Here is a 230,686-nt window from a genome sequence, read left to right as displayed (position 1 = left end):
CAAGCGGCTGTATATTTATACTCTTAGCGATGGCAGGCTCCCTTATGAGCCCAGGCCCCAACAAAGCCTTATCTTGCTCTTCTATTGCGAGCTTTATTGCCTTGGCAAGCTCACCTTCCACCAATTCGCCATTAGAGCTATTTAAATCAACGCCATTTCCAGACAGATTTTCTACCACATCTCCTGATACGGCTTGATCACTATTTGCCAGTTCCTGATAGCTTACAGAAGATGATTCACTTGCCGCTGAAGGCAAAACACTTCCGCTCGGCGGCAAATCTTGACGACTCGAGTCCTGCTCTGGGTTTGTATTACTTTCTGCCCAACGTGCTTGAGAGTATGCACCTGACAAATAGTCACCAAAAGCCTGCGTTGTAGGCACTACAGCCGTATTAGCCGCTAGCAATTGGCTATTAAAGCTTTGCGACACTGCACCGCCAGACATTGGTAATAGTGATAGACTTGGAGCGACTGAATTACTCATAATACCACCCATGAACTTATCGATGGTGGAGTTAAAGCAAAATCAAGGCCATCTTAAATAAAAGCGGAAGGACGAAGCTGAGAACGCTCATCTAGCAATTTTTGTAACTGCTTATCTTCTACCTGTTTCTCTTGCGCAACCACTTTTGAAACCAAGTTATCAACAGCTTGGTGCTTACCGTGCATTTGAGCCCAGTATTTCTTTATCTGCTCTAGTTGAACAAGGTTGTGCTGCATCGACTTACGATGTTTCTCAATGGCATCAGAAATTTTCGCCATAAATGCCTGATAATTTTGCAGCTGCCCTATATCAAGCCCTCTATTGACCGCCTCTCGATAAGCCTGCTGGTATTCAGCCAAATAGTCCTGCAACTGTGCTAGCTGTACTTTATCAGTCTCAACACGCTTTACTTGCTCACCCAAAAACTGCTCAGCTTGTGCTTTGCGCTGCTCAGCCAAATTGAGAACAACCTGAAGCCGAGAGGAGCGTTTTTTCATGCCCGTACAGGCTCTGCAGGCTGTAGAGATATCGACATCATACGTAAGCTATCATTGACATTCATTGCTTCATTTAGCCCCTGTCTTAGGAATTGACGCATTGTTGGTACGCGCTCTATAGCAAAATCGGTATCGGGGTCACTACCACGCACATAAGCTCCGACAGCAATCAAGTCCGCATTTTGCTGATATTTTGAGTATAGCTGCTTAAAGCGCATTGCCAACGCCATATGCTCAGAAGTAACAATAGATGGCATCGCTCGACTGATTGATGCCTCAACATCAATTGCAGGATAATGCCCCTGCTCAGCAAGTTGACGCGACAATACTACGTGCCCATCTAAAATCGCACGCGCTGCATCAGCTACAGGGTCTTGCTGATCGTCACCTTCCGTCAACACAGTATAAAAAGCCGTGATAGACCCTTGCCCCGTTGCATCATTACCTGCGCGTTCAACCAATTTAGGAAGTTTTGCAAACACTGACGGCGGGTAGCCTTTAGTTGCGGGAGGCTCCCCTATTGCCAAAGCAATTTCACGCTGAGCTTGTGCATAACGGGTGAGCGAGTCCATTAGCAGGAGCACACTTTTACCCTGAGAACGAAAGTATTCTGCAATTCGAGTGGTTAATTGTGACGCTCTTAGCCGCATTAATGGAGAGTCATCTGCCGGCGAGGCCACAACGACAGAACGCGCTAATCCTTCAGGCCCTAGGTTATGCTCAACAAACTCTTTAACCTCTCGCCCCCTCTCCCCAATCAGGCCTACAACGGTGATATCAGCCTCTGTCGCTCGAGTCATCATCCCCAACAGTACTGATTTTCCCACACCACTACCCGCAAATAAGCCCAAACGCTGGCCTTTACCTACAGTCAGCAGCGCATTAATCGCTTTAATTCCAACATCTAGTGTTTCGTTGATAGGATAACGTTCAAGCGGATTAATCACCTCTCCCGCCATAGAAACAGATTGCTCACACTTTAAAGCCCCCTTACCGTCCAATGGCTCGCCAACTCCATTGAGCACACGCCCAAGAAGTTCAAAACCAACCGGAACATCCCGATCCGCATTTAAAGCGATCACCTTGGCACCCGGTGCTAAGCCATCAACTGGTTGAAGAGGCATCAGATAGATACGGTCCCCCGAGAAGCCAACCACTTCAGCCTCAATTCCAGCACTGGGCCTCATAATAAGACAGTTATCGCCAATAGCCACATTCAGACCAACTGCTTCAATAGTAAGGCCAATCAAACGGGTAATACGCCCTTGCAACATAGGTTGAGGCGAACTAAGAGGGGCTTGCAGTGCCTCCATTGCACGCTTTAGATCCTCATCCTTCATGGGTATCACTGGATGTAGAGTTAGAAACTCTAAGATGCTCAGCAAGGCGCTGATTCACTTTCGCCACCACATCAGAAAAACGGCGCTCAATGGAATCATCTATACGCGTATTTTGAGACTCAACAAAACACCCCCCCAACGTAACCGAGGGGTCTATCACAAACCGAATTCGACTATCAGGTAGCTCAGATAGAGAAGCAACAGCCAACTGATCATCGGGATGTATACGCACGCGAATTTCAGCCTCTGGATCAGGCAATTGAGAGAGCGAGGCTTTTACCGATTCAAGAATCACTTCTTTTTGGTAAACGGCTTCTGTGCGCAGCACAGATTCTGCGATATTGATTGCCAAAGTAGAAACCCACTCAGCACATGCTTCATTCCTTTTCCACAAGGGTGATTCCAAAGAGGCTAACATAGAGGACAGTTTTTCTGTGAGCACTTTGACTTCCTGCTCTCCTCGCTCTAAACCCGCTTGATATCCGCGCGCCTCTCCCTCTTTTTGACCAAACTCGTAACCTTCCTGCTTACCGCTTTCAAATCCTTCTTCAAATGCGCTTTCACGAATGGACTCTAGCTCAGCCAAGGTAACTTTTTCAGCAACAATTTCCTCTTCCTGTACGATAACATCTGGTTCAGGCTCGCCTTTTTTAGCGTGAATACCAATCACATGACTGCTTCCAACTTCTGGCAACAACCAGCTTTGCGTGGCGCTTGTAATATCGGCAGCTTTAATCCTAACAGGTACCTTTTCAAAGGGTTTCATAGGTACACCTAAATCATGTCATCGCCGCTGCCACCGAGCATAATTTCACCATCATCTGCAAGGCGACGAGCAACAGCAAGAATCTCTTTCTGGGCTTCTTCCACTTCACTGACACGCACTGGCCCCTTCGCTTCCAAATCATCACGAAGCAACTCAGCCGCACGTTTTGACATATTCCTAAAAATTTTCTCCTGAAGCGCGGTCTCCGCACCCTTCAATGCCAAAATCAGTACATCAGTTGATATTTCTCGCAAAATCACCTGTACGCCTCGATCATCCACATCAATGAGGTTATCAAAGACAAACATAAGATCCTGAATTTGTACGGCCAGCCCTTCGTCGACTTCTCGAATACCTTCCATCAACTCGGCCTCAATCGTGCTATCGATAAAGTTCATAATATCTGATGCCTGCTTCACACCGCCCAACGTCCGAGATTGCCCGCTGCGTGAGCCGCTGAACTGGCCTTCTAGCATATCATTCAACTCTTGTAGTGCTTGCGGCTGAATACGATCTAAAGCAGCTACACGCATGATAATATCCAAACGCACTTTGTCATCAAAAAAGGCCAATACACTGGCAGCTTGATCAGGGTCTAAATATGAAACAACCACTGCCTGTATTTGAGGGTGTTCGAAGCGAATCGTTTCGGCGATCTGTCTAGGCTCCATCCAGCGCATCGTATCAAGCCCAGAGGTATTCGTACTCATAAGAATACGATCAAGTAAGGTTTTAGCCTTTTCTTCCCCTAACGCCTGATTAAGCATTGCCCTGATATAACGATCATTATTGATTCCAATACCCGTTTGATCGCTGACTAAATGCATAAAGTCAGAGACAACACCTTCAACACGGGATTGAGGAACGTTGTCCAACTGAGTCATGGCTTCACCAATCAGCTGTACTTGCTTAGGGCCCAGATGCTTGAGCACCTCGGCCGCGTCATCCTCTCCTAAGCTTATGAGCAAGATAGCTGCCTTCTCTATGTCCCTCAGCTCTTGATCATCGCTCATCGGTGTTAATCCACTGTTTTACCGCCTGCGCAACACGTGCTGGATCTTCTGCAATCATGCTTCGTACGGCATTTAGTTGGTATTCAAAGCTTTCATTAGGTGTCGGTAACAAGGAATCCTCTCGACCACCAAAGGTTACCCGATCATCTGAAACGTCAGTACCATCTAGACCATCAAGCTCGGCCGAAACATCTCCTGCGCCGCCAGCTGCCACTGCAGGAAGCGCAGGTGCCGCCAGCCCCTTTAGAATTCGCAGCAACCCAAACCCTAAGAGCAAGACTAATAGCACAGCACCTACTTGCTTAATCAGGTCTTGCAACCAAGGCTGCTCCCAAATAGGCATTTCTTCTTCGACAAATTCCTGCTCCGGAACAAAAGGAGAGTTAATGACATTAACACTATCTCCCCTTACAGCAACGTAACCAACAGCGTCCTGCACCAAGATCCTGAGACGCTCCAACTCACTTTCTGACCAAGGCGTTTTAACCGCTTCTCCTGTTTCACTGTTGATAGAAATCAAATCATCCACCACAACAGCTACACTTAACCGCTCGACACGCCCACTCTGGTGTTTTGTATAGGAAATAGAGCGATCTAACTCAAAATTTCTGGTCGCCTGTTTGCGGCTACTACCTGGTACAACACCGTTAGTTGCCGCTGCGTTTGAGCCATTTGCTACTTCAGGCACCGTAGCCGGGCCTGGGGGTTGATTAGAGAGTGCGCCTGGAATACCTTGCGCACTACCTACACCAACACGACTTTCATCAACCGTTTGCTCGCTCCTGAGAGAGGGGAGATCAGGATTATAAAGTTCATCTGTTTGCTCTACTGCTGTAAAATCAACTTCAGCAGAAACTTCTGCCCGAAAACGCCCCGTCCCTACTACCGGCAGGAGTATGCTGTTAACCCGATTTAGCAGCGTTTCTTCCACTTTTCTCGCATATTCGAACTGCTTCGACGCTAAGACTACATCTTCGTCTTCATCCCGCGCACTCAACAATTGCCCACGCTGATCAACTACCGTCACATCTTTAACATCTAAAGACGGAATTGAAGAAGCTACTAAATTCGCAATCGCAGCCACATGCTCCCGCTCTAATTTCCGACCTGCAAATAACTCTAAGAAGACGGAAGCACTGGTTTTTCGTTGATCCCGCACAAATACCGTATCTTTAGGAATGGCTAAGTGAACCCTAGCATTCCTGACTGCCACCATGCTCGCTATCGTTCGAGAAAGCTCCCCTTCAAGCCCTCGACGATAGCGAGCATTTTCCATAAACTGGCTTACACCTAAACTCTGATCTTTATCCAATAGCTCAAAGCCTACCGTCTTATCAACAGAGAAGCCTTCTGCAGCAAGCTTAAGACGCGCCTGATGCACATATTCATCCGGTACAAGGATTGCCCTACCGTCACCCTCAAACTTATAAGGGATGCTGTATAGCTTTAGCTGCTCGATAACCTGATTAGCATCGACAAACTCAAGATTGGAAAACAAAACACGATAATCTGGGGCACGCGACCACAGCACCACAGCAAAACCAATGGCAATACTTGCAGCCAAGCCCACCATCAGACCCAATTGGCGGAGAATAGTCAGCTTATTAAAGCCTGACATTAGCCCACCAGATTGTAGCGCTGCTGCATTATTATCCATACGTGTTTATATCTTATATAAAGCCATCAAATTGGCATTTTCATAACATCTTCATAAGCCGTCACTAGACGGTTGCGCACTTGTGTCATCGCCTGAAAAGAAACGGATGCCTTCTGCATCTGAATCATTACTTGGCTTAGCTCTATTCGAGGATCGCCCTGCTCATAAGCAGTCGCCATTCGACTAGACTCCATCTGGGTACTATTGACTTTATCAACCGCATTTTTCAATAAAGACCCAAAGCCTTCATTATCTATTCCTTTTACAGAATCCAGCTGCGTCGGAATTTTGACAGCCTGAACACCTTGTTGTGCATCTGCTTTCATAGCACGCATCTGCATCAAGACACTATTGATATCAGCCCTCTCAATCACAACCCACCTCTACGACAATTTATTGACATTATATTCAATAAAAGCACTTTAACAAGCCGCATCAACCCTACTGGCGCCATAAATGTGACGTTTCTAAAGAAAATACGTTTTAGTATACTCATAAATGCAAAAAGCGAGCCAAGCTCGCTTTTCTAAATTTAAACATTTATATTAAGCTACATCTGGAGGGTCGCCGTATTTCAAGCGAACATACATTAAGGCAACTGTAATGGCATCCCCCAGAGCTGTATGTCGCTCAAGCATCGGGATATCTAGCTTTTTAGATATAGTATCAAACCGAAGGTCAACGTTACCGCCAACCGAGCGCCACTTAATTATATCGTGATAGACATGAGATAGCTCAATCGCCTTACAAGGCAACCCAAAGCCAAACTTGGGGCGAATAAACTTATCCAGCATCCTGATATCATAGTTCACGTAATAACCAAGGATTGGCCTATTCCCTACAAACGCCAATACCTGCTCAAGAGCATCATCCAGCTCAATACCATCAATAAGATCAGCTGCTCTTATTTTATGGATTTTAATAGAATCCCCCGTGAGACTTTTAGGCGGCCTCAACTTAATATCAAGACGGTCGCTAGTGAGTACCTTTCTCCCTTTAACTTTAACTGCACCAATAGAAACGATATCAGCCGTTTTCACATCCAGCCCGGTTGTCTCACAATCTAAGGAAACAACCTCATCACCCTCATATGGTTCAAAGAGATGAGCATAGGGACCTGTCCTATGCTCCATTTTTTCTTTCATTCTTCTTATTGTTCTGGGGATAATCATAAAATTTAACGACTCCCTAAGTGATAACGCAACTCTAAATGCTTTTTAAACCCTTTCACTATATGAAATGCATCCCTCAACAGATCACGTTCCATTTTATTCATAGACTGGAGATCAAGGGTATTAGGCGTTAGGTCAACACCCGCTTCTTGCTCTTCCGCCCTTTTGATTTGCTGGCGCAGCCGCAACTGAATAAACAAACCTAAGGCTTCCGATAAATCCTTCGCATGCTTTTCTTTCATAATGCCGGCTTCTGCCAGGGCCTCTAAACGCTTAAAGGTATTTGTCGCTAAAATACGCTGCTCTAATGCCATTGTTCTAACACCGTGAACAATAGGGAAGATACCGCCTTTTTTGACATCCAATTGCCCTTTTTCCTTTAAGTTTCCAAAAAAAGTCAGAGGTGTATCAAACTCCAGCGCCACCTTGGCAAAATGAGAGAAGAAAACATCATTGTTTTTCAAATACTTAAAAAACCAGTTCCTCGCCGCTTTAAATAAAGCAGGATTACCAGCAACGGGTTTTGCATCAACAGCGATCGCCAAATTCATTTGATCAGACTCTTTCCAACTCGAAGACCAGTCTCCCATCTTCTGAGTCCAATCACCCAGTGAGTTCACCCATTCTGGGTTTGAAACCATGATATTACCCGGACAAGGCGGGTACCCAAATTTCATTAACTCTTCACTAAAGCGGTTCATCACGTCTTGCATTTGAGGCCAAACAAGCCCGTCACGATAAATAATTGCATTATCCTGATCCGTTTTCATGACCTGCTCACCACGCCCCTCCGAGCCCATAACAATCAGGCAAACGTGAGGCTGCATATCCACAGGAACCATTAAATCAAACAGCTTAGCCATCACACGGCCATTCATCGCAGCTAACAGATCCATCGCAAAGCGTGTCTTAACCCCATGAGATACCAATGAGCGAATTAAATCATTCAACCCTTGAGCAGCCACATGCAAATCTTCGACTGTTTTTGCACGCTCAATACGCAAACCAATGACATGCGAGTGACTTGAGAAAAAGCTCAATACATCAGTTAAATCAACTATACCGACCAGCTCTGCGCCCTCCATTACAACCACTCGTTCGATGTGCTGCTGTGTCATGGTAATTAGAGCGTTGAACAGATACTCGTCTGGGTTGATACTTATTAAGCGATACGTGGCTATATCAGCCACCGATGTCGATATCGGTAATTCATTCATCACCACTGCATTTAACAGGTCCGTACCCGTTACCATTCCGTATCGAGTCCCTTTTCGAACCAGCACACAGTCCACTTTTTTCTCGCGCATCAGAACAGTGGCTTCTTTGATTGAGGTTTCTTCTAGAACAATCAGAGGCTCCCTGATTACACCCTCACTCACTCTGGCTAACATAAACTCAGCCATGTCCTGAGATTCACCGTGCTGCTCAAGAATCTCAGTCTTTGCCGTTAAATTTTGTTGAAAATAATCAGCAAACAAGGAGTTAGTAGAAACTAGATCCAACACCGTCTTAGTAGGAATGATATGGCAAATCGTTTCCTCTTCTGCGGTAAAGTTATGAATAGCCCTGCCTTTAATTGCCGACCAAGCACCAAAGTAATCCTCATTCTCATAGTGAACAAATATATGCTCCTGACCATCATCTTCACCGTCAGGTGCTTCACTCTCCGAAACTCGTCCTTTCAAGACAACATACACACCTTCAGGAACAGATCCGGCCGCCATTACGACCTCACCTTTCTGAAAATAGCCAATATCAAGATTTTGACGAAGCAATGCTTGCTCGCTATCACTCAGCAGGCTAAATGGCAAGTTATCCATATTGAAAGATGAAGGCATAGAAATTTCCTCTATTTCATAAAAAAGGGCACATCAACTCTCGCTGATGCGCCCTCGGTATTTTGAGAACTAACTCAAATATTAGTGAGCGTGAGCGTCACCAGCACCACGTGGAATACGTAGATCTTCAACGATACGCTGCATCTCTTCAGATGGAGGCGGTGTCATTGAAGCAACAACAATTGCCACAACAAAGTGCAGAATCATACCAACAGTACCGAAACCACCTGGCGAGATACCCATGAAGTAATCAGCAGAGTTACCGCCACCGAATACGAAGTACCACATATAGCCAACAGTAGAGATCAGACCTACCAGCATACCTGCAATAGCGCCCTGCGTGTTCATGCGCTTGTAGAAGATACCCAGCATAATAGTTGGGAATACCGACGCACACGCGATACCAAACGCCAACGCTACTACCTGAGCCACGAAGCCTGGAGGGTTGATACCGAAGTAACCTGCAATACAGATCGCCACAACCGCAGCCAAACGAGCATACATAAGCTCTTGTTTGTCTGTGATATTTGGATTGATAGTTTTCTTCATCAAGTCATGCGAGATTGCAGTAGAGATTACCAACAATAGGCCAGCAGCTGTTGATAGTGCCGCTGCAACTGCACCTGCAGCCACCAAAGCGATTACCCAGTTAGGCAATTGAGCAATATCTGGGTTAGCCAATACCATGATGTCACGGTCTACGTAAACTTCATTAGCAAAAGGCTGTTTAGCTGAATCGAATTCAGCACCCGCTTTAGCATTAACTGCCAAACGCTGTCCCATTTCGCCACGAGTATCAGCCCCATCAAACTGAGGCTTACCACCTTTACCATCAAATGCAGCACCGGCAGCGTACTGGATTTTTCCATCGCCGTTTCGGTCATTCCACGCCAGAAGACCTGCATTTTCCCAGTTTTTAAACCAAGATGGAATTTCGCTGTAAGCAGTACCTGCGTTATCAGGGCCATTGATAGTCTGAATCAGGTTTACACGACCGAAGCCTGCAACACCAGGAACCGCAGTGTAAAGCAATGCGATGAAAATCAACGCCCAGCCAGCAGAAGTACGCGCGTCTTTAACACGAGGTACGGTAAAGAAGCGTACAATTACGTGCGGAAGACCTGCTGTACCACACATCAGTGCAACCGTCAGGAAGAAAATATCGATAGTGGACTTTTTGCCTGCCGTATATTGCGCAAAGCCTAGATCCATAGATAGTTTATCCAATGTTGCCAAGACGGACTGACCAGACTCCAGCGTCGCACCTAAACCAATCTGAGGTAGAATGTGGCCTGTTACCTGAGCAGACAGGAAGAATGCAGGAACAGTAAACGCCAGAATCAATACACAGTACTGAGCTACCTGAGTGTAGGTAATACCCTTCATACCACCCAATACAGCGTAGAAGAATACGATTGCCATACCGATAACAACACCTGTGTTGATATCAACATGTAAGTAACGAGAGAATACGATACCTACACCACGCATTTGACCTGCTACGTAGGTGAAGGAGATAACAATCGTACAAACTACAGCAATAGTACGCGCAACGTTTGACTCGTAGCGGTCACCGACAAAGTCAGGCACCGTGAACTTACCAAATTTACGCAGATAAGGTGCAAGCAACAACGCAAGCAATACGTAGCCACCTGTCCAGCCCATCAAGTAAGCAGAACCATCACGGCCGATAAAGGAGATCAATCCTGCAAGGGATATGAAAGATGCTGCTGACATCCAGTCAGCCGCAGTTGCCATACCGTTAGCAATCGGGTGTACACCACCGCCAGCAACGTAGAACTCTTTGGTAGAACCCGCTCGGGCCCATACCGCGATACCTATATATAGGAGGAATGATCCACCAATAAATATGTATGATAATACATCAACACTCATATTAACGCCGTCCTATGTAAATTATTATTATTCGTGAACGTCATATTTTTCGTCGAGTTTGTTCATACTAAACACGTATGCCCAGATCAACAAAACGAAGACGAAGATAGACCCTTGCTGGCCGAACCAGAACCCTAATGGAAATCCACCCAACTGGATGGCATTAAGCTGATCAACAAACAAGATGCCACAGCCGTAAGAAGCTACGAACCAGATGGCAAGGTAGGTCATAATTATGCGCAAGTTTTCGCTCCAATAAGCTTTTGCGCTATCACTACTGATTGACATGGCACTATCCTTTATTTTTTGTTATCGGATTAGATTGAAAAAGTAGACAGAGTGAATCTACCAAAGAGTGATGACAAACAAATCCCCGACTTTAGTCGGTAAACATTGTCAACATTGTTACATTCTTCAGCGCAAACCTGCGCCACGTATCACTTACAGCCTATTTAAAGAAAACTCCTTAACATACAACAAGCTATACAAAGGTATAACGGAGTAGTGAGTCCCACTCACATTTTCGGTTACACTTAAGGTTCTCGAGCAATTGTTTCAAGGTATGTCGACATGTTAGCGGGCTGGTCCATTATTCTTATCTCCCTATTATATGTAGGCCTGTTATTTGGTATCGCCTACTATGGAGACAAAACGACACGGGGCAAATACTATGCAACAAACCCCATTATTTACTCACTATCCCTTGCTGTTTACTGCTCTTCTTGGACATTTTATGGTGCCGTTGGTAGATCTTCATACTCTGGCTGGGAGTTCGTTGCTACCTATTTAGGCCCTATTCTTGTATTTATTTTTGGCTGGAGGGTTATTGAGAAAATCATTCTTGTCAGCAAGCAGCAAAATATAACAACTATCTCAGACTTTATCTCATCCCGGTACGGAAAAAGCCAAGCGTTGGCTGTGATGGTAACCATTATCGCAGTGCTAGGCACCATCCCGTACATTGCCATGCAGTTGAAAGCCGTTGCCATCAGCTACAACGCTCTGGCACCAGGCACCACAGAAGCATTGAGCAAAGGTAGCGATACGGCACTTTTTGTGGCCATTCTTATGGCTATTTTTGCCATTCTCTTTGGAACACGTCATATCGACGCAACGGAGCACCACGAAGGGCTCGTACTAGCCGTTGCGTTTGAGTCCATTATCAAACTAACCGCCTTCATCGCTGTGGGTATCTTTGTATCTGGGCAAGTGTTTGACGGCTTCTATGACACCTTACTCCATATTCAAGAACAATTGGTAAGCGATAGTAAGTATGAGAGTTTTTTAGGCGGCAGTTTCTTGACAGAGATTCTCTTAGCCTGCGCCGCCGTGTTATGCCTACCTCGACAATTTCATGTCACCATCGTTGAAAACACCAACGTGCGAAACCTTAAAGTTGCCCGCTGGCTATTCCCTATTTACATGACATTACTCAGTCTTTTTGTGTTGCCTATTTCCAGCGCAGGCAACGTCTTCTTTCAAGGCGAGCAGATTGACCCCGATACCTTTGTACTCATGTTACCACTGGAGTCAGGGTACAAAGGGCTAGCAACGTTTGCCTTCATAGGCGGATTATCAGCTGCCACAAGTATGGTTATCGTCGCCAGCATTACGCTATCAACCATGGTATGTAATGATATCGTGATGCCCTTGCTGTTCCGCATTAAGCGGCTTAATTTATCCCAGAGTCACAATTTAGGCTCTCTGTTACTCAAAGTACGCCGCCTTACCATTATTGCTTTATTGCTATTAGCTTATTTCTATTATCGTATTTTTGGCGACCAAGGGCCGCTTTCCTCTTTTGGTTTACTGGCGTTCGTCGCCGCCGCACAATTTCTTCCTGCCATACTCGGAGGTATTTTCTGGAAAAGTGGCTCAAGAAAAGGCGCTCTGACGGGTCTTTGGGCTGGGCTTATACTTTGGGTTTACACTTTGGTCATTCCCACATTTATTGACGCACAAATTATACCCCCACACTTTCTTGAGAATGGGCTGTTTGACTATCAGTTATTGACACCGACCGCTTTGTTTGGCATTTCAGGACTAGATCCCTTAACTCACGGGACGCTCTGGAGTCTTTTCGCTAACCTCCTCCTTTACGTAGGTATCTCGCGCTATAGCTCCCAACGCCTTGTCGATCGAATCCAAGCCAGTGCTTTTGTTGATGTCTACAACAAAGACCTTACAGAGCCATCACGCCAGCTTGGCACTGTGACGGTCGGCGATTTACAAATGCTGACAGAACGCTTCCTTGGGCTCAGTAGGACGCAACATGCTTTCACAGGCTATGCCTTACAAAGAAATGAAGACCCACCACTTTCGGGAGAAAAAGCCTCTGCAGAGTTTATTAGTTTCACAGAGCGTCTTTTGGCAGGCGTTATCGGAGCGTCCTCTGCACGTATTGTCTTAGCATCCACTTTGCGTGGAAAAGAGATGCAAATTGGAGACGTCGTTTCTATCGTTGATGAAGCCTCTCAAGCACTGAGATTCAATCGTTCCTTGTTGCAATCCACCATAGAGAATATCGGGTTAGGTATTAGCGTTGTTGATCAGCAATTACGCCTCGTAGCTTGGAATCGTCCCTATATTGAGATGTTTGGATACCCTGATGGATTAATCTGCATCGGCCGCTCAATCGAAGAGATCTTCCGCTACAACGCCATAAAGGGAGAATATGGTCCGGGTAATATAGATGAGCAAGTCGCTAAGCGTGTTGAAAGCATTAAGTCAGGCCGCCCTCATAGCTATGAGCGTTATCGACCCGACGGAACCGTTTTAGAGGTGCGTGGTAACCCTATGCCCAACGGTGGTTACGTCAACACCTATATGAACATTACTCAGCATAAACAGGTAGAAGAAGCCCTTAGGGAAAGCGAACAAAACATCCGTATCTATACGGACAATGTTCCGGTACTCATTGCCTACTTAGACACTGAGCGCCGTTATCTCTTCGTGAACAAAGCCTACGCTGAAGCCTTTGGCTTTGACCGACAAGCATTAATTGGCATGCCTGCCTATAAGGTAATGAGCGGCGATGAATACGATAAACGCCGAGGCTATATCGAAGAAGCACTGAAGGGTAAGCGGCAGAAATTTGAAACCGACCTACCCTCACAAAAAGAAACTAAACGTTTTGCCGAAGTAACCTACATCCCTCATATTGGTGAGTATGGTGACATTCTCGGCTACTTCACGCTCTATCAAGACATTACAGAGCGCCGCGAAGCAGAAGTCGCGCTTCAGGTCACTAATGAAACACTCGAACAACGCGTGAAAGAACGTACTCACGCGCTATCTGTGGTAAACAAGGAGTTACGTAAAGAAAACACCATTCGTGCCTTAATGGAAGATGAGCTACGTCAGGCGAAAAGTGATGCAGAAGCCGCTAACTTTGGCAAAACTCGCTTTCTGGCAGCAGCCAGCCATGACTTACTCCAACCCTTGAATGCAGCAAGGTTATTTACCTCAGCATTGGCTCAACAAAGTCACAGCTCCCCCAGCACGACACAGCTCGTTGATAACCTTGATGGCTCCCTTAAAGCAGCAGAGGAGCTTATTACAACCATTTTAGACATCTCGAAACTTGATGCTGGCGCGTTAGAGCCCGTCATTAGCCACTTCTCGCTGGATACCCTCTTTAGCAACCTAAGCACCGAATTTCACGCGCTTACCCAAGAAAAAGGCCTCACGTTTAGATTCGTAAATTGCCAGAAGACTGTTATTTCCGATCAGAAATTACTGAGAAGAATATTACAGAACTTCCTTTCCAATGCTGTACGTTACACACAGAGCGGAAAAATACTGCTCGGCTGTCGCCGAAGAAAAGATAAACTTCGCATCGAAGTCTGGGATACCGGTGTAGGCATTCCCAACAGCAAAATCGGCGAGGTCTTTGAAGAATTTAAGCGCATAGACAACCCCAAACACTCCCAAGTCAAGGGGCTCGGATTAGGATTGGCCATCACTGATAGAATAGCACGCATGTTGCACCACCCCCTCAACGTTCAGTCCTGGCCTGGTTCTGGAACCGTATTTAGCGTTGAGGTGCCGCTAGGCGACCCTGCAAAAGCAGTACAGGCGAAACCTGAACAACGCGGCTGGATCCGAAGCAAGGCCCTTAATGGCACCATCGCACTCATTATCGACAACGAGCCTAAAATCCTTGAGGGTATGACAGCCCTTTTACAAGGTTGGGGCTGTAACACATATACAGCACTCTCCATTAATGAAGCGCTAGCACTCTACTCAGATACGACAACCGCCAAGCCTGATATTATTCTGGCAGACTACCACCTAGGAGAGACAGACACCGGCATCATGGCACTTCAAGCCCTATATAGCCTTTGGCAGGAAACCATTCCCGCGTTAGTGATTACAGCAGATAGAACAGACGCCGTAAAAGAGGAGATTGACACCTTTGGTGCCCACCTACTAACAAAACCCATCAAGCCCGCTGCTCTTCGCGCAATGATCAACAAACTATCAAGTAGTCATAAGGATACATAAAAAAAGCGCCAGACTGGCGCTTCTCAAAATATTGGAGGTAGGCTGTTTGCCTTTTAAGACTCCATATCCGTTCTGGCAGGGTCTACGCTCAATCGTTGAGCAGCGATAACTGCCTGTGTACGACTATGAACACCAAGCTTACGTAAAATTGCGGTTACATGAGCTTTAATCGTCGCTTCAGACACATTCAGTTCATAAGCAATTTGTTTGTTCAGCAACCCTTCGGTCAACATCGTAAGAACACGGAACTGCTGCGGCGTAAGGGAGGCAAGTGCTTCTGCAAACTTGCGTTCTTCAACGCTTACATCTTCTGGTTGATCCTCATGAATCTCCTGAGGCAACCACTCCTCACCTTCGAGGACAGCTACAATCGCTTCAGAGATAGTTTCTAATGGAGCCGACTTAGGTATAAAGCCAGAGGCACCAAAATCCATCGCTCGCTTCATTACACTTACTTCTTCGCTACCCGACACCACAACAACAGGTAGACCAGGGTTTTGCCCGCGAAGGAAAATCAGTCCAGTAAATCCATTGGTGCCCGGCATATGAAGGTCTAACAATACAAGATCAGCATCACTATGCTGAACCACCGCTTCTTGAACTGCGGCTAGTGAATCGGCTTCAACAATTTCAACACCTGCGATAGCTTGTGTGACCGCTTGTCTTAGAGCCGCACGAAAGAGTGGATGATCATCTGCAATAATGATTTTACTGGCTAGTTGCATGCTTTATCCTCCGGACGCTGTCGCACCCGTTTCACTGATCTTCATTCTTGAATGCGTAGAATAATACCACCTCTTTAAACGCAAAACTCCCCCTACAGATCAACTGAAGGGGGAGTTTTAGACGAATGTACTGCTTTATCAGCTAAATTTCATTAACCTTTGCGGTTCATTCGGTTTTCGATCAAGTCATCAACTACCGTTGGATCAGCCAAAGTTGATGTATCACCTAGCGCGCTAAAATCATCTTCTGCAATTTTACGCAAGATTCGACGCATAATTTTACCCGAACGCGTCTTTGGCATACCTGGTGAGAATTGAATCAAGTCAGGAGATGCGATGGGGCCAATCTCTTTACGAACATGATTACGCAGCTCTTTCATCAGCTCATCCGACTGCTCAAAACCTGCCTGAAGCGTCACGTAAACGTAAATACCCTGACCCTTGAGGTCATGGGGATAACCAACCACCGCAGCCTCAGCTACAGCTGGATGAGCAACCAATGCTGATTCAACCTCTGCGGTACCCATACGGTGACCAGAGACATTGATAACATCATCCACACGCCCTGTAATCCAGTAATAACCATCTTCATCGCGTCGCGCGCCATCACCTGTGGTGTAAACACCTTTGTAGGTGGTGAAGTAAGTCTGCACGAAGCGATCGTGATCACCCCAAATTGAGCGAGCCTGTGAAGGCCAAGAATCCGTAATAACCAAGTTTCCGTCAGTAGCACCCGACAACTCGTTCCCTTCGGCATCCAACAACGCTGGCTGTACACCAAAGAATGGACGAGAAGCAGAACCAGGCTTAGCTGCTGTCGCACCCGGTAAAGGCACAATCATGACGCCACCTGTTTCCGTCTGCCACCATGTATCAACGATTGGGCACTTCTCTTTACCTACAATACGGTTATACCATTCCCAAGCCTCTGGGTTAATTGGCTCACCCACAGATCCTAAGATGCGCAGTGTAGATAGGTCAGAATCACCTAAGACATCTTCACCCTGCTGCATTAATGCGCGAATAGCAGTCGGTGCCGTATAGAACTGATTAACTTTATGTTTTTCAATGACACGACCAAAGCGGCTGTTATCAGGGTAGCTAGGAACACCCTCAAACATCAACGTAGTTGCGCCATTTGCCAATGGTCCATAGACGATATAGCTATGGCCGGTAACCCAACCTACGTCAGCAGTACACCAGTAAATATCACCTTCTTTATAATCAAACACATACTCATGGGTCATGGATGCATAGACCATGTAACCCCCTGTTGTATGTTTCAGGCCCTTTGGTGCGCCTGTTGATCCAGAGGTGTAAAGAATAAAGAGAGGATCTTCAGCACCCATCTCTTCAGCTGGACAATCAGCAGACGCATTCGCCGTTATCTCTTCGTACCATTTATCACGACCGGCAGTCCACTCGACATCTTGCTCAACGCGGTTGACTACAATCACGGTTTTACAGTGGGCAGCAGCGGCTTCGTGAGTCAAAGCGATATCAACATTCGATTTCAGCGGTACAACTTTACCACCACGCAAAGAGTAGTTAGATGTAACCACAACTTTTGACTGAGCGCCTTCAATACGAGCAGCCAACGCTTCTGGTGAGAAGCCGCCAAATACGATGGAATGTACTGCACCAATGCGAGCACAAGCCAACATGGCTACCGCCGCTTCAGGGATCATTGGGAGGTAAAGCGTGACCACATCACCTTTTTCAACGCCTTCCGCTTTTAACGCATTAGCAAAACGGCAGACACGTTCATGCAAATCTCGGTAAGTGATATTTTCGGATTCGCTTGGATCATCCCCTTCCCAAATAATTGCAACCTGATCACCACGAGTTTCCAAGTGGCGGTCAAGACAGTTGTAAGCAGCATTCAACGTCCCATCTTCGAACCATCTAATATCAACATTATGTGGATCAAAGGAGGTGTTTTTAACTTTCGTGTACGGTTTGAACCAATCGATACGCTTTCCATGCTCACCCCAGAATGCATCAGGGTCGTTCACAGACTGTTCATACATTGCTTCGTATTTTGCACTGTCAATATGTGCCTGTGCCGCCACTTCTGGTCTGACTGGATATACCTTTTCACTCATGGTGATGCCCTTAGCTTGCTTGTTTTAATTATTGAGTCGGCATTTTTGCCTGTTCTTATTATGTTCTTTTCATGCAGACAAAGCCGACTTACAGACTGGTTTTATACCCAACTGAAAGCTCCCCTCTGAATTAGACATTGGTCTATTCGGGCACATCCAATGGTATTACATAAACCATAACTCATTGTTATTTAATGAATTTTTTTAAATATTTCTTAGACTCTCAAGAGCGAAGCAAGCTATCTAGATCGATACCTGCATCTCGTATACGTGCTAGCTTATATCGAAGTGTTCTAGGGCTAATAGCCAACCGCTCTGCCGCCTCTTTCCGGCTTCCCTGCGTCGCTTTCAGTGCTTCTATAATTAACTGAAACTCATGCTGCCTAAGATCGCTACCTAGCTTACCCGCTTCATCTTGCAGCACCTTGTCAGGCGCATCTCCCTGTTCTTCCTGAGAAACCTGACTCATGCTAATAGCACCGCTTATCATATGCAGATCACTTGGGAGTATTAAGCTTCCCGTTTGCAATATCAGTGCTCTCTGCATGACATTATCCAACTCTCGGACATTACCTGGCCAAGCATGCTGTTTAAGTGCTAATTCAGACTCAACACTCAGAGAAACAGGCTGTCGCTTCATTTTTTTACAATACTTATCCAAGATCTGTTTTGCCAGCGGCACGATATCAGCGGGCCTTTCCCTCAAGGGTAGCCATTGCAGCGGGAAGACATTCAAACGATAGTAGAGGTCTTCACGAAACTTACCTTCGGTTACATACACTTCCAACAACCGGTTGGTCGTTGCTAAAACACGTACGTCCAATTTAATGACACTGCGCCCACCGACACGTTCAACTTCCTGTTCTTGCAGCACACGAAGCAACTTTGCCTGAAGACCTAAATCCATCTCTGTCACCTCATCAAGTAACAGAGTGCCGCCATTAGCCTGTTCAAACTTACCCGGTTGGCTGGCTACAGCTCCGGTAAAAGCACCTTTTTCGTGCCCAAATAGCATTGCTTCCAACATATTTTCAGGAATAGCAGCACAATTGATCGCAATAAAAGGTTCGGCTGCCCGGTTGGAATGTTCGTGAATATAACGAGCTAATACCTCTTTACCTGTACCCGACTCCCCCGTAATCAGTACCGTTGAGTCGGTTGTAGCAACACGCCGAGCTAGCTGCAACAATTGCTTACTCGTTGGTTCTTCTGCGATCGGCTCGCTGGTGCTGTTACCACTGCCAAAAGCAAACTGCTGAACAGCACTGATGAGTGTATCGGCATCGAAAGGCTTTAATAAATAATCCACAGCGCCATGACGAATAGCATCGACCGCTTTATCGACTTGCCCATAGGCGGTAATCAGTAAAAAAGGGATGGCTGGGAATTGTTCGCGAACGTATTCCAGGAGGGCATGTCCATCCATCCCTGGCATGTTGACATCTGAAATCACCATATCGATCACACTTTCTTTTAGGCGCACGACAGCGGCTTCTCCATCCTCCGCTTCGATAGTGCTGATACCTGCAAGCTCCAGTGTATCAACCAGCGCTTCTCTAAGATCCAGATCATCTTCAACAACCAGTACCGTGACCGACATTTAATTACCCTGTTCCATTTTTATATAAGGCAGATATAACTGAGCTGCAGTACCTTGCCCCGGCTCAGACTTAATATCAAAACGCCCACGATGGGCTTTGGCCACCACTTGGGCTACCGCCAACCCAAGCCCTGTACCATGGGACTTAGTGGTAAAAAAAGGCTGCATCGCTTGCCGTATTAGCTCAACGTCCATTCCAGGGCCTTGATCAACCACTTGGAGCAGCAGATTATCGCCAACAACTGAGATATGTATTTTGATTGTCTTTTGCTTTCCTGATGCCTGAAGCCCGTTATTCACTAAATTTAGAATAGCACCGATCAGAACTTCCTGATTACATTGCAGCTGATATCCCGGTGCCTCATTGACCAAATCACAGTCCGCATCAAACTGAGCAAGCGGAACATCCAAGGCATCATCAATAGCTTGTAGCAGCGCATCTGTAGTCACGTACTCCTCTAGCTTAGTTTCGCCACGCGCAAACACCAACATGTCGCTTACTTGCTGTTCTAAATGCGTCAATCTGGACTTAACTTTCGCTGCAAACTTCATACGCTGAGCTTCAGTAATAGAGTTAGCGGTAAGGTGGCTTGTATACAACATAGCCGCAGATAATGGGGTACGGATTTGATGAGCCAATGAAGCCATCATTCTTCCCATTTCAGAGAGGCGTTGATACTGGGATAAGCGGGCTTGAAGCAAGCGTGTTTCTGTTTGATCCGTAAGAAGAACTAGCTGCCCAGGTTCATCTGCCATCGCTTTTGTCAAAATACTGACGCGTCGGCCATCTTTCAGCGAAATTTCGTGACCATCATCACTTTTAGGAGCAAAGCTTCGTTGAATGACTTGCATCCATAACTCCCCCATCAGCGGCGTTCCTAGTAGCCCTTCTGCAGCAGGGTTACACAACGATATTCTGCCGTGGTTATCAATCAACACCACACCGGCCGGAATTAAGTCCAGTAGCTGCCGCATCCTTACCGCCAACAAATCACCATGCGCCATCTCTCGATCCCGGTCCTTACCGGCATGATCCAATTGCCTGCGAGTCTCTTCAAGCGCTTGTTGCGTCTCTTTCAGTTGCTGCTTTAGGATATCTATCTCTGTCATCAGTCAGCCTGTCTCTGAATACCATACTTACGCATCTTTTCTACAAGCGTTGTTCGGCGTATCGTTAGTAGCTCTGCTGCCCTAGCCACCACGTAACCGGTGCGCTCTAGAGAAGATACAATCAATGAACGCTCCAAACTTTCCAGATGCTGCTTCAGATCAATTCCCGACTCTGGCAGTGCTGTCACTGTATTATGTATTTTCCCCGTTGCGGAGTTCTCTGGCTCATCTACTAAGCGATCTAAAAGAATATCCGAATCTAATGTAAAACTTCCCTGACTTTGGTAACGACTAGGTTCAGGCTCGGCGATATGACGACACTTCTCGGGGAGTTCTGATACACCAATCACACCATCAGGATGCATAATCGCCAACCGCTCAACAAGATTTGCAAGCTCTCTGACATTTCCCGGCCACGGATGCTGTTGTAACGAATCTAATGCCGATGCATGAAACCGTAAGCGACCCAAACCATTATTTTCTGCCTGCTGAGCCAATGCATGCAATAACATAGTGATATCATCTCGCCGTTCTCGTAGCGGGGGAGTCTCTATCGGATAAACGTTTAAGCGATAATAGAGATCTTCCCTAAAATCACCCGTTTCAATCATCGCCTCTAAGTTTTTATGGGTAGCCGCAATAATACGAACATTTACATCAATAGTTTTTGTACCACCCACGCGCTCAAAACAGCGTTCTTGCAACACACGTAATAGCTTAACCTGCATCGCCAGCGGCATATCACCGATTTCATCAAGAAACAAAGTGCCACCATCAGCCATCTCAAATCGACCAATGCGCGCACTAACCGCCCCGGTGAAGGCACCTTTTTCATGGCCAAACAACTCACTTTCCAGAAGCTCCGGCGGTATAGCGCCACAATTAACCGGAACAAAAGGAGCGGTAGCACGTTTTGACAAATCATGAAGACTACGCGCCACGAGTTCTTTACCGGTACCTGACTCTCCCGTAATCAGTACATTCACATCCCGATCAACCACTCGAGCCATAACTTTTTTGAGTTGACTCATGGCTGGGCTTTGCCCGATTAGCAACGGAAAACGAATACCTGTTGGCAAGATATCCTTGCCTTTACCCTGTAAAACCTGGGCCTCATGAAGTAAGTCTGTAAGCGTACTCTCCGTCAACGGTGTATCCAGTACACGTACTAACTGCGTTTTGGACAATTCACTTAACTGCTCTACTTCTTCCCACTTCTCAAGCAGACATAGAGGCGTGCATTGCATATCGTTACGAAACGACGCCATCAGTTTTTCCAGAGAAACTGGCAACGAGCAGCAACCAATCAGTGCTATTTCAGGAAAACGTTCAGCCGGCTGTTGGAACCAATCAACGAACGTAAGAATACGATGGGGAACATCCAGAAAAGTAAAAACGGTACTTAACGCTTCGCGACGTTGATCATTGTCATCGACTAAGAGAACCATCAAGTTGTTAGGTATTTGCATAGGTCAAAAAACAAGTCATTTTTTTGACATACTAGCAGAGAGGGAAGAATAAACAATGAATACAGATCAAACAGTGCCAATTAATTGGCTTTATAAAAATAAGAAGGAGGGAAAAGCATCTCCCTCCTGCACTGGCACTAACTATTTGTTTCCATTGCGGACCAACCTGACTTGACCTCCAATAACAAATTCATCACTTCTTGAACTTTTTCTTGGTCGTTATTGCGGTTTGCCTGAATCAGTGTGCGTACCATATAGTCATATAGTGCATCTAAGTTGCTGGCAATCTCTCCGCCTTTCTCATGATCTAAGAAATCTTTTAAGCCCAGAATAATATCATTGGCTTTGTTCAACTGAAGGGTGCGCTCACCAATATCTTTTCGCTCAATGGCGCCTTTAGATTTTGCTAAGGCCGTTAACGCACCATCCAATAGCATACCAATCAGTTCTTTAGGAGACGCCATCTCCACAGAGGCTCTCAGGTCTACACTTTTATACTGCTTTAAAGCACTTAGGTTAACGCTCATTTCTTCTATTACTCCAAAAAGCGAGACTCAAATGGATACTTAATTGTTGGACGCTGTAAACGGTAAGCGATCGAGAATACCGTTTAGTGAGTCACCCGTCTGCTGTAAACTGGCAATGATTCGCTCCATGGCCAGATACTGTTCAGTAAGACGAGACTCATAGATTGTCATTTTACGATCAAGGTTCTCTTGATCATCAACAATACCATCCAATTGCTTGTTTATATTTTCTTCGCGGGTATTAATAATGCCAGAACCAGATAAAAAGCTATCAATCAAACTGGTTAACTCACCCGCCAAACCACGAGAATAAGTGATACTAAAGGCGCCAGAAGCACCCTCTTTTACTGTCAAATTCAAGCCGTAGGGGTCTGAATCAATTTTCGGTAGGAGCACATTGCCTGACCCAAACGCAGCTTCACCATTAATCGTACCTGCCACATCGACACCACTGGTTGAAGCCGATGCGGTAGATAAACCGGTTTGAGTTGCAAAATCAGTGCCCGTAGCATCAAAGCTGACCTTAGACGCAGAGCCATACTCCCTAGAAACCAGCTGTAACTCGCCACCGGGAGCAACAATCACATCTACAAAGGCTTTTGCTTCTTTTAATGTATCATCATTATTAATAAGCGATTGTAATTCCGCTCTCAGACTTTCAGCGGTTGTAAAATCACCTGATAAGGTTAAGGATGATGAGGTCGTACCATCAACGGTCACACTAAAAGAAAAGTCACCAGCTGGCGTATCAGCGGTGTTGAACGCAGCAAAAGCAGCATCCCCGATCACTGAGCCCTTACTCGGCGCCGTGCTGATACTACCGCTGTAAGTGCCGGGCACTGTTTTGGAAGCGTAACTACCAATGGATACATCAACACTACTTGAAGTCGATGACGTCTGCGGTGCGAAAAGCGACGCTACTTGCTCAAAATTATCTTTAATAGCCGCACTAAAATCTTTATCAACAATCTCAAGCGTGCCATCTAGCTTAGTGCGAATGCCCACATTGGTTAACGCATTAAAGTCACTGACGCCAGGCACCGCAGCTGTAATGACCGAACGAATACGGGCAATCAAACTTTTGGCCGTGCCGTCGGTTGCCAAATCACCACGAGTGGTTTGGTTCGTTTCAGCATCTTTCGATACGCCGGTAAGCGACTTAGCTGTCTCAAAAAAAGTGTTGTAAGCTTCTATAAAATCACGAATCGCTTGCTCACCGGTGTTTTTATCCTCAGACACCGTAAAGGTAAACTTCTCACCCGGGCTCGCTTTATTAAGCGTAAACTCAAGCCCCGTAATCACATCATCAATATTATTGGTTTCACGATAAACCGTTAAACCATTGAGTTGTACTTTGGCGTCTTTACCTTGTTGAGTTTCAGTCACATTAGCGTAATTAGCCGCATTAAATGCGAAAACATCTAAACTTGGATCATCGCCACTGACTTCCAGCGCATTATGAGCACCCGATGGTGCGGACATCATCAGCTGATAACTGCCATCCACCAGCAATACCGACGCTTGCACATCAGAATCCTGCTCATTGATTTTATCGGCAATATCCTGAAGCGAATCTTCCGCTAATACCTCAATGCTCAATGAAGTCTGTTTTTCGTTTTCAGCAAAGGAAACAGGATTATCGCTAACATCATAGGTCCACGTTCCCAAACGGATCGTCAGGTTTCCCGTAGCGCCTATACCGGAATCCTTATCGCTGTAAGTGGTATTTGATGCCAATGAGTGCGCTTGTGCGACACTTTCCACTTCAATCTGATAGGTACCCGTTTGAGCATCCGCAGCCAAGCTGCTAGGCGTAATGACATCCGTTTCGGGGAAGGACACTGAACGTGAATTAAAGGTGTCATTGTTGGCAAGAGGAGCCAGTATATTTTTGAACTCCGAAAGGCTGCTCTTTAACGTGCCATAAGCAGATATTTGAGCATCTAGTTGCTCTTTCTTAGAGTCTAATCGCTGTTGCTGGGGCGCTTTCTCAAGCGAGACCAGATCTTTTACTAGCTTTGTGGTATCGATACCCGAACCACCTCCTAGTGCGGAAACGATATTGGTATCCATAACCCCTCCCTCATGCTCGTTGATACGCTGTTAACTATAGATGTAGTTTACACCGATTTAAGCACGATCATTAAATATTAAACCCAGCATACCTTCTATGTGCTTCGTCAGTTTTAGTGTTTCTTCTGAAGGAAACTGCCGAATCACTTCCTGAGTTTGCTTGTCCATAACTTTGACGACGACATTATCGGTATCTTTATCGACAGAAAAATTCAGATTACGCTGCCCGTTCTGCATAAACTCATTAAGTTTATCTACAACAGCCTGAACTTCCTCAACCGACATCTCTTGGTTTTGCTTCACCTGCTCTACTGCTTGAATAGCCTGTTTTTGCTGTTCTGCTGCATCAGGTTTAGCTTGCTGTGTCTGCTGCGATGCCGTTGTTTGTACTGCCGCAGCAACATTGTTTGCATTCATTGATTCTACTGACATGTGACACCCCCTTAACCAAAAATCCCCCACCAGCGGTGGTGAGGGATTTTAACTGGTATGCTTAGCTCCCGGTTAAACTTACTGGAGCAGTGACAGAACCTGCTGAGGTGCCGCGTTAGCCTGGGCCAACATTGCAGTACCTGCCTGCTGTAGCACCTGTGCACGAGACAGTGCAGCAGATTCAGCAGCGAAGTCAGCATCTTCGATTCGTGAACGAGCTGCTGCTACGTTTTCAGATACGTTGGACAGGTTGTTCACTGTGAAGTCCAAACGGTTACTGACCGCACCCAAGTCACCACGAGTAGAGTTGATCTGCTCTAGCGCGTTGTCGATGATACCAATCGCTTTCTGAGCACCCGCAGCTGTTGAGATATCCAAGCTGCTGATAGCCGCACCGAATGAACCACCGCCAGCAGAGTTAGCATCTAATAAACCAGACTTGGCTTCAGCTGCAGCATTTTTATGGTCAACACTGATCGGGTTGCCATTATCAGAAGACAGTTTAATACCGCCCGCTGCATCAGCAACGGTTACACCACCACCCAAGATTGCAGTCAGGGCTGCACCATTATCAGCTGTACCAGAAGCATCACCAAACGCGATCTGAGATACATCTCCTTCTAGTAAAAGGTTCTGACCTGACAATGTAGCCGTTACACCAGTAGAGTCTTTCACACCATTAATAGCTGTGACTAACGCGTCCAGATCTGCGCCGGATGTGATAACTTCACCATTGATTGTAAAGTCGCCAGCAGCCCATGCACCTGTTGCAGTAGACGTATCAATCTCTACCCCAGAGAACACACTTGCAGTTACGCCTGTCTCATCACTGATATCATTGATAGCAGCAACCTTATCGATCAAACCACCGGTTTCACTGACACCAACGTCTACACCGTTAATCTTCAGATCACCTACTGCAAAGGCATTAGCGTCCACAGCTTCGCCTTCAATAACACCCGCTTCGTTACTTTCACGGAAACCGAAAGACTCTAAGTCAGACAGAGTGCCGGTTGTTCCTCGCTCAATAGTGACTTCAGCACCATCATCAGAGGACAGAGCAATCGATGCTGTCGTTGCTGCCAACGTACCACCTGCACCATTAGGACCAGAACCACCATCAGTAAATGTTAAACTTTCAACATTCTCTGCTGTGATGGTTAGTTTTCCATCATCACCTACAGAAGCTGATATTAATCCACCACCTTCAGCGTTCAGCTTATCAACAAGCTGATCCATATTTTCGGTATCAGTTACCTCAACAGAGGTAGTAGTGCCATCCAACTTCTTAACATCTACTTTGAATGTTTCACCTTCAGCCAAGATACCATCACCAACATCTGTTGATGTAGCGCTTGCAATAGTGCTTGCAGTAACACCGTTCACATTGGTATTAATTTTATCGATCAACTCATCCATATCATCTGTACCACCGGTCCAGGTTTCACCGACGGCCATAATGGATTGTCCGTTAATCATAATATCGTTGTTGTTGATCGCTGTAGTATCTGCAACCAAGCTATTCTCGCCACCAACGATATCTACACTAGTAGAACCTAAGCCTAACGTTCTTGAATCCATAGCCTGGATAGATAGTTCAATGGTCTGATTGGCTTCAGAACCAACCTGTAGGTCCACTTTACCCAAGGAACCATCAAGGATATTCAGACCGTTAAATGAGGTAGTTTCTGCGATACGGTCCAGCTCAGATACCAGCTGCTTAACCTCGGCATTCAATGTGCCACGGTTGCCAGAGTCGTAAGTACCGTTGGCAGACTGAATAGACAGTTCACGCATACGTTGCAGGATGTTAGTAGACTCATCCAGTGCACCTTCTGCAGTTTGAATCAGGGAAGCACCATCGTTTGCGTTACGAATCGCTTGGTTCAAACCACGAACCTGAGATGTCATACGGTTAGAGATGGACAGACCTGCTGCGTCATCTGCCGCAGAGTTGATACGCTTACCACTTGTCAAACGCTCCATCGAGGTGTTCAGTTCGTTCTGAGACAGAGTCAGATTACGCTGAGCGTTTAGGGACATAATGTTTGAGTTAATTACCATTGCCATGAGATTTCTCCTCATATCAACCAGGTCTGACTGGCTGCTTTAGTGTTCATTTCCGGCTTCGTGATCTGCTCTCGTTACCGGCTATGATTCAGTTATCGACCAATTTAAAAGATGCTTTAGTATTTCTTTTTTGTTTCTTATATGGCAGCGTTCTGCCTCGGTTATCTTTTATATCGGCCCATTACCGCGTCTCTTTAGGAAAAATTCAAAAGGAGTGTCTGATGATTGATACACTTTCCAAAGCACTTGAAATTACAAAGAAAATTGAAGCCGCTTGTGAGCAAAACGAGTGGCCTACAGTAGAGAAATTGCAGTTTGAGAGAGAGGCTCTTGTTAGGAAGGCAGCACAACAGCCACTACCGGAATTAGAAGCAGATCAGCAAAAAGTCCGGGAAATAACGGAGTTAATTCGCTCAATAGACCAAACTATTTTTCAGTCTGTAGAGACACACCAACACGCTTTAATTAAAGAGAGACAGCAAGCCAATCGTGGAAGAAAAATGAATAAGGCTTACCAGTCCAGCGGAAAGTAAGCCTAAGCGAGGCAGTTTAACGCAGGTAATTGAAAAGCGATAACTGAGACACACGTCCAAATGTCGCTTGAGCTGCCTGTAACGTTGCTTCTTCAAGCTTAAACTTACTAATCACTTCAGCCATATTGGCATCTTCGAGCGTAGAAAGCGCTTTTTTAGTAAAAAGCTCAAAGTCTAAATTAGAGCTACTAATACTCTCTAAAGTTTTAAGACGACTACCCAGTGTTGCCCTAGCTTCTACATTTCTATCAGCTGCTTGACTGAACTGCTCCAAACCCGTGGCAATAGCTTCAGATAACGCCCCTCTATCAGCATTGCTTTTTACTGGATTTGCCAATACTTCTGCCAAATCTGCCGCCACATCCAAGAGGGTTTTCTTCTCTGCTGCTACGTTGATCGTAATGCTATTTGCCGTCATATCCGCTGGTTCGTGCAGCTCAAATGACATGCCCAGCAAGTTAACCTCAAGCGGCGTTGTGGAAAGATCACCCGCTGGAACATTAGTGATATCATTGCCATCCGTATCTTTTACAGGGTTACCCCCACTATCTACGACACTGTACTGAAAAGCCGGAGCAGTTCCTGTCACCGTTAGGGTGATATCACCCAACCCCTGTGTTGCTTCACTAAATTGGGTTTCTGCTGCCAGTGTTTGAAACTCTGCCACGCGGATAAAAGGCTCACTTGCTGCCAGTTCAGCGTCATATACGGCCTGCCCCGTTAGCTCAATTTTCAGCCGATCATCCACCGCATCAAAAAGATACTTACCTGAATCATTAGAAGGCACATAAAGCTCTGCGCCTACCTGTATTGACCGCTGCCCATCATCTCCGTTGTATTGATAGCGCCCATTTGCTAGCGCTTCATAGGGTTTAGTCGTACCTTTACTGCCTGCAAACAGATATTCTCCCTCGGAGTCCTGAGTATTCATCAAACCCGCTACATACTGTGTCAGCTGCGTCAGCTCTTTCGATATAGATAAGCGGTCTTGATCGTTCAAGGTAACGCCACCCGCTTGGATGGTTAGTTCTCGCATACGATCAGTGGCTGTATTGATATCATCAAGAATAGAGTCTTCAAGCTCTAAGCGTCGCTGAGTCACATTGATGTTGTAATCAAATTTTTCATACTGCGCGAGCTCTCGCTCCAGCTTCACAACTTGTGCTGCTGCCACAGGGTCATCTGAAGGCCTCAAAAGCCGCTTACCCGTCGAAATTTGGTTCTGCAGGTTCGCTATCTCAGATTGTTTATTCTGCATCTGATCAATAGAGCGAAGGTATTGTTGCTGGGTTGAAATACGCATCCTTCATACCTCCTTAAATACTATTCAACAGGGTATCAAACAGTGTTTGTGATGTGCTTATCAGCTGTGCTGAAGCTTGGTATGCCTGCTGAAACTGCACTAACTTAGCAGCCTCTTCATCCAAGTTGACGCCAGAGACACTCGATTTTGCGGTAACTGTGGAGTCCAACACTGCTTTATTCGCATCAACACTGATACGTGCTGTAGCCGTTCTTGTACCGACACGCTCCACCAAACTACCGTATAAATCCTGATAAGCGCCACTATCAAACAGATCGGTCTGCTGAAGATCCGATAACGTTAGCGCGTTACGGTTATCTGAAAAACCATCTTTATTAAAGGTGAAGCTAAACCGGTCACCTGGCTGAGGCTGGTTGCCTATTACAACATCATAACCATCAAGCTGTATTGTTTCACCGGCGGTGTAATCAATGGCTGCAAGTGGGCCAGCACCCAAATCAAGAACGACAGGGTTACTTGGGTTACTCATATCATAGATCGTATAAGTCATCACACTATTTGGCGTACTTGCATCGGGTGCATTGAAACGAATATCTATTGGTGGTGATAGCGTGAGCGGTTGATCAAATGAGGCGGCATCCGGGTCCGTAACCACAGCTTTAGCTACACCACTGCCTAAATTCTCTGTTCCCGCCGTAACCCTGATCGGTGATGCCAGTGCAAGTTTACGACCATCGTTCACCACCAGATTAAGATCTTCAGCACCATTACGCACGGGCTGAATCATAAACCGATCCCCTCGTGCTAATGTCACCTGAGTATCAATGGTCACTTTCATACCATCGACAGAAAACGATAAAGTACTACTACCTGGATCAAGGTAGTATTCGCCATCACCAACAGCCGCGATCCCTTGAACAACAGTAGGCGCAGTGACTTGGGAGAGTTCATGCACCTTCAGCTGCTTACCATCACTGTTTCGTACGAGCGTAATTTGGTTTTCGCCGTCATATACCAACTCATAGTCTGTTGCTTTCAATTTGGATATGTCAGTTATCTCTACGCGTGCTGTCGATATATCAGACTGGTTATCTGATTGCGCCATGATACGGCTATATTGAAGATAAGGAGCATTAATGTCGCCATAGAGATCACTACCTAGCTGGTTATTGAGGTCCATACCTGAGCGATGCTGGGTGTTCATGCTTTCGGCAAATCCTATTGCGATTCGGCCTAACTCATCACGTGCATCATTGAGTGTCTCGTTTCGGTATTGAAGCAACCCACCAATACGCCCCCCACTTAGCTGGTCATTTACATTGACTTGGTTACCGGCGACTACCAGTGATAGTTCAGTTACCGAGCGATCAGGGTCGCCCGGTGTAGCAATCATAGGGTTCGCGCTAATACCTACAACAAGAGGCTGCCCGTTGCCCACAAAAATACTAAACTCATCCAGATCCTGCTCAATCACCTTAATACCTACCAACTCGGAAAGCTGATTTGTCAGCTCCTCTCGTTGATCACGAAGTTCATTGGCTGGATTGTTCGATGCGACTGCAACTCTAATTTTGTTATTAAGATCAGCAATATTAGTTGCTAACGTTGTCACTTGACTGGCTAAATCAGATACTACCTCATTGATAGTATCGCTTTGCCGACGGATATTAGCATCTAAGTCATTGAAGCGTTTTACAACGGCATCTGCTTCAGCGATAAACAGTTCCCGATTAGGCATCGATACCGGGTCATCAACCACATTCTGTAGCGCACCAAAATAGTTATCCAGCGCATTGGAGACACTGGTGACTTCCGTCGCCAAAAGATCATCCAACTGACTTGCAAGCTCGGTAAAGGTAGAGCTTTGGTTATAAGTAGATAGATCAGACCACAGTTGCTGCGTCAGGAATTTGTTGGTGATGCGATCTATATCATCAATTTTAACCCCACTTCGGTCAGGCAGGGTCTCAAAGTTCGCCACCTGACGGCTGTAGCCCGGTGTATTTACGTTCGAGATATTTTGGCCTACCGTCGACAGAGCTGTCTGATTCGACCGTAACGCCTGAGTACCTAAGTTCAAGAGACTAAAACTGGACATATACTTTCTCCCGAGTAGGCCGATACTAGTTCACGACGACTACTCTTGTTCATCTTATATATAGCGGCAAACACCTAACCTTCTTTAACGGCGTTTAGATTCATTGCTGCTATTCGTCGCTCAAAAATATCTGTTATCTTTTCCGCATAGGCTGGGTCTGTTGCATAACCGGCAGCTTGTAATTCTTTAAGATAAGCTCTGGGATCCGAGGCCATCTCTAGTGCCTGCTGATAGCGCGGGCTATTCTTTAGAAAATCAGCATAATCCCTGAAGCTCTGCTCATACGATTGGTATGAGCGAAAGAAAGCCCTTTCTTTTTGTGCAACCCCATCTCGATATTCCAGCGTATTTACCTGAGCTCGCTCTCCACTCCAACGCTTATCTGCTTTGATGTTAAACAGGTTATAACTACTGTCGCCATTGGCGTCTCGAATAATATGCTTACCCCAGCCAGTCTCCAGAGCGGCCTGTGCCAGTAAGACTTTGGGGTCGACTCCCAACTCTTGAGCCACTTTTTCAGCTTGTGGCAATAACGCGGTTACGAACGCCTCCGGCGACTCAAACTTTTCGGGTAATGATTCGTTGTCTCGTGCGGGTGCATTCTGAGCTCTATCAACCAGCTGATCTAACGCTTCTTCTATTGGAGTAACGGAAGGTGCTTGTTCTACCGGCCTCATAGCCCGACTTAGCACAACCGATGCGGCCGATACAGCACCCTGATCAAAAGCCCTATTCAGTAACTGCTCGGCTTCTGATAAAGGTTCTGATCTGTCGCGCTCTTGTTTATCCTGGTCCATACGGACATCAAACTGCCGACTCAACTGACGCACTAACACATCAGCAAGCCCAACGCCTTGACTCTGTGACATCTCTGTCGTGAGCTGGCTATCCAACATATCCTGATAAAAGCGTACTTCACTACTGTTAAATACGTTATCTTCACCAAAGGATTCGTTCGCATCACGCATGCTTTTAGTAAGCATACTCAAGAACATTTGCTCGAACTGTTGTGCAACTTGCTTAAGCGCCTCAGGCGTATCAGTTTTTGCCTGACGCTTTAGCTGCTGCAAGCTGCCTAAGTCAGCATAAAACTGTGGGTTTTGCCCTGCATCACCTTTAATCACCATAATCAGATCACTATCAATTCAGCTTTGAGCGCACCGGCTTGCTTCAGTGCTTCTAAGATGGCCATAAGATCACCCGGAGCTGCTCCGACTTGGTTCACAGCCTCCACAATATCTTGTAATGATGTACCAGGCGAAAACTCAAACATGTGCCCTGACCCTTCATCAACTTCGATGCCTGTTCTGGGTGTAATGACTGTTTCACCACCTGCAAGTGTATTCGGCTGGTTGACGTCTAAATTCTCCGTGATGGCGACCGTCAATCCACCATGTGTTACTGCAACGGGCGATACTCGAACATCCTGACCAATAACAATGGTGCCGGTACGGGAGTTGATGATTATTTTTGCTACCTCTTTAGCGGGTGTGACCTCTAGGTTTTCCAGGACGGAGATAAAGGATACACGCTGGCCGGGGTCTCTTGGCGCCCGAACACGAATCGAGGTTGCATCAATCGTCGATGCCGTATTCGCACCCAATAAACTATTGATCTCTTCAGCAACGCGCCTTGAGGTCGTAAAATCAGGATGGTTCAAATTTAAAACTAAGCTATCACCGTGGGCAAATGCATTAGGCACGGTACGCTCAACGGTTGCTCCATTTGGAATACGACCGACACTCGGTACGTTAACCGACAGGCGGGAACCATCCCGTCCCTCTGCACCAAAGCCGGAAACAACAAGGTTACCCTGAGAAATTGCATAGACTTGACCATCAGCCCCCTTGAGCGGAGCCATCAATAAACTACCGCCTCGTAGGCTTTTCGAATCACCGATGGCCGACACGGTGACATCAATCGTTTGACCTGGCTTAGCAAAAGGCGGTAACTCCGCATGGATGGCTACTGCCGCTATATTTTTAGAGGAAGGGTTCGTTGTCGGCGGAATAGCCACACCGAAATTATTCAGCATGTTACGAAACGTCTGGGAGGTAAAACTGGTTTTATCCCCCGTACCATCCAGACCGACCACCAGACCATAACCAACCAACTGGTTATTACGCACTCCTGCTACCGAACTAATATCCTTAATCCGTTCAGCAAACACCTGAGAGGATAAGAACAACACCAAAACTGACATAAAAAATTTGTTCATATTTACTCTCCTACTAGAAGGGCCACAAAGGACTAATAAAGAAGCGCGACAACCACCCCATAACATTGGTGTCATGCACGCCCCCTGTACCACTATAACCAATACGCGCATCGGCAAGTTTTGTAGAAGACACAGTATTATCGGCACTGATATCCTGAGGTCTGACCATACCACTGATTTGGATATACTCATCACCTTGGTTTAGAGTCAGCCACTTTTCACCGCGTACCACCAACACCCCATTAGGCAAAACCTCATGAACCGTCACCGTAATATTACCATTCAGGCTATTGCTCATATCTGACTTCCCTTCACCTTCAAAACTATTCGTGGATGCGCCTCCACTATTTGCACTGATTGGAGCGCCAAACAGTGCAATGGGATTCCCCAAAACGGTTGCCTGAGGCAAGTTCACATTACTGGTTTTGTCTGCTGTGGTTTTCGCAGTTTTCGAGGATTGCGTCTGTTCGCTTAATACAATAGTAATGATATCCCCGACACGATGGGCGCGCCCATCACTGTAGATATTCATACTCGTAGAGGCGTTAAAAATGGCACCGTTAACCGGTTTTGGTTGCTGTAACTGCTGAGGAGCTACCGGTGCGTAATACGGTCGATTCGGTTGCACAGGTTTATTGACACACCCCACTAAGATCGATGCAGCAACCATTAAGAAAACAAACCGAAGTGACATTTTCAACCTACCTATATTTAAAGCTGCTGTGTTACAAATGAGAGCATCTCATCTGCAGTCGAGATCACTTTAGAGTTAATCTCATATGCTCTTTGCGTCGTAATCATATTGACCAACTCTTCAACCGCATTAACATTCGACGCTTCTAACATCCCTTGGCGAACAATACCTGTCCCCGCTTCGCCAGGAGCAGCTACCTGTGGTGCGCCACTAGCTGCTGTTTCGGTGAATAGGTTTTGACCTATCGCTTGCAAACCGGCGGGGTTCACAAAGTCAGCAATCTCTAACTGAGCAATCTGTATTGGGTTTGGATCACCTGCTACAACCACCTCGACGATACCATCGACGCCAACCGTAAAGGTCTGAACTTCGGCAGGCAGAGTAATAGCAGGCTCCAACAAATAACCTTCAGCCGTCACCAGCTCATTATCACCATTCAAGTGGAATTGACCGTTTCGGGTATAGCCAAAATCCCCATTGGGCATCGTAACTTGAAAGAAACCCCGGCCGCTGATCGCCACATCAAAAGGTTCCTCAGTAACCTGAATTTCACCCGTTTGAAATAACTTCTGAGTACCTACGATTCTGACACCATTGCCGAGCTGTAAACCTGACGGCAACTGGGTCTCTTGTGTAGAATCAGCACCTGGCTGTCGTTTGATTTGATACAGTAGATCCTCAAAGACCGCACGATCCTTTTTAAACCCGACTGTGCTTACGTTGGCTAGGTTATTCGCCGTTACTTTTAACGAGGTATCTTGAGCAGATAAACCAGTTTTTGCTACAAATAATGCGCCGTGCATACGTTATCCCCTACACTTAACCTAACTGAAGAATTTTAGTTGCCGCTGTTGAGTTCTCTTCGGCGTTCTTCATCATTTTTATATTCATTTCAAACTGCCTCGACAAACTGATAATACTCGTCAGTTCATGGACAGCATTGACATTACTGGACTCAAGATATCCAGAACGCAGTCTGATATTTAAATCCGGTGGTTGTGGCAAATTACCATCGACATGCATTAAACCATCAGCGCCTTTATAACTTGTCTGCTTATCCAAATTGACGACTTTAATACGATCTATTATGGCGAGTTCAGCGGCTGCTTCGCCTAACGGGCGGATGGTAATCGTGCCATCCGTACCAATATCAATCTGCTCTGCTGGCGGTATAACAATAGGAATCCCACCATTACCCATAACCGGCAATCCACTGCCTGTAACCAACTGATTAGCGGCATTGATCTGCAGCTCCCCCGCACGGGTATAGGCTTCATTACCATCAGCACCTATCACCGCCAACCATCCACCATCTTCTACGGCAATATCCAAAGATCTGCCGGTTTCTATAAAAGTACCTGTCGTGGTATCCGTCGCTGGGCGCTCAGTCATCGCATAAACGCGCGAAGGCAGCCCCTCTCCAAACACTTGCATAGCACGGGCTTGAGCCAAGTCAGTCTTAAACCCAGTCGTATTCGAGTTCGCCAAATTATTTGCATGGGCCTGTTGAGCCAGCATATTCTCGCGGGCCCCACTCATGGCGACAAAAACAACTTTATCCATACCGTTTACCTGACTCTCTTGATTTGCCGTTTTATTAATACCTCAAGCTATTGCAATCCATATGCCAAAAAAAAGAGCCGCTAAAGCGGCTCTCTTTCCTAGAACAAATTAACCATTAAATCTGAAGAATTGACTGAGTCACTGTGTTCAATGTTTCCAGTGTTTTAGAGTTCGCCTGGAAGTTCCTCTGCGCTTCGATCAACTTGACTAGCTCGGCAGATAGATCCACATTAGATTGCTCCAGCGCGGCCGAACGCAGCAAGCCATTTAGACCTGTGCCCGGCGGGTTGAGGATAGCGTTACCTGACGTCAGCGTAGCTGTCCACTCCGTATCACCACTAGGCTGCAAACCTGATTGGTTTTCGAAAGTTGCCATCGCGACAATTCCTAGAGCTTGGTTTTCACCGTTGCTAAAGGAAGCCATCATCTCACCATTTGCGCCGAAAGATACCCCAATCAAATCACCTTTAGTATAGCCATCCTGTACTGAGGATTTGATGATAGAAGCAGAAGCAAATTGTGTAGACCCGGCAATATCCAACTTAATCTCTTTATTCGGATCAGCTGGGTCAGCGCCCTGGATAGTCAGTGTTGGGACAGCAGATCCTGCACGTACTTCCTGACCATTAATACCCGATAACAAACCATTAGTGGAGTCAAACTTAATAATCACGGGACCAGGTTCCGTGCTGGTACCAAACCCAGGATCCTGTACCTTACCGATATCTAACGCTTCTTCACCGTTAAGGTAAGCGTACATACGATACACACCGTTGTAGGAATTATCCCCTTCAACGCGGAAATCTGTATTCTGGAAGCCCTGCGCATCCACATTAGCACCATCAAACAGCTGGTTGCCGGTGTCATCTTTAACTAACAGCGTTGATGGACCTAAATTATCTGGATCAACTTCAGGTTTGTATTCAATGCGCAAAGCACCATTCGCACCCTGAGTCGCATCAAAGCTGATGGACTTAATTAGGGGGTTAGCCTCTATGATTTCTGACTCTCGATCACGGATAGCCAGTGCCATCTGTTCGGGGGACCATACATTTTGTCCTGTCGTAAAGGTCACCGGCACACCGGATACTTCAACGGTGAACTGGGTCTGGGCAGGGTAGGTTGTTGAGGCAAACTCAAAGAAGTGTTTCTCGTTACTATCTACAAACCCTTCAGGCTGGATCGTTGCCGGTGTCAAGGCAACTGGAGTGGCCGCTTGGTCAGTAACGGATAGCTCACCATAACCTAATGAGTCAGCCGCGCGTAATACCCTTAGCGTTCCTGCCGGTGCGTTTGCCGCATCTGGATAGAACTCAACTGCGAAAATACGCGGATCCGCTTGTTGTAGCTCAGCAAGCTTCGCTCCGGATAAACGCCAAATCTCTTGTGAACCGCTTCCAGCCGTTGTCGTCACGACTTCAAAAGGTGCCGCTACGGTAGCCGGGGCAGCATCATCCACATTAACATCAATTCCGGAAATACGGATTGCAGCACCATCGGTGGTATCGTATTGCTGAAACTCTTGCTCTGGTCGCTGCTCTACAAAATTATACTTGATGGTATGTTCATTACCTAAGCTATCAAACGAACGGATCGTTGTACTGTAGGTGAAAGATGAGGGTTCATTTTTATCATAGACAGGGAGTAGCGTTGTAGCATCGTCTCTGGAGTCGATATTAAAAGATAGACCCATGCTTTCAGTCGCTTTAGGCGGGCTCTCTTTTTGTGTAACCGCCAAGTCGCCTATAGGCAAACGGTTACCTTCACCATCTAAACCATATCCCTGCAAATACTTGCCGCTCTTGGATACGATAAAACCGTCTTTATTCAGTTCGAATGCACCTGCACGCGTGTAAGTAACGCCGCCTTGACCATCATCTAACTGAAAGAAACCGGACCCGTTGATCGCCAAATCCAGATTGTTATTAGTAAATTCAATCGTCCCAGCACTGAAATCCTGAGCGATATCAGATACCGTGACGCCCGAGCCTGCCGTGTTACTGGAACCGGCACCAACTACTGCCGTAGCATAGATATCACCAAATTCCGTACGGGATGATTTGAAACCGACTGTACTTGAGTTTGCAATATTGTTACCCGCCACATCAAGCATAGTTGACGACGCTTTTAAACCGGTAACTGCAGTATTAAAACCTGCCATAACTATATCCTCTCGTTAGCCTATCTGCTTGATGTCGTTGATATTTACAGCACCAACATCTGTATTAACTTTCATTCCAATGCCATTTTGCCCCAAAGACACGCTGTTCACGGTATGCCCTATGTAACTTTCAACGGCTTGGTATTTACCTTCAGCATCCGTTCCTTCAACCAAAACTCTATACTTCCCTGAAGGCAATCCCTCTCTCGACCAGCTAAAATTATGATCTCCTGCCGCTTGCGCCCCTAAAGACCAACCATCCACAACCGCACCGGTAGCATCCTGAATCGTGACACGCACGTCGCTAACACTGGCAGGCAATGAGAAAAGTCCTTCCACTTGCCCGCCTTCAGAAAGCATGGCCTGATCTGTTTTCACAAAGGCTTTTTGCCCAACCATTGAGGATGCCTGCAATGCAGCCTGGCTTGTCATCAAAGCATTACTCATATCAGTAACTGATTTATTGAGCGTATTAATACTCTCAACCGTGCTCATACTGGATATTTGCTGCATGAAATCGGTAGTATCTGCTGGACTGGTGGGGTCCTGATTTTGCAGCTGTGCAATCATCAACTTCATGAACATCTGGCTGTCCGACTCCGCCTGTGTAGGCTGATTAGATGCCGATCTGTTTTGCTGATTTATCTGCTCATAAACAGACGTTGCACTGTTAACACCGTTGATATCCGCCATAATGCGACCTCAACTTATTTATTTACTGACCCAGCGTCAGCACACGCTGCGCCATCTGTTTTGCGGTATTCATAATCTCTGCATTAATCTGAAAAGATCGTGAAGCCGTGATCATATCTGCCATCTCTTCCACAACATTTACATTGGGATAATGGACATACCCCCTATCGTCAGCCATAGGATGAGAAGGGTTATATTCGGTTCTTAGCGGTGCATCACTTTCAACGATGCCTGCCACATTAACTCCCTGCCCTGGTACCAGACCTGCGTCTACATCGGTAATTTGCTCAAGGGTAGGTGCTTTTAGCTCAAATACCGGTTTACGCGCACGATAGGTTTCATCCACGCTCGAACTGATGCTCTCGGCATTTGCTAAATTACTCGCCGTTGTATTAAGACGAATGGTCTGCGCGCTCATGGCAGAACCCGCAATATGAAAGACATTAGCCAACGACATAATTATTCACCCTTAATAGCTCTTGTGAGGCCTTTAAACTTTCGATTTAGAAAATCAAAAGAGGCCTGATAACCCAGCGCATTTTCAGTGTATCGAGCCATCTCTTCCTGAACTTCGACAGTATTACCATCGACCGCCGGTTGAGAAGGAACCCTGTACATTAGATCTGCAGCGAAGTCAGGATGAATGACCGAGGTATTATGCGCCTCATCCGTAACTGCCATTTTCAATGGCTTTTGCACCGCACTGACGCCCTGAAGTACACTTTTAAAATCGATATCACGCGCCTGATAATGAGGTGTATCAGAATTGGCAATATTATTTGCTAACACCTCAGCACGTCTTTCGCGAAGCGCCAATGCGTCATCATGTATTCCCAAAGCTCTATCAAATGAAATTGTCATAACATTCCTCACTATCTTGTCAAAGATAGAGCAAACACTATGCCACTTAATGAGAAATGCAGTAGGTAAGAGGGGTACAGCCGTAGCGTATGCAATACCCCATTAAAAAAGCGGCAACTGAGTGCCGCTTTTTTGCCGGTCGGGGTTTTAGATAGCCTGATATATAATGCCCGGACGGCAATGGATCATTTTATATTTATCTGACAGTCCCGACAAAGACTCAGAAGCACCTAACAAAAGATATCCACCTGGCACCAGCTGCTTGTGCATTTTTCTAAGTATTTCCAGCTTCAATTCCGATGAAAAATAGATAAGTACATTTCGGCAGAAAATGATATCGAACTGACCTAGTGAGGTGTACTGGCCTAAGAGGTTAATACTCTGAAACCGAACTCTAGATTTGATTGTTGGGCTCACTGTCCAACTACCATCAGGATTTGAACGAAAGTGCTTTTGAAGGCGCTCTTTATCCAAACCTCTCCCCAATGCAAGCATTTCATATTGCGCAGCACGCGCCTGTTGTAATGCGCTTGCAGATATATCAGTAGCAATAATCTCTTCACCAGACAAGAAACTACCCGGGTTAGATTTTTTAAACTCATCAATCACCATACTCATCGAGTAAGGCTCTTGACCCGTAGAGCACGCAGCAGACCATATTCTCAACTTTTGCCGCTGTTTCTTATCTTTAACCTCAGGAAGCAGTTTATTTTTGAGGATTTCATAGGGATGCGAATCCCTAAACCACAAAGTCTCATTTGTGGTCATAGCGTCAATAACGCGGTCTTTAAGTGCATTCCCCCCAGGGCGCTCCAACAGTTTCACAAGATCAGCAAGGCTTGCCAGTGCATGCTCTTGCATGATCTTCCCTAACCGACTTTGTACTAGATACTGTTTGTGATCAGCCAGTAATATACCGCAGCTTTTCTCGAGAAATAGGCTAAAAAGGCGAAACTCGTCTGGCGTTATCTTAAAAACACTGCTTCGTTCATTCATAAACAAAAACCCATCGGCTAGCGTGTTCGCTCAAGTTTTTGAATCCGCTCGATAACTACTCCGGCAAGGTCATCTGGATTGAACTTCGCTAAAAATCCATCAGCCCCGACTTTTTTCACCATTGATACATTGAACCCACCACTTAAGGATGAGTGAAGAACAATATGCATCTTATCCATACGAGGATCTTCACGCACCATCGCTGCCAAGGTATAGCCATCCATTTCAGGCATTTCGATATCAGAGATCATCATTAAGAACATCTCTGTCACATCGATCCCCTTATCCGCAAAGCCAGCCAACATATCCCAAGCTATCTTACCGTTGTTGCATGTCGTGACTTTGACACCCAGATCTTCGAGACTGCGCTGCATCTGATTACGAGCAACACTGGAGTCATCAACACAAAGGACGTGATATTCGCGAGCTTTAGTTTTCACGTCTGACGTTGCTACTTCTTCACTCACCTTCGTGCTCATTGGATACAGATCAGCAAGAATTTGTTCTACATCCAGTATTTCAATCAACCTGCTTTCGTACTCAAACACCGCTGTCAGGTAGTTTTCCACCCCAATTTCAGCCGGTGGCGCCATGATTTGATCCCAGTGAGTATTCAAAATCCGATCGACCTTTCGCACCAAGAACGCCAAAGTTCGCTTGTTATACTCGGCAACGATCAAAAAGCAACGCTGCTGTTCGTCTTTTGGCACAGCCGTTCTGCCAATCGCCTCAGACAAATCCAGTACAGGAATGGTTTCACCCCTGATATGCGCCATACCCTTGATGGAGGTGGTCTGCCTTGGAACCTCCGTGAGCCTAGGGCACTGAAGCACTTCCCTCACTTTAAAAACATTTATCCCGTATATCTGATCTGTCTCCAAACCAAATAACAGAAGTTCTAATCGGTTCTGCCCCACCATCTGTGTGCGCAGGTTTACAGTATCTAGAATACCTGACATGATCTACACCAATGCAATGTCACTAATAAAGTCAGCGGCACCACGACAACTATCCTGTGTTCAGGAGCCCCCGTGAGTTTTTTTAGAGTAACGTTTTTAATCGGCTACATTACCCTTTTTTTTAGCTTTTTTGTTCAAAACGCTTTGGCTGCTAAGGACCTTCAAGGCTATATCACTTCACGCCTCACGGAACATTTCACAGCAAAAATACCCAACGCTGATATTACTATAGTCATAAACTCGATAAATGATCAGGTAAATTTAAGAAAATGTTCAAATTTTGACTTTTCTCTCCCAACAGAGCTACCTAAAGGAGGCAGAATATCCCTACGAGTCACCTGTACGTCACCCGATTATTGGGCTACCTATGCAGTAGGCAAAATCAATGCCTATGCCCCCATTGCCGTTGCAGCAAAAGCCATTAGCAAAGGCTCTGTTGTTCGTGCAAACGATATCCGGTTCGTTCGCCAAAATCTCAGTCTGCTATCCCAAGGCTTTTATACACAACCAGAAGAGATCATAGGCCTATCGGCCAGACGTCACATAGCAAATAACGCACCAATCACTCCTCAAATGATGTTACCAGCTGATTTGATCAATAAAGGCGAATCCATCATTATCGAAGCTAAAAAAGGAGCGCTTGTCGTACGTACTCAAGGACTTGCTTTAGAAAATGGGTATCAAGGCCAGCAGATTCGTGTTTTAAATGAGCGCTCTCAAAAAGAGATCCGTGCGAGGGTTGTTCGCCGAGGTGTCGTATCAGCCTCTGAGTAGCTATTTTGCTAAGGGCTGCTATACTTAGAGCTTGATAAGTATAGATTTTAATTATTTACAAATTTTTTCCTAAAGTTTTCCGTATCCAAGCCGCTAGCTAGGTATAGACGTTAATTTTGAGGGTAGAAAAAATGGTTATTGATCTTAACAGCTCTTCGTCGCATCAAGCGCTGAGTGCTCGTGAGAAGGTCAGCACCCAAAGAAGTAATGGGGGAGCTGCACCTGTTACTAACGCCCCAGCGAAGCAAGCGCCAAAAGATACTGTAGAGCTTAGCGATACAGCCAAGGCGTTGAAGGCGGCTGATGCAACAATTGCTAATACACCCGATATAAACAGTGACCGCGTAGCACAAATAAAAGCGGCTATTGAAGACGGTAGCTATAGTGTTAACTCCGGACGTGTTGCGGAAAAGATATTGAGCTTTGAATCCTTACTTGGCTGATCAGTAATGACTGATACTAAATCTACTCTCGCACATATCAATGCCCTCACATCAGAGGGCATTGCTCTTTTAGACAACCTTTATCAATTATTAGAAAAGGAATTGCTGGCACTTAAGGCCCGAGATATTGATCTTATCATCGAGCTAAACCAGCAGAAACAGAGTGTATTAGTCGCCTTCGATCAGAACAATCGCTCACGAGCCGAAACACTCCTAAACGCACAAGCCAGTGTTGATAAAGCAGGTATCGAATTCTTATTAGAGCAATCTGATGACCTACGCTTTAACCAACTGTTCCGCGAGAACTGGAACAGTTTAGAGATTACCCTCCAAAAAACCATGAACGCAAATCAGCGTAATGAGCAAGTGCTTACCAGAAGCCGACAATCCCTCGAGCAATTTATAAATGCCTTACGAGGCCAAAAACCTGCGAACACACTCTATAACGCAAAAGGCACCAAAGGTGACTATTCGGGACAAAGTCGAATCGGCAAGGCCTAAATAGAAAAAGCCGCATGAGATGCGGCTTAAGGCTTAAACCATACTAATCTAATCAACGACCACTTGAACGCATGTTCTGCACGCTAAACTTGCTTGGCGGGCTCAGCTCTGGATCAACTTGACCTTTAAACTGGCCTGTTGTGCAATGATTAGCTTGTACATCAATCATAGTAAAAGCATCATCAATCGAAACCCCAGATCCTTTGTTTTTAGGTAAATGATAATCTGGGTGTGCTTGTCCAATGGTCCATATCTTCCATAGGTCCCCCTTGCGGTCATACACACTGGTGCGAGGAATGGTGAAAGTCTGCGCATCCATGTAATGAATACGCTTACTGATTGGGTGATTCGGATCTACAGGCTCAGCTTCTACTTCATATACTTTACGTAGCTGCCAAGTCACATGTGGGAAACACGCGCCTTTACCCGTGTAATCAACAAATTGATAACCATCCGATTCAGCAGGCATGTCTGTCGCCAATGGCATTTCATTATGCTTATAGAAAGGGAGTAACATGTTACGAGTACCTTTGTAGGTCCACTTCATATCACTAATACGGCCGTTATATCCCTCAAAATCCTCAATCATGATGTCTGACCCAAGAAACGCATCAGTCACCTGCCCTGTTGATAGTCGACGGACTCGGCGCTGGAAACCTAAATAAAGATAGGCATTATCTCGCTTAGCATCATCTTCAAAGCGATGAATTAATAATTGCGTATCTTTGACATCGAAAGGCTCCAATACCTGAACATAAGTCCCGCGAAACAACTCAGATGGATTCGGTTCGATCGCAGGCTTTGGTTCTTGATTCACTCGATGGGTAAAGTTCAAGAAATGAAAGTTAAACTTAAGTGTTCTCTCCAGCTTTCCAGACTCCATATCCCTGAATTTCCAATAAAAGGGATAAATCGCTGCAGAGTCACCCCAGTTGTAACCATATTTAAAATTCCAAGCGAGCTTCTCACCGGCTCTGGGGTCCGACATGGATGGCTCTTCAGGAAAAGGACGGCCCGCATCAGCGCCTTCAATCTGACCTGTTTCATTACCTAACTTAACTTTTCCTAAGCGATCTTGCGTTGCAGCAATATAATTGGGGTGCAAATCAAAGGAATCCGTTTCCCCAACTTTGATCGTGTAATTACCCTGTTTAACCTGCTCTAACATAGCGGGGTCTAACACATCTTTTGCCACTTGCCAGTTATTCTGGTCAATAGTCATCCCCACACTAATGCCTGGAGCCGTGGGCATTCCATTTTTATAAGGGTAGAAAGAATTTTCCACATCTTGAAGGGTTGCAGCATAACTACCCTGTGTAGATGCCACCACAGCCATTGCGATAACCAGTTTCTTAAACATCACTATTTTCCTTATTCTTATTCATTTAAAAGCTATAACGGACTGTCAGTTGCACTTCATCTTCCTGATTAGCTACACCTATCGGACCATTAGTAAAGCGGGCCAAAGGTTCATAGGTATCAGGTTGGTTACCATTCACACTCCATGGGAATGTTTCATCACCACCAAATTTAATATTTGCACCCAGTGTTATTTTCCAGTGATCATCGGGTATCCACTCAACAGAGGGAGCCACTGCGGTTGCTCCAGCTCGAATATCATGAGCAAGAATAATCTGTGGACTGATACGGTCATTCTGCCACCAGCCTTTAAAGAGCAAAGTGGCGATCCAATTGTCTTCGAAGTCAGGCATATCCGATTCGTGTTCGAGTATGTGTTGCCCGAAAACCTGTGCGGAAATAAGGAATGCACGATTTGGATTAAGCGCCGGAATTAACTGATTTTTATCGAAACCAATAACGTAACGCAGCATATCCGTTCTTTTATGACCATTGGTATCTCGCGGTAGCTCTTCGCCATTAGAGTAAGTTGTTTCCAAACGCCATACGGCATCCATAGTCTGAGAATAGTAGTCAACCGAACCACCGATCATACGTACCCATGGAAAGTGAATATCAAATACACCATCTGCTGCAGGTGCAGGAATACCGGGTGCGAGAGGTCGAAAATGCAGAGAAGGTAGCTGCTGACGATACACCAGACCATTCAAAGAAAAGGTCGAATCGCCATAAACACCTTCCCATTTTAGGCCCAACTGGGTATTCCCAAGCTCCCAATCCGGACGCTTAACATCATGTATGATAGGCACAGCAGTTCCGTAAGGGTTAGCCCCTCCTGGGAAAGCAGCTCCTGGCAAAGTATCTAACCGCATATATGAGCTGAAGAAGCATCCTGCATCTAAGATACGGTAAGATTGCCCACAGGTTCCCAAATTGTTGGGACGAAACTTATCAAAATTCCAAACCATAGAAAGATTCGAATCATCAAACGTTTTCGTCGGTCCCATCCGCCACTCGACATTCAACATCCATTGAGGAATACGAATATCTTCTAACTCGTCATAGATATTGTGCCGGGAGTAATCAACAGGATTAATGACATCCAGTACGCGGAATAGATCGGTTTTTCCCCAAACCACCTGCTGCTTACCCACACGAACGGACAACTGATCACCGTTACTCAGATCCGTTGTGGCATCCAAGTAGAGCTCTCGAATGAAATCCAATTCGTCATTGAACTCAGGGAAGCGAGCATCTCGCTCTTTATGATCCATATAATCATCCAGATTACGGCATAAAGATGGATCGTTTTCACATGGAAAAGGCACACCCGCTGTCAGAAAAGGGCCTCCCGTTGCACTTCCTTCGGGGTGCCAATTAGATCCTAAGTAGGGCTCTGTCGCGTTCTTCCCAAATTCATTTTCATTGATGTCATAGACACCATCATACGTTGCTCTGAGTGTCCCGTTCAGCGTGACATTGTGCCATCGCCCAACACTATCAATAGGTTTCACAAACTCGGCTTGAGCCGTGTTACGAAATTTCGAGATACCCACACCATCTCGATGGTAAGTAGCATTCTCTACGTAGCCTGACCAATTTGCTTCTTCAGCTATCGATTGTGTTGCAGTAACGCCTACCCCTAGCGCAGTCCCCGCACCAAACGCCAACTGAGTTAATGTCGTTGTTATTTTTTTCGACATATTATTTAACCCCTTACGGTTTGTTTTTCTAAAACAGACAAAGCTTCGCCAGAGGTATCGTTGTGAATCACACCGTCCTCATCAACATAGGCTTTGCAAATGAATTTAGGCTTGAATACCAAGACCCAGCTAGGTACCAAAAGCATAGCGGCCGCGCCATTTAGGATAATCATCACGATTAGCAAAAGAGCAGCATCCGCTTGAAAACGCAGATCCGACAAGAGCACCCACATAACAATGCCGGCGATTAATGTGATTGCGGTAAAACTTACTGCCAATCCTGTTGTACTAATCGCCCGCCCAACCGCAGCACCCAAATCTTGAAGGGTTACCATTTCGGCACGGATTCTATCCATCATGTAGATTGAGTAATCGATGCCTACCCCAACACCAACCGCGATAATGGGTACGGTATTACTATTAATACCCATGCCTATGAGCCCCATGTATCCATAGGTGAGCGTCGTTGCAAACAGCATGGCTCCCAGCATCATCGTGCCGGCCATGACCGAGGTATAGAAAAAAGTTACGAAGATAAAAATCAGCAAGAAAACCAACGGCAGAACCCACAGGTTCGTTTCAAAAGCCGCTTCGTTTTGTGAGGCGATAACTCCAATCGTGCCTCCAGCCAAGCGGATCGTTAAGCCCTCAACTTTGCCTTCGTTATCCGCAATCCATGTCTTGGCAGAGTGGATCGCCCTTCTGATGGTCTCACCTTGGTGATCTTTGTAATAAAACACCAAGTTGGCGACTCGTTCGTCTGTATCAACGAACTCATTGAGCGCCCCTGGGATAGGATTTGACATCATATAAGTAAACATCAACCCCCCAACATATCTCTCATCATCTGGGATTTGTGCCCAACGAGGGTCATTGTTATGCAGCAGTCGATTCACCTGTACGACCAAATCTGGGATACCTTTGGCCCCACCCACTTCAGGATCCAGCAACATATGTCGCTTAAAATCAGCCAAAGCAGCTAAGACGTCAGGACGCTTTATTCCACCTTTTTCGGAGGTTTCAGCCACGATGTACATCTCTTCAGACCCGGGAAAACTATCATTGATAGCCCGTGAAGAGAGGTTGTAATCATGGTCCTGATAAAGAATAGGAGACCCCGGCTCAGACTCACCAATCACCACATGCGAAGCGAAGTACAGACCCGACATCAGCAAAAATGCAGCAAATAGCAGTGCACGCTTGGCAGACTTTTCACTACTGATCAATTCAGCACACAGAAACCCCACACTGCGAAACAGGTTGTGTCGTATATCAATATCTTTGGGTTTAGGCAGAATAGAAAGAAGCAAAGGTACTGCTAATAAAACGGTTAAAATAATACTAAGCGCCCAAATGGATGCATAATGCGCCAGCTTCGTATTAAGAGGGATAGACCCGATAGCGATAAGCAGTAGACCTATCGCATCCGACACCACACCTAAACTTCCCGGACGAAATAGATTCTCAAACGTCAAACGAGCCGCTTTATGGTGATCAGCATGCTCGTTTAACTCTAGATAATAGCGCTCCACCAGCTGAATACCATGGGACATTGCACGGGCAGAAATCAGGAATGGAATAACGAGACTGAGAGGGTCAAGGTTATAACCAAACAACGAAATAATGCCTAACCCCCATATGGAAGAGACAATTACACCCGCCAACGGCACCAGAATTCCATACGCTTTGCGAAAATAAAACACCAGCAAGCCGATCATAATCAACGCAGTAAAGAGGAATATTTCTATAATCTGCCCAAGATACTGATACGCCCAGCCCACCAAAACCGGTTGGCCCGTTACATGAATACGAATGCCATCAGCAGCCTCTTGTCCACGCAGTGCCTGAATTTGCTCAAACGTTGCAGCATAATCCAATTGCCCTTCATTCAACTGAGCTTTTACCAGTGCCATTTTCATATCGGGGCTAACTAATGGCCCAAACACACGCGGATCAGCTCCAATCGCTTTTCGCATTTGCGCAAGCTCATTATCACTCAACGATTGATGCTCAGGATTGTAGTAAGGTTCGGAGTTAACGTTGCCTTCTGGTGTTAGCCAGACTTGACGAGAGTTTCGATGTGTAACACTCACCACCAAGTTGTGGTTAACTCCAGGCAAGCTATCAACCGCTTGCGTAATACGGTGAATACGCGCCAGCGTATCGTTCGTAAAAATGTCACCCTTTGTCGACTCAACTCCGACAATAATGACATTCGCCCCCCCAAAAGATTCTTTAATCTCGTTATGAAGCTCAATATAGGGATGCGTCTGTGGTAGCAAATCAGCAAAATCGGAATAGATCTTCACTGCGGGTATTTGAGCTGCAAAAAATAAAGTTGCCGCTAAAATCAGACTTAAAATAATTTTTGGATGACGAAATGCTTGGCCATCCAATCGGTGCAACCAATGTGTTGCTTTATGCGCATCAGCAGAATGTTTATCCGTCATAGCAATACCTACAAAGAGTTAAGGGAGGCTCAGCGTTTTGAGCGTGCCATTGCCGCCCGCTAACAAAAGCGTTTTATCGTTCAACCAAAGCGCGTCGCGAATATAGGCCGATATGCCGGTGGGGTTGCTCGATTGCCAGACGTCACCTGATGTATCGTTTTTAAGCAAAACACCGTTCTCACCAACGGCTACTCTTTGCTTTCCTCCAGTGACACCATACAAAGGAGCTACTGTTCCAGACGTTTGTCGTTCCCAGCTTTCACCGGCATCACGCGTCGCCATCACTCGACCATCTAAACCGACAACCCAGCCATGTTGACGATCCTGAAAAAAAGCGGCTTGGGGGTAGAAGTCTTCGGGTATGGGTTCAAGTGGGAACCAGTTCTTACCGGCATCATCTGTTCTGAATACCAGACCAAATTCACCTGTAAGATAGGCCGTCTGTTTGGTGAGAAATTGGATACCCGTTAACATGGCATCTTCATTTAAGGTGCTCTCTTGCCAACTCTTCCCATGGTCTTTAGAAACCATTACGGTAGAGAAGCTACCAACAGCCCAAATGCTGTTATCTGGTGAACACGTTAAGTCGAGTAAGTTTTCAGACGTAGGGATTGATTGAGGTTGCCAAGACTGTGCGCCATCAGTGCTCGTCCATAATGTCCGATCAAAGCTCAGAGCAATAAATCGTCCATCTTCACATGCATCAACATCTATCAACCCTGGCTGTCCTGGAAGTTCAGTACGCCGCCAATTTAAGGAGTTCACATCTGCTGCCAGAATGACTCCTTGATTCCCAACAGCAACCACTTGTTGAGTATGATGTGCTAGGGCTTGAAATTGATCGGTTCGACGTATCGGGTTTTCGAGTTCTTTTCCGATACCGCTCAGATCCAACTTTGCTTCACACCCTCCCATCACAACGGGAAGAGTCAGCATGACTGCCAGCCGATAGCTGGCCGGCTTTTTTTGTATCTTAGAATCATTCATTTTTATTTTTCTTTTTTGAATTTACGACAGGCTATGTGCCTAAACTGATGTAGAGCAATGGCTGTGCCAGTGCCAAAAAAAGCAGATAATTTTTTAATTATTTCTTATTATTCATAAGGTTATAGATTCAAAACGTTAGATATTCTAAATATGCAGCTGTAATCAGATGCGCTAAAGCCTCATTAAACTGATGAAATAATCACTTATTCACACGGCGATTTAGCAAATCATCACTTTTTACTAAACCGATTTTTAGGCATAAAAAACCCCGCCGAAGCGGGGAAAATACGGTCAGGTACTAACCGTCGATGAGTTGAAAAAGCTCTGAAACTAACGCCCCAGTTTTTTGGCCGATTGGCCCCCAATACCAAAATGCTGTTTAGGCATTTCAGTAATGATCACACGAATATTTTGCTCAGGGGCGTCGATTGAGCGAGCGATGGCAGATGTTACTTCTGCTATCAACTGTTCCTTTTGCTCATCACTACGTCCCTCCATAATGTGCAGCTGTGCTATTGGCATAGACCCTCCTATACAAAGCGTGCAGTGATCGCACCTAAACCTTGATAACGAATATTAATAGCATCCCCTTTATTCACAGTAACAGCCGCGGTAATGCCCCCTGTCATAATAAAAGTACCGGCGGGTATCTCTTCTCCTCGCTCACCCAACATATTAGCTAGCATGGCAACCGAAGCGGCGGGATGACCAAGCACGGCTGCACCGGCTCCCGTAGCCACGATCTCACCGTTGATCTCCATCACTACACCCAATGTTTGAAGATCAACATCTTCAACATTCGCCATACGACCACCGGTGATAAATCGACAAGAGGATGAGTTATCTGCGATCACGCTTTTCAAATCAAACTTGAAATCCTTATAACGGGAATCAATGACTTCTACCGCAGGGATCACAAAGTCAGTGGCTCTTAGTACATCTCCAATATGCACACCTGGGCCTTTCAGCGGTGCTTTTGTCACAAAAGCGATCTCTGCTTCAATCTTTGGATGAATCAGTTCATCCATCTGAATTTCCCCACCCTCTGGTACGCTGAAATAGTCCGCCAGATAGCCATAACAAGGGTGTTCCACCCCCATTTGGGCCATTTTCGCCCACGACGTCAGCCCCATTTTCATACCCACAATTTTATGGCCACGTGCTTCTTTACGGCGACGTGCCGCCCATTGAATATCAAAAGCATCTTCGTAGGTCATGTCGGGGAAATCATCCGTGATCTTGGTGATTTCGTATGCCTGCAACTCTGCATTCTCACAATGAATCGCCAGTTCTTCTATCTGCGCTTGCGTCAAATTACCCATTAGATCAGCCCTCGTTGCTTAGCCATCGTTAACGCCAGATCTTCGATCATATCTTCCTGGCCACCTACGGTGCCTCGACATCCCAACTCAACCAGAATATCTCGTGCCTGAATACCGTATTTAGCTTCAGCGCGTTTCGCAAACAGCAAGAAGGAAGAATAAACACCTGCATAACCCAACGTTAAAGCATCGCGGTCAACACGAATCGGATGATCCATCATCGGCACAACAAGATCTTCAGCCACATCCATGATCTTATACAGATCAATACCTGTCTGGACTTCCATACGATGCAATACAGCAACCAGTACTTCTAAAGGTGTGTTACCAGCACCGGCACCCAGCCCCGCAACAGAACCATCAATACGATTAGCGCCAGCTTCAATAGCAGCTAACGAGTTGGCAACACCCATTGCCATATTATGGTGGCCATGGAAACCTAGTTCTGTTTGAGGATTCAGTTCTGCACGTAAAAAGCCCAGTTTCTCTGTAACCTCATCCGGCAACATATACCCAGCGGAATCAGTGCAATAAATACAATTCGCGCCATAACTCTCCATCAAACGCGCTTGTTCCAATAGCTTATCTGCAGTCACCATATGCGCCATCATAAGAAAGCCGACCGTATCCATCTCCATTTTGGCGGCCATACCTATATGCTGCTCAGATACATCCGCTTCTGTACAGTGTGTTGCTACCCGAATAGTCGTTACGCCATGATCTTTCGCCATCTTCAGGTGGTCGACCGTACCAATGCCCGGTAACAATAAAGCCGACACCTTAGCATTTTTCATTTTTGGAACGACTGCACTGAGATACTCCTCATCACTATGGGCAGGGAAGCCATAGTTAAGCGAAGTACCGCCAAGACCATCGCCGTGGGTAACTTCGATCAGGGGCATACCCGCTTCATCCAAACCTGTTGCAATGGACACCATTTCGTCCAATGAGATCTGATGACGCTTGGCATGCATCCCGTCTCGCAAACTCATATCATGCAGAGTGACCTGTTTACCTTTAAGATTCATACTATTTCTCCTCTGCTTAGCCGCGCGCCGGTAAAGTGATTGTGCCGTTTGCCGCTTCTTCCGCGAACATTTCAGCAGTGCGTAATCCCGCCGCCGTCATAATGTCAAGGTTGCCAGCATACTTGGGAAGGAAGTCACCCAGCCCTTCTACTTCCATGAAAACAGAGACTTTATTTCCATCAAAGACAGGGCCATTCACAAGACGATAGCCAGGTACATACTTCTGTACCTCTTTAACCATGGCGTGAACGGATTCGGTAATAGCCGCCTGATCAGGAGCACTTTCAGTCAGACAGTGGATAGTATCCCGCATCATCAGAGGTGGTTCGGCTGGGTTGATAATAATGATTGCCTTACCTTGTTTCGCCCCACCTACCTTCTCAACCGCACCCGACGTAGTACGGGTAAATTCATCGATGTTCTGACGCGTCCCAGGCCCAACAGAACGAGAAGAAACAGTCGCCACAATTTCACCATACTCAACTGGCTGCACTCTTGAAACAGCAGCCACCATAGGGATAGTGGCTTGACCACCACACGTCACCATGTTGACATTCATCTCAAGATTTTTCGCATGGTCCTGCAAATTAACAGGGGGCACACAATAGGGACCAATCGCCGCTGGTGTCAGATCCACCATAATGACCCCAAGCTCATTTAATTTACGGCTGTTTTCTGCATGCACATAAGCAGATGTTGCATCAAACGCCACACGAATATCGTCAGCAACGATATGCGGCAAAATTCCATCCACACCGGTAGAGCAGGTTTTGATTCCCATCTGCTCAGCACGCTGCAGCCCTTCAGAAGTAGGATCAATACCCACCATCCAAACAGGTTCGATCCACTCAGAGCGCTTCATTTTCATAAGAAGATCGGTACCAATATTGCCGGGGCCGATAATGACGGCTTTTAGTTTTTTACTCATAGTTGATCTCCTACCTTAAACGAAACGAACGGAGGCACGACCAATACCGCCGATGCTCACGCTCATAAAGTCACCAGCCTGAACAGGTTCTAAAGGCACCAATGAGCCTGAAAGAATGACTTCACCAGCCTTCAAACCAATACCAAAACTACCTAGTGTATTAGCTAACCAAGCCACACAGTTAACCGGGCTACCCAGCGCAGCCGCACCTGCGCCTGTGCTGAGAATGGCACCATTTTTTTCTACCACCATGCCACAGGTTGCCAAATCTACTTTACGCGGATCTACGGCAGAATCTCCCAACACGAAAAGACCACATGAGGCATTGTCTGCAACGGTATCCTGAATTTTGATTTGCCAGTTTTCGATACGCGAATCGACGATTTCAAAGCACGGCATCACACATTCAGTGGCGGCCAGAACATCTGCATTAGTAACGCCAGGTCCCATCAAATCTTTTTTAAGGATAAAGGCGATCTCACCTTCAGCTCTGGGTTGAATAAGCCGCTCACTGATTGGCATCTCTTCACCTTGGTTATAAGCCATCTTATCCGTCAGATAGCCAAAATCTGGTTGGTGAACATTCAGCATGTTTTGCACTGCTTTGGAGGTCACACCTATTTTTTTACCTATAATCTTTTCGCCGGCTTCAACACGGCGCTCAACCATACGAAGGGAGATGTGATAAGCATCTTCAATCGAGATATCACTAAAACGCTCTGTGAACGGTCGTAATGTGTGGCGTTGCAGCATCGCTTCAAAAAGCTCATCGCCACAGGCCATAATCTGTTGTTGATCCATAATGATTCCTCGTAGCGACTCAAAGTTTGATGCAGATGTTTTTCAGCTCTGTATAAAATTCCAATCCATGGACACCCCCTTCACGGCCAATGCCTGATTGTTTAGCGCCACCAAATGCTGTTCGTAAATCTCGTAAAAACCAGCTGTTAATCCAGACCAAGCCCGTTTCCATCTGCTCGGCTACCCGCACAGCTTTTGCACTGTTCTCAGTCCAGATCGCGGCCGCAAGCCCATAATGGGTATCGTTAGCCAGCGCGATAACTTCCTCTTCTGTATCGAAGGGACGAATGTGGCAGCAAGGGCCGAATATCTCTTCATTGATTACACGCGCATCATCCTTGAGGCCTGTCCAAATAGTCGGCTCAACCCAAGCACCATTATTCAAATCCACTCCCATATCAGGGATACCACCACCAATCTCTACGGTCGCACCTTCTTCCACCGCCAGCTGATAATAGGAGATCACTTTATCCCTATGCTCCAAGCTGACTAAGGGGCCGAAATTAGCTTCGGGATCTTCTGGGCGTCCTAGCTTGAGCTTGGCAACTTCTTCTTTCATTCTTTTAAGAAAGGCGTCGTATATAGGACGTTCAACATAGACACGCTCCGTTCCTAAACATACCTGCCCACAATTGACGAAAGCAGAACGCATTGTGCCCTCAACAGCTTTTTCCAAATCGCAGTCTGCAAAGACAATACCTGGGTTTTTACCACCGCATTCCAATGAAATATTTCGTAAGCCTACTGAAGCGGCTTTCATGATTGCCTCACCCGTACGAGTTTCACCCGTAAAGGTAATGGCATCCACCAGCGGATGAGTGGTGAGAAATTCACCTGCTGATTGCGGCCCAAAGCCATGAACCACATTGAACACGCCCGCAGGTACGCCACACTCATTCATAACTTCTCCCAACAACGTTGTTGTTGCAGGGGTTTCCTCAGAAGGCTTCACCACAACCGTATTACCACAGGCTAGCGCAGGCCCCACCTTCCACGTCATCAATAGCAGAGGCAGATTCCAAGGAGAGATCACAGCAATTACGCCTTTTGGCGTACGATGCCCTACATTAAGGGCTCCTTTTCCGTCCGGTGTATCCAGTCGAAATCCTTCGGTAGGATGGTTGGATAATGTTTCAGAAAACGCTTTAAAATTAGCAGCGCCCCGGGGAATATCGATATGACATGCGATACTGTGAGGCTTTCCTGTATCTAGGCACTCCGCGTGCAAAAACTCATCAAAACGCTCATTTATTCGATCCGCTACTTTATTCAGCAAAGCAGTACGTTGTGCTGCAGTCATTCGACCCCAGGGCCCTTTGAGCGCCTGTTTTGCTGCTTTTACAGCAGCATCCACTTCTATTTGGCCCGCCTCATGCACCATACCAATGAGACTGTTATCCACAGGGCTGCGGTTTTCAAAGGTCTTGCCGTTCACCGATGCGGTGTATTCACCGTTGATAAAATGTCTGAATTCTTTCATGTTGTTCTCTCATTACTGGCAACCCAGTATCGACAGCAGGCAAACGAAGGGGAGGTAAGCCTGCTGTCGATCTCAATTAGGTTAAGGCCGTCAGGAAGCGCTCATTTAATTGACGATCGTGATAAAAGATTGCTTTGCCTAAGGAGTCTGTTGTCCACGTCACTGGCTCATGATCAGGGTAGTGATAATCACCTCCACAGAAGACTTCTGAGCGGTTTCCCGATGGATCAAAGAAGTAGATCGTTTTGCCATGGGTCAAACCATGTCGTGTAGGGCCGATATCGATAGATGTATCCGTCATTGAAATCAGATCCGCTGCGCGCAGCACATCCTCCCAAGTTTCCAGGTAGAAAGAGGCATGGTGGAACTTGTTTTTTTCTGGATGTTTTATAAACGCAACATCGTGAGCTTTCATTGAAGCGGTTAAAAACTGCGCTACTCGCGTATTATTTTCATCCAACACTTGCTCTGCCAAATCAAAACCCAATACCTCAGTAAAGAGTTTCAGAGTCCCATCCAGATCATCACCGTAAAGCAAGCAGTGATCAAAGCGTGTTGCCTTGATGCCGGTTAAGCCCCGCGGCCAAGCCTCTGGATTGGTTGGAGAAAGGCCCCATTTTCCGGTTTGCTCTTTTGTCGCATATATTTCGAAGTGATGCCCTGTTGGTGAGTCAAAGCGTACTCGACGACCGCATCCCTTTAGCTCACCCGCAGGAATGTCTTCGAGCTGGCAGCCAAACGCGATCAACTCTTCACGTAATTGGTCCACAACAGCCTCGCTGACACATTTGTAACCGGTGAAGTCCATGCCCGGTGTATCAGACTCCCTTAGGACAACCGAGAATTTGTCCACCTCTGTCCACCCTTTCAGGTAGACACGTCCTTGATCATCTCGATCCATCTCGATGAGTCCTAAAAGATCTCGGTAGTGTTTCAATGCCTCATCCATATCCAAGACCCGAATCTGGATATGACCAGGTCTCATTACGCCTTTTTTCATTGTTCCATCCTCTTCTTATTCTTCACGATAAGGGTGTGTTTCTTTCTTAAACTCAAAGTGATCCGATTCAATACACAAATCACCCATAGGTATCACGCGGCACGCTAATGCATACCCCTCCTGCATCTCTTCTTCTGACACATGGGCACGGCTCATGCGTTTCGTGCTGTAAGCTCCTTTGACTATGCGGACTTTGCACATGCCGCACCCTCCCCCTCGACAACCGATATTGATTGCTTGGCAACCAACCTTTTCCATCCCCTGAAGCAACCCTTGTCCAGGTGGGCAATGGAAGCTCTCTTTGCGGTTAACAACGAAGATTTCATAGGTTTTCATGCACACCTCAGATTCGCTTGAACAAAGCTGAGCGAGTTTGATCTTCAACGCCATCGGCCGCTGTTAGAAACCGTTCCATATGGATATCGCGTTCAAACAAGCGCCCTTGCATCAAGGTAGTAATCGCGGCATCAATCATGGGAGGGGGCCCACAGAGGTAAGCTTTATGACCCGAAAAGCGATTATCGAAGTAGCTCATCGCTGCTTCATGCACATAACCGGTAAACCCATCCCACTGATCACCCGCTTCTGGAGCATTTAACGCAGGAATATAGTGGAAATTGCTATTTTCAGCCGCTAGCGCTTCAAAGAGGTTTCGGTTATATAGCTCCGAAACGTTGCGTGCTCCTTGAAAAAGATAAATTTGTCGCTGATCCCCCTCCTCTAACAAGTCAAGAATCATTGATTGCGGGCTGGAGAGGCCGGAGCCTCCGGCAATAAAAATCGCATCCTGCTCATCGGACTTGCGTACAAAAAACTGCCCGTATGGGCCGCTAATATCTAACGTATCACCCACCACTAGTTTATTGTGTAACCAAGAGGTACCCGCTCCTTCTGGCACTAAACGCACATGCAGCTCCAGCTGTTTATTGTCGGAAGGCTTATTAGCAATCGAGAAAGCTCGCACGCCTTCAACGCCGGGAATACGAAGGTTGATATACTGGCCTGCCTGAAATTCCATCTCTTCATCCAATGAAAACCAGATTCCCTTAATGGTGGGAGACAGATCTTTTATCTCAGTAACCGTGCCTACAAAGTCCATAACGGGATAACCCGCAAAATCCGGATCGACATCGATATCAGCCTCAATCACCAAATCTGACTCAGGAATAGCGCAACACGCCAGTACTTTGCCCTCCTCCCGCTCCATATCCATCAATGCGAAAGGAGAGGCATTACCAATATCAACATCTCCCTCTACAACCTGTACCTTGCACGTTGCACAGGTCCCGTGACCGCAAGCGAAGGGTAACCAGACACCTTGGCGTAGTGCCGCGTCCAGCAAGGTCTGTCCCTCTTCGACCTCTATAATGTCACCGGTAGGTTCCACTGTGACTTCAAAGCTCATAGTCGACTCCTTAGACGCCAGCGCCGGCGAATCCTTTAAGCTCAGGGGTACAAAAGCGCAGTACGGATTTGTGACCAATGCCTTGAGCTTGCAACGACTGATTAAAATCAGGCGCAAAAGGAAGTCCATCCAACAGCCATGTTGCTTTTTTCAAATCAACTTTTGACCACTCGGGGTGCAGGCTGAATGCCTCAGGCATGACATCATTAGCCAATGCTTCAAAGGGCATCTCTGGCGGTAACGGATACGCAAAAGGCGCACAAAACATTAAGTGGTGATCCCACCCCACATAAACCACTTGGTTGCCATGGAAATTTTCCAGCCTATCTTTCATATCGCCTCTATAGTCCGGCGTAATTGCTTTAACTGGCATATTTTTTGTCCTATCACTGCGGGGCGTCGGGCGCCCCAATGGTTATTCTTATTAGGCGACACCTTTCCACGCATTCCAGCGTTTCTCATCGGGCGAGTCTTTCATGTCCATATTGTCCGCGCCCAAGTTCATGCGGTAATACTCACTGAGGATTTCCTCAACGCCTGGGCCTCCACAATTACCTTGGAAAATCTGATGTACAGGCAGCCAAGACTGGATATATTTTTCCGGCTCATCATCGAAGATGTCCTTACACCCATCTGAACAGAAGTGATACTTGTTATCTTGATAGTCAGAACTTCGATAAGCCGTTAGCGTTGGATCATCCATCTCGGTAAACAGCATAGGAATCTGGCAAGTGGTACATAGCTGCGGCAATGCTTTGGTATAGAAGCGCTCACCTTTTGCCTCCATCTCTTTAGCGAGTTCCCAGCGCGGGCGATAGTACTTATCAAACGTATCGGGGTATTTTTCACTTAACCAGTCCAACTCTTGGTCTGTTGGAATCCATGTATGGAATCCCGCCGCGTGACCGTGGGTATAGAAAGTCCACCATGCTTGGTGAGAGATATGCTCTTTCTCTTTTTCGATAATATCGGCGTACTTCGGCATACGGATGCCATAGCGGGCTAGGTCTTTAAATAAAGCACCACCGGCCTCTTCAAAGTACACTTCCCACGCCTCCTTCCAGGACATCACTTTATTAGGAAGCATGTAGTCCATCATCATCGCAACGATGGTTAATAAACGCGTTCCACGCCAGAACCACTTATCAATCCACTTTTGCACAATGGGTACATTGTCTTCATGCTGTTCAAGAAGGAACTTGATGACTTCCAACCCTAATGTCATGTGCCTAGCCTCATCTGACTGAGCAGAGAAACCGAAAGTTACGGTAGCCATATCACCATTGTGTGCAGCACCCGACATAAATGGCACAAACAATAGATTGGTCAGTACATATTCAAAACTAAATCCAATGGCCACCATGAATTCAAACGGGCCAGCGCTGCGGGCATCATTAAAGAAGGATTTAGGAACGGAGAGATACCAAACGCGATCATGCATATGCGGCCATTCCTGCAGTCCATCAAAGAACTTGTTGTAATGGCTCATTGCATGAATCTGTGTCTGAACATGACGCAGCTCATCGATAGATTGCATTTGGCAGGCTACTCGTGCCCCAACACCACCAAACTGGCGCCCCGTATGGGCAAACCCCTGAAAAGCCTGATACTCTAAAGGCGAGACACCTGTCAGGAAGATCTTCAATGCATTGATATAGCGCGGATCAGTGACATTAAGGTGGCCGTTATTTTGGGAAAAGGCATCAAAAATAGCGTAAAGCTTCTTCTCTTTTTCCGCTTGGTATTTCCAATAAGAATCCATCGTTAAGCGAAACGGATCTTCCCATTTAGACCAGTCCGTAATTTTAATGCCTTCAAACTCTTCGTAAGGAAACGCCTCTTTACGATCTTGGTAAGAAAACTCCCAATCCAAGTCGCGGGTTAAAAGACGATATTTATCTTTAAGGTTTAGTTTTTTAGCTGCCATGGGGTTACCTTTTTATTATGTGTTCCACGTCAGACTGAGCTGATCGTCATCTTCATCAACATGTCCGCCTAACGTAATGAGGTTCAGGTGTAACTCCTGTACGTCCCAATCACGTCCTAGCTTTTCCTCAACGGTTTCCCGCTTCACCACGAGATGCCCTTCATTTTCAATGCGAATCATCGCGGGCATATGGATCACGGTTGCATCAGGATTATCATCTTCGATCGCTTCAACGATGTAGCGGGACAGATCATTGTCTTGTAGTGCGATATATACTTTTGACATAGGTGAATTCCTTATTGTTCTAGCCCAGCTTTCTTCAGGCGCTTATCCAGTACACTTAAAGCCTGCTCTAGTGCCTCGTCATTTAGCATCTCCTTGGCAACGGGAGATAGTGCCTCGGCGGCCTTGCCTCGCCATTTATCAGCCCAACCGCTGATCAAAACTTTATTTGCCTCACTCGCAACCGCCGTTTTCAAAACACTGTCACTCCATCGAGTAACCTCTTTGCTCCACTCCTGCATAAACTCCGTTAACATGGCGATATCCTGACCTCCATGGGCAACCAACCACTGATCGAACTGGTTAAAAAACAGGTCATATACGAGGGTGTCGATGACAACATCCTGTGCAACAAACAGCTCGAACCAATCTTTGGTCACCAGTGTTTCTTCGCACAATGCTCTAACGCCCTGCCACACGGGGTCGCTCATCCAACACGCTTTCGCTTCACTTAGAGAATCACCGGTATTGCCATCGAGAATCAGGCCAATTCGGGAGAGATACTGAGCATTGCCTAGTCGATCCATGCCATCAAACAACAACGCTTGTGTCATTGCTGTGCCATAGCCATTAGCCGTGCCATAGAGGTTGTTTAAGTTGGCTGTATGCTCAACGTGACGCAGAGGAATCAGGTAACGAATAATTTTTTCACGCACATCTTCGCCTAACGAGGCTGCCAAATTACGCTTCTCAAAGAAGGCATAGCTGTTTTCGGCCACTTCCTGCATACGAGCACGCTGCTGAACATAAGTGCCGTAGTAAAATTGACGAGGGTCTTTAAACGCATACCAGTCTTCCATAATGACAGCCGTCCGACGGCTATCATTCAGTTCAAATTCTGGTTGCCACAAAGGCTTATAATGAAAATTCGTTTCTGACTGGACGTCGTAGGTAGCTTCCTGGTAGCGAGTCGCAGGCTTATCCCCGAAACGACGCTCAATATGGGCAAAGGTGTTTCTTACCGGCTCTAACGTTGCCGTTTTTATCTCGATAGTCATTGAACTACCCCAATAGTTTGTTTTTATTCAAGAGGTTATTGGTGATCGTGATTGCGTGACATCAAAGTGTTATAGCCATAACGCCACTTCTCCATGTCCGCATCGACCTCAGCCATCTGCGCATCGGTCATGAAAAGAACATGGTTGTTTCGACAAAAATCATCAAAGACGCGTTGTGGCATGATGAGCTCAACAAACAAGCCTGGGTCACCAATGGCGAAGTCAAATTCCACAAACCGAGCCCCTTCGGGACTGCGAATTCGGACGAACTTTTTAAACTCAGGCATACCATCTGAGCTTTTGGTATGTAGCGGGACAATCTGGCCCTTTTTATTCTGTTGAGAAGGCGACATATTGCTGACCTGTTTTTGTTTTTATAGTGACCAAGGTTTAGCAATGGGTGTGCCAGCGAAAGAAAACGGTCAGGCAGCTATAGAATTAAGTATTTAAAAACATAAACTTAGATAAGAATAAAAATAAAAAATCAAACTAAACCCAGCAAAGTATTCTGATAAGTCACCCCCAACTTTCTTGATGATATGGTGAAAAAATACAGATCAATTCACGATTTGATGATCTAGTCTTGCGAGAGCATTCACCAAATATATACTTTCGTCTTACCCTTAGCTTAGGCTACTTCCATTCCTGTCCAGAATGGTTCATTAATAAAAAAAGGGTGCCCTAAGGGGTTTTCAAAATCAGCGCCGGTATAAAAAAAACAATGGCTAATCCACATGATTTGAAGTTTCCAGCTTTTGGAGATCTGCTGTCTAAGATTCGTTTTGAAAGTGATCAAGGAAAAATATGGCTCGATGAGCAACGTATGATTCTTGTTCATTCCAGCGTGATGGGTTTGCTCAGAAAGGAGCTAGTTGAAACTTTCGGCATTGAGCGTACCAAGGGTTTTTTAATGCGATTCGGCTATCACACAGGCTGGAAAGATGCTGAACTTGCTCACAAGCTAAGACCGAATATATCAACAGATGAAGCCTTTTTTGTTGGCCCCCAGCTGCATGGCATCAAAGGGATGGTGAATGTTAAGCCCATTGACCTCAATTTTGACGTAAATAAAGGCACGTTCTACGGAGAATTCAGCTGGTTCGACTCTTATGAGGCAGAAGACCATGTGCAAAATTTCGGTCTTTCAGAGGACCCAATTTGCTGGACATTGATCGGATATGCTAGCGGATACACCACTTATTACATGGGTAAAACTATCGTATTTAAGGAGGTCGAATGCGCAGGCTGTGGTGAACCTAATTGTCGTATTATCGGAAAACCAGCAGAAGAGTGGGAAGACCATGCTGAACTAGAACGCTTCATGCTCCCAGACCCCATTGCCGATGAACTTTTCTCTTTGCAATCTCAACTACAAACACTAAGAGAAAACTACCGTGATAGCAGCGCAGAGGAGGATCTTCCGTTTAATTCCGTTGGCCGCTCGGGAGGATTTAAAAATGTTTGCCAACTCATACGTAAAGCCTCCAGCAGCAAAATCACCGTCTTGTTGCAAGGCGAAACAGGTGTAGGAAAAGAGGTTATTGCACGGGATCTTCATTTAAACTCAGATCGCGCAGATAAACCATTTGTTGCGGTTAACTGCGCGTGTATCTCTCCAGATCTAATTGAAGCGGAACTATTTGGTGTAGAGAAAGGCGCATTTACCGGTGCAACTCAATCCCGAGAGGGACGCTTTGAGCGTGCTCATGGCGGCACTATCTTCCTAGATGAAGTCGTTGAACTCTCGCCAAGAGCTCAGGCATCCTTACTTCGTGTACTGCAAGAGAGCGAGTTAGAGCGCGTAGGCGATACCCGCACACGAAAAATCGATGTTAGAGTGGTTGCAGCAACTAATGAAGACCTTGAAGAAGCCGTACAACAAGGGAAGTTTCGGGCAGACCTTTTCTATCGGCTTAATGTGTATCCAGTGTATATTCCACCATTAAGGGAAAGAACCGAAGATATCCCCCTGCTCATTAACCACTTTCTGGAGAAGTATCACACGCTCTACAACAAACGGACTATCGGGGTATCAGATATGGCGATGCAAGCCCTGATGAATTACAAGTGGCCTGGTAATATCCGTGAGTTAGAGAACATGATTGAACGCGGCATTATCCTTACCGATAATAACCACCAGATTGAGCTTTCAAGCTTTTTCCCCTCCCTTAAAGAGCCTAGTCACCCATTAAATGTTATTAATAACCAAGGTCAACTGGCACATATAAACACCTCGGAACCAGATAATGAAGATTGGCTGGAGCAACTGCTCGGCGAGGACTTTTCACTCGAAGCGTTAGAACAAAAAATTCTCCTGCGTGCCATGGAAAAAGCAAATGGCAATGTTGCTCATGCGGCGCGTAGGTTAGGATTAACTCGCCCTCAACTAGCTTATCGCCTTAAAAAGCGAGAGGAGTGAAATTGAAGCTTTCCAGAGCAATAGAAAATACGTAAAATATTGATTATTAAGACCTCCCTGTAGTTCAACCGGATAGAACGAGGCCCTCCTAAGGCTTAAATCGGGGTTCGAGTCCCTGCGGGGAGGCCATTTTTAGCGTAGCAACGGGCCAAAGCTCCCATCGGGTAAGACCTCTGGGGACATACCCGACAACTTTTCAAGTAACAAGTATTTTTGTTTTTCCGCTTCGGACAAATTCATTCTAGTGGTCAGTCTGAGATAACGCTCAACCATCTTGATACGCTCCTCTCTTCTGGCTGACTGCGAGCGCGTGGACTCCAAAAAAAGCTGAGCCAGATTCAGTAGCGCTTTTGCATTCTTTGGATCATGCTCAATTGCCAACCCAAAATATCGGATAGCTTGTGGAACCTTCTCAGCCATATAATGCTTAACGCCCAAGCGATTCACTCGCTCGCTCATTTCTGGGTCATGAATCTGACGTTTTTGCACAACATCAACTGCTTCCTCTTGGAGCACAGGTAACTGATCCCCAGTGACTTCCAAAAGCGCTCTTTTAACATTTGCCTCTTCTCCCAGTATTTTTGCTTGCCGCTCAGCCTCTTGCAAATAACGGTTCGCATCATCAGTTTCACCTAGGTCACGGCTTAGCTGGCTCTTCAATAAAGCCGATTTAAATTTTAAAGTCTTGTCCTTCGGAAACTGAAATGAGGCATGATTCAGTATTTCATCGAATTGATTTCTAAGAACAATTTGGTCTCTTTCCGAAGCGCCTTCCATCTCCAGACGACGAACATTAGCGAGTTTTAGATAGGGGTCGGCTGAACGATAGCAGCTTTCTTTACCTAAGGAGATTGATTTGCGATAGGCAGACTCTGCTAGTGGCAAAGTTTTCGTATAAACAGCCACACGACCAAGCTCCATATGGCGCAAAAGGCTCAAGGGAGACTTTTTAGTAGCAGAGTGGAGTGCTTCTTGGGCGGGAACAAGCTCCCCTTGTCGCTCTAGGACATCCGCTAACAAATCGTAGGCAGACATCAGTAGAGGATATTTTTCGATAATATCTGTCAGTAATATTTTTGCTTCATCCAAGCGGCCCTGACCAACATATGCCTCAGCCAATGCGATACCGCTTTCTTTCTCATTGAAATGTTTGAAGCGATACTTGAAAAAATGCTCCGCCTCATCAAAGCGATTCATCTGCAACAACAAACGACCTTTGATAAGCTGAACATAATCATAGTTTCCGCCAGAAAGCTCAACTTGGTCACACAATTTTACAGCTTTATCCAGTTGCCCACGGCTGACGGCTTCATCCACGGCTGCTAAGGCTTCTTTTCTATACATCAAAAGATCTAACCTAGCTTTTAACTCTTCCATGGTGAAGGGCTTAGTAATAACCGCATCAGGTTTACTTTCTATGGCATGCAAGATTATCTCTTGGGAGGAATCACTTGTCATAAACACCCAACAGGCACCGGGCTTGATATAACCACGGTAACGAGACTCCTCCAGTAGCTGAATCCCTGAGAGACTATCACTGCTATTATGCCCAAGCAAAACAATATCAAAGACTTCTTCTCGAATCAGATCTAAAACCTGCTCATTGATAGTGACGGCTTCAATATTAGATACACCTAGCTGCCGAAGCATATATACAACAGTCGAGCGCATATTGCCGCTACTTTCGATAAGCAAAACCCTTTTGTTGGCGTAATCTATTTTTAACTCTGACACTCAGCGTGAAGCCCTTATGAGGAAAAACGTAATAGAGTACTCAGTATAAAAGTCATTGGGCGACGGGGGAAGCAATCTTCATAGGAAACAACTAGGTAAAAAAAAACACCGGCGAGGGTGAACGCGCGGTGTTTAATACAGTTCTATGCTGTCAGGTCATACTATCTTTCCGGGAAGATCTCACCATGATTCAGATCAAGCAAAATGAACTCTTTACCCTACTTAGACCTTCGACTAAGCAGTTCTATCGTGTATTTTCCAGTACACTGGAGAAAAAATATAATCAGAGTTGAAAGGGATTATGGCTACAACTTTTATCACCCATGATGATTGTGGACTTCACAATATGGGCCCGGAACATCCTGAAAGCCCAATACGTTTATTAGCAATTCGAAAAGTCCTTGAGCGCACCGGGCTGATTCAACAACTTGAAAAGTTGGAATCAGTTCATGTGACGCCTGAGCAGATTGCTATGGCTCATGCTTCCCTTCACCAGAAGCGCTTAGAAATGAAGCTTCCTTCCGAAGGGGTCGTCTATACCGATGAAGATACCGCGCTTTGCCCAGATTCACTCCATGCGGCAAGTTTAGCGGCAGGGTCGGCGATTCTCGCAACGAATCGAGTGCTCGCCGGTAAGACCAATAATGCTTTTTGCGCAGTACGACCACCAGGGCATCATGCCGAGCATAATGCTCCTATGGGCTTTTGCTTTTTTAACAACGTCGCCATTGGTGCAATGCAGGCCTTGCAGCACCCTGATATCAACCGCGTTGCCATTGTTGACTTCGACGTTCATCACTGCAATGGAACGGTAGATATCTTTAAAGATATACCTGAAGTTATGGTTTGCTCTACCTTCCAACACCCTTATTATCCTGAGCGCTATACCGATATCAAGCGGCCTAACATTATTAACTGCCCTATGCCAGCTTATAGTGAAAGTGCCTTTTTCAGAAACATGGTTGAAACCAATTGGCTACCAGCCTTGCAGAACCATAAGCCTGATATGCTCTTTATCTCTGCAGGATTTGATGCTCACCATGAAGACCCAATGGCAGATATAAACCTGAATGAAGATGACTACCGCTGGGTAACAAAATTATTAATGGATGTAGCAAGGGTTTACTCCCAAGGGCGTATCGTTTCCGTGTTAGAAGGAGGATATAACCCAGTCTCATTAGCGTTTAGTGTAGAAGCTCATATCGAAACACTAGCAGGCTACTGAAACAGTAATTTTATCGAAAAAAAAGGCCGCTCATTGAGCAGCCTTTTTTATTGGTTTGTATTTGCTAGTTAGCCAACAAACTTGATCATTACGCCTGCGGCCACAGCTGAACCGATAACACCGGCAACGTTGGGCCCCATCGCGTGCATCAACAAGAAGTTCTGGGAGTTCGCTTCCAAACCTAGCTTGTTAGAAACACGTGCCGCCATAGGTACCGCAGATACACCCGCAGAACCGATCAACGGATTAATCGAGTTGCCGCCCGCTAATTTGTTCATTAGCTTAGCCATCAGTACACCCATCGCTGTACCAATACCAAATGCAACAATACCTAGTACTAGAATACCAAGCGTCTGTACATCTAAGAACTTATCAGCGGATAGTTTTGATCCAACCGATAGACCCAAGAAGATAGTAACGATGTTGATCAATGCATTCTGAGCGGTATCGCTTAAACGATCAACCACTCCACATTCACGCATCAGGTTACCAAAGCAGAACATACCCAGTAGAGGGGCTGCATCAGGAAGCAACAACGCGACCAAAATCATCAAAGAGATAGGGAAAAGAATTTTCTCTGTCTTTGAGATATGGCGTAACTGCACCATTTTGATCTTACGTTCAGACTCAGTGGTCAACGCTCGCATAATAGGAGGCTGAATCAACGGAACCAACGCCATGTAGGAGTATGCCGCTACAGCAATCGCACCTAATAACTGAGGTGCCAGCATGCTTGCAACATAAATAGCTGTAGGGCCGTCCGCACCACCGATAATACCAATCGCTGCAGCGTCTTGGATACTGAAGTCCATGATGCCTAGTGTGGTTAGAGCAACGGCACCTAAGACGGTTGCAAAGATGCCAAACTGTGCAGCCGCACCTAAAAACAATGTCTTAGGATTAGCTAACAGCGGCCCGAAGTCCGTCATAGCCCCTACGCCCATGAAAATGAGCAGAGGCGCAGCGCCTGAAGCAATAGCTACAGTATAGAAGTTATACAACATACCGTTGTTGTAACCCGCATCATTAGCAACTAAAGAAGCAGCGGCATGAGTTGATGCGTTGGATACATGATAAGCATGAACCAATTCATGAGGGTCTGCGCCAGATGTTCCAAGCACGGACGCCAAAGCCGACAACACTTCCGGTTTAGCAAAGTGTATAGCATTCTCTACAGCTGAGAATGCCATACCCGCTTCCGGAATATTTGCCATAATACCGCCAAACCCAATCGGCACCAGCAACAGCGGTTCAAAATTCTTACGGATAGCCAAAAATAGCAGCAGCAGACCCACAAGGATCATCACAAACTGCCCAGGCGATATGTTATATAAGCCTGAGGCGAACCAAAGATCTAGAAGCTTTTCCATTCAAATTGACCTCTTACGCTAGAGATAGCAGCGAATCGCCTACCTGAACAGCGTCACCTTCTTTCACGTCAACAGAAGTTACGGTACCTGCACGAGCTGCACGTACCTCAGTTTCCATCTTCATCGCTTCCAGAATAACCAGAACATCACCTTCCTGAATAGCCTGACCAACAGATACCTGAACTTTCCAGATATTACCAGCCAAAGGCGCAGGGACAGGTTCCCCTTGACCTACAGGTGCAGCAACAGGCGCAGCGGCAGCAGCCGGTGCAGCAGCAACAGCAGAGATATCTCCGCCTTCTGCTACTTGAACAACATAATTCTGACCATTTACAGTGATTGTATAAACTTCTGGTCCAGTTTTCTTAGGTGCAGCCATAGCTTTCGCATCCTCCAGTGTAGGTGCAGGTTCAAACGCGTCTGGGTTGCCGCGATTTTCGAGGAATTTCAAACCAATTTGAGGGAATAGCGCGTACGTCAGTACATCGTCGATTTCATTTTCACCACCAACGAGAGAGATACCCTTCTCTGTTGCTAAATTACGCAATTCAGTGGTTAATTTCTCAACTTCAGGGTCTAGCAAATCGGCCGGGCGACATGTAATCGCCTCACCACCGTCTAGCACACGAGCCTGTAACTCCGCATTATAAGGAGCAGGTGCAGCGCCATATTCACCTTTCAAGACACCCTGAACTTCTTTCGAAATCGTCTTGTAACGCTCACCCATCAAAACGTTAATAACAGCCTGAGTGCCTACGATCTGGGAAGTTGGCGTTACTAGAGGTATCCAACCTAAATCTTCACGAACACGTGGGATTTCAGCTAATACGTCATCAAACTTATCGGATGCATTCTGCTCGCGAAGCTGACTTTCCATATTGGTCAACATACCGCCAGGTACCTGAGCAATTAGGATACGGGAGTCAGTACCGCGCAGAGAGCCTTCAAATTTTGCATACTTCTTACGCACTTCGCGGAAGTAAGCTGCGATCTCTTCCAGCTGTTCCAGATCCAGACCGGTATCACGATCTGTACCTTGTAAAGCTGCAACAACAGATTCAGTTGCCGTATGCCCATAGGTCATAGACATAGAGGAGATTGCCGTATCAACACGATCAATACCGGCTTCTACAGCTTTCAGAATTGTCATATCAGACAGGCCAGAAGTCGCATGAGCATGAAGCTGCACTTCTAAATCCGTTTGCGCTTTCAGACGAGATACCAAGTCGAATGCATCGTAAGGCGTCAGAATACCCGACATATCCTTAATAGCGATAGATTCAGCACCCATATCTTCCAAGGTTTTCGCGTATTCAACCCACATATCTGTGGTATGAACAACACTCTTCGTAAAAGAGATTGTTCCTTGGGCATGCTTTCCAGTTGCCTTAACTGCTTTGATGGCAGTTTCTAGGTTACGGGGATCATTCATCGCATCAAAGATACGGAAAACATCAACACCGTTTTTAGCAGCACGCTCAACAAACTTATTCACAACGTCATCAGCATAATGGCGATAACCCAAAAGGTTCTGGCCGCGTAATAGCATTTGTTGACGCGTGTTAGGCATTGCCGCTTTTAATTCACGGATACGATCCCAAGGATCTTCGCCAATATAACGAATACAAGAGTCAAATGTAGCTCCGCCCCAGCTTTCTAGGGACCAGTAGCCTACTTTGTCTAATTTTTCTGCAATCGGTAGCATATCATCGATACGCATACGGGTGGCAAAAAGAGACTGATGAGCATCTCGCAGAACTACGTCAGTAATTCCTAGCGGTTTCTTTGCATCGGACATGGGTAAAAGGCCTTCTGTCGATAATAGTGCACGAAATTTTGTAGTTACTTATCGTTTCTTATGAACGATATTTGTGAACAGCCGCTGACATAACAGCAACTAATTCATCGTTACCACCTTGTGCTACAGCAGCTGTCGCGACTCGCTGTGGCGCAGCTTTTGGCTGAGGCGCTGGTTCAAACTTTACAACAAGCTTTGACATAAAGTTCGTTACAAAAACCAGCAAGGTGAGGAACACAAAAACAAAGCCCATACCATAGACCATGAGGGAAAGGCCTTCTGATATCAGATTTTCCATCTGTGGCTGCTCCTAGTTGTTGATAGAAATATTGCTTTTCCTTAGATGGCCGCCCGTTTTTTGAGAAAATCGGCAACAGTAACATCCAAGTCTGCAACACTGGCATTAAACATTAAAAGCGATTCTGTAGCAACTTTGCCTTACTGTTATAGATCAAAAAGCAGCCTGTTTAAGCCATTAGCATCATCAGCCAAATAGATCTATAAATCATATAGTTAGAATAAAAAATTCCACAAAGCCCAATAAAGTTATACTAAGGGACGGTATACCTTGATATTAGAATATCCTTTGTCCTGTAGATTTTGAGCATGTAACACGCTCATAACACCCTTATCACAGTATAAAAGGTACTCTTTCCCTTGGTCCCAAGCGCCTACCGCACTTTCAAGCTCATAGAAAGGCACGCAAACCACCTCACACCCTGGCATATTAAGCGGTTTCTTTTCCTGCTCGACGGGAGAGCGTACATCGACAATCACTTGATTATCCGAGACTTTACTTAACGCTTCGATCTCAGTCTGAACGTTTAAGTTCTCTACAATCTCATCGATGATCAATACTTCAGCTTTGGCAATCACATTATCGAGTATATGGTCATCAAGCCCCTGCTCTTCTTCTAACACCCTTTCGATACGAGCACGTGTCGTCGGCTTATCGGAAATGACACCACAATATTCCGGAATTGTTTTGACGATATCAAAACATCCTAATTTCTTTGTGATATCAACGATATCTTGCTTATCCATAGTAATTAATGGGCGCAAAACAAGCTTGTTTGTAGATTGATCAATCAAGGTTAGGTTCGGGATAGTCTGGCTAGATACCTGAGCAATACTTTCACCTGTTACGATGGCATCGATTTTCATTAAATCAGCCACTTTTTCTGCAGCACGCATCATCTGGCGCTTTAAAACAACCCCCATATGAGAGTGATGAACATTCTGCAAAATATCACCAACAACCTCATCAAAAGGCACTGTAATAAACTTCACACGAGCAGAAGCGCCATACTGCTGCCACAAATGTAACGCAACTTGTTTCACACCAATCTCATGCGCCTTTCCTCCCAGATTAAAGAAAAGGAAGTGTGTTTTTGAGCCTCTGCGCATGGTCATATAGGAAGCAACCACCGAATCAAAGCCACCCGAAATAAGGGAGAGCACCGCCTCTTGCGAGCCTAACGGATACCCTCCTTGGCCTTTATGTAAACGCTCAACAACATAAAACGTATCTTGGTCAACTTCGATATCGACATATTCATCAGGCTTTCGCACGTCAACACCAGCGGAATCAGAGTGCTCTAGCAACCCTCCTCCTACATATCGCTCAAGATCGATGGACGTGAAATCGTGTTTACCTTTTCGCTTTACTCGTACTTTAAACGTTTTATCTTTCAGACGAGAGGCATAAAGCGGTAGTGTTTTTTCAAAGACATCCTGAAAGCTAACCAGCGGATACTCAGCCACTTCAATAAAGTGCGCTATCCCCGGAACTCGCGCCATCGTTTCACACAGTTCATCACGGTACTGCAAAGACTCTTGCGGCAATACCACTTCGACCTTATCCCAAAAGCCACTGACTTTGATATCGTCACTAATCCTTTTCAGTACAATTTGAAGATTGTTTTGTAGTCGCTGGATAAAACGGCGACGAACAGGACGACTTTTGATAGTAATTTCAGGAAACAGCTTAACGATAAATTTCATGAGGAGGACTTTGAGTTTATTGTGAGGGAAGCAAAGTTGATAACTTATGCTTTTTGTAAGGTGGCGCGCCCGGCACGATTCGAACGTGCGACCGCCTGGTTCGTAGCCAGGTACTCTATCCAGCTGAGCTACGGGCGCTAATAACCGTTAAAGAGATGGTGCGCCCGGCACGATTCGAACGTGCGACCGCCTGGTTCGTAGCCAGGTACTCTATCCAGCTGAGCTACGGGCGCGGCACTTTAACTTTTATTACTACCTTACTGCTTGTTGATGGTGCGCCCGGCACGATTCGAACGTGCGACCGCCTGGTTCGTAGCCAGGTACTCTATCCAGCTGAGCTACGGGCGCAAATGGCGGTGAGAGAGGGATTCGAACCCTCGATAGAGTTTCCCCTATACGCCCTTAGCAGGGGCGCGCCTTCAGCCACTCGGCCATCTCACCAATCAACGGCGCGAACTATACTAGACTGATTTTCAAAAGAAAAGAAAAACTTTCAAAAAAATCAATCTTTAGACTCTTCGTCGCTTTTCTCACGCTGTATACGCTGATATATCTCTTCACGATGAACAGAAACATCCTTCGGAGCGTTTACACCGATACGAACCTGATTGCCCTTTACTCCCAAAACGGTAACTGTTACTTCGTCACCAACCATCAACGTCTCGCCAACACGGCGTGTTAAAATCAACATATTTAGATCTCCCAATCTTCCCTAAGACACTATCGACTACCTATCGGGTAGCGTGCTACCCGACTACTACACTGTGACAGCCATATAGTCTACGGCCGATACTATAGACTAAATACTGACCGTCGTCATTCACTGACAGTGTCTACTTTATCCAAATCAAATGCTGAATGAAGGGCACGTACAGCTAATTCCAAATATTTCTCTGCAATCACCACAGAAACTTTAATTTCTGAGGTAGAGATCATCTGAATATTAATATTTTCACCCGCCAGTGCATCAAACATTTTGCTTGCTACACCTGCGTGTGAACGCATTCCAACACCAACAATAGATACTTTTGCGATCTTATTGTTGCCAACTACTTCACGAGCTCCAAGATCAACCGCTACACTTCGAAGAACCTCTTCCGCTTTAGTATAGTCGTTTCTGTGGACTGTAAAGGTAAAATCTGTTGTTTGATCAGCTGCGATGTTCTGAACGATCATATCAACTTCAATATTCGCTTTACTGATCGGCCCCAGTATTTTTGAAGCTACGCCTGGTATATCCGGCACACCTAGTACAGTAAGTTTCGCCTCATCACGATTAAACGCGATTCCTGAAATAACGGGTTTTTCCACTGCTTCTTCATCCTCTATAGTAATCAGAGTACCTGGGCCATCTTCAAAGCTCGATAGTACACGTAATGGAACCTTGTACTTACCTGCAAACTCAACTGAGCGAATCTGCAGAATTTTGGAACCTAGGCTAGCCATTTCCAGCATCTCTTCAAAGGTAATCTTCTCAAGACGCTGAGCACCTTCAACCACCCTTGGGTCTGTTGTATATACGCCATCGACATCCGTGTAGATCTGACACTCATCCGCTTTTAATGCAGCAGCCAGAGCAACGCCGGTCGTGTCTGAGCCGCCGCGTCCTAGCGTGGTAATATTGCCTTCAGCATCAGCTCCCTGAAAACCTGCCACGACCACTATCCGTCCTTGTGCAAGATCTGACTGTATCTTTTCGACATCAATGTCCTGAATACGTGCCTTCATGTGAGCACTATCAGTCAGGATTCTCACCTGGCTTCCTGTGTAAGAGCGCGCGGGTATTCCCCGCTTCTCTAATGCCATGCACAAAAGTGCAATGGTCACCTGCTCTCCTGTAGAGACCAAAACATCCATTTCTCTGGGAGTTGGATTATTTTGAATCTCATGGGCCAGACCTATCAACCGATTGGTTTCACCGCTCATGGCTGATACGGCTACCACGAGATCATGTCCCTGATCCTTAAATGTTTTTAACTTATCAGCAACTGCTTCTATACGCTCAATAGAGCCTACAGATGTGCCGCCATACTTTTGTACGAATAGAGCCATTGTTCTCTCTGTCTCCATTGGCCGCTCACGCGCGACCTGCCCCAACTATAAATTATTTACAAAGACCTCTACGCTCTCAAGCGCAGCTGGTAAAGCGGGAGCATCAGTGCCCCCTCCTTGAGCGAAATCAGGACGCCCGCCCCCTTTACCACCCAGTTGTGCCGCTAAATCTTTGACTAAATCACCAGCTTTTACCTTAGCAACCAAGTCTTTCGTCACACCCGCAGCAACAGACACTTTTCCATCACTCTCTGTAGCCAACACCACAACTGCCGAACCTAATTTGTTCTTTAACTGATCAATCGTATCTCGCAGCGCTTTGGGATCAATGCCAGGCAGTATAGCTGTGAGTACCTTAATACCTTTTATCTCTTTTGCCTGAGAAACGAGGTCACCACTTTGTGCTGTCGCTAGCTTTGATTTGAGCTGCTCAAGTTCTTTTTCAAGTTGACGAGCCCGGTCCGATAACGCCTTAACCTTGTCTAACGCTGTATCTTTAGAACCTTTTAGCAAAGCTGCTATTTGTCCTAAAGACTGATCCATCTCAGACGTATAGGATTGCGCGCCCTGGCCAGTCACCGCTTCTATACGGCGCACACCAGACGCAATACCACTTTCTGAGATAATCTTTAGAAAGCCAATATCGCCGGTTCGCGTAGCATGGGTTCCCCCACATAACTCAACAGAGAAGTCTTCTCCCATTGAGAGCACACGCACCTCATCATCATACTTTTCACCAAATAGCGCCATTGCACCTTTCTGGCGAGCTTCGTCAATCGCCATGACTTCGGTGACAACTGCACTATTTGCACGAATCTGATCATTTACCAACACCTCTACCGCACTTAGCTCGTCGTCGGTCATCGCTTCAAAGTGGGCAAAGTCAAAACGTAGACGCTCTGGATCCACAAGTGATCCTTTTTGCTGTACATGTTCTCCCAGCACGTTTCGTAAAGCAGCATGTAATAAGTGAGTCGCTGAGTGGTTTAACGCGGTCGCCTGGCGTGCACTTTTATCCACTTGAGCCACCACTTGGCCACCCAGAGTCAAAACACCTTGCTGAACTTCACCATGATGCAGATGATTTCGCGCTTCTTTTGTGCAATCTAGAACCTGAAAAACGCCTAAATCGCTACTTAGCGTACCGATATCACCAACCTGTCCGCCGGACTCACCATAAAACGGCGTGTGCTTCAGTACAACAATACCCTTTTCACCCGCACTCAGTTGTTTTACCGGTTCACCCTCTTTAAACAGTGCCACGATATCAGCTTGTTCTTCACAGTGGTCGTACCCTGTGAACGCTGTTTCACCATCAATTGACAGTTTATCGTTGTAGTCAACAGAGAAACTGCCTGAAGCACGTGCACGCTGACGTTGCTGTTCCATCTCAGCATCAAAACCTTCCATATCAATTCCCAACTGATGCTCTCGCGCTACGTCAGCCGTTAAATCGACAGGGAAACCATACGTATCATAGAGCTTAAAGACCGTTTCACCGCTGATGATATTACCTTGCAGAGCGTCAATCGCCTCACTCAATAATTTCATGCCGTGATCCAGTGTTTTAGCGAATTGCTGTTCCTCTTTTAGAATGACTCGCTCGACGTGTTCCTGAAGCTTAACCAACTCAGGATAAGCACCGCCCATCTCTTTTACTAAAGCAGAAACCAACGTATTAAAAAATGCACCTTTCGCCCCCAGCTTGTTACCATGGCGAATAGCACGACGCATGATACGGCGTAACACATAGCCTCGCCCTTCATTAGAAGGTGTAACACCATCGACTATAAGAAAAGCACATGAGCGAATATGATCAGCTATCACTCGTAGCGACTTATTATCAAGATCAGCTGTACCTACCGCTTCAGCTGTTGCTTTAAGCAGGTTCTGGAACATATCGATTTCGTAGTTACTGTGCACACCTTGCATAACAGCAGCAATACGCTCCAATCCCATTCCTGTATCTACAGATGGTCGCGGTAAAGGTGTCATTTCACCATCAGCCGAGCGGTTATATTGCATAAAGACGACATTCCAGATCTCGATATAACGATCGCCGTCTTCATCAGGGCTACCTGGAGGGCCACCAAAAACCTCTTCACCATGATCAAAGAAGATCTCAGTACAAGGCCCACACGGCCCCGTGTCACCCATTGCCCAAAAATTATCCTCATCCAGTTTTGAGAAACGCTCTGGGTCGACACCTATTTCTTCTTTCCAGATACGCTCTGCTTCATCGTCTGTATGATGCACCGTTACCCAAAGTTTCTCTTTTGGCAGCCCCATTACTTCAGTTAGGAAAGTCCAAGCAAAACGAATAGCATCAACCTTGAAGTAGTCACCAAAGCTAAAGTTACCTAACATTTCAAAGAAAGTATGGTGTCTTGCCGTATAACCAACGTTCTCTAAATCATTATGCTTACCGCCTGCACGTACGCAGCGCTGCGAAGAAGTAGCACGCTGATAAGGGCGTTTATCGTCACCTAAAAATACATCTTTGAACTGCACCATTCCGGCGTTAGTGAAAAGCAGTGTGGGATCATTAGCAGGTATTAGAGAACTTGAAGCAACTACTTCATGCCCTTGCTGATTAAAATAGTCCAGGAAAGCCTGGCGAATTTCGGCACTTGTCATGTATTTCATATGGATGAATCGTTCCGCTGGCTGGTTATACGCCTTCTGTTAGCCCTAACTGGCTTGTTAGACGCCAATCACACGCAAAATAGCGCCCAAGTATATATCGAGGTTAAAAATTGTTCGAATTTTTTCTGCTAGAGAGGATAACTATTACGATGGACTATAGTCTTAATTGGGGTAGTTTTTGATGCTTTCTAGATGATATTCATGGGCAGCCTTCGCCTGATCAAAGCTAAATCCGCGGCTGGTAATATAGCGCATTCTTTTTTCATAGGCCTTGCGGTCCGGCTGCTCAGGCTCTTTAGCAAACTTCCTTTGATAGAGCTCTGTAGCAATTGCAAACCAATCAGGGTTAGCTTCAGTCAGCGCAGCGTTTATGTACAGCTCGTCTAAACCTTTTCTACGGCCTTCCTGGAGTATTTTTAGTAGCCCGTAGCCTTGTGAGATTTTATTACGTACAAGTGATTCCGCACATCGTTGATCGCTTTGATATCCCATTTCTTCACATTGGTCTAATACCTCTGATAAAGCATTAGCATCAAATCTTGAAAGATACTTACGCTCTATCTCACACCGACTGTATTCACGTCGTGATAACAGCCCCATCACTGCTTGCTTGATCTCCGTTAATACTTCCATCTTGCTTATCCCACTAAAAAGGGACTTAAGAAGTCCCTTTATTGGCAACAGAAACTCCGTTGTTACTAAAAATTAAACACTTTTGTATTCGGAGCCATTAGCATTTTAGCCATCTCTGGCGGCTTAGCAACAGACACCCCTTCAATAAGAGCATCCTTATTTTTCCCTGCATTAGGTAGGTAAAGTGCGCAAACCTTTACACTCGCTCCCGATTTAATCAGTTTCTGCATTAACTGCTCAGGAGTAACATTTTTCGGTTTTAAGGGCATCGACTGGTAATTTTGTAGTGCCATATCACCTGCGCTATCGCACAGAAGAACATCCACCTGAACACCTTGCGTTTGCATGGAGTTTGCTAGCACCATTGCCATACCTCGCGTTTGTTGCTGCTCACTGGTCAGGGTAATCAGGGCTTTCTGACCGTCTTCGGCCTGCGTCAGAAAAGATATGCTCGTTAGTAAAGCGAGTAGAGCGATTTTGATCATCTTCATGCATTAACTCCTTTTAGAAACTATTTTTCCACGCTATGTCTGCATCCACCTTGTAACCCCAAGGCAACCCAGAGTTCCGCCAACCATCTTTTGCCCTCACACCTTTTGAGTTACCACTCTGCAGCTTGCCACCTTCAAAGCCATCTACAATTGTCCAGACTCGGGTATAACCCTTTTCTGCTAATAGGTTGACGGCTGGGGCACTTCGAGTAGAACCTGAACGACACATTACAAAGATAGCGGTTTCTGGATTCGCCTTCTTACTGTCAAGTGCCGATATCATTTGTGACTCGAAGTGCGGATTTTTTTTCATAGCCCAGCTGGATCTTTTTTCATCCCACTGCTGCGGGTCGGACACCATCCAAGGCACATGAATGTCTGTTCCAGAGGCAAATCCCGTAAATTTGATTTCAATAGGATCTCGCACATCAACAAGTAGCGCGTCGGGATCTTTATTCAACAACTCCCACGCCTCTTGCGCGGTTACATACAAACCCAAAGTTGTTTGGGCTGTTACTTTATCTGGCTTCTCAGCAGCATAAATTGTAGGAGAGATCAGCGTATAGCAAAGCGCCATCGCCAACACAGAAGGAGATTTAAAAAACATAAAATTAGACCTTTCTAATTTAGAAGAACTAAATATATTAGAAAGAACTAATAAAGAAAAGAGATAACTCTATAAATATGTAAAGTAGTGAGCTATATGCGCAGAAAAACCCTCTGTTTATAAAGCCCACCCAGCTTAAGAGAAAACAATCTCTAGAAATCTAACTCGCCCGCTTCAGCTGCATCTTTTTCTACCGCCTCGACTTTAGGCAGGTTGAGTAATTTCTCACGTAAAGCGGTTTCTATCGCCTGTGCAGACTCAGGATGCTCTTCCAAATATTTTGCAGCGTTAGCTTTACCCTGACCAATTTTATCACCATTGTAGGCATACCAAGCACCGGATTTATCCACAAGCCCTTGCTGTACACCCAAATCGATAATCTCACCCATGCGGTAAATTCCCTGACCATAAAGAATCTGGAACTCTGCTTGTCTAAATGGAGGCGATACTTTGTTTTTTACAACTTTGACTCGGGTTTCATTCCCGGTAACCTCGTCACCTTGTTTAACAGAACCAATACGACGGATATCTAAGCGCACTGATGCATAAAACTTCAATGCATTACCGCCCGTTGTTGTCTCAGGAGAGCCAAACATTACGCCAATTTTCATACGGATCTGGTTAATAAAAATAAGTAGGCAGTTAGAGCTTTTAACATTGCCGGTTAGCTTTCTTAACGCTTGCGACATTAGGCGCGCTTGCAAACCAACATGAGAATCACCCATATCACCTTCAATCTCTGCCTTAGGTGTCAGCGCAGCAACCGAGTCAACAACAATGACATCGACCGCATTGGAGCGCACCAGCATATCCGTGATTTCTAAAGCTTGTTCGCCCGTATCAGGCTGAGAAACCAAAAGATCATCTACGTTAACACCAAGTTTCTCAGCATAATTCGGATCTAACGCATGTTCAGCATCCACGAAGGCACAGGTTTTACCCAGCTTTTGCGCCTCTGCAATAGCTTGCAACGTCAGTGTTGTTTTACCAGAGGATTCAGGACCATAAATTTCAACAATACGCCCAAAAGGAAGGCCACCAATACCTAGCGCGATATCCAACCCCAGTGAGCCGGTGGAAACAGAAGGAATGGCTTCACGGGGCTGATCCCCCATACGCATAACCGCACCTTTACCAAATTGGCGCTCAATCTGTGACAGTGCTGCATCTAGTGCTTTTTTTCTGTTATCGTCCATCATTCAACCCTTTCGTATATCACGACAATAATACTGTATAGATGGACAGTATTATTGCGAGATAGTTTTTTAAATGCAAGCCTTTATCATGCAAGTTTTCTAATGGCACCTAGCATCCCCTCAGCCACAGCTCGCGATCTCACTTGAAGTCTATCCCCTGGGAATAAAAACCTAGACGCTGATACATCCTTACCTCTCTGAGCCCAAGCCAGCCAGACGGTTCCAACGGGCTTTTCTTCAGAGCCACCACCCGGCCCTGCTACCCCACTCACCGCAATGGCAATATCTGCCCCGCTTTTTTCCAATGCCCCCTGCGCCATCTCCACAACAACCTGTTCGCTCACAGCGCCATATGACTCTAAGGATTTGCTTGTTACCCCTAGAAGTGCCTGCTTAGCTGAATTTGCGTAGGTAACAAAGCCATATTCAAACCAAGCGGAGCTCCCTGAAATAGCCGTAATAGCCTCAGATATTCCTCCACCGGTACATGACTCAGCCGTGGTTATTTTCAGATCACGGGCTTCAAGCAGTTCCCCCAGTTGGCTAGCCAACGTCAAGATAGATTCCCTGTTCACGTCATTCACTACGCATACCTCTCTAATTACCGTAGAATGTCGTGATTATGATGCCCGTCTGGATGCAGACACAACCTCAGTTAGCCTAAGAAATCATGAATAAAGCCACACAGCCCCAACACACCCCTATGATGCAGCAATACCTGAAGATCAAGGCGGAATACCCTGATCAACTCGTGTTTTATCGCATGGGCGACTTCTACGAGCTTTTTTATGATGATGCGAAAAAAGCAGCGGCTTTACTGGATATATCGCTGACAGCCAGAGGGAAATCAGGTGGCAATCCTATTCCTATGGCGGGCTTGCCCTATCATGCCGCTGAAGGATATATAGCGAAAATAGTGCGAGCGGGTGAGTCCGTTGTTATTTGTGAACAGTTTGGCGACCCCGCCACCAGCAAAGGGCCACTAGAAAGGAAAGTAGCACGTATTGTTACTCCCGGCACTCTAAGTGATGAGGCGTTTTTAGATGCGACTCAAGACAATATTTTACTCGCTATCCATCAAGACAACAGCACATTCGGCATCTCACTGATGGACATAAGTACCGGACGCTTTAGCCTAATGGAACTAGCTGACGAAGAGAGTCTCACCGCTGAATTAGAACGACTAAAACCCTCTGAAATTCTCTACAATGATGAGCTCAGCCTTACGGCTATTCTCCAAAACAGGAAAGGCATCCGAGCTCAGTCGCCTTGGCATTTTGAAATCGAGACCGCGGAGCGGCTACTCTGCCAACAATTTAATACACAAGATCTACAAGGGTTTGGCTGCGCTGAAATGAAAGCTGCTATCAGCGCTGCAGGATGCCTTCTCCAGTATGCTAAAGACACCCAACGCTCGGCGCTGCCGCATATTCGCCGCCTCCAGATAGAGCAGCGTTCAGATACAGTTATCCTCGACGCTTCCACGCGACGCAACCTTGAGATAGATCAGAACCTAGCTGGCGGTCGGGACAACACGCTGGCCAGTGTCATGGATAAAACAGCCACGCCAATGGGCAGTCGAATGCTAAGACGCTGGCTCAACCAACCGCTTCGCAACAGAGAACAGCTACTTGCTCGACAAACCACGATCCATTGGTTAAAAGAAGGGTATCGTTACGAAGGTATCTCTGAAGTACTCAAACAGATTGGCGATATTGAGCGCATCCTATCTCGGGTTGGCTTAGGCTCGGCACGACCAAGGGATTTAGAGCGTCTCAAAGAAGCACTTGCCTGCCTACCTGATTTGCATACATTACTCACATGCTCACAACGCCCTCACCATCTAAGCTTATTGGCAGAAAAAATTCGGACCTTCCCCGCCGAATCAGAATTACTTAACAAAGCCATTATCAATAACCCTCCTGTAGTCGTCCGTGACGGCGGTGTCATTTCCGAGGGGTATGATGCAGAGCTAGATGAGTTGCGTAATATCAGTGAAAATGCAGGCGATTACCTGATTAAGTTGGAGCAACAAGAACGAGAGCGAACCGGTATTGCTACATTAAAAGTCGGTTATAACCGTGTTCATGGTTATTTCATTGAAATCAGTAAAGGGCAAGCCAGCGCCGCGCCTGCCGATTATATCCGCCGCCAAACCCTAAAGAACGCAGAGCGCTTCATCACACCCGAATTAAAAACGTTTGAAGATAAAGCGCTAAGCGCTAAGAGCCGTGCGTTAGCGCGCGAAAAGGCATTATATGAAGAGATCATAAGTTTACTTGCTAAACAGATATCACCTCTTCAAGAGGCTGCACAGGCCATTGCTGAACTGGATACACTGGCTAACTTAGCAGAGCGGGCCGATACGCTTAACTTTTGTGCACCAACACTCAATGAGTCACCGGGCATCTCAATCCAAGGAGGCCGCCACCCCGTCGTGGAAGCGGTATTAGACACTCCTTTTGTTGCCAACCATTTAGACATGCACCCCGATAGAAGAATGCTGATTATTACCGGTCCCAATATGGGAGGTAAATCCACATTTATGCGTCAGGCAGCACTCATCGCCTTGCTTGCACATACTGGCAGCTACGTTCCAGCTGATCATGTTGAAATCGGCATTCTGGATAGAATTTTCACTCGTATGGGTTCCTCCGATGACCTTGCAGGCGGTCGTTCAACGTTCATGGTTGAGATGACTGAAACCGCAAATATTCTCCATAATGCTTCGGTTAACAGCCTTGTTCTGATGGATGAAGTAGGCAGAGGAACCAGCACCTTCGACGGCTTATCTCTTGCTTGGTCTGCAGCGGAATACCTCGCCCGAGAGATTAAAGCCTTTACCCTATTCGCGACTCACTACTTCGAACTCACAGCGTTACCCGACCAGCAAACAGGTGTTTTTAATGTGCATTTAACAGCGTTGGAACATAAAGATAACATTGTATTTATGCATGAAGTACAGGAGGGCCCCGCTAGCCAAAGTTATGGCTTACAGGTTGCCCAATTAGCAGGTGTACCTAACCATGTTATTGCTCAAGCAAGGAAGAAACTGGTGCAACTTGAGTCGGATGCCGTCTCAACAAATGGTGCGCATACACCACCCCCACCAGTTCAGAATGACATGTTTAACACGGCAGTACATCCCGCTATCGAAAACCTAAAGCAAATTGATCCAGATAGCTTAACCCCACGGGAAGCGCTGGAGCTGCTATATTCGTTAAAGGCTAAACTCTAATTAACCGTTAGGAGATAATAAATGGCCTATGTCGTGACACAAAACTGCATCCGCTGCAAATACACAGACTGCGTGGAAGTCTGCCCTGTGGATTGCTTTTATGAGGGGGAAAATTTTCTCGTCATACACCCCGACGAATGTATTGACTGCGGACTGTGCGAACCCGAATGCCCTGCCGAAGCGATTTATCTGGATGATGAGGTTCCCGATACACAGCAGATCTTTATTGAGATTAATGCTCAACTGTCAGAACAGTGGCCAAACATTAAGGAGCGCAAAGAACCGCTACCTGATGCGCAAGCATGGGATGGCAAGCCCGATAAACTTGCCCTCCTGATTAAATAGAGATACTCAGTAAAGGCTTGCGCAACTACTTGAGCAGGTCTTCACTAGACAAGCCGTTCTTTTCAACTATCTCACGCAATTTGCGTAGCGCTTCTACTTGAATTTGACGTACACGCTCACGGGTTAGCCCTATCTCACTACCCACCTCTTCTAGGGTACTCATATCATAGTTTCGCAAACCAAAGCGACGCGATAGCACTTCAGCATGTTTATCTGGCAACATATCTAACCACTTTTCTAAGTTGCCACTAATATTCGAGTTTTGTAGCAAGATTTCAGGGTCAGAATTCTCACGATCAGCGATGGTTTCAATAACAGCCTTATCAGAGTCCCCCATGGGTACATCGATAGACGCAACGCGCTCGTTCAAGCCCAGCATCTTTTGGACACTCTCTACGGGCTTACAAACCACTTCTGCAATTTCTTCTGCAGTGGGCTCATGATCCAACTTCTGCGATAACTCCCTAGCTGCGCGAAGGTAAACATTAAGCTCTTTTACAACATGGATAGGCAATCGAATAGTACGGGTTTGATTCATGATAGCCCGTTCAATCGTTTGTCTTATCCACCAAGTCGCGTATGTTGAAAAACGAAAGCCTCTCTCTGGGTCAAATTTTTCAACCGCCCGAATCAGCCCAAGGTTCCCCTCTTCGATCAGATCTAAGAGCGTCAAACCACGATTGATGTAACGCCTAGAAATTTTAACCACCAAACGGAGATTGCTCTCAATCATTCGTTTTCTTGCTTTTTCATCACCCTTAAGGGCTAGGCGCGAGAAATAAACCTCTTCTTCAGCGGAAAGAAGCGGAGAGAAGCCAATCTCATTTAAATACAGTTGTGTCGCATCCAGTGACTTGGCATTCATCAAATCCTTATGCGCCAAACTCCCCCTCCCTCGACCACTATTTAAAAACTCAGGCTGCTCATCATCTGAATCGGCTTCCGAATCGAAATCAAAATCATCCTCGGAATCGAGCAACACTTCATCATTTTCTAGATCTTTGCTGTCGAGACTTGTCATCACCGTCTGTACCTTTCGAATAAATTATAATTTTAATAGCCTACCGTCTTGGCAGATACTGTAGCGGGTTTACAGGCTTACCATCCTTGCGTATTTCAAAGTGCAACATTGTTCGCGTTGCCCCACTACTACCTATTTCGGCAATTTTCTCTCCAACATTAACATTATCACTTTCTGTCACCAAAATGCGACTATTGTGCGCATATGCACTTAGGTATTCTTGGTTGTGATTGATAATAATCAAATTTCCATAACCCAGCAGACCACTTCCCGCATAAACAACCTTACCAGCTGCTGCTGCATAAACCGGATCTCCTTTTCGGCCAGCTATGTTAATGCCTTTGTTCATTTCGTCACGAGGTTTAAAACGTGTTATTACACTGCCATTTGCTGGCCATTTCCAAACAAGTGCCTGGCTTTTCGGTGTACCAGAGGTGTCAGGCTTTTTAACTTTCTCTGGAACAGACGGAGAAACAACGACTTTCGCGGGTTTAGTCTGGTTAGGCTTGACAGTAGCTTTAGGTATAGTGGTTGGCGAAGTTTTAACCGGGGTCTTAGCTGTAGGAGCAGGGTTGGCTATTGGCTTTGCTTTGCGAGGTGCTTCCTCATAATAATTGGTTAGCTCGTTTTTCATTTCAGGCAGCTCTGCAACCACCGACTGAACTGGCGCTTGGGTCAATTTCAAACGCTGCCCGACATAGATATGATCAGCACTACCAATGCGATTTCTTTTAGCAATATCGCGGTAATCTAAGCCATACCGCCATGCGATTGAATAAAGCGTATCTCCCCTTACAACGACATATTCTGCAGGTGAATCTCCAGCCTTTTCTCTTTTATTGCCTCTGTCACCTCGAACAATCTCTACCTGTTGCTCCAGCTGAATCGACTGATCTGTCACAGGGGCGTACCCTGACGCACACCCCTGTATGATCAATAACATAAATATCAGCCAAACTGATGACAAAATTTGAAAAAACGCTTTAAAAGATTTGATCACAATTTACCTAACAGGTGTTTGTCCTCTTTCCATTAGTAACACTATCACCGCTCCTACTATTAACAAGCATAGAGCAAATAGTGCATAAGATTCTTGTCCTGTCAGTGCCTCATAGCTAAAAGGTGAAACATTGCTTTGAACCAACGGCACCTGTTCACCATGTCGATCAATGGTATAGGATGTGGTGTACTTCCAAGGCCAGACCTTATTCAAGGATCCCAATAAAAAACCTGATAACAAAGATAACGTTACTAACCGACAATGCTGAAACAACCATGTCAGCACTCGTGAAAAACTGAGAATACCAATAGCACAGCCACTCAGAAACAGACCCAGTGAGATCACATCAAACGTTTTAACAGCTTGTAAAACGGGGGTATACATACCCAACAGCAGTAAGATAAACGAGCCAGAAATACCAGGCAAGATCATCGCACAAATAGCAATCGCACCTGATACGAAATAAAACACAGGGGTTGCCTCTATTGGCGTTGGTGACATGGATGTGACCAAGTAAGCACTTAATGCTCCCACAGAAAACATCATGATCATAGAAAGGTCCCAACGTGGAATATGCCGCCCGATTACCCATGTCGAGGCCAATATTAAACCGAAAAAGAAAGACCACAGAAGAACCGGATAATGATCAAGTAAAAACAGGACAATGTGGGCAAAGCTGGCAAGACTAATCACTATTCCACCAATAAGCGTCACCAAAAAATTACCGTTCACATGCTGCCAAAAAGCACCTATTCCTTTACTCAAGAGTAATTTCAGTGCCTCAAGATCAAAACGACGAATACTCCCAATCAATTCTTCATATATCCCGGTAATAAAAGCAATCGTACCGCCAGATACCCCAGGGACTGCATCCGCAGCACCCATCATCATGCCTTTCAAGGCCAGTAATATATATTCTTTAGGCGAGCGCTTCTGATTCAAATGTTTCTCCTTAACGTACCGTTCCCGAAAGCAGCGGTACAAACTTTACGCGCTCAATTATTCGAGTTTCAAACTCTTTATCAGATTTTTTAACCACTAATTTAAGCTCTTGCTGGTTTTGCCCCACAGGAATCACCAGTCGCCCACCTATTGCTAGCTGCTCTAGAAGCTCTTCAGGAATGGATTCAGGTGCTGCGGTAACAATGATGGCATCAAAAGGTGCCATAGATGGCCACCCCATACCGCCGTCAGAGTGCTGTAGATAAATATTTCTCAGCCCCATAACGCGAAATCGTTCCTTTGCTTTTAACTGCAAGGGCTTAATACGCTCAACGGAATAGACTTTATCGATCAACTGGGCCAAAACTGCTGTTTGATACCCTGACCCTGTACCTACTTCAAGTACTGACTTCACCACACCCTCAGAAAGCAAAAGCTCCGTCATTCTAGCAACAATATAGGGCTGGGAAATCGTCTGATTGAAGCCAATGGGTAAAGCCGTGTCTTCATACGCTCTGTGCGCTAGCGCCTCATCAATAAAGAGGTGACGCGGCGTACCTAATATAACATCCAATACGGGCAGGCTTTTTATACCTTGCTCACGCAAGCGTGTAACCAGACGTTCCCTTGTACGCCGCGAGGTCATACCTATCCCTTGCAGCTGAACACTACTCAAAGCAAACCCTCCAACCAGTCTCCTAATCGTTCCATCCCTGGGTAAAATGTCATATCAATATGCAGGGGAGTGATCGAAACAAACCCATGCTCAACCGCATAAAAGTCCGTACCCGGGGCATTATCCAAAGCATCCCCAGCACCCGCTACCCAATACCGAACCTTACCCCGCGGATCTTTTGAACTTTCTGGTTTGCCTGCTGCTGCACGATGGCCTAGCCGAGTAATATGAATACCTTGAATGTCACTAAGAGGTAGATCTGGCACATTAACATTCAGAACAGACCTTGCTGGCAGCCCTAAAGAGCTTACATTTTCAACGATCGTTTTCGCAATTGCAGCCGCTGTTTCGTAGTGCTTAGGGTAATGCCCCGCTAAAGAGACAGCAATCGGCGGCAACCCTAATGAGCGGCCCTCCATCGCTGCGGCCACTGTGCCTGAATAGATAACATCATCGCCTAGGTTGGCACCCGCATTAATACCAGAGACCACAATATCCGGCACCGCACCAAAAAGACCCGACACTCCCATATGAACACAATCCGTTGGTGTCCCAGACAAGCTTACAAAGCCATTATCATGACGATGAGCATCGACAGGCCTATCAAGAGTAAGCGCATTACTTGCTCCACTACGGTTTCTATCTGGGGCAACAACTTGAATCGATGCCACCTCAGATAGAGCATTAGCTAACGCAGCCAAGCCCGGCGCAAACACTCCATCATCATTTGATATCAAAATATTATTCATGGCTGCGGTTCCGGCCCTTCCTGAGAAAAATCACATAGCTCTCTAAGTACACTGGTAGCAAATGCGCCAGCAGGTAATGAAAAGTTCAATAGCCAAGTGCCATCCGCTTCTTTTTCAGCCTGCAACCCGTCAGGTATCAGTCGCATCGATCTACGCTCTTGCTGTAGCCCGACGTATGCAAGACGCTCTGTGATTTCGTCCCACGGTTCTACCGTTTTGGACTCCCACTCGGCTGCCTCATCTGTACTCTGTAAGCGCCCTCTTCCCCAAAGGGGAGCGCTCAGATGCACATCGCCTTTAGCTAAACGCTCAGGCAACACTTCATCTAGCGCCTCAGCGACAAAGTGGCTTTTACTACCGGAGAGCACCATCGCATCTCCCGGCAAAATAGTATTCCATAAATTTTGTCGAATTCGCTCAGAAACACAATGGTTAAATAACCAAGAGCGTACCGCCGAAATATACAAACCTTTTTTATGACGTTGACGCTCTTTAAACTCGCCTTTTAATAATGCGACACCTTTCGCGAGATTCCCGCCATCGAACCCAAAACGCTGCTCCCCAAAGTAATTAGGAACACCTGACTTAATCATATCAATACGCTCTATAAAGGACTGCTCATCTGTGACATTGCGCAGACGTAATGAAAAGCGATTTCCTAATAGAGAGCCCAGTCTTAGTTTTCGAAGATGCCGCTCTGCTTTTAAAACCTGAATGGTTTCACCGCCAAATAAAGACCATGTCATCTGCCTGTTAATAGGTAACTTCACACTAAACCATTGCTCGGTAACGGCGTGACGATCTTTTTTACCCGCATATCCCACATCATTAACAGGTATTTGGCAAAAGCCAGCCAGCTGCCTAGCAACCCAGTCTGTATTTTCACCCGTTTTACGTATCAGGAGAAATACATGCTCACCTTCACCTTCCGGTAAGAATGAGGGTATTTCTGATACTCGAAAATCTTCCGGAGTATGCCTAATAATGGCGCGGCTCACAGGCTTGCCATAAAGAAACTGATAATCAGTAGGCAGATTCATGCTTTATTTTTCCTTTCGAACCGGGGATGGCTCAACCAATTGATAGAACGTTTCTCCTTGCCTAATCATCCCTTGGTCGCTTCGAGCACGCTCCTCAATGGCCGATAAACCTTTTTTTAAATCCATCACTTCTGCTTCGAGCTGTCTATTACGTGTTTGCAAACGTTCATTCTCACTCTGTTGATCTGCTATTTGGTTTTCTAGCTGCCGGACTAATAGTAGGTTAGCTTCGCCAAACCATAAGCGGTACTGCAAACCTAGAAAAATGATAATCAGCACGAATAGAAACCAGCGAAACACGAATAGCATACCTCAGAGTCTAAAAAGGGGGCCTCAGCCCCCTTTTCTAACAGGTCTTGGCTTAATTACGCCTGACCTTTGATTTCAGAAAGGCCATTATAAATCGCCTTATCACCTAACTCTTCTTCAATACGTAATAAACGGTTGTATTTAGCTACACGATCAGAACGGCAAAGTGAACCCGTCTTTATTTGACCTGCGGCCGTGCCAACAGCCAAATCAGCAATAGTCGTATCTTCTGTTTCGCCAGAACGATGCGAGATAACCGCGGTAAAACCAGCATCTTTGGCCATTTTGATGGCATCCAACGTTTCAGACAGCGAGCCAATCTGGTTAAATTTAATCAGGATAGAGTTACCAATGGACTGCTCAATACCACGCGATAGAATCTTCGTATTGGTTACGAACAAGTCATCACCAACCAGCTGAACTTTGTCACCTATTTTCTTAGTAAGATAAGCCCAGCCATCCCAGTCAGACTCATCTAAGCCATCTTCAATCGACACAATAGGATAGTTTTCTGTGAGTTCAGCCAAGTAATCGCCAAAACCTTCAGCGTCAAATACTTTGCCTTCACCAGACAGACTGTATTTACCCTCTTTGTAAAACTCAGAAGCGGCACAATCTAGAGCTAAGGTGACATCTTTACCCAACTCGTAGCCAGCTTTCTCAATCGCTTCTTTGATCACAACCAGCGCTTCTTCATTAGATGCCAGATTGGGAGCAAAACCACCTTCATCACCGACGGCCGTATTCAAACCTTTGGATTTCAAAACAGCTTTGAGCGCGTGAAAAATTTCAGCACCACAACGCAGCCCTTCAGAAAACTTATCGAAGTTAACAGGCTGCACCATGAACTCTTGGATATCTACGTTATTATCCGCGTGTTCTCCACCGTTAAGAATATTCATCATCGGTAGAGGCAGAGAGAACTGACCCGGTGTGCCATTAATGTCTGCAATATGCGCGTATAAAGGGATACCCTTTTCAACGGCTGCCGCTTTAGCTGCTGCTAATGAAACCGCCAGAATCGCATTGGCGCCTAGGTTCTCTTTGTTTTCTGTTCCATCAAGCGCTAGCATTTTATTATCTAATGCTCGCTGGTCGGTAACATCCATACCTTTCAGTGCATCACAAATAACACCGTTAACCGCCGCTACAGCCTTTAATACACCTTTACCAAGATAACGGCCCTTATCGCCATCACGTAATTCCAGTGCTTCACGAGATCCCGTTGATGCGCCAGACGGTGCACAAGCGGAACCGATCACGCCTGATGTCAATATAACGTCCGCTTCAACCGTTGGGTTACCACGAGAATCTAGCACTTCACGTGCTTTAATATCGGCGATCTGAGCCATTTTTTCTCTCCAATTTTCCTAAAACAATATAGTCTTGGTAAAAACGTTACTGGCCTCGGCGCGCTTGCTCGACCAATGCGGCTTCTATAAAGCCTGTAAACAAACCATGTCCATCACGAGGTGACGACGTAAATTCAGGGTGGAACTGACAAGCAACAAACCAAGGGTGATCAATAACTTCAACCACTTCGACCAGTTCGCCATCGACCGAGCGACCAGAAATACGCAAACCTGCTTTTTCTAGCGCATCAACATAATTGTTGTTCACTTCGTAGCGATGACGGTGCCGCTCAACAATCTCCGTACTACCATAGCAACGAGCAGCCACAGAGCCTTCCGCGAGGTGACATTTTTGTGCACCTAAACGCATCGTGCCACCTAGATCGGCGTCTTCGCTACGCTGCTCTACATCTCCCTCTTCTGTGGTCCACTCCGTGATCAAACCGACAACGGGGTTCGCAGCGTTCTTCTCAAATTCCGTTGACGTTGCCCCTTCAATGTTTGCCACATGACGAGCATATTCAATCACAGCTACTTGCATACCTAAACAGATACCAAGGTAGGGTACTTTATTCTCACGCGCATATTTTACTGCGGCAATTTTACCCTCAACGCCACGCTCACCAAAGCCACCTGGCACCAATATCGCGGAGACACCTTTAAGAATATCAACACCCTCTCGTTCAACTCGCTCCGAATCAATATATTCGATACGTACTTTGCGGCGCAGCTTAATGCCGGCATGAGAGATTGCCTCAATCAGAGACTTATAGGCATCCAGCAACTCCATGTACTTGCCCACCATGGCAATACGCACTTCTCCATCTGGGTTAAGATGTGCATCGGCTACCGCAATCCACTCACTGAGGTCAGCGGCAGGCACATCCAGATTAAACCGCTCAACAACGATATCATCCAACCCCTGATCACACAGCATCTTAGGAATGTTATAGATAGTATCCGCATCAGGCATGGAGATGACCGCGCGCTCTTCAACATTCGTAAATAGGGATAACTTGCGACGTGAAGAATCAGGAATAGGCTGCTCTGATCGACACACCAAAATATCGGGCTGAATACCGATTGAACGGAGTTCTTTAACAGAGTGTTGAGAAGGCTTCGTTTTAATCTCTCCAGCTGTTGCTATGTAAGGCACCAACGTCAGATGCATAAACATCGCACGCGTGAAACCCAGCTCAGCTTTCAACTGGCGAACCGCTTCAAGGAAAGGCTGGGATTCAATATCGCCCACCGTGCCACCGATCTCCACCAATGCAACATCTGCATCGCCGGCTCCCTCAATTACCCGACGCTTGATTTCATCAGTGATATGCGGAATGACCTGGACCGTACCTCCCAAATAATCGCCGCGACGTTCTTTGCTTAAAACATGTTGATATACCCGACCGGTCGTAAAGTTATTACGTTTGGTCATCGTGGTACGAATGAATCGCTCATAGTGACCTAAATCGAGGTCAGTCTCTGCGCCGTCTTCCGTAACGAATACTTCACCATGCTGGAAAGGACTCATCGTACCTGGATCTACGTTGATGTAGGGGTCCAATTTCAACATAGTGACTTTTAAACCGCGTGCTTCCAAGATAGCTGCAAGCGAAGCGGATGCGATGCCTTTGCCCAATGAGGACACGACACCACCTGTGACGAAAATGTAGCGCGTCATGTGGAACCTGTTCTGGCTGTAAGTGAGGGAAAAAAACTAAATAAAGATGGGGCTACAGGATAGCAAAGAGACGGCCTTACGACAATCAGAAAGGTTCCCATATTACGGTAAAACTGGGCTTATCTTGCGCTTGGGACTGCCAACCCTCGCAAACACAAATACCGGGGATTGCAACCACTTCATTTTCATGGACTAAAATCGGCCATTTCGCCCTCATCCACGGTGGAACACCACTCTCTTGAAAAAGCTTTTTGAGTGACTTGCGTTGCCGTCCCACAGGCTGGCACGACATACCCTCCTTTCTATGCACACAGCTAATTCCCTCTAGCGTTTTCAAGCCGCCACCTTCGCTAAGCTTCACGGTCAGCTGGCCCTCACTCCATAAGTGCTGCCCTAATCCTAGAAGCAAAGGCTCATAGGAGCCTTCAGACTGCGTACTGACATTCAAATAAAGAGAACCGCGATAACGCCTTAAAATAAACGCCCCTATCACCAGCTCCGGCAAACGATCCTCAGCACTTTGAAAAAAATCGTGCTCTATTTGAGCAAGCTGATTGCTCCCCAATAACTGCTGTGTCTTGCGAAAGATCCAACGTCGCAGCAAGGCCTGTCGCCTGAAGCTGTTATGGCCTGCTAATCGCCCAATGTTAAAGCTATTACCTGACAGTATAGATTCCAACTGCTCATCCAATAACTCATCTAGTAAAGCCTGTTCAGATTTTATTAACCGCTGGCTAGCAATTAGCGTAGATGTAACCAAAGGCCACCGCTTGTTTAGCAGCGGAAAGATATGTAGGCGTAGAAAATTCCGATCGTAATCCACTTTATGATTACTTGGGTCTTCAACCCACGACAGGGAATGCTCAATCGCCCATTGTTTAATCATCGGTTTTGGTACTTCCAATAACGGTCGAAGCAGTGCCGCTTTACCTAAAACCCGATACTGAGGAATACCTGCCAAGCCCCGTGGCCCTGTCCCTCTCACTAAACGAAACAACATGGTTTCGGCTTGGTCATCTCCATGATGCCCCTGAAGCAATAGATCACCGGGTTGCAAAAATGCTTCAAATGCATGGTAACGAGTTTCTCTTGCCGCAGCCTCACTACCATCTTTTGGGTAAACATCAATCTTGGTAAAGGGGATGGACAAACTATCGGCTTGCTGCTGACAAAATAGCGACCATTCATCTGCATCAGGCTGCAAATGATGATTGATATGCAAAACATGAAGGGTTTGGTGATCTAACGTCAACGCCGCAAGGTGCAGCAACACCATAGAATCGATGCCTCCACTGACCGCTAATACCCAGCGATCAGGTGAGTACTGTTCACAGATCGCTGAGAATGTATCAGCAGCCAACGAAGGCTTCATACTTACGCGGAAGCGGAAGTAAGTCCGTAGGACATAAGACGCTTGTAGCGACGCTCCAGCAGCTCATCAGTAGACAGGGCATCTAGTTTATCAAGCGTCTGAATAAGCTGTTGTTTGAGGTCAGCGCACAGTTTGGCAGGATCGCGATGAGCACCACCTAAGGGTTCTGGCACAACCTTGTCCACTAACCCCAACTCGTGCAAGCGTTCAGATGTGATCCCCATCGCTTTGGCCGCATCCGAAGCACGCTCAGCACTTTTCCAAAGAATCGATGCACAGCCTTCTGGTGAGATAACCGAGTACGTGGAGTACTGAAGCATCATCAGCTCATCGCACACACCTATCGCTAAAGCACCACCAGAGCCACCCTCACCGACAACAGTAGAGATAATAGGGGTTTTAAGTTGAGACATTTTTGCCAAATTAAATGCAATCGCCTCACTTTGACCACGCTCTTCAGCATCAATGCCCGGATAAGCTCCCGGTGTATCAATAAATGTTAAGACTGGCATGCTGAAACGTTCTGCCATTTCCATCAAGCGTAACGCCTTGCGATAGCCTTCGGGTCTTGGCATGCCGAAGTTGCGACGGACTTTCTCTTTGACCTCTCGGCCTTTCTGGTGACCGATAACCATGATCGGGCGCCCGTCCAAACGTGCAACACCACCAACAATCGCCGCATCATCAGAAAAATGACGATCGCCGTGAAGCTCTTCAAACTCTTCGAACATCAGGGCAATGTAATCCAAGGTGTATGGACGCTGTGGATGACGTGATAACTGGGAAATCTGCCAGGCAGTAAGATTCGTAAAAATAGACGCGGTCAAACTGCGGCTTTTCTCAAGCAACTTACTTAACTCGTCAGCAATATTGATTTCTGTATCATCACCAACCAGTCTCAGCTCTTCAATTTTGGCTTCGAGTTCAGCTATTGGCTGCTCAAAATCCAGATAGTTCGGATTCATTCGATTCTTTCCGCCTTACCAGTGATCGTTTAGATATTCAAACCGGTGATTTTACCGTCACCCCGTCAGGATAACCACCCTGTTCAGTACGCTAAAGAGACGCAATCGTCACCAAAGTGTTCTTTTAAGGTGATTAATAACTCATCAGTCGCTTCGAGCTTCCACTCCTCGCCCAATTGAATGACTCCACCGGCATCACTTCGCTGATATTCCAGCTCCACACATAGACCTTGAGGAGAACGATAAGCTTCTATCGTTTTAGTAAACGCCTGCAACCCTCTCCCTGATAGGTACTTTTCACCGCCACAGACATGCACACAACGGGCAAACTGCTGTCGAGCCATGGGTATACTTGATAGCTTATTACAACGAACCTTGAGACCACCTGAATAGTCATCTTGGGTAATTTCGCCCTCCATGATGACAATCGTATCTTTTACTGCCCATTCACGCGTTTGTTCATAGAGTTCACCATAGACCGTCACATCAATTCTCGCGCTTCGATCATCTAAGGTCAGAAAACACAGAGAATCGCCTCGCTTGGTCTTTTTTACACGCTGATCAACAATTAAGCCCGCTATCTTCTGCTGTTTACCTCGCCCGGGCTGCAGATCAACAATTTTTTTCGATATAAAGCGGCTAAGCTCTTTTTCATATTCATCTATAGGGTGGCCCGTCAAATAAAGACCCAGCGTATCCTTTTCTCCACGCAGTCGCTCCTTGTCAGTCCACCGCCGCACACCTTGATACTCCTCGTAAGGATCTCTGGGTGCCTCAGCTTCCACTTCGCCAAACAGGTCGAAAATTCCCGCATCCTGATTGCGCGCACTTTGCCCAGCCGCCTGCAGAGCGTCGCCTATTGCCTGCCAAAGTACCGCTCTATCGGCACCCAATTTATCCAACGCACCTGAACGAACTAGTGCTTCAAGTACGCGTTTATTTAGATTTTTAGCGCCTACTCGCTCACAAAAATCGAACAGATCTTTGAAATCCCCTTTGCCATCTTGGCGTGCAGCAACAATGGCTTCAATCGGTCCTTCCCCTACCCCTTTGATTGCACCCAAACCATAAACAATTTCACCGGCCTCATTGACGGTGAACATATATTCACCGCTACAGACATCTGGCAATGCTGGCGGCAACTTCATCTTGCGGCACTCTTCGATAAAGATCACAACTTTATCGGTATTTTGCATATCAGATGACATGACCGCCGCCATAAATGGCGCTGGGTAGTGTCGTTTCAGCCAAGCGGTTTGGTATGACACCAGTGCGTATGCAGCCGAGTGGGATTTGTTAAAGCCATAACCGGCAAACTTTTCTACCAGATCAAAGATATTCCCCGCCAGATCTTTATCGATGCCGTTATTCCCGCACCCTTCAAGGAAGATAGAGCGCTGTTTCTCCATCTCTTCCGGTTTCTTCTTACCCATCGCTCGACGCAGCATATCAGCACCACCCAGCGTGTAACCCGCCATCACCTGAGCAATTTGCATTACTTGCTCTTGGTAGAGGATGATTCCGTAGGTTGGCTCCAATACAGGCTGAAGGCTATCTAACTGATAATCGGGATGAGGCCATGCCATTTCCGCACGCCCGTGCTTTCGGTTGATAAAGTCATCCACCATGCCTGACTGCAACGGACCAGGGCGAAAGAGCGCCACCAATGCCACAATATCTTCAAAACGAGAGGGGAGAAGGCGCCGAACCAGATCCTTCATACCGCTGGACTCTAACTGGAACACCGCTGTCGTTTCAGCTGACTGTAAAAGCTCAAACGTGGACGGGTCTTCCAAATTAATTAAGGTGATATCTAACGGCTCTTCACCTTTCTTTGCACGAATATCATTGATCGTCTTTAAGGCCCAATCAATGATTGTCAGAGTACGCAATCCCAAGAAGTCGAACTTAACAAGGCCAGCTTCCTCAACATCTCCCTTGTCAAACTGAGTAACCAACCCTTGACCTTCCTCATCACAATAGGTGGCCGAGAAGTCGGTTAGTTTTGTCGGCGCTATCACGACACCACCGGCATGCTTGCCGACGTTGCGGGTGACCCCTTCCAGCTTATATGCCATCTCCATGATTTCCTGAGCTTCTTCGCTACTTTCCACGAAGTCGCTTAAAGCAGGCTCTTGCTCCATCGCCTTGCTCAGGGTTATACCTATTTCAAATGGGATCAGCTTAGAAAGCTTATCCGCCAACCCAAACGCCTTCCCTTGCACACGTGCAACATCACGCACCACCGCTTTCGCTGCCATCGTTCCAAAGGTAATAATCTGGGAAACAGCGTCACGTCCGTATGTCCGAGCAACATAATCAATTACCTGATCACGATTATCCATACAGAAATCGATATCAAAATCGGGCATAGAAACACGTTCAGGGTTTAGGAATCGTTCAAATAGAAGGTCGTATTCCAGTGGGTCAAGATCTGTAATTTTTTGCGCATAAGCGACTAATGAGCCTGCGCCCGAGCCACGACCTGGTCCCACCGGGATGCCGTTATCTTTGGCCCATTGGATAAAGTCCATAACGATCAAAAAGTAACCAGGAAAGCCCATTTGAGTAATGATATCTAACTCAAATTTGAGACGCTCATCATAAGGTTTTCGTTTCTCTGCATAATCTGGATCGTTTTTATCCAGCAAAATCCGCAGACGTTCTTCAAGGCCGTCTTCAGATACCTTGCAAAAGTACTCATCCATCGTCATCCCTTCAGGGATAGGGTACTTGGGTAGGTAGTAGGTTCCCAAATCTAGTTCAATGTTACAGCGCTTAGCAATCTCTAGGGTATTTTCGACAGCACTTGGGATATCAGCAAACAGCTCAACCATCTCTTGAGGCGTTCTAAAATACTGTTGAGGCGAGTAATCCTTGGGGCGGCGAGGGTCATCCAAAGTACGCCCTTGGTTGATACAAACCCGAGCCTCATGGGCATCAAAATCATCTTCTGCAAGAAACATAACCTCGTTTGTTGCAACCAAGGGACACCCCAAGGAGAGGCCTAGGCGCACACTTTCACTAATAATCTTGTCTTCACCTTGACGTCCTGTTCGCTGAACCTCTAAATAGAATCGCTCAGGAAACACCGCCATCCATTCCGCCAGAAGCGCATCAGCCATTCCATTGCCTGACACCATTGCTTTGCCGATTTCGCCCTCTTTCGCTCCCGATAGCGCAATCAAGCCTTCAGACTTTTCAGCCACCCAAGACTTTTTCACTAAAGCTTTGTCAACGAGGTAATTCTGGCCTTCGGCGTATGCACGGGAGATCAGCTCCATCAAGTTTCGGTAGCCTCGGGCATTTTGCACCAGCAAGGTTAAACGAAAAGGAGTGCCTTCATTATCTGACTCATTCAGTACTAACAGGTCTGCACCGCAAATAGGCTTAATACCTGCACCCGTAGCGGCTTTATAGAACTTCACCAAGCCAAATAAATTAACCTGATCTGTTATCCCTACCGCCGGCATACCAGCTTCTTTTGCTGCCGCTACTAACCCTTTAATTCGAGTCAAGCCATCAACTAAAGAAAATTCAGTATGTACCCTGAGATGGACAAAGTTTACGTCAGACATCTAGTTACCTAGTTAAGAGAGTTTCGATATGCCAAGAAGTGTTGCAACAGGCCTAAATGAGCGTCGATAGCCCGTTAATACACCATACTTTTTCAAGGCGGCCAAATGCGCTGGCGTAGGGTAGCCTTTGTGGCGATCAAACCCATATTCCGGATGCACTTCGTGCAGTTCCAGCATCTCCCGATCTCGCTCCACTTTAGCTAAAATCGAGGCCGCACTAATTTCAGGAATTTTCGAGTCGCCTTTCACCACCGCTTCCGCTGGATAAGGTAATTCAGGACAGCGGTTACCATCAACCATGACATACTCAGGCGGAATATCCAGCGCCAACACTGCCCTTTGCATCGCCAACATTGTAGCGTGAAGTATGTTAATACGATCTATCTCATCAGGGCTTGCGGAAGCGATAGCCCAACAGAGTGCCTTCTCTTTGATTTCAATGTATAGCGCCTCACGCTTTTTCTCTGTGAGTTTTTTGGAATCTGCCAGACCATTAATTGGCTTTTTAGGATCAAGGATAACGGCGGCCGCAACCACATTTCCAATTAAAGGCCCTCTCCCCACCTCATCAACACCTGCAACCCTTTTTGCTACTGAAAAGTCAAAGCCCAGCGATTGCATCTTATTTTACCCTTTCATCCAATAATGCTTTTACGGCAGTTGCTGCACATTCATCTGCGTTTTTGCACACTTCGTTGAATATGTCTTCAAATCGTAGTGTAAGCGTTTGCTGATAAACCTTGTCTTCCAGTATGTGTTCAACCTCTTGCGCTAGCTTTGTTGCCGTCACATCACCTTGTAGGATCTCAGGAACCAATGCCTCACCCGCTAGTATGTTGGGCAATGAAACGTAAGGTGTTTTAAGCATTCTTGAATAAATAGCGTAAGTTAGAGGTGACATTTTGTAGGCAACGACCATCGGCTTTTTAAGTAATGTCGCCTCTAAGGTTGCCGTGCCAGAAGCGATCAAAACCACATCAGCAATCGCTAAAGCTTCTCTGGAATGCTTCAAGGTCAAACGAATATCGAGATCCCCGTACTTTTGGTCGATCAGCTTCTTCAGAACGTCATAGCGTTTTTGATTTGCCGCTGGCAGTATAAACTCTATATCCGGATATTGTTTTTTCAGAAGCCTTGATGCCTCTAAAAAGGGCTTGGCTAAATACTTAATTTCTGCACTTCGACTACCCGGTAAAAGAGCAACAACGGGATACTTCCCTTCTGTGCGGCCCTGCAAGCGTACTTGCGTCAATGCTGACTGCTCCTGCAAAACAGTATCAGCCAAGGGGTGGCCGACAAAAACAACCCGTTGCCCAGTCGCTTGATAACAATCAGGTTCAAAAGGAAATAGCGCTAACAGTAGGTCTACCGATTCCTTTATTGTATAAATCCGTTTTCGCTTCCAAGCCCACACTGAAGGGCTAACATAATGCACCGTGAGAATATCCGCCGCTTTAAGGCTTCGCTCAATGTGCAAATTAAAGTCAGGAGCATCTATACCAATAAAGATGTCAGGCGGAGCCTTCAGGAAGTCTTGAATCAGTTTTTTACGAAGTTTTAATAGCTCAGGTAGGCGCCCTAAAACTTCAACAAGCCCCATAACCGATAGGGTTTCCATAGGGACATAGCTCTTAAACCCTTCTGCACACATAAGGTCTCCGCCAATACCTTCAAATTGCGCATCGGGGAAGTGTCTCTTTAATGCTTTAATCAGTCCGGAGCCGAGGATATCACCGGACGATTCGCCGGCAATCATAGCAATCCGCAGTTTGGCCACACACCCTCCTAGCGGATAATCCCTCGAGTAGAGGCTTTAAGAGAAGCAATCAATGGAAGTATTTCAGGAGTTAACTCAGCCATGAGGCTCAGTTCAGATAGTGCTTGTTCTACTTTCAGCTTTTTACGGTAAATAACTTTGTAAGCCAGCTTCAAGGCCTTAATAACTTCTGGGGAAAATCCACGGCGTTTCAGTCCTTCTGCGTTAATACCATGGGGCTGCGCAGGGTTACCGGTAGCCATGACATAATCAGGCAGATCTTTCAGCAAAACCGTCCCGGCACCACACATAACATGAGAGCCTATATGGCAAAACTGATGGACAGCAGTAAAGCCCCCCAATATCGCATAGTCACCCACATGAACATGGCCAGCCAGCGCTACGTTATTTGCCAAGATAATATGATCACCTACCATGCAATCATGCGCAACATGGGCATTCACCATAAAAAGATTGTGGCTACCAATACGCGTTAGAGACTGATCCTGCACAGTACCACGATGTACCGTACAGCTCTCTCTGAATACGTTGTAATCTCCAATCTCTAAACGCGTTGGTTCACCAGCGTATTTTTTATCCTGACAATCTTCGCCAATACTTGAGAACTGGAAAATTTGATTGTGCGAGCCTATCGTTGTTGGCCCTTTGATCACAACATGTGAAGCGATTTGAGTTCCTTCACCAATCACAACCTCAGGTCCAATATAGCTCCATGGACCTATGCTCACACCATCGGCTATCTGGGCTCTTTCATCAACAATAGCACGCGCATCAATCACTTCTTATACCTTCCGGTCCGCACAAAGAATAGTAGCTGAGCTTACCATATCACCATCGACCGTCGCTTTGACATCAAATTTCCAAATACCGCGTTTTTCTGATTGAACTGAGGCTTCTAATCTCAATTGATCACCTGGTACCACTGGACGCTTAAAACGTAATTTGTCAGCACCCACAAAATAGTAGATAGAGCCATCTTGAGGTTTTTTATCCATGGTTTTAAAACCAAGGATACCAGCAGCTTGCGCCATAGCTTCTACGATTAATACGCCAGGCATGACTGGATGATCTGGAAAATGCCCGTTAAAAAAAGGCTCATTGACGGTTACATTTTTAATAGCAACAATGGATTCTCCTGGGTTTAGCTCTAAAACGCGATCAACCAGCAGGAACGGGTAACGATGCGGGAGATATTCCCTGATTTCCTTTACATCCATCATTATGTCTTAACCTTCAGTAGAAAATTGTTCAAGTTTATGTTCAAGCGCTTGAATACGTTTAGCCATCTCATCTAACTGCCGAAAACGAACCACGTTACGTTTCCATTGGCGATGAGCTTCTTGTCCTGTGCCTGACGAAACCGTTTGTCCAGGCGAGGAAATGGACTTACTCACTAGAGTCATCGCGGTTACATGGGTATTATCTGCCAAGGATAAGTGCCCTGTTATGCCGCTTTGTCCTGCGATCGTACAGCGGCGGCCAATTCTAGTGCTTCCTGCAACAGCCGTACAGCCTGCAATTGCAGTTTCTTCGCCTATTTGTACATTATGGGCAATTTGTATTAGGTTATCGAGCTTCACACCATTGCCAATGACGGTATGATCCAAAGCGCCACGATCAATGGTCGTCCCCGCACCAACCTCTACATCATCACCTATTCTCACGCCACCTAGCTGGCAAATTTTTTGCCAGCCTTGCTTAGATGGAGCAAAACCGAAGCCATCAGCACCGATAACAGCTCCGGCATGAATTATATTTCGTTCACCTAACTGCACATTACTATATAAAGTAACACTGGCCTCAAGACGCGTATTCTCACCGATCAAACAGTCGTTGGCGACAACACAGTTAGGACCTAAATAAGCTCCCGCTGCTACATGCGTATTTTTGCCAATACGAACACCGTCAGACACAATAGCAGAAGGATGGATATACGCGGTTTTATCGACGGTAGCCGAAGGTGCTACACCTGCCGTAAGAGGCTCGCGCCAGTCAAAACAACATGAGAGCTTTGCATAAGCAAGATAGGGATCATCAACGATGATACAATCGCACGGCGCGTCCACAGCGAAGTCTCGCTTCACTAGGACAGCCGTAGCCTTTGTTGTAGCCAGCTGATGAATATAACGACTATTCGAAAGAAAGGAAAGCTGGCAATCTTTGGCTGATTCTAGCGTGGCGAGAGCGTTGATAACTTTGTCAGGATTACCCTGCAGTTCCCCCTCTACCAACGCCGCGACATCAGACAAAGTAAATTGTTGAACACGGCGCTCCATTACTGCTTGTTTAACATCTCAACAACCGTTTTGGTGATATCAACGCCTTTAGCGGTAAACACCGTCGCTTGCTTTGCCACAACAATGTCATAGCCATTTTTTTCGATCAACTTTCGAATCACTTCGTCCAATTTAGGACGCATTTTGCTGATAAATTCCTGCTCTTTTTCAATGCGCTTTTGCTGCAGCATTTGACCTGTACGTTGATATTCATCAAATGCTTTCTGAAACTGCAAACGGGTCTGCTGACGCTGTTCCTGAGACATATTAGCTCCCTCTTTTTGAGCCTTCTCTCTCAGCGTCTTGGCTTGCTTTTCCAACTCAACCAAGCGCTTTTCATCAGCTTTTAGCTCTTTATCTAAACTTTCTTTAAAGCTTTTCGCTTCATTGGAGGCTAGCAGCGCCTCCTGTACACCCAGTACCGCAATTTTCTCAGCCAACGCCCAAGGAGACGATAGTAGTACCAACGCGATAGAAAAAACTTTCAGCAACTTCATTATCTATTCCTTTTCTAGAAGCTTTGTCCAAGGGAGAACTGAAACACCTGTTCTTCATCGCCCTTTTGAGAGTTTAATGGTTTAGCTATAGAGAATGACAAAGGCCCCATAGGCGATAGCCATGTCATCCCAAAGCCTGCCGAGTAGCGAAATTCATCGAACTGAATTCCCTCTTGGCAGTTCGACGAAGCCGAGCTGGAAGCTAAACAATCTGATGCAAAGACGTTACCACCATCCACAAACAGTAAGGTTCGCCATCCACTTTTATCTTCGACCAGCGGCATTGGGAAAATCAACTCAGCACCGCCAACGGCCATAACGTTCCCGCCAAATGGGTCGCCATTAGAGTCACGGGGCCCTAACGAGTTATTTTCAAAGCCACGGATTGTTTTAATACCGCCTGCAAAGAAGTTTTTGAAGAATGGGTAGCTTTGACCACCATAGCTTTGTGCATAGCCCAATCGGCCTTTCAGGCCAAGAATCCAACCACTATCTTCAACGACAGGTCGATACCACTTTGTATTGTAGTGCAAACGATAGTAGCCCAATTCGCTGCCAGGGATTGCACTCTCAAAGCTTGCGCTGTGGTAGTAACCTTCGCTAGGAAAGATAGCTCTATTCAAGTGATTATTGGTCCAACCTAGCGTGCCTTTAAGATTCAAGAAGGAGTTACCCTCTTCATCAATGAAAGACTGTATCTCTTCAACAGGCTTGCTAGAATTTGGGTTAATAGTAATATTTTCAATGCCTAGTGAGAAACTTAAGCGCTGATAATCATCAATCGGATAACCAAACGTCATACCTGCGCCATACTCATCCAGAGAATAGCTACTCACATCATCTTCTTCAAAGTCACGTTCACGGTAGAAAATATCAAAGCCTCGGCTAACACCGTCCACCGTGTAATAAGGGTCTAAATAATTGAAGCTTGCTTCTCGCTTAGTCGTACTCTTAGCGATGTTAAAGCCAACCTTCTTGCCCGAACCAAAGAAGTTATCCTGCTGAACACCCAGATCTATAATAAAGCCTTCACTTTGAGCAAAGCCTAAACTTGCCGTAAATTGACCTGACTGCTGCTCCTCTACCGTATAGTTTAGATCCACCTGATCGTCGGTGCCCGGTACAGGCGAGGCTTCCATATTAACAGACTTAAAGTAACCTGTTTTCTGCAGTTTTTGTTTTGTTTTTTCGATACTTTCTGTAGATGCGATTGCCGCTTCCATCTGCTGCATCTCGCGGCGAACCACTTCATCTGCCGTACGACTATTTCCCTTAATATTGATACGGCGAACATAGGTTTGCTTACCAGGATCAACAAAGAACTTTAGAGAAACCGTTTTATCCTCTTCATTAACCTCAGGTAAGGGGCTTACATTGGCAAACATATATCCTTGATCACCCAAAGCGCGCGTAATCGTTTCCTGAGCATTCGTCATAGCTTTACGTGAGAAAGTTTGCCCCGCCTCCAGGGCTATAGACGTTACTAACTCTTCTTCTGGGATCACCAAATTACCAGCAAGATTAACATCCTTGAGTGTGTATTTTTCACCTTCATGGATATTGACTGTAATGAAGACATTCTTTTTATCAGGAGTTATCGATACCTGTGTAGAGTCAATAGCAAATTTAACATAGCCACGATCCATGTAGTACGAACGCAGTCGCTCTAGATCTCCCGATAACTTTTCACGGGCATAGCGATCATCTTTGGTATAGAAAGACCAAAAACTAGGTAGTTTTAAAGAGAAAAGATCTTTCAAATCTTCATCATCAAAAACCGTATTACCGATAATATTAATATGCTGAATGGAAGCAACACTGCCCTCCTTAATATTAATATTCAGGCTTACCCGGTTGCCCGGCAAAGGTTCAACCTCCGTGCTAATCGACGCGCCATAACGCCCCTGCCCAACGTATAAACGCAATAGGTCTAACCGAATCTGATCAAGCGCAGAGCGTTTAAAGACATCGCCTTCTCGCAAGCCTGACTGCTTAAGCCCCAATAGCAAATCTTCATCTTTAAGAACTTTATTACCATCCAGTTTAATACGACTGATAGCAGGACGCTCTCTAACCTTGAGTATCAGGTAGTCGCCCTCGCGCTTAAGTTCTATATCTTCAAAATACCCCGACTTGAACAACTGTTTCGTAGCAGTAGCAAGGCTAGCTTCGCTTACGGTATCGCCAGAAACGATAGGGAAGTTGCGAAAAACAATACCCGGCTCAACACTTTGAACACCTTCTAGACGGATATCTTTTACAGCAAAAGGTACAAATGATGCCTGCGCAACACCCGCCATCAATACACACCCTAGTACAAGCCCAAATCTGTTCTTCATGAAACCTCTTCCCAAAAAAAGAGCACTTGCTCTCTATAGACGCATTACATCATTAACAATAGCCAGCGTCATCAATGACAATAATAATGTCATCCCTATTTTAAAACCTACTAGCTGTATTCTTTCACTAACCGGCTTTCCGCGAAACAATTCAATTGTGTAATAAACCAAATGCCCTCCATCCAAAACAGGAATAGGAAGAAGGTTTAGTACACCTAAACTGATACTAAGGTAAGCAAGAAAGCTGATAAATGGCTCAAACCCCGATGCCGCAGAGGCACCAGCCACTTTAGCAATGGTTATCGGGCCACTCAAGTTTTTTACAGAGATAACACCTTCTATCATCTTCCAAATCGAATCTAATGTCAGCGCTATCATATGAAGTGTTTTATTAATTGCTTCAGATATCGCTTCAAAAGGTGTGTACTGGATACTCCGTTGCATAGACTCGGGCCAGTCAGGTAAGCGCACACCAGCGCCAATCTTACCTATCGATTGCCCATCAGCGGCCGCCTCTGCACGCGGCGTCACCTCAAAGGTAAAGCGTTGCCCATCACGTTCTATATCAAACAACAGCGACCTATCCGCTGAATCCTGAACCAACTCAACAAGGGTACCCCAAGTCGACACAGGGGTGCCTTCGATAGATACGATACGATCTCCAACCTTCAAACCTGCTAAATCTGCAGGACTTTTTTCAACAACCTGACCTAAGACTGGTTTAACTTCAGGCCTGAATGGCACCAATCCCATAGCCGAAACAGGCGATTCCACCTCAAGATCTACTTTCCAATCAATCAGGTTGACTGTGTAGATCTGAGGTTCAGCACTCACAGACGGTTTAACACCCACTCGTATATTACCTGTCTCTCCCACATGAGCGGCTAACTGAAGATTAACCTCTTCCCAAGATTGAACTTTAGAATCATTAATAGAGACAATTTCCGAACCGATAGGTAAAGCACTGAATGCTGCTGGCGAGTCGGGTTTCAGTCCCCCAATAACAGGAGCAATAGCAGACACACCCACCACAAACATCAACCAATAGGCAAAAACCGCAAATAACAAGTTAACAAGCGGCCCTGCTGCTACAATAGCGATACGCTGCAAAACGGGTTTATTATTAAAAGCCATTGACTTTTCGGACTCTGCAACCTCCCCTTCTCGCTCGTCCAGCATGCGCACAAACCCACCAAGAGGAATAGCTGCCACCACATACTCTGTACCATCTGCTCCTTTACGCATCCAGAGCGGTTTACCAAAACCAACTGAAAAGCGTAGCACCTTGACACCACACCTGCGAGCAACCCAGTAATGCCCCCATTCATGGATGGTCACGAGAATACCTAACGTGACAATCATCGCTAATATGGTTTGTAATATATCCATTAGACCGTCAATTTATTGGTAAGAAGTAGAGACCTAGGCAGAAAAACGGGGCTGCCGCCAAGATACTATCGATGCGATCAAGCACACCTCCGTGACCTGGCAGAATCGAACCACTATCTTTAATGCCAGTAAAACGTTTCAATAAGCTTTCAAACAGATCGCCCATAACAGAAACAAAGCCCACAATAATACTCAGTAGAACCAAATAGACTATTGCTGCACCTGTCAGTTCATTCCATAGCGCAAAAATCAGAGCCGTCACCACAACAGCGACTAAACCACCATACACACCCTCTCGCGTCTTACCGGGGCTGACATTCGGTGCTAGCTTTACCTTTCCCCACCGCTTCCCGGAAAAGTAGGCACCAATATCAGCGGCCCACACGATAAGCAAAACCAACAAAAGCCATGCATTACCTGATTCCAAGGATTTTAGCTTAAGTAGGCTTAACCATGCAGCAGCCAGAACCAGTACGCCGATAGCCAACCTGACCACCGAGCTAGACCACCCCCCTACCGCCGGGTAACGTAGAACCCACACAAAACTAATACACCACAACAGCAACGCAGGGAGAAGAAGATAGAGTTCAATACCAGCCCCAAACAAACCCCAGCAGAGTATTAAAGAGAGAAACACCACCATCACATAAGCTAGACGCAACGCAGGTGAACGAATACCTGACAGCGGCCCCCATTCCCAAGCGCCCAGTAGTGTTACCACTCCCATAAAAACAGCGAACGCCTCAAGAGGCAATAAAAACACACCACACAAGACAATCGGTGCCAATATAGAAGCGGTTAATATTCTTTGTTTAAGCACCGACCCCAGCCTCTAATTGTTCACTTGTTTTACCAAATCTACGCTCACGGGTACAAAAGTCACGAATAGCCTCTGCGAGCGAAGCCTTGTTAAAGTCAGGCCAAAAGTCGTCAACAAAGTGAAACTCTGTATACGCCATTTGCCAAATCAAGAAGTTACTGATTCGACTCTCTCCACCTGTCCGAATGCACAGATCAGGTTTAGCTTGGTCATGAAGCGTTATATAACTATCAAATAGCGTTTCCGTGAGTTCTTCAGGCTTAAGCTTACCTTGCACACAAGCCTCTGCAAAACGCTGGGTAGCTTGCAGAATATCCCATTGACCACCATAGTTTGCTGCGATATTTAGATTAAGCTGCGTGTTATCTGCCGTTAGCGCTTCAACTTTCGCTATTTTCTGCTGCAAGCTTGCACTGAAACGACTTTTATCACCAATGACGTTAAGTCGAATATTATTCTTATGAAGTTTCTTCGCTTCTCGATCCAAAGCCAGCATGAACAGCTCCATGAGGCCTTTCACTTCTAATTCGGGTCGCTTCCAGTTTTCACTACTAAATGCAAACAGAGTTAGCGATTCAACACCAAACTCCATGCAACCCTCAATGACACTACGCACACTATCAACACCAGCTTTATGGCCAGCTAAGCTAGGTAGTCTACGCATTTTCGCCCAACGATTATTTCCATCCATAATAATGGCTATATGCTTGGGCAACACCTTTTCAGGCGGAATATTTAGCTTTTCATGTACTGACATAAAATGAATCAGACAGGCCAGAACTAACTGGCCCTCCTGCTGCTGAATTAGATTTCCATCAAGTCGGCTTCTTTCTTCTCAAGCAAACTATCCACTTCAGCGACATACTTGTCTGTCAACTTCTGAATCAAATCTTCGCCACGACGTTCTTCATCTTCCGAAATATCTTTCGCTTTCAACAGTTCTTTCAAGTCTGAGTTAGCATCACGACGAATATTACGTACTGATACACGTGCTGTCTCAGCTTCAAGGCGCGCCTGACGCGTGTAGCCTTTACGCGTTTCTTCCGTCAACGGCGGCATAGGTACGCGAATAACACCACCATTCGTAGCAGGATTTAGACCTAAATCAGACTTATAAATGGCTTTCTCAACATCGGGCACAATCTGTTTTTCCCAAGGAGAAATCATCAACGTACGCGCATCTTCAACAGAGATGTTAGCAACCTGCTGAAGTGGAACTGGCGATCCGTAGTACATCACCTGAACGGAATCAAGGATACTCGGATGAGCACGCCCGGTACGAATCTTCTTAAAGTGTTCAATCAACGCTTCAATACTTTTTTTCATGCGTACTTCAGCATCTTGAATAATTTCATTCAGCATAACCATCTCCTGTTACTTCACCACTAATCAGGGTTCCTTCGTCACCCCCACTTAGCAGATTAACCAAAGCGCCTGGTCGGTTCATATTAAAAACTCTAACCGGCATATCGTGATCCCTCGTCAGGCAGATCGCCGTCAAATCCATCACACCTAATTGTTTATCCAATACTTCATCATAGGAAAGATGCAAGTAACGCTTAGCAGAAGGGTCTTTCATCGGATCAGCCGTAAAAACACCATCAACTTTTGTCGCCTTCAAGACCACATCTGCCTCTATCTCGATACCTCTCAGGCAAGCCGCAGAATCCGTAGTAAAGAAAGGATTACCCGTGCCAGCAGAGAATATAACCACATCGCCCTGGCTAAGATAGCGCATCGCATTGCGTCGGTCATAGTGGTCAACCACACCACTCATAGGAATAGCAGACATCACACGTGTTGCTATATTCGAGCGTTCGAGCGCATCTCGTAACGCCAAAGAATTCATAACGGTTGCCAACATACCCATATGGTCGCCGGTAACACGGTCCAGCCCAGCTGCACTTAAAGCAGCACCACGGAACAAATTACCACCACCAATAACAATACCCACCTGCACCCCGATACCTACGAGTTGACCAATTTCTAGCGCCATACGATTCAGCACTTTCGGGTCTATTCCAAAATTCTCCTCTCCCATCAGCGCTTCACCACTGAGTTTAAGTAGAATTCGTTTATATTGGGCGTGTTTGAAATTTACGGCAGGCATGGCAAGTCTCCGCATAGGCAAAGTTATTTGAGAGTCAGAAATGTGTGTACTGTAGCACAGCACACACATTTTTTAGCGAATAGGCTTAGCTATTCTGAAGCTGAGCAGCAACTTCTGCAGCAAAGTCAACGTGCTCTACTTCAATACCTTCGCCAACTTCCAAGCGTGAGAAGGACACAACTGAACCGCCAGCTGCTTTAACCATGTCACCCACTTTTTGGTCTGGGTTTTTAACAAACGCCTGTTCTAGCAAGCTATTTTCTGCCAAGAACTTAGCGATACGACCCATGACCATTTTTTCAGCGATTTCAGCAGGTTTGCTGGCCATATCTGGCTGAGCAAGAATGATCTCTTTCTCTTTAGCAATTACTTCTGCTGGCATATCTTCTTTAGAGATAACCTGAGGGTTAACTGCAGCCACATGCATAGCAACATCTTTAGCGACATCAGCATTCGCACCTGATACAGAAACCAATACAGCAATGCGGTTATTGCTATGAACGTAAGCACCTACGCTTTCGCCTTCAACAACAGACACTCGGCGTACACTGATGTTTTCACCAATTTTCTGAACCAGCGCTTCACGTGCAGATTCCAGATCGCCAGCCATCAGTGCTGCAACATCTTCAGATTTAGCAGTGAATGCCGCGTCTGCGATCTTGCCTGCAAAACCAAGGAAGCCTTCATCACGTGCTACGAAATCAGTTTCAGAGTTAACTTCAACGATTACACCATAAGAATTATCATCAGCCACACGCACAACAACAACGCCATCAGCCGCCGTACGACCTGCTTTCTTAGCTGCCTTCATGCCAGAAGACTTACGCAGCTCTTCGATTGCCAATTCAATATCGCCACCCGCTTCAGCTAGTGCTTTTTTGCACTCCATCATACCTAAGCCAGTACGGTCGCGTAGTTCTTTAACCAGCTTTGCTGATACACCCGCCATTTCAAATACCCCTTTATGCTTTCGCGTTCAATCTAAATCTAAAAAAGGGGAGCGCAGCTCCCCTTGAATATGACCCTGCAGAAGAATAGTCTTCTCAGTTGACAGAGAAATTACTCTGCAGCTGCTTCTTCTACTTCAACAAACTCACTTTTGTCGCCACCAGCAACTTCAGCACCTTCTCCACATGCATCAGCTACGGATTTAACGTAGATCTGAATAGCACGCAGTGCATCATCGTTACCAGGGATAACGTAATCGATACCATCTGGATTGCTGTTTGTATCAACGATACCGATAACTGGAATACCAAGCTTATTTGCTTCGTTTACCGCGATGCGCTCGTGATCAACATCAACAACAAACAGCGCATCTGGAAGACCGCCCATTTCCTTGATACCACCGATAGAGCGCTCTAACTTTTCCATTTCACGCTGACGCATCAGCGCTTCTTTCTTAGTCAACTGAGCGAACGTACCGTCTTGAGCAGCAGACTCAAGCTCACGCAAACGACGAATAGACTGACGAATAGTTTTGTAGTTTGTCAGCATACCGCCTAACCAGCGATGGTTAACATATGGCATACTTACACGCTGAGCTTCTTCTTTGATGATCTTGCTAGCAGCGCGCTTTGTGCCTACGAACAAAACTTTATTTTTGTTCTGAGCCATGCCTTTAACAACATCCAAAGCACCGTTCAGTGCAGGTAGCGTGTGCTCCAGGTTGATGATATGAATTTTGTTACGAGCACCGAAAATGTACTGAGACATTTTTGGGTTCCAGTAACGAGTTTGGTGACCGAAGTGAACGCCTGCTTTAAGCAGGTCGCGCATTGTAACTTGTGCCATTTTAGCAATTTCCTGTAGATTGGGTTTTACCTCCACATATCCCAACATCCAACCGCTAAGCGGCACCCGGACACTGTGTCGATATGTGTGTAGAATATCTCCGTCGCACTTACGTGCAGATCGGGAGCGCGTTTTATACCACAAGCTGCAGCTGATTTGAAGGTCGAACTTCGCTACAGGGGGAAATTTCGGTACAATCGAAATCCATTACTGTATATACAGAACTTCTGTTGAATTAACATCGGTTTGCACCCAGACCAAGGAATACTATGTCAGTTATTATCAAAACCCCTGAAGAGATAGAAAAAATGCGTGTGGCAGGCCGTTTGGCCGCTGAAGTATTAGAAATGATTGAGCCGCACATTCGCGTAGGGGTAACCACCAACGAACTGAACAACATTTGCCACGATTACATTGTTAATGAGCAGCAAGCGATTCCCGCTCCCCTCAACTATCATGGCTTCCCCAAATCTATCTGCACTTCGATCAATCAAGTAGTCTGCCACGGAATCCCTAATGACAAGCCACTGAAAGACGGCGACATCATCAATGTCGACATTACCGTTATCAAGGACGGTTATCATGGTGACACCAGCAAGATGTTCTTTGTAGGTAAAGAGCAACCTCACGCCAGACGGTTAGTCGACGTAACCTTAGAGTGTTTATACAAGGGTATTGAACTGGTAAAACCGGGTACTTTTCTAGGAGACATCGGCCATGTTATTCAGCAACACGCAGAATCCAATCACTATTCTGTTGTTCGCGAATATTGCGGTCATGGTATCGGTAAAGAATTCCATGAAGATCCTCAGGTACTGCACTATGGACGCCCAGGCACTGGCGTTAAGCTCGAAGCCGGAATGATTTTTACGATTGAACCTATGATCAATGCTGGCAAGCGTAACGTAAAACTTTCTAAGCGGGATGGATGGACCGTAGAAACGACCGACAGACGACTATCCGCTCAGTGGGAACACACTATTTTGGTAACAGATACCGGCTACGAAGTCCTCACTCGCCGCTCAGAAGAGTCTTTTTAATTCGCTGGAGTAGTAGAAATGGGCACAACGTTGCAGCAACTGGCCGATACCGATGCCTTTCTCGATGCCGCTGCCTTTGAAAAGCGGCTGGAGGATGGAGAATCTCCCATTCGTGTATTCAAAGACACTATTAAAAAAGCTCGCGCCGAAATGGATGCCTGCTTTAAGTCTGGAGAGGATATTCGTCGGCTAATTTATGGCCGTGCTGCTGTCATTGACCGAATCTTGATTTCAGCATGGAATCAATTTCAATGGCCCGCCGAGCATCAAATTTCTCTCATTGCCGTCGGTGGCTATGGCCGAGGAGAGTTACACCCGCACTCTGATATCGACTTGCTAATATTGGTCGACGATATTGACGCTGCAACCTATGAAGAGAGTATTAGCAAATTCCTGACGCTTTTATGGGACATTGCCCTTGAGATAGGTTCCAGCGTACGCAGCATTGAAGAATGTTATGCTGAATCACGTGATGATATTACGATCGCTACCAATTTAATTGAGTCCAGACCACTAACGGGCGATCCGTCTTTACACCAACGCATGTATGATCGAGTCACTTCAGAAGGCGCATGGACAGACAAAGAGTTCTTCATAGCTAAACTCCGTGAGCAGAAAAATCGTCACGAGAAAACCAATAACACCGAATACAATCTAGAGCCCAATTTGAAAAACTCCCCAGGCGGCCTTCGGGATCTGCAAACGATTGGCTGGGTAGCAAAACGTCACTTTGGTGCCACCTATATTCGCGACCTTGTAGATCACGGCTTTGTCACCGAGTCAGAGCTGGATATTCTAAATAAAGGCGAACTCTATCTATGGACTGTTCGCTATGCACTGCACATGCTATGCCGTCGCCGAGAGGACCGACTTTTATTTGATCACCAACGTACACTTGCCGACTTCTTTGGTTATAAAGACCAGCAAGGCGCATTGGCGGTTGAGCAGTTCATGAGCAAATATTATCGTGTCGCTATGGCAATGGCTGAATTCAACGACATGCTATTACAGTATTTTGATGAAGCCATTCTAAAAATAGATGACGAACAAATAACCACACCGCTCAACAAACGATTTAGAGTCCACAATAACTATCTTGAAGCGACTTACGATAAAGTTTTTGAGCATCACCCGTTCGCCATTCTTGAAGCCTTTGTACTGCTTGCCCAGCACGACGAAATACTCGGTGTACGCGCCAGCACAATCCGCCTAATTCGAGATCATCGCCACTTAATCGATGATGACTTCCGTCATGACTTACGCAATACCAGCTTATTCATGGAGCTATTGAGATCCCCCAACGGGGTGTCTACCGAACTTAAGCGCATGAACCGCTATGGCATTCTAGGACGATACCTGCCTGAATTTGGCCGCATTGTGGGTCAGATGCAACATGATCTTTTCCACATCTACACCGTCGATGCCCATACCATGAAAGTGATACAGAAGATGCGACAATTCCGCCATTCTGATCACCGCGAACAGTTTCCCATCGCTCATCGCGTTGTTAACCAATTACCCAAAATTGAGTTACTGTATATTGCAGGCCTCTATCATGACATTGCAAAAGGCCGGGGTGGGGACCACTCTGAGCTGGGTGCCGAAGATGTTCTGCATTTCTGCGAACAACACCATCTTGGCAAGTGGGACTCACATTTAATCGCGTGGCTGGTACGTAACCACTTACTTATGTCGATGACTGCCCAACGAAAAGATATCTCCGATCCCGAGGTCATCCACAACTTCGCAATGCAAGTTCGTGACATTATACATCTTGACTACCTCTATGTGCTTACCGTGGCTGATATTAATGCTACTAACCACACACTATGGAATAGCTGGCGCGCCACTCTACTACGCCAGCTATATATGGAAACCAAACGCGCCCTGCGTCGCGGCCTGGAAAACCCAGTCCACAAAGAGGATCGTATTGAGCAGCAACAAAGCGAAGCGATGTTCTTACTGAAAAGGCACGGCATATCTGAAGAGGAAGTACTTGAGTTTTGGAACATGCTAGGGGAGGACTACTTTCTTCGGGAAGATGCTCAAAATATTGCCTGGCACACCCGCTCTATTTTAGAGCACGCCCACAACGAACTTCCCCTCGTATTAATACAAAAAACCTCTTATCGAGTCTACGAAGGCGCTACCGAAATCTTCATTTATAGTCACGACCTCCCCAACCTGTTTTCCGCAACCGTCGCTACACTTGATCAGCTACACCTTAACATTCAAGACGCTCGCATTATTGTGACGGATGATGGCCGCACTCTGAACACCTATACGGTGCTAACAGAAAATAATGAACCATTGTCTGAAAACCCAACCTATCTGAACAGCATCCGAGAACGCCTAATTGAAGAACTGGATGACCCCGATGATTACCCAGATATTATCCATCGTCGCGTTCCCAGACAGATGAAACTCTTTGCCATGCCAACAACCGTCAGCTTGAGCAACGACCCCAATACGCAATTAACCGTTATGGAAGTACGTTCACCTGACCGCCCTGGCTTATTGGCAAGAATAGGGCAAATTTTTGCTGAGCTTAACATTTGCGTCCGAAAGGCAAAGATAGCCAGCGTCGGCGAAAGAGTAGAAGACTTCTTTTTTCTAACTGATGCCGACGGTCTACCTATAAGCGACCCTGCTTTATGCGAAGCCCTGCAAACCCGCGTCTGCCGGGAATTAGATGAACATATTCGTGATGAATAGAACAATAGAAGAGAGCACTATGGACACAAAAACCAGAACCGAAGTAGAAGCTGCGGCTTTCAGACAACTCATTGCCCATTTAGACAAACGTAAAGACGCTCAAAATATTGACCTAATGAACTTAGCGGGATTCTGCCGCAACTGTTTGTCCAAATGGTACAAAGCAGCAGCAGAAGAGCGCGGAGAAAGTATCGACTATGAGGCTGCACGCGAAATCATTTATGGCGAGCCTTATGCCTCATGGAAAGAGAAGTACCAAAAAGAAGCAACGCCCGAACAACTAGCGGCTTTTGCTAACAGCGAAGCTAATAAGGGCTAAACCGTCTTACCTCAGTGGGCTTCTACCCAAGCCCGCTGCAATTGATTTATATCGACTTCTAAGGTTGTGGCATAGGTATCATCCTGCACCGGGTAACTCTTAATAACCCTCGCACCCCGCACAAACCCAGCCACAGCTGCTTTAAATGAATCATCCTTTACAACCATGTCCTGAACTGTCGTGGTTCCAAATATATATTGGCCATGCACAACACCCGCCAACTCTTGGTAAGCCCGCAGTTTTGAGGCACGCATCGCCATAACCACTTTCTGCTGCCGCGTCGCACCCGACTGCAAACTAATAGGTGCATAACCGGTAGCTTGCACCCACTGCGGTGGCAATGCTTCGCCCTGAGGTATAGAAGAGTCAGGCAAGGCATCTACTAAACTATGCGCCGTATCTTTAATCGTTTCACATCCCGAAACGATCACCAACGCCAAACTTAAGCACAACCATCTCATCTATCCATCCCCACAGGTCCAGAACCATTTTCGATAATATACCCATTACTTAGCGCTTTAACAGGATCATAACCCGGCAACGCCCCCTCTAACCGTTGATGGGTAATATGCGTCTGGGCGGACGCAAGCACCTGCCGCGTGGTCGTATCCAATACTCTGGCATTAATGACAATACCATCTGGATGATGAGCGTAAGTACCGGTCAATACAAAGTAGATTTTGTATCGTTGCCGCAACGCAGAGATATTTTGGCGAGATACCATCGGTTTTTCTGTCGTCGCCAAACTCACAGCACGGTAATCAACAAGATTGTAACCACGCTGCTGCATGGGAAAAATAAAACTTTCTGACAAACGCGCCCCGATCAACGGATCTGGCACGCTATTTCTCAGCGAACTAAAAGGCAACACAGCGATAGGAAAGCGCTTAACACGATTTTGTTGCAGACCGTTCAGTAACTGCTCTGCCATTTGTTCAACGGCATCACTCACCGGATCAACTGCAGGAACCTCTCCAACAATCTGCCCGTATGACATAGGCTTTGAAATCACCTCACCTCGGGACTGCGTAACTAAACGTGCTCGGGCATCAGGTGAGATATTTTCAATGGTCACAGGTACGGGTCGCTGATGAGAACACCCCGCCAACAACGCCAACACAACACCTAAAATACTCAACTTTATCCACATAAGAAATTAACTCTTCTTTGATAGAAACGACTTTCTCTCTTCAATAAAAGCCCAGATGATTTGCAACTCAGACCTAAATTGCATACCTTTTCGCTTATTCTCTCTGTATCGGTCAGGTTGCTCTCATGTTGAGACATTTTCAAGGTTATTTATTCACACTACTACTCTCCCTCCTACCCTTAGGGCAATCAAATGCCACGACTATTGAAGCGGTGGGGCAAGCTAACATATACAACAATGATATAGACATAGCACGCGAACAAGCTGTAAATGACGCAAAACAGCAAGCATCCCTTCAGGCTGCCGCATACATCAGCAGCACTCAGCAGATCGACGATGGCATTCTAGAGATAGACAATTTACGCATATCCACCCTCAGCCATATTTCAAACATTGAAATACTTGATGAGCAGATATATGGCAACCGCCTACACGTGCGCATTCGAGCTGACGTTAAAGTGGAGACCGCTTGCCCTAATGGCAACAGCGGTAACAGCTTCAGAAAAACCGTTGCAATCGCTGCATTTCCGCTAGAAACACCTGCACATGCAAGCCTTGGAAACCTGCGTAATATTGAATCTGACCTATCTGGCCAACTTACCTCCCAACTTAATAAAAGAACTGGGGTATATGCACTTAATGCAGGGCGCTTGCTGCTGCATGATAATTTAAACTCGGCAACAACCCGGCAACTTGATGATGGCACATTGACAACCGTGCTAGCACATACTCAGCAGTTGGATACACAGTATATAATTTCCGGGGTTATTCGTGATATGAGCATGCTTGACCCTTCAACAGTATCCGAACAAAACTGGATAAAAGATACCTATAATCGCTTGGACTATAAAAGCAAAAAGCATCTAAGAAACTTTGCTGTTGACGTCTTTATTCATGATGGTTTTAGCGGCGTCCTACTCGACCAGAAAAGCTATCAGACACAAGGTCGCTGGCTTTTCTCTCCAACGGAACAACCAAGGTTTGCTACTCCTGCATTCAATCGTAGCGAGTACGGGGAAAACTTAAATGCTCTTATCAACAATATAAGCAGCGATTTGGGCGACTCCCTGCGCTGCCTGCCATTTTCTGCCCGAATTACACAAACCGACGATAACCAGGTCTGGATCAATGCAGGCAAAAGCAGCGGGCTTTCTCGAGGTGATAAGCTCACTGTGCTAAGAAAAAGAACCTTTTACAATCCAACAGGTCAATCTAGCGTCGAGCTTATTAATACTCGTCTATCCGTCATGATCGAGGATGTACAACCGACTTCAGCGCGGGGCTCCCTATCCGGCTCTGCCTCGCAACAGAATATTCAGCCAGACGATATTGTTATGTTCTGGTAATAGTTTACTTACCTCGTATCGCCACTATAATCAGCGTCTTTACGTGAAATAATTAAGGATCCAACATGCAAACCGAACTGTTCAATCAGTTAGAAAGCAAAATTGAAGGGATGATTGAAGAAGTAGAGCTACTTCGCATGGAAGTTGCCGAGCTTAAAGAAGCAAAGCAAAAGCTTGAAGATGAAAAGCAAAGTTTTGAAACCAACCTGCAGCGCCTATTGCGCAAATTTGACGACCTAGACACTGCAGAGTAGCTTCAAAAAGGTGGAACTTAGTTTTATTGCTGAGTTCCTCTGATATTTATTTCGACGCGTCGATTTAACGCTCTTCCCGCTGCTGTCCCATTATCCGCAACAGGATAACGCTCTCCATAGCCTTGCGTACTGATTCTCAACGCAGCGATGCCATTAGCAGTTAACGTATTTGCAACACTGGCCGCTCGTTTTTCAGACAAAGTCTGGTTATATTCAAATGATCCTGTGCTATCAGTAAAACCATCGACGCTCAAAGCCGTTTTATCAAACTTTGTTAGCACCTTGGCCACCGAGCCTAATACAGGGTAGAAATTATTAGCTATCTGATATGAGTCCGTTTGGAAGGTAATATGCCCTGGCATAATCAAACGAATATCATCACCAACACGCTCAACAGCGACACCCGTACCTTCTAATTCCTGGCGCAGTAACGCTTCTTGCTGATCCATATAATAGCCGATACCACCTCCTGTCGCTCCACCGACCACAGCACCTAACACAGCCCCTCTCGTTCTATTCCCCTTGCTCGATACAGCAGACCCCAATACAGCCCCCGCTACAGCACCGATACCCGCACCTTTTGTCGCATTGCTTGTCTTTTGTTCTCTGGTGTAAGGATCTATGGTCGTACACCCTGATATTACGACCGTAGCAAGCAGAGCCATCGTTAACTTTTTCATAGTAATCCTCGTACTGTTCATCTTACGTTACCCAAAGCCGACAGATATACTTTTTCAACTCAGGACACACCTATATCCAATCGCTTTTATTATGACGTAGACTGTCTGACAACAATATGAATCATTTTCTCCATTGAGCAGTTTAAAAGATATAGCGCTAAATTCTTCTCACTTTTACCTATGCTCGGATACCTAGCACTTTAATGGGTAATTTTACCCATAAAGCGCCCTATTAGATCTGGTCAGCTGTCGGCTCAGTCGCTAGAATAGGGGTTTATCCGCTTTCTGTCGTTCGTTCCAGCCGAGGAGTTATCTTTGTCGCATTTACCTCTTATTGTGGGTTTTGGTGGTATTAATCCGGCAGGCCGTAGTTCTTTTCACCACGCTTATCGACGCCTCATTCTGGACAAATTAGACGCGAAAAGCCAACAAGAAACGCTGCTGGGGCTTGCCACGTTAACCGGGCTTGCATCCTTTAAAGATGGCACTTACATGACACAAGCGGGTGAGTCCTGCTCTGTAGAAGATTTACTGGAAAATATTAAAGAGCAGCTTCTTGCTTCAACTTTAATCCGCAAAATTGAGCCTGAAACCTTTGATACTGAACAGGTTATGTTCAATAAGCCGGCAACCATCAGCGAATCTGCAGGTAAATATTTCGAATTTAGTCTGAGAAAACGGCAATTACCCACCGTTATCCCCGCTAATTGGACATTGACAGAGAATGCAGGGCAAACCGTCAATATTCGGATAGAAGGCAATCTGGATGTCATCTTTCCTGACAGTAAAAAAGCCCAAGTAAAAGCAGCAGGACAGCTACCTTCTGGATTTAAGCCCGGCAAACTCTACCAATCACGTAATCACCCTAGAAATCTGCAAATGACCATCTTTGCAGCTTCCGATGCCCTGAATGCATCCGGCATTCCTTTTGAAGAGATTATGAACCATATCGCACCAGACCAGTTAGCAGTCTATGCGAGTAACTCCATTGGCCAGTTAGATGATTTTGGCTTTGGTGGTTTGACCAAATATCCAGCGTTAGGCAAACGAACTTCATCAAAGCAGATGCCTCTTGGTTATGCACAGATGCCTGCTGATTTCGTCAACGCTTATATTTTAGGCAATGTGGGCACTACCGGCGGTGCACTAGGTGCGTGCGCAACCTTTCTGTACAACCTTCGCAGTGGTGTGCAGGATATACGTTCAGGAAAGCGTAAAGTTGTTCTGGTGGGCGGTAGCGATGCTCCGGTTACTCCAGAAGTGATTGAAGGTTTTAGGGCGATGGGCGCTCTAGCTGAAGACAAAGATCTATTAGCCCTCGACAACATCACGACTCTGTCTGATGAGGACTATCGCAAGGCTTGCAGACCTTTCGGTAATAACTGCGGTTTCACGATTGGCGAATCCAGCCAGTTTATTCTTTTAATGAGTGACGATTTAGCTCTGGAGATGGGAGCCGAGATTTATGGCGCAGTACCTGAGGTTTTCGTAAATGCCGACGGCCATAAAAAATCCATTTCAGCACCGGGTATCGGTAACTACATCACCTTAGGTAAAGCTGCATCTTTGGTGAAAACCATGCTTGGTGAGCAATCTTTGCGGAAGCGCTCCTTTGTCCAAGCTCATGGTACCAGCACACCACAGAACCGCGTTACTGAGTCCCATGTTATTAATGAAATTGCGACAGCATTTCAGATAGACGCATGGCCTGTTGCCGCCATCAAATGCTACCTAGGGCACTCACAGGGCACAGCTGGCGGTGACCAACTGACAACATCGTTAGGGACATGGCAGTACGGCTATATCCCAGGTATCGCTACCACATCTGAAATTGCCAGTGATGTACACCAAAGTCATTTACGCTTTTCTCAATCCCATATCGAAGTGGGTACGGAAGGCATGGATAGCGTTATTCTGAACTCTAAAGGCTTTGGCGGTAATAACGCTAGTGCGCCCATTATTGCACCCCATGTCACCCACAAGCTACTCGCGTCCAAACACGGCTCAGAAAAGATGGCATCATGGCAAGACAAACGTAGCGGCGTTCTGGAAGCCGCAATGGCTTATGACCAACATGCCATCAGAGGGGAAGCTAAACCCATCTATCGGTACGATCATAATGTGCTTGAAGGTTATGATCTGGAGATATCATCAACGTCTATTAAACTACCTGGCTATTCCCATAGTATTAGTTTAGAAATGGATAACCCTTTCGATGATTTTTCGATTTTCGACAAATAAAAGCATTGGAGTTTCGGCTATGAAAAAAAGGACACTGCTACCCGTAATAGTGACTACCTTATTGTTAGGCGGCTGCATCTCCACCAGCTCTCTAGTACCGGAGAAAAGGGATACCAGCTATTACTTGGTCGACGCGCAGTCTGGCAATATGTGTATTGGCGATAGCGGTGATTGCATCAGCTTTAGCATCATTGCCAGCCAAGATGGGGACTTGCCCGTCATTGAAAGCGTTTATAATCAGCAAGTTGTGGGGCCAAACTATCCTCGCAGCCTGATGCAGATGCTGGTTTTCCCAGAGAATGGAAGCTATAAGGGCACACCAATTGACAACTCCGGCTCACGCTACCGTATTCCCAAAAATGATGCGACAAATACGACATGGCGCGAACTAAAACGTATCTATAAGTATATTTACGACTAATCTCAAACACCCGTCGAAAGATTTAACTTTTGGCGGGTATTCTTCGTTATCTCTGTACCTAACACGATTCTAGATTCCCCTCTCAAAGCGGATAGCGTATCTAGTACCACTGACATACGCGCCGGCTCATTTGGCCTACCCTGAAACCCATCTAACGGCATATCGGGCGAATCCGTTTCTAACGCTAGCGCCTGCAAAGGTAGCTTAGCGATCACAGACCTTAAGCGCTGCGCGCGCGAGTAAGTAATTGCACCACCCACACCGATTAAAAACCCCCGATCAATATAGCGATGCGCTTGCTGCTCACTGCCACTAAACGCATGCACAATACCACCTTCTGAAAACTGCATCTCACGTAGGACTTTTAGCATCTCATCATGCGCTTTGCGAACATGTAAAATGAGCGGCAGTTGATGGGCTTTAGCCAGCTTAATTTGTGCCTTTAACAGCGCTAGCTGGGCTTTTTTATCAGCTTCCTTATCATAGAAGTCCAGCCCGATCTCCCCTAATGCACACACAGGTGTCGTATCCAGATAAGCAGCTAGCACCTCCACATCTGTCTGGGCGTGCTCTTTCATAAAACAAGGGTGTAAACCCAGCGCAATACTTACAGTCTCAGGATAAGCACGCTGAACAGCTAAGACACGAGGGAAGTCCCGAGCTACGACACCCGGAACCACAATATGGGCAACATTTACCGCCTGAGCACGTTTGAGTACCTGATCACGCGAGTCATCGAAAACAGGAAAGTCGAGATGGCAGTGGCTATCAATCAGCAAATACGCCATCTCGATCACTCCTTAAGTGTTATTAATGTTCCCGCGTTGCGCGGAAGCGGATGTCAGGCCAACGTTCTTCCATCAAACTAAGATTGACGCGCGTCGGCGCTAGGTAGGTGAGTAGATTCCCGCCATCAACCGACAAGTTTTCGTAGCCTTTCTTACGGAAATCCTCAAGCATACGGTTATCATCGCACTCAATCCAACGGGCCGTTTGAACGGAAATCGGCTCGTACATACAATCAACCTTATACTCATCTTTGAGTCGGAACATAACCACTTCAAACTGTAACTGGCCTACCGCCCCTAAAACCAGATCATTATTTTTCAGAGGTTGGAACAACTGTACTGCCCCTTCTTCCGATAATTGCTGCAAGCCTTTTTGCAGCTGTTTCATTTTCAGCGGATCTTTCGGGCGCACACGACGAAACATCTCCGGTGCAAAGTGGGGAATACCGGTGAACTTAAGATCTTCACCTTCTGTAAACGTATCACCGATCTGAATCGTGCCATGGTTATGTAAACCAATTATATCGCCAGACCAAGCCTCTTCTACGTTTTCACGATCACCCGCTAAAAAGGTTACCGCATCCGCAATTTTAACGTCTTTACCGATACGGGCATGTTTCATTTTCATACCCCGGCTATAACGACCAGAGCAGATGCGCATAAAGGCAATACGATCTCGGTGCTTTGGATCCATATTGGCTTGAATTTTAAAGATAAAACCAGAAAACTTAGCCTCATCAGCTTCCACAGTACGCGTTATTGTTTCTCGGCTGATAGGTGAAGGTGCCCATTCAGTGAAACCATCCAACATTTCTCGCACGCCAAAATTAGCCAGCGCCGTGCCAAAGAAAACCGGGGTCTGCTTACCTGCCAAAAATGCTTCCACATCAAATTCGTAGGTAGCTCCCCGCACCAACTCTATTTCATCAACAAAATCGCCATACTCATCGCCCAACAAAGCACGCGCCTCGTCTGAGTCCAACCCTTGAATACGAATATCCTCAGGTACAACAGCGTTCTGCCCTGCCTTAAAAACATGGATCGTATCAGTGTAAAGGTTGTACACACCCTTGAAGAAACGCCCCATACCGATAGGCCAATTAATCGGGGCCGCTTCTATTTTCAGAACATTTTCGATTTCATCAAATAATTCAATGGGATCACGAATATCTCGGTCCATTTTATTCACAAAGGAAAAAATAGGCGTGTCACGCAGTCGGCATACATCCATTAACTTAATGGTACGTTCCTCAACACCTTTTGCTCCATCAACTACCATCAGTGCTGAGTCCACCGCGGTCAGGGTACGATACGTATCTTCGGAGAAGTCCTCATGACCTGGGGTATCGAGCAAGTTAACAATACGCTCATTCCAGTGAAACTGCATAACAGAGGAAGTAATTGAAATCCCACGATCCTGCTCCATCGTCATCCAATCAGATGTTGCATGACGATCGCTTTTTTTACCCTTTACCGTCCCTGCTTTTTGTATCAAATTACCCAGCAAGAGTAATTTCTCTGTGATCGTCGTTTTACCCGCATCAGGGTGAGAGATAATGGCAAAGGTGCGGCGTTTAGCAACCTCTGTAGCAATAGCATTAGACATGAATAGATCTTCTGAAGTAGACACAAACTCAACGAAAATATTCCCTTTGGAGTATTAACGGCTTGTGGGGTTAAAAGTATTAATGATTGCTATTTTCGCTGATCTTCATTCGATAAACAATGAATGGAGATAATTCTTAGCCTCAGAAACTTTAGCACTGCGACAATCTGCCTCAATCACAAACAAACCAATTTCCGTTATACTTCACTGTCCATGTGAGGGGGCTCTCGTGTCGGGGAATCATCAGCAGTTACTGCAACTAACTTATATTCGATTTGTGATACTGCTTGGCCAGTGTTGTGCCGTTGTATTTGCGCTCTTATATCTGCATATAGATCTAGACCCATGGGCTCTGGGCTCTGCTTTAGGTTTATTAGGATTACTCAACTTAATGACCTATGCCAGACTGCATTCACCTTGGCCGGTCACACAACCCGAACTCTTTTCACAACTACTGGCTGACTCCATCGTTTATGGTTTTATTCTTTACCATTCAGGAGGAGGCACCAATCCCTTTATTTTCATGCTACTAATCCCATTAATTATTACCGTCATGACCCTCGATAGCCGTTATATTTGGATGATGGCCATTACCGTGACAGCCATTTATGGCTCGTTGCTGGTGTATTACATTCCCGTGATCAAAGACACAGGTCACCAGCACTCGCTCAGCGCGTTGTTTGATATTCATATGGTTGGTATGTGGCTAAACTTCATCATGACAGTGATCGTGATTACTTACTTCATTGTCCGCATCAACCGCACTATCCAACACCAGCAGCAAAGACTGATCGAGGCACGAGAGGCAAAGGTACACAATCAACAAATTCTGGCTCTTGGCACCATGGCGGCCGGTACGGCTCACGAATTAGGCACTCCCTTAAGCACGATGCGTGTGTTATTACATGAAATGGATCTGGACCCTTCTCTTTCTGAAGAACAAAAAGAGGATATTGCCATCTTGCAGCAGCAAGTAGAAATCTGCGCAGATAAACTACAAACTATGGCTCGATCCGTTGCAGAAGAGCACAATAGTGAAAAAACATCCTTAGTGACCGAGTTTCTGAGCGAAGTACTTGAACAGTGGAAAATCACACGCCCAGAGGTCACCTACCACTTAACCGTGCAAGATGACCTCCCCCCCGACCTTCGCAGCAATACAGCCCTACGCCAAGCGATTTTAAACCTGCTGAATAATGCCGCAGATGCTTGCCCGCACAATATACACATAGACCTTAGTTGGGATGAAACTGATATTTGGTTAATGATCAAAGATAGCGGCCCAGGGCTACCTATTGATAAAGCCAGTGAGCTTGGCAAGCCTTTTATCACGACTAAAGGCAGAGGTTTAGGGATTGGATTGTTTTTAACTTCAACTACACTGGCCAGACATGATGGCGAGGTAAAACTCTATGCTGCCCAAGAGCGGGGCACCGTCACTGAAGTCCGCCTTTCCAGGAGATCTGTACATGGCTGAAACGGCAAAATCATTCTTAATTGTTGATGATGACGCAACCTTCACTCGCGTCTTATCCCGCGCTATGACCCGTCGCGGCTTTGACGTTAAAGTAGCACGCAGTGCAGAAAATGCCATTGATCTATTACAAGAGTGGCAACCTGATTACGCCTCATTGGATCTAAAGATGGAAGGTGCCTCAGGGCTGACCGTTATCCCCGCCCTCACTGCTGTCAATCCAGATATCAAAATTGTTGTACTAACTGGCTATGCCAGCATCTCCACCGCCGTGGAAGCGATAAAGTTAGGGGCAACCCAATACCTCCCGAAACCGGCTAATGCAGACGATATATTGCAAGCTTTAGAGCAGACGACCCCGGATGAAAGTATTGAGATAGCTCCACAGCCTATGTCAGTCAATCGACTGGAGTGGGAACATATACAGAAAGTATTGGCTGAGCATGAAGGCAATATTTCCGCCACTGCCCGCGCTTTGGGTATGCACCGAAGAACCTTACAGAGAAAACTCTCCAAGCATCCTGTTAGGCAGTAATAGATAGTCCAGATGAGACTATTGCTCATCTATATAGGCTTTTGCATCAAACGTACGAATCCAGTCTGGGTAAAAAACCATAATCCCCGTCATTAAAATGCCATTCATGAGGGCTTCTGGGAACATAATCAAAGGCAGATAACGCACATACTCGTGCTCAATTTTATTCCAAGGATAGACACCGTCAAACCATAGCAACAAACTCATGGATAGACCGGATATAGCAATAATGATAGCCGATCCAAGAAAGGCACACAGAAAAAGGTAGATAAAGAAATTTTTCCCGAAAAGTCGCTCCACCCACTGATGAATAACATGGGAAAGCAGCGCCGGAATGATCACTAAGCATAGTCCGTTAGCCGATAGACCATCCCAACTCTCCTTACCAATCAATGTCATGGCCAGTAAAACCAAGCTACCTGACAATACCGCCAAGTCCCAACCAAGGATCAGGGTCAAGGTCGTCATTCCCAAAAAGTGAATGCTCAGGCCAGGAGAAATACCCGCTCGCATACTCCACATTAAAGCTAACAGTACAGTCGCTCCAAAGAAAAGATGCTGAAGCCCTTTATTACTGACAACTGTCCGCCAAGGTGCTCGATAGAATGCATAGCCTAGCGCAAGTCCATAAATAGCATGTAGCCACCATAACCAAAGCCCGGTTAATAAGCCTTCTGATATACTCATAGTGATTGGGAAGTCAGATTGAGTTAGCGAATAGGCCCATTTTAACTCAAGCCCAGTGTAGCCGCACTGGATTTCCGATAGCGGCTTATAACCTATACGCAGCGACTAACGTTATCGATTAACCTGATAACTGAGTAATAAGGCATCTTCCCTTCCACACTCAATCCAGTAGTAGTCTTTACGCCGCCCATCAACAGTAAAGCCAAAACGTGTATAAAGGTCGATAGCCCGCAGGTTGGAAGCCCGAACTTCCAGCATCACACGCGCAATACCCTCTCTTTTTAGCTCAGCAACTAGAGCATTCAAAAGCAACTGTGCCATCCCCTGCCCTTGTTGATCAGGCGAGACAGCTATTTGATACAACTCTGATTCATCAAAAAGGGACTTAGCGAGTACAAAACCTGCCAAATTCCCAGCTACACATACCCCTAAATTGGTGCTCCGTGCGTCCGTGAGTTGTTGCTCCAATTGCGAGCGCGACCATGCATCAGACGGAAAACTTAACGTTTCTAAACTGAAAAGAGCATCACCATCAGACACAGTCAATCTGCGTAATTCAGACATCTATCGGCAAAACCTTTTGTAGATCAGCCCAAACCTCTTTTTTACATTCGGGTATCTGCATCATCTGTGTGAAACTTAAGGTAGAGATCGCACTGATTTTGCTGCTATAGCTAAACACCACGCCCCGCAATTCATCAAGTGCTTCAGAGCGGTTCATAACCATCTGAGCGGACGCTTCACCTAAGAGTAAAATCAGATCAGGTTGATGCTCTCGGAGCAACTTGCTTATCTTATGACGAACCGCTTTAGAAGCTTCTTCGGGGCCTTGGTCCAACCCCTCACCCACTAACATCGGCCAGTTAAGCGTATAGGGTTCAAGCCTCAACTGGGCAGACAAGCCCATCGCCCGAAGCATATTACAACATAACGTTTGGTAAGCTTTGCGCCCTATGCTTCCCCGACTTTGTGGGGGCAAAGAATCGATAACGATAACCTTGTCAAATACCCAATAAACCAACTTAAATCGCGGCGGCTTAACTTTACCCTCTCGCTTTGCTAAATCCACAGCCGGAAGCGGCGCTGTACTCTCTCGGGATGCAGGACGCGAAGCCCCATCCGTTTTAGCAGCACTACTGAGAGACTGTTTCGGCTCATCAAGATGCAAGTCTTTGGAAGAGACAGGAGCAGAGGTAAGCGGCTTTCTAGGCGTAACAACTGGAGACTCCAGCGAATGAGGCTCATCAAAGTGATCTTCATCCCCCTCTAAAGCCGATAGATCACCATAAAGAAACTCAGCAACCCAATCAGCCGGAGCTGGAGCACCCGGCAGCGCAGTACGGGGCAACCAACTCGTTACCCCAAGGACCTCTAGATACTGATGCCTTAACTGCTCTTGCTTAAGCCGCTCTACATCCATGCCCATTAAACCTGCGGATGCGCCTTTTGAATATTCGCATCCATCAGATTAAGCGCATGAACATAAGCCTTCGCTGATGCGATGATAATATCCGTGTCCGCTCCAACACCATTAACAATACGACCCGCTTTCTCCAATCGAACAGTCACCTCACCCTGAGAATCTGTACCACTTGTAATCGCATTAACCGAATACAATTCAAGACTGGATTCGGAGTTAACGATCTTCTCGATCGCTTTAAGCGCTGCATCCACAGGCCCGCCACCTTCAGATTGCGCTTTATGCTCGTTGCCATCTACTACCAGAGACACCTGCGCCACGGGTACTTCCCCGGTTTGCGAAGTCACATTCAGAGAAGACAGTTTATATTTCTCATAAGCATCTGCCGCTTGCGTGTCAGACACTAAAGCAATCAAATCTTCATCGAAAATCTCATGCTTTTTATCCGCCAACTCTTTAAAGCGAGCAAAGGCATTATTGAGTTCAAGATCCGATTTAAATGTCGTACCCAGCTCTACTAAACGTGAGCGGAAGGCATTACGCCCCGAATGCTTACCCATGACCATACGGTTGGTATTCCAACCGACATCTTGGGCAGTCATAATTTCGTAGGTTTCACGATGCTTTAACACACCATCTTGGTGAATGCCTGACTCATGGGCAAAGGCATTAGCACCGACGATTGCTTTGTTAGGCTGTACAGGGAAGCCCGTTACACTAGAGACCAAACGCGATGCAGGTACGATCTGTGTAGTATCAATGCCGGTTTCCAGATTCAAACGATCTTTACGCGTACGGATCGCCATCACAATCTCTTCAAGTGAAGCGTTACCGGCGCGCTCACCCAAACCGTTAATCGTACACTCAACCTGTCGCGCACCTGCAGTGACCGCAGCCAATGAGTTCGCCACTGCCAGACCTAAATCATTGTGACAGTGCACGGAGAAGATCGCTTTATCCGCATTAGGGATACGCTGCAACAGCTGACCAATGGTATAGCCGAACTCTTCAGGGATAGCGTAGCCCACGGTATCTGGGATATTAATAGTACGTGCGCCGGCATCGATCACTTTCTCGATGATACGACACATAAAATCTAAGTCAGAGCGGCTGGCATCTTCTAAGGAGAATTCCACATCACTAATCAGATTATGCGCACGTTTCACCGCATAAACTGCCTGCTCTACAACCTGATCCGGCTCCATTTGGAGCTTATATTTCATATGAATAGGTGACGTGGCTATAAAGGTGTGAATACGCCCAGAAGCTGCGTTTTTAAGCGCTTCGCCCGCTCGATCAATATCAGCATCCAGTGCACGAGATAATGAACATACGGTGCTTTCAGTGACCGCCTCAGCAATCGCTTTAACCGACTCAAAATCCCCCGGCGACGCAATGGCAAAGCCGGCCTCGATAACATCAACCCGCATCTTTTCAAGCTGTTTTGCAATCCGCAGCTTCTCATCCCGAGTCATAGAGGCACCGGGGCTTTGCTCCCCATCACGTAAAGTGGTATCGAAAATAATAACTTGATTATTCTTACTCATGAGGATGGCTCCGACCTATATACACTGTGCAAATATCAGTAACTGCTATAGAAATGATTTTAACCTATTTGGTAACGGGGTGATTACCATAAAGACAGTCACTCAAGATGTCGCAAACGAATTTGATTTGATAATCGTTAAACTATAACGTGAAGCTTACACTTTGTAACCTATCTCACTTACCTTTGCATGAAGGTAATTTGCTTTGTTAGCGCAGGAAAAAGCCCATGAGTCCAACGAATTTTGATGTATTTATCGACCGACGCGATACCGCCAGCCAAAAATGGGAGCGCTATCGAGATACCGAGATTCTACCTATGTGGGTTGCCGATACAGATTTTATGGCACCACCGGGTGTTATAGATGCCTTACACAAGCGGGTCGACCACGGCGTGTTTGGCTATACAAATACGCCCTCGGAATTAAATGATATTGTCATCAAGCGCATGGCTGAACTGTACCAGTGGAACATACAAAGAGATTGGTTGGTATGGTTACCCGGTTTGGTATGCGGCCTCAACCTCGCATGCAGGAGTGTTGGCGAAGAGGGAGACCGTGTGGTGTCACCCCAGCCAATTTACCCGCCTTTCGTCTCTGCACCACATCTATCTAAACGCCAAGTAACACAAGTGCCTATGACTCAAACCGATGGGCATACACGGCTTGATCTAGCCAAGTTAGAAGCAGCCATCACCCCCGACACCCGCCTCTTACTGTTCTGTAACCCACATAACCCCGGCGGAACGGTTTATCGTGAAGAGGAGTTACAAGCGCTCGCTGATATTATCGAAAAACACGACCTAGTTGCCTGCTCTGACGAAATACACTGCGATCTGATTCTGGAACCGGGTTTAAGACATATCCCTCTTGCCAGTTTAAATGACACCATCGCACAAAGAACAATCACACTCATGGCCCCAAGCAAAACTTATAACATTGCAGGGCTGGGCTGCTCTTTTGCAATCATCCCCAATGATCAACTAAGAAAACAGTTTATTAACGTCCGCAAAGGCATTGTTCCAGACGTTAATCTGTTTGGCTATACCGCCGCAATCGCCGCTTATGAAGCAGGGGATGAGTGGAATCAAAAGCAGCTAGACTACCTGCGCGGCAACCGAGATTATTTAGTTGAGGAGATCAATCGAATACCGGGATTAAAACTCGACCCAATTGAAGCCACCTATTTAGCCTGGATCGATGTATCAGCCGCAAAGCTGGAAAATCCCGCACGCTTCTTTGAGCAAGCGGGTGTGGGAATGTCCCCCGGTAGGGATTTTGGCAATGCTAATTTCATGCGTCTTAACTTTGGCTGCCCCAGACCTTTGTTGGAAGAAGCCGTAAAACGCATACGTAGTGCTTTGATCAATCACCTACCTGCCTAAAACGCTCTACCCATAAGCGCCAACGGTTTAAGCATGTCGAAAGGTAAAGGGAATTACCTCGGCAATATGCTGCGCCTCTAGAGCCAGCATCACCAGTCGATCAACACCTAAGGCAACACCTGCACAATCAGGCAAGCCCGCCTGCAACGCACTAACCAAACGCTTTTCCAATGGCCGCTGAGGCAATGCTAACGCTGAGCGTACCTGCTGATCAGCCTCCAAACGCCTTGCTTGCTCTGTAGCATCGGTCAGTTCGTGATAACCGTTCGCTAACTCCATGCCACCCACAAACAGCTCAAATCGCGCAGCAACGTGCTGACCTGTTTCAGACATTTTTAATCGCGCTAAGGCAGACTGGCTCGCTGGATAATCCGTAATAAAAATAGGCTCATCTTTTAAGGTAGGCTCTATAACATGAGACATCAGCAAATTGAGCCATGTATCTCTGTCATCCTCATCCAGCATGACATCAACATATTGACGCAAAATCCTAGCAAGCTCCGCTGTCGAAACCTTATCAATATCAAGATTTAACTTTTCGATGAAAATCTCTCGATAACTAGCCCGCCGAATAGGACCTATCGTCAAAATAGTGCGTACTAATTGCTCTACATCATCCATCAACTGAGCATCATCATAACCTAACCGATACCATTCCAGCATGGTGAACTCAGGATTATGATGTCGCCCCTCCTCTCCATTACGAAACACCTTACCCATTTGATAGATATCACCGCTGCCCGAGGCCAGAAGCCGCTTCATGGCGTATTCTGGAGAAGTTTGCAGGTAGCAGGTTTCAATATCCGCTGTAGGATGACCGCGAAAATTCACCTCTAACGAGTCGATAAAGGGATCACTAACGGCACAGTGAGATAAAACCGCAGCATCAACTTCCATCACCGCCTGATCATTAAAATAGCGACGAATTTGCGCGAGAATTTCAGCCCTACGCCGTAGGTTATTCATCGTTGCCGTCGGCTGCCAACTTTCCATTCAATCTTACTCACTACTAAGAGACAAAAACGGCAGCCGAGGCTGCCGTATCACGAATAAATATCTAATACTAAGCGCGGCTAACGTAGTCGCCAGTACGCGTATCGATTTTCAGCACTTCGCCTTGTTCAATGAATAGAGGAACACGCACAACAGCGCCCGTGCTCAACGTTGCTGGTTTAGAACCACCCTGTGCTGTATCGCCTTTCAAACCTGGGTCCGTTTCTGTTACTTCCAGCTCAACGAAGTTAGGTGGCTGCACAGCGATTGGATTATCGTTCCAAAGCGTGATCAAACAAACTTCGTTTTCCTTGATCCACTTCGCGGAGTCACCCATCGCCTTGGCATCAACACCATACTGTTCAAACGTAACAGGCACCATGAAGTTGTACATATCACCATCGAAGTATAAATACTCCATATCGCGATCAACCACATCTGCCCCTTCAACAGATTCGTTAGATTTAAAGGTACGCTCCCACACGCGACCAGTAAGTAAGTTCTTCATTTTCGCGCGGGTGAAGGCCTGACCTTTACCCGGCTTAACGAAATCAAGATCCTGAATGGAACATGGATCGCCGTCGATCATCACTTTCAGGCCATTTTTGAGCTGGTTAGCGGAATAACTTGCCATAGTTTTCTCTGATAAATAAGTGAATGCAAATGGGGCCGATCCCCGAAATTGACACGTATTCTACTTGAAAGGAGAATGCGAGCAAAATTAATCGACACGAGCCACCTATGAATTTGATCGCTTCCACCCCAGAAAACGATTGGCAGAGCCTGTTAAAAGGAGCGATATCCAGCGTTGACGACCTACTTAGCCAAGTAGGACTCTCCCCTGAGCAGGTCGATTTAAGTTTGGAAGCCACACATGCCTTTGCCCTGCGTGTGCCTCAACCCTATCTGTCACGTATTGAAAAAGGCAATCCACACGACCCGTTACTTTTGCAAGTACTACCACAAATGGCAGAGATGATTTCAGCCAATGGCTACTCCTCAGATCCTCTTGAAGAGATGGACAGCAAACCGGCACCCGGACTCATTCATAAATACAAGGGCCGCGTGTTACTCATCCTTAGCGGGGCTTGTGCTATCAACTGCCGCTACTGCTTTCGCCGACACTTCCCCTATGAAGATAACCAGTTAGGGAAGGCCCAATGGCAACAAGCATTGGCCTATATTCAAGCTGACACAAGCATCAGCGAAGTTATTTTCTCAGGAGGCGATCCCCTTGCCACAACCGATCAGCGGCTTGCACGCATGATCGCTGACTTGGAATCAATTCCTCATATTCAACGCCTAAGAATCCACACACGCTTACCTGTGGTTATCCCACAACGAGTTACCCAAACCTTATGCCAGATGCTGAAAGATAGCCGGCTTCGTACGGTCATCGTCTTACACATCAACCATCCAAACGAAATAGATCGCCACGTTTCCGAAAGCTTACAAAGATTACGTATCGCGGGTATCACACTGCTTAACCAAGCTGTCCTACTCCGGGGGATTAATGATCACGCAGAAATTTTAAAAAGGCTCAGCGAAAAGCTGTTTGAGGATGGGGTACTGCCTTATTACCTGTTTCTTCTGGATCGTGTCATCGGCGCAGCGCACTTTGACATTAACGACACAAAAGCTAAGCAGCTAGTAAAAGAGCTGCAGTCCTGCTTGCCCGGGTATTTGGTTCCTAGGCTGGCACGGGAGATTCCAGGGCGCCCCTCCAAAACATTGATCAACCTTGCGTAATCAGTTTACCTTAAGGTTTTTGTGGTATAAATGGGAACCGGAAGCCTGAGCTCCGGTCACACTTTCACACTTGATTAGTACGGAATTTCAACATGCGCATTCTAAAAATCACAGCTCTCATTGGTGCCGCGCTTTGGCTAAGCGCCTGTCGCCAGGAAAAAGTCGTTGAAACCCCACCACCTGCGCCTGTCTATGTTCCCCCGCCTTTAATTTCCTTAGAACTGGCCCGCCCTGTACTTAAAAACAAACGGGGTCCAGTGGGAGCCAATATTAACTTTATCAATATCTCTCCCAGCACATATCAGTACATCTTGTTCCGTACTACCGCCTACGATAAGAACGGAAAAATCGTCAAGCCCAGGAAAAGCCGTGACCATAGAGCCTACCTGCGTGTAGCTGGCCCCATTCCACCTGGCGAATATAGCAGCGGACACAACTGGGAAAACACTTGGAAAGGCACTAACGTGCAGTGCATCGACATCGACCATGTTGAGATTGTCTTTGCCGATGGCAGTATCGAAGAAGCATCTGGAGACCGTTTAACGAAGCTAAATACAGAGTCCTGCTTTAATTAAACGACCTTACTTCGAAGGTGGCTGCATAACTGGAAAGGCAGTCACCGTTCCCTTGGCTTCTGTAATTTTAGCCACACCCTCTTTTTTCACTTCATCAATACGAATAATGGCCTGCATTGGGATATAGCTTCGCTCTACTTCAGCAAACTGCTGTTTTAACTTCTCCTCGCTCGGATCAACCAACAGATCAGATTTGCTACCAAATACAAAACCTTCCAGTTGGATAAAACCCCACATATCGCTCTGAAAAACATGATTCACAAACACTTCGTAAACTTTGTCTTGGTTTACAAACATCACACGATAAATACGCTCATCTTTGGCCATAGCGCTGATTACTCTCTAACCTGTTGAATTACCAAAATCTGCACGTTATATGGGGGCATTTACGCCATTTACAAGCACTTTAAGATGCTATTAATGGAGCAGCCCATCCAGTATAATGACCGGTCTTTTTGTGAACGATCCAACGTAAGGTGTGTAATGGCAAAAAAGCTGTTTATTAAAACTCATGGCTGTCAGATGAACGAGTACGATTCCTCCCGTATGGCGGATCTGCTAGGTGAAAGCCATGAACTGGAATTAACCGACAATCCGGACGATGCCGACGTACTGCTGTTAAACACCTGTTCCATTAGAGAGAAAGCACAAGAGAAAGTTTTTCATCAACTGGGACGTTGGCGCAAACTAAAAGAAAGTCGACCAGACCTTGTGATTGGTGTTGGCGGCTGCGTAGCCAGCCAGGAGGGGGAGAATATTCTCACTCGCGCGCCTTATGTAGATATGATCTTCGGTCCACAAACCTTGCACCGCCTGCCCGAAATGATTGACCTCACTCATCAGGGACAAAAAGGCGTTGTCGATATCAGCTTTCCTGAGATCGAAAAGTTTGACGCTTTGCCCGCCCCCAAAGTAGAAGGGGCAGAAGCTTTTGTATCCGTTATGGAAGGCTGCAGCAAATACTGTACATTCTGTGTTGTACCCTACACGCGTGGTGAAGAAGTTAGCCGTCCGCTAGATGATGTCATTACCGAATGCGTCGAATTAGCCGAGCAGGGCGTTCGCGAAGTCAACTTACTGGGTCAAAATGTTAACGCCTACCAAGGTACTACCCATGATGGCGATACCGCTGATCTTGCAGAACTGATCCGCCATGTAGCGGCAATTGATGGCATTGATCGCATCCGATTTACCACATCTCATCCAGTGGAATTCACAGAAAGCCTGATTGACGTCTACGCCGATGTACCAGAACTGGTCAGCCATTTGCACCTACCGGTTCAATCAGGATCAGATCGCATTTTGATGGCAATGAAACGCGGCCACACTGTTTTAGAATACAAATCCAAAGTTCGTAAACTGTTAAAGATACGGCCTGATCTATCGATGTCTTCTGACTTTATTATTGGTTTCCCAGGGGAAACCGACGCCGATTTCGAAGCTACTATGAACTTAATCCAAGAGATTGGTTTTGATAATTCGTTTAGTTTCATCTACAGCCGTCGCCCTGGCACACCGGCTGCCGACTTACCCGATACAGTAACGGAAGAGACGAAAAAAGAGCGCCTTTCTATTCTTCAGAATCGCATTATTCAGCAAGCCATGCAGATCAGCCGTCGTATGGTTGATAGCACCCAACGCATTTTGGTGAATGGCTATTCTAAGAAAGATCCTGGCATGCTGTCAGGGCGCACCGAAAACAACCGCGTCGTCAACTTCCGTTGCGATAATCCAGACCTGATCGGCCATTTTGCGGATGTGCGTATTGTTGAAGCCTATGCCAACTCCCTTCTAGGGGAATTAATCAGCTCCGAACTCGATTAATCCGACACGACTGAGCAATAATATTTTATGACTTCTCAAGAAGCACCCAGCGTTAAATTCTTACTAACACCTTTTCATGCAGAGGCGCTTGCCAGCCTCTGCGGCCAACTTAACGAACATCTTAAGCTGATTGAATCCCGTCTGAGCGTGCAGATTCATAACCGCAGTAATGAGTTTCAAGTAAATGGCGAAAATGACCTCGCTGAAGCCGTCGCCACCATGCTTCGCCAACTGTATCAAGAAGCGGTCAGCGGTACGGAAATTACTCTGGAACTGATTCATTTGCACCTGCAACAATCAGGCATCGAACAACGTTTATCCGTAGCCGGGCACGACAAGATCGATGTCGCCATCCGCACAAAGAAATCTCTGATCCGCCCTCGCGGCCCTAATCAACAGAACTATGTCCGCTCCATCTGGAGCCACGACATAAATTTTGGCATTGGGCCTGCCGGGACGGGCAAAACCTATCTCGCCGTTGCTTGTGCGGTTGAAGCCCTAGAGCGGGAAGAAATTGAACGCATTTTGCTGGTGCGCCCTGCTGTAGAGGCGGGCGAGAAACTTGGTTTTTTACCAGGTGATCTTTCTCAGAAGGTCGATCCATACCTTCGCCCTCTTTATGATGCGTTGTATGAGATGCTCGGTTTTGAAAAGGTCACCAAACTGATTGAGCGCAACATTATTGAGATAGCCCCGCTTGCTTACATGCGTGGACGCACACTTAATGGCGCCTTTGTTATTCTAGACGAAAGCCAGAACACTACCCGAGAGCAGATGAAGATGTTTCTGACACGTATCGGCTTTGGCTCTACCGCCGTCATTACCGGCGATGTTACTCAGGTAGACCTACCTAAAGGCACCTTCTCTGGCTTAAAACATGCCATTGAAGTGCTCGACGGCGTGAAAGGAATTGGCTTTACTCACTTCTCATCAAAAGATGTCGTGCGCCATCCATTGGTACAACATATCGTTGAGGCCTATGACCGCTACGAGAAGAAAAGAGAGTCAGCATCATGAAGATCAGCGTCGATGTACAACGGGAAACCTCTGCTATTGGGCTTCCTGATGATTCCGCCTTTGAGCAATGGGTCACCGCTGCTCTCAAAGGCCGCCAAGAACGTGGCGAAATATGCATCCGCCTTGTGGACGCTAATGAAAGCCAAGAACTGAATGCAGCCTATCGTGGCAAAGACTACCCTACCAATGTTCTTTCATTTCCTTTTGACGGCCCTGTTGGCATACCGACCGACCTGCTAGGCGATCTTGCCATCTGCGCAGAAGTCGTTGCTAAAGAAGCGAAGGAACAGAAAAAGCCCTTAGTGCACCACTGGGCACATATGGTGATACATGGAACCTTGCATCTGATCGGTTTCGACCATATAAATGATGCAGAGGCAGAAGAGATGGAATCCTTGGAAACCGAACTTCTGGCGAGCTTGAATATACCTGATCCTTATCAACAAGGAGAATGAGGAACTGTTATGAGTGAAGATCGATCGGGACAACCCCGAAGTTGGTTCGGGCGTCTGGCCCAAGCATTTTCTGATGAGCCTAAAACCCGTGACGAAGTGCTCGATGTACTACGGGATGCAGCTGAAGAAAGCGTATTGGATCATGAGGCTCTAAGCATCATCGAAGGGGCAATTAAAGTTGCCGATATGCAAGTGCGGGATATTATGATCCCTCGCTCGCAGATGGTCAGCGTCAGTGCTGAGCAAACACCCAAAGAGTTTCTACCGGTTATCATTTCCAGCGCCCACTCCCGCTTCCCTGTGATTGGAGACAACCCTGACGAGGTGATCGGTATACTTCTTGCGAAAGATCTTCTGCCGCTGATTATCGAAGAGGGTCAGGAAAGCTTCGACATTTACAGCAAGCTTCGCAAAGCAACCTTTATCCCCGAAAGTAAGCGTCTGAATATTCTGCTTAAAGAGTTCCGCGTTAATCACAACCATATGGCGATCGTTATCGATGAGTATGGTGGAATTGCAGGTCTTGTCACCATTGAAGATGTACTGGAACAGATTGTGGGCGAAATCGAAGATGAGCACGATGTCGACGATGATGACGGTAACATCCGCCCGTTTGACGAAAATGCTTATATCGTTAAAGCCCTGACAGAAATTGAAGACTTTAACGAATACTTTGACGCCAGTTTCTCGGAAGATGAGTTCGACACCATAGGCGGTATCGTTACTAAACGATTCGGACACCTGCCCCGCAAGGATGAACAGGTCACTATTGATGGCTTTAGTTTCAAAGTTTTGTCATCTGACAACCGTAGAATTCGACTTCTACAGGTAACCCGAAAGTCCTGAGCAACAGATGCAAATACGCACTTTAGCTTACCGTGCACTGCTTGCTGCTTTAGGCGGTGCACTGGTCACACTATCTCTGGCACCGATTCATTTCTGGCCACTGATCTTTATCAGTCCTGCGCTTCTCTATTTCACGCTCAAAGAGACCACAACAAAGCAAGCAGGCATTCTTGGCTGGTGCTACGGTGCGGGTCTATATGGCAGTGGGGCCTCATGGGTCTTCGTCAGCATTCACACCTTTGGCGACACACCCTTTTTATTATCGGTACTGATGACTGCTGCGTTCGCTGCCGCATTGGCTCTGATATTTTCGTTACAAACTTGGGCTTATCGTCGCTGGTTTAATCAAACTCGCTATACAGCCCTCGCATTTATCGGCCTTTGGGTTGTGTTTGAATGGCTGCGCAGCTGGGTGTTTACCGGCTTCCCATGGTTATATCTAGGTTACGCACTCACGGAATCCCCTTTTAGAAGTTGGGCACCCATTGGCGGAGTCTGGCTGTTATCTTTGGGGATTCTCACTATTTCCATCGGTATGCTTGAGATCGTAAACGCCAGAAGTAAACGGACACGCTTTAACTGGGCTATCCCTATCACTTTATTTTGCCTAGCCCCTTTTCTAACCACCGAGTGGACAACAAAAGGAGAGAAATTAAAGATAGATATCGTTCAGGCGAATATTCCACAACACCTTAAGTGGGATCGCAGCTACTTACCTGAAATTCTCGGCACCTATACTCGCATGACGGAAACACAAACTGACGCGCCCATTATCATCTGGCCAGAAACAGCGATATCCACCTACCTTTCTTCTGCTATGCCCTATCTCGTCACCCTCTTTGATCAACTAGAAAATGAAAACCGTATGTTGATCAGCGGATACCCTGCCATTGAGCTAGATGAAACTCACCCCGAAGGATTTCGCGTACATAACAGCCTCGGGATTATGACGAACGGCTTCGGCATCTACCACAAACAACGCTTGGTGCCTTTTGGGGAGTACGTACCCTTTGAACGTCAAATACGCGGGCTTATCAGCTTTTTTGACCTGCCGATGTCTGGTTTTAGTTTACCGGAGCACCCTCAGTCTCGATTGCTCGCTAAAGACACCCGTATTGCTGCGGCGATCTGTTATGAAATCGCCTATCCAGAGCTGGTAAGGAGCTTATCCGCGGATAGCGACTGGATTCTTACACTATCCAACGACACGTGGTTCAGCCACTCCCTTGCCCCGGCTCAACATTTACAAATCGCTCAAATGCGCGCCCTCGAAAATGGCCGCTGGGTAGTTCGTAGCACCAACAATGGACTGACTGCGTTAATTAACCCTCTAGGGGAAATCACAAACCAAGCACCAGCCTACCAAAAAGCGGTACTCAAGGGCGAGATTGAAGAACGAAGCGGCGTTACGCCTTATCAACAAACAGGCGTACTGCCCGTTTTACTAATAAGTTTTGTATTGATGGGAATAGGCTTTAGAAGACGAGCAACCTAAAGCCTATTTGTGCAGCGAAGGCCTATTTTACTGCAGCGACAAACGCAATCTCAACCAAATAGGCCGGGTTTGCGAGCTCTACCTTTAAACAGGCTCGGCTTGGTGCACAGCCTGCTGGCAGCCAGTTTTTCCAAGCCTCATTAAAAACCTCTAAATTGGCAAAGTCCGTCACATAAATTGTCACCGAGATAATACGAGACTTATCACTATTTACACTCGCTAGAGAGGCTTCAGCTTGAGCAAAAACCTGCTCTACCTGTCCTAGCATATCCGCACTTTCATCGTCAGCCACTTCAACAAAATGCGCCATTTTGTTAAATACTGTGACATCAGACCACTTTTCACTGGGGTTTATACGTTCTATATCCATCTTTTCGCTTAATCTTGATCGTTAATTAAACTAGTTCGGTTATTCCATAAACAGGAAATTACCGATCAGCTCTTTACCACCTTCCGTTGCGAAGGATTCTGGGTGGAACTGAATACCTGTAATCGGGTACTCTCGGTGTTGCACCCCCATAACCTCAAACTCACCGCCTTGATGGATTTTGCTGTAATCTTCAAACTCATCTTCAGCTAGTGCCCCAACGACAGAGGTCAATTGCAAACATTCAGGGAAACTTTCGGCCTCTGCCATAAGAGAGTGATAGCGCATGACTTCAAGCTGATCAGGAATATTCCTAAAAATACCCTGTCCATTATGGGTAATCGGGCTGACTTTCCCATGCATAGGCAAGTGCGCTTTCACTACATTGCCGCCGAATAGATGGACTATGCCTTGCATCCCAAGGCAGACGCCTAACAGCGGCGTCGTTTTACCCATCTCAAGTATTACTTGTGAACAAACCCCAAAGTACTGCTCATCATCTGGTGAGCCAGGGCCTGGGGAGATAATAATACGATCAGGATTAGCCGCTTTTACTTCTTCCAACGTGACCTGATCATTTCGCTTAACGATGATCTCAAACGATTCAACACGGCCGCGGTTTTTCTCTGTTTCCAACACTTCACCGATAAACTGATAAAGGTTGTAAGTAAAGGAGTCGTAATTATCAATAATATAGACTTTCATATTTACGCCTCCCCTTTGATAAAACGATCCAACACTTTTTTAGTACCGGCAAACTTACGGCGAATCTCTTCATACTCATCTTCTGGATTAGAGTCATAAACATTACCACCACAGGTTTGCACATAAGCCTCTTCACCCTTGGCGAATACCGTACGAATAGGAATCGCAAAGGTGCAATCACCATTAAAAGAAAAATGACCAACCGCACCGCCATAAGGGCCACGGCCATCAGACTCCAAATCATCAATGATCTTCATCGCTTCAATTTTAGGCGCGCCCGTTAAGGTACCAGCAGGAAAGTTACTCGCTAATGCAGAGAACATATCGTGCTCTTCGGAGATAATGCCCACAATTTCGCTGGATATATGCTGGACATGACTAAAGCGCTTAATATCCATCAAGCTTCGCACCTTCACCGTTCCAAAGCGCGCGACACGACCAATATCATTACGATGCAGATCAACAATCATGTTGTGCTCAGCAATCTCTTTTGGGTCATTAAGCAGGTTACGCGCTAATGTGCGATCTTCCTCCTCTGTTGCTCCACGCTTGGCTGTTCCTGCTAGCGGGAAGGTTTCCATCTCGCCTTGGCGCAGTCGGAACAGTAGCTCAGGGCTAGCCCCAATCAATTTTTGCTCACCAAACTTTACGTAATACATCTGCGGTGATGGGTTCACTTCCCGGAGCTGCTCATAGATATTGATAGTATCACCCAGCAACTTAAAGCGCTTTTTAAAGCCTACTTCAGTCTGAAAGATTTTCCCGTTGATGATGTCTTGTTTAACCTTCATCACGGCTTCACGGTGCTCTTCTTGGGACATAGTCTCGCCCGTCGGAATGATCTCCAATGGACCATTACCTTCGTAAGGGGCATCGATTAAAGCCTGTACCAGATCCATGCGACTATCAGTGTAATAGAAATAGATCACCTCACCGGTCATTTTGTCGAGGATCAAACCATCCTTATAAAGGCCAAATTTAAACGCATCGAACATCTCACTGCTTTGCAATTTCAGCGTAGGCTCGAAATAATTCATGCTGTCGTAGCCCAAGTAACCGGTTAACCCACCCGCATATTTACGCGAGATCACATCCTGAGGAATAAGCTCCCGCAGCAGATAGTAGGGATTCTCACTTTCGTATTGCTCGGTATGGCCTTCACGATCCTGAATAAAGAGGGTTTGCTCTTGAGCCCAGATAATTTTTTCTGGATCAAAGCCAATAATCGAATGTCGGGAGATAAAGCTTTCTTCCCCTAAGGATTCCAGCATGAAACACGTTTCATACTGCTTTTCTATTTTCTTAAAAAGCGCAAAGAAATCGCAATCTGCCGTGAGTGTTACATAATGCGGCTTTCTCGGAAGATCGATCAGATCAGGTTTGGGTAACATAATTCTCTCTAGTCCTATTCGCCTTTGAGGGCACGGGAGCCACGGGTTACGGTGGCTATTCCCACCCCCAATGTATCGGCTATCTGACGCTGAGGCACACCTTGCTCCAGCATCTTAAATATCTGTAACCGTTTGGTAACTTCTGTGAATTCCGTGGGGGTTAGTAAACTACGTAACACCTTCTCCATCTCATCTGGCTGCTTAACAGCTAGGAGATAATCCACCAATTCTGTTATATGTTGTTTTCCTGTATTCATGTACTAGTATGCTAGTGCATTTGAAAATTATGTCAATAGTGTGCCTAGCATTTCTTAATCTGCTAAAATTTTCATTTTATTTCACCTGATACAGGATCATCCATCCATGAGTCTCGCCGATAAAGTTCTGGCTGTTAATAATGATCTGCCTATCCGTACGGACCGCCCGGTTCATAGCGGAAAAGTTCGTTCAGTTTATTGGCTAACCGAAGCAGACAGCCGTCGCCTGATCAAAGAGAAAGGCTACGATGTCGCTGCCGATGCACCATTGGCCATCATGGTGATCAGTGACCGCATTTCGGCGTTCGATTGTATTTGGCATGGTGAAGGCGGACTAAACGGCGTACCGGGTAAGGGAGCCGCTTTGAATGCAATCTCCAATCATTGGTTTCGCTTATTCAAAGAGAACGGCTTAGCTGACAGCCATATTTTGGATATCCCTCATCCATTTGTATGGATTGTACAAAAGGCGAAGCCCGTCATGGTAGAAGCGATTTGCCGCCAATATATTACCGGTTCTATGTGGCGCGCTTACAGCAAAGGGGAGCGGGAATTCTGCGGCATTCAACTGCCTGAAGGTTTACAAAAAGACCAGAAGCTTCCGGAAATTCTCATTACTCCTTCAACTAAAGGTATTCTAAAAGGCATTCCGGGGGTACCGGAAGCGGATGACGTCAATATCACGCGCCAGAATTTAGAAGACAACTTCAGTGCCTTTAATTTGAGCTGCAAAGCTGATATCGATCTGTACGAAAAGCTACTGAAAGAAGGCTTTGGCGTGATTAGTGATGCCTTAGCCGAGCTTGATCAGATCTTTGTCGATACCAAGTTCGAATTTGGCTATGTTACCGATGCTTCCGGTAATGAAAAATTAATCTATATGGATGAAGTAGGCACACCCGACTCTTCACGTATATGGGATGGGGCCGCCTATCGAGATGGCAACATTATTGAGAACTCGAAAGAGGGATTCCGGCAATGGTTGCTCAACTACTTCCCAGATCCTGACATCCTGCTCAATAAGGAGCGTATGTCGGAGCGAGAATCGTTGGCTCGTGATAACGCTCTACCGGTCGAAGTAATGATGGATATCTCATCCACTTATGTCGGAATTGCCGAAAAAGTTACCGGTCAAAAGCTGGTGTTTTCTGACAACCCAAAGGCCGACATTATTGAAATACTGCGCGATAAGTATGGGCTAATCGATTAAGCGATCAGCTCTGCTCAACGCCCTCAACAACGGATTGGATAGCATGATAAGACAGCTCTCTTTTCTCTTAACATTCCTATGTCTGAGTTCAACGAGCTTTGGCGATGAAATCTATAAGTGGCGGGATGACGAAGGAAAGTTACACTTTTCTACCACGCCCCGAGTACTCGGCCCACAGGTTGAAGAAGTGGATATTAAGCCCATGCCGGCTGATCGCTCTAACGCGCATCGTCAAAGATATCTGTTACAGCAACAGAAATACGAACTTCAAGCTAAAGAGAGAGATAAAGAGCGCGCACTTAACAAACAAAAAGCAATGTTGCTTCAAGAAGAGCGCGAAAAAGAGATGGCAAAAGCGCAGGCCATTCGCGATCAAAAGATGTGTGAAAAATACAAAGAGCGCTACAAACGTTACCGAGACCAAGGCGTTATGGGCTACAACATAGCCACTGGCGAGAAAAAAATTATGCATGGCGATTCAGCGCGTCGTGTCATACAAAACACAAAAGAAACCATGGAGCTTTTCTGTCAGTGAGTACCCACCAACAAAACAACCCACTACATGGCCTCACACTAGAGCGCATCGTAACAGAACTTGAGGCCCGATACGGCTGGGATGAGTTAGGTTCACTCATAAACATACGCTGCTTCACAAGTGACCCAAGCATCAAATCCAGCCTGAAATTTCTACGCAAAACCCCATGGGCGCGAGAAAAAGTTGAGCAGCTCTACATCAAGACATTCGGGTAAACCGATAGCCTGCCCTACCAATCAGCCACCCCATGGATGAGATATCCGCTTAAACAAAGTCGCACCGCACGACTCACAAGCGCTCAAAATATCAGTTTGCAACAAACGCTGATTCTGGGCACAAGCTTGGCATTGGAAGGTTCCCGCTGCGGCAACCTCCCCAGCAACATATTCATCTTCCTCATTCGCCAATTGCTCGCGAAGCCTCTCTTGATCTATGCGAGTTTGGTCCGCTAACGCCAGCAACTTATCCATTACGGTTTTTTCAAGAATATTTAGATCAAAATTCAACCAAGCTGCAATACCTTCACCGGTCTCATGAGCATAATACCCAAGCTGCTTTAAATCTCGTTTGAGGTAAGCCGTCAGCAGATCCATCTCATCACGAGTCATCTCCTCTGCCGCCAGCTCTAACTCTACCGCTTCTTCAATCTTCTCTTGCAGGTAATCCCAAGAGTTCAACTCCGCTTTTTCCAAGCTTTCCTGCAAACGGTCCAATACTCGGTTATACAAACTGGGAGCATTAGATACCTGCTCATCCAATTTTTTCGACTCTTTATCCATGGTGTCCTCCAATACAGCACATTTGACGGGCTATTCTGCTGTTGATAACAAGGCTTATATTGTATGCTATACAGCATAACCCGAACTTACATTAGACAACATAACCGGCATCAAGAGTTGCCGGTTTTTATTGCCAGAGACTGCGACTCGATACTACGATGAACGAACAATATCAGCCCCAAGAGATCGAAACCCAGGTTCAGCAACACTGGGAAAATAATGACAGCTTTCAATGCACCGAAGATGCCAGTAAAGAGAAATTTTACTGCCTGTCCATGTTTCCTTACCCCAGCGGTCGACTCCATATGGGGCATGTTCGTAACTACACCATCGGCGATGTAATTTCTCGCTATCAGCGCACACAGGGTAAAAACGTTCTGCAACCGATGGGGTGGGATGCCTTTGGCCTACCTGCTGAAAATGCAGCAATGAACAACAATGTTCCGCCTGCTAAGTGGACCTATGAAAACGTCAAGTATATGCGTAACCAGCTTCAGCAGATGGGCTTTGGTTATGACTGGAATCGCGAGTTAGCCACATGCCACCCTGAATACTATCGTTGGGAGCAGTGGTTCTTTACTCGTTTGATGGAAAAAGGGCTGGTTTACAAGAAAGAAGCAGAAGTAAACTGGGACCCTGTTGATCAAACCGTACTTGCAAACGAACAAGTTATCGACGGTCGCGGGTGGCGTTCTGGCGCGCTGGTTGAGCGTAAGAAGATTCCTCAGTGGTTCCTGAAAATCACAGACTATGCCGACCAACTTTTGGATGATCTAGATAAGCTGGAAGAGTGGCCTGAACAAGTTCGTACTCAGCAACGTAACTGGATTGGACGCTCCCAAGGTGTAGAACTTAAATTCCATGTAGAAGACGGTTCTGATCTGGAAGTTTTCACAACCCGTCCAGATACTTTAATGGGTGTAACCTATGTAGCCGTAGCTGCACAGCACCCCTTAGCGCTCAAAGCAGCAGAAACAAACCCTGAACTGGCTCAGTTCATTGACGAATGTAAGAACGTTAAAGTTGCCGAAGCTGATATGGCTACCATGGAAAAGCGTGGTATGGCACTGGGTATTAAGGCGAAACACCCTCTGACGGGAGAAGAAGTGCCCGTTTGGACCGCCAACTTTGTCTTAATGGATTACGGCTCAGGTGCCGTTATGGCCGTACCTGGACATGATCAGCGTGATTGGGAGTTTGCCACAAAATACGGCTTGCCTATTAAACAGGTGATCGAATCCACCGATCCTAATATCACCGTTGATATCACCAAAGAAGCCTTCACCGATAAAGGCATATTAGTCAACTCCGGTGACTTCGATGACCTTGAGTTTGATGTCGCTTTTAAAGCGATCGCCTCCGAATTGGAACGTTTGCGCAAGGGCCATGTAACCATCAACTATCGCTTGCGCGACTGGGGTGTATCTCGTCAGCGTTACTGGGGTACACCGATTCCAGTTATCAATTGTAATAGCTGCGGCTCCGTACCGGTTCCAGAAGACCAATTACCTGTTGTTCTTCCTGAAAACGTCGAATTTGATGGCAGCGGCTCACCGATCAAAAAGATGGAAAGCTTTATCAACACCACTTGTCCTAAGTGTGGTGGCGCGGCTGAGCGAGAAACGGATACATTCGATACATTTATGGAATCAAGTTGGTACTACGCACGCTACGCAAGCCGTCATACCGAAAACGCCATGCTTGACCCTGAAAAAGCTAATTACTGGTTGCCGGTCGATCAGTATATCGGCGGTATTGAGCATGCCATTCTGCATTTGTTGTACTCTCGCTTCTTCCATAAGTTGATGCGTGACGAAGGGCTGGTTAACTCCGATGAGCCTTTCACGCGCCTGCTTTGCCAAGGCATGGTACTGGCAAGCACTTACTATCGTGAAGACGATAAAGGTGGCAAGGTCTGGATTGCGCCAACGGATGTCATTACTGAAACCGACGAAAAAGGGCGCATCACCAGCGCAGTTCATAAAGATGATGGTCTTCCGGTTGAGCAGGCAGGCGTTACTAAAATGTCGAAGTCCAAAAACAATGGCATCGACCCTCAGGTAATGATCGACAAGTACGGCGCAGACACAGTCCGTTTATTTATGATGTTTGCCGCACCGCCAGAACAATCTTTGGAATGGTCAGACTCTGGCGTTGAGGGCGCTAATCGCTTTCTCCGCCGTTTATGGAAGCAAGTGTTTGATCACCTTGCAGGCGGCCAAGCAGTCTCTGCACTGGACACATCCAACCTCACAGAGCCGCAGAAAGAGTTACGCCGCAAAGTGCATGAAACCATCAGCAAAGTAACTGATGATATCGAGCGTCGCCAAACTTTTAACACGGCAATTGCTGCTGTCATGGAGCTACTCAATAGCATCAGCAAATTTGTCGATGTTAGCGAGCAAGGACGTGCCGTTATGCGCGAAGCATTAGAAGCGGCTATCCAGCTACTTTCTCCTATCGTGCCACACATCACCCACCATCTCTGGACTGAGCTGGGGCATACTCAGGATCTGCTCACCACGCCCTGGCCTGTGTGCGATGAATCGGCACTGGTTCGCTCATCCATAGAAATGGTTGTGCAAGTCAATGGTAAAGTACGTGCAAAAATCGAAGTCTCTGCTGATGCGGATCAGGATGTCATTTTGCACACAGCGCTAGCCAACGATAATGTACAGAAGTTTATGGCGGATAAAGCGATTCGTAAAAAGATTGTTGTTCCAGGTAAATTGGTCAATATTGTTGTTGGTTAAATGAATAGGGAGCTTTGAATACGGATGAAAAACTATCGTTTCTTCAATACCTTTTTATCTCTATCGCTTATTGCGCTGCTGCTGTCGGGTTGCGGTTTTAAGCTACGGGGCGATGTTGAAGCATTAGCAGGCGCCAAGGAGGTCACGCTGGTATTGAAGAAGACGGCTCCGATTCAATTACAACAATCGCTTGAGCGGGCATTCAAACGGCAAAATATTACTTTGCTAGAGAATGCCCCTTATCGCCTCGTCATTGAAGAGATACAGGAGAACAGACGTTCGATTACCCTTGATAGAAAAGGCAATGTCGATGAGTATGAGCTTCTGCTGTTGATCGCATTCTCAGTACTCGATGACAAAGATCAGCCAGTCTCGACCCCGCTAGTCGTTCGTACTGAGCGCATCTACGATTACAATGCTGATGCTGCAACCGCTAGCTTCTTACTGGAACAAGAGATTCGCGAGGAGATGTGGGATACATTAACGACTCGCATCGTTAATCAGTTCTCAGCCCTTACACGCCAGCAATGAAGCTCACCCCGGAGCAACTACACGGGCACTTGCAACAACCGCCGCTGCCCGTTTACCTCATCTCTGGTGACGAACCCCTTATCCTCGAAGAGTGCTGCGATTTATTACGCGCCTCGATTCGCGACAGAGGTTTTCAAGAAAGAGAGGTTCTGCATGTCGAAGGGCATTTCAAGTGGGAATATCTTCTTGAATGCGCCAATGCACTCTCACTATTTGCAGAACAGAAACTGATTGAACTCCGCCTAGGCAGCCATAAGATCAATAAAGCGGCCAGTGAGATTCTACAAGAATATGTGCGCCACGCCCCTCCTGAAAATGTTTTACTGATTATTGCAGACAAGCTAGATAGCACTGCGAAGAAGTCTGCCTGGCATAAAGCTATTGAAAAATCAGGTGCTTTCATCGAGGTATGGCCTGTTGACATTCAACAATTACCTGGCTGGATTCGTCACAGAGCCTCTGGCTTAAACCTACAACTGGATGATTCTGCGGTCCAACTTCTGTGTGATCGGGTAGAAGGCAACTTACTGGCCGCTAAGCAAGAACTGGATAAACTTCAGCTGCTTTATCCTAGCGGCACATTAACGGCCGAGCAGATCGTTGAAGCCGTGTCAGACAATTCTCGCTACGATGTTTATGGATTAATGGATGCCGTGGCTTTAGGGCAAAGTGAGCGCTGCATCAAAATCCTTAATGTTTTAAAACAAGAAGGTACAGAGCCCCCCATTGTTCTCTGGGCATTAACGCGGGAGATTCGTACCCTATATGCTATCAGCAACGGGCTGCAACGAGGGCTGGCTTATGAGACTATTTGCCAAAAAGAGCGTATTTGGGGAAAAAGAAAGCCACTATTAAAAAGATGCGCTGAAAGATTAAATATGGCAACCTTGGAACACCTTATTCGACAAAGCCAGTTTCTGGATCGAACAATTAAGGGGATGGGTGATGCCTCTCCTTGGCTTTTGTTATCTGATATTGCCCTGACACTTTCAGGTAAACCTCTCAGATTACCAGCGGATTATTAATTCCCATACAAGTAAAGGTAATCTAGACTGCTATAAAAACAGCGGATTTGCCTATGTTTAATACGCTTTTGAAATTTTGCCTTGCTATAACACTGGCCTTTATCTTGAATGGTTGCGGCGCGGACGACCCCGCCAGAATGAAAAAAGGCGACGAGCTTTATAGCTATTACTGCAAAGACTGCCACCTAAAGAGCGGTTTAGGGGCGTTCTATGAAAACCTACCCAAAGAGCGAACAAAAATGCAGGATTACGAGATTGTTCTGATGATTAAACACGGTTACAGCTCAGGGCATCAGATGCCAGTCTTTACTCAGCTCTCAGATGAACAAGCCGATGCCCTTGCCAGATATGTAGTAGAAATACAGAATCTCTAGTAGCTACAACCTACTCCGCCAACGTATGTACAACAGCTGTAGACATCTTAATATTGTCATGCAGTGGGCAACGATCACAAACCTCATCCAGAAATGCCTGCTTTTCGATACTAGACATACAATCAGCCTCAATCTCAGCCGTTACACGCATAACTTGGAATCCTGAGCGGTTCTCTGTTTCTTTCCCTAGAAGCCCTGCAGGATCATAATCTCCCTCAACCGAAACCGCAAAACGCTTAAGCTCAATTTTCTTCTGCATCGCAGCAACACGACCAATAGTGGCAATACATCCAGCCAGTGAGAAGAGAAAATACTCTAAGGGCGTTGGGCCAGCATCCTGACCGCCACCACCTGCAGGTTGGTCGATAAACACTTTATGCCCACGAATATCGGCACTCACCTGAAAGGAGTCGTTCATTTCAGCTTCTATGCGAACAGTTTTAGTAACAGACATATATACCTCATATAAGTAATAACTAATATAATTATATCAAGTTATAACAATATAAGAAGCATGCAGTTTGTAAAAAGTAAGGGGAATCCCAAGCACCACCCAGATCACAGGGTGCTTGGGATGATCAGAGGAACTACTTGACGCTTTCGCCCTTCGCCTGAAGGTCTGCATGATAAGAGGAGCGTACCAGTGGTCCACTGGCAACATGAGAGAATCCTAACGTTTTAGCAATGCGGGCAAATTCATCAAACTCAGCTGGGGTTACAAAACGGTCAACAGGCAAGTGATTACGGCTTGGCTGCAGATATTGGCCAATCGTGATCATGTCGACATTGTGTTCCCTTAAGTCTTTCATTACTTGGACAATTTCATCATTGGTTTCACCGACACCCACCATAAGACCAGACTTAGTACGAATAGAGGGTTGGCGCTCTTTAAAGCCTTTTAGCAAATCCAGTGACCACTGATAGTCGGCACCTGGGCGAACTTTCTTATATAACCGTGGGACTGTTTCCAAGTTGTGATTAAATACATCTGGAGGGGTCGCACTAAGAATTTCCAGCGCAATTTCCATACGACCGCGAAAATCAGGTACCAGCGTTTCAATCTGTATTGTCGAGGAACGCTGCCGTGTCTCAGAAATACAGTTAGCTATATGTTGAGCACCACCATCACGCAAGTCATCTCGATCCACTGAGGTGATCACCACATAGCGCAACCCCATATCAGTGATGGCTTCAGCCAGTTCCCTTGGTTCATTCTCTGCTAATGCGTTTGGGCGCCCATGGGCCACATCGCAAAATGGGCAACGACGAGTACAGATATCACCCATTACCATAAAGGTTGCGGTACCATGACTGAAACATTCACCTAAATTTGGACAACTTGCCTCTTCGCATACAGACGCTAATTTATGATGGCGTAGTTTATCCTTGATACGCTGAACCTCTTTACTTGAGCCCATACGCACACGCAACCACTCTGGTTTACGCGGCATCGCATCTTTTTCTGTCGGTATCACTTTTACAGGAATACGTGCAACCTTCTCAGCACCACGTAATTTTACACCCTGCTCAACCTTGGTTGAGGTTGCCGCTTTATCGGAACTGTTCGCCATTTTTTATTTGTCCAAGCAGGTTTTATGGGAGACTAAAGTATACCCTATTTCTTTAGTCAAGTAATCGACTAGCCTTGTTGTCGCAACGTCAGGCTCAGCGGAAGGCACTAATGCGCATAGCTGTGTCATCGCCATGCCCGCATAACCGCAAGGATTAATACGTAAGAATGGCTCTAAATTCATATTCAGATTCAACGCAAGACCATGAAAGGTACAACCTCGGCGTACACGCAAACCTAAGGAGGCAATTTTAGCCTCGTTCACATAGACACCCGGAGCATCAGGCTTGGCATAAGCATCAATACCAAAGCTACCAAGCGTAGCAATAACGCCCTCTTCCATCAGAGATACGACATCACGAACGCCAAGCTTATTTCTTCTCAGATCCAGTAATAGATAGATAATTAGCTGACCAGGCCCATGATAGGTAACCTGCCCACCCCGATCCACTTGCACAACAGGGATATCACCGGTATGCAGCAGATGTTCTGGCTTGCCGGCCTGGCCTTGAGTAAAAACAGGCTCATGCTCCAACACCCAGATCTCATCGGGGGTATCGCCCGATCGCTCATCAGTGAATGCCTGCATAGATTCCCAAATCGGCTGATAGGGCTGTAAACCTAACTGTCTAATAATCAGTTGTTTATCCATCAGAGAACAAGATGGACGCGGTCTGATGCGATCAGCTCTTCATGTAGAGATTTTAGCTGATCTTCCCCAGTAGCTGTAATAAACATTCTTACTGACTGATAGGTACCTTTGCTGCTATCTTGCAAGGTGATACGACTCACATCCAAATCTGGCGCATGAACACGCACAATCTCTATAACAAAATCACGAAAATCATCTGCGTTTTTACCCACAACTTTAATGGGATAATCTGGACATGGAAATTCGATTTTCGGTGGTTGTATCTCACTCATCGCTCACTCCCCCGTTATCAGCTGGTGCTGATAGCGAGTAAATAATTCAAACATACGCTTCCATAAAGCGCCCTTTAATCCATTGCCGATACAATGTTCATCGACCTGCAGCACCGGTACAACACCGCGTGTAGAGCTGGAAATCCAGACTTCATCTGCAGCAATTAGCCGTTCATAAGTGATATCCGTTTCTTGACGAGGAATTCCATGCCAATCAGACAACGACAAGATCAGCTCTCTTGTTGTGCCGCTCAAAATACCTGATCCCTGAGGAGGGGTATAAATCACACCTTGCTCAACAATAAAAAAGTTACAGCTAGCGCCTTCTGATAACACCCCGTCACGCAATAACAAAGCCTCCTGAGCACCGGACTCTTTAGCCTGCTGCAAGACCAGTATATTAGGCAGCAAATTGGTCGCTTTAATATCACAACGATGCCAGCGTAAATCCGCCGTCGCGATCACTTTGATACCATCTACCTGATCTGCCCCTTCGTGATAGATATCTCTAATAGGCTGGCAGCAAGCAAATATCGTTGGCTGCAACCCAGACTCTATATGATGAGAGCGCTTACCAGCACTCCCTCTGGTCACTTGCAAATATACAGACAGGCTACCACCACCGTTTCGACTTACCAGCTCTGACAGCATGCTAGGCCAATCAAACTCCAGCTCTATTCTTAATGCTTGAAGGCTATACTGCAAACGTTTGAGGTGCTCATCTAAGCGAAACCCCACTTCCTGATAAAAAGGAATCACTTCGTAGACACTATCTCCAAACAGAAAGCCTCGATCAAATACCGATACTGTTGCTTGATCTGCAGCAATAAACTTACCATTTAAGAAGACTATATCCATGTGTACCCTATAAACACAAATGCCCACATAACGTTATGTGGGCATCCTTGCTGTTCTTCAATAACCTGCTTTAAATCTTAGCCAATCAAACTCATAAAAAACAGCATAATTGCGTGCCATATGCGCTTCAATAAGCCGCCTTCGCTAACATCTTCCATTGCAACTAATGGTACGGTTACGACCTCTTCATCGTTTAAAGTGACTCTTACCACACCGTACTCTTCACCTTTAATCACAGGCGCTTTTATGACTTTATCAATATCCAGCGTAGCCTGCAGTTCATCGGCCTGACCTCTAGGAATAGTGACAGCAAGCGCTTCATTCAAACCAAGGCGCACTTGATCCTGTAAACCACCCCATACTTTGGCGTTGTTTAGGATATCACCCTCACCATACAATTTATGGGTACGGAAATAGCGAAACGCGTACGCCAAAATTTTCTGACTTTCCTGAGCTCTCGCTTCTTCACTGTTTGTGCCCATAACAACGGAAATCAGTCTCATACCATCCCGCTTAGCAGAAGCAACCAAACAATAACCGGCTTCATCCGTGTGCCCTGTTTTAATGCCATCTACGGTACGATCACGCCATAGCAACTTATTACGGTTAGGCTGTCGAATTTTGTTATAAGTAAAATATTTTTCAGCGTAAATACCATAATGCTCAGGGAAACGTTGAATAATGGCTTTTGCAAGGATGGCTAAATCCTCAGCAGACGAATAATGGTCTTGGGCAGGCAAACCAGTCGAGTTAGCAAAGTGCGTATTTTTCATACCTAATAGCTTGGCGTGCTGGTTCATTAAGTCTGCAAATGCAGACTCACTGCCGGCTATATGTTCGGCTACTGCAACTGAAGCGTCATTACCAGACTGGATAATAATACCTCTGAGTAGGTCACCTAGTCTGACTTGCGTCCCCTCTTTGATAAACATCCGTGAACCTTGTGTCCGCCAAGCTTTCTCGCTGACGAGAACAAGATCATCTTCGGAAATATTGCCTTTACTTAACTCATACTCAACAATATAACTGGTCATCATCTTAGTGAGGCTGGCCGGTGCAAAACGCTCATCAGCCCGATGAGACAAAACAACTTTACCCGTATCTGCGTCCATAACCAGATAGGAGGTCGCCGCTACCTGCGGAGCTGACGGAATCAGGGCCGTTGCCGCGTGCAGATATCCGCTGGTAAGGAAAATAAGAAGTAAGCTAAAAAAGGCTGTTTTCAGTCTTTGCACAGTAAGTTCCTGATTTCTACTTGTTGAATTTGCCACAGAATAGACGTTAAATGCGGGATTAAGTTCTACTCTACTGAGTGCTCTACGGGAAGTCTACCCGATGTGCTCCCGGATAACCGTTTTGTGCCAGAAGACCAACCCACTTTTCGACCTCAGCCTCACTAGCATCTGCCACCAATAGAACCCGGTATAAAACGCGCCCCGAGCTTTGCGTCTCACCGATTCGCGCTTTAGCCCCAGTCAAACGTTCAGCCTCCTGAGCCACTCGCTCAGCCGATGCTCTGACAGAATACGCCCCGACCTGTAAATAGCGTCCCTGATTTGCCATATTAGACTTACCTAGTGCCCTGACTGATTGGCTGGATTGCCAGCTTCGAGGGTTAATCGCTTCCACTCTGACACGCGCGGTACCATGACTTAACATCCCCAATTTAGAGGCCGCCGCATAAGAAAGATCTATGATTCTGCCCTTATGAAAAGGGCCGCGATCATTCACTCTGACAATAACTTGTCGATTATTAGCAAGGTTCGTAACTTTCACATAGCTCGGAATGGGTAAAGATTTATGAGCAGCTGTCATTTCATACATGTCATACACTTCACCATTGGACGTCAGATGCCCATGAAACTTTTTACCATACCAAGACGCACCGCCCTCTTCTCGATAGCCATTTGCATCTTTCATAACATAGTATGTTTTACCGAGCACAACGTACGGGCTTTTATTTCCGCCCCGGCTTCTAGGCTCTACTTTAGGCACAGCATCAGGCACATGAGAAACATCAACCGGCGAAGCCGGTCCATGATCATTTTTGATACTATACCGCCCGCCGCTTTTGCTGGAACAGCCACTGATTAACGCTAGCATCAAGATAGATACCCAAATGTGTTTAATCATAGATTAGCTCCCCCTTTACAGCTTTTTTGCTGCGGCAATTTCACGACTCAATTGATAAACCGCCATGGCATAAAGCCGGCTACGATTGTATCGGGTAATCGTATAGAAGTTGTTAAAGCCTAACCAATAGGTGGCTTTATCTTGATCCATCATTCTCAATAACGCAGCAGGACTTTTTTCATTTGCTTGGCCCGCAAAGGAAATGCCTAATTCACGCCACTCTTTTACTGACCGCGTCGGCGGCAAGCCTGTGTTAACCCAACCATCCTCAGGGACACGGGTAACTTCAACCTGGCTGGCAACCGGCGCCCCCGATTGCCAACCATGCTCCAGAAAGTAGTTTGCCACACTACCAATCGCATCAACAGGATTGTCCCATATATCAGCCGAGCCATCTCGATCAAAATCCACAGCATACTTTAAGAAGCTGGAAGGTATGAACTGACCATACCCCATAGCTCCAGCGTAAGAGCTTTTTAACTGCCTGATATCTCGCTTTTCTGTTTCCGCCAATATCAGCAGGTCTTTTAATTGACTCTGAAAAAATTCGGCGCGCCGAGGATAATCAAAACCTAAGGTCGCCAAGGCATCCAGTGCACGATAACTCCCCATGTTCGACCCATAGCGCGTTTCTATTCCGATAATAGCCACCACCATCTCTGGCGGGACACCATAAACCGATTCTGCACGAGACAAGGCCGCTTCATGGGTACTCCAAAACGCAACCCCCTGCGACACCAGCTTAGGTTGAATAAAGCGCTGCCTATACTCCCCCCAATCTAAACGCTTTTCTGCAGGACGATCCATCGCCCGCAAAATAGAGGTTTGCTTTCGTGCATCACTCAAAATTTGATCCAACGACTTTCTGGAAAATCCCTCTTGCTCCATTTTAGCTCTCCAGGCCTGAGCTTCTGGGTGCGCTAGATACCCCTCGATGTCTGAAGTTTTAGCCACTACCAACATAAAAGAAGAGCTTAACCATAGAAAAAAAGCATACGCTAAGAGCTTCATAATCCCTCTAACTTGTGCATGATTACCTGAGTGCCAACTTTTGATGAGTGAACACTGACATCAAAATACCAAAGCCCGCCATTAAGGTCACGATTGATGTACCACCATAACTTACCAATGGAAGTGGTACACCCACAACGGGCAAAATCCCACTGACCATACCAATATTTACAAAAACATATACAAAGAAAGTCAGTACGATACTTCCAGCGACTAATCGTCCAAAACTATCGTTAACCTGAGTGGCCATCCATAACCCTCTGCCGATAATAAGAAGGTAAATACTTAGAAGTACAATCACACCGATAAAACCCAGTTCTTCGGCAATCACCGCAATAATAAAATCGGTGTGTGACTCTGGAAGAAAATCTAACTGCGACTGGGTTCCATGCAGCCATCCTTTTCCCCAAACCCCACCAGAACCTATGGCAGTTTTAGACTGAATGATATTCCACCCAGTGCCTAGGGGGTCGCTTTCTGGATCCAGAAAGGTAAGTACACGTTGCTTTTGATAATCTTTCATTACCATCCACAAACCCGGTAGCGCTGCGCCAGCTGCGCCTAAAGCGCCAAAAATATATCGCCAGCGAATCCCCGAAAACAGCAAAACAAAAATACCTGAAGCCGCAATCAGCAATGATGTGCCTAGATCTGGCTGCTTCATGATTAACACCGTAGGCACACCAATCAATATCAAACTAATCATGCAATGCTTAAAGCGTGGGGGCAAAGAACGCGATGCAAGATAATAGGCAATCATTAACGGTAAGACTAACTTCATAACCTCTGAAGGTTGGAAGCGAAACCCCGGCAGCGCTATCCAGCGTTGTGCCCCTTTAGCACCCACACCTACAAGAATAACGGCCACCAGCATCAGCACCCCAAGCACATAGACCCAAGGTGACCACCTAGCCAAGACCCGCGGGCTAACTTGCGCCAAAATAATTAAGGCCAAAAGCCCAGCTCCCATCCTTACAGCTTGGCGCGACACATAACCAAAATCCTTACCCGAAGCACTATAGAGAACAAACAAACCAAAGCTGCATAGCACCAGCAGCAAAAACAGCATCCAACCGTCAAGGTGAGTATAGCTCCACCATCCTCGTTTACGGCGCAGATGATGCCCTGCCCCTGGCATGGTTCTCTCGAAGTCGCGACTACTCACCAACGTCTCCTTGAGCATCTTCAGCGGCTGGCTGAGTTGGATCAACCCCCAGCAAGTAGGCATCCATCACCTTTCTCGCCAGTGGCGCTGCAGTACTGGAGCCGCCGCCGCCATTTTCAACAATCACGGCTAAGGCAATTTTGGGTTTTTCGGCAGGCGCAAATGCAATAAATAAAGCATGATCATGGAAGCGTTTTTCTAGCTTATCCGCATCATAGCGTTCATCCTGTTTAATACCTACAACCTGTGCTGTCCCTGTTTTTCCAGCAATTTTATAGGGAGCATCCAGCCCTATTTTCCGTGCGGTTCCACGCTCACCATGGACCACCTCTACCATATCTTCAACAATCAGTTCCCAATACTCTGGATGCTTTATCTCAACATCTTCAGGAAAACCGCGTTCTGACGAAAGATTTAACATGTCTGTCTTAACGTTACCCTTTTCATCCAGCGTTCTGATCCCTTTGAGCATTTTAGGCTGCACCCATTTGCCCCGATTGGCTAAAACAGCTGCCGCAGTCGCTAGCTGTAACGGTGTGGCTAGAAGAAAGCCCTGCCCAATACTCAAATTAAGCGAGTCTCCCGGATACCATGGTAACTTACGAGAACGTTTTTTCCATTCACGGGACGGTAAAATACCGGGCAGTGCCTCAGGCAAATCCAGACTGGCTACTTGACCAAACCCAAATCGACCAAGGTAATCTGACATCGGGTCGACCCCCATACGGTAACCCGCATCATAAAACCAGACATCACAAGACTGAGCGACAGCGAGCTTCAGATCGACTTTTCCATGCCCCCCACGCTTCCAGTCTCGATATTTTCGGCCCCCTTTGGTTAATGAATACCAGCCAGGATCCCAAACCGTATGTGTCGGAGGTACCGTTTCTGAATCAATCGCTGCAAGCGCAATAATTGGCTTTACAGTGGAACCGGGAGGATAACGTCCACGAAGGGCGCGATTAAATAGTGGTAGATCTTCTGAATCCCTTAACGCATTGTAATCTTGGTTAGATATGCCCGTCACAAACAGGTTAGGGTCATATCCAGGAGTAGACACCAGTGCAAGTATTCCACCTGTATCAGGATCGATAGCAACAATGGACGCTTTTTCTCCTTCCACCAGTTTTTCAGTAATTTGCTGCAAACGGAGGTCAATATAAAGTTGCAGATCCTGCCCCGGTATAGGATCAGTACGCTCTAGAACCCTCATCACACGGCCGCGCGCATTGGTCTCTACCTTTTGCATACCAACCGTGCCATGAAGTGTGTCTTCGTAGAACTTCTCAATCCCTAATTTGCCAATGTAGTGAGTGCCCGCATAATCTTGAGGGTCAACTTCCTGCAGCTCTTTTTCGTTAATACGACCAACATACCCCATGGCATGGACCAAGCTTTGTCCATAGGGGTAATACCGAATCAAGTCGGCTTCAACCTGAACACCGGGTAATCGATGGTAATTAATGGCCAGCTTGGCTATCTCTTTCTCCGTCAACCGAAAACGTACAGGAACTGTTTCATAAGGACGCCGCCTCTGATTTAATCGTTTACGGAAACGCTCCAGATCTTTATCTGTTATCTCTATGATTTTCTGAAGTTCTACCAGCGTAGCTTCAAGATTCCTTCCCACCTCCTCTTTGAGGATGGTTACACTATAACTAGGCCGATTATCAGCTAGCAGGACGCCATTACCGTCGTAGATCAAGCCCCGAGTTGGAGCAACCGGTTGTAACTGAACACGATTTTGCTCAGACATCGCTGCGAAGCGGTTATATTGTATAACTTGCAGATAGTAGAGGCGCGCCAGTAACCCTCCTATCATGATAAGGACGATCAGAAAGGCTAATACCGCACGAAATAGAAATGTACGGCTTTCCTGAGAGTGATCTTTTAAGGGCTCAAATCGAGACATAGTTATTTATGATAGGGGTGTCCCTGAATAACCGTCCAAGCACGATAAACTTGCTCAGCAAGGATAACTCGCACCAACGGGTGCGGTAACGTCAGCGCAGATAGCGACCATTTTTGATCAGCAAGCTGAACACATCGCGGATCAAGACCGTCAGGCCCACCCACAAGTAAAGAGATATTCCGACCATCCATTTGCCAATCTCGAATATGCTCTGCCAACTGTTCCGTTGACCAGGACTTACCTTGCACTTCCAACGCGATAACACGATCATTTTTTGGAATCGCCGCTAACATGGCATCGCCTTCCTGCTTGATCGCTCTGGCTTTATCTGCCCCTTTACCCCGGTGTCCTAATGGCAACTCCACCAGTTCAAAGGTCATTTCAGCAGGCAAGCGTTTACTGTATTCATTAAAGCCTTGGGAGACCCATGCTGGCATTTTCCCCCCTACAGCGAATAAGCGGATTTTCATCCCGGCTGGCCAGACACTTCGGTCGCTTGAGATTCATCTTCCATCGGATCAAATCGCCATAAGCGTTCAAGATCATAGAAGCTACGGGCATCCGGCATCATGACATGGACAACCACATCACCTAAATCTACCAGAACCCAATCACCTACATTCTGACCCTCTGTTCCAATCGGCATTAGACCGGCTTCTTTCGCCTTATCCGAAACCTCTTGCGCAAGAGACATAACATGCCGCTTGGATGTACCGCAGGCGATCATCATGTAATCAGTGATACTTGATTTTCCACGCACATCAATCACATCAATATCGCGTGCTTTCATATCTTCAAGTGCGCTACGTACGATCTCAATTAGCTGCTCAGTTTGCATTGATGGTTAACTACCTTTTGTTAATTTAGCTGTAAAGTTTATGTTCTTGAATATACTGACAGACGCTATCAGGTACCAGATAACGCGTCGACAACCCCTGTGCCCTAATGGCACGTATCTGGGTTGCCGAAATACTTAAGGGTGTTAATTGGTGTACGATTATCGACCCATTTGGCCGCTGCCATATTGTCTCTGGGCTTGTCACTTGATGCTTCTTTAACAATCCTGTGAGGGTTGCATTTGGCTCAAAATCATACCCCGGACGCGCTACCACAAGAATATGGCAAAACGTGAGATACTCTTCATAACGCAACCACTGATCTAACGATAAAAAAGCATCCATACCCATGATCATACAGACAGGCATCTGTGTTCCCAGTTCCTGCCGTAAAGCCTCAAGAGTAAAAATCGTATAAGATGGCTGATCAGACATAACCTCTCGTGGGTCGCACGCCAACCTAGGTTCATCCTCTACAGCACATTGCACCATCGCTAATCGGTCACTGCTTGTAGAACCAGGAAGATCTCGATGGACTGGGCGCTTAGATGGCATCAGCCACACTTTTTCAACACCTAACCATTCACGAATTTCAAGCGCTGTACGCAGATGTCCGTTATGAATGGGATCAAACGTCCCACCCATAAAGACATGCGCTTGTTTAGATGACTTATTGGCGAATATGTCCGTCACCTAGCACCACATATTTTTGCGAGGTTAGCCCTTCCAGCCCTACCGGGCCACGGGCATGAATTTTATCGGTTGAGATACCAATCTCTGCTCCCAAGCCATACTCAAAACCATCAGCAAAGCGAGTAGATGCGTTGACAATGACAGAGCTAGAATCCACTTCTCGTAAGAAGCGGCGTGCCAAAGTATAGTTTTCAGTCACGATAGCATCGGTATGGTGAGACCCATAACGATTAATATGCATGATAGCCTCATCCATACTCGACACAACTTTGACCGATAATACCGGTGCTAAATATTCTGTCGACCAATCATCTTCAGTTGCCTTCTTCATGGAGGGCACCAATGCACGGGCGGACTCACAGCCACGCAACTCAACACCTGCTGATAAATACCGATCCGCCAAATCAGCTAGCATCTCAGGGGCTACCGCCTCGTGAACCAGAAGTGTCTCCATCGTATTGCATGTGCCATAACGATGAGTTTTCGCATTAAGCGATATGTTGACGGCTTTTGAGCGATCCGCTTGCGCATCTATATACACATGGCAAATACCATCAAGATGCTTGATAACGGTCACTTTTGCATCTCGGCTGATACGTTCAATCAGGCCTTTACCACCGCGTGGAACGATCACGTCTACATACTCTGGCATCGTAATTAACCGGCCAACTGCTGCCCTGTCCGTCGTTTCCACAACTTGCACCGCATCCATTGGTAACCCAGCCCGTTGCAAACCTTCCTGTATACAAGCTGCTACCGCCTGATTGGAGTGAATCGCTTCAGACCCGCCACGCAAAATAGTCGCATTTCCCGATTTCAGGCACAGACTCGCCGCTTCCACCGTTACATTTGGACGAGACTCATAAATAATCCCAATCACCCCCAACGGAACACGCATTTTTCCAACTTGGATGCCTGAGGGGCGGTAATTCATATCGGTAATTCCGCCTACGGGATCGGGAAGGGCCGATACCTGACGTAAACCTTCAATCATGCCATCAATGGTAGACTCTTTAAGTGCAAGCCGATCCAACATTGCAGGATCTAACCCATTCTTACGCGCCGCCTCCAAATCCAATGCGTTCGCCTCTATTAACGCTTGTCGCTTTTTATCAAGTGCTTCAGCCATCATCAATAAAGCTTTATTTTTCAAACCTGTATCAGCCCGAGCAATAGCACTGGCTGCAACTCTGGCTCTCTGGCCCAAGTCGTTCATGTAATCTTCAACGTTCATCACTTACCCTTCTCGCGTTCACGTGAACCCACCATTATACAACGCTATTATTCTCTGGTCATGAACTGCTTAACAAGAGTGACCAGAAAGATAACAAGCTGGTATGATCTGCCCAACGAAAATATATCAAAACTAACGGGAAACGAGCCCTCTAATGCGTTTTGGATCTCTACATAGCAATTTACGGATTATTTCAGCTCTCGCGTTGGTGCTCATCAGCGGCTGGATAATGAGTTTCGTATATCTTCATTACGCATCAAAGGGGTTGGCTAAAACTGAATCTTTACAGGCCGCCCACTTCGTCGCAAAGCAAACGGCCCTGACTATTCAGCCTTACATATTGGCAGAGGACAATATTAGTCTGAATTTCTATTTAAATAGCCAAACCGAAACACCTTTAATTAATGGGATTTCAGTCTTCAACGAAAAGAAGCAACTACTGGCGCGATCAGGTGAACCTATTGGTATTGAGAAGCAGGTGATACTGGGCAGTCAGCAAACGCCGACAGGAACGCTCACCTTCTATGTCAACACCCAACCAATACAGGTTTTACTCAGCCAACTGCTCTGGCAAATCGGCATTTTATCGGCGATCGTCATTGCTGCCACACTGTTAACAGTGTGGTTATCGCTAAGACAGCGCCAAAAGTCTCCGCCACAAACAGCGGTCATCACCAGCGATGATTTAAGCCTCCAAGCAGCAAGCCTGCCAGATAAAGATGGAGTTTTTGCAAAAGCATTAAGCGAAGCCGAAGCCGAAGCCGAAGCCGAAGCCGAAGCCGAAGAGAATAACGAAACCCACTCCGATGCCAACGAAATAGTTTCAGAAGATCCCACAACCTCCTCTGATGAAACGCTCAATGATCAAGATCTGGTACAACTACTCCGCCCAGACAGTCAAGTACGTATGCCTCATTTCGTACCTGCACCTATGCAACCTGAAGCCGACTTGCATACCAATGCCCCATTACACTCACAACCTACAGTCCCAGCGAAGCAAATAAGCTATACCCAGATTGCTGCTATTGAACCCACTGAAGCGGCTGAAGAAAAGGCCGAAGGCATAGAAACAGTTACCGACAACTCTAACCCCCTCCGGCAAGGACGCCCTGAAATCCAACTAGATCTTTACTCTTTAGAGCATCAACTTGAGCTCAGCCTACAACCTCAAGAAGCGTCTTATCTCTTTTTAATTGATGCAACAACAGGTCATGCTGACTACGTAGAGCCTGAGGAACATAACTATCTATTAGCTGAATATGAGCTGCTTATCAGAAAAGTCAGCTCTATTTATGGTGGCGATTTAACTGTCGAAGCCAGTGGCGACCTACAACTTATATTCGATCAACAAGATGAAGAAGATGCCCATGGGGTACACGCGCTGTGTGCAGCAAAGCTATTCACGCTACTCTATCGAGCTTTTAATCAATCACGTATTCGCGCGTTCAAACCGGTCCTAAACCTGCATATGGCATTAGTCAGAGGTAACCGAACCAAAGCCAACCTTATTAAGGAAGAGGCATTGTTCTTAACGCGAACAACCCAGTCCAATGAATTGATTAGCCATACGGCTTTAACAGAAGCCAAACACCTGAAAGAGACCCTACTTGCGCAAGCCGAGATTCGCCGCGAAGATGAAGATAAAGTATTAATTCTAAGCCTGACAGAATCCTATCACGAACTTCTATCCCGACAGGCAGAACACATCCTTAAACAGTACTACGAAAACAAAACAGAAGTGGATATCCCTTCATAAAACTGACATATATCTCGCGCATAATAGCTGCATATGGAGATTTGCTGAGACAGGAAGTTTTGGCAAGGACGGCCAAGGAAGGCTGCACGGATGCCCTTTTACGGAATAAGCCTCCATTTATCCACACAAAACTGCATATAGGATAGTCAAGAAGGCCGAAGGGATTCTTCATTCAGTCAAAAAGGCATCTAAGGATGCCTTTTTTAGTAACACCTTAGTCATTCATTTCTGCAATAATCACCTCTAAACGATCCACTCGCTGGTAACCTCGCGGCAATTTATTTCCTCTACGACCACGTTCACCTTTATAGTGTTCCAGATCACTGCCTTTAAGTTTGAGATGTTGACGACCTGCGTGTACTTCTAACTGAGCACCGGGTGGTAAAACAGCCAATCCGCAGACGACCTCTTCACGAGTGGACGCTCTCACTGTGGGTATATTGATAATTTTATTGCCTTTCCCTCTTGCCAATTCAGGAAGTTCAGCCACAGGAAACACCAGCAATCGACCTTCATTGGTAATAGCAGCCAGCAATGAACCCTCGAGATTGCCTAATAATATAGGAGGTAAGACTTTCGAATTTTTAGGCAGCGTAAGTGCGGCTTTACCGTTTTTAGTCTTACTGGCTAAATCACCCATCGTGGTAATAAATCCATAACCCGCATCACTGGCCAACAGCACTTTATCTTGTTCTTTGCCCGTCACAGCCGCATCAATCGTTGCGCCTTTAGGTAAGGTAATACGACCTGTAATAGGCTCCCCTTGCCCTCTTGCCGAAGGCAATGTATGCGTTTCAACCGTGTAACTACGGCCGGTTGAATCCAACAAAATCATGGGCTGGTTCATTCGACCAGCACAGGCGAGCTTAAAGCCATCTCCAGACTTATAGCTAAGTCCGGTCGCATCAATATCATGCCCTTTTGCAGCCCGCACCCACCCCTGCTTGGATATAACCATCGTGACAGGATCGGAGGAGAGCAGGTCTTTTTCGCTAAAAGCCTGAGCTTCCTGGCGCGCTACAATAGGTGAACGTCTGTCATCTCCATAGGTTTCCATATCCTCTTTAAGTTCTTTCTTGATCAAGGTACGCATACGCTGATCAGAACCTAATGTTTGCTCAAGTCGCTTACGCTCCTCTTCCAACTCATCTTGCTCTGACTTGATTTTAAACTCTTCAAGCTTGGCCAAGTGGCGCAACTTCAAATCAAGAATGGCATCGGCCTGAATATCCGTTAGGCCAAAACGCGCCATCAACTCCTGCTTTGGCTCATCTTCGTAACGAATAATGGCGATTACTTCATCTATATTCAGATAAGCAACCATCAAACCTTCAAGGATATGCAAACGATCCAACACTTTCTCAAGACGGTACTGCAAACGACGGCGAACAACACCTGTTCTCCAACTGAGCCATTCAGTAAGAATTTGTCTAAGATCTTTAACCTGTGGTCGTCCATCAATGCCTATCATATTCATATTGACACGATAGGTACGCTCTAGATCCGTCGATGCAAAGAGATGCGCCATCAATTGCTCGACATCAATACGGTTAGAACGAGGCACAATCACCAAACGTGTTGGGTTTTCATGGTCAGATTCATCACGAAGATCAGCAACCATTGGCAGCTTTTTCTGCTGCATCTGCTGAGCAATCTGCTCTAAAATTTTAGCGCCAGATACCTGATACGGAAGGGCAGTAACAATAATATCGCCATTATCTTTAGTGTATACCGCACGCATACGCAGGGAGCCACGCCCCGTTTCATAAAGCTTGCGCAATTCGTCGCGAGGGGAGATGATCTCTGCATCAGTTGGCATATCTGGCGCAGGCACAAACTCACAGAGTTCTTCGATACCCGCTTTAGGGTTATCCAATAGATGAATACACGCAGACGTGACTTCCCGTAGATTGTGCGGTGGAATGTCCGTCGCCATACCCACAGCGATACCACTACCACCATTTAATAAGATATTAGGTAACCGAGACGGCAATACAATAGGCTCATCTAATGTTCCATCAAAATTAGGCTGCCATTCGACTGTCCCTTGCCCTACCTCTTTTAGAAGGACTTCAGCATATTTAGCGAGCTTCGCTTCTGTATAACGCATCGCCGCGAAGGATTTAGGATCATCCTGGGACCCCCAGTTGCCTTGTCCATCAATGAGGGGGTAGCGATAGCTAAAAGGCTGAGCCATCAGTACCATCGCTTCATAGCATGCACTATCGCCATGAGGGTGATATTTACCCAGCACATCACCGACAGTACGGGCAGACTTTTTATACTTAGCGGCTGCTTTTAAACCCAGCTCTGACATTGCATAAACAATGCGTCGCTGGACAGGTTTCATACCGTCGCCAATATGGGGTAGCGCACGGTCCAAAATCACATACATGGAATAGTCCAAGTAGGCTTTTTCGGTAAATGACTTGATAGATAATTGTTCGATGCTGTCGTCGGTTAATACTTCACTCATATTTTCACTATCCATCAGACCGGCTAAATGTCAGCCAGGTTACCTTTACTTTCAAGCCAGCTTTTTCTGTCTGCTGAGCGCTTTTTGGCTAGCAGCATATCAAGCATTTCATGGGCATTATCTTCTGCATTAATCGTGAGCTGCACTAAACGCCGCGTATCAGGATTCATAGTCGTTTCCCTTAACTGCAAGGGATTCATTTCACCTAGGCCTTTGAATCGCTGAACGTTAATTTTGACATTTTTGCGCTCGGCACGAATACGCTCCACAATGCCTTCGCGCTCATCATCATCTAAGGCATAGAAAACATCTTTTGCAGCATCAATACGATATAACGGCGGCATCGCGACATATACATGGCCAGCATCCACCAGCGGCTTAAAGTGCCGCAAAAACAAGGCACAGATAAGTGTGGCAATATGAGCCCCGTCGGAATCCGCATCCGCCAAGATACAAATCTTACCGTAGCGAAGACCTTCGAGATCCGTAGATCCGGGCTCTACACCAATCGCGACCGAAATATCATGAATCTCCTGAGAAGCGAGAATCTCTCCTGAGTCCACCTCCCAAGTATTCAGAATTTTTCCTCGCAAAGGCATGATCGCTTGAAATTGCCTATCGCGAGCCTGCTTCGCTGACCCACCTGCAGAGTCGCCCTCCACCAAAAAGAGTTCTGAGCGTTGAGTTTCTGCGCCAGAACAATCTGCCAGTTTTCCTGGAAGCGCCGGGCCTTGTGTGACCTTCTTGCGCACCACTTTTTTGCTGGAACGCAGACGCCGCTGAGCATTGGCAATAACACTTTCAGCCAGTACTTCACCCTCTTCTACATGCTTATTGAGCCAAAGTGAGAAGGCGTCTTTCACGGCCCCTGAAATAAAGGCCGCGATATGCCGCGACGATAAGCGTTCCTTCGTTTGCCCTGAGAATTGTGGATCACGGGTTTTAGCTGAAAGAATATAGGCACAGCGCTCCCAAATATCCTCTGCTGTTAACTTAACACCACGGGGCAGTAAGTTGCGGAACTCACAAAATTCACGCATCGCCTCCAGTAACCCAGTTCGGAAACCATTGACGTGGGTGCCTCCTTGCGCGGTCGGAATTAAGTTAACGAAGCTCTCACAGGTCAACTCTCCTCCCTCTGGCAACCATTGCACCGCCCACTCAACCGCGTCCTCTTCACCTTTTAGTTCACCGATGAACGGGTCGGCAGGCAACGTCTCGTAGACCTGCGTGGTTCCCTTGAGGTAGGCACTTAAACCATCTTCGTAGTACCACTCTTCCTTTTCACTTTTGCCAGACGTTTGATCGGTAAAGGTAACTTTCAAACCAGGGCAGAGTACCGCCTTAGCGCGTAAGTTATGCTTAAGACGCGAAACACTGTATTTGGGGGTATCAAAATATTTAGGGTCTGCCAAGAAACGCACGGTTGTACCGGTGTTGCGCTTGCCACAGGAATCCACAATCTCTAAGTCAGATACCTTTTCACCATCCGCAAAGCCAATGCGATGCACCTGCCCATCTCGCTTTATCTGTACTTCCAGTAGTTTAGATAATGCATTGACTACTGACACCCCTACGCCGTGCAGACCGCCCGAGAAGGTGTAGTTTTCATTATTAAACTTCCCCCCTGCATGTAGGCGCGTCAATATCAGTTCGACGCCACTAACCCCTTCTTCTGGATGGATATCCACTGGCATTCCACGGCCATCATCACTCACCGATAGGGAGTTATCTTTGTGCAAAATGACATCTATCTGCTTTGCATGGCCTGCCAGTGCTTCATCTACCGAGTTATCAATCACTTCTTGAGCAAGGTGGTTAGGCCGATCAGTTTCAGTGTACATCCCCGGTCGACGTTTAACCGGATCAAGACCACTGAGTACTTCTATAGAATCAGCTGTATATTGCTTTGACATCTGTTTCTTATTTCCTGTCACGGGATAGTGGATCTCAGGGGTATAGCATCGGGTAAAGCTATCTTGCCCTGTGAAAATTGTAAAATGGCGGGTATCAAGACTTCAAATTGATCAAAGCCATGACTACCTCCAGACTGCACAAACTGCGGTGCCCCTGCCAAAAAGCCCACGGCCTCGGTGTAATCTAAGGTTTCATCGGCTGTTTGGACCAACAATAAATAACGGTTTGGGTCAGCCAACCTATCCATCGCCAACGCCTCCAACTGGGAGAGATGTTCGCGCGTCAATTCATAGGTCTCATGGGTATAGATATTTTCATTATTTCCCAGCCAATCCGCTAATAAACGGTATGGATATATAGCCGGATTCACGAGCACCGCCCGACAATTCGCATAATGCTCCGTTAGCCATAAACTATAGAAGCCACCCAATGAACTGCCGATGAGTATAACAGGGCGATGACTGTACGCTTCGATTAAGTTTTTCAGCTGCTGCATCGCTTTAGCAGGCCAATGGGAAAGCTGAGGAACTCGATAATCTATCTGTTCATGACAGGCCTTAAAAAACTCACCCAGCAGGCGTGCTTTCGCGGAATCTGGCGAGCTATTAAAACCGTGTACATAGATAAAAAGCGGTGACGTCATACTGGTTATCCTTACAGCATTTGAGTGAAAGTTACCTAAGCTACACGCAGGATGCAAGGTTAGATTACGACACGGACCACTTGCGTGGAAAATTCACCACTTTCGAATAGATCTATCACACGATACCCTGGCAAAGAAAGATACTCATCTGTTTCAAGTACGGGTTGTAGCATCGCCTTCTTAAATTGAGGCGCTGTAGCAGGCGTCACTAACAGTGGGAGCGGTAAGTTGTAAACCTCATGATCCTGATGCAGATGTCCACAGACAATAAGCTTAGCCGCACTCGATTTAGAATCCTCCAGAATACGCCAAAATGCATCCTTATCTCCAAGACAAATAGCATCCTGCCATGGGCTACCCACGTGGACAGGCGGATGATGTAGTGCTATCAGGAGGTATTTACTAGGAGGCGCTTGCAGTATTGCTTCTAAACGTTGGAGCTCACACTCTCCCAAAGAGCCACTACCCTTGCCATCAGGTGAAGAGGTAGAGTCGAGACTAACTACGCACCAATCATGCTTTCGCCATTGCAACAGGTTTAACTCTGAAAACACGCTCATATGTCGAGCATCATCATGGTTTCCCGGCAACCAGCGAATCTCAGTAGCTACCTTCTGGACATGCTCAGCCAAGCGCTGATACCCCTGCGGATAACCATGGTGTACAAGATCACCGGTCAGTAACAGCAGATCTGGCTGCAGGTTTCTTCCTACCATATCCTCCAGAACTTTACATAATCGTTCCTCAGGTAAACAGCCTTTAAATACCTTATCAGGCGCTTCCTGAAGATGGCAGTCCGTTACCTGAACAACGCGCAATAACTTACTCAACGACTAAATACCGGTTCGAGCATCTGTCCATGATTAAGGCAATGGCTCAACCACTCACCCAAGTAGTTATTTAATTGTACTTTCTCATCAGGCTGATGCATCTCCCGGTTGGGATAAGGGTAAACTCCTGAGAGCTGGCGCCTGCGCTTCATACATATCACTTCAGCCATGGCTGCATCATGGTACAACCGCACAACCAGTGCTGGAGAGTCTAGCCAATCAGAAGCACCTTTTAGGTTCTGGGATATCTGTAAAGTTGTTGTGTAGGTGAAGCGCTCCTCTACTTCGATGCGTATGTGTGCCTGATGACTCTCACCCCATTCAATTTGGAATTCACGTCGATCACAACCCTCAAGGTCGGGCATCAACTTATTTAGACGTGCATAGTTGGCTTCACAAACGGCCATCTGCTTCGTCAAATCAGGCACATATTTACGCTTCATTCCGCTCCAATACTCCATTCGTTTTGCAGCCTATGGCGGTTTAATTGCAACCATTGTAGTGCAATGATCGCTGCTGCATTATCAACATCCCCAGTCTTCAGCATAGCAAAGGCGACCTCAGAGGGGAAAAGGTGTACTTTTATATCCTCTCCTTCCTCTTCCAAACCGTGAACCCCACCGATGTGACGAGCATCGACACAACCACAAAAAAGATCAATATATTCCCGAACACCACCTGGGCTTGGTGTGAAGCGCGATATATGCTCTAGATGCAGCACATCTGCCCCCGCTTCTTCTATCGCCTCACGTCTAGCGACTTCTTCAATAGCCTCTTCAGGCTCTACCAATCCAGCCACCAACTCTAGCAACCAAGGACTACGCGGATGATCGATTGTGCCTATGCGGAACTGCTCTATCAGCACCACTTGATCCTGAACTGGGTCGTATAGGAGCACACACACCGCATCAGGCCGCCAAAAAAGGTCTCGCTTTATCTTAACTTGACCACCTTCAAAGCGCTGATGAGCAATAACGACTTCTCTCAGTTGATAGAAACTCTGACAAATAACCGCATCTTCTTGAATCGTGAAATCATCGCTTCCAAACTCAGGATCCCAACTGTTTTTCATTGTGAACCTCCTATAGAAAGGAAAAATATAGCATGTGCACTTTGTAGCTTATGCTATTATTTATAATCTTTAGATATAAAGTTATTCCAAAAACCAAATGGTCGAACATTTTGTGTTATCAGCTAAAACCTTTGCCCAACAGTTAGTTCGCTACCTACCTTTAACTAAGTGGATAGCCACTTACCAACGCAAAACCTTTGCTGATGACTTGATAGCAGGCATTATTGTTGCCATTTTACTGATCCCACAGGGGATGGCCTATGCCCTGCTCGCAGGCTTACCGCCCCAGTATGGTCTTTATGCCAGCATTTTACCCCTAGCTCTCTATGCTTTATTAGGTAGTAGTCGTACCTTAGCGGTTGGTCCTGTTGCTATCGCCTCTCTCATGGTCAACTCCGCCTTAAGTGAAATTGCATTCAGCGGTCCCGAAGCTTATATCAATGCAGCGATCAACCTTTCTATGCTTGTTGGGCTGATATTGCTAGGGCTTCGGTTGCTCAATTTAGGCAGCATCGTTAATTTCATTAGCCATTCCGTCATCTCTGGATTTACCAGCGCTGCCGCACTCATAATTGCCATCACACAACTCAAACATCTTTTGGGAATTGAGTTCCCACGAGAAGCTTACGTCAGTAACACCCTTATCCAACTTATGCGCCATTTGCCTGAGATAAACCCTTGGACGCTACTCATTGGAGGGTTATCTCTATCGATATTATGGTTATCAAAAGGGCCGCTTTGTCACTTTTTGAAGGCGATGTACACACCATCTTGGTTACAAGAAGCGCTATGTAAGTCCGGCCCCATGTTTGCTGTTCTCTTCGGGTCTTTATTCACGTTTGGTTTAGGAGAATCCTCTGGCGTCAATAAAGTCGGTTTTATACCGCAAGGGTTACCTGATTTATCTCTGGGTGTCATTAATTTTTCCCTATGGGAAAGCCTTTTTGTACCTGCCTTTCTTATCGCCTTAATCGGTTACATCGAAAGTGTATCCGTTGGCACCGCACTGGCCAGCAGACGCCGTGAGCGCATCGACCCAAACAAAGAGCTAGTTGCCTTAGGTGTGGCCAACTTAGGGGCCGCATTCAGTGGAACTTATCCTGTTGCTGGCGGGTTTGGGCGCTCTATGGTGAACTTCAGTGCCGGTGCTAAAACAACCATTGCATCACTCATATCAGCGATGCTGGTCGCGATATTCTTACTATTTTTCACGCCACTGTTTTATTACCTACCTAAATCTACCTTGGCCGCTATCATCATCATGGCCGTACTTCCTCTGATAGACTTGGGTAGCTTTCGTCACTCTTGGCGATTTAACCAAGGTGATGCCTTAACTTTGCTATTAACGTTCACTGCCGTTGTGGTGTTCGGCGTAGAAATCGGTATTCTCAGCGGTATTCTTCTATCAATCACCATCCTTTTATATCGCACCAGCCAGCCCCATATTGCCATCGTGGGACGGGTCGGTGATTCAGAGCATTTTAGGAATAAAGAGCGCCATGATGTGCAAACCTGCAAAAGCATCTTAGCTATCCGTATTGATGAAAGCCTATACTTTGCTAATACCCGTTACGTTGAATCCTTTGTGCTTCGCCATGTGAGTCAGCAACATGAAATAAAGGATGTTGTTTTAATTTGTGCTGCTATCAATTTCATTGATGCCAGCGCTTTGGAAACACTGGAGAACATGGCTCACCATCTTCAAAATGAAGGGGTTACTTTACATCTATCCGATGTCAAGGGGCCTATAATGGATCAACTGAACAAAGTTCGTTTTCGCGAACAACTAGGTGATGGGCAGATATTTTTTACAACAGACCAGGCAATAAAAACACTGGAGAGACGAGACTAGTTATTACCCTCCTTACGGGCAGACTCTGAGCGCATTTTTCTACGCCGAGATAAGAATATCGCATTCCCCCCCATCGCTTTTGCTTCTTTCTTAGCCTGCGCTGCTAATTCTGCGACTTCGTGGTAACTCTCGCAGGCATATGGATCGGGATGAACAACACCAATCGCCAGACTCAGAGTCTCGTAGAAAGAAACCTCCTGAGTTCGACCTTTCACCCACAACCCACCTTCTTGTATTGCTTTTGGGGAGTAGAGGTCTTTCACTTGCTGCGCAAACTGGTCTAGGATTTTTTGACAAACAACTTGCCAATTATCTGATCCGAAAATCACAACAAAATCATCTCCACCAATATGCCCTATAAAATTGGCAGAATTACTTGCTTCCCGCTTAATGATCTGACTCAATAGTTGAATAACCAAGTCACCTCTAGCATAGCCGTAATGATCATTGAAGGGCTTGAAATTATTTAGGTCAAAGTAAGCTAAGTAGAAATCCAAAGCACTGTTCAAACGCCGGTCAAGCTCCCTATTAATCGGCACACTCCCGGGCAAGAGCGATAGCGGATTCGAGTATGTAGCATTCTGTATTTTAAGATCCGTAATGCGTTTAAGCAGGTCCCTTAAACTCCCTATACCCACATAACACCCATCCTCTACGACGATAATTTCGTTGTTCAGATTGTTGTTATCCTGATTGGTTAGTTGGTAGGAGACTTTTGAGAGACTCACATAACCTTCAACAATTAGTACGTCATCCCTTAATAATCGGGTAACCTGTTTATGCTCATATAAAGCACGGCCATATTGTGTCGAGAAAAGCTCCATGAGATCACTACGCCGCACAACCCCCACCGGCGTAGCATTCGACAGCACCGGCACCGCTTGCAGTACTGGGTTACTCTTAAATAATTGTCCCACAGTCCCAAGATCGGTATCTTTACTAACGGAAGGCACCTCTTTTGCCAAAGAGCTCACTCGATCTCGCTCATCAACGGCGTGTCGTAACTCAAAACGACGAGAGGAATTAGTCAAAAACTTACTCTGTTTACAGCTAGGTTCGATTACCGGACGTCCCAGCAAAAAACCTTGGCCACGAGTAATACCTAAATCTAGCAAGCTCTCCAGTTCGCGAGGCGTTTCAATCCCTTCAGCAATGACCTCGCAACGTAAACTCTGCGCAATGGCGATAATCGAGCGAATAAATTCACGTTTAACTGTATCCTTATCTACGCCTTGAACAAAATGCTTGTCAATTTTGACATATTCAGGCTGTAACTCAGACCACATCCTCAAACCTGAATACCCAACGCCCAAATCATCAATAGCAATGTTGAACCCCATTCGTCTATAGTATTCGACCGAAGCTCTAGACAGTCCGAAATGGTCATAAGGATGCTGTTCTGAAAGCTCAATCACGATCCTGTCACGCGAAATATTCAGCTTTTCCAGCAATGACAACGTCATTCCTTTTTGGTGGTCAGGAGAACTCAGTAATGAAGCGCTAATATTCAGGAAGAGCTTTCCTGAAAGACCTAGTTCAGAAAAGCGACGTAGTGATTTTTCACGACAGAGTAGTTCCAACTCATGTAATTTCCCACAGTTGATCGCTGTACTAAAGAGCTTGTCAGGCATTTCCAACGGGCTGCCCAGTGGCCCCCTAGACAGAGCTTCATGACCAACCACATCACCAGATAAGAGGTCGTAAATCGGTTGAAAGTGTGGCGTTATGGCAGCATCGTCTAAGATACGATACAAAGCGTCTATATCTTCAGAAAAGGATGACTTATAAAGTGATGACTGCATAATCACGCACAACCGTAGTAAAGGAGTATCTTACATACAGGTTACGAGCTTACAATGACACTTTTATGACGCTAGTCGATATGGTAATCAAACTCCACATCGATTAAACGCATAATATCTTCCATGCTGGCAGGCTTAGCCAATAAGAACCCCTGCCCCATCTCACAACTGTTTTCTCTCAAGAAGGCTAACTGATCATGGGTTTCGATTCCCTCTGCAACAACCTTCAGTCCCAGCTTATGCGCCATCGCAATCACCGCAGCGGTTATCTCCATATCATTCTTATCATGTGGTATATCGCGAACAAAGGATGCATCTACTTTTAGATGATCAAAAGGTAGGCGTTTTAAATAACTAAGTGAGGAGTATCCCGTTCCAAAATCATCGATAGCTAAAGATACACCGAGCTTTTTGAGCTCCTGAAGCGTCTCGATAACCGTTTCAACATCTTCCATAATCATCGACTCAGTTATCTCCAGCTCCAACAAGCTTGCTGGGAATTGGTGCTTAGCCAAGGCCGCTGATATTTTATTAAGTAGCTCTGGGTCAAAGAACTGACGCATAGACAGATTAACGGCAATCCTGATGTGATGGCCTGAATCAATCAGCTGTTTACCTTGCAGACAGGCTTGATTTAATACCCACTCCCCTAGCTCGACAATTAACCCTAGATCTTCAGCTATAGGAATAAACTCTGCAGGAGACACTCGCCCTCGCTCAGGATGATTCCAACGAATCAATGCTTCCAAACACACTGGCTGCAACTCGCTCATGATGGTCCATTGCGGCTGATAATGTAGACAGAACTCCTGGCGCTCTAATGCATTTCGTAGCTGGTGCTCCATGTTAACGCGGTTTAGTACTTCTTCGTTCATTTCCCGCGTAAAGAACTGGTAGTTATTTCGACCTTTTCGCTTAGCACGATACATAGCAAGGTCTGCATTTTTCATCAATACAGGCCAATCTTCTCCATCAGTAGGGGCCATTGTCACACCAAGACTCACTGTTGCCTCAATCTCACTGCCTCCTAATTGAAGAGGCTGGCAAATAGCAGCTAATAATTTTTCGGCAACCACGCCGGCTTCTTTGGGCCCGCTGACATCAGGAAGCAACGCAATAAATTCATCTCCACCTAGACGCGCTATCAAGTCTGAATGCCTTAACGTTTGCCGGATACGATCAGCTAGCGCCTGTAGCAACCGATCTCCTACATCATGCCCCAAAGTATCGTTAACCTGCTTAAAGTTATCTAAATCTAAATAGAAGAGTGCAAAGATAGAGTCATTGCGTTTTGCTTTTTTAAGCTCAAATTCCAGTTGCTCTCTAAACAGGCGGCGATTACCCAATCGGGTTAACGGATCATAAAAAGCTAGCTGCTCGATCTGCTCCTGCGTCTTTTTCTGAGAGGAGATATCTTCGCTCACACCAATAAAGTGAGTGATCTCTCCCTGTTCATTTAAGATCGGGGAGATGGATAGCATCGACCAATAGATCTGCCCGGATTTAGTTTTATTACGCATCTCCCCATGCCAATCATGCCCGGACTTAATGGTTTCCCACATATCCTTATAAAAAGCACCCTCTGTTTCGCCCGCATTTAGGATAGCCGGGGTCAACCCCCTCACTTCACTAAGCTGGTACCCGGTAACATCAGAAAACTCCTCATTAACATACTCAATAATCCCCAGAGCATCCGTAATAATAACCATGGTTGGGCTTTGCTCGACAGCACGTGATAGCTTGTTCAGCTCCTCCTCTACTTGCTTACGCTCCAGAGCTAAACTGACTAAACGTGCAGATTGCTCGATCATCGCTAAATGCTCATAGGTTGGAGACGATGGTTTTCGCTGGTAGAAGGCAAAGGTCCCTAAAATATCGTTCCCCGTCCCCATAACGGGCTGAGACCAACAGGATGCTAGCCCCGCCTGTTTGGCTAAACTTTTGTAATCTTTCCAATAAGGGTGGGTATCGATATCTTCAACGATCACCAGCTCTTTTTTCCAAGCCGCAGTACCACATGACCCGACTCCGTCACCAATTTCTACACCGTTGATCGCGTCAATATAAAAATCGGGTAAGCTCGGAGCAGCCCCGTGTACCAAATGCTGTCGTTCTTTATCCATCAGTAAAATTGAACACAAACAATCGGGATATACCTTCTCCAAACCTGCAGCAATCTCCTCTAATATGGGCGTGAGAGGCACCCCTCGAATCAGCATATCCAATACTTTACTATTTTGGCGCAACTGTTCATTTTCGTAATAACGGCGAGTAATATCCCGATTGACCGCTAACAAACCAATAAGCCGGCCACTATTATTCCTGAGAGGTGTTTTAATACATTCAATTAAAGCCATCCGGTCTTTAGCGCCTTTAACCCAAGACTCCCGGGTAATTTCTTCCCCCTTGCTGAAAACCCACTTATCTTGCTCATCAATCACTTCCACAAGTTCCGCTGGAAAGAAGCTGTCTGCCATACAACCGACTACGTCCTCCTTGGGGGCGCCGATAAAATCAGCGAAAGATTGGTTACAAGCAAGGTATTTACCGTCAAGCGCCTTTGCATAAATATGGTCGGAGTTGGAATCCATTAGGGTAGTCAAGAGGGTGCTCTCATCTACCACATGGCTAAATTGATCCGATAAATTACCCAACCGCCGCTGATTCAGTCGCCACAGATATACAAACCACAGCAGTGAAAATAGCAAAAGGCCAAGAATGACAAGGAGGTAGTCACTGTAGTGAGGCTTCTTGACTGGATTAAGGATAACAGCATTACTGGGAAGCGCTTTGGGATCTAAACCATATTTTTCCATTGAACGACCGTTAAATACAGGCTCAGAAGGGCTTTGAGCCATCACGGGTAACTCAGAAATTGGGCGGCCTTTGAGAATTTCAATTAAATAATCTGCTGCGAACTTGCCTTGCAAAGTAGAGGTCGCCACAAATCCACCTACGGCTCCTTGAGCAATAGCTGTATCCCACGCGGAATAAACCGGTACGGGACTATTCTCTAATAAAATACCTACACTTTCTTGAAGGGTCATCGTTAGCCCTTCTTTATCCTTATGCAGCGGGAGGCGAAATACGATCGTATCATCGGTAAGCTTCGCAAGTCTGGCTTTTAGCTCGGAGACTGTCCAACTGGAATAGGTCTCTACTACGAAATCTTGGGCATATTGCTCGGCATGTTGAGCAAAGCGCTGCTGCTCCGCCATTCCAGAAGGGGTAGCATCACTGACTAATAGAAGCCTTTCCATATCAGGATGCATGTGTTTTATCAGTTTGAAGTTTGCTACGGGATCCGTAACCTCAGCAATACCCGTTACGGACGGCTCTCCTTCTATTATTTCGGGGGAAAAGTTATTAACACCAACAAACACCAATGGAATATTTCCAAACAAAGCGCTTCGATACTTTATTGCAAAGGAAAGGGCATTATTGTCAGTTGCCAATATCGCGTCGACATGCTGGATATCCTTTTCCTTTAGCACATTAGCGACTAACGGGAACATCTTCTCTGGCGAAAAACGTTTGGTATCCAAATACTCAATTTGCAGGTCTACTGGAATCCCTAATTCCGTAAAACGTTGATCAACGCCTTTCAAAATGCCATCAGACCAAGGAAACCCCTGATGATAGGAGTTAATTACTAGAATAGTTCGACCATAACTGACATCCACAGCAATACCCTCCTGGGAAAGCGTGGAAAAGAAAAATAAGCAAACTAACGGCCGAGTCCATTTTGGCAAGCGCATAGATAGTGATCACTTTTTGCTCTGATTCTCTGAAGTATAGACCGTTTTCTGTAAGAGCTTTACTATTGCACCGAGAATTGACGCAAAAGTTGAATTTCATCGGCCCATAGCGTGTCATCTATCGTTTCTAATATAAGCGGTATACCTCTAAATCGGGCGTCTTTCATAATAAAGCGAAATACGTCAAGACCGATTTCGCCTTGTCCAAGACTGTGATGACGATCCACTCTGGCCCCTAGGGCAACTTTAGAATCGTTTAGATGCATGCCAGACAAGAAATTAAATCCAACGGTTTTTTCAAACTCATCAAACGTTGCCTGACATAAATCGAACGTTTGCAATGGATAACCTGCTGCAAAAATATGGCAAGTATCAATACATACACCTATACGGCTTTTATCTTCAACAGATTCGATTATCTCGGCAATTTGCTCAAATGAATAGCCGAGATTACTTCCCTGGCCAGCTGTCGTTTCTATAACTGCTTTAACGCCTTGCGTTACATTTAGTGCCATATTGATCGAGTTGGCGACACGCTGAAGCGACTCCCCCTCGGAAATCTCACGCAAATGACTTCCCGGGTGAAAATTCAGATAACAAAGCCCTAACTGTCCACAACGTTGCATCTCATCGATAAAGGCATGGCGTGATTTATCTAATGCGATCGCATCAGGATGACCTAAGTTTATTAAGTAACTATCGTGCGGCAGTATTTGCTCCGGCGAAAAGCCTAATAACTCACAGCGCTCCTTAAAGAGATGAATACTCTTATCGGTTAATGGCTTAGCTTCCCATCGACGCTGATTTTTCGTGAATAACGCAAAGGCGTTCGCGTTTAGTTTGTGTGCATTAAGCGGCGCATTTTCTACTCCACCACTCGCACTGACATGAGCCCCAATAAAATAGGGGGTATCTTCACGGCTCACAGCTTACAAGCACCACCTAGACAATCATCAAAGTCCATGCTTTCAAGCTCCAAACGCTCATCATGCGCCTGCTGTAAGCGACCCAATAAACTCTGCTCCAGAGCACCCTCACACTCTCCAGCTCGTTGAAACACAGCTAATAGGGCAGCCAATTCTTCTAAAGTAAAATCATTCATCCGGTTGTATCTCTTTTTAGTATCCGTTTTGTGGCTCTATATATTCGATCAGTAACTGTACCGTTCGCTGACCTCTAAACTCATTCACATCTAATTTATAGACAACTCTTACCGATTTACAGGCCTCATTTGGCCATGAAGATAAGTCTGTATTAAACTGTATAGCATCTAGGTGCATGCCGCTCGCCGGGTCCATTAAAACAAGCTTAAGGTGCTTTTTCCCTACTAAGCGCTGTTGCAAAATCCGAAAGTCCCCATCAAAAAGCGGTTCAGGAAAATGATGTCCCCATGGCCCCGCCTCGCGGATATGCTCCGCTAATGATATCGACAGTTCTTCAGGTAGCAAAGAACCATCCGTTTCCAATCGTTGATCAAGGTCCTCGGCGGATAACTGTTGCCTTACCACCTGATCAAAAGCTTCGCAAAACAGGTCAAAGTGATCAGCGGCCAATGTTAAACCTGCCGCCATAGCATGGCCACCAAACTTGGTTATCAGCCCGGGGTGATAGGTTGCGATCTGATCTAAAGCGTCACGAATATGCAACCCTGGGATCGAGCGCGCTGAACCTTTAATCTCCCCAACGTCACCTGGTGCAAACGCGATGACAGGCCGGTGGGTTTTTTCCTTAATTCTGGAAGCTAGTATACCGACAACACCTTGGTGCCAACTCGCATCATATAAACATAACCCAAAGGGTAAAGATGTTTGATCCAACTGTATCTGATCCAGCAAGCTTAATGCTTGCTGTTGCATCTCCTGCTCGATACCCCGCCGTTCTAAATTAAGCTGATCGAGAGTTTGTGCTAACTCGCGCGCGTAGTCTTCATCATCTGACAACAGACATTCGATGCCAATCGACATATCCTCTAAACGTCCCGCGGCATTGAGTCTAGGAGCCAACGCAAAGCCTAAATCACTGGCCACTAAACGCTCTTTACGCCGCCCTGAAATTTCAATCAATGCCAGCAATCCAGGCCTAGCCTTCCCTGCCCGGATACGCTGTAATCCTTGATATACCAAGGTACGATTATTGTGCTCCAACGCGACTACGTCAGCGACTGTGCCCAGCGCCACTAAGTCCAACAAACTGGCCAAATTAGGCTGCTGCATACCCTGCTTAGCGAACCAATCATCAGCGATTAAAGATCGTCTTAAAGCAATCAACACATAAAAAATCACACCGACACCGCATGTCGATTTTGCAAAAAAATCGCAGCCGGGCTGATTAGGGTTAACAATCGCAACCGCATCGGGGAGTTGGCCGCCTGCCAAGTGGTGGTCGGTAACAATGACATCCATACCCAATTGATTTGCTCTGGCGACACCTTCAACACTGGAAATACCATTATCAACGGTAATTAACAGCTGTGGAGATTGGGTATATGCGACTTCAACGATTTCTGGGCTAAGGCCATAGCCATATTCAAAGCGGTTGGGTACCAGATAATCGACCTGGGTAGCCCCCATCATTTTCAAGCCAAGCATAGCCACTGCTGTACTGGTTGCACCATCACAATCAAAATCACCGACAATGAGTATCGACTGATTTTGTTTCACTGCCATAGAAAGCCGTTGTACCGCTTCGGGCATACCTTTCATCGCTGTATCAGGCAGCAGCTCTTTCAGATGCCTTCCAAGTTCATGCTTACTCTGAATACCACGAGAAGCATAAATTTTGGCCAGCGCACTAGGCACTTCACTAAAAATGGGAAGATCGCTTGCCGGTATTTTTCGACGATGTATCGATACGTGTTTCACGCGATCTCCTTTAGAAGTTAGTTAGCATAAGCCAAAAAAAAGACCCGTCAAACGGGCCTTTATTCTACACTGTAATGGTTACTCAGGATGAACATGCTCTGAAATAAATTTTTGTACAGCAGATAGATCATTTTCCAAAACCGTTAAGCGCTCTTCACGCTCAAACAGATCAGTAAGATGAGTAGGTAGCGCAGGTGCTGTGAGTTCCGCTTTGATAACTGCATCAGGGAACTTAACAGGATGCGCCGTAGCCAGCGTGATCATAGGAACCGCTTTATCGCGAATACACTCACGCGCAGCTTTGACGCCGATAGCCGTGTGTGGATCCAGTAAATAGCCCGTTTCAGCGTGAACGTCAGCAATAGTTTGGCAAGTCGCATCGTCATCAACCGCAAAACTATCAAACAGCTCACGTACTTTCTCCCAACGTGCAGGATCAAGGCTCACTGATTCGGTACGGAAACGATTCATCAAATCGCTAATCGCAGCACCATCACGGTCATAAATATCAAACAGCATACGCTCAAAGTTTGACGAGACCATAATATCCATCGATGGGGATAATGTATGCACAAGCTGGCTCTTAGACATATCATTACCAGCAATAGCACGATGCAGAATGTCATTACGATTAGTAGCAACCACTAGCTGTGAGATAGGTAAACCCATCTGCTTGGCCAAATAACCGGCAAAAATATCACCAAAGTTACCCGTAGGTACTGAAAAAGCCACTGTCCGGTGAGGCCCGCCCACGGCTAGAGAAGCTGAGAAGTAATAAACAATCTGAGCCATAATGCGCGCCCAATTGATCGAATTCACAGCCCCCAGCTTCATCCCTTTTAAGAATCCCTGATCGGCGAAGCTTGCTTTAACCATCTCCTGGCAATCATCAAAGTTACCTTCCAGCGAGATATTAAATACATTATCCGCAAGAATAGTTGTCATTTGACGGCGCTGGACTTCAGAAACTCGATTATGCGGATGCAGAATAAAGATATCCACATGCTTAGAGTGACGGCATCCTTCGATCGCCGCCGATCCAGTATCACCGGACGTTGCCCCCATAATAACAAGGTGTTCACCACGCTTTTCTAAAACGTGATCCATCAGTCGACCCAATAACTGAAGCGCAAAGTCTTTAAACGCTAACGTCGGGCCATGGAACAATTCCAAAACCCATTCGTTAGTGCCTAGTTCTTTCAATGGCGCAACAGCAGAATGATTGAAGCCTGCGTAGGTTTCATCAATCATCACTTTCAGGTCTGCATCACTGATACAGTCATTGACAAAAGGGGATATAATTTTGAACGCAAGCTCCGCGTAGGAGAGCCCTGCCCAACTTGCAATCTCCTCCTGAGTAAAGACAGGCAACTGCTCAGGCACATATAAGCCACCATCACTCGCAAGACCTGCCAGTAACACCTCTTCAAAATTCAGAGCTGGTGCTTGTCCACGTGTAGAAATATATTTCATCGTACGTTCCTCTGCTCCAACTTAACCTTTTAGGTGCTCTACACGAATACGCGTGACCTGACCGATAATATCATCCAAGGCTTCAATCGCTTCGATGGCTTCGTTCATCTTCTGCTCTTTAACTCGCTGAGTTAGCAGAATGACAGGTACCTGCTCTTCCGAAGTCTCTTTCTGAACGATAGCTTCGATATTAATGCCATTATCACCCAGAATTTTAGTGATGCTGGCCAAAACACCAGGCTTTTCTGCTGCTTGTAAACGCAGATAAAAGCCCGTTTCTGTCTCAGTCATAGGTAAAATAGGCTGATCGGAAAGCGCTGTTGGCTGGAATGCTAAATGAGGCACTCGGTTATCACGATCAGCCGTCAAGGTACGAACTACATCAACAACATCCGCCACAACGGCTGAAGCGGTAGGCTCTGCGCCTGCGCCTGCGCCATAGTAAAGCGTACGTCCAACAGCATCGCCATCTACCATCACCGCATTCATAACACCATTGACGTTTGCCAATAGCTCTGACTCAGGAACTAATGTCGGGTGAACTCTCAACTCGAAACCATGTTCTGAGCGACGGCTAATGCCTAGATGTTTAATTCGATAACCTAACTCTTCCGCATACTCAACGTCTTGAGGGGTAATACAACTGATACCTTCGGTATAGGCCTTATCAAATTGCAAAGGAATACCAAAAGCAATCGATGCAAGAATAGTTAACTTATGCGCCGCATCAATACCTTCAACATCAAAAGTAGGGTCGGCTTCTGCGTACCCAAACGCCTGAGCTTCAGCCAAAACATCGGCAAAGTCGCGCCCTTTCTCACGCATCTCTGTTAGGATAAAGTTTCCCGTACCATTAATGATACCGGCGAGCCAGTTAATGCTGTTAGCAGCCAGACCTTCACGGATTGCTTTAATAACAGGAATACCGCCAGCAACTGAAGCCTCAAAGGCAACCATAACATTGTGCTTCTGCGCTGCTTCAAAAATCTCATTACCATGCACTGCAATGAGTGCCTTGTTCGCTGTGACAACGTGCTTGCCGTTTTCGATAGCCGTCATTACCAAACTTTTAGCAACGTCATAGCCACCAATCAATTCTACGACAACATCAATTTCCGGATTGGTCGCTACTTCAAAGATATCTCGCGTAACCTGCGTCCCTCGAGTATCGCACGCCGCATTATCGCGTCGAGCACCTACTTGCTCCACAATAATTCGACGGCCGGCTCTACGGGAAATTTCTTCTGCATTACGATGCAGAACATTAAAAGTACCGCTACCAACAGTACCCAGACCACAGATTCCAACTTTTACCGGTTTCAAACCAATACCTCGCAGTTTACAAGCCACATTCGTAGCTGTTTCAGCATAACGAACAAAAAATGGGCAAACATTATAGCCAATATCTTTACCAGACTCTATTAATGGCCTCCCAATCAAACGTAAAAAGGGGCAAAAAGCCCCTTTTAAATTGAAAGACCTAGTTAGGTGAGTTTAAGGCTTAATACCTAGTGCAGCAGCTAAACGCTCCGCTGGCATATACCCAGGCAAAAGCTGCCCCTCAGACGTTATGATCGCAGGTGTGCCTGTCACACCAACTTTCTGTCCTACCGCATACTGCTTCAGAACGGGATTTTCACATGCTTCAACATCTAAATCCTTTCCTTGCTTTGACTGTGTCATCGCTTCAGTACGGTTTGTTGAACACCAGATATCAGACATTTTCTTGTGTGCAGGAGATCCAGGCCCCTGGCGTGGGAAGGCCAAATAAGAAACGCTGATTCCCATCGATTGCAACTTCGGCACTTCTTCATGCAGCTTTCTGCAATAAGGGCAGTCCACATCGGTAAATACAAACACAGAGGCTTTTTCAACACCTTCTGCCTTAAAGGTCACTAAATCCTTCTCAGGCACTTTGGCCATTTCAGCCTGACGCTGACCATTCGCTTTCTGCTCAGAGAGGTTAACAAAGCCTTTCTCATCCGTTAATTGGTAAAGTTGACCTAACAGAAAATATTCGCCGTTAGCATCAGCGAAAATAGTTTCGCCTGTGCCTAATTCAACTTCGTAAAGCCCAGCCATTTTTGCAGGCGTAACGGAAACAACCGGAATCCTCTGATCAATTTTACTGATTTGCTGCTTAATCCGCTCTTCAGTACTCTCAGCTGAAGCCATAAACGAGATAGACAACAAAGCGCTGGCCATCAGTAACTTATTTCGCATAGATCCCTCAAATTTTATCGTAAATATGATTTTCAGACGGCCCTTTGACCTAAAAGTTCACTCACCCGCGAGGGTGATGCAGCTTATGAAGCGACTGCAAACGCTGCTGTGCAACATGAGTATATATTTGCGTTGTCGAAAGATCACTATGTCCAAGCATCATTTGCACAACACGCAGATCAGCCCCATGATTAATCAAATGCGTTGCAAATGCATGACGTAGCACGTGAGGCGATATGGGCTTTTCGATACCCGCCTCAACCGCATACCGCTTAATTCTGTGCCAAAAAGTTTGTCTAGTCATCTCTTTGCCCTGTTTACTAGGAAAGACCACTTCCAAACACGACTCTGTTACCAGCAACTCTCTATCACCACGAAGAAAACGCTTAAGGTAACTAATTGCTTCTTCGCCTATCGGCACCAAGCGCTCTTTTTCGCCCTTACCTGATACCCTAATCACACCATGGTGTAAATTCACTTGGCCCAAATGTAGTGATACCAGCTCTGAAACACGAAGGCCCGTAGCATAGAGCAACTCCAACATCGCCCGATCTCTGCTGCCCAAAACCGTATTCAAATCAGGCGCATTAAGCAAAGCTTCTACATCCATTTCTGATAGCGTTTTAGGTAGTGGCCGGCCTTTGCGGGGAAGTTCGATCCGTAACATAGGATCTTCAAGTAAAATCGTTTCACGTACAAGAAAACGGAAAAAGCGACGGGCCGATGAGATAAAGCGCGATGTCGAGGCAGGGCTCAGTGACTCCTGAACACGCCACGAAAGATAACGTCTAACATCTTCGGCCTCGCAATGCTGCAAATCAAGCTTACGATCATTCAGCCAGCATGCAAAGAGCGAAAGATCTCTGCGATAAGCAACCTGAGTATTTTTACTCAACCCCTCTTCCAGCCAAAGCACATCAATAAAGCTATTGATTAATCCTACGTCAGCATCAACTGGTTGCTTTTGAGTAAAACGACCGTCAGATTTTGAGAGAACCACACAACTCACCAACCACTAACGATATACCTCAATCGAAGCTATCTTCTCTTTGGATACAGGGAACGTCGCTCTGCCTTGTTCAACCTGGTGACGAACACTGATTGAGCTTGCGCTGGTCTCCACAAGAACACCATTAATCTCGTTACCAAAAAACGTTCTTAACTTAATCTTGCGACCAACATGCTCTGACAACTCATTAAAAGGGGTTACTTGATACGTCTTTTGCACAACGGGGGCATGAATCGGCACGACCCCCGGCACAATCTCAGAGATCCTTGGTTCTTCAGGCTTTTCTTCCACTTGAACACTTTCTTTGGACACAACAGCCATTGCCGCCTTACGCACGTTTGAGCCAAACAACGCTTGTAAGTCACGCCAGTCATCATCACTAATTTCAAGTACTTTTCCATTAACCTGAAGCGCAAACTCAGATCCAGAGAAGACATTATCAAGTCCTTTCGATTGAGCCAAAGCCCCTACTTCAAGCCTTTCTGCGGGCTCCAACCGAGCCGCAACAATCGATTGGGCGGTCTTCGCACTCACAAACGCATCCAGCAAGGATCCATCAACGGAGCGCCCTTCGGCTATCAACCACTCATTGATTTCACCACGATAGGCGTCTAAATAGGTGCTCTCTGAGAGGTTCTCTGCTTGAGAACAAAATGCTTGCCAACGTTGATTATATCCAAGATCGCTCAAGGTGAGACCAAACAACTTGATTGAGGTCTTAGCCATTCCTTCCCTACGTAGGGTTCCGCCTTGCGATAAGCCTAACCAGACACTTGTATCTGCTTTAAATAACAAGGGAAATTCAGCAGCTAGGTTTAGCTTCACAAGCTGGCTATTTGCAGAGGGCTCGATCAGCAAACTCATTTCCCCACTTAGACGATCGTAGCCCATACGCAGCAGCGACTGTCTACCAATACTACGCTCATCACCACACAGCAATACTTCCAAGCTCGCTTTTTCTTCCTCTGCCTCTACTTCTGGCATAGGCTGCTCTCTTGCATAATCAGCGTTCAAGTCGTACCGGATATTGATTAGCTTAAGATCTAGGGCATCCTTAATGACTCCACTACGAACCTGCGTCTTTAGCGAGAGGAAGTTTGACCATGAGGAGGACTGAAGGACAATACGCTCAATCGTGATAGCATCACTGAAAGGTACGGGGCGAGCTTGTATGCCCTGAAGTTCAACATCGTTGAATAGGGATGCTGAAAGATCGGCGTACTCAATTTTCACGAAAGGACGAATAGACGCAATCAACTCATCAAGATTTGACTTAACCTGATACCAATAATACCCCTGCACTACAGCAAGCATAATAATAGGCATCAAAGCTAGTACTATCCATTTCAGCCACTTACGCATCCACTACTTCTCCATGCATACTCTGATATCGCTCACGAGTAATTTTAGAGCCCTTTCTGTCTGTTTGCTAATAACAAATAAAAAAGGTGACCCGTTGGTCACCTTATCTCTGCGATAGCAGCGAATCAAGTATAGCTTAACCCAGCTTTTCCTTGATACGAGCAGAACGACCACTACGCTCACGCAAGTAGTACAGTTTAGCCTGACGCACATCACCACGACGTTTCAGAGTAATCTCTTCAACCGCCTGGCTGTAAGTCTGGAAAGTACGCTCAACGCCCACACCGTGAGAGATTTTACGTACAGTAAATGCAGAGTTCAGGCCACGGTTACGCTTGCCAATTACTACACCTTCAAACGCCTGTAGACGGCTACGAGTACCCTCTACAACACGTACCTGCACAACCACTGTATCGCCAGGGCCAAATGCAGGAATTTCTTTTGCCATCTGTTCAGCTTCTAATTGCTGAATGATTGTATTTTTGCTGCTCATCGCTCGCTCCTAATATTCTCCCACAAGACACTTAGGTCTGGTGGATATAATCGGTTAACAACGCTTGCTGCTCCGCGTCTAATTCGAGGCCTTCCAACAGATCCGGACGGCGTTGCCAAGTCCTTCCCAGTTGCTGTTTCAGGCGCCAACGCCTGATCTCCTCATGATTACCGCTAAGCAGCACATCAGGTACGCTTAAGCCTTCTATTGATTCTGGTCGCGTATAATGAGGACAATCTAAAAGCCCATCGACAAAAGAGTCCTCTTCTGCCGAGCCTTGATGCCCCAAAACACCAGGTACCAACCGAGATATCGCATCTATCATGGTCATTGCAGGCAACTCACCTCCACTTAGGACAAAATCCCCAAGCGACCACTCTTCATCAATCTCTGTACCGATTAGGCGCTCATCAATACCTTCATAGCGCCCAGCCACTAAAATCAACTTCTCACAGGAAACAAGTTCCCGCACTCCTGTATGATCGAGCTTTCGCCCTTGAGGAGAAAGATAAATCACTTTCACCCCTTCACCTGCCGCATTTCGTGCAGCATGAATAGCGTCTCGAAGTGGTTGAACTTTCATCAACATTCCAGGACCACCGCCGTAAGGACGATCATCCACTGTACGATGCCGATCAAATGCAAAGTCTCTTGGACTCCAACACTCGACATTGATTAAACCACTTTTTACCGCCCTTCCTGTTACGCCGTACTGTGTAACAGCATCAAACATTTCAGGAAAAAGCGTAATAACGCCAAACCACACAGGTCAGAACTCAGGGTCCCAATCGACCCTCATCGTACCTGCTTCCAGGTTAATTTCTTTGATCACTTGATCAGGCAAGTAAGGAATCATTCGCTCACGACGATCTATACTTTCTGCGTTACCCCGAACGACTAACACATCATTCGAACCGGTTTCCATCAAGTGACTTACACGCCCCAACAACTCATCGGAAAGCGTATAAACTGACAGTTTTTCCAGCTGGCTCCAGTAGTACTCACCTTCACCCAAATCGGGGAGAAGACTTGTTTCGACTGCGATATCAACGCCACAGTATTGGCGTGCAACTTCGCGATCATCCACCCCATCCAGCTTGGCAATCAAACCTTTGGCATGCCGTTTAGAAGCTTCTACCTTAATCGGTTTCCACTGACTACCAACTTTTAGCAGCCACGGCTTATAGGTCATGATATTTTCCATCGGGTCGGTGTGAGAGTAGATTTTTACCCACCCTTTAACACCATAAACCGATGTTATCTGGCCGACTACAGTTACATCTGGTTGTGTATTACGGCTCATTGACCTATCCAGCAGCTTAACTTACTGTGCAGTTTTTTTAGCTTCTTTAACTAGCTGAGCAACACGCTCAGACAACTGAGCACCTTTACCAGTCCAGTACTCTACACGCTCCAGGTTCAGACGCAGGCGCTCTTCCTGACCACGTGCTGATGGATTGAAGAAGCCGATACGCTCAATAAAGCGACCATCGCGAGCGTTGCGTGAATCAGCAACTGTAATTTGGTAGAAAGGACGCTTTTTAGCGCCGCCACGTGACAAACGAATTGTGACCATATGATGATCCCTTTATATTTTGCGTGGGCTTTAAAATCACCCAGCGTTACTGTTCCGACAGAATATATCCCTGTCGGGCCAAATCGAAAATTCAGGGGGCGGATTCTACGCGAATCCACCTCCATTGAAAAGCTAAACTGTTTGTTTTTTATTCAGGCTTCACATACGAGGAAAGCCACCCGGGCCTCCACCCATGCCAGGAGGCAACATCCCCTTCATACCCCGCATCATTTTACTGATACCACCTTTGCCAGAAAACTTCTTCATCATCTTAGACATCTGCTTATGCTGCTTAAGCAAACGGTTAACATCCTGAATTTGCGTTCCTGAACCTGCGGCAATACGCTTTTTACGTGAACCACTAATAATATCTGGGTTGCGGCGCTCTCCAGGTGTCATGGAGTTAATAATACACTCCATCTGAATAATTCCTTTTTCCGCTTTACTGGCATCAGCTGCCTGGGCTAGTTGCCCCATACCAGGCATCTTATCCAGCATTCCCATCATGCCGCCCATATTTTTCATCTGCTGAATCTGCTCACGGAAATCTTCCAGATCAAAGCCTTTTCCTTTTTTGATCTTGGCCGCAAATTTCTCAGCTTTATCTTTATCTATTTTGCGCTCAGCTTCCTCAATCAAAGAAAGCACGTCACCCATACCCAAAATTCTGGATGCTAAACGGTCTGGGTAGAAAGGCTCCAGCGCATCAATTTTTTCACCCATACCAATAAACTTAATGGGCTTACCGGTAATATGACGAACAGATAAAGCTGCACCACCGCGAGCATCACCATCAGCTTTCGTCAGAATGACGCCGGTCAAGGGCAAAACTTCGTTAAAGGAACGCGCGGTATTCGCTGCATCTTGACCTGTCATCGCATCGACAACAAACAAGGTTTCTATGGGATTAATCGCCGCATGAAGGCGCTTAATTTCGTCCATCATGTCGCTGTCAACATGCAAACGACCTGCCGTATCAACTAACAACACATCATGATGCTGGATTTTTGCATGCTGAATCGCTGCACGGGCGATATCAATAGGATCTTGATCAGCCGAAGAGGGGAAGAAATCCACACCCACTTCTGCCGCTAACGTTTCCAACTGCTTGATAGCTGCCGGACGATAAACATCGGCAGATACCACCAAGACTTTTTTCTTTTCACGATCTTTTAACAGCCGAGAAAGCTTTGCAACCGATGTTGTTTTACCAGCACCCTGCAAACCAGCCATTAGCACAACGGCAGGAGGCGTCGCTGCTAAGTTAAGTGCCTCATTCGCCTCCCCCATAACGCGAACCAACTCTTCGTTAACTATTTTTACGAAGACCTGCCCAGGGGTTAAGCTTTTGGATACTTCAACACCCACCGCACGCTCTTTAACACTATTAACAAATTCCTTAACAACCGGCAGAGCCACATCGGCCTCTAATAGCGCCATACGCACTTCGCGGAGCGTATCTTTGATATTGTCTTCAGTTAACTTCGCCTGCCCGGTCACAAAGCGAAGCGTTTTCGTTAACCGTTCTGAAAGATTCTCAAACATAGATGCCTCTACTGGGATGGAAGCATACGAAACAAGCGACAACTAATCCGACGCGCTTGCGGGGCTTCCCAATCCGGAAATAACTATAACTTTGTGCGCATTATAGCCTAGTGCATGGCTATGCCACACCCCATATTTCCACCACCGCACATTTGTGCCAAACTAGCCCTCTTTAGGAGGAAGAGATGTTTATAATTTCCACATTGCTCGCCATATTTCTTTATCTAATCGCGGCGTTTCTTCAATTTCGTGTATTAAAAGGGCAACCAACGAAAGGCAAAGTCGTCACGTTACTTGCTTGTGCTGCCGTTCTCTTCCATACCCATTCCGTTTATGGCGTACTTCATCAAGATGATGGAATAAATTTAGGCTTCTTTATTGCAGGTTCGCTTGTCGCCTGGCTCGTCGCCACCGTAGTTATTATTAGCAGCTTTCGACAATCCATTGAAAATCTTTTTATCGGTGTGCTTCCGATGGCGGCCATTACGGCAGCATTATCAATGTGGGGGCCCGATCTTGGTACTGCTAAGCTTTTTAAAGGCGGCCTGATCATCCATATTCTCTTATCTATCCTTGCGTATAGCATTTTCACAGTCGCTACTTTTCAAGCCTTCCTGCTAGCCAAACAAGATCAGGCCCTTAAACAACACCACACCCGCGGGTTAGTGGCATCACTCCCCCCATTGCAAACAATGGAACGCCTACTCTTTGACTTACTGTGGATCGGGATCATATTGCTGACTGCCTCTTTGGTGACAGGCTTTCTCTTTGTAGATAACTTATTCGCCCAACACCTTGTACACAAAACATTACTCTCTATTTTGGCTTGGGTTCTTTACGCTGTTCTACTCTGGGGCAGGACTGTTTTGGGCTGGAGAAGCCACCGAGCTGTTCGCTGGACCGTTAGCGGCTTCTTCCTTTTAATGCTTGGTTTCTTTGGATCCAAACTGGTTTTAGAGATTCTAGGATCTTAGACCAAAGACGCCTCTTGACACACAGTCGGCTCGCACTGAAAATGGCCTTCCCAATAGTTATGTAAGGCCTTTTGTTTTGGAAGATGCATCGATAGGTTTTCTTCTCGGCGTACTTTGTTTTCTGATTTTCTGCTCAGCTTTTTTCTCAAGCTCAGAAACAGGCATGATGTCCCTCAACCGTTACCGGCTTAAGCACCTTGTAAAACAAAACCATCGCGGCGCACGGCAGGCCAGCAAGCTATTAGAGCGTCCCGACCGACTCATCGGCGTTATCCTGATTGGTAACAACTTTGTTAATATTTTAGCTTCTGCTATTGCAACGGTAATCGCTGTTCGCTTATGGGGGGATGCAGGTATCGCTATCGCGACTGCAGGCCTAACTATTATCATTCTTATTTTTGCAGAAGTCTCACCTAAGACGGTTGCAGCACTCTACCCGGAGAAAATCGCTTTTCCAGCAGCGTTTCTCCTTACCCCGCTATTAAAACTAACCTATCCTCTGGTCTGGGTAGTTAATGGTATCACTAATGGTTTACTCAAAGTCTTTGGTATTAGCACTGACGGCAGCGGCGAACATCATCTCAGTACAGAAGAGTTACGCACGCTGGTGAATGAGGCTGGCGCCTTGTTGCCTAAACGTAAGCAGTCCATGCTTTTGGGGGTATTAGAACTAAATGATGTCACGGTAGACGATATTATGATCCCAAAAAACGAGATTCAAGGGATCGATCTAGACCAAGACCTTGACTGTATTTTAGAACAACTGTCTAAAACCAATCACACTCGGTTACCTGTCTATAACGGTGAGGTAAATAAAGTGGTTGGTATTTTACATATGCGTAATCTGGCGCAACTTATTCAACAAGGGAAAGTGACCAAACCTGCCATTTTACAAGTTATTCGTGAACCTTACTTTATCCCGGAAGGTACGCCACTACAGACACAGCTTCTAAATTTCCAGAAAGAGAGCCGCCGTATCGGCTTAGTGGTTGATGAGTATGGTGATGTACAAGGCATTGCCACACTGGAAGATATTTTGGAGGAGATCGTAGGAGAGCTGTCAGCTGAACACCGAGAAGAGAATTCAGACATTCACCCTCAGGAGGATGGCAGCTACTTTATCGAAGCTTCAGCCTATATTCGCGAGATCAATAAGTCGCTCTCTTGGGAACTCCCAACAGACGGCCCTAAAACCCTCAATGGCTTGATCATTGAGACGCTTGAGGCAATTCCCGATGCAAACGTTTGCCTACAGATTGCCAACTACCGGATCGAAACATTACAAATGTCTGACAACCTAATTAAAAGCGCTCGCATCATAGAGCTACCTAAACGTGAGGACTAACTTCACAACTTTGAAAGAACGCTTTGCACTTTATCCGAGATCGTTTGCTCCCTATCAGTACGTGTACCTACTCTCATAGAAGTAGTCACACGGGGGGCTCCCATCTCGTGTACCACTTCGTGACAACGCTTCACCACGGCAAACACGTCATCCCAATCACCTTCGATATTAGTACCATAGGCATGCATTTGATGAGATAAACCCGCGGCTTGAATCTCTCTTTGGCACGCGGTAACGTACTCAGATACAGAAACGCCTACACCTATCGGCACAACACAAAGATCAACCATCACTTTCATTGTTTATCATCCCACCTAACAAATTTCACCTTGATATCGCCGCTCAATTTTCTTGATAACATCACGTCGCTGCTCATTCGTCATAACACCCCATTCCGCTATTTCGATACCGCTGCGTCGGCAAGCGATGCACAAGTCATGCTCATCCAAGGCACAAACGCCCATGCAAGGGTTGCGCACAAAAGGCTCATCTTTTTTATCAACAGTCACGATAATGCTCCGGTCTCGGTTTCATAGGAATATCAGCATCAAACCCGACATTAAGCAGCTCGACCAACATATAGGCAGTCAAGCCCCAAATAATATGCCCGTCGTACTCATATGCTGGAACAAAGTGGCTTTTCCCCTTGAAACGAATCTCGTCTGTATGATGGCGGCGGTCCTCCATAAAAAAAGAGAGAGGAACGCGAAAAATGGCCTCCAACTCATCCGGGTTGGGTGTTAGCTCAATAGCCGCAGGAACAATACCCACCCAAGGCGTCACCTGTAAACTATGCTTTGACATCACTTGTCCCAACGGCGACAGGATCTCAACATCCCTTGGCGATAATCCAATCTCTTCCTCAGCTTCTCGTAGCGCTGTAAACAGAAGGTCAGGATCAGTACTATCGTGTTTCCCTCCGGGAAACGCCACTTCTCCACTATGAGTAGATAAACGCGAAGAGCGCTTCGTTAAGATTACCTGAGGGTCAGGCGAATCGGTTAACGCAATCAGAACCCCTGCTTTAGGGCTTCTACTTGGAAACTGGCGGGGCTCATATGTTCGTAGTCTTTGGCGAAGTTGATTAAGCATAAAACTCCTATATCAATTCTCCAAATATCATACCTTAAAAACAGTTGTTCCTGTCAGTAACAATGAACCAGCATATGATGCCGTCTCGTAATTAAACCGGAGTTACAATCGCCTCTGGGCGCTTAGGCTGCCACTGGCTTAGTAAAACACCCCCTAACACTAATGCGGATGCACATAACTGCTGCAAATTAAATGTCTCTCCCAGTATGAGAAACGCCATTATCAATGTAAAAACAGGAATTAAGTTGATAAAGGCGGAGGCTTGAGAGGCTTTTATTTTCGAGACTGCTAAATTGTATAGCCCATAAGCACCTATATTAATCAGCGTACCTAGATAGACAATAGCTGCAAGCCCTTCCATATTCACAGACGTCGGCAACTCAGTACTAGGAAGCAGCATAAAAGGGGCAAAAAACAATGCGCCACAAAACGCCTGCAGCGCCGTCAAAAACCATGTGGAGTAGCGAGACGACAAATGCTTAAGCGCTAACGTATAGCCCGTCGCGCAAATCATGGCACACAATTCTAAAAAGTTTCCTAGCAACGGATTAGGGGCATGATCAGTCTCATTACTCGCCAAGCTCAACCAGATTGCCCCCGCCACAGCTACACCAAAGCCCAGCCATGCCTCACGGTGAAGACGTTCTTTCAGCACATAAAAGGCACCAATAGCCACTAGCAACGGGGCCAAGGCCGTAATCATACCAGCTTGAGCGGCACTGGTGTTTTGCAATGCATGTGCTTCGAATAGAAAATATAAACAAGGCTCGGATACCACCATGAAAAGCAAAGGCTTCCAGTCACCCTTACGATAATCAATCCTGACAATATATTTAAAGAAGAGAAGAAAACAAACAGATGCCACCAGCATACGCCCAAGGATAACTACCATGGGATCGTAGCTTTGAAATGCTATTTTTAAAGCAATAAAAGAGCTTGCCCATAACAACATAGCAAGGCATAAGCTAATAAAAGGGATTAAGCGTACCGGCACCATTAGGAAGCTTCCACAAAAAAGAGCTAGGATACTCTCAAGCCACCATAAGCCAAATTAATATTTATTAACTAGCATAATTTTTTTTAATGAGATCAGTAAAGTCTTTCGCAGGAATGGCTTTAGAAAAGAGGAAGCCTTGCGCTTGTTCACATCGGTACATCGTTAAAAACTCTGCTTGTTCGGCCGTTTCAACACCTTCAGCTATTGTCTCAAGTCCCAAATGACGTGCCACATCCAATATAGAACCCACTATCGCTTTATCATCCTTATCATTTGGCAGACCATCAATAAAAGCTCGATCAATTTTCAGTTTATCCAATGAGAACTTCTTCAGATAAGCCAAACTTGAATAACCAGTACCAAAATCATCTAGTGCAATTTGAACACCTAATAGCTTTAATTTCATAAGCAGCTGCCGAGCCCTAACCGCATCTTTCATCAGGGTGCTTTCCGTCACTTCAAGCACTAAGCGCTCTGCAGGGAAACCGGTCTCTTTGAGCACCTCTTTAACCGTTGAGTAAAACTCATAACGAAACTGAACCGCCGATACATTAACCGCAACCGAGGGCACATCATACCCTTGAGACAGCCACTCAGCACCTTGCCGGCACCCTTCTCTAAGTACCCATTCACCAATAGATAGGATAAGCCCGGTTTCTTCAGCCAACGGAATAAACTGGTCCGGCGCTATTAGTTCACCCTCATGACACCAACGAATCAGTGCTTCGCAACCGGATAAACGTCGAGTCTGCATATCATATTGAGGCTGGTAATAGAGTTCGAATGCTTTTTTCTCGAGCGCCTGCCTTAGTGCATTTTCCATAATCAAGCGCGACGAGGCCTTTTCATTCATCTCAGCACTGTAAAATTGGAAATTATTTCTTCCTAGGGACTTCGCATGATAGAGCGCAGCATCAGCATTGCGCAGTAACGTTTCAAAATCCTCACCATCCGCTGGATAACTTGCTATACCAATACTGGGGGTTACGATAAGCTCCACACCTTGTTCAACAATAGGCTCAGAGACCATCCGAAGCAAACGCCTCGACAGGTTTGCCGCCGATGCGATAGCGTCGTCACCTTTACCTGAGATTAAAACAACAAACTCATCCCCCCCGATACGGCTGACCGTATCTATCTCTCTAACCGCCCCTTGTAAACGCTGTGCCACTTCCTGTAAAACTTGATCACCCGCACTGTGGCCCAATGAATCATTGATATTTTTAAAACGATCTAAGTCAATAAACATCAATGTAAAGCATCTTAGTTGCTGACGTTTTGCTCTGGCTATCGTTTGGTTAACACGATCCATCAACAAGCGCCTATTGGGCATGCCTGTTAAATCGTCATACTCAGCCATGTAGCGAAGCTGCTCTTCAGCCAATTTTTGTTCGGTAACATCACTAAAGGTAGCAACATAATTTACAACTTCGCCTTGTTCATCGCGAAACGCTGAAAGAGATAAGTGCTCAGGAAACGTTTGCCCCCCTTTTGTCGTGTTCCATATCTCCCCTGCCCATTGATCTGTTTCCATTAAAGATGTCCACATTCGCCGATAGAAATCGGGAGAATGCCTACCTGAAGAGAGTATTTTGGGATTAACTCCCTTTACCTCATCCGAGGTGTATCCTGTTATCTCTGTAAATGAACGATTAACTGCAACTATTCTATTTTCAGGGTCAGTTACCATAATGCCTTCACGGGCAGTTTCAAAAACACGCGAAGCTATTTGCAGCTCTCGAGCATCTTCATCTATCTGGTATTTCTGCGCTTTAATATCAGCCTGATAGTCAAGAAACAAACGCCTTAGCCACTGCCCATATGCCCATGAAATCAATAGCATCACTAAACCAATAGCACTCAACACCAACAGCAGAAACCATAAATCTTCTGTTAGATCTTTCTGCTCCTCTTGCACTTGCCGTCTGAATATCTGATCAATTTCTTCAGGATAAACACCCGCAACTAGAATCCAATTCCAATAGGGGACCACCTCTACCAGTGATAGCTTTTTAGAGGAATGACCACTACCATCAGGAAAGAGCCACTCGTACTCTGTAAAGCCTCCCCCTTGCTTAGCCACATCTAGAATTTGCTGTACGACTTTACGCTCTTGCTCGCTTCTTAATAAAGAAACATGTTTAGGCAATTGCCGCTCTTGCGTATTCGGAGAGAAAAGCACGTAGCCATCTCGATCCAAAACAGATACGTAACCATTACGTCCAAAGCGCAACGACGATATACGTTTTAATGCTTCTTGCTTAAGATCATTCTCTGTTTGATACAAGTAATCCCCAGTTCCTATGACCCAATCAAAAGGCTCAAAGTAACGAACATAGGCTAACTTTGATTTCATGACTTTATTATCATCGGGAGGATACCAGCGATAACGGCTAATACCGGCACGCTCTGGGTTTTTCACAGCATCTACCAAGCCACGCATGATGAAATGCCCAGTATCATCTTGATTATCCCAAAGGGACGTGCCTTCTAATTGTGGTGCTGTTGGAAGAAGAATGCATTGGCCTTGCATGTCATCAATAAAAAGATACCCTCTTCCGTTGAAAAAGCGCACCTCCCTGAGGGATTCACGAATAATCCCTTGAATTTCCGCATCAGGAAACTTGTCCTTTAAGGAGGTATACAAGGATGTAGCTACTGAGTGAGCTTGATTAACATGACTCTTAGCGTCTTCGGCTAAAACACTTTCTGCCTGTTGGCTCATGAAACGAATATAGTCTAGAACAGACGCGAGCTCCGTCTTGAGCCGCCTTTTTTGAGTACTTAGAACCTCTTCATGGAGATCAGCCACTTTAGATTGATCGAAGTACTGTCGTGATATTAGAAACCCAAAGATAGTCACCAATATCAGAAGCACAACACCCACCATGCCCCATGTTTGATAGCGAGGTAAGTTTTGTGGATTGATATTTAGCGACATAAAATCAGCGGTTCCGAAATTAACAACTGCTCATCCTGAAAGGCGAAAAGCAGACGAGTCCTAACTGCTCTAATTAAACAAGATTGTATACCAGCAAGACACTTCAAAACAGCAGTTAGGTTAACACAAGCTTAATAAACTACATGGCTTTAATCTCGTCTTCATACTTGCGGTAGTCAGGGCTATGTAAGCGACTGTAATTCAAGTTCCGAAAAAGGCCTGTCAATTTGGTGAAGTGAGCGCGGACTTTTTCTTTGCTACTAAACTCACGAGGCATGGTCAAACAACCCAAAAGATTAATGAACAGTGTTTTCTGTCGTTCAACGGATGTTGAAGCATCAACCGGATCAAATGCATCCTGTTGCAAGTAAACCTGATCCAAGCAAATAGCTTTATGATAGGTTATGTAATCATCGAGGGTGACACCTTCTTCACCGGTGACCTGCATCATCTGCTGAATTTCTTCGCCGGCTTGTAGTAATTTTTGCATAGATTTAACCTGCTCAACCCAGTCCTCTCCCATATGAGCACTATACCAATCAGATAACTGCTCCAAATAGCGAGACCACGATAGTAATGGGTCCACCGCTGGATACGCCCTTTTATAAGCGCGCTCAGCACTTAATCCGAGAAAGGACTTAACCGTACGAAGCGTCGATTGCGTCACTGGCTCTTCGAAGTTACCCCCAGCTGGTGACACCGTCCCGATCAAGGTTAAACTCCCTCGTTGCCCCTCATTATTTTCTATCAAGCCAGCCCGTTCATAGAGTGCTCTGACAGACGAATCTAAGTAAGCGGGGAAAGCCTCCTCGCCAGGAATTTCCTCTAATCGCCCAGATGTTTCACGCATCGCTTGCGCCCATCGTGATGTTGAGTCAGCGATCAGCAGTACATTGTTACCCATTTGCCGGTAGTACTCTGCAATCGTAATACCTGTATAAATAGAGGCTTCCCTTGCGGCCACCGGCATGGATGAGGTATTACAAATAATCACGGTACGATCCATTAAGGATCCGCCCTTAGGGTCCGCCATATTTGGGAATTCGGTAATTGTTTCTACAACCTCCCCTGCTCGCTCACCACACGCCACAATCACCACAATATCAACATCAGAAAAGCGTGATATTAAACTTTGCAAAACCGTTTTACCTGCACCAAAAGGCCCAGGTATACAGGCAGTACCACCCCGCGCAATGGGAAAGAAGGTATCAATCAACCGAATAGTGGTCAGCAAGGGCTCGTTAGGGAAGAGCCGCTTTGAGTTGCCAGCCCTCAGTAAGGGTTCCGAAACCGGCACCCTGACAGGCCACTGCTGTTGCATCGTTACTTCAATTTCATTGCGATCCGTTTTTAACCGAGCAACCGGTGTCGTCACATTGAAGGATCCCTCTTGCACCCAACTGACTTCAGCCTCTCCTTGCAAACCGAAAGGTGCCATTATTTTGTGCTTAAAACGACCTTCCTGCACAGCACCTATAACATCGCCTGCACGCACTTTAGCGCCAATTTTCACGACAGGAACAAAAGCCCAATGCTGGTGAGGATCAATACCCGATACCTCCAATCCTCTTGGAAGAAAGAACCCATGTTGTGAGGCTATCAACTCCAAAGGGTTCTGCAATCCATCATAAACTTGCCCCAATAGTCCAGGCCCAAGAGAGACAGATAGCATATGCCCCGTTTGCTCAACCGGGTCCCCTATGGCCACACCACGTGTGCTTTCAAACACTTGGACATCAGCTTCACCAAACCGAACCCTTAACACCTCAGCCTTTAAAAACTCTTGCCGGCCCTCTACTCCCAAACGGGTTGGACAGATATGCACCACTTCATTTTTGATAACCGGGTAAGGAGCACCCTCAGCATTGGATAACATCTGGATAGTCACGATATCATCGCGAACACCTTTGACTTTAGCAGTCACTTGCCTGCTGTTCATGATTCAGTTTTCTCCTTCTCCAGATCATCATGCAATGATGTGCTGCCAATCAACGCATTTGTCATCGTATCAAATATTTGGCGGGTTTTTTGCGCATCCGCTTTGAGCGCTTTTGCTAGCACTCCCCAACGAAGTACGTAGCATGCGACGGCTTCAAAATTAAAATCCTGCTGCTTCTCGCAGTAAAAGAGGTCTTGCCATAAGTGTGCTAGAAACGCACTCTCAGCTTGTCCGGGAAACCCTTTCTTGAGCAAACGGACAGTGAATGCCATCTGTGGATGAAACTCATCCATAGAAAACATGGGCTCATACCAGTGCCTGCGGATAAAACCATTCCAACGCCCTATGCCTGAAAAATGCTCAGGATGATTCATATCGGCTTCCCGGTAGCGGATAGCCGCAATGACACTTCTCATTTCTAACTGATAATAGACTCGCTGCTTTAATACATCAGACTGCAGGTTGCCCAATGCTTTAGTCCAATATCGGACAACATCTCGGTCCGATAACTGAGAAAGGGTATCCTCCTCAGGAAAGTAAAGTGACTCCAAGCACTGTAATTGCTGGCTGTCTTGCTCACTGAGCATACTTAAACGCCGATCTAATGCGAGACGCGTAATCGGTAGCACTTTACCACTGTCCAGTTTGGGCAGATGGGGAAGCGACGTCAGCAACGTGTAGTATTCACTCACTAGCGAATAACCCCTTCAAGGATAGCGCGAAACCTAGGCTGTAGATGTTTCAGCAACAGTTGTGATATCGCCGCACTGCTCAGATCAACCTCGATCTCCTGACCGACAAGAGAAACCTTGATACCCTTCCCTTCATGAAGTCCAATACTTAGCCCTTCACGCAACTGCTCAGCAGTCAGCGATTGAACAAATTTACTCAGCTGACCGTCACGATACTCACTGGGGTTTCGTCGCAACTCCTCTAACCCAATAAAGGTTTGGGGCAACAGTACTTCCACTTTTTCTGTAGCATCTAACCCCATATCGACACGGCTCTTACCTACCAGCTCAATGATTAAGCGTTGCAAGAACTCAGGATTATCCATCTGTTGCGATACAAGGCGCTCTACTTGGTCCGTGAAGCTTTTGCCCAAACTCTCTTTAACTTCGAGATTCATATCCCTTGCTGCTATACGCAGTGCATCTTCGCCAGCCTTACGTAAGTGCTCGGCCTCACGACGCGCATTAGCAACCAATTGCTCAGCCTCTTGGCGCGCTTGAGACAACAGCCAGTCAGCACGATGTTCAGCCTCTTCAATTAAGCGTGATGCCTCTTGCTGCCCTGTGCGTACGCCTTGTTCTCTCAACTGCTCTATGAGTGCTTCAACACCTGAAGAGGCATGTACTCCGTTGTCATTCATTCGGCCTCCTAGGCGGGAACACCCGCACTGATAACCAGCGCAAAAATAAAAGCAAACACAGCAAACCCCTCAACAATCGCAGCAGGCGCCAATGACATACCAAATATCTCAGGGCGAATTTTCGAGACATTAATCGCTGACGCGCAACAGCGTCCCTGATACGCCGCACTGAATAGCAGCGCCAAACCACAAAGAATGCCAATACCTGCCAACCCCGCAGCGTTTTCCGGTGTAACTGTGCGATTCAAGGCAAACATCACGACGATGCCATAGATAGATTGTGAGGAAGGCATAGCCGAAATGCCTATGTATCGACCATGTCCTGACTCCGTTTCCAGTAATGCACCACACGCCGCCTGCCCCGCTAAAGAACAGCCAATCATACTGCCGATTGCACCCAGTGCCATGGGCGCGTACAAACCTGCCCATCCTAATGCCATAATCAGGTTATCCAAGGTAAAACCTCCCGTTTTGCGAACGGCTGGAAGGCATAGCCTTCATCCGCCAGACTCCAGTTATAAAATTCGATTAAGTTTAAGCGCAAGCCATGAATGACCCCACTGATAACCGTCAACACAAAGTTTAGTAAGTGCCCTGTGAGCAGAATCAGTACTTTCAATAGCAAGCCGATACCCGGAAGCGCAACGGCCACATCAACCGCAAGCTGATTGAAAGTAACGGCAAGTGAAGCACTGGCTAACCCCAGAGCAAACAAGCGCAAGTAGCTCAACACATCACCAAACAGCTTCGTGACATTTGTGAGTGCCAGCAAACCGCTTAAGAGACGCTTTAAACCCCAGCCAGAGGTTTCAGTGGTAAATAAAAACACCATTACCAACCCCAATCCGGCGCCCAGCCAATGGATGACTGTGAAACCTGACAACCAGCCCCATAAAATAGAAGCGATAGCAATCGCCCAGCCTAGCGGCCCCCAGCGTGTTCGTTCTTTACGTCGAACCCACGCCATCATTAAATTGCCTAATATCAGATGACCTGCCCCGATGCTGATAGAGAGCATCATCATACTGTCGAAGTCATTCAGATCCATGACCTTAGCTGGCGCTAGCCATGAGGGCGGAGGCGCACCAAAATAGCTACCCACCAGTACCCCCCAAACCACACCCGCCAAGGTTAGCGCGACACCCATTACACGAAGTCGTCGCAGGCTCTGCGTTGTACCCATGCGCTTCCAGTAAAATGCCAAAATCCCCCCCAATAAGAGTGAGTAGCCAGCATCAGACATGATCAAGGCAAAAAATGTTACGAAAGAGAAGAACACAACACGAGACGGATCCCAGCCGCGATAGCCTGGCATCTGAAAAAAATGCACAACTTCTTCTCCGCCGGCAACGGAATTCGGATTATCAAGGTAGGTTGGCGGTAACTCATTCGTTTCCGGCTGCAGAAGCTGAAGCACCATACCCTGCTCCATTGCAAACCCTTCTAGCAACTTAGCATCTCGCTCTGCAACCCAACCTTGAACTGCAAAAATCTCTTGCCGATCCATCGTCTGATCCGCAACACTTTTTAAACTGTCTTGGTCAGCGATGCCAGCGACCGAGCGCTGTAAAAGATAGATCCACCGAGTTAGGGCTTCTCGCTCCGCCTCCAGCGTTTCGAGCAAGATCTCCACATCTTCCAGATCTCGCTCTAGAACATCCATGGGCACTGAACCGGTATGCGTGCGCTGCACAGGCATTAGATTCGCAGGAGGCTCTTTAGGAGAAACAACCGCGACATAGGTATGCCGATTATCTCGATAGACGGCAGACCAAGGGAGTGGCACATCACTTAGCTCGCGCATCTTATAATTTGGCACCAAGTAAAACCAAAGCTTATGCTCATACAGTTCACCATGCTCTGGGAGAATAAAACTCCCCCATGGGCGCAGATCTTTGATGCGTTTTTTAAGGAAATCTCTACGCTCAAGTAAAGCCAAACGCCGATTCCGATTTTCAGAGACCTCCGCCAAAATAGTATCTAGTTTGAAATGCCGCTCACTGAGCACCTGACGGCGCTTGTGGGAGCAGGAAAGCAGATATGCCAGCAATGTGGATAAATACTCGGGGCTAACATCCGCTTCTTGAGGCGTATGAGACTCACGCATTTTCTTAGAGGAGAGTGGGATGATGTGTAGCACGCCTAACGTCTGCAGCTGATCCAGCAACTGCGCTTTGTGCTCCGTCAGTCCAATCAGAGTCGCTTTTTGGAGTTTCAAAATACTCATAAAGTTACCAAACTCCGACGTTTATTCTTCGCGATCTTGGCTCTAACTACGCCCGCACGCTCCGCATCAGAGAGCGCAATGCGTATTTTTCTCAGGTTCTTTTCACTTTGCGGGATCAAAACTTTCTCGAACAAATTCAGCCGCTGCGTCGTTTTTTGCAAGCCCTTTCCTAATAAATCTAAACGCTTATTCTCGATCGAAATACGCACTTCTAATTGCAACGCCTCTTCAAGGCAAGACACTAAGAGGTCAACCCAAAAAGGGGTCACTAACCGCGAATACGCCTGACGCTCAACGACTAATTCATCCAGCAGCGGTAGCTTAAGTCCCACTAAGTTTTGTGAAACTAGGGTAAGTTTTGTCACTTTTAGCAGGGTTGAAAGATCAATTTCGTGAGAGGCTAATAGGGTCAGCTCACCTTCCACCTTTTCGCGTAGTTGCGCTAACTCTGCTTGATGCGCTAGCAACAACTTTTGTGTTTCCACGCGGGCCGCCATCAACTGCTTTCGCTTAAGATCCAACGCCGGCACCACCTGCCGGTACGACTTTAAGCGGCGGCTCTCTTTATTGAGAGTGCTTTTATTAAGTGCCAACTTCGCCATATTAAGGATCTACTTGCGATAACGTATCAGCAGGCGTTGGGAAATATTTTTCCACCAAGGAGTCTTTCATTAACAGCTCATCCCGCGAAAAACACTCGGCTAATACCTGCCAACAACGATCCAGAGCATCTTCTAGCGGCATCGTAACGTTGATATCCATGAAATCCCGCTGGAATAACTCTCCAAACTTCAACAACCGATGATCATATTCACTCAACTCAAATGACATCGCTTGCTTTTGCTGCGCATCCTGAGCAGCGGCATAGAAGCGCACCATGGTATTCATAATCTGGCTATGATCTTCACGAGTAACCTTACCAATAACATGCTGTTTTAATCGAGACAGAGAACCAAAAGGATCTATAACGCCATCATGAAGGTAGAATTGACCCTCAGTAATGTAACCCGTGTTATCAGGGACAGGATGGGTTACATCATCACCGGGCATCGTTGTTACGGATAAAATCGTTACCGACCCTGCGCCTCGGTAATCGCAGGCTTTCTCATAGCGTCGCGCCAACTGAGAGTAGAGGTCTCCAATGTAACCACGATTAGAAGGCACGTGTTCCATGGAAATACCTACCTCTTTCAGCGCATCTGCATATGCGGTCATATCGGTTAGCAGCACCAAAACACGCTTTCCCTCTTCAACCGCAAAACGTTCAGCGACCGCGAGCGCCATATCCGGCACTAACAACCCTTCTACCACCGGGTCTGAACCTTGATGCACAAACATAACCGTGCGTGCCAGAACACCCGCATCTTCGAAGGCTTTACGAAAAAAGTAATAGTCATCGAAAATTAATCCCATACCGCCAAATACAACAATATCGGCATCAGCATGGGTACCAATTTGCGCAAGAAGCTGATTATAAGGCTCACCTGCCACCGAAAAGATAGGAATTTTCTGACTTTCAACCAAGCAGTTGAACACATCGATCATAGGAACATCGGTGCGGATCATATGGGACGCTAACACTCGCCGCGCCGGATTCACCGTCGGGCCATCAATTTCAATACTCGGTTCGTCATTCAGTTGGGGGCCGCCATCAATTGCGCGCCCAGTGCCCGAAAAAGCACGCCCGAGAATGTTAGGCGAAAAAGTCACTTCCATAGATCGACCTAAGAAGCGAACAACCGAGTGAGTCGACAACCCTTTTGTGCCCGAGAATACCTGAAGAGAAACCTCCTCACCTTCTAAAAGAATGACCTGCGAAAGGTGTGGGGGGCGAGCGCTATCGGCAATACTCTCAATCAGCGCTAAGTCACCAAAACAGATAGCCGTTTGTTTATTTTCTGTGGCAGGGACATGAACTTTAACTATATCCCCAACAATTTCCAAAATCCGGGAATAGCGCATGAGTAACTGTGTCACTGAAATCTCCCTATGCAGCCGTGATTTACTAATAGATCAGTAGATTAAAACTCTGCTAATTTCCAAACATCATAGGCCACTTCCTCGTAGGGGTGGGCCTGCTTTAACACCTCAACCACTTGTTTAATAAGATGATCTTCACACACCATCTCCACCTTCCACTCAGGAAGTTTCTCTAACTGATTGAATGTACCAATAAAAGGCTGGCTCGCTTCGGTTGGCCTAAACTGACCTTGACCTAACGTTTGCCAACAACAAGCCTCATAATTGCCTATTTTTCCTGCACCAGCATCAAACAAGGCACTTTTTACCTCTTCCAGCTGCGCTTCAGGCACAAAGAAAGCTAACTTGTACATACTCTACCCTGATGTCGTTTTTCGCATATTGATCTACAACATAGGACATGCCAGATAGATTGTGCAAGTGCGTTATGACAATTTAATGTTGCAGTCTCTCAACAATAGCTTGTGCGATAGCGGGAATCTGATCTTTTAGGGATAACGACAGATCAGCCAGTGGGCAACATTGTTCCAATTGCACAGCACAGACCACGCTCACTGGAAGCTCTATGGATAACGCCGCGGCCAGCTCAAACGTGTCTTGTACACCCCAAGAGTGGCCACTGGTCATTTTGACCCGCTGATTCAGCATCAACTCATGGGGAGCCAGAAAGCATACATCACCTATCTGTTGACCGAAATCTGCCGCATCGATAACCAAGACGGCACCTCCCGACTGCAGATGAGGTAATAATGACAACCCAGGCCGATCTAAACAGAGCCACTCAGTGACACGGGGAAGTAAGTTATTAACATGAAGGTGGTCAGCTATTGCCCAAGCAACTTGGTCATCACCGTGAGGCGAACCTATCGCTATGACTTTTGATATCGTATCCATACCGTTAACGTTATCGCCGCTTTATGTTCAGCGTTAGAAAGTGAGTTGCACAAGATATACAGGGATCATAATTGCGAATAACCTGCTCACAATGTTTCTGCAGCGCTTCATCCGTCTGATCTAAGCCGAAAGCTAACAAGGATTCATGTAGGTCTTGTTCGATTCTCGCCTGATTTTGGCTGGTAGGCGGCACAATACGCGCAAACGTAATATGGCCTTGCTCATCCACCTCATACTGGTGCCATAGCAACCCTCTGGGTGCTTCGCTCCAACCATAACCTGTTCCTGGCACCACCTTCCAAGCAACCGATGGCGAGCATGGCTGACAATAACGCTTTAATATCTGAATAGACTCATGCAGCGCAAAGCAAATTTCAATACCTCTTGCCAACATACTATCGAACAGTGTTTGGCTAGGAAAACGAGGGTTACGGGATAACATATCTAACAAATAGTCAGAGCCCTCTCCATGTTGTTTAATTAGATTGAGCCTCGCTAACGGGCCAACCAAGTACGGCTGCTGATCAAGATGGCTCCACAATGCGGTTGAGTAGGGTGACTGAAACTCTTCAACATGCTCCGTGAATTGCTCGGCCAATAAACGGTGGCCTTGCGTTGAGTGCAGAACACCTTGTTCAATAGCGCCTTCTGGATACACCAAGGCAACAGAAGTAAACGTTTGGGCAGGCCCTGTTACTGGGAGTTGATTAAGCCAGGCCAACATTGCTTCAGCTTCAGGGAGTGCTGCCTCCAACTTAGCCAGCAGCTTGCTGATCGATAATCTATCCGGCGCACGGTGAAAACCACCTATTTTGACGCCAATCGGGTGAACAGAGCGTCCGCCAAGCAAACGCATTATTTCATTTCCCAAGCTTTGCAGCTTCAGACCTCGCCTGACTTGATCAGGGTAATCCTTTGCCATGGCAATACCACTTGCATACCCTAGGAAATCGGGCAGCGCCAGCATATGGACATGTAAGGCATGACTCTCTATCCACTCACCACAATATAACAGTCTGCGCATCTGCTGAACCCAAGGGTCGGGCTCCACCGAAAACAGAGACTCGAAAGCATTAACAGCGCTGACTTGGTAAGCAACTGGACAGATACCACAGATACGCGCCACCATATCGGGTACTTCGCTAACGTGACGCCCTTCAAGGAACTTCTCAAAAAAGCGAGGTGGCTCATATATTCTCAGACGTAAGGTCTCAATGTTGCCGTCTTGGATAATTAAATCTAACGCACCCTCGCCCTCTACTCTGGCTAAGATAGGTACCGATAGATCCACTCGGCGCTTACTCATCTGGCACCTCCTAGGTCACTGACCAGTCCGTGCGCGTAGAATGAATCAACCGAAAGCGCCTTGCTATACGCTCTGGTTGATACCCTAAACCGACAAAACGGTTAGCCAACCCCTGCGCATTACAGGTATCTGATGGCCCAAAACAGCCAAAACAATCACGGCCAAATGCAGGACACAACGCGCCACATCCTGCCCGAGTAACAGGCCCTAGGCAGGGCTCCCCCTTAGTAACGAGCGTGCATACATATTGGGCCCGTTTACAAGACATACACACTTTTTCAGTATCATCAACAGGCCATACTCCGCGCAATAAGGCGCCGACTAACGTCACGATCTGCTGGCTCGTAATGGGACACCCCCAAAGTTCAAAATCAACGGGGACGTAATCAGCAATCGCCGACGAGGTACGAAGCGTGTCGATATAGGAAGGCGTTGCATAGATCGTCCCTGTCCAATCATCGGGGCTTTGCGCAGCATTTTTTAAGGCCTGAATCCCTCCCGATGTCGCGCAAGCACCGATGGTAACGAGTCTATTACTCACCGCACGAATTGAAGCTATACGATTTTCATCATGAGCCGTCACGATACTACCTTCAATAAAAGCGATATCGACATGGGCCAACTCATCGACATAACCGGCTTCAGGAAAGTGCACAATCTCTACTGCTTCGGATAATTCAATCAACGCTTCGCCCATATTGAGAAAGGCTAACTGACAACCATCACAGGAACTAAATTTATGCACAGCAATGCGTAGACGTTCCATCAAAACCCCCGCTTACCTAGCAACTCTGCGATTTCAGGGTAACTAAAGACAGGCCCATCTCGACAGATAAAGGCAGCTCCAAATTGACAATGCCCACACAACCCAAGTGCACATTGCATATTACGCTCCATGCTCAGAAAAAGATTTTCTGGGGCATAGCCAGAATTGATTAGAGCTACAGCAGAGGCACGCATCATACCTTCAGGGCCACACATCATTACGTAGCTATGCTCAGGATCAGTTTCTAGCTGGCCAAGTAGTTCTGTCACTTTCCCCGTATGGAACGGCCAAGCCATGCCCGCTTGATCAGCTGAGAGCAAGACCTGAGTGCCTTTAACCTGTCGCCAAATCTGGTATTGCTCTGCCCAAATAAGATCATCACTATGCTTAACACCCTGCACAATCGCAAGGCGACCAAACTGTTCCCGCCGCTGCACTACGTAGTTAATCAGTGAAACGACGGGCGCGCAGCCCAAGCCGCCCGTCACCACCACAATATCTTTCCCATTCAATAATTCGAGCGGCCAGCCACGGCCAAAAGGACCACGCAAACCTAATTTATCGCCGGTTTTTAGTTTCGATAACCCTGCGGTAACCCGGCCAACCTGTCGGATCGTATGATCAATTGACATCCCATCCCGCGGGTCCGATGCGACCGAGATGGCAACCTCCCCCACACCTGGCAATGTCAGCATATTAAATTGCCCTGGAAGAAACTGATAAGCCTCACGCATCGCTTGGCCACAAATACGCAGTTTCAATGTAAAAATGCTCGGCGTTTCTTCAATGCACTGTAAAACTTGGACCTCTGCGGGCACGCGCTTCATATCCATCAGGAGTCCTCCGCACAAACTGCATTAGCAACGGCGACGAAGTCGATACCGGCAGGGCACCACGTCGTGCAGCGGCCACAGCCGACACATCCACTACGGCCATATTGTTGGTGCCAACTCCCCAGCTTATGAGTCATCCACTGTCGATAACGACTCGCAATATCCGGCCTGACCTGATGGCCAGCCATATAACCATGCCCTTGCGAGAAACAACTATCCCACGATCGATAATGATCACTAACGCTCACATCCAGAGAAACCTGTTCTGTTTCTTTATGACAAAAGCAGGTCGGACAAACGGAAGTGCAGTTGCCACACGCTAAGCATTGTTCTGCTACGCGTTGCCACTGTGGACTATCTAAATGAGCAAATAATACTGAAGATAAGTCACCTGAGGGCAGAGCTTTTGATTGCGCCTCAATCGCTTGTTGGTGCTGGTATATGGCCTCATCTCTTTGAGATTGCGTCGGCATCTGCAGCAAAGAGGCACGCTTTTCGAGCAAGCGCCTGCCCTCATCCGTACCTGCGCGTATCAAATAGCCGTTATCCAGCTCGGCTAGATTCCAATCCGCCTCCCCACCTGCATGGGGGCCATCGCCCGTAGAAGCACAGAAACAAGTATCGGCAGGGTGAGAGCAATCAACAGCGATCAAGAATAACGATAATCGGCGCTTTTGGTATCCTAAATCTTGATGACTTGCCTGTAAGAAGTGCTGATCTTGTAAATTCACGGCTGCCATATCACAACCACGAACGCCCAGAATGGCAATCTTTGTAGGTTGAGGATCCGGAGGTAAAAAAACCAAACTGCCATCTTCCATACGCTTTGAAGACCATAGCAGCTCGTCAGATGGAAACAGAAACGGACGAATCGCCTGAGGGCCGTTAGCCCACGCAAACAAACGCTCCGACATATCATGGTACAGCTGATAGTGCCCTGAAGATTGTTGATCATGCCAACCTTTAGGAAGATCGCTTTCTTGGTAAATGGGTTTGTACTGAATAGTTTGATCGGCCACCGCAGGCCCTACCACATCAAAACCCTCAGCAACCAAGGTTTGCAATAAAGGCCACAAACCAGAGCGCTCGATAAAGTAGGTTGAATCCTCAGCCATGGATGATCCCCTATACCGTTTCTTATTCAGCATAGAACATCGCGAGCGGAGAATAAATATCTGTCTACTTCTTAGCCTTTATCCTGCAAAACAGACATCTTAGGATATAATGAGGCCACAGGATCGGGAGGGATAATGATTAGATTACTAGGAGCGCTTGCCGCTATCGTTTTGATGTTCATTTGGCTGTCGCCAGAGCCAACGCCTTCCAACGATGCGCCTGCTATCACCCTACCGCCGACTACAAGCGCTCAAGGGAGTGCTTTACAAGCGCCTATCCAAATTCCTATTACCCAATCATCACCTCACCAGTTAGAAAAGTACACGCTGTACCCCAAAGCAGACATTCATTTTTCGGCACGCTTGCTTAGTAAAGAGTATTATCGATTTGATCGGGAGTCTGACTTATCACCGGTCGATCTCGCCCTAGGGTGGGGACAAATGGCAAATCCCACTGTCACTAACCAGCTAACCATCTCGCAAAGCGGTCGCTGGTTTCGCTGGAAAACAGATCAACTGCCAATCCCCCGCAAAGAGATTGAGATAAGTGCAGCCAATGTACATATCATACCTGCCAATGATCATATTAAAGACCAGATATCAGACATAAAAGAGGGGGAAATGATTCGGCTTTCAGGGCAACTGGTGAATATCAAAAGCGACGATGGCTTCTACTGGAACACCTCCTTAACCCGAGAGGATACAGGTGGAGGGGCCTGCGAAATACTCTATACCACACATATAGAGCGCCTACCTGACCCCTTTCAATAGAGAAGTATTAAAGCTCTTCTATTTGGCGACGCATATCTTCGATTTTGCGGGAAACTACTTTTTCCAGATGCTCAATATCATCAAGCAATCGCTGCTTTTTAGTTTGTGCGGATTTGTCTTCAGCAACCAGCTGGTCTAATTCAGCCACCGCTCGGAGAAAATAAGGGGAAGACTCAGTCGTTGCGATATAAGGCACACGCCCTTCATTAACACGCATGTTCTTATGCATACGCTTAAATTTAAACTTTTTGCTTTTTGCCATCCAGTCGCCTTGATGACGATGGAAATAGATTTTCAAGATATCTACATCGCCTTCGATACGCGAGGTATAGCGCTCAATATCATGAGGCTCATCGATACCCATTTCTATCAATGTTGGAAACTTCTCTGCAGACATGTCCTTTTAACTCCCTACGGGTCGCTTCTTATTTATACGAAAGTATAGAGCACCTTAGGAAAAAATTTCATCAAAGGAAACAAAAATCTGACATAGAGATTAACTTTTTTTGACCAATAAAAAAGCTGCTCGAAAGCAGCTTATAAAACAAACAGTTAGGAGTCTACCTAGCGAAGCGATAAAACATCCTGCATATCAAACTGTCCTGCCTCTTTATCAGCCAGCCAAGCTGCAGCTCTAACCGCACCTTTAGCAAAAGTCATACGACTGCTGGCTTTATGGGTAATCTCTATGCGTTCGCCTTCCGTTGCAAACAGTACCGTGTGATCACCCACCACATCACCAGCTCTGATCGTCTCAAAGCCAATCTCTTTACGGGTACGAGCTCCTACCTGCCCTTCACGGCCATAAACAGCGCACTCTTTAAGATCGCGCCCCAACGCATCAGCCACTACTTCACCCAAGCGTAATGCAGTACCCGACGGTGAATCCACCTTATGTCGGTGATGCGTTTCAATTATCTCAATATCGTAATCATCTCCCAATGTTCGGGCGATGGTATCTAAAATTTTAAAGCAAACATTAACCCCAACGCTCATATTCGGTGCGAACATGACAGCGGTTTTTTCAGCACAAGCGGCTAAATGTGCTTTCTGCTCATCATCGAGCCCTGTCGTGCCTACGATAATTTTTTTACCATGCTCAGCACAAAAGGAGAGGTTTTCCATGGTGGTTTCTGGTGAAGTGAAGTCAATTAACAGATCAAATTGGTCTTTCACTTCTCCCAGTGTCGCCACCAATGGTACACCCAGCCTGCCAACACCTGCGACTTCGCCTGCATCTGCGCCGATTAACGATGAATCAGGCAGTACCGTGCCCACTGTTAACTGCACACCTTCTGCCTGACAAATCGCCTCGATCAGAGTCTTACCCATGCGCCCAGCGGCACCCATTACAGCTATTCTCATTACTTTTCTCTCAGTTTCGCTAGCCGTATTAGTCTTTTGCTAACTCAATTTTCTGATTCATATCTAAGGCAGGTTTTTCGCAACCTGCGCAGCCAACAACGCGTGCAGGGACACCCACAACCGTCGTATGGGGAGGTACAGTATCCAAAACGACACTGCCGCCACCCACTTTAGCCCCGATGCCCACTTCAATGTTACCAAAAATATTAGCGCCGGCTGCAATCAGCACACCTTCGCGAATTTTCGGGTGACGATCGCCGCTTTCTTTACCAGTACCACCGAGCGTAACATTCTGAAGAATAGACACATCATTTTCGATAACGCATGTTTCACCAACAACAATACCTGTGGCGTGGTCAAACATGACACCATGCCCTATTAATGCTGCGGGGTGGATATCTACTTGAAAAACAGAACTAACACGGCTCTGTATATACAAAGCCATTGATTTACGCCCCTGCTTCCACATCCAATGAGCCACGCGATACGCTTGTAACGCATGAAAACCTTTCAGGTACAGTAACACGATAGATGATTTATCTACGGCAGGGTCGCGAGTGCGCACAGCAATAATATCATGGCAAGCTGCAGTGATAATTTCAGGATCAGACTCCATTGCCTGCTCCAGTAATTCACGCAATAAAACGGCTGACATGACATCATCCGCAAGCTTACTCGCCAAAAGATAGGACAATGCCGACTTCAAACCTGAATGGTTGATAATGCATGAGTGGTAGAAGCTCGCCAAACAAGGCTCTGTTTGAACCTCCACTTTAGCTTCTTGCTGAATACTCAGCCACAAGACTTCTGGCTCTGCACTTAAATCAGTCATTTAACCACTCTCCCCTATCAGACAAATCGGGCCGCTAAGCGGCCCGTTGCTGATCAATCTTCAAAAAACTTTTTCACAGAATCAAAGAAAGAGTGTTTCTTTGGACTGTGTTTTTTATGGCTATCGTCGGTCGTTTCTTGGAACTCCCTTAACAGCTCTTTCTGACGGCTGGTCAGATTCACTGGCGTTTCTACTACAACACGCACCATCAAGTCCCCTGCTCCACCACCACGTACAGGCGCGACACCTTTTCCACGTAGTCGGAACAGTTTACCCGTTTGCGTTTCAGCCGGAATCTTCAGTTTAACGCGACCGTCCAGCGTAGGCACCTCTAATTCGCCACCTAACGCCGCATCGATAAAGCTGATAGGCACTTCACAATACAAATGGCGACCATCGCGCTCAAAGATCGCGTGCTCGCGGACCTGTACCTGAACATACAGATCACCAGCAGGACCGCCATGGGAACCTGCTTCGCCCTCACCAGAGAGACGAACTCGATCGCCCGTATCAACACCCGCCGGGATTTTAACCGACAGCGTCTTAGTTTTCTCAACCCGACCATGACCATGGCAGTGCTGGCAAGGATCCGTAATGATCTTACCTTCACCGTGACACGTTGGGCAGGTCTGTTGTACGGAGAAGAAGCCTTGCTGCATACGCACTTGGCCCATACCACCACAGGTACTACAGGTTTTAGCGCTGGTGCCCGGTTTTGCTCCTGTACCATCACAAGGCTCACAGGCTACGAGTGTGGGAACCTTAATCGTTTTCTCTACACCACGCACCGCCTCTTCGAGGCTGAGATCCATGGTATAACGAAGATCAGCGCCCCGTTGAACCGAACTGCGCCGACGGCCGCCACCACCGCCAAAGATATCACCGAACACATCACCAAACACGTCGGAGAAGCCACCATCAAATCCACCAGCACCGCCACGCATATTAGGATCAACCCCGGCATGGCCATACTGATCGTAGGCGCTCTTTTTCTGCGCATCTGACAGTACTTCGTAGGCTTCGTTGACCTCTTTGAATTTCTCTTCGGCTTCTTTATCATCAGGGTTTCGATCAGGATGATACTTCATCGCTTGTCGACGAAACGCCTTTTTAATATCTTTATCGCTGGTATTGCGATCGACGCCTAATACTTCGTAATAATCTCTTTTAGACATATATCCGGATCTTGTCAGTTTGAGCGGTTAGCTCCCTCCGGGAGCCGGACACGACAACGCGGGCTGACGCCCGCGCTGCCACACTTTAGTGTTTACAAGGGCAAGCGCTTAGCTTACTTCTTGTCATCCTTCACTTCTTCGAACTCAGCATCAACAGCATCATCCGCAGCGCTGCCTGATGCTTCTGCAGCATCACCCGCTTCAGCCTGCTGTGCCGCTTCGGCATACATCTTCTGAGCCAAGCCAGAAACCGCTTCTGTTAATGCCTCAGTTTTGCTGTCGATCTCTGCTTTATCATCACCCTTCAAGGCTTCTTCCAGTGCTGCAATCGCGCCTTCAATAGCCGTTGTTTCTTCAGCCGTCGCTTTATCGCCGGCTTCTTTAAGGGTTTTCTTCGCAGAGTGAACCATCGCATCACCTTGGTTGCGCGCTTGGGTCAGTTCTTCAAACTGTTTATCAGCATCCGCATTGGCTTCTGCGTCACGAACCATTTGCTCGATCTCTTCATCACTCAAACCAGAAGAAGCTTTAATGATGATCGACTGTTCTTTACCCGTTGCTTTATCCTTAGCTGATACATTAAGGATACCGTTGGCATCCAAGTCGAAGGTTACTTCGATCTGTGGAACACCACGTGGCGCTGGAGGAATATCAGCCAAGTCAAAGCGACCCAACGATTTATTCTGAGAAGCCTGCTTACGCTCACCTTGAACAACGTGAATCGTTACTGCGTTCTGGTTGTCATCCGCTGTTGAGAAGATCTGAGATTTCTTAGTAGGAATCGTTGTGTTCTTCTCAATCAGTGCTGTTGCAACACCACCCATGGTTTCGATACCCAAGGTCAGTGGCGTAACGTCAAGCAACAAGACATCTTTCACATCACCAGACAGTACCGCGCCCTGAATCGCCGCACCGACAGCAACCGCTTCATCCGGGTTAACATCTTTACGTGCTTCTTTGCCAAAGAAGTCAGCAACAACTTGCTGAACCAATGGCATACGCGTCTGACCACCCACCAGAATTACTTCATCAATGTCTGAAGCACTCAAACCGGCATCTTTCAATGCTGTACGGCATGGATTGATTGAATTAGTAACCAGCTCTTCAACCAACGACTCTAGTTTTGCACGCGTAATTTTCACATTAAGGTGCTTAGGACCTGTTGCATCAGCCGTAATGTATGGCAGGTTTACGTCTGTAGATTGCGCAGTAGATAGCTCAACTTTTGCTTTCTCTGCCGCTTCTTTCAGACGCTGTAGTGCCAGAGGATCGTTGTGCAGATCAATGCCAGACTCTTTCTTAAACTCAGCTGCCAAGTATTCGATCAAGCGCATATCGAAATCTTCACCACCAAGGAATGTGTCACCGTTGGTAGCCAATACTTCAAACTGGTGCTCGCCATCAACATCAGCGATTTCGATGATAGAGATATCGAATGTACCACCACCTAAATCGTATACAGCGATTGTTTTATCGCCTTTGGATTGATCCATACCGTAAGCCAGTGCCGCAGCTGTTGGCTCGTTGATAATACGTTTAACGTCTAGGCCCGCAATTTTACCAGCATCTTTCGTTGCCTGACGCTGAGAATCGTTGAAGTAAGCAGGTACTGTGATTACCGCGCCCGTCACTTCTTCACCTAAATAGTCTTCTGCTGTTTTCTTCATTTTTTTCAGAATCTCAGCAGAGATCTGAGGCGGTGCCATTTTATTGCCTTTGACTTCTACCCAAGCGTCACCATTGTCTGCTTCGATAATTTTATAAGGCACCATGCTAATATCTTTCTGGACCACGTCATCTTTAAAACGACGGCCGATCAAGCGCTTAATAGCAAACAGCGTATTATGAGGGTTTGTAACAGCCTGACGCTTAGCTGACTGACCAACTAACGTTTCGTCATCTGTATAAGCGATGATGGAAGGGGTTGTACGATCACCCTCTGCGTTTTCGATAACGCGCGTTTTGTCACCATCAAGAACCGCAACACAAGAGTTGGTGGTTCCTAAATCGATACCAATAATTTTACCCATGTCTACTCACTCCGATATTCGTTACCCGATTGGACGGGCTAAAAATCTGTTTTAAAACCGCTTGCCTTGTATATGGATACGTTTCGTACAATTTCAAGGCTTTTAATACGGTTTTTTAACCTTTTGCCACCATAACCATCGCTGGGCGAATCAAGCGTCCATTCAGGCTGTAACCCTTTTGCATAACACCTACAACTGTATTTGGTTGCGCGTCCGGTACATCAATCATTGACATCGCTTGGTGTAATTCCGGATTAAACGACTCCCCTTCCGGGTTCACTTGCTCGACATTGAACTTGGCGAGCCCAGAAACAAACATGCCATAGGTCATTTCTACACCATCGCGTAGCGCCTTAGTCGCTTCATCATCGGGTTTGCACGCCTCTAGCGCACGTTCCAAACTATCGATGATTGGTAGCATTTCTGCGGCAAATTTTTCTGTACCAAATTTATGTGCTTTTTCGACATCCTGCTCCGCACGACGACGTGCATTTTGAACATCCGCAGCGGCACGTAACATTTGATCTTTCAAACTCGCTGCTTCTTCTTGCGCTGCCACCAGCTGCTTTTCCAGATCGGCTATCAAAGCGGCTTCCTCTGAAACCTCGCTTTCAGTTGAGGGTTCATTATTCACAACATCCGCTTCGTTAGTCGTAGCGTCTGTCGCATTGATATCAAGATCCGCCATTTCAGGCTGATCACTTGGCTTAGTCTGCTCATTTGCCATTGGGAGTCTCCAATTCAAGCGGGCATAGTTAACTTTAAAGATTGCCGTATTGATGGGGCCGGACCCTTAAAAATCAACCCATCCTAAAATTTTTTTTCAAATCCCTGATCCATAACGATTGCGCCCGTGATTAAAATCACCTATATATAAATCACTGTATAAATACACATGTATGGAATATCCTCATGCTGACCCAATTGATCATTCGCAACTACGCTATTGTTGAGTCGCTCGACCTAGAACTGGAACAAGGCATGACCGTTATTAGCGGTGAAACAGGCGCAGGCAAATCGATTATGCTTGATGCCCTTGGCCTCACGCTAGGTGACCGAGCAGACAGCGCGACAGTGCGACATGGTGCAGAACGCGCCGAGATCATTGCCAGCTTTGACATCAGTGCGCTACCGGACGCCAAGGCGTGGCTTAAACAACAAGACATGGATCTTGACGAGGAAAACGAATGCATTATTCGCCGCGTTATTACCAAAGAAGGGCGGTCTCGCAGCTACATCAATAATCAAGCCTGCCCATTAAATTCGCTCAAGGCACTCGGCGAACATCTGATAGCTATTCACGGCCAACACGAACATCAACAGCTACTTAAAAAAGACCACCATCGCACCCTTCTGGATCAATTTGCGGCTTTATCACCCATCGCGCAGCAGGTACGACAGCATTTTCACTTATGGCAAAAGGAAAAAGAGCGACTGGAAAACCTGCTCAATCTTAGTGATGAACACCAAGCCAAAGTCCAGCTACTTAGCTATCAAGTCGAAGAGCTAAACCAGCTCGGGCTAACTGAAGGCGAGTTGGAACAATTAGAAGCAGAACAGAAGCAGTTATGCGAGGCTGGCGATATTCTACACAACGGCCACCAAGTGCTAGCACTGACCTCAGAAGGGGACGGTGACAACTGTACTCAACTTCTGAATCACGCATTGCATTTGCTAGGCGAACTGAAAAGCCAGTCACCTTCACTCACTCAGGCTAGCGAACTGCTCAATAGTGCACAAATCCAAATTGAAGAAGCCAATCATGAACTACGCCATTATTTAGACCGTATAGAAATCAACCCAGACCGTTTATCAGACGTGGAGGAGCGGCTATCTACTATTTACGATCTTGCGCGCAAGCATCGTATTCGCCCCGAAGCGCTCTCTGCACTCCACCAAACACTGCAAGAGGAGCTGGACAACCTTAATCATTCCGATGAGGCCTTAGACACACTTCACACAAGAGTCGCTCAACTAGAAACGGAGTATCGCAGCCTAGCTACCACGTTAAGCGATGCCCGCCAGCAGGCTGCGATGAAATTAAACACATTAATAGATGAACAACTCCACCAGCTAGGCATGACCTCCGCTTGTTTTATAGCCAACCTAACGCCATACAACAAACCAACGGCCAACGGTTTAGAAGAAGTGGAGTTCCTTATTTCAACCAATAAAGGACAGCCCGCTCGGCCTTTAGCCCGTATTGCCTCAGGCGGGGAACTATCTCGTATCAGTTTGGCTATTCAGGTCATTACCGCTCAAACCTCAACAACACCGACCTTAATCTTCGATGAAGTAGATGTAGGAATTGGGGGCGCGATTGCTGAAGTGGTTGGACGCATGTTGAAACAACTTGGGCAGCGCTCACAAATAATGTGTGTGACCCACCAACCACAAGTTGCATCTCAGGGGGATCAGCATCTGTTTGTCAGCAAGCAAGCAGGAACTGAAAACACTCACACCCAGATCAATCAGCTAAAAAGCGCCGATCGTATACACGAGATCGCACGCATGCTGGGCGGTATTGATATTACGCAACGGTCCATCGATCATGCGAAAGAGATGTTAGGGCTACAAACGTAGAACCTATTTCTTTTCACATCCTTCTGTACACAGACCGTAAAGATAGAGGGTGCGATCCGTGATAGTAAAGCCTAACTCTTTGGCGATCTCATTTTGGCGCTGAATTAATTGGTTATCGACAAACTCACGCACCTTGCCACACTTTACACAAACGATATGGTCATGATCTTCATCTCGAGCCAGCTCAAACACGGAGTGACCACCTTCGAAATGGTGTCGCGAAACCAAGCCCGCCGCTTCAAACTGAGTTAACACACGATAAACCGTGGCTAAACCGACATCTTCACCCAGCTCCATTAACAGCTTGTAGATATCTTCAGCACTGAAATGATCACCCTCTCCGGCCTTCTCCAGAATCTGGTAAATTTTAACGCGCGGTAGCGTCACCTTAAGGCCCGCTTTTCTTAACTCTTGATTTTCGAGGGACATAATCTTTACTCTATTGATTCTGACGTCTGAATGTTAGACTGTATTATCTTTATTTACACGTGAAAGTGGAAGTCATTTACAGATGCGAAAGTTTCTAATTTGCATTGCGACTATCGCAATGCTCTCAGGTTGCTCCGATTTTCCGGGTGTTTACAAAATTGACATCCCTCAGGGTAACATTATCTCCCAAGAAGCCATCGACCAGCTTCAGCCCGGCATGACACCTTCCCAGGTGCGGTACCTCATGGGTACGCCTCTGGTGGTGGATACCTTTAATGGGCAACGCTGGGACTATATTTACACATTCAAGAAAGGCTGGGATGCACGCGTTCAGGGCAATTTATCCCTTTTCTTCAAAGATGGTTTGCTAAGCCACTACTCAGGTGATTATAAACCAGCAGGCTTACAAGAAGCTCAATAACTACTGAGCTTCTTTTTGCGCCTTCATTTTCGCCGCCCGCTTTGCTCTCGCCTCTTTAGGATCAGCAATTAATGGGCGGTAGATCTCTACCCGCTGCCCTTCACGCAGTACCGTATCTTTTGGGTCTTTGATCGCCTTACCAAAAATACCCATAGGATCAGCCTCTGCATCAATTTGCGGAAACTGCTGGCAAATACCCGATGCAATAACCGCCTGATAAGCCGTTGTGCCCTCTTCAACCTGCAATGCGACAATCCGCTGCTGCTTAGGCAAGGCGAAAGCCACCTCGACATTAATAGGGTTATCCATATACACGCTCCGCCCGCTGCACAAAGGCATCCACCAATGTAGTAGCTACCTGATTAAACACTTTGCTCATCGCCATACCGGTCAACTTGCCTGAAAATTCAAACACTAGATCTAAACTCACTTTGCAGGCCTCACTATTGAGAGCCTCAAACGTCCAGACTCCGGTTAAACGAGAAAACGGGCCTTCAACCAGCTCAATCTCTATGCGATCAGGCCTCGATAATCGATTGAGGGTCGTAAAGCTATACTTCAATCCTGCTTTTGCAAGATGAAGCGTGGCTTCCATGCTCTGATCATCTTCACACAACAACTCAGTGCTAGCGCACCACGGTAAAAAATCCGGGTACGCTTTCACATCGTTGACAATATCAAACATCTGCTGTGCGCTGTGTAGCACCAGCGCACTGCGATTTACTTGGGTCATTATTTTCGTTCCGCTCTAACTTGCGAGCTTATTGTACAAATTTAGAGCGAAAATAGCTGCAACCGCGACCGGCGCAATATAGCGAATAGCTACATACCATGCATAGAACCAAAGCTCATTCTGCAAAGACAGCTCATTCTTGAGGATTGTCTGCTTCACTTTCCAACCCGCAAAGAGCGCAATAAACAACCCACCCAGCGGCAGCATGATATTGGCTGTTGCAAAATCCATCAGGTCAAAGAAGTTCATCCCGGCAATCTTGAAATCTGCCATAAAGTTGAACGAACCTAAGCAAGCAATACCCAGCGTCCACACAATCAAGCCCAAAATCGAACACGCCGGCACACGCTTAATGCCAAATTTCTCGACCATCCACGCTACCGCAGGCTCCATCAAAGAGATCGCCGATGTCCAAGCAGCCACTGCAATTAAGACAAAGAACAAGAAGCCAAAAATATGGCCACCTGGCATTTGACCAAAGGCAACAGGTAGAGTGATAAACATCAAACCAGGGCCTGCACCAGGATCTAACTGATTAGCAAAGACGATTGGGAATATTGCTAATCCCGCAACCAAAGCCACTAACGTATCCAACAGCGCGATCATCAATACCGTGCCGCCGATACTCGCTTTTTTAGGCATATACGAGCCATATGCCATGATAGAACCCATGCCTAGTGACAATGTAAAGAAGGAGTGACCTAAAGCAACCAACACAGCATTCCATGAGAGCTGAGAAGGATCAAAATGGAACAAGAAATCAAACCCTTGCCCAAAAGCCCCCGTTGTCATGGAATAACCTAACAAAATAAATAACAGAACAAACAGCGCGGGCATCATGATGCGCGTTGCACGCTCAAGGCCTTTATTAACTCCTCCTGCAACGACTGCCATCACCATCACAACAAACGCCGAGTGCCATATCAGCAACGTCTCAGGATCACCCAGTAAGCTTTCAAAACGTTTACCGGCCATTTCGCTACCGATATCGATAAAATCGCCATTCCCCATACCCGCGACATAGTAAAGCACCCAACCAGCCACAACCGAATAAAAGGAAAAGATCATCACACCTGCTAGCGCACCGACCCAACCAACAAGCGACCAGCGGCTTGTGTGACCGGACTCTACCGCCACATCTTTCATCGAGTTAATAGGGCTTTGACGGCCACGACGCCCAATCAAAACCTCAGAAACCATGATTGGGATACCCACGAGTAAAATACACACGAGATACACCAACACAAAAGCACCACCACCGTTTTCACCGGTGATGTAGGGAAACTTCCAGATATTCCCTAGTCCGACTGCAGAGCCAGTTGCCGCTAGGATAAAGATCCAACGGCTCGTCCATGCACCATGGATAGATAATTTTTCTTGCATACAAGTCTCAGACTAAACGTCTTTTCTTCTAAGTTTTATGAATGAAAGCGCGCATTGTTCACATAATTACCCATGATGACAACTTTAGTCGAAGAAAACTGTAAAAAAAACGTACAATTCATCCCCAACAAAAAGCAAACGACCGCTTCCTCACAACCTTACACCTCGCTATAATCGCGCCCTATGACTAAAAAGAAAAAATCTCAAAACACCAGCAGCACCATCTGCCAGAACAAGCGCGCCCGATACGAGTACAGCATCGAGGAAAAACTTGAAGCTGGCCTTGCGCTCGCCGGTTGGGAAGTAAAGAGCCTGCGAGAAGGTCGCTGCCAACTCATTGACTCTTACGTCGTGATAAAAAACGGAGAAGCCTGGCTGGTCGGCGCCAATATGACGCCACTCACCCAAGCCTGCACTCACTTTGTGACTGAACCACGTCGGGATAGAAAGCTGCTACTGCACCGCAAGCAGATCGACAGGCTTGTAAGTGCGATCGAAGCAAAAGGCTACACCTGCGTTGCCCTGAGCCTTTACTGGAAACAAGGCCGCGTAAAATGCGAAATCGCGCTGGTAAAAGGTAAAAAACTGCACGACAAACGTGAGACAGAGAAAAACCGCGACTGGGATCGCCAAAAACAACGCATCATGGCCGCACACTAAATCACGAAACCTCTTTCCATAAGCAGGGTCATACCACTATAATGGCCGACTACTTGGGGGTGACATGGCTTCGACGCCGGTTACAAAACCTTAAGTGCATGTCGTGAGTGTAGTGAATCACGTAAATCCATTACTACACAGTTATAGTTGCTAACGACGATAACTACGCTCTAGCAGCCTAAGGGCCGCTAGCGCCGCACTCAGAGGTGTCTGTAACTCAGAGGTTCGCGGTGTCATTCGAGACAGAATCGCCCGGAAGCTTCGCCTTAAGCTGAACGGTTAAAACTAAAAAGGCTCGCCCTAAACACCCTGACTCTCGGGTCGTGCTGGGTTAACTCAATAGAGAAGTCTAAACATGTAGATCTTATGGCAGCGGATTGGCGGACGCGGGTTCGAAACCCGCCACCTCCACCAAATTTTTCCTTAAAAACCAACTAGTTAGACAGCTTTTTGGTTTTTACTGTCCACATTTTGTCCACTTTCTTATTCCAAACCTTCTAAACGTCCATTTATCCAAGGCTGAACACAGCTTGTATAGAGTTGACCTAAGTACGCTCTAAAGTGGTTACTGTTATGCGCATCCGGACCAATAATGGTTAACAGTAGGTAAGTATCCTCCAAATCATCATAGGCATATATCAGCCAGAAATCAGACTCAGGACGCTTTGCATCATGAGTTCTATAGAAGGAATACTAAATCTTAGACCACCGAAGAACGGTGTCTTCATCTGTAGCTAAATGTATATGATGAACGTCAGGATAAGAAAGATCAGCATCACGACCATAAAACTCAGGCTGAATCCCTAGAATTTTATAGTCTTCGAAGGTTCGCTTATGATTCTCCCAATTATCCAACATTCTGAATATAGGAGCAGTAAGGACTCTTGCAGCCACTAATTACTTTTTAGACTTGGCTATCTGTAGCTGCTCTTTAGACTCTGGAAGCTTTCCATGCTCTAAAAAATAGGCAAAAATCGCATCACCACAGACAGCAGCGCGTTTCACATCAGCAGCATTAGCTCTGCGAACCCGAGTGTTAGGCATATGTACGACGGTTTGAGGCATAAAATAACTCCGTTAATATCAACCAAAGTATATCAGAAAACTCTATTAGAGCAATTTATTGACCATTATTTAACCAATTCATCACGCCGCCTTACCAACCATTCGCCTATCTATCAGGGATTGTGTGATCATCTCGAAAAGCTGTGAAGGATCAATTCCACGGTTTCCGTAATACTCTACGATGTCACCAAACATTCCTGACTTTTTTAGACATTTCCACGCTGTATGACTGTTCATTTTTGATCTAGCAATAATGGATATCCAGTTTCCCAAAGCTAGCGTGACGTTTTTCTCATTACCTACACCGGGCTTTTTATAGGCTCTTTTGTACGCTTTGCCTTGATGACACCAGTGAAAGTCTGCATCTTCTATAAATAGTTGCCAGTATGGGTCTATCACATCCTTTATATAGTCCAAACGAAAGCAATTCATTCCGTAACGCCACAAAGCCCCCAAATGCTCATAGGCTTGAAGGTAGCTTCTCAATTCGATATCAGAACCCCTTTGGAATTGCTTCATGACGGAATGGTGTAAACGCATCTCTATGCGTCTTACATTCTTTTCAGAGTCATAATCTACGTTCTCTATCAGTCCGTTTTTATCCTGACCTTGCCACACTGATTCCATATAGTGGATTTTATCTGACTTTTTAGCTTCAGCTGTTTTGTCATAGCAGCACATCTGTACTGATTTAACAGAGCCTGCGGTTATTGTCTGTCTGTTCCCATACGTCACCGCCACCTCAGATAAACTAAAATCTACTTTCTCTATCGCATCATGACAGAAAAGCCTTTTAGAGCGCGTTGTAAGACGTTCAAGGAAATTTTCTGATGGTTCCCATCCCTGTACATCCAAGGCCAGATGTAATGCCACTCCCCCATGCTCTGGAGCATCGACAGAAACCCATTGAGAAACCGCATCCGCGAAATCTTGTACTTCCTCAGGTTTACGGTTTAACAGGTAATGAGGACTGAACTCTATTTTCAGATGAGATCCACGACAATCACTTGACTGGCGTCGATTCTTAAGAAAGATGATGATGCCTTCCTCATTGTTCTGAAGACGGTACTTATAGCCAGACTGTCCACCACTTCCAACAGCAAACCAAACACCATGTAACTCTAGGCATTGGGATTCATGCATAGCTTTTTCATAGCATTCATGCACCTGTGCTAAGAAGGGTTGATCAGGAGTAAGTCTGTAGAGTTGCCTAACGGTATCTATCGTTGATGCCAAGAGCTTTGTATCAAGCAGATCAGAGAAAAAGCCTGCTTTCTCATTTACGAAGTACATTCCTTTGTCATGTGGTTCAAAGCTGCCTTGTCCAAGGGAGCCCCTCAAATTGAGGAAAATCTCATCAAAAAAGTGGTTCTAAATATAAGGAAAGGTCATTTCTATGTTAAAAAATTGACAACTATTTTATATGCACTATCTTTATATGCTAGCTAATAATAAAACAGGCTCTCTAATATGAACTCTCGTGTAAATAAATTCATGCCTGCCCTTTTTTCCTCCTTAGTAATATTTATTTATGGAAATATCGCCAACTCTGCTGAGGTTACACTTGGTAGTGGGGATAGTCCCATTACGTTAGATTCAAAGGATTTACACAAAATAGAGAAGTTTTCTGCTGACTGGACCGGAACAACATTTGATAAGTGTAATCATCATCCATATCAAAAAAGAAGCATTTTCTTTTTAACTAATGAAAACATAAAAGCAGAGTTCACACATAGTTTCAGACACATCACCCACAACTGTATGTCTGGTAAGCATATACCTAATGATATCCTTAATACAAAGGGAGGTAACGCCTATGGCTTCTCTCTTACTTGGAGCATTCATGAAAAACACCCAAATCTTATAGGCACTTTAAAGCTTATCAATACAGATACAAAGGAAAGCAAAATAATTCATGTGAAAATATGGGGATATAGTCGTCACCGTGAAGATTTACTTATTAAAATTGGTGATCATCCTCAGTATTCCAGCGGGCCTGAACAGAACAATAACATTCTTTCTGTGACTTTTGATGGATTCAAAATTAAAAGCATTCAAAGAGTTGATTATAAACCAAAAAATTAAGATACCTATGAAAGTAAAAATATTTTTCATCACTATTTGTTTTTTCATTTCAGGCTGTTCAAACCTAGGTAAAACCTTTTCTGGTGAACTCTATGAGCGAGACGGAATCAGCACAGTTGTACTACCTAGCGGATCAGAAGAAACATATTTCTATAGTGAAAACTCTAGAGAACGCATATGTAGAACACCCTCTCCAGACTATGCAGTAGGTATTAGTGAGGGGGTCAGCTTTGGCGTTAACTCTCGAGTAGGTTTAGGAAATAGTGCTGAAGAGAGCACTGGCGAACTAATATCTTCACTGGGTGGAAGATCTCCATCCGTATTATTAACCCGGGATCTACTCTATCGAGCATGCGAATTAAGTAGTAATCTAAGGCTGCCCCCCGAAAAAACTATAGAGATTTATGAGAAAACACTTCTTACGATTGAGAAAATCGCTTTATCTCAAACTGAGAATGGAACATCTTCTAAGGGTTTTACCACACCAGGTTCAAAAACAGATAATACATCTTTACTCAAAGAAACCAAGAACGACGAAGACGAAGACGAAGACGAAGACGAAGACGAAGACGAAGATAAAAACAGGGACAGATAAATATTATTTAGTTAATAATCTCAAAGAACCTTATAATCACTACCAAAATAAAAAGCTCACTTTACAACTAGATTATAATTATCAAAAAAACTAAGTCGACAGGCCTAGAAATTATCTAAAATACTCTGTGTACCTGAACACCAGCGATGGCTATGCATCGCGCAAAAATAGCAGCAATCTGCACCCTATACTACGAATCTAGAGAACCCTTTTTACTCCAAGGTGTCTGGCCTGGGTTTCCTTTGGATTCCAAGTGCTGATATTGCTGACGAGATACGCCCACACGCAGCATCATGTCATTCTGTTTGAGACAAAGTTCCACACGCCGCTGTTTAATCTGGTAGAGCATCGACTTTATCATGGTAAACACATATGTTGCTCAACACTCCAAAGGCAACTTATTCGTTGCCATAGAATTTGAAAACGTTTCCAAATAACGCTTTCCGTCATCAAACTATCAATAAACCAGAACAAATTCGCAATATTTGCTCGCTAGAGTGTGGTCCACGTTGCTGATTGCTTCCAATCCAAGTAATGCCAGCATTAGATAGGCTCCCACCTCTAGGAAAAACTAGGAGACGGATATGCGTCGCTTCACATTCGCTTTAACTGTAGTCACTACTATGCTGTCTGCATCGGCTAGTTATGCCGCCAGCACTACGGCAACACCTGCTGTTATGGACCAGAACACTGCACATGTTCAACTAGGCCCGCGTCCTTTCTTTTTGATCGATGATATGAAGGAAGGAAAGCTAAAAGAAAAATTGAAAAGTTGTGAAAACGGCCCTTTTACTCGCTCTGATTTTTCCATCGGCCATCGTGGCGCTGCCATGCAATTTCCTGAGCACACACGAGAGTCTTATATTGCCGCTGCAAGAATGGGGGCCGGCATTCTTGAGTGTGATGTAACTTTTACTAAAGACACTGAGTTGGTTTGCCGTCATTCACAGTGTGACTTAGCAACAACCACTAATATTTTGGCCACTCCCTTAGCCGCTAAATGCTCGGTTCCTTTTCAGCCAGCGCAGTTTAATGAGTCCGGTGAACTGGTAACGCCCGCAACTGCTAAATGCTGCACGAGTGACATTACCCTGGCTGAGTTCAAAACACTCACAGGCAAGATGGACGCCTCTAATAAAAAAGCCACAACCGTCGCTGAGTTTTTAAACGGCACCGCGAGCTGGAGAACCGATCTTTACGCTAGCCTAGGCACGGTGATGTCCCATAAAGAGAGCATTGAGTTATTTAAGGCTCTGGGGACAAAAATGACACCCGAGCTTAAAGCGCCCAGCGTCGAGATGCCTTTTAATGGCTTTTCGCAAACAGACTATGCGCAAAAAATGATTAATGAGTATAAAGAGGCTGGCGTGCCAGCCACACATGTATGGCCTCAATCATTTAATATTGAAGATGTGCGCTACTGGATCAAGTCGGAACCTTTATTTGCTCAACAAGCCGTTTATCTGGATGGCCGTTATGATGATGAATCTTTTGATCATCGCTCTCCTAAAACATGGAAGCCTTCCATGGAGCAGCTCGTAGAGGATGGCGTAAATATTATTGCCCCACCTATGTGGATGTTGCTAGATGCAGAAAACGGTAAAGTTACCCCTTCTACTTATGCTAAAGCAGCTAAGACAGCAGGCTTAAAAATTATCACATGGACGTTAGAACGCTCTGGGCATCTAAAGACCGGCGGTGGTTGGTATTACCAGACATTAAATGGCCAAAACCCAGATGCTGATAAAGAGATGGCCAACGTGATTAGCACGGATGGTGATATGTTTACGGTTGTCGATGTGCTAGCCAAAGACGTGGGTATAATCGGGTTATTTTCTGATTGGCCAGCGACCACAACCTACTACGCTAATTGCATGAAGCTATAGCTATTTATATAGTCAAAGTCGAGACTTGAACTCGGCTTTGACTATATCGCACGACAAGCGATGAGGTTACAGCTCTTTCTCCAACCGATATAGTCCTGATGGGGAGTCACTTGAAATATATACCCTATTATCAGGCCCGATAGCGATCCCCACAGGCCTCGCCCATCGGTCGCCGTTGGGTAATTGAAATCCACTCACTAGCGTTTCGACTTTGCCTTTGTCACTTCCCTCGACCGTTATAGCAACAATTTTTGGCTCACGGCGACTCGCTTTATTGCCACTCTCATCGACTGCCCATGAGCCCCTTAAGGCGACTAACGCATGTCCAGCCAACTCACCAAAGGCAGCATGATTAGGCACAAAGGTCACGGCCATAGGCGCATTACGTGCAGGAAAGGTTGCCGTCGGTTTTACAACACTTTCTATTGGGTAAGGCGCTGGGCTACTCTGGCAACGGTCGCGATGTACACGCTCACCGTCATACTGATACCACGGCATTCCATGAAAGCTTCCTTGCGATAATTGCGTAAACTGCTCGGGAGGTTGCTGAAAACCAAGATGATCAGGACCATTGTTTGACGCATACAAGGTTTGATCTGAGGGGGACCAATCAAATCCAACCGGATTTCTCAAACCCGATGAATAGGTGCGCCATTGCGGTGGGTTTATGCTCTCATCTAAGACAAACACGCCTCCTCTGCGTTTCTCAAAAGGGTAGGTGTCATGTAAATATTCATTACTGCAGTTACCTGATATACCTAAGCTGGCATAGATCCGCTCGTCCGGCCCTACTTTAACCGTTCGACTATTATGACCTCGACCTTCAGGAAGTTTAGCCAGTAGATTGAGGCTCTCAATATCGCCTCCGGATTGATAACGGCCATAATAAACTGCTTCCGTACTGGCGACGAACAACGTACTTCCTCGAAAAGCAACGCTGTGTGGATATGCAAAGTCAGGTCCGATTGCTTCCACCTGTTTATAGGGAGGCTTGAGCCGATAGATCCGACCCGAACGAGAACCAGCAAAAAGCTCCCCACTTTCATGAAAGGTCAGTAATCTCGGCTGTGGAATTTGGTCAGTTAGCAACGTCAAACGATAGCCTTTTTTTACGTTTACCGTATAGGGTGTTTCAGCAATCATGATCGTTTGCTCTACCACAGGGGCAGCCGCGCTACCCACTGTCCATAAACATACTAGTAGGACCAGACATGGGGATATTTTCTTCATCTAGTTGCTCTCCCAAGACGTATAAGATTACGATTCAGACTCATTAAGATGAGTTTTGGCTGTGCATCTTTATGGTACGCTTCATCAACATAAACCAGATCAAATAATAATAGGAGCCTGGTGATGAAAACTGCTTTGCTTTTCTTACTCTCGTTACTCCCCGCCTCGCTAATGGCCGCTAATGTGACCTACCAAATTAATGGTCAAGCCTATGAAGGCTACTACGTTAGCGCAGGCGATAATACACCTTTGGTTTTGTTGCTCCATGACTGGGATGGCCTCACTGATTATGAGATTAAACGTGCTCATATGCTGGCGGATATGGGCTACAGTGTTTTCGCTGCAGACCTGTTTGGTGCAGGTATTCGCCCCACCAAGATGGAAGACAAAAAGCAACATACCGGTGAACTCTATAACGATCGTATTAAATTACGCTCTCTTATGGATGGTGCACTTAATAAAGCCGTGGCGCTTGGCGGAAATCGAAACAATGCCGTTGCAATGGGTTACTGTTTTGGTGGTGCTGGCGTATTAGAAATGGCACGTTCGGGAGCCGACCTTAAAGGTTTTGTAACTTTCCATGGCGGCTTAAAAACACCTCAAGGGCAGGATTACAGCCAAGCTAAAGGCAAACTATTGGTGTTACATGGCACCGCTGATACAGCGATCACTATGGATCAATTTGCCGATTTAGCAAGTGAGCTGGAGTCAGCGGGTATGCCCCATGAGATGATTACGTACAGTGGTGCACCTCACGCTTTTACCGTGTTTGGCAGCGAACGTTATAGAGAAGACGCTGATAAAAAATCTTGGCAGCGTTTGAGTATGTTTCTAAATGATATAACACGCTAACCCTCTACGTAGGCACTAAAGCTGAACTCTGCGGTGCAATCAAGGTCTGAGCCTCTAGATAACAAAGAGATCAGATCATGTTGCACCAACGCTTTACTCAACTTGCCTGCCTACTGCTATTACCGTTAAGCGTAACCCATGCTGCAGCCGAGCAAATATTTACTCAGTCTGGCAATGTTCCGCAATTAGTGGAGCTTTATACTTCTCAGGGCTGCTCCAGCTGCCCACCAGCTGACAAAAAGCTCAACCAATTACTTGAGGACCCCGGGCTATGGAAACAGCGGATTCCTGTCGCTTTTCATGTCGATTACTGGGACTATCTGGGCTGGAAAGATCCATTTGCCACTGCTTTAAATAGCCAGCGCCAATACCATCTCAAGAAGACGGGTGCCATTAGCAATGTCTATACACCTGGCTGGGTGGTTGATGGAAAAGAGTGGCGAGGCTTTTTCATCGGAAAAGCATTACCTAAAGTCGCTGCAAAAGAGGCAAATACTTTAACAGCTAACCTCTCTGAAGATCGCCATGTCAGCATTCACTTTCCCCAAGAGGAGCAACTGGCGGCACACGTTGCGATATTAAGTTTTGATCTAACGTCAGAGATTACTGCAGGAGAGAACCAAGATAAAATCCTGCAAAATCAGTTTGTTGTCACGTATTTTAATCAAGCTCTATCTAGTAATAACTGGGCATTCTCATTACCTGAACGAAAGACTGAACGAGAGGCGATCGCGATTTGGCTAACTTATCCAAATTCTGCAGAGCCCGTACAGGCCGTTGCAGGATGGATAGAGTAACCATTACGGGAACACTCTTATCCCTAGAAAAACTATTCCGTTTCAATACGCTTCGCTATAAGGTGACTGTACTTTTTGAATGAATATTCATGATTGGAGGTTTAAATGAAGCTTGTAGGTTCATCCATGTCCCCTTATGTCCGCCGCCTGCGCCTTTTTCTTGAGGGAAAGTCATTCGAATTCATAAATTTGAATATCTACTCCCCAGAGGGAAGAGAAGCACTAGCGCGTTATACCCCAGCCATGAAGATTCCAGTCCTGATGGATGGCGAGCAGACGATTTATGATTCAAGAGCTATCCACCGCTACTTAGTTAGTACGCACTTCCCTGAAACACCCATGAGTTGGCACCAAGAGAACTTACTATCGCTGATTGATGCCGCCAACGAC

Annotated in this window: 221 protein-coding genes, 5 tRNA genes and 1 other RNA gene (2 of these 227 cut by a window edge); 49 read left to right on the top strand and 178 right to left on the bottom strand. The window is 46.3% G+C overall.

Features of this window, described 5'->3' with window-relative positions:
* The 11 genes from F0U83_RS17200 to F0U83_RS03225 all read right to left on the bottom strand — a co-directional run.
* A protein-coding gene (locus F0U83_RS17200) for a hypothetical protein (RefSeq protein ID WP_249042191.1) crosses the window boundary here: on the bottom strand, positions 1–3 show its beginning. Its footprint begins 1,149 nt before the window's first position; the window shows 3 of its 1,152 coding nt (coding positions 1–3); the start codon lies at positions 1–3; the stop codon falls past the left edge of the window.
* A gap of 534 nt (positions 4–537) precedes the next feature.
* The gene (gene fliJ, locus F0U83_RS03270; RefSeq protein WP_138986507.1) at positions 538–981 is read right to left on the bottom strand and encodes a flagellar export protein FliJ; all 444 of its coding nucleotides are present in this window, start codon (positions 979–981) and stop codon (positions 538–540) included.
* Positions 978–2,294, bottom strand: coding sequence for a flagellar protein export ATPase FliI (gene fliI, locus F0U83_RS03265; RefSeq protein ID WP_246077648.1), 1,317 nt, complete (start codon positions 2,292–2,294; stop codon positions 978–980). Before fliI ends, fliJ begins: the two co-directional genes overlap by 4 nt.
* A 16-nt stretch (positions 2,295–2,310) precedes the next feature.
* Complete coding sequence (locus F0U83_RS03260) at positions 2,311–3,087, bottom strand: flagellar assembly protein FliH (RefSeq protein ID WP_138986505.1); 777 nt, start codon at positions 3,085–3,087, stop codon at positions 2,311–2,313.
* Between the two features lie 8 nt (positions 3,088–3,095).
* The gene (gene fliG / locus F0U83_RS03255; protein ID WP_138986504.1) at positions 3,096–4,100 is read right to left on the bottom strand and encodes a flagellar motor switch protein FliG; all 1,005 of its coding nucleotides are present in this window, start codon (positions 4,098–4,100) and stop codon (positions 3,096–3,098) included.
* Positions 4,090–5,757, bottom strand: coding sequence for a flagellar basal-body MS-ring/collar protein FliF (gene fliF / locus F0U83_RS03250; RefSeq protein WP_138986503.1), 1,668 nt, complete (start codon positions 5,755–5,757; stop codon positions 4,090–4,092). The genes fliG and fliF overlap by 11 nt, the downstream gene beginning before the upstream one ends.
* Before the next feature lie 26 nt (positions 5,758–5,783).
* Positions 5,784–6,131, bottom strand: coding sequence for a flagellar hook-basal body complex protein FliE (gene fliE / locus F0U83_RS03245; RefSeq protein ID WP_138986502.1), 348 nt, complete (start codon positions 6,129–6,131; stop codon positions 5,784–5,786).
* Between the two features lie 171 nt (positions 6,132–6,302).
* Positions 6,303–6,929, bottom strand: a complete 627-nt coding sequence (locus F0U83_RS03240) for a 3'-5' exonuclease (protein ID WP_138986501.1) — start codon at positions 6,927–6,929, stop codon at positions 6,303–6,305.
* A gap of 5 nt (positions 6,930–6,934) precedes the next feature.
* Entirely contained in the window at positions 6,935–8,767 is a 1,833-nt protein-coding gene (locus F0U83_RS03235) for a DUF294 nucleotidyltransferase-like domain-containing protein (protein WP_138986500.1), read from the bottom strand.
* A gap of 81 nt (positions 8,768–8,848) precedes the next feature.
* Positions 8,849–10,663, bottom strand: a complete 1,815-nt coding sequence (locus F0U83_RS03230; RefSeq protein WP_138986499.1) for a sodium:solute symporter family protein — start codon at positions 10,661–10,663, stop codon at positions 8,849–8,851.
* A gap of 27 nt (positions 10,664–10,690) precedes the next feature.
* Complete coding sequence (locus tag F0U83_RS03225; RefSeq protein ID WP_211343611.1) at positions 10,691–10,951, bottom strand: DUF4212 domain-containing protein; 261 nt, start codon at positions 10,949–10,951, stop codon at positions 10,691–10,693.
* Between the two features lie 282 nt (positions 10,952–11,233).
* Here F0U83_RS03225 and F0U83_RS03220 point away from each other — a divergent pair, with 282 nt between their 5' ends.
* On the top strand, positions 11,234–15,169 hold the full coding sequence (locus F0U83_RS03220; RefSeq protein WP_138986498.1) for a hybrid sensor histidine kinase/response regulator: 3,936 nt from the start codon (positions 11,234–11,236) through the stop codon (positions 15,167–15,169).
* Positions 15,170–15,222: 53 nt separating this feature from the next.
* Here the strand turns inward: F0U83_RS03220 and F0U83_RS03215 are convergent, their stop codons facing one another.
* From F0U83_RS03215 to F0U83_RS03175, 9 genes are all read right to left on the bottom strand, one after another.
* Entirely contained in the window at positions 15,223–15,894 is a 672-nt protein-coding gene (locus F0U83_RS03215) for a response regulator transcription factor (protein WP_138986497.1), read from the bottom strand.
* A 152-nt stretch (positions 15,895–16,046) separates the two neighbouring features.
* On the bottom strand, positions 16,047–17,999 hold the full coding sequence (gene acs / locus F0U83_RS03210; protein ID WP_138986496.1) for an acetate--CoA ligase: 1,953 nt from the start codon (positions 17,997–17,999) through the stop codon (positions 16,047–16,049).
* A gap of 223 nt (positions 18,000–18,222) precedes the next feature.
* The gene (locus F0U83_RS03205; protein ID WP_138986495.1) at positions 18,223–19,599 is read right to left on the bottom strand and encodes a sigma-54-dependent transcriptional regulator; all 1,377 of its coding nucleotides are present in this window, start codon (positions 19,597–19,599) and stop codon (positions 18,223–18,225) included.
* On the bottom strand, positions 19,600–20,709 hold the full coding sequence (locus F0U83_RS03200; RefSeq protein ID WP_138986494.1) for a sensor histidine kinase: 1,110 nt from the start codon (positions 20,707–20,709) through the stop codon (positions 19,600–19,602).
* Positions 20,709–22,178 carry a sigma-54 dependent transcriptional regulator gene (locus tag F0U83_RS03195; RefSeq protein WP_138986493.1) on the bottom strand — a complete coding sequence of 490 codons (1,470 nt, stop codon included), beginning with the start codon at positions 22,176–22,178 and terminating at the stop codon, positions 20,709–20,711. The genes F0U83_RS03200 and F0U83_RS03195 overlap by 1 nt, the downstream gene beginning before the upstream one ends.
* Positions 22,179–22,315: 137 nt before the next feature.
* Positions 22,316–22,705 (bottom strand): flagellar export chaperone FliS, encoded by a 390-nt coding sequence (fliS, locus tag F0U83_RS03190; RefSeq protein WP_138986492.1) that lies wholly within the window; start codon positions 22,703–22,705, stop codon positions 22,316–22,318.
* A gap of 39 nt (positions 22,706–22,744) precedes the next feature.
* The gene (gene fliD, locus F0U83_RS03185) at positions 22,745–24,778 is read right to left on the bottom strand and encodes a flagellar filament capping protein FliD (protein WP_138986491.1); all 2,034 of its coding nucleotides are present in this window, start codon (positions 24,776–24,778) and stop codon (positions 22,745–22,747) included.
* 57 nt (positions 24,779–24,835) lie between these two features.
* Positions 24,836–25,210, bottom strand: coding sequence for a flagellar protein FlaG (locus F0U83_RS03180; protein WP_138986490.1), 375 nt, complete (start codon positions 25,208–25,210; stop codon positions 24,836–24,838).
* A gap of 78 nt (positions 25,211–25,288) precedes the next feature.
* Positions 25,289–27,280 (bottom strand): flagellin N-terminal helical domain-containing protein, encoded by a 1,992-nt coding sequence (locus F0U83_RS03175; protein WP_138986489.1) that lies wholly within the window; start codon positions 27,278–27,280, stop codon positions 25,289–25,291.
* 221 nt (positions 27,281–27,501) lie between these two features.
* Here F0U83_RS03175 and F0U83_RS03170 point away from each other — a divergent pair, with 221 nt between their 5' ends.
* Positions 27,502–27,813, top strand: a complete 312-nt coding sequence (locus F0U83_RS03170) for a flagellar protein FliT (protein WP_170221718.1) — start codon at positions 27,502–27,504, stop codon at positions 27,811–27,813.
* Positions 27,814–27,829: 16 nt separating this feature from the next.
* Here F0U83_RS03170 and flgL read toward each other — a convergent pair whose 3' ends face one another.
* The 13 genes from flgL to F0U83_RS03105 all read right to left on the bottom strand — a co-directional run bounded on the left by flgL (position 27,830) and on the right by F0U83_RS03105 (position 41,320).
* Positions 27,830–29,116 (bottom strand): flagellar hook-associated protein FlgL, encoded by a 1,287-nt coding sequence (gene flgL, locus F0U83_RS03165; protein WP_138986487.1) that lies wholly within the window; start codon positions 29,114–29,116, stop codon positions 27,830–27,832.
* Between the two features lie 13 nt (positions 29,117–29,129).
* Entirely contained in the window at positions 29,130–31,175 is a 2,046-nt protein-coding gene (gene flgK, locus F0U83_RS03160; RefSeq protein WP_138986486.1) for a flagellar hook-associated protein FlgK, read from the bottom strand.
* A 74-nt stretch (positions 31,176–31,249) separates the two neighbouring features.
* The gene (flgJ, locus tag F0U83_RS03155) at positions 31,250–32,302 is read right to left on the bottom strand and encodes a flagellar assembly peptidoglycan hydrolase FlgJ (RefSeq protein ID WP_138986485.1); all 1,053 of its coding nucleotides are present in this window, start codon (positions 32,300–32,302) and stop codon (positions 31,250–31,252) included.
* Positions 32,303–32,304: 2 nt separating this feature from the next.
* Positions 32,305–33,393 carry a flagellar basal body P-ring protein FlgI gene (locus F0U83_RS03150; RefSeq protein ID WP_138986484.1) on the bottom strand — a complete coding sequence of 363 codons (1,089 nt, stop codon included), beginning with the start codon at positions 33,391–33,393 and terminating at the stop codon, positions 32,305–32,307.
* 13 nt (positions 33,394–33,406) lie between these two features.
* Positions 33,407–34,087 carry a flagellar basal body L-ring protein FlgH gene (gene flgH, locus F0U83_RS03145; protein ID WP_138986483.1) on the bottom strand — a complete coding sequence of 227 codons (681 nt, stop codon included), beginning with the start codon at positions 34,085–34,087 and terminating at the stop codon, positions 33,407–33,409.
* Positions 34,088–34,104: 17 nt separating this feature from the next.
* Entirely contained in the window at positions 34,105–34,890 is a 786-nt protein-coding gene (flgG, locus tag F0U83_RS03140; RefSeq protein ID WP_138986482.1) for a flagellar basal-body rod protein FlgG, read from the bottom strand.
* 16 nt (positions 34,891–34,906) lie between these two features.
* On the bottom strand, positions 34,907–35,650 hold the full coding sequence (locus tag F0U83_RS03135) for a flagellar basal body rod protein FlgF (protein WP_138986481.1): 744 nt from the start codon (positions 35,648–35,650) through the stop codon (positions 34,907–34,909).
* Positions 35,651–35,765: 115 nt separating this feature from the next.
* Positions 35,766–37,811: a flagellar hook-basal body complex protein gene (locus tag F0U83_RS03130; protein ID WP_138986480.1), complete on the bottom strand. Its 2,046-nt coding sequence runs from the start codon at positions 37,809–37,811 to the stop codon at positions 35,766–35,768.
* Between the two features lie 15 nt (positions 37,812–37,826).
* A complete protein-coding gene (locus tag F0U83_RS03125) occupies positions 37,827–38,504 on the bottom strand; it encodes a flagellar hook capping FlgD N-terminal domain-containing protein (protein ID WP_138986479.1) in 678 nt (225 codons plus the stop codon).
* 22 nt (positions 38,505–38,526) lie between these two features.
* Positions 38,527–38,961, bottom strand: coding sequence for a flagellar basal body rod protein FlgC (flgC, locus tag F0U83_RS03120; protein ID WP_138986478.1), 435 nt, complete (start codon positions 38,959–38,961; stop codon positions 38,527–38,529).
* A 2-nt stretch (positions 38,962–38,963) separates the two neighbouring features.
* Positions 38,964–39,365: a flagellar basal body rod protein FlgB gene (gene flgB, locus F0U83_RS03115; protein ID WP_138986477.1), complete on the bottom strand. Its 402-nt coding sequence runs from the start codon at positions 39,363–39,365 to the stop codon at positions 38,964–38,966.
* 147 nt (positions 39,366–39,512) lie between these two features.
* Positions 39,513–40,361: a CheR family methyltransferase gene (locus F0U83_RS03110; protein WP_138986476.1), complete on the bottom strand. Its 849-nt coding sequence runs from the start codon at positions 40,359–40,361 to the stop codon at positions 39,513–39,515.
* A 17-nt stretch (positions 40,362–40,378) separates the two neighbouring features.
* Positions 40,379–41,320: a chemotaxis protein CheV gene (locus F0U83_RS03105; RefSeq protein ID WP_138986475.1), complete on the bottom strand. Its 942-nt coding sequence runs from the start codon at positions 41,318–41,320 to the stop codon at positions 40,379–40,381.
* 72 nt (positions 41,321–41,392) lie between these two features.
* Here F0U83_RS03105 and flgA point away from each other — a divergent pair, with 72 nt between their 5' ends.
* The 3 genes from flgA (at position 41,393) to flgN (ending at position 43,038) form a co-directional block, all read left to right on the top strand.
* Positions 41,393–42,094 (top strand): flagellar basal body P-ring formation chaperone FlgA, encoded by a 702-nt coding sequence (gene flgA / locus F0U83_RS03100; RefSeq protein ID WP_170221716.1) that lies wholly within the window; start codon positions 41,393–41,395, stop codon positions 42,092–42,094.
* 131 nt (positions 42,095–42,225) lie between these two features.
* Complete coding sequence (gene flgM, locus F0U83_RS03095) at positions 42,226–42,537, top strand: flagellar biosynthesis anti-sigma factor FlgM (RefSeq protein ID WP_138986473.1); 312 nt, start codon at positions 42,226–42,228, stop codon at positions 42,535–42,537.
* Between the two features lie 6 nt (positions 42,538–42,543).
* Entirely contained in the window at positions 42,544–43,038 is a 495-nt protein-coding gene (flgN, locus tag F0U83_RS03090; protein WP_138986472.1) for a flagellar export chaperone FlgN, read from the top strand.
* A 52-nt stretch (positions 43,039–43,090) separates the two neighbouring features.
* On the opposite strand, the gene F0U83_RS03085 is transcribed toward flgN, so the two are convergent.
* The 18 genes from F0U83_RS03085 to F0U83_RS03000 form a co-directional block, all read right to left on the bottom strand.
* Positions 43,091–44,398 (bottom strand): DUF1329 domain-containing protein, encoded by a 1,308-nt coding sequence (locus tag F0U83_RS03085; protein ID WP_138986471.1) that lies wholly within the window; start codon positions 44,396–44,398, stop codon positions 43,091–43,093.
* Between the two features lie 25 nt (positions 44,399–44,423).
* On the bottom strand, positions 44,424–46,100 hold the full coding sequence (locus tag F0U83_RS03080; RefSeq protein WP_138986470.1) for a DUF1302 family protein: 1,677 nt from the start codon (positions 46,098–46,100) through the stop codon (positions 44,424–44,426).
* 5 nt (positions 46,101–46,105) lie between these two features.
* Entirely contained in the window at positions 46,106–48,550 is a 2,445-nt protein-coding gene (locus F0U83_RS03075) for an efflux RND transporter permease subunit (protein WP_138986469.1), read from the bottom strand.
* An 18-nt stretch (positions 48,551–48,568) separates the two neighbouring features.
* Positions 48,569–49,537, bottom strand: coding sequence for a WD40/YVTN/BNR-like repeat-containing protein (locus F0U83_RS03070; protein WP_246077622.1), 969 nt, complete (start codon positions 49,535–49,537; stop codon positions 48,569–48,571).
* 330 nt (positions 49,538–49,867) lie between these two features.
* Positions 49,868–50,059 carry a 2-hydroxymuconate tautomerase gene (locus F0U83_RS03065; RefSeq protein WP_138986468.1) on the bottom strand — a complete coding sequence of 64 codons (192 nt, stop codon included), beginning with the start codon at positions 50,057–50,059 and terminating at the stop codon, positions 49,868–49,870.
* Between the two features lie 8 nt (positions 50,060–50,067).
* On the bottom strand, positions 50,068–50,859 hold the full coding sequence (gene dmpH / locus F0U83_RS03060; RefSeq protein WP_138986467.1) for a 2-oxo-3-hexenedioate decarboxylase: 792 nt from the start codon (positions 50,857–50,859) through the stop codon (positions 50,068–50,070).
* The gene (gene dmpG / locus F0U83_RS03055) at positions 50,859–51,887 is read right to left on the bottom strand and encodes a 4-hydroxy-2-oxovalerate aldolase (RefSeq protein ID WP_138986466.1); all 1,029 of its coding nucleotides are present in this window, start codon (positions 51,885–51,887) and stop codon (positions 50,859–50,861) included. The genes dmpH and dmpG overlap by 1 nt, the downstream gene beginning before the upstream one ends.
* Positions 51,888–51,903: 16 nt before the next feature.
* Positions 51,904–52,815 (bottom strand): acetaldehyde dehydrogenase (acetylating), encoded by a 912-nt coding sequence (locus F0U83_RS03050; protein ID WP_138986465.1) that lies wholly within the window; start codon positions 52,813–52,815, stop codon positions 51,904–51,906.
* Positions 52,816–52,830: 15 nt separating this feature from the next.
* Positions 52,831–53,616, bottom strand: a complete 786-nt coding sequence (gene dmpE, locus F0U83_RS03045; protein ID WP_138986464.1) for a 2-oxopent-4-enoate hydratase — start codon at positions 53,614–53,616, stop codon at positions 52,831–52,833.
* A 19-nt stretch (positions 53,617–53,635) separates the two neighbouring features.
* On the bottom strand, positions 53,636–55,096 hold the full coding sequence (locus tag F0U83_RS03040; protein WP_138986463.1) for a 2-hydroxymuconic semialdehyde dehydrogenase: 1,461 nt from the start codon (positions 55,094–55,096) through the stop codon (positions 53,636–53,638).
* A gap of 76 nt (positions 55,097–55,172) precedes the next feature.
* Positions 55,173–56,096, bottom strand: coding sequence for a catechol 2,3-dioxygenase (locus F0U83_RS03035; protein WP_138986462.1), 924 nt, complete (start codon positions 56,094–56,096; stop codon positions 55,173–55,175).
* A gap of 15 nt (positions 56,097–56,111) precedes the next feature.
* Positions 56,112–56,432, bottom strand: a complete 321-nt coding sequence (locus F0U83_RS03030) for a 2Fe-2S iron-sulfur cluster-binding protein (RefSeq protein ID WP_138986461.1) — start codon at positions 56,430–56,432, stop codon at positions 56,112–56,114.
* Between the two features lie 7 nt (positions 56,433–56,439).
* The gene (locus tag F0U83_RS03025; protein ID WP_138986460.1) at positions 56,440–57,501 is read right to left on the bottom strand and encodes an NADH:ubiquinone reductase (Na(+)-transporting) subunit F; all 1,062 of its coding nucleotides are present in this window, start codon (positions 57,499–57,501) and stop codon (positions 56,440–56,442) included.
* A 10-nt stretch (positions 57,502–57,511) separates the two neighbouring features.
* On the bottom strand, positions 57,512–57,874 hold the full coding sequence (locus F0U83_RS03020; RefSeq protein ID WP_138986459.1) for a phenol hydroxylase subunit P4: 363 nt from the start codon (positions 57,872–57,874) through the stop codon (positions 57,512–57,514).
* 51 nt (positions 57,875–57,925) lie between these two features.
* Positions 57,926–59,428 carry an aromatic/alkene/methane monooxygenase hydroxylase/oxygenase subunit alpha gene (locus F0U83_RS03015; protein WP_138986458.1) on the bottom strand — a complete coding sequence of 501 codons (1,503 nt, stop codon included), beginning with the start codon at positions 59,426–59,428 and terminating at the stop codon, positions 57,926–57,928.
* Between the two features lie 15 nt (positions 59,429–59,443).
* Entirely contained in the window at positions 59,444–59,713 is a 270-nt protein-coding gene (locus F0U83_RS03010) for an MmoB/DmpM family protein (protein ID WP_138986457.1), read from the bottom strand.
* An 11-nt stretch (positions 59,714–59,724) separates the two neighbouring features.
* Positions 59,725–60,708 carry an aromatic/alkene monooxygenase hydroxylase subunit beta gene (locus tag F0U83_RS03005; RefSeq protein ID WP_138986456.1) on the bottom strand — a complete coding sequence of 328 codons (984 nt, stop codon included), beginning with the start codon at positions 60,706–60,708 and terminating at the stop codon, positions 59,725–59,727.
* 35 nt (positions 60,709–60,743) lie between these two features.
* A complete protein-coding gene (locus F0U83_RS03000; RefSeq protein ID WP_246077620.1) occupies positions 60,744–61,061 on the bottom strand; it encodes a phenol hydroxylase subunit in 318 nt (105 codons plus the stop codon).
* Between the two features lie 368 nt (positions 61,062–61,429).
* Here F0U83_RS03000 and F0U83_RS02995 point away from each other — a divergent pair, with 368 nt between their 5' ends.
* Together F0U83_RS02995 and F0U83_RS02990 are read left to right on the top strand one after the other, a co-directional pair.
* Positions 61,430–63,127: a sigma-54-dependent Fis family transcriptional regulator gene (locus tag F0U83_RS02995; protein ID WP_138986455.1), complete on the top strand. Its 1,698-nt coding sequence runs from the start codon at positions 61,430–61,432 to the stop codon at positions 63,125–63,127.
* Between the two features lie 53 nt (positions 63,128–63,180).
* Positions 63,181–63,256, top strand: a tRNA-Arg gene (locus tag F0U83_RS02990).
* 3 nt (positions 63,257–63,259) lie between these two features.
* On the opposite strand, the gene F0U83_RS02985 is transcribed toward F0U83_RS02990, so the two are convergent.
* Positions 63,260–64,861: a tetratricopeptide repeat protein gene (locus tag F0U83_RS02985; protein ID WP_138986454.1), complete on the bottom strand. Its 1,602-nt coding sequence runs from the start codon at positions 64,859–64,861 to the stop codon at positions 63,260–63,262.
* A 301-nt stretch (positions 64,862–65,162) separates the two neighbouring features.
* On the opposite strand from F0U83_RS02985, the gene F0U83_RS02980 reads away from it, so the two are divergent.
* Entirely contained in the window at positions 65,163–66,086 is a 924-nt protein-coding gene (locus tag F0U83_RS02980) for a histone deacetylase family protein (RefSeq protein WP_138986453.1), read from the top strand.
* A gap of 68 nt (positions 66,087–66,154) precedes the next feature.
* Here the strand turns inward: F0U83_RS02980 and F0U83_RS02975 are convergent, their stop codons facing one another.
* From F0U83_RS02975 to F0U83_RS02900, 16 genes are all read right to left on the bottom strand, one after another.
* A complete protein-coding gene (locus F0U83_RS02975; RefSeq protein WP_138986452.1) occupies positions 66,155–67,456 on the bottom strand; it encodes a sodium ion-translocating decarboxylase subunit beta in 1,302 nt (433 codons plus the stop codon).
* 13 nt (positions 67,457–67,469) lie between these two features.
* Positions 67,470–69,254 carry a sodium-extruding oxaloacetate decarboxylase subunit alpha gene (gene oadA, locus F0U83_RS02970; RefSeq protein WP_138986451.1) on the bottom strand — a complete coding sequence of 595 codons (1,785 nt, stop codon included), beginning with the start codon at positions 69,252–69,254 and terminating at the stop codon, positions 67,470–67,472.
* 58 nt (positions 69,255–69,312) lie between these two features.
* Entirely contained in the window at positions 69,313–69,552 is a 240-nt protein-coding gene (locus tag F0U83_RS02965; RefSeq protein ID WP_138986450.1) for an OadG family protein, read from the bottom strand.
* 248 nt (positions 69,553–69,800) lie between these two features.
* Entirely contained in the window at positions 69,801–71,258 is a 1,458-nt protein-coding gene (thiI, locus tag F0U83_RS02960; protein ID WP_138986449.1) for a tRNA uracil 4-sulfurtransferase ThiI, read from the bottom strand.
* Between the two features lie 61 nt (positions 71,259–71,319).
* A tRNA-Arg gene (locus tag F0U83_RS02955) sits at positions 71,320–71,396 on the bottom strand.
* Between the two features lie 18 nt (positions 71,397–71,414).
* Positions 71,415–71,491 (bottom strand) — tRNA-Arg (locus tag F0U83_RS02950).
* Between the two features lie 38 nt (positions 71,492–71,529).
* Positions 71,530–71,606, bottom strand: a tRNA-Arg gene (locus F0U83_RS02945).
* Positions 71,607–71,609: 3 nt separating this feature from the next.
* Positions 71,610–71,699 (bottom strand) — tRNA-Ser (locus F0U83_RS02940).
* 61 nt (positions 71,700–71,760) lie between these two features.
* Entirely contained in the window at positions 71,761–71,949 is a 189-nt protein-coding gene (csrA, locus tag F0U83_RS02935; RefSeq protein ID WP_138986448.1) for a carbon storage regulator CsrA, read from the bottom strand.
* A 125-nt stretch (positions 71,950–72,074) separates the two neighbouring features.
* Entirely contained in the window at positions 72,075–73,310 is a 1,236-nt protein-coding gene (locus F0U83_RS02930) for an aspartate kinase (RefSeq protein ID WP_138986447.1), read from the bottom strand.
* A gap of 45 nt (positions 73,311–73,355) precedes the next feature.
* On the bottom strand, positions 73,356–75,947 hold the full coding sequence (alaS, locus tag F0U83_RS02925) for an alanine--tRNA ligase (RefSeq protein WP_138986695.1): 2,592 nt from the start codon (positions 75,945–75,947) through the stop codon (positions 73,356–73,358).
* Positions 75,948–76,118: 171 nt separating this feature from the next.
* Positions 76,119–76,589 carry a regulatory protein RecX gene (locus F0U83_RS02920; protein ID WP_138986446.1) on the bottom strand — a complete coding sequence of 157 codons (471 nt, stop codon included), beginning with the start codon at positions 76,587–76,589 and terminating at the stop codon, positions 76,119–76,121.
* A gap of 65 nt (positions 76,590–76,654) precedes the next feature.
* Positions 76,655–77,080, bottom strand: a complete 426-nt coding sequence (locus F0U83_RS02915; protein ID WP_138986445.1) for a DsrE family protein — start codon at positions 77,078–77,080, stop codon at positions 76,655–76,657.
* Between the two features lie 13 nt (positions 77,081–77,093).
* Positions 77,094–77,687 (bottom strand): rhodanese-like domain-containing protein, encoded by a 594-nt coding sequence (locus F0U83_RS02910; protein WP_246077618.1) that lies wholly within the window; start codon positions 77,685–77,687, stop codon positions 77,094–77,096.
* A 152-nt stretch (positions 77,688–77,839) separates the two neighbouring features.
* Positions 77,840–78,883 carry a recombinase RecA gene (gene recA, locus F0U83_RS02905; RefSeq protein WP_138986444.1) on the bottom strand — a complete coding sequence of 348 codons (1,044 nt, stop codon included), beginning with the start codon at positions 78,881–78,883 and terminating at the stop codon, positions 77,840–77,842.
* Between the two features lie 86 nt (positions 78,884–78,969).
* Positions 78,970–79,467, bottom strand: a complete 498-nt coding sequence (locus F0U83_RS02900) for a CinA family protein (protein WP_246077615.1) — start codon at positions 79,465–79,467, stop codon at positions 78,970–78,972.
* Between the two features lie 86 nt (positions 79,468–79,553).
* Here F0U83_RS02900 and mutS point away from each other — a divergent pair, with 86 nt between their 5' ends.
* On the top strand, positions 79,554–82,121 hold the full coding sequence (gene mutS, locus F0U83_RS02895; protein ID WP_138986443.1) for a DNA mismatch repair protein MutS: 2,568 nt from the start codon (positions 79,554–79,556) through the stop codon (positions 82,119–82,121).
* 21 nt (positions 82,122–82,142) lie between these two features.
* Positions 82,143–82,466 carry a ferredoxin FdxA gene (gene fdxA / locus F0U83_RS02890; protein WP_138986442.1) on the top strand — a complete coding sequence of 108 codons (324 nt, stop codon included), beginning with the start codon at positions 82,143–82,145 and terminating at the stop codon, positions 82,464–82,466.
* A gap of 25 nt (positions 82,467–82,491) precedes the next feature.
* Here fdxA and rpoS read toward each other — a convergent pair whose 3' ends face one another.
* From rpoS to rpsB, 26 genes are all read right to left on the bottom strand, one after another.
* Positions 82,492–83,487, bottom strand: a complete 996-nt coding sequence (gene rpoS / locus F0U83_RS02885) for an RNA polymerase sigma factor RpoS (protein ID WP_138986692.1) — start codon at positions 83,485–83,487, stop codon at positions 82,492–82,494.
* A 40-nt stretch (positions 83,488–83,527) separates the two neighbouring features.
* Complete coding sequence (locus F0U83_RS02880) at positions 83,528–84,430, bottom strand: peptidoglycan DD-metalloendopeptidase family protein (protein WP_138986441.1); 903 nt, start codon at positions 84,428–84,430, stop codon at positions 83,528–83,530.
* Positions 84,431–84,490: 60 nt separating this feature from the next.
* The gene (locus F0U83_RS02875; RefSeq protein WP_211343610.1) at positions 84,491–85,429 is read right to left on the bottom strand and encodes a polyprenyl-phosphate transporter; all 939 of its coding nucleotides are present in this window, start codon (positions 85,427–85,429) and stop codon (positions 84,491–84,493) included.
* A 10-nt stretch (positions 85,430–85,439) separates the two neighbouring features.
* On the bottom strand, positions 85,440–86,075 hold the full coding sequence (locus tag F0U83_RS02870; protein ID WP_211343630.1) for a protein-L-isoaspartate(D-aspartate) O-methyltransferase: 636 nt from the start codon (positions 86,073–86,075) through the stop codon (positions 85,440–85,442).
* Between the two features lie 26 nt (positions 86,076–86,101).
* On the bottom strand, positions 86,102–86,854 hold the full coding sequence (gene surE, locus F0U83_RS02865; protein WP_138986439.1) for a 5'/3'-nucleotidase SurE: 753 nt from the start codon (positions 86,852–86,854) through the stop codon (positions 86,102–86,104).
* Positions 86,851–87,894 (bottom strand): tRNA pseudouridine(13) synthase TruD, encoded by a 1,044-nt coding sequence (truD, locus tag F0U83_RS02860; RefSeq protein WP_138986438.1) that lies wholly within the window; start codon positions 87,892–87,894, stop codon positions 86,851–86,853. Before truD ends, surE begins: the two co-directional genes overlap by 4 nt.
* 3 nt (positions 87,895–87,897) lie before the next feature.
* Positions 87,898–88,194, bottom strand: a complete 297-nt coding sequence (gene ftsB, locus F0U83_RS02855; RefSeq protein ID WP_246077613.1) for a cell division protein FtsB — start codon at positions 88,192–88,194, stop codon at positions 87,898–87,900.
* Between the two features lie 65 nt (positions 88,195–88,259).
* Positions 88,260–89,555: a phosphopyruvate hydratase gene (eno, locus tag F0U83_RS02850; protein WP_138986436.1), complete on the bottom strand. Its 1,296-nt coding sequence runs from the start codon at positions 89,553–89,555 to the stop codon at positions 88,260–88,262.
* A gap of 46 nt (positions 89,556–89,601) precedes the next feature.
* Positions 89,602–91,236 carry a CTP synthase gene (locus tag F0U83_RS02845; RefSeq protein WP_138986435.1) on the bottom strand — a complete coding sequence of 545 codons (1,635 nt, stop codon included), beginning with the start codon at positions 91,234–91,236 and terminating at the stop codon, positions 89,602–89,604.
* Positions 91,237–91,321: 85 nt separating this feature from the next.
* Positions 91,322–92,608, bottom strand: coding sequence for a tRNA lysidine(34) synthetase TilS (gene tilS / locus F0U83_RS02840; RefSeq protein WP_138986434.1), 1,287 nt, complete (start codon positions 92,606–92,608; stop codon positions 91,322–91,324).
* Positions 92,609–92,610: 2 nt separating this feature from the next.
* Positions 92,611–93,573 (bottom strand): acetyl-CoA carboxylase carboxyl transferase subunit alpha, encoded by a 963-nt coding sequence (accA, locus tag F0U83_RS02835; RefSeq protein WP_138986433.1) that lies wholly within the window; start codon positions 93,571–93,573, stop codon positions 92,611–92,613.
* A gap of 83 nt (positions 93,574–93,656) precedes the next feature.
* Positions 93,657–97,151 carry a DNA polymerase III subunit alpha gene (gene dnaE / locus F0U83_RS02830; protein WP_138986432.1) on the bottom strand — a complete coding sequence of 1,165 codons (3,495 nt, stop codon included), beginning with the start codon at positions 97,149–97,151 and terminating at the stop codon, positions 93,657–93,659.
* A gap of 12 nt (positions 97,152–97,163) precedes the next feature.
* Positions 97,164–97,772 (bottom strand): ribonuclease HII, encoded by a 609-nt coding sequence (gene rnhB, locus F0U83_RS02825; RefSeq protein ID WP_138986431.1) that lies wholly within the window; start codon positions 97,770–97,772, stop codon positions 97,164–97,166.
* 1 nt (position 97,773) lies between these two features.
* Positions 97,774–98,928 carry a lipid-A-disaccharide synthase gene (gene lpxB / locus F0U83_RS02820; protein ID WP_138986430.1) on the bottom strand — a complete coding sequence of 385 codons (1,155 nt, stop codon included), beginning with the start codon at positions 98,926–98,928 and terminating at the stop codon, positions 97,774–97,776.
* 8 nt (positions 98,929–98,936) lie between these two features.
* The gene (gene lpxA / locus F0U83_RS02815) at positions 98,937–99,707 is read right to left on the bottom strand and encodes an acyl-ACP--UDP-N-acetylglucosamine O-acyltransferase (protein WP_138986429.1); all 771 of its coding nucleotides are present in this window, start codon (positions 99,705–99,707) and stop codon (positions 98,937–98,939) included.
* A gap of 3 nt (positions 99,708–99,710) precedes the next feature.
* On the bottom strand, positions 99,711–100,148 hold the full coding sequence (fabZ, locus tag F0U83_RS02810) for a 3-hydroxyacyl-ACP dehydratase FabZ (protein WP_138986428.1): 438 nt from the start codon (positions 100,146–100,148) through the stop codon (positions 99,711–99,713).
* A gap of 6 nt (positions 100,149–100,154) precedes the next feature.
* Positions 100,155–101,204: a UDP-3-O-(3-hydroxymyristoyl)glucosamine N-acyltransferase gene (gene lpxD / locus F0U83_RS02805; RefSeq protein ID WP_138986427.1), complete on the bottom strand. Its 1,050-nt coding sequence runs from the start codon at positions 101,202–101,204 to the stop codon at positions 100,155–100,157.
* Positions 101,204–101,701, bottom strand: coding sequence for an OmpH/Skp family outer membrane protein (locus F0U83_RS02800; RefSeq protein ID WP_138986426.1), 498 nt, complete (start codon positions 101,699–101,701; stop codon positions 101,204–101,206). Before F0U83_RS02800 ends, lpxD begins: the two co-directional genes overlap by 1 nt.
* Before the next feature lie 14 nt (positions 101,702–101,715).
* Positions 101,716–104,040: an outer membrane protein assembly factor BamA gene (gene bamA, locus F0U83_RS02795; RefSeq protein ID WP_138986425.1), complete on the bottom strand. Its 2,325-nt coding sequence runs from the start codon at positions 104,038–104,040 to the stop codon at positions 101,716–101,718.
* Positions 104,041–104,073: 33 nt separating this feature from the next.
* Complete coding sequence (gene rseP, locus F0U83_RS02790; RefSeq protein WP_138986424.1) at positions 104,074–105,429, bottom strand: sigma E protease regulator RseP; 1,356 nt, start codon at positions 105,427–105,429, stop codon at positions 104,074–104,076.
* A 7-nt stretch (positions 105,430–105,436) separates the two neighbouring features.
* A complete protein-coding gene (locus F0U83_RS02785; RefSeq protein ID WP_138986423.1) occupies positions 105,437–106,249 on the bottom strand; it encodes a phosphatidate cytidylyltransferase in 813 nt (270 codons plus the stop codon).
* Positions 106,242–107,006, bottom strand: a complete 765-nt coding sequence (gene uppS / locus F0U83_RS02780; protein ID WP_138986422.1) for a polyprenyl diphosphate synthase — start codon at positions 107,004–107,006, stop codon at positions 106,242–106,244. The genes F0U83_RS02785 and uppS overlap by 8 nt, the downstream gene beginning before the upstream one ends.
* Positions 107,007–107,053: 47 nt before the next feature.
* Positions 107,054–107,611, bottom strand: coding sequence for a ribosome recycling factor (gene frr, locus F0U83_RS02775; RefSeq protein WP_138986421.1), 558 nt, complete (start codon positions 107,609–107,611; stop codon positions 107,054–107,056).
* Positions 107,601–108,359: a UMP kinase gene (gene pyrH / locus F0U83_RS02770; protein WP_138986420.1), complete on the bottom strand. Its 759-nt coding sequence runs from the start codon at positions 108,357–108,359 to the stop codon at positions 107,601–107,603. Before pyrH ends, frr begins: the two co-directional genes overlap by 11 nt.
* Before the next feature lie 85 nt (positions 108,360–108,444).
* Positions 108,445–109,308, bottom strand: a complete 864-nt coding sequence (tsf, locus tag F0U83_RS02765; protein WP_138986419.1) for a translation elongation factor Ts — start codon at positions 109,306–109,308, stop codon at positions 108,445–108,447.
* Between the two features lie 110 nt (positions 109,309–109,418).
* Positions 109,419–110,153, bottom strand: a complete 735-nt coding sequence (gene rpsB / locus F0U83_RS02760; protein ID WP_138986418.1) for a 30S ribosomal protein S2 — start codon at positions 110,151–110,153, stop codon at positions 109,419–109,421.
* 269 nt (positions 110,154–110,422) lie between these two features.
* On the opposite strand from rpsB, the gene map reads away from it, so the two are divergent.
* From map to F0U83_RS02745, 3 genes are read left to right on the top strand one after another with little or no spacing between them, the layout of a single operon-like run.
* Positions 110,423–111,193 carry a type I methionyl aminopeptidase gene (map, locus tag F0U83_RS02755; protein WP_138986417.1) on the top strand — a complete coding sequence of 257 codons (771 nt, stop codon included), beginning with the start codon at positions 110,423–110,425 and terminating at the stop codon, positions 111,191–111,193.
* Between the two features lie 18 nt (positions 111,194–111,211).
* Positions 111,212–113,908: a [protein-PII] uridylyltransferase gene (locus F0U83_RS02750; protein ID WP_138986416.1), complete on the top strand. Its 2,697-nt coding sequence runs from the start codon at positions 111,212–111,214 to the stop codon at positions 113,906–113,908.
* 19 nt (positions 113,909–113,927) lie between these two features.
* Positions 113,928–114,227: a DUF1244 domain-containing protein gene (locus F0U83_RS02745; protein ID WP_138986415.1), complete on the top strand. Its 300-nt coding sequence runs from the start codon at positions 113,928–113,930 to the stop codon at positions 114,225–114,227.
* 11 nt (positions 114,228–114,238) lie between these two features.
* On the opposite strand, the gene F0U83_RS02740 is transcribed toward F0U83_RS02745, so the two are convergent.
* Positions 114,239–114,688, bottom strand: a complete 450-nt coding sequence (locus tag F0U83_RS02740; RefSeq protein WP_138986414.1) for an LPP20 family lipoprotein — start codon at positions 114,686–114,688, stop codon at positions 114,239–114,241.
* Entirely contained in the window at positions 114,685–115,377 is a 693-nt protein-coding gene (locus F0U83_RS02735) for a FlgO family outer membrane protein (RefSeq protein ID WP_138986413.1), read from the bottom strand. The genes F0U83_RS02740 and F0U83_RS02735 overlap by 4 nt, the downstream gene beginning before the upstream one ends.
* 125 nt (positions 115,378–115,502) lie before the next feature.
* Here F0U83_RS02735 and F0U83_RS02730 point away from each other — a divergent pair, with 125 nt between their 5' ends.
* Together F0U83_RS02730 and zapB are read left to right on the top strand one after the other, a co-directional pair.
* Positions 115,503–116,723, top strand: a complete 1,221-nt coding sequence (locus tag F0U83_RS02730; protein ID WP_138986412.1) for a flagellar assembly protein T N-terminal domain-containing protein — start codon at positions 115,503–115,505, stop codon at positions 116,721–116,723.
* A gap of 65 nt (positions 116,724–116,788) precedes the next feature.
* On the top strand, positions 116,789–116,977 hold the full coding sequence (gene zapB, locus F0U83_RS02725) for a cell division protein ZapB (protein ID WP_138986411.1): 189 nt from the start codon (positions 116,789–116,791) through the stop codon (positions 116,975–116,977).
* 23 nt (positions 116,978–117,000) lie between these two features.
* Here zapB and F0U83_RS02720 read toward each other — a convergent pair whose 3' ends face one another.
* A complete protein-coding gene (locus F0U83_RS02720) occupies positions 117,001–117,657 on the bottom strand; it encodes a YiaD family glycine zipper/OmpA-like lipoprotein (protein ID WP_138986410.1) in 657 nt (218 codons plus the stop codon).
* Between the two features lie 315 nt (positions 117,658–117,972).
* Here F0U83_RS02720 and F0U83_RS02715 point away from each other — a divergent pair, with 315 nt between their 5' ends.
* Positions 117,973–119,898, top strand: a complete 1,926-nt coding sequence (locus F0U83_RS02715; RefSeq protein WP_138986409.1) for a beta-ketoacyl synthase — start codon at positions 117,973–117,975, stop codon at positions 119,896–119,898.
* Positions 119,899–119,917: 19 nt separating this feature from the next.
* Entirely contained in the window at positions 119,918–120,319 is a 402-nt protein-coding gene (locus F0U83_RS02710) for a hypothetical protein (RefSeq protein WP_138986408.1), read from the top strand.
* Between the two features lie 2 nt (positions 120,320–120,321).
* On the opposite strand, the gene F0U83_RS02705 is transcribed toward F0U83_RS02710, so the two are convergent.
* Both F0U83_RS02705 and F0U83_RS02700 read right to left on the bottom strand, forming a co-directional pair.
* The gene (locus F0U83_RS02705) at positions 120,322–121,107 is read right to left on the bottom strand and encodes a TatD family hydrolase (RefSeq protein WP_138986407.1); all 786 of its coding nucleotides are present in this window, start codon (positions 121,105–121,107) and stop codon (positions 120,322–120,324) included.
* 22 nt (positions 121,108–121,129) lie between these two features.
* The gene (locus F0U83_RS02700; RefSeq protein WP_138986406.1) at positions 121,130–122,713 is read right to left on the bottom strand and encodes a peptide chain release factor 3; all 1,584 of its coding nucleotides are present in this window, start codon (positions 122,711–122,713) and stop codon (positions 121,130–121,132) included.
* Positions 122,714–122,942: 229 nt separating this feature from the next.
* Here F0U83_RS02700 and F0U83_RS02695 point away from each other — a divergent pair, with 229 nt between their 5' ends.
* Both F0U83_RS02695 and F0U83_RS02690 read left to right on the top strand, forming a co-directional pair.
* Positions 122,943–124,190 carry an ATP-binding protein gene (locus F0U83_RS02695; RefSeq protein ID WP_138986405.1) on the top strand — a complete coding sequence of 416 codons (1,248 nt, stop codon included), beginning with the start codon at positions 122,943–122,945 and terminating at the stop codon, positions 124,188–124,190.
* Positions 124,183–124,722 carry a response regulator transcription factor gene (locus tag F0U83_RS02690; RefSeq protein ID WP_138986404.1) on the top strand — a complete coding sequence of 180 codons (540 nt, stop codon included), beginning with the start codon at positions 124,183–124,185 and terminating at the stop codon, positions 124,720–124,722. The genes F0U83_RS02695 and F0U83_RS02690 overlap by 8 nt, the downstream gene beginning before the upstream one ends.
* Before the next feature lie 18 nt (positions 124,723–124,740).
* On the opposite strand, the gene F0U83_RS02685 is transcribed toward F0U83_RS02690, so the two are convergent.
* The 4 genes from F0U83_RS02685 to F0U83_RS02670 all read right to left on the bottom strand — a co-directional run bounded on the left by F0U83_RS02685 (position 124,741) and on the right by F0U83_RS02670 (position 128,376).
* Complete coding sequence (locus tag F0U83_RS02685; protein ID WP_138986403.1) at positions 124,741–125,409, bottom strand: energy-coupling factor ABC transporter permease; 669 nt, start codon at positions 125,407–125,409, stop codon at positions 124,741–124,743.
* Between the two features lie 111 nt (positions 125,410–125,520).
* Entirely contained in the window at positions 125,521–125,973 is a 453-nt protein-coding gene (gene rimI, locus F0U83_RS02680; protein WP_138986402.1) for a ribosomal protein S18-alanine N-acetyltransferase, read from the bottom strand.
* Positions 125,966–126,829: a uracil-DNA glycosylase family protein gene (locus F0U83_RS02675; protein ID WP_138986401.1), complete on the bottom strand. Its 864-nt coding sequence runs from the start codon at positions 126,827–126,829 to the stop codon at positions 125,966–125,968. The genes rimI and F0U83_RS02675 overlap by 8 nt, the downstream gene beginning before the upstream one ends.
* A 5-nt stretch (positions 126,830–126,834) precedes the next feature.
* Positions 126,835–128,376 carry a 2-isopropylmalate synthase gene (locus F0U83_RS02670; protein ID WP_138986400.1) on the bottom strand — a complete coding sequence of 514 codons (1,542 nt, stop codon included), beginning with the start codon at positions 128,374–128,376 and terminating at the stop codon, positions 126,835–126,837.
* A 227-nt stretch (positions 128,377–128,603) separates the two neighbouring features.
* Here F0U83_RS02670 and F0U83_RS02665 point away from each other — a divergent pair, with 227 nt between their 5' ends.
* A complete protein-coding gene (locus tag F0U83_RS02665) occupies positions 128,604–129,758 on the top strand; it encodes a MalY/PatB family protein (protein ID WP_138986399.1) in 1,155 nt (384 codons plus the stop codon).
* A 27-nt stretch (positions 129,759–129,785) separates the two neighbouring features.
* Here the strand turns inward: F0U83_RS02665 and epmA are convergent, their stop codons facing one another.
* Together epmA and efp are read right to left on the bottom strand one after the other, a co-directional pair.
* A complete protein-coding gene (epmA, locus tag F0U83_RS02660) occupies positions 129,786–130,751 on the bottom strand; it encodes an EF-P lysine aminoacylase EpmA (RefSeq protein WP_138986398.1) in 966 nt (321 codons plus the stop codon).
* A gap of 70 nt (positions 130,752–130,821) precedes the next feature.
* Complete coding sequence (gene efp, locus F0U83_RS02655; RefSeq protein WP_138986397.1) at positions 130,822–131,385, bottom strand: elongation factor P; 564 nt, start codon at positions 131,383–131,385, stop codon at positions 130,822–130,824.
* Positions 131,386–131,492: 107 nt separating this feature from the next.
* Here efp and epmB point away from each other — a divergent pair, with 107 nt between their 5' ends.
* Both epmB and F0U83_RS02645 read left to right on the top strand, forming a co-directional pair.
* Positions 131,493–132,500, top strand: coding sequence for an EF-P beta-lysylation protein EpmB (epmB, locus tag F0U83_RS02650; RefSeq protein ID WP_138986396.1), 1,008 nt, complete (start codon positions 131,493–131,495; stop codon positions 132,498–132,500).
* A 92-nt stretch (positions 132,501–132,592) separates the two neighbouring features.
* The gene (locus tag F0U83_RS02645; protein WP_138986395.1) at positions 132,593–133,075 is read left to right on the top strand and encodes a hypothetical protein; all 483 of its coding nucleotides are present in this window, start codon (positions 132,593–132,595) and stop codon (positions 133,073–133,075) included.
* Positions 133,076–133,081: 6 nt separating this feature from the next.
* On the opposite strand, the gene F0U83_RS02640 is transcribed toward F0U83_RS02645, so the two are convergent.
* Entirely contained in the window at positions 133,082–133,402 is a 321-nt protein-coding gene (locus tag F0U83_RS02640; protein ID WP_138986394.1) for a DUF1820 family protein, read from the bottom strand.
* A 156-nt stretch (positions 133,403–133,558) separates the two neighbouring features.
* Between F0U83_RS02640 and miaB the strand changes: the two genes are divergently transcribed.
* From miaB to lnt, 5 genes are read left to right on the top strand one after another with little or no spacing between them, the layout of a single operon-like run.
* Entirely contained in the window at positions 133,559–134,899 is a 1,341-nt protein-coding gene (miaB, locus tag F0U83_RS02635; protein WP_138986393.1) for a tRNA (N6-isopentenyl adenosine(37)-C2)-methylthiotransferase MiaB, read from the top strand.
* A 27-nt stretch (positions 134,900–134,926) separates the two neighbouring features.
* Complete coding sequence (locus F0U83_RS02630) at positions 134,927–135,916, top strand: PhoH family protein (protein WP_138986392.1); 990 nt, start codon at positions 134,927–134,929, stop codon at positions 135,914–135,916.
* The gene (ybeY, locus tag F0U83_RS02625) at positions 135,913–136,371 is read left to right on the top strand and encodes an rRNA maturation RNase YbeY (protein WP_138986391.1); all 459 of its coding nucleotides are present in this window, start codon (positions 135,913–135,915) and stop codon (positions 136,369–136,371) included. The genes F0U83_RS02630 and ybeY overlap by 4 nt, the downstream gene beginning before the upstream one ends.
* A gap of 9 nt (positions 136,372–136,380) precedes the next feature.
* The gene (locus F0U83_RS02620) at positions 136,381–137,217 is read left to right on the top strand and encodes an HlyC/CorC family transporter (RefSeq protein WP_138986390.1); all 837 of its coding nucleotides are present in this window, start codon (positions 136,381–136,383) and stop codon (positions 137,215–137,217) included.
* A 7-nt stretch (positions 137,218–137,224) separates the two neighbouring features.
* Positions 137,225–138,712, top strand: a complete 1,488-nt coding sequence (lnt, locus tag F0U83_RS02615) for an apolipoprotein N-acyltransferase (RefSeq protein WP_138986389.1) — start codon at positions 137,225–137,227, stop codon at positions 138,710–138,712.
* Positions 138,713–138,734: 22 nt separating this feature from the next.
* On the opposite strand, the gene F0U83_RS02610 is transcribed toward lnt, so the two are convergent.
* The 4 genes from F0U83_RS02610 to F0U83_RS02595 are packed head-to-tail and all read right to left on the bottom strand — an operon-like array spanning position 138,735 to position 141,432.
* Positions 138,735–139,082, bottom strand: coding sequence for a RidA family protein (locus F0U83_RS02610; protein WP_138986388.1), 348 nt, complete (start codon positions 139,080–139,082; stop codon positions 138,735–138,737).
* A gap of 39 nt (positions 139,083–139,121) precedes the next feature.
* Positions 139,122–139,784 carry an anthranilate synthase component II gene (locus tag F0U83_RS02605; RefSeq protein WP_138986387.1) on the bottom strand — a complete coding sequence of 221 codons (663 nt, stop codon included), beginning with the start codon at positions 139,782–139,784 and terminating at the stop codon, positions 139,122–139,124.
* Between the two features lie 2 nt (positions 139,785–139,786).
* The gene (locus F0U83_RS02600; RefSeq protein WP_138986386.1) at positions 139,787–141,175 is read right to left on the bottom strand and encodes an anthranilate synthase component I family protein; all 1,389 of its coding nucleotides are present in this window, start codon (positions 141,173–141,175) and stop codon (positions 139,787–139,789) included.
* 14 nt (positions 141,176–141,189) lie between these two features.
* On the bottom strand, positions 141,190–141,432 hold the full coding sequence (locus tag F0U83_RS02595; RefSeq protein ID WP_138986385.1) for a Trp family transcriptional regulator: 243 nt from the start codon (positions 141,430–141,432) through the stop codon (positions 141,190–141,192).
* A 106-nt stretch (positions 141,433–141,538) separates the two neighbouring features.
* Between F0U83_RS02595 and F0U83_RS02590 the strand changes: the two genes are divergently transcribed.
* From F0U83_RS02590 to F0U83_RS02580, 3 genes are read left to right on the top strand one after another with little or no spacing between them, the layout of a single operon-like run.
* Entirely contained in the window at positions 141,539–142,642 is a 1,104-nt protein-coding gene (locus tag F0U83_RS02590) for a phosphoribosylaminoimidazolesuccinocarboxamide synthase (protein ID WP_138986384.1), read from the top strand.
* A 43-nt stretch (positions 142,643–142,685) separates the two neighbouring features.
* Positions 142,686–143,177, top strand: coding sequence for a DUF4124 domain-containing protein (locus F0U83_RS02585; RefSeq protein ID WP_138986383.1), 492 nt, complete (start codon positions 142,686–142,688; stop codon positions 143,175–143,177).
* Positions 143,174–143,392, top strand: a complete 219-nt coding sequence (locus F0U83_RS02580) for a VF530 family protein (protein WP_211343609.1) — start codon at positions 143,174–143,176, stop codon at positions 143,390–143,392. Before F0U83_RS02585 ends, F0U83_RS02580 begins: the two co-directional genes overlap by 4 nt.
* A gap of 21 nt (positions 143,393–143,413) precedes the next feature.
* Here the strand turns inward: F0U83_RS02580 and F0U83_RS02575 are convergent, their stop codons facing one another.
* Positions 143,414–143,956 (bottom strand): zinc ribbon-containing protein, encoded by a 543-nt coding sequence (locus tag F0U83_RS02575; RefSeq protein ID WP_138986381.1) that lies wholly within the window; start codon positions 143,954–143,956, stop codon positions 143,414–143,416.
* A 158-nt stretch (positions 143,957–144,114) separates the two neighbouring features.
* Here F0U83_RS02575 and leuS point away from each other — a divergent pair, with 158 nt between their 5' ends.
* Genes leuS through F0U83_RS02555 form a run of 4 tightly spaced genes read left to right on the top strand, consistent with a single transcriptional unit; the run spans position 144,115 to position 148,639 of the window.
* On the top strand, positions 144,115–146,709 hold the full coding sequence (gene leuS / locus F0U83_RS02570) for a leucine--tRNA ligase (RefSeq protein ID WP_138986380.1): 2,595 nt from the start codon (positions 144,115–144,117) through the stop codon (positions 146,707–146,709).
* Positions 146,710–146,733: 24 nt separating this feature from the next.
* Complete coding sequence (locus F0U83_RS02565; RefSeq protein ID WP_138986379.1) at positions 146,734–147,240, top strand: LPS-assembly lipoprotein LptE; 507 nt, start codon at positions 146,734–146,736, stop codon at positions 147,238–147,240.
* Positions 147,237–148,265: a DNA polymerase III subunit delta gene (gene holA / locus F0U83_RS02560; protein WP_138986378.1), complete on the top strand. Its 1,029-nt coding sequence runs from the start codon at positions 147,237–147,239 to the stop codon at positions 148,263–148,265. The genes F0U83_RS02565 and holA overlap by 4 nt, the downstream gene beginning before the upstream one ends.
* Positions 148,266–148,318: 53 nt before the next feature.
* Positions 148,319–148,639, top strand: coding sequence for a c-type cytochrome (locus F0U83_RS02555; RefSeq protein WP_138986377.1), 321 nt, complete (start codon positions 148,319–148,321; stop codon positions 148,637–148,639).
* A gap of 10 nt (positions 148,640–148,649) precedes the next feature.
* Here F0U83_RS02555 and F0U83_RS02550 read toward each other — a convergent pair whose 3' ends face one another.
* The 14 genes from F0U83_RS02550 to F0U83_RS02485 form a co-directional block, all read right to left on the bottom strand.
* Positions 148,650–149,093, bottom strand: coding sequence for an OsmC family protein (locus tag F0U83_RS02550; protein ID WP_138986376.1), 444 nt, complete (start codon positions 149,091–149,093; stop codon positions 148,650–148,652).
* A 133-nt stretch (positions 149,094–149,226) separates the two neighbouring features.
* A complete protein-coding gene (gene lipA, locus F0U83_RS02545) occupies positions 149,227–150,210 on the bottom strand; it encodes a lipoyl synthase (RefSeq protein WP_138986375.1) in 984 nt (327 codons plus the stop codon).
* A 3-nt stretch (positions 150,211–150,213) separates the two neighbouring features.
* Positions 150,214–150,861: a lipoyl(octanoyl) transferase LipB gene (gene lipB, locus F0U83_RS02540; RefSeq protein WP_211343608.1), complete on the bottom strand. Its 648-nt coding sequence runs from the start codon at positions 150,859–150,861 to the stop codon at positions 150,214–150,216.
* Complete coding sequence (locus tag F0U83_RS02535; protein WP_138986373.1) at positions 150,861–151,133, bottom strand: YbeD family protein; 273 nt, start codon at positions 151,131–151,133, stop codon at positions 150,861–150,863. Before F0U83_RS02535 ends, lipB begins: the two co-directional genes overlap by 1 nt.
* A gap of 3 nt (positions 151,134–151,136) precedes the next feature.
* Complete coding sequence (locus tag F0U83_RS02530; RefSeq protein ID WP_138986372.1) at positions 151,137–151,991, bottom strand: aminotransferase class IV; 855 nt, start codon at positions 151,989–151,991, stop codon at positions 151,137–151,139.
* Between the two features lie 77 nt (positions 151,992–152,068).
* Positions 152,069–153,217: a D-alanyl-D-alanine carboxypeptidase family protein gene (locus F0U83_RS02525; RefSeq protein ID WP_138986690.1), complete on the bottom strand. Its 1,149-nt coding sequence runs from the start codon at positions 153,215–153,217 to the stop codon at positions 152,069–152,071.
* A gap of 91 nt (positions 153,218–153,308) precedes the next feature.
* The gene (locus F0U83_RS17310) at positions 153,309–154,124 is read right to left on the bottom strand and encodes a septal ring lytic transglycosylase RlpA family protein (RefSeq protein WP_138986371.1); all 816 of its coding nucleotides are present in this window, start codon (positions 154,122–154,124) and stop codon (positions 153,309–153,311) included.
* 15 nt (positions 154,125–154,139) lie between these two features.
* On the bottom strand, positions 154,140–155,135 hold the full coding sequence (gene mltB, locus F0U83_RS02515) for a lytic murein transglycosylase B (protein ID WP_138986370.1): 996 nt from the start codon (positions 155,133–155,135) through the stop codon (positions 154,140–154,142).
* A gap of 22 nt (positions 155,136–155,157) precedes the next feature.
* Complete coding sequence (gene rodA, locus F0U83_RS02510; protein WP_138986369.1) at positions 155,158–156,300, bottom strand: rod shape-determining protein RodA; 1,143 nt, start codon at positions 156,298–156,300, stop codon at positions 155,158–155,160.
* Positions 156,293–158,212 (bottom strand): penicillin-binding protein 2, encoded by a 1,920-nt coding sequence (gene mrdA, locus F0U83_RS02505; protein WP_138986368.1) that lies wholly within the window; start codon positions 158,210–158,212, stop codon positions 156,293–156,295. The genes rodA and mrdA overlap by 8 nt, the downstream gene beginning before the upstream one ends.
* Positions 158,213–158,214: 2 nt before the next feature.
* Positions 158,215–158,682 carry a 23S rRNA (pseudouridine(1915)-N(3))-methyltransferase RlmH gene (gene rlmH / locus F0U83_RS02500; RefSeq protein WP_138986367.1) on the bottom strand — a complete coding sequence of 156 codons (468 nt, stop codon included), beginning with the start codon at positions 158,680–158,682 and terminating at the stop codon, positions 158,215–158,217.
* On the bottom strand, positions 158,679–159,050 hold the full coding sequence (rsfS, locus tag F0U83_RS02495) for a ribosome silencing factor (RefSeq protein WP_138986366.1): 372 nt from the start codon (positions 159,048–159,050) through the stop codon (positions 158,679–158,681). The genes rlmH and rsfS overlap by 4 nt, the downstream gene beginning before the upstream one ends.
* Before the next feature lie 25 nt (positions 159,051–159,075).
* Positions 159,076–159,741: a nicotinate-nucleotide adenylyltransferase gene (gene nadD / locus F0U83_RS02490; protein WP_246077610.1), complete on the bottom strand. Its 666-nt coding sequence runs from the start codon at positions 159,739–159,741 to the stop codon at positions 159,076–159,078.
* Entirely contained in the window at positions 159,719–160,975 is a 1,257-nt protein-coding gene (locus tag F0U83_RS02485) for a glutamate-5-semialdehyde dehydrogenase (RefSeq protein ID WP_138986365.1), read from the bottom strand. Before F0U83_RS02485 ends, nadD begins: the two co-directional genes overlap by 23 nt.
* A gap of 229 nt (positions 160,976–161,204) precedes the next feature.
* Between F0U83_RS02485 and F0U83_RS16935 the strand changes: the two genes are divergently transcribed.
* Positions 161,205–162,731 carry a hypothetical protein gene (locus F0U83_RS16935; RefSeq protein WP_170221714.1) on the top strand — a complete coding sequence of 509 codons (1,527 nt, stop codon included), beginning with the start codon at positions 161,205–161,207 and terminating at the stop codon, positions 162,729–162,731.
* Between the two features lie 214 nt (positions 162,732–162,945).
* Here F0U83_RS16935 and parC read toward each other — a convergent pair whose 3' ends face one another.
* From parC to F0U83_RS02445, 6 genes are read right to left on the bottom strand one after another with little or no spacing between them, the layout of a single operon-like run.
* Entirely contained in the window at positions 162,946–165,207 is a 2,262-nt protein-coding gene (gene parC / locus F0U83_RS02470; protein WP_138986363.1) for a DNA topoisomerase IV subunit A, read from the bottom strand.
* Between the two features lie 23 nt (positions 165,208–165,230).
* The gene (gene parE, locus F0U83_RS02465; protein WP_138986362.1) at positions 165,231–167,123 is read right to left on the bottom strand and encodes a DNA topoisomerase IV subunit B; all 1,893 of its coding nucleotides are present in this window, start codon (positions 167,121–167,123) and stop codon (positions 165,231–165,233) included.
* A gap of 17 nt (positions 167,124–167,140) precedes the next feature.
* Positions 167,141–167,767: a YqiA/YcfP family alpha/beta fold hydrolase gene (locus tag F0U83_RS02460; RefSeq protein ID WP_138986361.1), complete on the bottom strand. Its 627-nt coding sequence runs from the start codon at positions 167,765–167,767 to the stop codon at positions 167,141–167,143.
* 59 nt (positions 167,768–167,826) lie between these two features.
* Positions 167,827–168,597 (bottom strand): metallophosphoesterase family protein, encoded by a 771-nt coding sequence (locus tag F0U83_RS02455; RefSeq protein ID WP_138986360.1) that lies wholly within the window; start codon positions 168,595–168,597, stop codon positions 167,827–167,829.
* Positions 168,594–169,040: a DUF1249 domain-containing protein gene (locus F0U83_RS02450; RefSeq protein WP_138986359.1), complete on the bottom strand. Its 447-nt coding sequence runs from the start codon at positions 169,038–169,040 to the stop codon at positions 168,594–168,596. Before F0U83_RS02450 ends, F0U83_RS02455 begins: the two co-directional genes overlap by 4 nt.
* On the bottom strand, positions 169,037–169,669 hold the full coding sequence (locus F0U83_RS02445) for an NUDIX domain-containing protein (protein WP_138986358.1): 633 nt from the start codon (positions 169,667–169,669) through the stop codon (positions 169,037–169,039). Before F0U83_RS02445 ends, F0U83_RS02450 begins: the two co-directional genes overlap by 4 nt.
* 97 nt (positions 169,670–169,766) lie before the next feature.
* On the opposite strand from F0U83_RS02445, the gene F0U83_RS02440 reads away from it, so the two are divergent.
* Positions 169,767–171,521: a SulP family inorganic anion transporter gene (locus F0U83_RS02440; protein ID WP_138986357.1), complete on the top strand. Its 1,755-nt coding sequence runs from the start codon at positions 169,767–169,769 to the stop codon at positions 171,519–171,521.
* On the opposite strand, the gene F0U83_RS02435 is transcribed toward F0U83_RS02440, so the two are convergent.
* From F0U83_RS02435 to ffh, 15 genes are all read right to left on the bottom strand, one after another.
* A complete protein-coding gene (locus tag F0U83_RS02435) occupies positions 171,518–173,323 on the bottom strand; it encodes a GGDEF domain-containing protein (RefSeq protein ID WP_138986356.1) in 1,806 nt (601 codons plus the stop codon). The two genes, F0U83_RS02440 and F0U83_RS02435, sit on opposite strands and share 4 nt — an antisense overlap.
* A gap of 71 nt (positions 173,324–173,394) precedes the next feature.
* Positions 173,395–177,006 (bottom strand): ABC transporter substrate binding protein, encoded by a 3,612-nt coding sequence (locus F0U83_RS02430; protein WP_170221712.1) that lies wholly within the window; start codon positions 177,004–177,006, stop codon positions 173,395–173,397.
* 137 nt (positions 177,007–177,143) lie between these two features.
* Positions 177,144–178,007, bottom strand: a complete 864-nt coding sequence (gene nfo, locus F0U83_RS02425) for a deoxyribonuclease IV (protein ID WP_138986354.1) — start codon at positions 178,005–178,007, stop codon at positions 177,144–177,146.
* Positions 178,004–178,183 (bottom strand): hypothetical protein, encoded by a 180-nt coding sequence (locus F0U83_RS02420; RefSeq protein ID WP_138986353.1) that lies wholly within the window; start codon positions 178,181–178,183, stop codon positions 178,004–178,006. Before F0U83_RS02420 ends, nfo begins: the two co-directional genes overlap by 4 nt.
* 16 nt (positions 178,184–178,199) lie before the next feature.
* Entirely contained in the window at positions 178,200–179,942 is a 1,743-nt protein-coding gene (gene recJ / locus F0U83_RS02415) for a single-stranded-DNA-specific exonuclease RecJ (RefSeq protein ID WP_138986352.1), read from the bottom strand.
* 78 nt (positions 179,943–180,020) lie between these two features.
* Positions 180,021–181,415, bottom strand: coding sequence for a threonine synthase (thrC, locus tag F0U83_RS02410; RefSeq protein ID WP_138986351.1), 1,395 nt, complete (start codon positions 181,413–181,415; stop codon positions 180,021–180,023).
* Between the two features lie 21 nt (positions 181,416–181,436).
* Positions 181,437–182,738 (bottom strand): homoserine dehydrogenase, encoded by a 1,302-nt coding sequence (locus F0U83_RS02405; RefSeq protein WP_138986350.1) that lies wholly within the window; start codon positions 182,736–182,738, stop codon positions 181,437–181,439.
* A gap of 171 nt (positions 182,739–182,909) precedes the next feature.
* Positions 182,910–183,638, bottom strand: coding sequence for a DsbC family protein (locus tag F0U83_RS02400; RefSeq protein ID WP_138986349.1), 729 nt, complete (start codon positions 183,636–183,638; stop codon positions 182,910–182,912).
* A 61-nt stretch (positions 183,639–183,699) separates the two neighbouring features.
* The gene (gene xerD / locus F0U83_RS02395) at positions 183,700–184,638 is read right to left on the bottom strand and encodes a site-specific tyrosine recombinase XerD (protein ID WP_138986348.1); all 939 of its coding nucleotides are present in this window, start codon (positions 184,636–184,638) and stop codon (positions 183,700–183,702) included.
* A gap of 15 nt (positions 184,639–184,653) precedes the next feature.
* Complete coding sequence (locus F0U83_RS02390) at positions 184,654–186,009, bottom strand: hypothetical protein (protein ID WP_138986347.1); 1,356 nt, start codon at positions 186,007–186,009, stop codon at positions 184,654–184,656.
* A gap of 136 nt (positions 186,010–186,145) precedes the next feature.
* Complete coding sequence (gene rplS / locus F0U83_RS02385) at positions 186,146–186,502, bottom strand: 50S ribosomal protein L19 (protein WP_138986346.1); 357 nt, start codon at positions 186,500–186,502, stop codon at positions 186,146–186,148.
* Between the two features lie 31 nt (positions 186,503–186,533).
* Positions 186,534–187,268, bottom strand: a complete 735-nt coding sequence (gene trmD / locus F0U83_RS02380) for a tRNA (guanosine(37)-N1)-methyltransferase TrmD (protein ID WP_138986345.1) — start codon at positions 187,266–187,268, stop codon at positions 186,534–186,536.
* 3 nt (positions 187,269–187,271) lie between these two features.
* Positions 187,272–187,805, bottom strand: coding sequence for a ribosome maturation factor RimM (gene rimM, locus F0U83_RS02375; protein WP_138986344.1), 534 nt, complete (start codon positions 187,803–187,805; stop codon positions 187,272–187,274).
* A gap of 21 nt (positions 187,806–187,826) precedes the next feature.
* The gene (gene rpsP / locus F0U83_RS02370; RefSeq protein WP_138986343.1) at positions 187,827–188,078 is read right to left on the bottom strand and encodes a 30S ribosomal protein S16; all 252 of its coding nucleotides are present in this window, start codon (positions 188,076–188,078) and stop codon (positions 187,827–187,829) included.
* Between the two features lie 159 nt (positions 188,079–188,237).
* Positions 188,238–189,623 (bottom strand): signal recognition particle protein, encoded by a 1,386-nt coding sequence (gene ffh, locus F0U83_RS02365; protein ID WP_138986342.1) that lies wholly within the window; start codon positions 189,621–189,623, stop codon positions 188,238–188,240.
* Between the two features lie 185 nt (positions 189,624–189,808).
* Here ffh and F0U83_RS02360 point away from each other — a divergent pair, with 185 nt between their 5' ends.
* Positions 189,809–190,597, top strand: a complete 789-nt coding sequence (locus F0U83_RS02360; RefSeq protein WP_138986341.1) for a cytochrome C assembly family protein — start codon at positions 189,809–189,811, stop codon at positions 190,595–190,597.
* A 76-nt stretch (positions 190,598–190,673) separates the two neighbouring features.
* Positions 190,674–191,942 carry an HlyC/CorC family transporter gene (locus F0U83_RS02355; RefSeq protein ID WP_138986340.1) on the top strand — a complete coding sequence of 423 codons (1,269 nt, stop codon included), beginning with the start codon at positions 190,674–190,676 and terminating at the stop codon, positions 191,940–191,942.
* 2 nt (positions 191,943–191,944) lie between these two features.
* Here the strand turns inward: F0U83_RS02355 and F0U83_RS02350 are convergent, their stop codons facing one another.
* The 18 genes from F0U83_RS02350 to F0U83_RS02265 form a co-directional block, all read right to left on the bottom strand.
* Positions 191,945–192,241, bottom strand: coding sequence for an MTH1187 family thiamine-binding protein (locus tag F0U83_RS02350; protein ID WP_138986339.1), 297 nt, complete (start codon positions 192,239–192,241; stop codon positions 191,945–191,947).
* Positions 192,242–192,256: 15 nt separating this feature from the next.
* Positions 192,257–192,451 (bottom strand): DUF1289 domain-containing protein, encoded by a 195-nt coding sequence (locus tag F0U83_RS02345; RefSeq protein ID WP_246077607.1) that lies wholly within the window; start codon positions 192,449–192,451, stop codon positions 192,257–192,259.
* Positions 192,441–193,034, bottom strand: coding sequence for a CoA pyrophosphatase (locus tag F0U83_RS02340; protein WP_138986338.1), 594 nt, complete (start codon positions 193,032–193,034; stop codon positions 192,441–192,443). Before F0U83_RS02340 ends, F0U83_RS02345 begins: the two co-directional genes overlap by 11 nt.
* Positions 193,035–193,125: 91 nt before the next feature.
* The gene (locus tag F0U83_RS02335; RefSeq protein WP_138986337.1) at positions 193,126–194,031 is read right to left on the bottom strand and encodes a DMT family transporter; all 906 of its coding nucleotides are present in this window, start codon (positions 194,029–194,031) and stop codon (positions 193,126–193,128) included.
* A gap of 64 nt (positions 194,032–194,095) precedes the next feature.
* Positions 194,096–196,972, bottom strand: a complete 2,877-nt coding sequence (locus tag F0U83_RS02330) for a bifunctional diguanylate cyclase/phosphodiesterase (protein ID WP_138986336.1) — start codon at positions 196,970–196,972, stop codon at positions 194,096–194,098.
* A 139-nt stretch (positions 196,973–197,111) separates the two neighbouring features.
* Positions 197,112–198,911 (bottom strand): V-type ATP synthase subunit A, encoded by a 1,800-nt coding sequence (locus F0U83_RS02325; protein WP_138986335.1) that lies wholly within the window; start codon positions 198,909–198,911, stop codon positions 197,112–197,114.
* On the bottom strand, positions 198,908–199,603 hold the full coding sequence (locus F0U83_RS02320) for a hypothetical protein (protein WP_138986334.1): 696 nt from the start codon (positions 199,601–199,603) through the stop codon (positions 198,908–198,910). The genes F0U83_RS02325 and F0U83_RS02320 overlap by 4 nt, the downstream gene beginning before the upstream one ends.
* Entirely contained in the window at positions 199,603–200,283 is a 681-nt protein-coding gene (locus F0U83_RS02315; protein ID WP_138986333.1) for an ATPase, read from the bottom strand. Before F0U83_RS02315 ends, F0U83_RS02320 begins: the two co-directional genes overlap by 1 nt.
* 8 nt (positions 200,284–200,291) lie before the next feature.
* A complete protein-coding gene (locus tag F0U83_RS02310) occupies positions 200,292–200,738 on the bottom strand; it encodes an ATP synthase subunit C (RefSeq protein WP_138986332.1) in 447 nt (148 codons plus the stop codon).
* Complete coding sequence (locus tag F0U83_RS02305; protein WP_138986331.1) at positions 200,726–202,510, bottom strand: V-type ATP synthase subunit I; 1,785 nt, start codon at positions 202,508–202,510, stop codon at positions 200,726–200,728. The genes F0U83_RS02310 and F0U83_RS02305 overlap by 13 nt, the downstream gene beginning before the upstream one ends.
* A complete protein-coding gene (locus F0U83_RS02300; RefSeq protein ID WP_138986330.1) occupies positions 202,507–203,112 on the bottom strand; it encodes a V-type ATP synthase subunit D in 606 nt (201 codons plus the stop codon). Before F0U83_RS02300 ends, F0U83_RS02305 begins: the two co-directional genes overlap by 4 nt.
* Before the next feature lies 1 nt (position 203,113).
* Complete coding sequence (locus tag F0U83_RS02295) at positions 203,114–204,487, bottom strand: V-type ATP synthase subunit B (RefSeq protein WP_211343607.1); 1,374 nt, start codon at positions 204,485–204,487, stop codon at positions 203,114–203,116.
* 44 nt (positions 204,488–204,531) lie between these two features.
* On the bottom strand, positions 204,532–204,843 hold the full coding sequence (locus F0U83_RS02290; RefSeq protein ID WP_138986329.1) for a YqfO family protein: 312 nt from the start codon (positions 204,841–204,843) through the stop codon (positions 204,532–204,534).
* Positions 204,844–204,925: 82 nt separating this feature from the next.
* Positions 204,926–205,384 (bottom strand): hydrogenase maturation protease, encoded by a 459-nt coding sequence (locus F0U83_RS02285; RefSeq protein ID WP_138986328.1) that lies wholly within the window; start codon positions 205,382–205,384, stop codon positions 204,926–204,928.
* A gap of 10 nt (positions 205,385–205,394) precedes the next feature.
* The gene (locus F0U83_RS02280; RefSeq protein ID WP_138986327.1) at positions 205,395–206,690 is read right to left on the bottom strand and encodes a Ni/Fe hydrogenase subunit alpha; all 1,296 of its coding nucleotides are present in this window, start codon (positions 206,688–206,690) and stop codon (positions 205,395–205,397) included.
* Between the two features lie 10 nt (positions 206,691–206,700).
* Positions 206,701–207,456, bottom strand: coding sequence for an NADH-quinone oxidoreductase subunit B family protein (locus tag F0U83_RS02275; protein WP_138986326.1), 756 nt, complete (start codon positions 207,454–207,456; stop codon positions 206,701–206,703).
* Positions 207,456–208,289 (bottom strand): FAD/NAD(P)-binding protein, encoded by an 834-nt coding sequence (locus F0U83_RS02270; protein WP_138986325.1) that lies wholly within the window; start codon positions 208,287–208,289, stop codon positions 207,456–207,458. The genes F0U83_RS02275 and F0U83_RS02270 overlap by 1 nt, the downstream gene beginning before the upstream one ends.
* On the bottom strand, positions 208,289–209,404 hold the full coding sequence (locus F0U83_RS02265; protein WP_138986324.1) for a 4Fe-4S dicluster domain-containing protein: 1,116 nt from the start codon (positions 209,402–209,404) through the stop codon (positions 208,289–208,291). Before F0U83_RS02265 ends, F0U83_RS02270 begins: the two co-directional genes overlap by 1 nt.
* Before the next feature lie 135 nt (positions 209,405–209,539).
* Between F0U83_RS02265 and F0U83_RS02260 the strand changes: the two genes are divergently transcribed.
* The gene (locus F0U83_RS02260; RefSeq protein WP_138986323.1) at positions 209,540–210,175 is read left to right on the top strand and encodes a hypothetical protein; all 636 of its coding nucleotides are present in this window, start codon (positions 209,540–209,542) and stop codon (positions 210,173–210,175) included.
* 7 nt (positions 210,176–210,182) lie between these two features.
* Here the strand turns inward: F0U83_RS02260 and F0U83_RS02255 are convergent, their stop codons facing one another.
* The 6 genes from F0U83_RS02255 to grpE form a co-directional block, all read right to left on the bottom strand.
* Positions 210,183–210,572: a DUF3461 family protein gene (locus F0U83_RS02255; RefSeq protein ID WP_138986322.1), complete on the bottom strand. Its 390-nt coding sequence runs from the start codon at positions 210,570–210,572 to the stop codon at positions 210,183–210,185.
* A gap of 167 nt (positions 210,573–210,739) precedes the next feature.
* Positions 210,740–211,540 (bottom strand): 4-hydroxy-tetrahydrodipicolinate reductase, encoded by an 801-nt coding sequence (gene dapB / locus F0U83_RS02250; protein WP_138986321.1) that lies wholly within the window; start codon positions 211,538–211,540, stop codon positions 210,740–210,742.
* Between the two features lie 28 nt (positions 211,541–211,568).
* Positions 211,569–212,372, bottom strand: coding sequence for a serine O-acetyltransferase (gene cysE, locus F0U83_RS02245; RefSeq protein WP_138986320.1), 804 nt, complete (start codon positions 212,370–212,372; stop codon positions 211,569–211,571).
* Between the two features lie 53 nt (positions 212,373–212,425).
* Complete coding sequence (dnaJ, locus tag F0U83_RS02240) at positions 212,426–213,547, bottom strand: molecular chaperone DnaJ (RefSeq protein WP_138986319.1); 1,122 nt, start codon at positions 213,545–213,547, stop codon at positions 212,426–212,428.
* A 113-nt stretch (positions 213,548–213,660) separates the two neighbouring features.
* Positions 213,661–215,577 (bottom strand): molecular chaperone DnaK, encoded by a 1,917-nt coding sequence (gene dnaK, locus F0U83_RS02235; protein WP_138986318.1) that lies wholly within the window; start codon positions 215,575–215,577, stop codon positions 213,661–213,663.
* A gap of 115 nt (positions 215,578–215,692) precedes the next feature.
* Complete coding sequence (gene grpE, locus F0U83_RS02230) at positions 215,693–216,304, bottom strand: nucleotide exchange factor GrpE (RefSeq protein WP_138986317.1); 612 nt, start codon at positions 216,302–216,304, stop codon at positions 215,693–215,695.
* A 185-nt stretch (positions 216,305–216,489) separates the two neighbouring features.
* On the opposite strand from grpE, the gene recN reads away from it, so the two are divergent.
* Positions 216,490–218,160: a DNA repair protein RecN gene (gene recN, locus F0U83_RS02225; RefSeq protein ID WP_138986316.1), complete on the top strand. Its 1,671-nt coding sequence runs from the start codon at positions 216,490–216,492 to the stop codon at positions 218,158–218,160.
* Positions 218,161–218,163: 3 nt separating this feature from the next.
* Here the strand turns inward: recN and fur are convergent, their stop codons facing one another.
* The gene (gene fur, locus F0U83_RS02220) at positions 218,164–218,589 is read right to left on the bottom strand and encodes a ferric iron uptake transcriptional regulator (RefSeq protein ID WP_138986315.1); all 426 of its coding nucleotides are present in this window, start codon (positions 218,587–218,589) and stop codon (positions 218,164–218,166) included.
* Between the two features lie 82 nt (positions 218,590–218,671).
* On the opposite strand from fur, the gene F0U83_RS02215 reads away from it, so the two are divergent.
* Positions 218,672–219,010, top strand: coding sequence for an outer membrane protein assembly factor BamE (locus F0U83_RS02215; protein WP_138986314.1), 339 nt, complete (start codon positions 218,672–218,674; stop codon positions 219,008–219,010).
* Here the strand turns inward: F0U83_RS02215 and F0U83_RS02210 are convergent, their stop codons facing one another.
* Genes F0U83_RS02210 through F0U83_RS02200 form a run of 3 tightly spaced genes read right to left on the bottom strand, consistent with a single transcriptional unit; the run spans position 219,011 to position 221,126 of the window.
* Positions 219,011–219,319 carry an RnfH family protein gene (locus F0U83_RS02210; RefSeq protein ID WP_138986313.1) on the bottom strand — a complete coding sequence of 103 codons (309 nt, stop codon included), beginning with the start codon at positions 219,317–219,319 and terminating at the stop codon, positions 219,011–219,013.
* Entirely contained in the window at positions 219,312–219,743 is a 432-nt protein-coding gene (locus tag F0U83_RS02205) for a type II toxin-antitoxin system RatA family toxin (protein ID WP_138986312.1), read from the bottom strand. Before F0U83_RS02205 ends, F0U83_RS02210 begins: the two co-directional genes overlap by 8 nt.
* A 15-nt stretch (positions 219,744–219,758) precedes the next feature.
* Positions 219,759–221,126 (bottom strand): sodium-dependent transporter, encoded by a 1,368-nt coding sequence (locus tag F0U83_RS02200; RefSeq protein WP_138986311.1) that lies wholly within the window; start codon positions 221,124–221,126, stop codon positions 219,759–219,761.
* A 183-nt stretch (positions 221,127–221,309) separates the two neighbouring features.
* Here F0U83_RS02200 and smpB point away from each other — a divergent pair, with 183 nt between their 5' ends.
* Positions 221,310–221,786, top strand: a complete 477-nt coding sequence (gene smpB / locus F0U83_RS02195) for an SsrA-binding protein SmpB (protein ID WP_138986310.1) — start codon at positions 221,310–221,312, stop codon at positions 221,784–221,786.
* Between the two features lie 55 nt (positions 221,787–221,841).
* Positions 221,842–222,200: a transfer-messenger RNA gene (gene ssrA, locus F0U83_RS02190) on the top strand.
* Positions 222,201–222,683: 483 nt separating this feature from the next.
* Here ssrA and F0U83_RS16930 read toward each other — a convergent pair.
* Both F0U83_RS16930 and F0U83_RS02185 read right to left on the bottom strand, forming a co-directional pair.
* Positions 222,684–222,851, bottom strand: coding sequence for a hypothetical protein (locus F0U83_RS16930; RefSeq protein ID WP_170221709.1), 168 nt, complete (start codon positions 222,849–222,851; stop codon positions 222,684–222,686).
* Positions 222,852–222,932: 81 nt separating this feature from the next.
* Entirely contained in the window at positions 222,933–224,144 is a 1,212-nt protein-coding gene (locus F0U83_RS02185) for a hypothetical protein (RefSeq protein ID WP_138986309.1), read from the bottom strand.
* A 177-nt stretch (positions 224,145–224,321) separates the two neighbouring features.
* On the opposite strand from F0U83_RS02185, the gene F0U83_RS02180 reads away from it, so the two are divergent.
* Both F0U83_RS02180 and F0U83_RS02175 read left to right on the top strand, forming a co-directional pair.
* Entirely contained in the window at positions 224,322–224,936 is a 615-nt protein-coding gene (locus F0U83_RS02180; RefSeq protein WP_138986308.1) for a hypothetical protein, read from the top strand.
* Entirely contained in the window at positions 224,884–225,531 is a 648-nt protein-coding gene (locus tag F0U83_RS02175; protein ID WP_138986307.1) for a hypothetical protein, read from the top strand. The genes F0U83_RS02180 and F0U83_RS02175 overlap by 53 nt, the downstream gene beginning before the upstream one ends.
* A gap of 190 nt (positions 225,532–225,721) precedes the next feature.
* On the opposite strand, the gene F0U83_RS02170 is transcribed toward F0U83_RS02175, so the two are convergent.
* The gene (locus F0U83_RS02170; RefSeq protein WP_211343606.1) at positions 225,722–225,892 is read right to left on the bottom strand and encodes a helix-turn-helix transcriptional regulator; all 171 of its coding nucleotides are present in this window, start codon (positions 225,890–225,892) and stop codon (positions 225,722–225,724) included.
* A 223-nt stretch (positions 225,893–226,115) separates the two neighbouring features.
* Here F0U83_RS02170 and F0U83_RS02165 point away from each other — a divergent pair, with 223 nt between their 5' ends.
* Entirely contained in the window at positions 226,116–227,417 is a 1,302-nt protein-coding gene (locus F0U83_RS02165; RefSeq protein ID WP_138986306.1) for a glycerophosphodiester phosphodiesterase family protein, read from the top strand.
* Positions 227,418–227,483: 66 nt separating this feature from the next.
* On the opposite strand, the gene F0U83_RS02160 is transcribed toward F0U83_RS02165, so the two are convergent.
* Positions 227,484–228,647: a PQQ-dependent sugar dehydrogenase gene (locus F0U83_RS02160; RefSeq protein ID WP_138986305.1), complete on the bottom strand. Its 1,164-nt coding sequence runs from the start codon at positions 228,645–228,647 to the stop codon at positions 227,484–227,486.
* A gap of 123 nt (positions 228,648–228,770) precedes the next feature.
* On the opposite strand from F0U83_RS02160, the gene F0U83_RS02155 reads away from it, so the two are divergent.
* The 3 genes from F0U83_RS02155 to F0U83_RS02145 all read left to right on the top strand — a co-directional run.
* Entirely contained in the window at positions 228,771–229,499 is a 729-nt protein-coding gene (locus F0U83_RS02155; protein ID WP_138986304.1) for a dienelactone hydrolase family protein, read from the top strand.
* Between the two features lie 77 nt (positions 229,500–229,576).
* Positions 229,577–230,296, top strand: coding sequence for a DUF1223 domain-containing protein (locus F0U83_RS02150; protein ID WP_138986303.1), 720 nt, complete (start codon positions 229,577–229,579; stop codon positions 230,294–230,296).
* A gap of 105 nt (positions 230,297–230,401) precedes the next feature.
* A protein-coding gene (locus F0U83_RS02145; protein ID WP_138986302.1) for a glutathione S-transferase family protein crosses the window boundary here: on the top strand, positions 230,402–230,686 show its beginning. 300 nt of this gene lie beyond the right edge of the window; the window shows 285 of its 585 coding nt (coding positions 1–285); its start codon is at positions 230,402–230,404; its stop codon lies beyond the right edge, outside the window.

This window comes from Neptunomonas concharum (genome assembly GCF_008630635.1).
Classification (GTDB): Bacteria; Pseudomonadota; Gammaproteobacteria; order Pseudomonadales; family Balneatricaceae; genus Neptunomonas; species Neptunomonas concharum.
Note: the sequence above shows the minus strand (reverse complement) of the source record. Positions and strands in the feature narration are given on the sequence as shown.

Coding starts and splice junctions, on each gene's coding strand:
- F0U83_RS02610 (WP_138986388.1), bottom strand. CDS start 139,082: ATGGATATAGAACGTATAAACCCCAGTGAAAAGTGGTCTGATGTCACA.
- F0U83_RS02205 (WP_138986312.1), bottom strand. CDS start 219,743: ATGACCCAAGTAAATCGCAGTGCGCTGGTGCTACACAGCGCACAGCAG.
- F0U83_RS02930 (WP_138986447.1), bottom strand. CDS start 73,310: ATGGCTCTATTCGTACAAAAGTATGGCGGCACATCTGTAGGCTCTATT.
- thiI (WP_138986449.1), bottom strand. CDS start 71,258: ATGAAATTTATCGTTAAGCTGTTTCCTGAAATTACTATCAAAAGTCGT.
- F0U83_RS03025 (WP_138986460.1), bottom strand. CDS start 57,501: ATGAGCTTTGAAGTCACAGTGGAACCTACCGGTGACATTATAGAGGTC.
- rseP (WP_138986424.1), bottom strand. CDS start 105,429: ATGGATATATTACAAACCATATTAGCGATGATTGTCACGTTAGGTATT.
- efp (WP_138986397.1), bottom strand. CDS start 131,385: ATGGCAAGTTATTCCGCTAACCAGCTCAAAAATGGCCTGAAAGTGATG.
- F0U83_RS03075 (WP_138986469.1), bottom strand. CDS start 48,550: ATGACGGATAAACATTCTGCTGATGCGCATAAAGCAACACATTGGTTG.
- F0U83_RS02605 (WP_138986387.1), bottom strand. CDS start 139,784: ATGAAAGTCTATATTATTGATAATTACGACTCCTTTACTTACAACCTT.
- F0U83_RS02670 (WP_138986400.1), bottom strand. CDS start 128,376: ATGAGTAAGAATAATCAAGTTATTATTTTCGATACCACTTTACGTGAT.
- F0U83_RS02330 (WP_138986336.1), bottom strand. CDS start 196,972: ATGTCGCTAAATATCAATCCACAAAACTTACCTCGCTATCAAACATGG.
- flgM (WP_138986473.1), top strand. CDS start 42,226: ATGGTTATTGATCTTAACAGCTCTTCGTCGCATCAAGCGCTGAGTGCT.
- F0U83_RS16935 (WP_170221714.1), top strand. CDS start 161,205: ATGAGTTTCGTATATCTTCATTACGCATCAAAGGGGTTGGCTAAAACT.
- F0U83_RS02260 (WP_138986323.1), top strand. CDS start 209,540: ATGATTAGATTACTAGGAGCGCTTGCCGCTATCGTTTTGATGTTCATT.
- F0U83_RS02155 (WP_138986304.1), top strand. CDS start 228,771: ATGAAAACTGCTTTGCTTTTCTTACTCTCGTTACTCCCCGCCTCGCTA.
- fliI (WP_246077648.1), bottom strand. CDS start 2,294: ATGGAGGCACTGCAAGCCCCTCTTAGTTCGCCTCAACCTATGTTGCAA.
- F0U83_RS03135 (WP_138986481.1), bottom strand. CDS start 35,650: ATGGATAAAGTTGTTTTTGTCGCCATGAGTGGGGCCCGCGAGAATATG.
- F0U83_RS02575 (WP_138986381.1), bottom strand. CDS start 143,956: ATGGATAAAGAGTCGAAAAAATTGGATGAGCAGGTATCTAATGCTCCC.
- tilS (WP_138986434.1), bottom strand. CDS start 92,608: ATGAAGCCTTCGTTGGCTGCTGATACATTCTCAGCGATCTGTGAACAG.
- F0U83_RS03070 (WP_246077622.1), bottom strand. CDS start 49,537: ATGAATGATTCTAAGATACAAAAAAAGCCGGCCAGCTATCGGCTGGCA.
- F0U83_RS02690 (WP_138986404.1), top strand. CDS start 124,183: ATGGCTGAAACGGCAAAATCATTCTTAATTGTTGATGATGACGCAACC.
- F0U83_RS03195 (WP_138986493.1), bottom strand. CDS start 22,178: ATGCAAATACCTAACAACTTGATGGTTCTCTTAGTCGATGACAATGAT.
- fabZ (WP_138986428.1), bottom strand. CDS start 100,148: ATGATGGATGTAAAGGAAATCAGGGAATATCTCCCGCATCGTTACCCG.
- F0U83_RS03170 (WP_170221718.1), top strand. CDS start 27,502: ATGATTGATACACTTTCCAAAGCACTTGAAATTACAAAGAAAATTGAA.
- F0U83_RS02175 (WP_138986307.1), top strand. CDS start 224,884: ATGGATTCAAAATTAAAAGCATTCAAAGAGTTGATTATAAACCAAAAA.
- csrA (WP_138986448.1), bottom strand. CDS start 71,949: ATGTTGATTTTAACACGCCGTGTTGGCGAGACGTTGATGGTTGGTGAC.
- F0U83_RS02340 (WP_138986338.1), bottom strand. CDS start 193,034: ATGCTTAATCAACTTCGCCAAAGACTACGAACATATGAGCCCCGCCAG.
- F0U83_RS03150 (WP_138986484.1), bottom strand. CDS start 33,393: ATGAACAAATTTTTTATGTCAGTTTTGGTGTTGTTCTTATCCTCTCAG.
- holA (WP_138986378.1), top strand. CDS start 147,237: ATGAAGCTCACCCCGGAGCAACTACACGGGCACTTGCAACAACCGCCG.
- rpoS (WP_138986692.1), bottom strand. CDS start 83,487: ATGACAAGTCTCGACAGCAAAGATCTAGAAAATGATGAAGTGTTGCTC.
- F0U83_RS02740 (WP_138986414.1), bottom strand. CDS start 114,688: ATGAGATGGTTGTGCTTAAGTTTGGCGTTGGTGATCGTTTCGGGATGT.
- flgJ (WP_138986485.1), bottom strand. CDS start 32,302: ATGGTGATTAAAGGTGATGCAGGGCAAAACCCACAGTTTTATGCTGAC.
- F0U83_RS02420 (WP_138986353.1), bottom strand. CDS start 178,183: ATGAATGATTTTACTTTAGAAGAATTGGCTGCCCTATTAGCTGTGTTT.
- F0U83_RS03105 (WP_138986475.1), bottom strand. CDS start 41,320: ATGTCAGGTATTCTAGATACTGTAAACCTGCGCACACAGATGGTGGGG.
- rimM (WP_138986344.1), bottom strand. CDS start 187,805: ATGAGCCGTAATACACAACCAGATGTAACTGTAGTCGGCCAGATAACA.
- rnhB (WP_138986431.1), bottom strand. CDS start 97,772: ATGCAATCGCTGGGCTTTGACTTTTCAGTAGCAAAAAGGGTTGCAGGT.
- F0U83_RS03050 (WP_138986465.1), bottom strand. CDS start 52,815: ATGAGTAAAAAACTAAAAGCCGTCATTATCGGCCCCGGCAATATTGGT.
- F0U83_RS02630 (WP_138986392.1), top strand. CDS start 134,927: ATGACTTCTCAAGAAGCACCCAGCGTTAAATTCTTACTAACACCTTTT.
- F0U83_RS02800 (WP_138986426.1), bottom strand. CDS start 101,701: ATGAAGTTGCTGAAAGTTTTTTCTATCGCGTTGGTACTACTATCGTCT.
- F0U83_RS02180 (WP_138986308.1), top strand. CDS start 224,322: ATGAACTCTCGTGTAAATAAATTCATGCCTGCCCTTTTTTCCTCCTTA.
- F0U83_RS02530 (WP_138986372.1), bottom strand. CDS start 151,991: ATGGATATAGTCTTCTTAAATGGTAAGTTTATTGCTGCAGATCAAGCA.
- F0U83_RS02550 (WP_138986376.1), bottom strand. CDS start 149,093: ATGTCTGTTACTAAAACTGTTCGCATAGAAGCTGAAATGAACGACTCC.
- F0U83_RS03200 (WP_138986494.1), bottom strand. CDS start 20,709: ATGACAGAGATAGATATCCTAAAGCAGCAACTGAAAGAGACGCAACAA.
- uppS (WP_138986422.1), bottom strand. CDS start 107,006: ATGTCAGTACATGAAAAGCTAAATATTCCGCCTGAAAAGGTGTTGCCC.
- F0U83_RS02265 (WP_138986324.1), bottom strand. CDS start 209,404: ATGGCTGAGGATTCAACCTACTTTATCGAGCGCTCTGGTTTGTGGCCT.
- F0U83_RS03000 (WP_246077620.1), bottom strand. CDS start 61,061: ATGTCGCCTTCTCAACAGAATAAAAAGGGCCAGATTGTCCCGCTACAT.
- map (WP_138986417.1), top strand. CDS start 110,423: ATGTCAGTTATTATCAAAACCCCTGAAGAGATAGAAAAAATGCGTGTG.
- F0U83_RS02210 (WP_138986313.1), bottom strand. CDS start 219,319: ATGGATAACCCTATTAATGTCGAGGTGGCTTTCGCCTTGCCTAAGCAG.
- F0U83_RS02975 (WP_138986452.1), bottom strand. CDS start 67,456: ATGGAAAAGCTTCTAGATCTTTGGTTCGCCTCAGGCTTATATAACATA.
- F0U83_RS02920 (WP_138986446.1), bottom strand. CDS start 76,589: ATGGAAGTATTAACGGAGATCAAGCAAGCAGTGATGGGGCTGTTATCA.
- F0U83_RS02485 (WP_138986365.1), bottom strand. CDS start 160,975: ATGAACGTTGAAGATTACATGAACGACTTGGGCCAGAGAGCCAGAGTT.
- fliG (WP_138986504.1), bottom strand. CDS start 4,100: ATGAGCGATGATCAAGAGCTGAGGGACATAGAGAAGGCAGCTATCTTG.
- F0U83_RS17310 (WP_138986371.1), bottom strand. CDS start 154,124: ATGATTAAACACATTTGGGTATCTATCTTGATGCTAGCGTTAATCAGT.
- F0U83_RS02870 (WP_211343630.1), bottom strand. CDS start 86,075: ATGACCTCGCGGCGTACAAGGGAACGTCTGGTTACACGCTTGCGTGAG.
- F0U83_RS02600 (WP_138986386.1), bottom strand. CDS start 141,175: ATGTTACCCAAACCTGATCTGATCGATCTTCCGAGAAAGCCGCATTAT.
- fur (WP_138986315.1), bottom strand. CDS start 218,589: ATGTCCCTCGAAAATCAAGAGTTAAGAAAAGCGGGCCTTAAGGTGACG.
- flgG (WP_138986482.1), bottom strand. CDS start 34,890: ATGCACGGCGCATTATTTGTAGCAAAAACTGGTTTATCTGCTCAAGAT.
- rsfS (WP_138986366.1), bottom strand. CDS start 159,050: ATGCAAACTGAGCAGCTAATTGAGATCGTACGTAGCGCACTTGAAGAT.
- ybeY (WP_138986391.1), top strand. CDS start 135,913: ATGAAGATCAGCGTCGATGTACAACGGGAAACCTCTGCTATTGGGCTT.
- F0U83_RS03125 (WP_138986479.1), bottom strand. CDS start 38,504: ATGGCGGATATCAACGGTGTTAACAGTGCAACGTCTGTTTATGAGCAG.
- epmA (WP_138986398.1), bottom strand. CDS start 130,751: ATGGAAAGTTGGCAGCCGACGGCAACGATGAATAACCTACGGCGTAGG.
- lipB (WP_211343608.1), bottom strand. CDS start 150,861: ATGGATAAACAACTGATTATTAGACAGTTAGGTTTACAGCCCTATCAG.
- recN (WP_138986316.1), top strand. CDS start 216,490: ATGCTGACCCAATTGATCATTCGCAACTACGCTATTGTTGAGTCGCTC.
- F0U83_RS03065 (WP_138986468.1), bottom strand. CDS start 50,059: ATGCCAATAGCACAGCTGCACATTATGGAGGGACGTAGTGATGAGCAA.
- F0U83_RS02685 (WP_138986403.1), bottom strand. CDS start 125,409: ATGAGTATATCAGAAGGCTTATTAACCGGGCTTTGGTTATGGTGGCTA.
- bamA (WP_138986425.1), bottom strand. CDS start 104,040: ATGAAGAACAGATTTGGGCTTGTACTAGGGTGTGTATTGATGGCGGGT.
- F0U83_RS03040 (WP_138986463.1), bottom strand. CDS start 55,096: ATGAAAGAATTCAGACATTTTATCAACGGTGAATACACCGCATCGGTG.
- flgL (WP_138986487.1), bottom strand. CDS start 29,116: ATGCGTATTTCAACCCAGCAACAATACCTTCGCTCTATTGATCAGATG.
- zapB (WP_138986411.1), top strand. CDS start 116,789: ATGCAAACCGAACTGTTCAATCAGTTAGAAAGCAAAATTGAAGGGATG.
- F0U83_RS02910 (WP_246077618.1), bottom strand. CDS start 77,687: ATGTTTTTTAAATCTCCTTCTGTGTTGGCGATGGCGCTTTGCTATACG.
- F0U83_RS02675 (WP_138986401.1), bottom strand. CDS start 126,829: ATGGATGTAGAGCGGCTTAAGCAAGAGCAGTTAAGGCATCAGTATCTA.
- F0U83_RS02965 (WP_138986450.1), bottom strand. CDS start 69,552: ATGGAAAATCTGATATCAGAAGGCCTTTCCCTCATGGTCTATGGTATG.
- rpsP (WP_138986343.1), bottom strand. CDS start 188,078: ATGGTCACAATTCGTTTGTCACGTGGCGGCGCTAAAAAGCGTCCTTTC.
- F0U83_RS02595 (WP_138986385.1), bottom strand. CDS start 141,432: ATGAATACAGGAAAACAACATATAACAGAATTGGTGGATTATCTCCTA.
- F0U83_RS02325 (WP_138986335.1), bottom strand. CDS start 198,911: ATGAACAGCAGGCAAGTGACTGCTAAAGTCAAAGGTGTTCGCGATGAT.
- F0U83_RS03220 (WP_138986498.1), top strand. CDS start 11,234: ATGTTAGCGGGCTGGTCCATTATTCTTATCTCCCTATTATATGTAGGC.
- F0U83_RS02750 (WP_138986416.1), top strand. CDS start 111,212: ATGGGCACAACGTTGCAGCAACTGGCCGATACCGATGCCTTTCTCGAT.
- F0U83_RS02215 (WP_138986314.1), top strand. CDS start 218,672: ATGCGAAAGTTTCTAATTTGCATTGCGACTATCGCAATGCTCTCAGGT.
- epmB (WP_138986396.1), top strand. CDS start 131,493: ATGAATTTGATCGCTTCCACCCCAGAAAACGATTGGCAGAGCCTGTTA.
- F0U83_RS02700 (WP_138986406.1), bottom strand. CDS start 122,713: ATGTCTAATGCTATTGCTACAGAGGTTGCTAAACGCCGCACCTTTGCC.
- thrC (WP_138986351.1), bottom strand. CDS start 181,415: ATGAAATATATTTCTACACGTGGACAAGCACCAGCTCTGAATTTTGAA.
- oadA (WP_138986451.1), bottom strand. CDS start 69,254: ATGTCCGATGCAAAGAAACCGCTAGGAATTACTGACGTAGTTCTGCGA.
- flgN (WP_138986472.1), top strand. CDS start 42,544: ATGACTGATACTAAATCTACTCTCGCACATATCAATGCCCTCACATCA.
- lpxD (WP_138986427.1), bottom strand. CDS start 101,204: ATGGAGCGCCGTGTTCAACAATTTACTTTGTCTGATGTCGCGGCGTTG.
- flgB (WP_138986477.1), bottom strand. CDS start 39,365: ATGACAATTTCATTTGATAGAGCTTTGGGAATACATGATGACGCATTG.
- F0U83_RS03180 (WP_138986490.1), bottom strand. CDS start 25,210: ATGTCAGTAGAATCAATGAATGCAAACAATGTTGCTGCGGCAGTACAA.
- F0U83_RS03030 (WP_138986461.1), bottom strand. CDS start 56,432: ATGAAAACCTATGAAATCTTCGTTGTTAACCGCAAAGAGAGCTTCCAT.
- F0U83_RS16930 (WP_170221709.1), bottom strand. CDS start 222,851: ATGCCTCAAACCGTCGTACATATGCCTAACACTCGGGTTCGCAGAGCT.
- F0U83_RS02450 (WP_138986359.1), bottom strand. CDS start 169,040: ATGAAGCGTAAATATGTGCCTGATTTGACGAAGCAGATGGCCGTTTGT.
- mltB (WP_138986370.1), bottom strand. CDS start 155,135: ATGAAGCTCTTAGCGTATGCTTTTTTTCTATGGTTAAGCTCTTCTTTT.
- rimI (WP_138986402.1), bottom strand. CDS start 125,973: ATGTCTGAATTACGCAGATTGACTGTGTCTGATGGTGATGCTCTTTTC.
- F0U83_RS02300 (WP_138986330.1), bottom strand. CDS start 203,112: ATGGCGAAGTTGGCACTTAATAAAAGCACTCTCAATAAAGAGAGCCGC.
- F0U83_RS03110 (WP_138986476.1), bottom strand. CDS start 40,361: ATGAATGAACGAAGCAGTGTTTTTAAGATAACGCCAGACGAGTTTCGC.
- F0U83_RS02335 (WP_138986337.1), bottom strand. CDS start 194,031: ATGGTGCCGGTACGCTTAATCCCTTTTATTAGCTTATGCCTTGCTATG.
- F0U83_RS02620 (WP_138986390.1), top strand. CDS start 136,381: ATGAGTGAAGATCGATCGGGACAACCCCGAAGTTGGTTCGGGCGTCTG.
- F0U83_RS03035 (WP_138986462.1), bottom strand. CDS start 56,096: ATGAAAAAAGGCGTAATGAGACCTGGTCATATCCAGATTCGGGTCTTG.
- F0U83_RS02535 (WP_138986373.1), bottom strand. CDS start 151,133: ATGAGTGAGATACAACCACCGAAAATCGAATTTCCATGTCCAGATTAT.
- fliS (WP_138986492.1), bottom strand. CDS start 22,705: ATGAGCGTTAACCTAAGTGCTTTAAAGCAGTATAAAAGTGTAGACCTG.
- F0U83_RS03215 (WP_138986497.1), bottom strand. CDS start 15,894: ATGCAACTAGCCAGTAAAATCATTATTGCAGATGATCATCCACTCTTT.
- F0U83_RS02585 (WP_138986383.1), top strand. CDS start 142,686: ATGATAAGACAGCTCTCTTTTCTCTTAACATTCCTATGTCTGAGTTCA.
- F0U83_RS02980 (WP_138986453.1), top strand. CDS start 65,163: ATGGCTACAACTTTTATCACCCATGATGATTGTGGACTTCACAATATG.
- dapB (WP_138986321.1), bottom strand. CDS start 211,540: ATGAGAATAGCTGTAATGGGTGCCGCTGGGCGCATGGGTAAGACTCTG.
- rplS (WP_138986346.1), bottom strand. CDS start 186,502: ATGAGCAGCAAAAATACAATCATTCAGCAATTAGAAGCTGAACAGATG.
- F0U83_RS03005 (WP_138986456.1), bottom strand. CDS start 60,708: ATGACTATCGAGATAAAAACGGCAACGTTAGAGCCGGTAAGAAACACC.
- F0U83_RS02440 (WP_138986357.1), top strand. CDS start 169,767: ATGGTCGAACATTTTGTGTTATCAGCTAAAACCTTTGCCCAACAGTTA.
- mutS (WP_138986443.1), top strand. CDS start 79,554: ATGAATAAAGCCACACAGCCCCAACACACCCCTATGATGCAGCAATAC.
- dmpE (WP_138986464.1), bottom strand. CDS start 53,616: ATGGATCAACAACAGATTATGGCCTGTGGCGATGAGCTTTTTGAAGCG.
- fliF (WP_138986503.1), bottom strand. CDS start 5,757: ATGGATAATAATGCAGCAGCGCTACAATCTGGTGGGCTAATGTCAGGC.
- lnt (WP_138986389.1), top strand. CDS start 137,225: ATGCAAATACGCACTTTAGCTTACCGTGCACTGCTTGCTGCTTTAGGC.
- F0U83_RS03240 (WP_138986501.1), bottom strand. CDS start 6,929: ATGATTATCCCCAGAACAATAAGAAGAATGAAAGAAAAAATGGAGCAT.
- frr (WP_138986421.1), bottom strand. CDS start 107,611: ATGCTGAATGAAATTATTCAAGATGCTGAAGTACGCATGAAAAAAAGT.
- F0U83_RS02720 (WP_138986410.1), bottom strand. CDS start 117,657: ATGAAAAAGTTAACGATGGCTCTGCTTGCTACGGTCGTAATATCAGGG.
- F0U83_RS03020 (WP_138986459.1), bottom strand. CDS start 57,874: ATGCCAGTTAAAGCAATTACGCCGGACTATAGAGGCGATATGAAAGAT.
- F0U83_RS02445 (WP_138986358.1), bottom strand. CDS start 169,669: ATGAAAAACAGTTGGGATCCTGAGTTTGGAAGCGATGATTTCACGATT.
- F0U83_RS03260 (WP_138986505.1), bottom strand. CDS start 3,087: ATGAAACCCTTTGAAAAGGTACCTGTTAGGATTAAAGCTGCCGATATT.
- F0U83_RS02880 (WP_138986441.1), bottom strand. CDS start 84,430: ATGTTATTGATCATACAGGGGTGTGCGTCAGGGTACGCCCCTGTGACA.
- F0U83_RS02285 (WP_138986328.1), bottom strand. CDS start 205,384: ATGGATACGATATCAAAAGTCATAGCGATAGGTTCGCCTCACGGTGAT.
- F0U83_RS02200 (WP_138986311.1), bottom strand. CDS start 221,126: ATGCAAGAAAAATTATCTATCCATGGTGCATGGACGAGCCGTTGGATC.
- F0U83_RS02315 (WP_138986333.1), bottom strand. CDS start 200,283: ATGAATGACAACGGAGTACATGCCTCTTCAGGTGTTGAAGCACTCATA.
- F0U83_RS02360 (WP_138986341.1), top strand. CDS start 189,809: ATGTTTATAATTTCCACATTGCTCGCCATATTTCTTTATCTAATCGCG.
- pyrH (WP_138986420.1), bottom strand. CDS start 108,359: ATGCCTGCCGTAAATTTCAAACACGCCCAATATAAACGAATTCTACTT.
- F0U83_RS02555 (WP_138986377.1), top strand. CDS start 148,319: ATGTTTAATACGCTTTTGAAATTTTGCCTTGCTATAACACTGGCCTTT.
- dnaJ (WP_138986319.1), bottom strand. CDS start 213,547: ATGTCTAAAAGAGATTATTACGAAGTATTAGGCGTCGATCGCAATACC.
- F0U83_RS02435 (WP_138986356.1), bottom strand. CDS start 173,323: ATGCAGTCATCACTTTATAAGTCATCCTTTTCTGAAGATATAGACGCT.
- flgH (WP_138986483.1), bottom strand. CDS start 34,087: ATGTCACTTCGGTTTGTTTTCTTAATGGTTGCTGCATCGATCTTAGTG.
- F0U83_RS03175 (WP_138986489.1), bottom strand. CDS start 27,280: ATGGCAATGGTAATTAACTCAAACATTATGTCCCTAAACGCTCAGCGT.
- F0U83_RS02305 (WP_138986331.1), bottom strand. CDS start 202,510: ATGAGTATTTTGAAACTCCAAAAAGCGACTCTGATTGGACTGACGGAG.
- F0U83_RS03015 (WP_138986458.1), bottom strand. CDS start 59,428: ATGGCAGCTAAAAAACTAAACCTTAAAGATAAATATCGTCTTTTAACC.
- F0U83_RS02590 (WP_138986384.1), top strand. CDS start 141,539: ATGAGTCTCGCCGATAAAGTTCTGGCTGTTAATAATGATCTGCCTATC.
- rpsB (WP_138986418.1), bottom strand. CDS start 110,153: ATGGCACAAGTTACAATGCGCGACCTGCTTAAAGCAGGCGTTCACTTC.
- F0U83_RS02565 (WP_138986379.1), top strand. CDS start 146,734: ATGAAAAACTATCGTTTCTTCAATACCTTTTTATCTCTATCGCTTATT.
- F0U83_RS02735 (WP_138986413.1), bottom strand. CDS start 115,377: ATGTGGATAAAGTTGAGTATTTTAGGTGTTGTGTTGGCGTTGTTGGCG.
- F0U83_RS02640 (WP_138986394.1), bottom strand. CDS start 133,402: ATGGCCAAAGATGAGCGTATTTATCGTGTGATGTTTGTAAACCAAGAC.
- recA (WP_138986444.1), bottom strand. CDS start 78,883: ATGGACGATAACAGAAAAAAAGCACTAGATGCAGCACTGTCACAGATT.
- rlmH (WP_138986367.1), bottom strand. CDS start 158,682: ATGAAAATCCGCTTATTCGCTGTAGGGGGGAAAATGCCAGCATGGGTC.
- F0U83_RS02185 (WP_138986309.1), bottom strand. CDS start 224,144: ATGTACTTCGTAAATGAGAAAGCAGGCTTTTTCTCTGATCTGCTTGAT.
- F0U83_RS03010 (WP_138986457.1), bottom strand. CDS start 59,713: ATGTCAAAAGTATATATCGCACTACAAGACAATGATCTGTCCCGCTAC.
- tsf (WP_138986419.1), bottom strand. CDS start 109,308: ATGGCGGGTGTATCAGCAAAGCTGGTTAAAGAACTACGCGACCGTACT.
- F0U83_RS03235 (WP_138986500.1), bottom strand. CDS start 8,767: ATGCCTTCATCTTTCAATATGGATAACTTGCCATTTAGCCTGCTGAGT.
- F0U83_RS02165 (WP_138986306.1), top strand. CDS start 226,116: ATGCGTCGCTTCACATTCGCTTTAACTGTAGTCACTACTATGCTGTCT.
- F0U83_RS02665 (WP_138986399.1), top strand. CDS start 128,604: ATGAGTCCAACGAATTTTGATGTATTTATCGACCGACGCGATACCGCC.
- dnaK (WP_138986318.1), bottom strand. CDS start 215,577: ATGGGTAAAATTATTGGTATCGATTTAGGAACCACCAACTCTTGTGTT.
- acs (WP_138986496.1), bottom strand. CDS start 17,999: ATGAGTGAAAAGGTATATCCAGTCAGACCAGAAGTGGCGGCACAGGCA.
- fdxA (WP_138986442.1), top strand. CDS start 82,143: ATGGCCTATGTCGTGACACAAAACTGCATCCGCTGCAAATACACAGAC.
- F0U83_RS02170 (WP_211343606.1), bottom strand. CDS start 225,892: ATGATAAAGTCGATGCTCTACCAGATTAAACAGCGGCGTGTGGAACTT.
- F0U83_RS02845 (WP_138986435.1), bottom strand. CDS start 91,236: ATGACGCGCTACATTTTCGTCACAGGTGGTGTCGTGTCCTCATTGGGC.
- F0U83_RS02995 (WP_138986455.1), top strand. CDS start 61,430: ATGGCTAATCCACATGATTTGAAGTTTCCAGCTTTTGGAGATCTGCTG.
- F0U83_RS02645 (WP_138986395.1), top strand. CDS start 132,593: ATGCGCATTCTAAAAATCACAGCTCTCATTGGTGCCGCGCTTTGGCTA.
- F0U83_RS02160 (WP_138986305.1), bottom strand. CDS start 228,647: ATGAAGAAAATATCCCCATGTCTGGTCCTACTAGTATGTTTATGGACA.
- F0U83_RS03225 (WP_211343611.1), bottom strand. CDS start 10,951: ATGTCAATCAGTAGTGATAGCGCAAAAGCTTATTGGAGCGAAAACTTG.
- F0U83_RS02915 (WP_138986445.1), bottom strand. CDS start 77,080: ATGAAGATGATCAAAATCGCTCTACTCGCTTTACTAACGAGCATATCT.
- F0U83_RS02150 (WP_138986303.1), top strand. CDS start 229,577: ATGTTGCACCAACGCTTTACTCAACTTGCCTGCCTACTGCTATTACCG.
- dnaE (WP_138986432.1), bottom strand. CDS start 97,151: ATGTCTGACGTAAACTTTGTCCATCTCAGGGTACATACTGAATTTTCT.
- flgK (WP_138986486.1), bottom strand. CDS start 31,175: ATGTCCAGTTTTAGTCTCTTGAACTTAGGTACTCAGGCGTTACGGTCG.
- mrdA (WP_138986368.1), bottom strand. CDS start 158,212: ATGTCTCGATTTGAGCCCTTAAAAGATCACTCTCAGGAAAGCCGTACA.
- F0U83_RS03130 (WP_138986480.1), bottom strand. CDS start 37,811: ATGGCAGGTTTTAATACTGCAGTTACCGGTTTAAAAGCGTCGTCAACT.
- F0U83_RS02710 (WP_138986408.1), top strand. CDS start 119,918: ATGAAAAAAAGGACACTGCTACCCGTAATAGTGACTACCTTATTGTTA.
- fliJ (WP_138986507.1), bottom strand. CDS start 981: ATGAAAAAACGCTCCTCTCGGCTTCAGGTTGTTCTCAATTTGGCTGAG.
- F0U83_RS02705 (WP_138986407.1), bottom strand. CDS start 121,107: ATGGCGTATTTGCTGATTGATAGCCACTGCCATCTCGACTTTCCTGTT.
- eno (WP_138986436.1), bottom strand. CDS start 89,555: ATGGCTCAGATCGCCGATATTAAAGCACGTGAAGTGCTAGATTCTCGT.
- F0U83_RS02730 (WP_138986412.1), top strand. CDS start 115,503: ATGTTGAGACATTTTCAAGGTTATTTATTCACACTACTACTCTCCCTC.
- grpE (WP_138986317.1), bottom strand. CDS start 216,304: ATGGCAAATGAGCAGACTAAGCCAAGTGATCAGCCTGAAATGGCGGAT.
- miaB (WP_138986393.1), top strand. CDS start 133,559: ATGGCAAAAAAGCTGTTTATTAAAACTCATGGCTGTCAGATGAACGAG.
- dmpG (WP_138986466.1), bottom strand. CDS start 51,887: ATGAATCTTAAAGGTAAACAGGTCACTCTGCATGATATGAGTTTGCGA.
- parC (WP_138986363.1), bottom strand. CDS start 165,207: ATGAGTGAAGTATTAACCGACGACAGCATCGAACAATTATCTATCAAG.
- dmpH (WP_138986467.1), bottom strand. CDS start 50,859: ATGGGTAATTTGACGCAAGCGCAGATAGAAGAACTGGCGATTCATTGT.
- lipA (WP_138986375.1), bottom strand. CDS start 150,210: ATGGCGAACAGTTCCGATAAAGCGGCAACCTCAACCAAGGTTGAGCAG.
- F0U83_RS02400 (WP_138986349.1), bottom strand. CDS start 183,638: ATGCGAAATAAGTTACTGATGGCCAGCGCTTTGTTGTCTATCTCGTTT.
- alaS (WP_138986695.1), bottom strand. CDS start 75,947: ATGACAAGTGCCGAAATTCGCCAGGCTTTCCTGGACTATTTTAATCAG.
- F0U83_RS03230 (WP_138986499.1), bottom strand. CDS start 10,663: ATGAGTGTTGATGTATTATCATACATATTTATTGGTGGATCATTCCTC.
- smpB (WP_138986310.1), top strand. CDS start 221,310: ATGACTAAAAAGAAAAAATCTCAAAACACCAGCAGCACCATCTGCCAG.
- F0U83_RS02275 (WP_138986326.1), bottom strand. CDS start 207,456: ATGGAACGTCTACGCATTGCTGTGCATAAATTTAGTTCCTGTGATGGT.
- fliD (WP_138986491.1), bottom strand. CDS start 24,778: ATGGATACCAATATCGTTTCCGCACTAGGAGGTGGTTCGGGTATCGAT.
- accA (WP_138986433.1), bottom strand. CDS start 93,573: ATGAATCCGAACTATCTGGATTTTGAGCAGCCAATAGCTGAACTCGAA.
- truD (WP_138986438.1), bottom strand. CDS start 87,894: ATGAATCTGCCTACTGATTATCAGTTTCTTTATGGCAAGCCTGTGAGC.
- F0U83_RS02290 (WP_138986329.1), bottom strand. CDS start 204,843: ATGTACAAGTTAGCTTTCTTTGTGCCTGAAGCGCAGCTGGAAGAGGTA.
- F0U83_RS03085 (WP_138986471.1), bottom strand. CDS start 44,398: ATGTTTAAGAAACTGGTTATCGCAATGGCTGTGGTGGCATCTACACAG.
- leuS (WP_138986380.1), top strand. CDS start 144,115: ATGAACGAACAATATCAGCCCCAAGAGATCGAAACCCAGGTTCAGCAA.
- F0U83_RS02350 (WP_138986339.1), bottom strand. CDS start 192,241: ATGAAAGTGATGGTTGATCTTTGTGTTGTGCCGATAGGTGTAGGCGTT.
- ffh (WP_138986342.1), bottom strand. CDS start 189,623: ATGTTTGAGAATCTTTCAGAACGGTTAACGAAAACGCTTCGCTTTGTG.
- F0U83_RS02390 (WP_138986347.1), bottom strand. CDS start 186,009: ATGCGTAAGTGGCTGAAATGGATAGTACTAGCTTTGATGCCTATTATT.
- F0U83_RS02270 (WP_138986325.1), bottom strand. CDS start 208,289: ATGGATATGAAGCGCGTGCCCGCAGAGGTCCAAGTTTTACAGTGCATT.
- F0U83_RS02255 (WP_138986322.1), bottom strand. CDS start 210,572: ATGTCTGCAGAGAAGTTTCCAACATTGATAGAAATGGGTATCGATGAG.
- F0U83_RS02460 (WP_138986361.1), bottom strand. CDS start 167,767: ATGACGTCACCGCTTTTTATCTATGTACACGGTTTTAATAGCTCGCCA.
- surE (WP_138986439.1), bottom strand. CDS start 86,854: ATGAATAATATTTTGATATCAAATGATGATGGAGTGTTTGCGCCGGGC.
- F0U83_RS02280 (WP_138986327.1), bottom strand. CDS start 206,690: ATGAGTAAGCGCCGAGTGGATCTATCGGTACCTATCTTAGCCAGAGTA.
- F0U83_RS03080 (WP_138986470.1), bottom strand. CDS start 46,100: ATGTCGAAAAAAATAACAACGACATTAACTCAGTTGGCGTTTGGTGCG.
- parE (WP_138986362.1), bottom strand. CDS start 167,123: ATGTCAAAGCAATATACAGCTGATTCTATAGAAGTACTCAGTGGTCTT.
- F0U83_RS02745 (WP_138986415.1), top strand. CDS start 113,928: ATGGACACAAAAACCAGAACCGAAGTAGAAGCTGCGGCTTTCAGACAA.
- flgC (WP_138986478.1), bottom strand. CDS start 38,961: ATGTCGTTGGCTAATGTCTTTCATATTGCGGGTTCTGCCATGAGCGCG.
- F0U83_RS03205 (WP_138986495.1), bottom strand. CDS start 19,599: ATGTCGGTCACGGTACTGGTTGTTGAAGATGATCTGGATCTTAGAGAA.
- cysE (WP_138986320.1), bottom strand. CDS start 212,372: ATGACTGATTTAAGTGCAGAGCCAGAAGTCTTGTGGCTGAGTATTCAG.